The 214,944-nt window shown below is 38.2% G+C and carries 217 protein-coding genes, 1 tRNA gene and 1 pseudogene (1 of these 219 cut by a window edge); 92 read left to right on the top strand and 127 right to left on the bottom strand.

Annotated features, from left to right (window positions below):
* Positions 1 to 219: the 3' portion of a DUF349 domain-containing protein gene (locus AC58DT_RS01945; protein WP_497215094.1), read on the top strand. The gene continues 1,890 nt to the left of window position 1, outside the view; the window shows 219 of its 2,109 coding nt (coding positions 1,891–2,109); its start codon lies off the left edge, out of view; its stop codon occupies positions 217 to 219.
* A gap of 64 nt (positions 220 to 283) precedes the next feature.
* Here AC58DT_RS01945 and mazG read toward each other — a convergent pair whose 3' ends face one another.
* The 4 genes from mazG to ruvX form a co-directional block, all read right to left on the bottom strand.
* A complete protein-coding gene (mazG, locus tag AC58DT_RS01950; protein ID WP_497215095.1) occupies positions 284 to 1,057 on the bottom strand; it encodes a nucleoside triphosphate pyrophosphohydrolase in 774 nt (257 codons plus the stop codon).
* A 166-nt stretch (positions 1,058 to 1,223) separates the two neighbouring features.
* Positions 1,224 to 1,775, bottom strand: coding sequence for a DUF5606 family protein (locus AC58DT_RS01955; protein ID WP_497215096.1), 552 nt, complete (start codon positions 1,773 to 1,775; stop codon positions 1,224 to 1,226).
* A gap of 65 nt (positions 1,776 to 1,840) precedes the next feature.
* Complete coding sequence (def, locus tag AC58DT_RS01960) at positions 1,841 to 2,431, bottom strand: peptide deformylase (RefSeq protein ID WP_497215097.1); 591 nt, start codon at positions 2,429 to 2,431, stop codon at positions 1,841 to 1,843.
* A gap of 4 nt (positions 2,432 to 2,435) precedes the next feature.
* Positions 2,436 to 2,846, bottom strand: a complete 411-nt coding sequence (gene ruvX / locus AC58DT_RS01965; protein ID WP_497215098.1) for a Holliday junction resolvase RuvX — start codon at positions 2,844 to 2,846, stop codon at positions 2,436 to 2,438.
* A 156-nt stretch (positions 2,847 to 3,002) separates the two neighbouring features.
* Between ruvX and AC58DT_RS01970 the strand changes: the two genes are divergently transcribed.
* Both AC58DT_RS01970 and AC58DT_RS01975 read left to right on the top strand, forming a co-directional pair.
* Positions 3,003 to 3,818, top strand: a complete 816-nt coding sequence (locus tag AC58DT_RS01970) for a 2,3,4,5-tetrahydropyridine-2,6-dicarboxylate N-succinyltransferase (protein ID WP_497215099.1) — start codon at positions 3,003 to 3,005, stop codon at positions 3,816 to 3,818.
* Between the two features lie 65 nt (positions 3,819 to 3,883).
* Entirely contained in the window at positions 3,884 to 4,546 is a 663-nt protein-coding gene (locus AC58DT_RS01975; protein WP_497215100.1) for a hypothetical protein, read from the top strand.
* A 30-nt stretch (positions 4,547 to 4,576) separates the two neighbouring features.
* On the opposite strand, the gene AC58DT_RS01980 is transcribed toward AC58DT_RS01975, so the two are convergent.
* Both AC58DT_RS01980 and AC58DT_RS01985 read right to left on the bottom strand, forming a co-directional pair.
* Positions 4,577 to 6,313 carry a DUF2207 domain-containing protein gene (locus AC58DT_RS01980; protein WP_497215101.1) on the bottom strand — a complete coding sequence of 579 codons (1,737 nt, stop codon included), beginning with the start codon at positions 6,311 to 6,313 and terminating at the stop codon, positions 4,577 to 4,579.
* Between the two features lie 44 nt (positions 6,314 to 6,357).
* The gene (locus AC58DT_RS01985; protein WP_497215102.1) at positions 6,358 to 6,918 is read right to left on the bottom strand and encodes a LemA family protein; all 561 of its coding nucleotides are present in this window, start codon (positions 6,916 to 6,918) and stop codon (positions 6,358 to 6,360) included.
* A 128-nt stretch (positions 6,919 to 7,046) separates the two neighbouring features.
* Between AC58DT_RS01985 and AC58DT_RS01990 the strand changes: the two genes are divergently transcribed.
* Positions 7,047 to 7,658, top strand: a complete 612-nt coding sequence (locus AC58DT_RS01990) for an alpha-ketoglutarate-dependent dioxygenase AlkB family protein (RefSeq protein WP_497215103.1) — start codon at positions 7,047 to 7,049, stop codon at positions 7,656 to 7,658.
* 192 nt (positions 7,659 to 7,850) lie between these two features.
* Here AC58DT_RS01990 and AC58DT_RS01995 read toward each other — a convergent pair whose 3' ends face one another.
* The 26 genes from AC58DT_RS01995 to AC58DT_RS02120 form a co-directional block, all read right to left on the bottom strand.
* Entirely contained in the window at positions 7,851 to 9,242 is a 1,392-nt protein-coding gene (locus AC58DT_RS01995; protein WP_497215104.1) for a sugar transferase, read from the bottom strand.
* A complete protein-coding gene (locus tag AC58DT_RS02000) occupies positions 9,217 to 9,381 on the bottom strand; it encodes a hypothetical protein (protein WP_497215105.1) in 165 nt (54 codons plus the stop codon). Before AC58DT_RS02000 ends, AC58DT_RS01995 begins: the two co-directional genes overlap by 26 nt.
* Positions 9,369 to 9,731 carry a four helix bundle protein gene (locus AC58DT_RS02005; RefSeq protein WP_497215106.1) on the bottom strand — a complete coding sequence of 121 codons (363 nt, stop codon included), beginning with the start codon at positions 9,729 to 9,731 and terminating at the stop codon, positions 9,369 to 9,371. The genes AC58DT_RS02000 and AC58DT_RS02005 overlap by 13 nt, the downstream gene beginning before the upstream one ends.
* A gap of 209 nt (positions 9,732 to 9,940) precedes the next feature.
* Entirely contained in the window at positions 9,941 to 10,963 is a 1,023-nt protein-coding gene (locus AC58DT_RS02010; RefSeq protein WP_497215107.1) for a glycosyltransferase family 4 protein, read from the bottom strand.
* Complete coding sequence (locus tag AC58DT_RS02015) at positions 10,926 to 12,068, bottom strand: O-antigen ligase family protein (protein WP_497215108.1); 1,143 nt, start codon at positions 12,066 to 12,068, stop codon at positions 10,926 to 10,928. The genes AC58DT_RS02010 and AC58DT_RS02015 overlap by 38 nt, the downstream gene beginning before the upstream one ends.
* Positions 12,069 to 12,297: 229 nt before the next feature.
* On the bottom strand, positions 12,298 to 13,416 hold the full coding sequence (locus AC58DT_RS02020; RefSeq protein ID WP_497215109.1) for a glycosyltransferase: 1,119 nt from the start codon (positions 13,414 to 13,416) through the stop codon (positions 12,298 to 12,300).
* Positions 13,417 to 13,599: 183 nt separating this feature from the next.
* The gene (locus tag AC58DT_RS02025) at positions 13,600 to 13,977 is read right to left on the bottom strand and encodes a GxxExxY protein (protein WP_497215110.1); all 378 of its coding nucleotides are present in this window, start codon (positions 13,975 to 13,977) and stop codon (positions 13,600 to 13,602) included.
* A gap of 150 nt (positions 13,978 to 14,127) precedes the next feature.
* On the bottom strand, positions 14,128 to 14,253 hold the full coding sequence (locus AC58DT_RS02030) for a GxxExxY protein (protein WP_497215322.1): 126 nt from the start codon (positions 14,251 to 14,253) through the stop codon (positions 14,128 to 14,130).
* A 235-nt stretch (positions 14,254 to 14,488) separates the two neighbouring features.
* On the bottom strand, positions 14,489 to 15,577 hold the full coding sequence (locus AC58DT_RS02035) for a glycosyltransferase family 4 protein (protein WP_497215112.1): 1,089 nt from the start codon (positions 15,575 to 15,577) through the stop codon (positions 14,489 to 14,491).
* Between the two features lie 118 nt (positions 15,578 to 15,695).
* Entirely contained in the window at positions 15,696 to 17,036 is a 1,341-nt protein-coding gene (locus AC58DT_RS02040) for a glycosyltransferase family 2 protein (protein WP_497215113.1), read from the bottom strand.
* On the bottom strand, positions 17,036 to 17,872 hold the full coding sequence (locus AC58DT_RS02045; protein ID WP_497215114.1) for an FkbM family methyltransferase: 837 nt from the start codon (positions 17,870 to 17,872) through the stop codon (positions 17,036 to 17,038). Before AC58DT_RS02045 ends, AC58DT_RS02040 begins: the two co-directional genes overlap by 1 nt.
* Positions 17,862 to 18,935: an exostosin domain-containing protein gene (locus AC58DT_RS02050; RefSeq protein WP_497215115.1), complete on the bottom strand. Its 1,074-nt coding sequence runs from the start codon at positions 18,933 to 18,935 to the stop codon at positions 17,862 to 17,864. The genes AC58DT_RS02045 and AC58DT_RS02050 overlap by 11 nt, the downstream gene beginning before the upstream one ends.
* Positions 18,936 to 19,446: 511 nt before the next feature.
* Positions 19,447 to 19,740, bottom strand: a complete 294-nt coding sequence (locus tag AC58DT_RS02055; protein WP_497215116.1) for a GIY-YIG nuclease family protein — start codon at positions 19,738 to 19,740, stop codon at positions 19,447 to 19,449.
* 854 nt (positions 19,741 to 20,594) lie between these two features.
* Positions 20,595 to 21,761: a glycosyltransferase family 4 protein gene (locus AC58DT_RS02060; protein ID WP_497215117.1), complete on the bottom strand. Its 1,167-nt coding sequence runs from the start codon at positions 21,759 to 21,761 to the stop codon at positions 20,595 to 20,597.
* Positions 21,762 to 21,764: 3 nt separating this feature from the next.
* Complete coding sequence (locus AC58DT_RS02065; RefSeq protein ID WP_497215118.1) at positions 21,765 to 22,862, bottom strand: glycosyltransferase; 1,098 nt, start codon at positions 22,860 to 22,862, stop codon at positions 21,765 to 21,767.
* Entirely contained in the window at positions 22,841 to 23,602 is a 762-nt protein-coding gene (locus AC58DT_RS02070) for a class I SAM-dependent methyltransferase (protein ID WP_497215119.1), read from the bottom strand. The genes AC58DT_RS02065 and AC58DT_RS02070 overlap by 22 nt, the downstream gene beginning before the upstream one ends.
* Positions 23,603 to 23,607: 5 nt before the next feature.
* The gene (locus tag AC58DT_RS02075) at positions 23,608 to 24,513 is read right to left on the bottom strand and encodes a glycosyltransferase family 2 protein (protein WP_497215120.1); all 906 of its coding nucleotides are present in this window, start codon (positions 24,511 to 24,513) and stop codon (positions 23,608 to 23,610) included.
* A gap of 3 nt (positions 24,514 to 24,516) precedes the next feature.
* Positions 24,517 to 25,899 (bottom strand): asparagine synthase-related protein, encoded by a 1,383-nt coding sequence (locus AC58DT_RS02080; RefSeq protein WP_497215122.1) that lies wholly within the window; start codon positions 25,897 to 25,899, stop codon positions 24,517 to 24,519.
* Positions 25,900 to 26,041: 142 nt separating this feature from the next.
* The gene (locus AC58DT_RS02085; protein WP_497215123.1) at positions 26,042 to 27,229 is read right to left on the bottom strand and encodes a glycosyltransferase family 4 protein; all 1,188 of its coding nucleotides are present in this window, start codon (positions 27,227 to 27,229) and stop codon (positions 26,042 to 26,044) included.
* A gap of 8 nt (positions 27,230 to 27,237) precedes the next feature.
* Entirely contained in the window at positions 27,238 to 28,260 is a 1,023-nt protein-coding gene (locus AC58DT_RS02090) for a glycosyltransferase family 4 protein (RefSeq protein WP_497215124.1), read from the bottom strand.
* Complete coding sequence (locus AC58DT_RS02095; protein WP_497215125.1) at positions 28,253 to 29,386, bottom strand: glycosyltransferase; 1,134 nt, start codon at positions 29,384 to 29,386, stop codon at positions 28,253 to 28,255. Before AC58DT_RS02095 ends, AC58DT_RS02090 begins: the two co-directional genes overlap by 8 nt.
* Before the next feature lie 10 nt (positions 29,387 to 29,396).
* A complete protein-coding gene (locus tag AC58DT_RS02100) occupies positions 29,397 to 30,530 on the bottom strand; it encodes a glycosyltransferase family 4 protein (protein ID WP_497215126.1) in 1,134 nt (377 codons plus the stop codon).
* Position 30,531: 1 nt separating this feature from the next.
* A complete protein-coding gene (locus AC58DT_RS02105) occupies positions 30,532 to 31,131 on the bottom strand; it encodes a sulfotransferase family 2 domain-containing protein (RefSeq protein WP_497215323.1) in 600 nt (199 codons plus the stop codon).
* A 150-nt stretch (positions 31,132 to 31,281) separates the two neighbouring features.
* A complete protein-coding gene (locus AC58DT_RS02110; protein WP_497215128.1) occupies positions 31,282 to 32,229 on the bottom strand; it encodes a DUF6625 family protein in 948 nt (315 codons plus the stop codon).
* Positions 32,226 to 33,203, bottom strand: a complete 978-nt coding sequence (locus tag AC58DT_RS02115) for a glycosyltransferase family 2 protein (RefSeq protein WP_497215129.1) — start codon at positions 33,201 to 33,203, stop codon at positions 32,226 to 32,228. The genes AC58DT_RS02110 and AC58DT_RS02115 overlap by 4 nt, the downstream gene beginning before the upstream one ends.
* Positions 33,191 to 34,009 carry a glycosyltransferase gene (locus AC58DT_RS02120; RefSeq protein WP_497215130.1) on the bottom strand — a complete coding sequence of 273 codons (819 nt, stop codon included), beginning with the start codon at positions 34,007 to 34,009 and terminating at the stop codon, positions 33,191 to 33,193. Before AC58DT_RS02120 ends, AC58DT_RS02115 begins: the two co-directional genes overlap by 13 nt.
* 682 nt (positions 34,010 to 34,691) lie before the next feature.
* On the opposite strand from AC58DT_RS02120, the gene AC58DT_RS02125 reads away from it, so the two are divergent.
* Positions 34,692 to 35,075 carry an HU family DNA-binding protein gene (locus AC58DT_RS02125; RefSeq protein WP_497215132.1) on the top strand — a complete coding sequence of 128 codons (384 nt, stop codon included), beginning with the start codon at positions 34,692 to 34,694 and terminating at the stop codon, positions 35,073 to 35,075.
* A 550-nt stretch (positions 35,076 to 35,625) separates the two neighbouring features.
* Here AC58DT_RS02125 and AC58DT_RS02130 read toward each other — a convergent pair.
* From AC58DT_RS02130 to AC58DT_RS02230, 21 genes are all read right to left on the bottom strand, one after another.
* Entirely contained in the window at positions 35,626 to 36,567 is a 942-nt protein-coding gene (locus AC58DT_RS02130; protein ID WP_497215133.1) for a glycosyltransferase, read from the bottom strand.
* On the bottom strand, positions 36,564 to 37,388 hold the full coding sequence (locus AC58DT_RS02135) for a glycosyltransferase family 2 protein (protein ID WP_497215134.1): 825 nt from the start codon (positions 37,386 to 37,388) through the stop codon (positions 36,564 to 36,566). Before AC58DT_RS02135 ends, AC58DT_RS02130 begins: the two co-directional genes overlap by 4 nt.
* Before the next feature lie 6 nt (positions 37,389 to 37,394).
* Positions 37,395 to 38,171, bottom strand: coding sequence for a glycosyltransferase family 2 protein (locus AC58DT_RS02140; protein ID WP_497215136.1), 777 nt, complete (start codon positions 38,169 to 38,171; stop codon positions 37,395 to 37,397).
* Between the two features lie 6 nt (positions 38,172 to 38,177).
* Positions 38,178 to 39,101 (bottom strand): GDP-L-fucose synthase family protein, encoded by a 924-nt coding sequence (locus AC58DT_RS02145; protein ID WP_497215137.1) that lies wholly within the window; start codon positions 39,099 to 39,101, stop codon positions 38,178 to 38,180.
* Positions 39,102 to 39,116: 15 nt separating this feature from the next.
* Positions 39,117 to 40,229 (bottom strand): GDP-mannose 4,6-dehydratase, encoded by a 1,113-nt coding sequence (gmd, locus tag AC58DT_RS02150; RefSeq protein WP_497215138.1) that lies wholly within the window; start codon positions 40,227 to 40,229, stop codon positions 39,117 to 39,119.
* Positions 40,230 to 40,253: 24 nt separating this feature from the next.
* Positions 40,254 to 41,219, bottom strand: coding sequence for a glycosyltransferase (locus AC58DT_RS02155; RefSeq protein WP_497215139.1), 966 nt, complete (start codon positions 41,217 to 41,219; stop codon positions 40,254 to 40,256).
* The gene (locus AC58DT_RS02160) at positions 41,216 to 41,893 is read right to left on the bottom strand and encodes a sulfotransferase family 2 domain-containing protein (RefSeq protein ID WP_497215140.1); all 678 of its coding nucleotides are present in this window, start codon (positions 41,891 to 41,893) and stop codon (positions 41,216 to 41,218) included. Before AC58DT_RS02160 ends, AC58DT_RS02155 begins: the two co-directional genes overlap by 4 nt.
* Entirely contained in the window at positions 41,890 to 43,581 is a 1,692-nt protein-coding gene (locus AC58DT_RS02165; RefSeq protein WP_497215141.1) for a sulfotransferase family 2 domain-containing protein, read from the bottom strand. The genes AC58DT_RS02160 and AC58DT_RS02165 overlap by 4 nt, the downstream gene beginning before the upstream one ends.
* Positions 43,578 to 44,525, bottom strand: a complete 948-nt coding sequence (locus AC58DT_RS02170) for a glycosyltransferase family 2 protein (protein WP_497215142.1) — start codon at positions 44,523 to 44,525, stop codon at positions 43,578 to 43,580. Before AC58DT_RS02170 ends, AC58DT_RS02165 begins: the two co-directional genes overlap by 4 nt.
* 4 nt (positions 44,526 to 44,529) lie before the next feature.
* Positions 44,530 to 45,339: a sulfotransferase domain-containing protein gene (locus AC58DT_RS02175; RefSeq protein WP_497215143.1), complete on the bottom strand. Its 810-nt coding sequence runs from the start codon at positions 45,337 to 45,339 to the stop codon at positions 44,530 to 44,532.
* Positions 45,326 to 46,051: a class I SAM-dependent methyltransferase gene (locus AC58DT_RS02180; RefSeq protein ID WP_497215144.1), complete on the bottom strand. Its 726-nt coding sequence runs from the start codon at positions 46,049 to 46,051 to the stop codon at positions 45,326 to 45,328. Before AC58DT_RS02180 ends, AC58DT_RS02175 begins: the two co-directional genes overlap by 14 nt.
* Positions 46,038 to 46,964, bottom strand: a complete 927-nt coding sequence (locus AC58DT_RS02185) for a DegT/DnrJ/EryC1/StrS family aminotransferase (protein WP_497215145.1) — start codon at positions 46,962 to 46,964, stop codon at positions 46,038 to 46,040. Before AC58DT_RS02185 ends, AC58DT_RS02180 begins: the two co-directional genes overlap by 14 nt.
* On the bottom strand, positions 46,957 to 47,670 hold the full coding sequence (locus AC58DT_RS02190; RefSeq protein WP_497215146.1) for a WbqC family protein: 714 nt from the start codon (positions 47,668 to 47,670) through the stop codon (positions 46,957 to 46,959). The genes AC58DT_RS02185 and AC58DT_RS02190 overlap by 8 nt, the downstream gene beginning before the upstream one ends.
* On the bottom strand, positions 47,667 to 48,740 hold the full coding sequence (locus AC58DT_RS02195) for a DegT/DnrJ/EryC1/StrS family aminotransferase (protein ID WP_497215147.1): 1,074 nt from the start codon (positions 48,738 to 48,740) through the stop codon (positions 47,667 to 47,669). Before AC58DT_RS02195 ends, AC58DT_RS02190 begins: the two co-directional genes overlap by 4 nt.
* 7 nt (positions 48,741 to 48,747) lie before the next feature.
* The gene (locus AC58DT_RS02200; RefSeq protein ID WP_497215148.1) at positions 48,748 to 49,947 is read right to left on the bottom strand and encodes an ABC transporter ATP-binding protein; all 1,200 of its coding nucleotides are present in this window, start codon (positions 49,945 to 49,947) and stop codon (positions 48,748 to 48,750) included.
* 175 nt (positions 49,948 to 50,122) lie between these two features.
* Positions 50,123 to 50,968: an ABC transporter permease gene (locus AC58DT_RS02205; RefSeq protein ID WP_497215149.1), complete on the bottom strand. Its 846-nt coding sequence runs from the start codon at positions 50,966 to 50,968 to the stop codon at positions 50,123 to 50,125.
* A 585-nt stretch (positions 50,969 to 51,553) separates the two neighbouring features.
* The gene (locus AC58DT_RS02210; RefSeq protein ID WP_497215150.1) at positions 51,554 to 53,974 is read right to left on the bottom strand and encodes a beta strand repeat-containing protein; all 2,421 of its coding nucleotides are present in this window, start codon (positions 53,972 to 53,974) and stop codon (positions 51,554 to 51,556) included.
* 440 nt (positions 53,975 to 54,414) lie between these two features.
* Positions 54,415 to 55,389 (bottom strand): SDR family oxidoreductase, encoded by a 975-nt coding sequence (locus AC58DT_RS02215; RefSeq protein WP_497215151.1) that lies wholly within the window; start codon positions 55,387 to 55,389, stop codon positions 54,415 to 54,417.
* 215 nt (positions 55,390 to 55,604) lie between these two features.
* A complete protein-coding gene (locus tag AC58DT_RS02220; protein ID WP_497215152.1) occupies positions 55,605 to 56,891 on the bottom strand; it encodes a nucleotide sugar dehydrogenase in 1,287 nt (428 codons plus the stop codon).
* 750 nt (positions 56,892 to 57,641) lie between these two features.
* A complete protein-coding gene (locus AC58DT_RS02225; RefSeq protein ID WP_497215153.1) occupies positions 57,642 to 60,116 on the bottom strand; it encodes a GumC family protein in 2,475 nt (824 codons plus the stop codon).
* A gap of 6 nt (positions 60,117 to 60,122) precedes the next feature.
* The gene (locus AC58DT_RS02230; RefSeq protein WP_497215154.1) at positions 60,123 to 60,917 is read right to left on the bottom strand and encodes a polysaccharide biosynthesis/export family protein; all 795 of its coding nucleotides are present in this window, start codon (positions 60,915 to 60,917) and stop codon (positions 60,123 to 60,125) included.
* Between the two features lie 208 nt (positions 60,918 to 61,125).
* Here AC58DT_RS02230 and AC58DT_RS02235 point away from each other — a divergent pair, with 208 nt between their 5' ends.
* The 6 genes from AC58DT_RS02235 (at position 61,126) to AC58DT_RS02260 (ending at position 66,125) form a co-directional block, all read left to right on the top strand.
* Complete coding sequence (locus tag AC58DT_RS02235) at positions 61,126 to 61,560, top strand: SRPBCC family protein (RefSeq protein WP_497215155.1); 435 nt, start codon at positions 61,126 to 61,128, stop codon at positions 61,558 to 61,560.
* Positions 61,561 to 61,569: 9 nt separating this feature from the next.
* Positions 61,570 to 62,085, top strand: coding sequence for a hypothetical protein (locus AC58DT_RS02240; RefSeq protein WP_497215156.1), 516 nt, complete (start codon positions 61,570 to 61,572; stop codon positions 62,083 to 62,085).
* Between the two features lie 79 nt (positions 62,086 to 62,164).
* Positions 62,165 to 64,036, top strand: a complete 1,872-nt coding sequence (locus tag AC58DT_RS02245; RefSeq protein ID WP_497215157.1) for an ABC-F family ATP-binding cassette domain-containing protein — start codon at positions 62,165 to 62,167, stop codon at positions 64,034 to 64,036.
* A gap of 254 nt (positions 64,037 to 64,290) precedes the next feature.
* Entirely contained in the window at positions 64,291 to 65,013 is a 723-nt protein-coding gene (locus AC58DT_RS02250) for an O-methyltransferase (RefSeq protein ID WP_497215158.1), read from the top strand.
* A gap of 99 nt (positions 65,014 to 65,112) precedes the next feature.
* Positions 65,113 to 65,811: an ABC transporter ATP-binding protein gene (locus AC58DT_RS02255; RefSeq protein WP_497215159.1), complete on the top strand. Its 699-nt coding sequence runs from the start codon at positions 65,113 to 65,115 to the stop codon at positions 65,809 to 65,811.
* Positions 65,812 to 65,948: 137 nt separating this feature from the next.
* Complete coding sequence (locus tag AC58DT_RS02260; protein WP_497215160.1) at positions 65,949 to 66,125, top strand: hypothetical protein; 177 nt, start codon at positions 65,949 to 65,951, stop codon at positions 66,123 to 66,125.
* Positions 66,126 to 66,186: 61 nt separating this feature from the next.
* Here AC58DT_RS02260 and AC58DT_RS02265 read toward each other — a convergent pair whose 3' ends face one another.
* The gene (locus AC58DT_RS02265) at positions 66,187 to 67,566 is read right to left on the bottom strand and encodes a T9SS type A sorting domain-containing protein (protein ID WP_497215161.1); all 1,380 of its coding nucleotides are present in this window, start codon (positions 67,564 to 67,566) and stop codon (positions 66,187 to 66,189) included.
* 53 nt (positions 67,567 to 67,619) lie between these two features.
* Positions 67,620 to 69,110, bottom strand: a complete 1,491-nt coding sequence (locus AC58DT_RS02270; protein WP_497215162.1) for a zinc metalloprotease — start codon at positions 69,108 to 69,110, stop codon at positions 67,620 to 67,622.
* Positions 69,111 to 69,290: 180 nt separating this feature from the next.
* Between AC58DT_RS02270 and AC58DT_RS02275 the strand changes: the two genes are divergently transcribed.
* The 9 genes from AC58DT_RS02275 (at position 69,291) to AC58DT_RS02315 (ending at position 81,213) form a co-directional block, all read left to right on the top strand.
* Positions 69,291 to 69,539: a helix-turn-helix domain-containing protein gene (locus AC58DT_RS02275; RefSeq protein WP_497215164.1), complete on the top strand. Its 249-nt coding sequence runs from the start codon at positions 69,291 to 69,293 to the stop codon at positions 69,537 to 69,539.
* Positions 69,540 to 69,646: 107 nt separating this feature from the next.
* Positions 69,647 to 70,219, top strand: coding sequence for a cob(I)yrinic acid a,c-diamide adenosyltransferase (locus AC58DT_RS02280; RefSeq protein WP_497215165.1), 573 nt, complete (start codon positions 69,647 to 69,649; stop codon positions 70,217 to 70,219).
* 219 nt (positions 70,220 to 70,438) lie between these two features.
* A complete protein-coding gene (locus AC58DT_RS02285) occupies positions 70,439 to 70,660 on the top strand; it encodes a DUF2795 domain-containing protein (protein WP_014782927.1) in 222 nt (73 codons plus the stop codon).
* 193 nt (positions 70,661 to 70,853) lie between these two features.
* A complete protein-coding gene (gene secA, locus AC58DT_RS02290; protein WP_497215166.1) occupies positions 70,854 to 74,213 on the top strand; it encodes a preprotein translocase subunit SecA in 3,360 nt (1,119 codons plus the stop codon).
* A 207-nt stretch (positions 74,214 to 74,420) separates the two neighbouring features.
* Positions 74,421 to 75,071: a DUF1579 domain-containing protein gene (locus AC58DT_RS02295; protein ID WP_497215167.1), complete on the top strand. Its 651-nt coding sequence runs from the start codon at positions 74,421 to 74,423 to the stop codon at positions 75,069 to 75,071.
* Between the two features lie 98 nt (positions 75,072 to 75,169).
* Positions 75,170 to 75,646, top strand: a complete 477-nt coding sequence (locus AC58DT_RS02300) for a DUF4199 domain-containing protein (RefSeq protein WP_497215168.1) — start codon at positions 75,170 to 75,172, stop codon at positions 75,644 to 75,646.
* Positions 75,647 to 75,680: 34 nt separating this feature from the next.
* On the top strand, positions 75,681 to 77,249 hold the full coding sequence (locus AC58DT_RS02305) for a helix-turn-helix domain-containing protein (RefSeq protein ID WP_497215169.1): 1,569 nt from the start codon (positions 75,681 to 75,683) through the stop codon (positions 77,247 to 77,249).
* Positions 77,233 to 78,357 carry a tetratricopeptide repeat protein gene (locus AC58DT_RS02310; RefSeq protein WP_497215170.1) on the top strand — a complete coding sequence of 375 codons (1,125 nt, stop codon included), beginning with the start codon at positions 77,233 to 77,235 and terminating at the stop codon, positions 78,355 to 78,357. Before AC58DT_RS02305 ends, AC58DT_RS02310 begins: the two co-directional genes overlap by 17 nt.
* Before the next feature lie 198 nt (positions 78,358 to 78,555).
* Complete coding sequence (locus AC58DT_RS02315) at positions 78,556 to 81,213, top strand: YCF48-related protein (protein WP_497215171.1); 2,658 nt, start codon at positions 78,556 to 78,558, stop codon at positions 81,211 to 81,213.
* A gap of 223 nt (positions 81,214 to 81,436) precedes the next feature.
* Here AC58DT_RS02315 and AC58DT_RS02320 read toward each other — a convergent pair whose 3' ends face one another.
* The 3 genes from AC58DT_RS02320 to AC58DT_RS02330 are packed head-to-tail and all read right to left on the bottom strand — an operon-like array spanning position 81,437 to position 83,970.
* Entirely contained in the window at positions 81,437 to 82,855 is a 1,419-nt protein-coding gene (locus AC58DT_RS02320) for a DUF4097 family beta strand repeat-containing protein (protein WP_497215172.1), read from the bottom strand.
* Positions 82,827 to 83,441 (bottom strand): hypothetical protein, encoded by a 615-nt coding sequence (locus tag AC58DT_RS02325; protein WP_497215173.1) that lies wholly within the window; start codon positions 83,439 to 83,441, stop codon positions 82,827 to 82,829. Before AC58DT_RS02325 ends, AC58DT_RS02320 begins: the two co-directional genes overlap by 29 nt.
* Positions 83,425 to 83,970 (bottom strand): RNA polymerase sigma factor, encoded by a 546-nt coding sequence (locus tag AC58DT_RS02330; RefSeq protein WP_497215174.1) that lies wholly within the window; start codon positions 83,968 to 83,970, stop codon positions 83,425 to 83,427. Before AC58DT_RS02330 ends, AC58DT_RS02325 begins: the two co-directional genes overlap by 17 nt.
* A gap of 373 nt (positions 83,971 to 84,343) precedes the next feature.
* Here AC58DT_RS02330 and AC58DT_RS02335 point away from each other — a divergent pair, with 373 nt between their 5' ends.
* Positions 84,344 to 84,877 (top strand): DUF2383 domain-containing protein, encoded by a 534-nt coding sequence (locus AC58DT_RS02335; protein WP_497215175.1) that lies wholly within the window; start codon positions 84,344 to 84,346, stop codon positions 84,875 to 84,877.
* A gap of 49 nt (positions 84,878 to 84,926) precedes the next feature.
* On the opposite strand, the gene AC58DT_RS02340 is transcribed toward AC58DT_RS02335, so the two are convergent.
* Entirely contained in the window at positions 84,927 to 85,352 is a 426-nt protein-coding gene (locus AC58DT_RS02340; RefSeq protein ID WP_497215176.1) for an Ohr family peroxiredoxin, read from the bottom strand.
* Between the two features lie 91 nt (positions 85,353 to 85,443).
* Here AC58DT_RS02340 and meaB point away from each other — a divergent pair, with 91 nt between their 5' ends.
* Complete coding sequence (gene meaB / locus AC58DT_RS02345; RefSeq protein WP_497215177.1) at positions 85,444 to 86,523, top strand: methylmalonyl Co-A mutase-associated GTPase MeaB; 1,080 nt, start codon at positions 85,444 to 85,446, stop codon at positions 86,521 to 86,523.
* A gap of 1 nt (position 86,524) precedes the next feature.
* Here meaB and AC58DT_RS02350 read toward each other — a convergent pair whose 3' ends face one another.
* A complete protein-coding gene (locus tag AC58DT_RS02350; protein ID WP_497215178.1) occupies positions 86,525 to 87,466 on the bottom strand; it encodes an NAD-dependent epimerase/dehydratase family protein in 942 nt (313 codons plus the stop codon).
* 148 nt (positions 87,467 to 87,614) lie between these two features.
* On the opposite strand from AC58DT_RS02350, the gene AC58DT_RS02355 reads away from it, so the two are divergent.
* From AC58DT_RS02355 to AC58DT_RS02365, 3 genes are read left to right on the top strand one after another with little or no spacing between them, the layout of a single operon-like run.
* Positions 87,615 to 88,325: a glycosyltransferase family 2 protein gene (locus AC58DT_RS02355; RefSeq protein WP_497215179.1), complete on the top strand. Its 711-nt coding sequence runs from the start codon at positions 87,615 to 87,617 to the stop codon at positions 88,323 to 88,325.
* Positions 88,322 to 88,987, top strand: a complete 666-nt coding sequence (locus tag AC58DT_RS02360) for a lipid-A-disaccharide synthase N-terminal domain-containing protein (RefSeq protein ID WP_497215180.1) — start codon at positions 88,322 to 88,324, stop codon at positions 88,985 to 88,987. Before AC58DT_RS02355 ends, AC58DT_RS02360 begins: the two co-directional genes overlap by 4 nt.
* A gap of 41 nt (positions 88,988 to 89,028) precedes the next feature.
* Positions 89,029 to 90,654: an ArnT family glycosyltransferase gene (locus AC58DT_RS02365; RefSeq protein WP_497215181.1), complete on the top strand. Its 1,626-nt coding sequence runs from the start codon at positions 89,029 to 89,031 to the stop codon at positions 90,652 to 90,654.
* 52 nt (positions 90,655 to 90,706) lie between these two features.
* Here the strand turns inward: AC58DT_RS02365 and AC58DT_RS02370 are convergent, their stop codons facing one another.
* The 3 genes from AC58DT_RS02370 to AC58DT_RS02380 form a co-directional block, all read right to left on the bottom strand.
* Positions 90,707 to 91,282: a phosphatase PAP2 family protein gene (locus tag AC58DT_RS02370; RefSeq protein WP_497215182.1), complete on the bottom strand. Its 576-nt coding sequence runs from the start codon at positions 91,280 to 91,282 to the stop codon at positions 90,707 to 90,709.
* 92 nt (positions 91,283 to 91,374) lie between these two features.
* Positions 91,375 to 91,605 (bottom strand): DUF8828 family protein, encoded by a 231-nt coding sequence (locus AC58DT_RS02375; protein ID WP_045080620.1) that lies wholly within the window; start codon positions 91,603 to 91,605, stop codon positions 91,375 to 91,377.
* A gap of 12 nt (positions 91,606 to 91,617) precedes the next feature.
* Positions 91,618 to 93,006 (bottom strand): MATE family efflux transporter, encoded by a 1,389-nt coding sequence (locus AC58DT_RS02380; protein WP_497215183.1) that lies wholly within the window; start codon positions 93,004 to 93,006, stop codon positions 91,618 to 91,620.
* A gap of 146 nt (positions 93,007 to 93,152) precedes the next feature.
* Here AC58DT_RS02380 and AC58DT_RS02385 point away from each other — a divergent pair, with 146 nt between their 5' ends.
* Both AC58DT_RS02385 and AC58DT_RS02390 read left to right on the top strand, forming a co-directional pair.
* Positions 93,153 to 94,988: an ABC transporter ATP-binding protein gene (locus tag AC58DT_RS02385; protein WP_497215184.1), complete on the top strand. Its 1,836-nt coding sequence runs from the start codon at positions 93,153 to 93,155 to the stop codon at positions 94,986 to 94,988.
* Between the two features lie 113 nt (positions 94,989 to 95,101).
* Positions 95,102 to 95,386, top strand: a complete 285-nt coding sequence (locus AC58DT_RS02390; protein WP_497215185.1) for a type II toxin-antitoxin system RelE/ParE family toxin — start codon at positions 95,102 to 95,104, stop codon at positions 95,384 to 95,386.
* Positions 95,387 to 96,014: 628 nt separating this feature from the next.
* Here the strand turns inward: AC58DT_RS02390 and AC58DT_RS02395 are convergent.
* Positions 96,015 to 96,485: a hypothetical protein gene (locus AC58DT_RS02395; RefSeq protein WP_497215186.1), complete on the bottom strand. Its 471-nt coding sequence runs from the start codon at positions 96,483 to 96,485 to the stop codon at positions 96,015 to 96,017.
* Here AC58DT_RS02395 and AC58DT_RS02400 point away from each other — a divergent pair.
* The 3 genes from AC58DT_RS02400 (at position 96,476) to AC58DT_RS02410 (ending at position 99,268) form a co-directional block, all read left to right on the top strand.
* Positions 96,476 to 96,856, top strand: a complete 381-nt coding sequence (locus tag AC58DT_RS02400; RefSeq protein ID WP_497215188.1) for a hypothetical protein — start codon at positions 96,476 to 96,478, stop codon at positions 96,854 to 96,856. The genes AC58DT_RS02395 and AC58DT_RS02400 overlap by 10 nt on opposite strands.
* 163 nt (positions 96,857 to 97,019) lie before the next feature.
* Positions 97,020 to 98,864: a PLP-dependent aminotransferase family protein gene (locus AC58DT_RS02405; protein WP_497215189.1), complete on the top strand. Its 1,845-nt coding sequence runs from the start codon at positions 97,020 to 97,022 to the stop codon at positions 98,862 to 98,864.
* A 53-nt stretch (positions 98,865 to 98,917) separates the two neighbouring features.
* Positions 98,918 to 99,268 (top strand): DUF2200 domain-containing protein, encoded by a 351-nt coding sequence (locus AC58DT_RS02410; RefSeq protein ID WP_497215190.1) that lies wholly within the window; start codon positions 98,918 to 98,920, stop codon positions 99,266 to 99,268.
* A gap of 25 nt (positions 99,269 to 99,293) precedes the next feature.
* Here the strand turns inward: AC58DT_RS02410 and AC58DT_RS02415 are convergent, their stop codons facing one another.
* Positions 99,294 to 99,626 (bottom strand): hypothetical protein, encoded by a 333-nt coding sequence (locus tag AC58DT_RS02415; RefSeq protein WP_497215191.1) that lies wholly within the window; start codon positions 99,624 to 99,626, stop codon positions 99,294 to 99,296.
* 228 nt (positions 99,627 to 99,854) lie between these two features.
* Here AC58DT_RS02415 and AC58DT_RS02420 point away from each other — a divergent pair, with 228 nt between their 5' ends.
* On the top strand, positions 99,855 to 100,310 hold the full coding sequence (locus AC58DT_RS02420; RefSeq protein ID WP_497215193.1) for a DUF1801 domain-containing protein: 456 nt from the start codon (positions 99,855 to 99,857) through the stop codon (positions 100,308 to 100,310).
* Between the two features lie 104 nt (positions 100,311 to 100,414).
* Entirely contained in the window at positions 100,415 to 101,113 is a 699-nt protein-coding gene (locus AC58DT_RS02425) for a DUF1853 family protein (protein WP_497215194.1), read from the top strand.
* A gap of 48 nt (positions 101,114 to 101,161) precedes the next feature.
* On the opposite strand, the gene AC58DT_RS02430 is transcribed toward AC58DT_RS02425, so the two are convergent.
* The 8 genes from AC58DT_RS02430 to AC58DT_RS02465 all read right to left on the bottom strand — a co-directional run bounded on the left by AC58DT_RS02430 (position 101,162) and on the right by AC58DT_RS02465 (position 109,861).
* Positions 101,162 to 102,553 carry a M20/M25/M40 family metallo-hydrolase gene (locus tag AC58DT_RS02430; RefSeq protein ID WP_497215195.1) on the bottom strand — a complete coding sequence of 464 codons (1,392 nt, stop codon included), beginning with the start codon at positions 102,551 to 102,553 and terminating at the stop codon, positions 101,162 to 101,164.
* Positions 102,554 to 102,604: 51 nt separating this feature from the next.
* The gene (locus tag AC58DT_RS02435; protein ID WP_497215196.1) at positions 102,605 to 103,483 is read right to left on the bottom strand and encodes a PPK2 family polyphosphate kinase; all 879 of its coding nucleotides are present in this window, start codon (positions 103,481 to 103,483) and stop codon (positions 102,605 to 102,607) included.
* A 107-nt stretch (positions 103,484 to 103,590) separates the two neighbouring features.
* Positions 103,591 to 104,754 carry a sigma-54-dependent transcriptional regulator gene (locus AC58DT_RS02440; protein ID WP_497215197.1) on the bottom strand — a complete coding sequence of 388 codons (1,164 nt, stop codon included), beginning with the start codon at positions 104,752 to 104,754 and terminating at the stop codon, positions 103,591 to 103,593.
* Positions 104,754 to 105,671 carry a hypothetical protein gene (locus AC58DT_RS02445; protein ID WP_497215198.1) on the bottom strand — a complete coding sequence of 306 codons (918 nt, stop codon included), beginning with the start codon at positions 105,669 to 105,671 and terminating at the stop codon, positions 104,754 to 104,756. The genes AC58DT_RS02440 and AC58DT_RS02445 overlap by 1 nt, the downstream gene beginning before the upstream one ends.
* Positions 105,672 to 105,725: 54 nt before the next feature.
* A complete protein-coding gene (locus AC58DT_RS02450) occupies positions 105,726 to 107,033 on the bottom strand; it encodes an ABC transporter permease (protein ID WP_497215199.1) in 1,308 nt (435 codons plus the stop codon).
* A gap of 6 nt (positions 107,034 to 107,039) precedes the next feature.
* Positions 107,040 to 107,966, bottom strand: coding sequence for an ABC transporter ATP-binding protein (locus AC58DT_RS02455; protein ID WP_497215200.1), 927 nt, complete (start codon positions 107,964 to 107,966; stop codon positions 107,040 to 107,042).
* Positions 107,967 to 108,213: 247 nt separating this feature from the next.
* Entirely contained in the window at positions 108,214 to 109,326 is a 1,113-nt protein-coding gene (gene dnaJ / locus AC58DT_RS02460; RefSeq protein WP_497215201.1) for a molecular chaperone DnaJ, read from the bottom strand.
* Between the two features lies 1 nt (position 109,327).
* The gene (locus tag AC58DT_RS02465) at positions 109,328 to 109,861 is read right to left on the bottom strand and encodes a nucleotide exchange factor GrpE (protein WP_497215202.1); all 534 of its coding nucleotides are present in this window, start codon (positions 109,859 to 109,861) and stop codon (positions 109,328 to 109,330) included.
* A 173-nt stretch (positions 109,862 to 110,034) separates the two neighbouring features.
* Here AC58DT_RS02465 and AC58DT_RS02470 point away from each other — a divergent pair, with 173 nt between their 5' ends.
* Complete coding sequence (locus tag AC58DT_RS02470) at positions 110,035 to 110,688, top strand: YceI family protein (protein WP_497215203.1); 654 nt, start codon at positions 110,035 to 110,037, stop codon at positions 110,686 to 110,688.
* Between the two features lie 55 nt (positions 110,689 to 110,743).
* Here AC58DT_RS02470 and AC58DT_RS02475 read toward each other — a convergent pair whose 3' ends face one another.
* The 3 genes from AC58DT_RS02475 to AC58DT_RS02485 all read right to left on the bottom strand — a co-directional run bounded on the left by AC58DT_RS02475 (position 110,744) and on the right by AC58DT_RS02485 (position 112,957).
* Positions 110,744 to 111,652: a TIGR01777 family oxidoreductase gene (locus tag AC58DT_RS02475; RefSeq protein ID WP_497215204.1), complete on the bottom strand. Its 909-nt coding sequence runs from the start codon at positions 111,650 to 111,652 to the stop codon at positions 110,744 to 110,746.
* Positions 111,653 to 111,768: 116 nt separating this feature from the next.
* Entirely contained in the window at positions 111,769 to 112,437 is a 669-nt protein-coding gene (mnmC2, locus tag AC58DT_RS02480) for a tRNA (5-methylaminomethyl-2-thiouridine)(34)-methyltransferase MnmC2 (RefSeq protein ID WP_497215205.1), read from the bottom strand.
* A gap of 4 nt (positions 112,438 to 112,441) precedes the next feature.
* Positions 112,442 to 112,957 carry a DUF4920 domain-containing protein gene (locus tag AC58DT_RS02485; RefSeq protein WP_497215206.1) on the bottom strand — a complete coding sequence of 172 codons (516 nt, stop codon included), beginning with the start codon at positions 112,955 to 112,957 and terminating at the stop codon, positions 112,442 to 112,444.
* 112 nt (positions 112,958 to 113,069) lie between these two features.
* Here AC58DT_RS02485 and AC58DT_RS02490 point away from each other — a divergent pair, with 112 nt between their 5' ends.
* Positions 113,070 to 114,140 (top strand): branched-chain amino acid aminotransferase, encoded by a 1,071-nt coding sequence (locus tag AC58DT_RS02490; RefSeq protein WP_497215208.1) that lies wholly within the window; start codon positions 113,070 to 113,072, stop codon positions 114,138 to 114,140.
* Positions 114,141 to 114,195: 55 nt separating this feature from the next.
* Here the strand turns inward: AC58DT_RS02490 and AC58DT_RS02495 are convergent, their stop codons facing one another.
* Positions 114,196 to 114,582, bottom strand: coding sequence for a pyrophosphohydrolase domain-containing protein (locus AC58DT_RS02495; RefSeq protein WP_497215209.1), 387 nt, complete (start codon positions 114,580 to 114,582; stop codon positions 114,196 to 114,198).
* Positions 114,583 to 114,628: 46 nt separating this feature from the next.
* Here AC58DT_RS02495 and AC58DT_RS02500 point away from each other — a divergent pair, with 46 nt between their 5' ends.
* Together AC58DT_RS02500 and AC58DT_RS02505 are read left to right on the top strand one after the other, a co-directional pair.
* Positions 114,629 to 114,817: a hypothetical protein gene (locus AC58DT_RS02500; protein WP_062622254.1), complete on the top strand. Its 189-nt coding sequence runs from the start codon at positions 114,629 to 114,631 to the stop codon at positions 114,815 to 114,817.
* A gap of 388 nt (positions 114,818 to 115,205) precedes the next feature.
* Positions 115,206 to 116,015 (top strand): hypothetical protein, encoded by an 810-nt coding sequence (locus tag AC58DT_RS02505; protein WP_497215210.1) that lies wholly within the window; start codon positions 115,206 to 115,208, stop codon positions 116,013 to 116,015.
* A 78-nt stretch (positions 116,016 to 116,093) separates the two neighbouring features.
* Here the strand turns inward: AC58DT_RS02505 and AC58DT_RS02510 are convergent, their stop codons facing one another.
* Complete coding sequence (locus tag AC58DT_RS02510; RefSeq protein ID WP_497215211.1) at positions 116,094 to 118,133, bottom strand: dipeptidyl-peptidase 3 family protein; 2,040 nt, start codon at positions 118,131 to 118,133, stop codon at positions 116,094 to 116,096.
* 150 nt (positions 118,134 to 118,283) lie between these two features.
* On the opposite strand from AC58DT_RS02510, the gene AC58DT_RS02515 reads away from it, so the two are divergent.
* Both AC58DT_RS02515 and crcB read left to right on the top strand, forming a co-directional pair.
* Positions 118,284 to 119,339 carry an SRPBCC family protein gene (locus tag AC58DT_RS02515; RefSeq protein ID WP_497215212.1) on the top strand — a complete coding sequence of 352 codons (1,056 nt, stop codon included), beginning with the start codon at positions 118,284 to 118,286 and terminating at the stop codon, positions 119,337 to 119,339.
* A complete protein-coding gene (gene crcB / locus AC58DT_RS02520; RefSeq protein ID WP_497215213.1) occupies positions 119,340 to 119,711 on the top strand; it encodes a fluoride efflux transporter CrcB in 372 nt (123 codons plus the stop codon).
* Here crcB and AC58DT_RS02525 read toward each other — a convergent pair.
* Positions 119,708 to 120,313: a DUF1684 domain-containing protein gene (locus AC58DT_RS02525; RefSeq protein WP_497215214.1), complete on the bottom strand. Its 606-nt coding sequence runs from the start codon at positions 120,311 to 120,313 to the stop codon at positions 119,708 to 119,710. The two genes, crcB and AC58DT_RS02525, sit on opposite strands and share 4 nt — an antisense overlap.
* Positions 120,314 to 120,387: 74 nt before the next feature.
* Between AC58DT_RS02525 and AC58DT_RS02530 the strand changes: the two genes are divergently transcribed.
* Both AC58DT_RS02530 and AC58DT_RS02535 read left to right on the top strand, forming a co-directional pair.
* Positions 120,388 to 121,095, top strand: coding sequence for a hypothetical protein (locus tag AC58DT_RS02530; protein ID WP_497215215.1), 708 nt, complete (start codon positions 120,388 to 120,390; stop codon positions 121,093 to 121,095).
* Between the two features lie 218 nt (positions 121,096 to 121,313).
* The gene (locus AC58DT_RS02535; RefSeq protein ID WP_497215216.1) at positions 121,314 to 122,534 is read left to right on the top strand and encodes an MDR family MFS transporter; all 1,221 of its coding nucleotides are present in this window, start codon (positions 121,314 to 121,316) and stop codon (positions 122,532 to 122,534) included.
* Between the two features lie 5 nt (positions 122,535 to 122,539).
* Here AC58DT_RS02535 and AC58DT_RS02540 read toward each other — a convergent pair whose 3' ends face one another.
* Both AC58DT_RS02540 and AC58DT_RS02545 read right to left on the bottom strand, forming a co-directional pair.
* Positions 122,540 to 122,737: a hypothetical protein gene (locus tag AC58DT_RS02540; protein WP_497215217.1), complete on the bottom strand. Its 198-nt coding sequence runs from the start codon at positions 122,735 to 122,737 to the stop codon at positions 122,540 to 122,542.
* A gap of 100 nt (positions 122,738 to 122,837) precedes the next feature.
* Complete coding sequence (locus tag AC58DT_RS02545) at positions 122,838 to 123,281, bottom strand: Lrp/AsnC family transcriptional regulator (protein ID WP_497215218.1); 444 nt, start codon at positions 123,279 to 123,281, stop codon at positions 122,838 to 122,840.
* A 78-nt stretch (positions 123,282 to 123,359) separates the two neighbouring features.
* On the opposite strand from AC58DT_RS02545, the gene AC58DT_RS02550 reads away from it, so the two are divergent.
* Both AC58DT_RS02550 and AC58DT_RS02555 read left to right on the top strand, forming a co-directional pair.
* Positions 123,360 to 123,800: a hypothetical protein gene (locus tag AC58DT_RS02550; protein WP_497215220.1), complete on the top strand. Its 441-nt coding sequence runs from the start codon at positions 123,360 to 123,362 to the stop codon at positions 123,798 to 123,800.
* A gap of 59 nt (positions 123,801 to 123,859) precedes the next feature.
* A complete protein-coding gene (locus AC58DT_RS02555; protein WP_497215221.1) occupies positions 123,860 to 124,456 on the top strand; it encodes a hypothetical protein in 597 nt (198 codons plus the stop codon).
* Between the two features lie 10 nt (positions 124,457 to 124,466).
* On the opposite strand, the gene AC58DT_RS02560 is transcribed toward AC58DT_RS02555, so the two are convergent.
* Genes AC58DT_RS02560 through AC58DT_RS02570 form a run of 3 tightly spaced genes read right to left on the bottom strand, consistent with a single transcriptional unit; the run spans position 124,467 to position 128,910 of the window.
* Positions 124,467 to 124,925, bottom strand: coding sequence for an RES family NAD+ phosphorylase (locus tag AC58DT_RS02560; protein ID WP_497215222.1), 459 nt, complete (start codon positions 124,923 to 124,925; stop codon positions 124,467 to 124,469).
* A 2-nt stretch (positions 124,926 to 124,927) separates the two neighbouring features.
* Complete coding sequence (locus AC58DT_RS02565; protein WP_497215223.1) at positions 124,928 to 125,428, bottom strand: Xre family toxin-antitoxin system antitoxin; 501 nt, start codon at positions 125,426 to 125,428, stop codon at positions 124,928 to 124,930.
* Between the two features lie 56 nt (positions 125,429 to 125,484).
* On the bottom strand, positions 125,485 to 128,910 hold the full coding sequence (locus AC58DT_RS02570; protein WP_497215224.1) for a methylmalonyl-CoA mutase family protein: 3,426 nt from the start codon (positions 128,908 to 128,910) through the stop codon (positions 125,485 to 125,487).
* 164 nt (positions 128,911 to 129,074) lie between these two features.
* Here AC58DT_RS02570 and AC58DT_RS02575 point away from each other — a divergent pair, with 164 nt between their 5' ends.
* From AC58DT_RS02575 to AC58DT_RS02585, 3 genes are all read left to right on the top strand, one after another.
* Positions 129,075 to 129,974 (top strand): T9SS type A sorting domain-containing protein, encoded by a 900-nt coding sequence (locus AC58DT_RS02575; protein WP_497215225.1) that lies wholly within the window; start codon positions 129,075 to 129,077, stop codon positions 129,972 to 129,974.
* Positions 129,975 to 130,060: 86 nt separating this feature from the next.
* On the top strand, positions 130,061 to 130,774 hold the full coding sequence (locus AC58DT_RS02580) for a DUF4197 domain-containing protein (protein ID WP_497215226.1): 714 nt from the start codon (positions 130,061 to 130,063) through the stop codon (positions 130,772 to 130,774).
* A 104-nt stretch (positions 130,775 to 130,878) separates the two neighbouring features.
* A complete protein-coding gene (locus tag AC58DT_RS02585) occupies positions 130,879 to 131,061 on the top strand; it encodes a Lacal_2735 family protein (protein WP_497215227.1) in 183 nt (60 codons plus the stop codon).
* Positions 131,062 to 131,068: 7 nt separating this feature from the next.
* Here the strand turns inward: AC58DT_RS02585 and AC58DT_RS02590 are convergent, their stop codons facing one another.
* The 13 genes from AC58DT_RS02590 to AC58DT_RS02650 all read right to left on the bottom strand — a co-directional run bounded on the left by AC58DT_RS02590 (position 131,069) and on the right by AC58DT_RS02650 (position 146,378).
* Complete coding sequence (locus AC58DT_RS02590) at positions 131,069 to 131,851, bottom strand: ABC transporter substrate-binding protein (protein WP_497215228.1); 783 nt, start codon at positions 131,849 to 131,851, stop codon at positions 131,069 to 131,071.
* Complete coding sequence (gene pyrF / locus AC58DT_RS02595; RefSeq protein WP_497215229.1) at positions 131,838 to 132,659, bottom strand: orotidine-5'-phosphate decarboxylase; 822 nt, start codon at positions 132,657 to 132,659, stop codon at positions 131,838 to 131,840. The genes AC58DT_RS02590 and pyrF overlap by 14 nt, the downstream gene beginning before the upstream one ends.
* 25 nt (positions 132,660 to 132,684) lie before the next feature.
* Positions 132,685 to 133,761 carry a peptide chain release factor 1 gene (prfA, locus tag AC58DT_RS02600; RefSeq protein WP_497215230.1) on the bottom strand — a complete coding sequence of 359 codons (1,077 nt, stop codon included), beginning with the start codon at positions 133,759 to 133,761 and terminating at the stop codon, positions 132,685 to 132,687.
* A gap of 96 nt (positions 133,762 to 133,857) precedes the next feature.
* Complete coding sequence (locus AC58DT_RS02605) at positions 133,858 to 134,466, bottom strand: hypothetical protein (RefSeq protein WP_497215231.1); 609 nt, start codon at positions 134,464 to 134,466, stop codon at positions 133,858 to 133,860.
* A gap of 172 nt (positions 134,467 to 134,638) precedes the next feature.
* Positions 134,639 to 135,817 carry an AIR synthase related protein gene (locus tag AC58DT_RS02610; protein WP_497215232.1) on the bottom strand — a complete coding sequence of 393 codons (1,179 nt, stop codon included), beginning with the start codon at positions 135,815 to 135,817 and terminating at the stop codon, positions 134,639 to 134,641.
* An 82-nt stretch (positions 135,818 to 135,899) separates the two neighbouring features.
* Complete coding sequence (locus AC58DT_RS02615; RefSeq protein ID WP_497215233.1) at positions 135,900 to 137,408, bottom strand: carboxypeptidase regulatory-like domain-containing protein; 1,509 nt, start codon at positions 137,406 to 137,408, stop codon at positions 135,900 to 135,902.
* Entirely contained in the window at positions 137,401 to 138,810 is a 1,410-nt protein-coding gene (locus AC58DT_RS02620) for a CsgG/HfaB family protein (RefSeq protein ID WP_497215234.1), read from the bottom strand. The genes AC58DT_RS02615 and AC58DT_RS02620 overlap by 8 nt, the downstream gene beginning before the upstream one ends.
* A gap of 7 nt (positions 138,811 to 138,817) precedes the next feature.
* Positions 138,818 to 139,192, bottom strand: a complete 375-nt coding sequence (locus tag AC58DT_RS02625; RefSeq protein ID WP_497215235.1) for a curli assembly protein CsgF — start codon at positions 139,190 to 139,192, stop codon at positions 138,818 to 138,820.
* 110 nt (positions 139,193 to 139,302) lie between these two features.
* Complete coding sequence (locus AC58DT_RS02630; RefSeq protein ID WP_497215237.1) at positions 139,303 to 139,989, bottom strand: CsgE family curli-type amyloid fiber assembly protein; 687 nt, start codon at positions 139,987 to 139,989, stop codon at positions 139,303 to 139,305.
* A 112-nt stretch (positions 139,990 to 140,101) separates the two neighbouring features.
* Positions 140,102 to 140,614, bottom strand: coding sequence for a hypothetical protein (locus AC58DT_RS02635; protein WP_497215238.1), 513 nt, complete (start codon positions 140,612 to 140,614; stop codon positions 140,102 to 140,104).
* 204 nt (positions 140,615 to 140,818) lie between these two features.
* Complete coding sequence (locus AC58DT_RS02640) at positions 140,819 to 142,036, bottom strand: hypothetical protein (RefSeq protein WP_497215239.1); 1,218 nt, start codon at positions 142,034 to 142,036, stop codon at positions 140,819 to 140,821.
* 637 nt (positions 142,037 to 142,673) lie between these two features.
* Complete coding sequence (locus AC58DT_RS02645) at positions 142,674 to 144,860, bottom strand: glutamine synthetase III family protein (protein ID WP_497215240.1); 2,187 nt, start codon at positions 144,858 to 144,860, stop codon at positions 142,674 to 142,676.
* Positions 144,861 to 145,424: 564 nt separating this feature from the next.
* Positions 145,425 to 146,378 (bottom strand): calcium/sodium antiporter, encoded by a 954-nt coding sequence (locus tag AC58DT_RS02650; protein WP_497215241.1) that lies wholly within the window; start codon positions 146,376 to 146,378, stop codon positions 145,425 to 145,427.
* Positions 146,379 to 146,526: 148 nt separating this feature from the next.
* Between AC58DT_RS02650 and AC58DT_RS02655 the strand changes: the two genes are divergently transcribed.
* Both AC58DT_RS02655 and AC58DT_RS02660 read left to right on the top strand, forming a co-directional pair.
* Entirely contained in the window at positions 146,527 to 147,399 is an 873-nt protein-coding gene (locus AC58DT_RS02655) for a hypothetical protein (protein WP_497215242.1), read from the top strand.
* 66 nt (positions 147,400 to 147,465) lie between these two features.
* Complete coding sequence (locus AC58DT_RS02660; protein WP_062622292.1) at positions 147,466 to 147,618, top strand: hypothetical protein; 153 nt, start codon at positions 147,466 to 147,468, stop codon at positions 147,616 to 147,618.
* Here AC58DT_RS02660 and AC58DT_RS02665 read toward each other — a convergent pair.
* A complete protein-coding gene (locus tag AC58DT_RS02665; RefSeq protein ID WP_497215243.1) occupies positions 147,615 to 148,127 on the bottom strand; it encodes an adenine phosphoribosyltransferase in 513 nt (170 codons plus the stop codon). The genes AC58DT_RS02660 and AC58DT_RS02665 overlap by 4 nt on opposite strands.
* Before the next feature lie 73 nt (positions 148,128 to 148,200).
* Here AC58DT_RS02665 and AC58DT_RS02670 point away from each other — a divergent pair.
* Positions 148,201 to 148,274, top strand: a tRNA-Arg gene (locus AC58DT_RS02670).
* Positions 148,275 to 148,378: 104 nt separating this feature from the next.
* Positions 148,379 to 148,537: a hypothetical protein gene (locus tag AC58DT_RS02675; RefSeq protein WP_497215244.1), complete on the top strand. Its 159-nt coding sequence runs from the start codon at positions 148,379 to 148,381 to the stop codon at positions 148,535 to 148,537.
* Here AC58DT_RS02675 and AC58DT_RS02680 read toward each other — a convergent pair.
* The 8 genes from AC58DT_RS02680 to AC58DT_RS02715 all read right to left on the bottom strand — a co-directional run bounded on the left by AC58DT_RS02680 (position 148,534) and on the right by AC58DT_RS02715 (position 154,728).
* The gene (locus AC58DT_RS02680) at positions 148,534 to 148,809 is read right to left on the bottom strand and encodes an ATP-dependent Clp protease adaptor ClpS (protein ID WP_497215245.1); all 276 of its coding nucleotides are present in this window, start codon (positions 148,807 to 148,809) and stop codon (positions 148,534 to 148,536) included. The two genes, AC58DT_RS02675 and AC58DT_RS02680, sit on opposite strands and share 4 nt — an antisense overlap.
* Before the next feature lie 35 nt (positions 148,810 to 148,844).
* Positions 148,845 to 149,678 carry a 50S ribosomal protein L11 methyltransferase gene (prmA, locus tag AC58DT_RS02685; RefSeq protein ID WP_497215246.1) on the bottom strand — a complete coding sequence of 278 codons (834 nt, stop codon included), beginning with the start codon at positions 149,676 to 149,678 and terminating at the stop codon, positions 148,845 to 148,847.
* The gene (gene tpiA, locus AC58DT_RS02690) at positions 149,678 to 150,427 is read right to left on the bottom strand and encodes a triose-phosphate isomerase (protein ID WP_497215247.1); all 750 of its coding nucleotides are present in this window, start codon (positions 150,425 to 150,427) and stop codon (positions 149,678 to 149,680) included. Before tpiA ends, prmA begins: the two co-directional genes overlap by 1 nt.
* On the bottom strand, positions 150,424 to 150,900 hold the full coding sequence (locus tag AC58DT_RS02695) for a TlpA family protein disulfide reductase (protein ID WP_497215248.1): 477 nt from the start codon (positions 150,898 to 150,900) through the stop codon (positions 150,424 to 150,426). Before AC58DT_RS02695 ends, tpiA begins: the two co-directional genes overlap by 4 nt.
* A 37-nt stretch (positions 150,901 to 150,937) precedes the next feature.
* Positions 150,938 to 152,014: an ABC transporter permease gene (locus tag AC58DT_RS02700; protein ID WP_497215249.1), complete on the bottom strand. Its 1,077-nt coding sequence runs from the start codon at positions 152,012 to 152,014 to the stop codon at positions 150,938 to 150,940.
* A 6-nt stretch (positions 152,015 to 152,020) separates the two neighbouring features.
* Positions 152,021 to 153,730 carry a BT_3928 family protein gene (locus AC58DT_RS02705; protein WP_497215250.1) on the bottom strand — a complete coding sequence of 570 codons (1,710 nt, stop codon included), beginning with the start codon at positions 153,728 to 153,730 and terminating at the stop codon, positions 152,021 to 152,023.
* Between the two features lie 148 nt (positions 153,731 to 153,878).
* On the bottom strand, positions 153,879 to 154,136 hold the full coding sequence (locus tag AC58DT_RS02710; RefSeq protein ID WP_497215251.1) for a four helix bundle protein: 258 nt from the start codon (positions 154,134 to 154,136) through the stop codon (positions 153,879 to 153,881).
* 37 nt (positions 154,137 to 154,173) lie between these two features.
* The gene (locus AC58DT_RS02715) at positions 154,174 to 154,728 is read right to left on the bottom strand and encodes a DUF1599 domain-containing protein (protein WP_497215324.1); all 555 of its coding nucleotides are present in this window, start codon (positions 154,726 to 154,728) and stop codon (positions 154,174 to 154,176) included.
* 132 nt (positions 154,729 to 154,860) lie between these two features.
* On the opposite strand from AC58DT_RS02715, the gene folP reads away from it, so the two are divergent.
* Complete coding sequence (folP, locus tag AC58DT_RS02720) at positions 154,861 to 155,691, top strand: dihydropteroate synthase (RefSeq protein ID WP_497215253.1); 831 nt, start codon at positions 154,861 to 154,863, stop codon at positions 155,689 to 155,691.
* A 31-nt stretch (positions 155,692 to 155,722) separates the two neighbouring features.
* Here folP and AC58DT_RS02725 read toward each other — a convergent pair whose 3' ends face one another.
* Positions 155,723 to 156,310, bottom strand: coding sequence for a phosphatase PAP2 family protein (locus AC58DT_RS02725; protein WP_497215254.1), 588 nt, complete (start codon positions 156,308 to 156,310; stop codon positions 155,723 to 155,725).
* 196 nt (positions 156,311 to 156,506) lie between these two features.
* Between AC58DT_RS02725 and cdaA the strand changes: the two genes are divergently transcribed.
* Positions 156,507 to 157,280, top strand: a complete 774-nt coding sequence (gene cdaA / locus AC58DT_RS02730) for a diadenylate cyclase CdaA (RefSeq protein ID WP_497215255.1) — start codon at positions 156,507 to 156,509, stop codon at positions 157,278 to 157,280.
* Between the two features lie 2 nt (positions 157,281 to 157,282).
* Here the strand turns inward: cdaA and AC58DT_RS02735 are convergent, their stop codons facing one another.
* Genes AC58DT_RS02735 through truA form a run of 3 tightly spaced genes read right to left on the bottom strand, consistent with a single transcriptional unit; the run spans position 157,283 to position 160,507 of the window.
* On the bottom strand, positions 157,283 to 159,049 hold the full coding sequence (locus AC58DT_RS02735; protein ID WP_497215256.1) for an ABC transporter ATP-binding protein: 1,767 nt from the start codon (positions 159,047 to 159,049) through the stop codon (positions 157,283 to 157,285).
* Between the two features lie 28 nt (positions 159,050 to 159,077).
* Entirely contained in the window at positions 159,078 to 159,773 is a 696-nt protein-coding gene (locus AC58DT_RS02740) for a hypothetical protein (RefSeq protein ID WP_497215258.1), read from the bottom strand.
* The gene (truA, locus tag AC58DT_RS02745) at positions 159,770 to 160,507 is read right to left on the bottom strand and encodes a tRNA pseudouridine(38-40) synthase TruA (RefSeq protein ID WP_497215259.1); all 738 of its coding nucleotides are present in this window, start codon (positions 160,505 to 160,507) and stop codon (positions 159,770 to 159,772) included. The genes AC58DT_RS02740 and truA overlap by 4 nt, the downstream gene beginning before the upstream one ends.
* Before the next feature lie 147 nt (positions 160,508 to 160,654).
* Here truA and AC58DT_RS02750 point away from each other — a divergent pair, with 147 nt between their 5' ends.
* Positions 160,655 to 161,146 carry a metallophosphoesterase family protein gene (locus AC58DT_RS02750; RefSeq protein ID WP_497215260.1) on the top strand — a complete coding sequence of 164 codons (492 nt, stop codon included), beginning with the start codon at positions 160,655 to 160,657 and terminating at the stop codon, positions 161,144 to 161,146.
* A 149-nt stretch (positions 161,147 to 161,295) separates the two neighbouring features.
* Here the strand turns inward: AC58DT_RS02750 and AC58DT_RS02755 are convergent, their stop codons facing one another.
* The gene (locus AC58DT_RS02755; RefSeq protein WP_497215261.1) at positions 161,296 to 161,706 is read right to left on the bottom strand and encodes a DUF4293 domain-containing protein; all 411 of its coding nucleotides are present in this window, start codon (positions 161,704 to 161,706) and stop codon (positions 161,296 to 161,298) included.
* A gap of 202 nt (positions 161,707 to 161,908) precedes the next feature.
* Between AC58DT_RS02755 and rho the strand changes: the two genes are divergently transcribed.
* Positions 161,909 to 163,639 (top strand): transcription termination factor Rho, encoded by a 1,731-nt coding sequence (gene rho / locus AC58DT_RS02760; RefSeq protein WP_497215262.1) that lies wholly within the window; start codon positions 161,909 to 161,911, stop codon positions 163,637 to 163,639.
* 121 nt (positions 163,640 to 163,760) lie between these two features.
* Complete coding sequence (locus AC58DT_RS02765) at positions 163,761 to 165,515, top strand: M14 family metallopeptidase (protein ID WP_497215263.1); 1,755 nt, start codon at positions 163,761 to 163,763, stop codon at positions 165,513 to 165,515.
* Here the strand turns inward: AC58DT_RS02765 and AC58DT_RS02770 are convergent.
* Positions 165,477 to 166,106 (bottom strand): NUDIX hydrolase, encoded by a 630-nt coding sequence (locus AC58DT_RS02770; protein ID WP_497215264.1) that lies wholly within the window; start codon positions 166,104 to 166,106, stop codon positions 165,477 to 165,479. The genes AC58DT_RS02765 and AC58DT_RS02770 overlap by 39 nt on opposite strands.
* Positions 166,107 to 166,113: 7 nt before the next feature.
* Between AC58DT_RS02770 and pyrE the strand changes: the two genes are divergently transcribed.
* The 3 genes from pyrE to AC58DT_RS02785 are packed head-to-tail and all read left to right on the top strand — an operon-like array spanning position 166,114 to position 168,027.
* On the top strand, positions 166,114 to 166,755 hold the full coding sequence (gene pyrE / locus AC58DT_RS02775; RefSeq protein WP_497215265.1) for an orotate phosphoribosyltransferase: 642 nt from the start codon (positions 166,114 to 166,116) through the stop codon (positions 166,753 to 166,755).
* Positions 166,756 to 166,806: 51 nt separating this feature from the next.
* Entirely contained in the window at positions 166,807 to 167,580 is a 774-nt protein-coding gene (locus AC58DT_RS02780; RefSeq protein WP_497215266.1) for a hypothetical protein, read from the top strand.
* A gap of 54 nt (positions 167,581 to 167,634) precedes the next feature.
* Positions 167,635 to 168,027: an SRPBCC family protein gene (locus AC58DT_RS02785; protein ID WP_497215267.1), complete on the top strand. Its 393-nt coding sequence runs from the start codon at positions 167,635 to 167,637 to the stop codon at positions 168,025 to 168,027.
* Here AC58DT_RS02785 and AC58DT_RS02790 read toward each other — a convergent pair.
* The gene (locus tag AC58DT_RS02790; protein ID WP_497215268.1) at positions 168,024 to 168,755 is read right to left on the bottom strand and encodes a biotin--[acetyl-CoA-carboxylase] ligase; all 732 of its coding nucleotides are present in this window, start codon (positions 168,753 to 168,755) and stop codon (positions 168,024 to 168,026) included. The two genes, AC58DT_RS02785 and AC58DT_RS02790, sit on opposite strands and share 4 nt — an antisense overlap.
* 89 nt (positions 168,756 to 168,844) lie before the next feature.
* On the opposite strand from AC58DT_RS02790, the gene rsfS reads away from it, so the two are divergent.
* The 6 genes from rsfS to AC58DT_RS02820 all read left to right on the top strand — a co-directional run bounded on the left by rsfS (position 168,845) and on the right by AC58DT_RS02820 (position 173,656).
* Complete coding sequence (gene rsfS / locus AC58DT_RS02795) at positions 168,845 to 169,216, top strand: ribosome silencing factor (protein ID WP_068761045.1); 372 nt, start codon at positions 168,845 to 168,847, stop codon at positions 169,214 to 169,216.
* A gap of 15 nt (positions 169,217 to 169,231) precedes the next feature.
* The gene (gene ftsH, locus AC58DT_RS02800; protein ID WP_497215269.1) at positions 169,232 to 171,187 is read left to right on the top strand and encodes an ATP-dependent zinc metalloprotease FtsH; all 1,956 of its coding nucleotides are present in this window, start codon (positions 169,232 to 169,234) and stop codon (positions 171,185 to 171,187) included.
* Between the two features lie 113 nt (positions 171,188 to 171,300).
* A complete protein-coding gene (locus tag AC58DT_RS02805) occupies positions 171,301 to 171,915 on the top strand; it encodes an LUD domain-containing protein (RefSeq protein ID WP_497215270.1) in 615 nt (204 codons plus the stop codon).
* A 1-nt stretch (position 171,916) separates the two neighbouring features.
* Entirely contained in the window at positions 171,917 to 172,750 is an 834-nt protein-coding gene (locus tag AC58DT_RS02810; protein ID WP_497215271.1) for a phosphatidate cytidylyltransferase, read from the top strand.
* Positions 172,740 to 173,390 carry a phosphatidylserine decarboxylase family protein gene (locus AC58DT_RS02815; RefSeq protein ID WP_497215272.1) on the top strand — a complete coding sequence of 217 codons (651 nt, stop codon included), beginning with the start codon at positions 172,740 to 172,742 and terminating at the stop codon, positions 173,388 to 173,390. The genes AC58DT_RS02810 and AC58DT_RS02815 overlap by 11 nt, the downstream gene beginning before the upstream one ends.
* Positions 173,390 to 173,656 (top strand): acyl-CoA-binding protein, encoded by a 267-nt coding sequence (locus AC58DT_RS02820; RefSeq protein WP_497215273.1) that lies wholly within the window; start codon positions 173,390 to 173,392, stop codon positions 173,654 to 173,656. The genes AC58DT_RS02815 and AC58DT_RS02820 overlap by 1 nt, the downstream gene beginning before the upstream one ends.
* On the opposite strand, the gene AC58DT_RS02825 is transcribed toward AC58DT_RS02820, so the two are convergent.
* A complete protein-coding gene (locus AC58DT_RS02825; protein ID WP_497215274.1) occupies positions 173,657 to 173,899 on the bottom strand; it encodes a hypothetical protein in 243 nt (80 codons plus the stop codon).
* A gap of 100 nt (positions 173,900 to 173,999) precedes the next feature.
* On the bottom strand, positions 174,000 to 176,630 hold the full coding sequence (locus tag AC58DT_RS02830) for a valine--tRNA ligase (RefSeq protein ID WP_497215275.1): 2,631 nt from the start codon (positions 176,628 to 176,630) through the stop codon (positions 174,000 to 174,002).
* Between the two features lie 128 nt (positions 176,631 to 176,758).
* Here AC58DT_RS02830 and AC58DT_RS02835 point away from each other — a divergent pair, with 128 nt between their 5' ends.
* Positions 176,759 to 177,154 carry a DUF1573 domain-containing protein gene (locus tag AC58DT_RS02835; protein ID WP_497215276.1) on the top strand — a complete coding sequence of 132 codons (396 nt, stop codon included), beginning with the start codon at positions 176,759 to 176,761 and terminating at the stop codon, positions 177,152 to 177,154.
* A gap of 58 nt (positions 177,155 to 177,212) precedes the next feature.
* On the opposite strand, the gene AC58DT_RS02840 is transcribed toward AC58DT_RS02835, so the two are convergent.
* Complete coding sequence (locus tag AC58DT_RS02840; protein WP_497215277.1) at positions 177,213 to 178,541, bottom strand: aspartyl protease family protein; 1,329 nt, start codon at positions 178,539 to 178,541, stop codon at positions 177,213 to 177,215.
* A gap of 114 nt (positions 178,542 to 178,655) precedes the next feature.
* Between AC58DT_RS02840 and AC58DT_RS02845 the strand changes: the two genes are divergently transcribed.
* Positions 178,656 to 179,846, top strand: a complete 1,191-nt coding sequence (locus AC58DT_RS02845) for a pyridoxal phosphate-dependent aminotransferase (protein ID WP_497215278.1) — start codon at positions 178,656 to 178,658, stop codon at positions 179,844 to 179,846.
* Complete coding sequence (murB, locus tag AC58DT_RS02850; protein ID WP_497215279.1) at positions 179,846 to 180,859, top strand: UDP-N-acetylmuramate dehydrogenase; 1,014 nt, start codon at positions 179,846 to 179,848, stop codon at positions 180,857 to 180,859. The genes AC58DT_RS02845 and murB overlap by 1 nt, the downstream gene beginning before the upstream one ends.
* Here murB and AC58DT_RS02855 read toward each other — a convergent pair.
* The gene (locus tag AC58DT_RS02855; protein WP_497215280.1) at positions 180,856 to 181,482 is read right to left on the bottom strand and encodes a fasciclin domain-containing protein; all 627 of its coding nucleotides are present in this window, start codon (positions 181,480 to 181,482) and stop codon (positions 180,856 to 180,858) included. The two genes, murB and AC58DT_RS02855, sit on opposite strands and share 4 nt — an antisense overlap.
* 90 nt (positions 181,483 to 181,572) lie before the next feature.
* Here AC58DT_RS02855 and AC58DT_RS02860 point away from each other — a divergent pair, with 90 nt between their 5' ends.
* The 6 genes from AC58DT_RS02860 to AC58DT_RS02885 all read left to right on the top strand — a co-directional run bounded on the left by AC58DT_RS02860 (position 181,573) and on the right by AC58DT_RS02885 (position 187,757).
* Positions 181,573 to 181,794, top strand: a complete 222-nt coding sequence (locus AC58DT_RS02860) for a membrane or secreted protein (protein WP_497215281.1) — start codon at positions 181,573 to 181,575, stop codon at positions 181,792 to 181,794.
* 51 nt (positions 181,795 to 181,845) lie between these two features.
* The gene (locus tag AC58DT_RS02865; RefSeq protein WP_497215282.1) at positions 181,846 to 182,940 is read left to right on the top strand and encodes a glycosyltransferase; all 1,095 of its coding nucleotides are present in this window, start codon (positions 181,846 to 181,848) and stop codon (positions 182,938 to 182,940) included.
* On the top strand, positions 182,931 to 183,497 hold the full coding sequence (locus tag AC58DT_RS02870) for an RNA polymerase sigma factor (RefSeq protein WP_497215283.1): 567 nt from the start codon (positions 182,931 to 182,933) through the stop codon (positions 183,495 to 183,497). Before AC58DT_RS02865 ends, AC58DT_RS02870 begins: the two co-directional genes overlap by 10 nt.
* Before the next feature lie 99 nt (positions 183,498 to 183,596).
* The gene (gene lipA, locus AC58DT_RS02875; protein WP_497215284.1) at positions 183,597 to 184,469 is read left to right on the top strand and encodes a lipoyl synthase; all 873 of its coding nucleotides are present in this window, start codon (positions 183,597 to 183,599) and stop codon (positions 184,467 to 184,469) included.
* 13 nt (positions 184,470 to 184,482) lie between these two features.
* Positions 184,483 to 185,481: a type I glyceraldehyde-3-phosphate dehydrogenase gene (gene gap / locus AC58DT_RS02880; protein ID WP_497215285.1), complete on the top strand. Its 999-nt coding sequence runs from the start codon at positions 184,483 to 184,485 to the stop codon at positions 185,479 to 185,481.
* A gap of 29 nt (positions 185,482 to 185,510) precedes the next feature.
* Positions 185,511 to 187,757, top strand: coding sequence for a response regulator (locus AC58DT_RS02885; protein ID WP_497215286.1), 2,247 nt, complete (start codon positions 185,511 to 185,513; stop codon positions 187,755 to 187,757).
* Here the strand turns inward: AC58DT_RS02885 and lpxK are convergent, their stop codons facing one another.
* A complete protein-coding gene (gene lpxK, locus AC58DT_RS02890) occupies positions 187,758 to 188,765 on the bottom strand; it encodes a tetraacyldisaccharide 4'-kinase (protein WP_497215287.1) in 1,008 nt (335 codons plus the stop codon).
* A gap of 104 nt (positions 188,766 to 188,869) precedes the next feature.
* On the opposite strand from lpxK, the gene AC58DT_RS02895 reads away from it, so the two are divergent.
* The 3 genes from AC58DT_RS02895 to msrA all read left to right on the top strand — a co-directional run bounded on the left by AC58DT_RS02895 (position 188,870) and on the right by msrA (position 191,531).
* Complete coding sequence (locus AC58DT_RS02895) at positions 188,870 to 189,964, top strand: Nif3-like dinuclear metal center hexameric protein (protein ID WP_497215288.1); 1,095 nt, start codon at positions 188,870 to 188,872, stop codon at positions 189,962 to 189,964.
* 3 nt (positions 189,965 to 189,967) lie between these two features.
* Positions 189,968 to 190,750 carry a zinc ribbon domain-containing protein gene (locus AC58DT_RS02900; protein ID WP_497215290.1) on the top strand — a complete coding sequence of 261 codons (783 nt, stop codon included), beginning with the start codon at positions 189,968 to 189,970 and terminating at the stop codon, positions 190,748 to 190,750.
* Between the two features lie 109 nt (positions 190,751 to 190,859).
* Positions 190,860 to 191,531: a peptide-methionine (S)-S-oxide reductase MsrA gene (gene msrA, locus AC58DT_RS02905; protein ID WP_497215291.1), complete on the top strand. Its 672-nt coding sequence runs from the start codon at positions 190,860 to 190,862 to the stop codon at positions 191,529 to 191,531.
* A gap of 22 nt (positions 191,532 to 191,553) precedes the next feature.
* Here the strand turns inward: msrA and AC58DT_RS02910 are convergent, their stop codons facing one another.
* Positions 191,554 to 192,375: a class I SAM-dependent methyltransferase gene (locus AC58DT_RS02910; protein ID WP_497215292.1), complete on the bottom strand. Its 822-nt coding sequence runs from the start codon at positions 192,373 to 192,375 to the stop codon at positions 191,554 to 191,556.
* Positions 192,376 to 192,535: 160 nt separating this feature from the next.
* Here AC58DT_RS02910 and AC58DT_RS02915 point away from each other — a divergent pair, with 160 nt between their 5' ends.
* Both AC58DT_RS02915 and AC58DT_RS02920 read left to right on the top strand, forming a co-directional pair.
* Positions 192,536 to 192,694: a lmo0937 family membrane protein gene (locus AC58DT_RS02915; RefSeq protein ID WP_014781235.1), complete on the top strand. Its 159-nt coding sequence runs from the start codon at positions 192,536 to 192,538 to the stop codon at positions 192,692 to 192,694.
* A 41-nt stretch (positions 192,695 to 192,735) separates the two neighbouring features.
* Positions 192,736 to 192,867: a hypothetical protein gene (locus AC58DT_RS02920; protein WP_262898442.1), complete on the top strand. Its 132-nt coding sequence runs from the start codon at positions 192,736 to 192,738 to the stop codon at positions 192,865 to 192,867.
* 157 nt (positions 192,868 to 193,024) lie between these two features.
* Here AC58DT_RS02920 and AC58DT_RS02925 read toward each other — a convergent pair whose 3' ends face one another.
* A complete protein-coding gene (locus AC58DT_RS02925) occupies positions 193,025 to 193,297 on the bottom strand; it encodes a GNAT family N-acetyltransferase (protein ID WP_497215293.1) in 273 nt (90 codons plus the stop codon).
* Positions 193,298 to 193,390: 93 nt separating this feature from the next.
* On the opposite strand from AC58DT_RS02925, the gene AC58DT_RS02930 reads away from it, so the two are divergent.
* The 11 genes from AC58DT_RS02930 (at position 193,391) to AC58DT_RS02980 (ending at position 204,861) form a co-directional block, all read left to right on the top strand.
* A complete protein-coding gene (locus AC58DT_RS02930) occupies positions 193,391 to 194,092 on the top strand; it encodes a hypothetical protein (protein WP_497215294.1) in 702 nt (233 codons plus the stop codon).
* Between the two features lie 53 nt (positions 194,093 to 194,145).
* Entirely contained in the window at positions 194,146 to 195,408 is a 1,263-nt protein-coding gene (gene kynU / locus AC58DT_RS02935) for a kynureninase (RefSeq protein WP_497215295.1), read from the top strand.
* A 104-nt stretch (positions 195,409 to 195,512) separates the two neighbouring features.
* A complete protein-coding gene (locus AC58DT_RS02940) occupies positions 195,513 to 196,925 on the top strand; it encodes an FAD-dependent oxidoreductase (RefSeq protein WP_497215296.1) in 1,413 nt (470 codons plus the stop codon).
* A 10-nt stretch (positions 196,926 to 196,935) separates the two neighbouring features.
* Positions 196,936 to 197,364 carry a RidA family protein gene (locus AC58DT_RS02945; RefSeq protein WP_497215297.1) on the top strand — a complete coding sequence of 143 codons (429 nt, stop codon included), beginning with the start codon at positions 196,936 to 196,938 and terminating at the stop codon, positions 197,362 to 197,364.
* 21 nt (positions 197,365 to 197,385) lie between these two features.
* Positions 197,386 to 198,837: an aldehyde dehydrogenase gene (locus AC58DT_RS02950; protein ID WP_497215298.1), complete on the top strand. Its 1,452-nt coding sequence runs from the start codon at positions 197,386 to 197,388 to the stop codon at positions 198,835 to 198,837.
* Positions 198,838 to 198,924: 87 nt separating this feature from the next.
* Positions 198,925 to 199,710, top strand: coding sequence for an SDR family oxidoreductase (locus tag AC58DT_RS02955; protein ID WP_497215299.1), 786 nt, complete (start codon positions 198,925 to 198,927; stop codon positions 199,708 to 199,710).
* 12 nt (positions 199,711 to 199,722) lie between these two features.
* Positions 199,723 to 200,316: a hypothetical protein gene (locus AC58DT_RS02960; RefSeq protein WP_497215300.1), complete on the top strand. Its 594-nt coding sequence runs from the start codon at positions 199,723 to 199,725 to the stop codon at positions 200,314 to 200,316.
* The gene (locus AC58DT_RS02965; protein ID WP_497215301.1) at positions 200,313 to 201,395 is read left to right on the top strand and encodes an amidohydrolase family protein; all 1,083 of its coding nucleotides are present in this window, start codon (positions 200,313 to 200,315) and stop codon (positions 201,393 to 201,395) included. Before AC58DT_RS02960 ends, AC58DT_RS02965 begins: the two co-directional genes overlap by 4 nt.
* Before the next feature lie 2 nt (positions 201,396 to 201,397).
* Positions 201,398 to 202,543 carry a hypothetical protein gene (locus AC58DT_RS02970; protein WP_497215302.1) on the top strand — a complete coding sequence of 382 codons (1,146 nt, stop codon included), beginning with the start codon at positions 201,398 to 201,400 and terminating at the stop codon, positions 202,541 to 202,543.
* 106 nt (positions 202,544 to 202,649) lie between these two features.
* Positions 202,650 to 204,206, top strand: a complete 1,557-nt coding sequence (locus AC58DT_RS02975; RefSeq protein ID WP_497215303.1) for a peptide MFS transporter — start codon at positions 202,650 to 202,652, stop codon at positions 204,204 to 204,206.
* A gap of 10 nt (positions 204,207 to 204,216) precedes the next feature.
* The gene (locus tag AC58DT_RS02980) at positions 204,217 to 204,861 is read left to right on the top strand and encodes an O-methyltransferase (RefSeq protein ID WP_497215304.1); all 645 of its coding nucleotides are present in this window, start codon (positions 204,217 to 204,219) and stop codon (positions 204,859 to 204,861) included.
* Here AC58DT_RS02980 and AC58DT_RS02985 read toward each other — a convergent pair.
* The 6 genes from AC58DT_RS02985 to AC58DT_RS03010 form a co-directional block, all read right to left on the bottom strand.
* Positions 204,844 to 205,416 carry a phosphatase PAP2 family protein gene (locus AC58DT_RS02985; protein WP_497215305.1) on the bottom strand — a complete coding sequence of 191 codons (573 nt, stop codon included), beginning with the start codon at positions 205,414 to 205,416 and terminating at the stop codon, positions 204,844 to 204,846. The two genes, AC58DT_RS02980 and AC58DT_RS02985, sit on opposite strands and share 18 nt — an antisense overlap.
* Positions 205,417 to 205,704, bottom strand: a complete 288-nt coding sequence (locus tag AC58DT_RS02990; protein ID WP_062622335.1) for a Sec-independent protein translocase subunit TatA/TatB — start codon at positions 205,702 to 205,704, stop codon at positions 205,417 to 205,419.
* 126 nt (positions 205,705 to 205,830) lie between these two features.
* Positions 205,831 to 208,095: a M1 family metallopeptidase gene (locus tag AC58DT_RS02995; RefSeq protein WP_497215306.1), complete on the bottom strand. Its 2,265-nt coding sequence runs from the start codon at positions 208,093 to 208,095 to the stop codon at positions 205,831 to 205,833.
* A 74-nt stretch (positions 208,096 to 208,169) separates the two neighbouring features.
* Positions 208,170 to 208,673, bottom strand: a complete 504-nt coding sequence (locus AC58DT_RS03000) for a DUF6702 family protein (RefSeq protein ID WP_497215307.1) — start codon at positions 208,671 to 208,673, stop codon at positions 208,170 to 208,172.
* A 59-nt stretch (positions 208,674 to 208,732) separates the two neighbouring features.
* On the bottom strand, positions 208,733 to 209,470 hold the full coding sequence (locus tag AC58DT_RS03005) for a carboxypeptidase-like regulatory domain-containing protein (RefSeq protein ID WP_497215309.1): 738 nt from the start codon (positions 209,468 to 209,470) through the stop codon (positions 208,733 to 208,735).
* Between the two features lie 28 nt (positions 209,471 to 209,498).
* Positions 209,499 to 210,317 carry a BamP family beta-assembly machinery protein gene (locus tag AC58DT_RS03010; protein ID WP_497215310.1) on the bottom strand — a complete coding sequence of 273 codons (819 nt, stop codon included), beginning with the start codon at positions 210,315 to 210,317 and terminating at the stop codon, positions 209,499 to 209,501.
* 88 nt (positions 210,318 to 210,405) lie between these two features.
* Here AC58DT_RS03010 and pepE point away from each other — a divergent pair, with 88 nt between their 5' ends.
* Positions 210,406 to 211,110 carry a dipeptidase PepE gene (pepE, locus tag AC58DT_RS03015; RefSeq protein WP_497215311.1) on the top strand — a complete coding sequence of 235 codons (705 nt, stop codon included), beginning with the start codon at positions 210,406 to 210,408 and terminating at the stop codon, positions 211,108 to 211,110.
* Between the two features lie 611 nt (positions 211,111 to 211,721).
* Here the strand turns inward: pepE and AC58DT_RS03020 are convergent.
* A complete protein-coding gene (locus tag AC58DT_RS03020) occupies positions 211,722 to 212,156 on the bottom strand; it encodes a GNAT family N-acetyltransferase (protein ID WP_497215313.1) in 435 nt (144 codons plus the stop codon).
* A 36-nt stretch (positions 212,157 to 212,192) separates the two neighbouring features.
* Between AC58DT_RS03020 and AC58DT_RS03025 the strand changes: the two genes are divergently transcribed.
* From AC58DT_RS03025 to AC58DT_RS03035, 3 genes and pseudogenes are all read left to right on the top strand, one after another.
* Positions 212,193 to 212,945, top strand: a complete 753-nt coding sequence (locus AC58DT_RS03025) for a M15 family metallopeptidase (RefSeq protein ID WP_497215314.1) — start codon at positions 212,193 to 212,195, stop codon at positions 212,943 to 212,945.
* Positions 212,946 to 212,999: 54 nt separating this feature from the next.
* A complete protein-coding gene (gene gpmI / locus AC58DT_RS03030) occupies positions 213,000 to 214,520 on the top strand; it encodes a 2,3-bisphosphoglycerate-independent phosphoglycerate mutase (protein ID WP_497215325.1) in 1,521 nt (506 codons plus the stop codon).
* Between the two features lie 176 nt (positions 214,521 to 214,696).
* Positions 214,697 to 214,944, top strand: a pseudogene (locus AC58DT_RS03035) (hypothetical protein); the annotation flags it as partial.

The following is a 214,944-nucleotide window of genomic DNA, read 5'->3' on the forward strand; positions in this document are numbered from 1 at the left end:
GAGCGAAAACTACAGAACGAGCATTTCTTTATTTCAAAAAAGATAGATGAAACTAAAGATGAAATCCGTCAATTGGAAAATAATTTAGGCTTTTTCCATCACGTTGATGAAAACAATCCATTAGTGAAAGAAGTGCATAAAAACATAGCACGCCACAAAGAACAACTTGAGGTTTGGAAGGCGAAACTTTCAAAAATCAAGGAAGTTCGGGAGGATTAATGGATGGACGATTGTAGATTGACGATTTTGGATTTATGAACTGCGTACTGCCACTGAACACTGCCTAGTGGTTTTTAGCTTCGTTCCAAAAAACATCCATCTCTGCCAGCGTCATATCTTTTAAGGATTTGTTCATTTCCTTTGCCTTGCTTTCCAAATACTGAAAACGTTTTATGAATTTTTTATTGGTGCGTTCGAGTGCGTTCTCTGGATTTACCTTTAAAAATCTTGCGTAATTTATCATAGAGAACAAAACATCGCCAAATTCAGCCTCAATCTTTTTCTGATTATTTTCGTTTACTTCGTGTTGCAGTTCTCCCAATTCTTCCTGTAATTTTTCAAAAACCTGTTGCGGTTCTTCCCAGTCAAAACCTACTCCAGCAACCTTATCCTGTATTCTGCTAGCTTTAACCAAAGCGGGCAATGATTTTGGAACGCCTTCCAAAACGCTTTTTTTGCCTTCTTTCAGTTTTAGATTTTCCCAATTTCGCTTTACTTCTTCTTCATCGGAAACATTCACATCGCCGTAGATATGGGGGTGTCGGGAAATGAGTTTTTCACATATATCATTGCAAACATCGGCAATGTCAAAATCGTTGGTCTCGCTACCTATTTTGGCATAAAATACAATATGCAACAGCACATCGCCCAATTCCTTTTTCACTTCCTGTAAATCGTTATCCAAAATTGCATCGCCCAATTCATAGGTTTCTTCAATGGTTAAATGCCGAAGTGTCTCCATGGTTTGCTTTTTATCCCACGGGCACTGCTCGCGCAGTTCGTCCATAATAGTCAATAGTCTATCGAAAGCTTTTAGTTGATCTTTACGGGAGTTCATTTTTTTGATATCGGTTTCAGGTTTCAGATTTCAGGTTAAAAGTAGAAAAATCATGAATTCACAATTACCCCCACTGTTTATTTTTAGAAAAATAAAAAATCCCAAAACCCATAATGGATTGAGGGATTTTCTTTCAAATATATAACTGACAATTTAAAATTCCTCGCTAGGTTTTACGCGAAGCCGCACTTTTTGTGGCTCCGCCCTTTTTGGCTGAAGAAGCTTTTGGCGTTGCTGATTTTGGCGCAGCAGCTTTTTTAGCAGCTGGATTCTTTGCTTCTTTGGGTTTATCGCTTAATTCTTTTTCAGTCTTTTCGGTTTCTTCCTTTGCTTCTGAAAAATCGTTTATTCCGTTTTTGATGAGCATATTGTACCATTGTACTATTTTTTTGATATCACTTGCATACACACGATCTTCATCATAATCTGGCATTACGCCGAAGAAAAATTCTTCCAGTTCTTCTTTTGAAGCTTTATGGCTTATGGTTTCTTTTCCTCCTTCTTTTTCAGAAATCTTTTTGAAAACTTCGCGAAGTGGCACCTCTTCCGTCAATGTATAGACGGCAATTTCAGAAAGCAGGCTCACGTTGTGGCGACCACTAACGTTTATGGTTTTTCCGTCCAGCAGCGACTCTGCAAGAAAGCCGGTACGGGTTTGGGTTTTTAATTTATAAAGTCCAGGTTTACCTGAAATGGAAAGCACTTTTTCTAAGCTCATAAAATACTTTTAATTTGTTTTAACAGATGCAAATATCTTTGGTTTGGTTTATATAAACAAGCGTGTTAACGTTTCTTTTTTGCATTGGGGAATTTCATTTTGTAATCAACGCCCACTTTACCTTTAGAAATGTTTGTCAATTTACTTTTTATCAATCGTTTCTTTAACGGTGAAAGCTTGTCGGTAAATAGAATTCCTTCAATATGATCATATTCATGCTGAATGATTCGGGCTACAATCCCGTTAAAGGTCTCTGTATGTTTTTTGAAGTTTTCGTCCTCATATTCCATCACGATGTTTGGCTGGCGGAACACATCTTCCCGTACATCGGGGATGCTCAAGCAACCTTCATTAAAAGCCCATTCATCACCAGACTCTTCAATTATACGAGCATTAATGAACACTTTTTTAAAAGTAGAAACAAATTTCTGTTCTTCTTCACTTAGGTCTTCATCGTCTTCAAATGGTGTTGCATCCACAATAAAAAGGCGAATGGGCAAATTTACCTGTGGGGCTGCAAGACCAATACCCCGGGCTTCGTACATGGTTTCAAACATGTTTTCGAGAATCTTATCCAGGTTTGGATAGTCCTTGGATATTTTTTCTGTTTCTTTTCGCAATACGGGATCGCCGTAGGCTACAATCGGTAGTATCATTAATTTATTTATTATATAAAAACTCTTGTAAAATTATGGTTGCGCTAATTTCATCAACAAGCGCTTTGTTTTGTCGCTGCTTCTTCTTTAGACCGCTATCTATCATAGTCTGAAACGCCATTTTGCTTGTGTAACGCTCATCTACGCGTTTCACTTCTAAGTCGGGGAAGACTTCTGAAAATTTCTTTAAAAACTGTTGAATTTGTTCTTCAATGGTGGAATGGGTTCCATCTTTTTGTTTTGGTTCGCCAACCAAAACCAAGTCTACTTTTTCTGAGGCAATATATTTTTTCAAAAAATCCATTAAATCAGCAGTGGCCACCGTGGTCAATCCTGAAGCAATAAGCTGCAATTCGTCCGTAATGGCGATGCCAGTTCGCTTGCTACCGTAATCCAATGCTAAAATTCTTCCCATAACGACTGCAAAAATAAGGGTTTCGGAAATAGTATGCTATAAATGGTCATTTAATTGAGTAGGAGGTTTTATATTTGTTGAGTAATGGATGACGGAAAAGAAAGAAAAAAACAAAAGCATATATAGTATCAATAGAAAACATAGAATCAACAAGATATGACCGAGTTACAACAAACCATAGAAAAAGCTTGGGAAGACCGTTCCCTACTAACCGAAACCGAAACCATAGTAGCCATTCGTGAAGTTGTTAACCTTTGTGATGAAGGCAAGCTGCGCTGTGCTGAACCAACCGCAGATGGCTGGCAAGTAAACGAATGGGTAAAAAAAGCCATCGTTTTATATTTTCCCATTCAGAAAATGCGCACCATGGAAGCAGGCATTTTTGAATATCACGATAAAATCCCTTTAAAATCTGGCTATGAAGCCAAGGGCATTCGTGTAGTACCGCACGCTGTTGCACGACACGGAGCATATATTTCCAAAGGAGTAATCCTTATGCCAAGTTATGTGAACATTGGTGCTTATGTTGATGAAGGCACTATGGTTGATACATGGGCAACTGTGGGCAGCTGCGCTCAGATTGGCAAAAACGTTCACCTTAGTGGCGGTGTGGGTATCGGCGGTGTATTGGAACCGTTGCAGGCAGCTCCGGTTATAATTGAAGACGGTGCTTTTGTAGGCTCGCGCTGTATAGTGGTAGAGGGCGTACGCGTAGGTAAGGAGGCAGTGTTGGGCGCCAATGTGGTGCTTACCGCTTCCACAAAAATTATAGATGTTACAGGAGATATGCCCGTGGAAACGAAAGGTGCAGTTCCGGCACGTTCAGTGGTCATTCCCGGAAGTTATACCAAGAAATTTCCCGCTGGGGACTACCACGTACCCTGTGCTTTGATTATCGGGAAACGCAAGGAGAGTACCAATCTAAAAACTTCATTGAATGATGCATTGCGGGAGTACGGGGTAGCTGTATAACATAAAAACTATACATTTCTTTGTATAGAACACCAAATTATAACAATCCTTACATTTTTATAAAAATGAAAAACTTACTCCTGCCCTTTTTTATCATTTGCACAACAATCCTATATTCGCAAACGGTTGAAGAAATAGATGCTGCTGCAGCTGAAATATGCGCTTATTTAGAAACTCTGGATTATATAGAAAGTGATGAAATAAAACTTGATATTCTGTACCGAAATAATTTCAGCGCTTTCTTGGAAACCCTGCCTGAGGAAAAAATTGAAGAAGCAGAACGAAAGCTTTATTACCGATTACAGCGAAATTGTGTAGCATTTCAGCAACTTTTGCAAAAACTTGAACCACACGTTGACGATGCTAAAATTGTTGCCGAAAAACCAAAAACCACCATTTCCAAGAAAGAATTAAAAACTTTTAAGAAGACGGAAGATTTCAGTTATTTTGAAGCAAGTGGTGAACGTACAATGGTTAAAATAAAAGACGGCTACTGGCAGGATAACTTTACTGACAATACCTATTCCAAACTTTTCTTTAAATGGATTGGCACTTATGATTTTGAACTAGAATTTATAGAAAGTGATAATGAAACCCGGTCAAACATGAGTATTCCGGGCGATACATACCAATATTCCATAATTGAAAAAAAGGAAGGGTTTTATATTATAAGCGTGACTATGGAGGGGCAGGATATGTACCAAATATTCAAAATGTATTATGAATAAAAGCTTAGTTTTAGCTTAGCCATAGCTTTGCTACCAGCTTCCGCCACCACCACCGCCAAAACCACCTCCCGAAGAACCACCACCTCCAGAACTACTGCTGGATGGAGAACTGACCATAGTAGATTTGGCCGTTGCTATGGAATCTGAAAACGAACGCGAAAAATTGTGCATGGTAAACGCTCCCGTAGACGATGTATACCAACTGGGGGGCTGAAGATTTAAGGCTTCAAACTTTTTTGCCCATTGATCGAAAAGTCCAAAAGCAATGGCATACCCCATAGTAGTTTCAAAATACGAAGGACTATCGTGCAATAACATTTTTAGCTTGTTTTCTTCTGCAATCTTAATAAAATTTCTAAATCCTTTTAATTCTGAAAATGCTGCATTACCCTTGGCGTTTTTCTTCACCATATGCACGGTCATAAATAAAAGAAATATAGCTACTGGAATAACGGCCAATGCGGCAAAAAGCCCCCAAGTAATTAAGAAGGTAAAAAATAAAAATAATCCAATAAGCAGTGTGCCTATGATAGTTCGGGTCTGCATTTTTTTTGCCTGCGGGTCATAATAAACTTGGGCCTTGACTTTTAAAAGTGCTTTGGCACTCGTCATTTTTGTATAAAATGTATCCTTCAAGCTACTGATTAAAACTTCTTTCTTTGAAGATCCTGAAGCACTGCCAAAAAGGCCTGTGAAAATTTTCTGTTCATAGTCAGGAGCGCCGTCGGGTAAGGGTCTTAGCCTTGTGAGTTTTGTATCCTCTTTACCAAACCAACCTTTTTTCGGAATTTGCTCCATTGCAATTAAGCCTCGAGACCCCCAATAGGGTATCAATGAAATTAGGTCTTGGGTATCTTCGGTGTCGTCAATTAAAAATCCAGCCATAGCAGGATCCATACCGCTGGGTGGAAAATAACTGGTGGTGGGCACTACCCTATCATCCTTGCCGTATTTATTCCAAACTAAATAAAAAAGTACCAAAAGGGCACCAAGAATCAGCGTCCAACCATAATCAGTCCAGAAAGGCCACCACGGTTTTATTTCCTTCACCGAACCCAAAGGAAGGTTTATCAGCACGGTTACGTTCTGCCCCGTATATGACTTAAAGCGCGGCAGGCTTCTCGCTTTAAAAACACCATCTTCATAATTAATGTCATACTCTTTGCTTTCATTAGTTTCGCCACTAAAGCCCGTATAAACAAATATATTATCCAAGCCCACATCAGCATTTTCCGGTAAATGAATGTTGAAGTCTATTCTTTCAAAAACAGTGTACCAAACGTCCGATTTTATATTCCAATAAAAACGAATCTGGGACTCTTCAAACAAAAAGGCATTGTAAACCCTGTATTTAATTTCGTAATGTTGGGGCCCAATGATGGTTTTGTTCTTATCGCCAATCTTTATCTGAAGGTTGTCACTAATCTTCTGTATAAAATCGAAGTCAGCTTCAAAATTATGATTGGGTACGTTAATCTTTCTAATCTTAATTTTACGTTTTTCCTGGGTACCATCCTCGGTAAGTAGATCGTAATTGGTTTTTATAACCCTGTAAATACCATGTTTGTGAGCAGTGAAAGTAATGTCGTAATTTTCAACAACATCAAAATAGCCATTTTCGCTTATATAAATATCAACTATGCATTTGTTGACTATAAAATCCTGTGCTGAAGCTTTCAGAAAAAAAAGCATTCCAAAAATTAGCAGGCACAGTTTTTTATTGAAAAGATTATAATTCTTTTTATTTAAAACCACAGTGCTATTCATATTTAATAATCTAACAGTCCAACCATCTAAAAAAAATTATCAATCTATTCAAAACTGACTTTCACATTTTCACGGCTTACCTGATCGGTTTCAAAATAATCAAAGTGCTGATAGTTCAACATGCCTGCAAAAAGTACCCCAGGGAAACTTTCGCCATAGGTGTTGTTCTCGCGTACGGTTCCATTATAATATCTCCGGCTGCGCTCTAGATTCTCTTCTATTTCGTTAAGTTTTTGCTGTAGGTCCAAAAAGTTAGGATTTGCCTTTAAATCTGGATAGGCTTCCCCCAATGCAAAAATACTGCGCAGGGTTTGTTGCAGTTGGTTTTCGGCTTTTATCTGTGCATTTATATCGTCTGAGGGCACTGCCATCGCTGTATTACGAGCCTGTATTACACTTTCCAAGGTTGTCTTTTCGTGAGCGGCATATCCTTTAACGGTTTCCACAAGATTTGGGATTAGGTCATAACGGCGTTTAAGGGCAACATCTATATTACTCCACGCGTCCTTCACCACATTTCTGTTTTTCACAAAACGGTTATAGACAATAACGAGCAGGATAGTCACAACGGCAAGAATGCCAATAACAAGTAAAATAATATTCATAACAGGGGTTGTTTAAATTGCTTAATGCTTAAAGATGAAGTATCTAAGATACTATAAAGTTTTTGTTATTGGTTAATTGTTATTCGTTATTTGGAATTTGTCATTTGTTGTTTGTTATTTGCCTTATTATGGAATTGTTCAAATTTGAAATGAATAGCGAGCGCAATCTTCTGCCGCGGGATGGTATTGTAAATTACTTCGGAAGGGTATTTTCTGAAGAAGAAGCCAACTATTATTACAACATACTTCTGGATACCATTGCTTGGAAAAATGACGAAGCCATCATCTTTGGAAAAAAGATTGTTACCAAACGCAAAGTAGCCTGGTACGGCGAAAGTGAGTTTGAGTACACCTATTCAAAAGTCACAAAAAAAGCACATGTATGGACACCGGAACTGTTACAGTTAAAACAAAAAATTGAGGCCAAAAGTGGTGAAACTTTTAACAGTTGCCTACTCAATCTCTACCACTCAGGCGATGAAGGCATGGGGTGGCACAGCGATGCAGAAAAAGACCTAAAAAGGAACGGCGCCATAGTCTCGGTAAGTTTTGGCGCGGAACGCAAGTTTGCATTTAAGCACAAGGAAACCAAAGAAACCGTTTCCCTAAATCTGGAGCATGGCAGCCTATTGATTATGAAAGGTGCCACACAAACCCACTGGCTACACCGCTTGCCGCCAACAAAGAAAATTCATACCCCACGGATAAATCTTACGTTTAGGACAATAAATAAGAGTTAAAATAAGCATCTACTTTATTTGTAGGAAAAAAGGGCTGTTTTCTTACATTTTAATGACTTTGCTATGGCTTTGCTATGGCTTTGCTATGGAGTATCTGTGGATGCACAATTTTATGACAAGACAAAGAGGATTTTTGGAGAGACAATGACAAGACAAACTTTAGAGTAGAGAGTAGAGACACACTTAGAATAATTACTGCCCTCTAAAGAAAATAATTGTACTCAGTGTTTTGATTATGATGGTTATGTCCAGAAAAAGACTTCGGTGTTTTATATAATATAGATCGTATTGCAGTTTTTCAAGTGAATCCTCTTGCGTGGAGCCGTATTTGGCATTTACCTGTGCCCAGCCTGTTACTCCCGGTTTAACCAGATGCCTTACTTCATAAAAGGGTATTTTTTCTATTAGGCCTTCCACAAACTCCGGACGTTCGGGACGGGGGCCAATGACACTCATTTCGCCCTTAATAACGTTAATGAATTGGGGGATTTCATCAAAACGGGATTTCCTTAAAAACCTACCAAACTTTGTAACCCGCGTATCTTTTGCCAACGCGAACTGGGCGCCATTCTTTTCGGCGTTTTTAACCATACTCCGCAATTTATAAATCTTGAAGTGATTGCCGTTCTTCCCTACCCTAGTCTGGCTGTAGAACAACGGCCCCCTATTTGCTAGCAAATTTCCTATCAATAAAAAAGGAAGCAAGATGATTCCAAAGGCAAGACCCAAAACCGAAAAAAACAAATCCAAGATTCTATTGAAAAAAAGGTAAAGTTTGTTTTGGTTGCTACGGCTAAAAGGGAAATAGCGATAGAAATCCTTCTCTACGTGCTGTACCGGAATACGGTGGGTCAATTCCTCGTAAACCTGCGTATATTCCCGAATTGGGATTCCGTTTTCCAATAATTTTATCAATTGGTTGTTCAATTCCACCGTCATACCTTCTGAAAGCGGGGTACCCACAACTATTTCAGAAATGGTCATTTCTTGTGTCAGCAAAGAAATATCAGCAATCGTGATGGAGTCAATTTCAAGTGTATTTATTATAGTTCCATCATTGGGCCCGGTATTAAAATAACCGATAACGCGGTAATTAGGATCGGATTTTTGGAGGGAGGCCACTATAGCTTCCACATCGCTGGCGTGTGCAATTAGGAGTACGCGCTTGTAAAAACGGGGAGCAGAAATTAGGATGATGTACGCATAACGCCACGCCAACATTGCAACATTTATAGCCAAAAAGAAATAGACTATCTGCAAACGGTTGGAAGGCAACATCGGGGTGTAAAAAGGGGTGAGCAGATAAAAAAGCACTGTTACCGAAGATGTGATGATTACGTTTTTCACCACCACATCAAACTTACTGGCTTTCTGAAGATTATAAAGCTCAAAAATTGTTGCAAAAATAGTTAGGTAGATAGCCAGAACGATAGACCACACCCAATGTTCGGAGTTTATTTTGAAATAATCAAAATTGAAGACAATTCCAACTAAATATAGCAATGACAGCACACTAACTATATCCAGGATACGCAGCAGTATCTTGCGTTCGGATATGTCAAAATGGATGCTGTTTTTGGACATTATTCGGTTGTCTGTTGTCTGTTGTCGGTTGTCTTTTGTCGGTTGTCTGTTGTCTGTTGTCTGTTGTCGGTTGTCTTTTGTCGGTTGTCTGTTGTCTGTTGTCTGTTGTCTGTTGTCTGTTGTCTTTTAAGCTTGCCAATTTTTTTCTACATATTGAATAAAAGTAAAAATTTTTGCGCCTAAACCATCATATTTTGTAATTAACTCAGGCACTTCTGGGATATCATATAATTCTTGAATTGTTTCCAACTGTCCCTTGCATGCCAATAAGGAAGCGTGGGAATAGGTCAAAAATTTAATAAAATCCAGTTTGTATTTTCTCCTTCCGTATCCTTCAATAATCGTGTCCTTAACACTTTTTGATGACCTTCTTACTTGACTACCCTGCTCGTATAACTCAAATTTTGGCATTTTCAGCGAAGCATGATGCACTTCGATGGAGTATTGAAAAGCCAAATTATAAATATCTAGATCCTTATAACTTTTCATGATGTTTCGGTTGTTGGTTGGCGGTTGTCTGTTGTCTGTTGTCTGTTGTCTGTTGTCTGTTGTCTCTTGTCTGTTGTCTGTTGTCTGTTGTCTGTTGTCTGTTGTCGGTTGTCGGTTGTCTGTTTAAATATTTTATTTTTTTATACTACTCAAAACTGATAACTGACAACTCAGAACGGACAACTGTATTCCCCAAATTTACTGAAATTTCATTCCCTCAAAAGTTTTATCCATTTATGTTTTATCTTTTCCCAGTCTAGGCTTTCCATTTTTGTACGGGCATTTTTTGTGATATTTTGAACTTTTAAAGGGTTGGCGTATAATTCTTCAATGGCTTGAACAAAAGATTCCGGGGAGTTTGCTGGTACCAAAATGCCGTCAATGCCATTTTCAATTAAAAAGGGCATTCCCCCTACGTTGGTTGAGATTACCGGCAGACCCAGAGCCATGGCTTCCATGACACTTACTGGCATATTGTCGAAATTGGTTGTACTGATAAAGATGTCAAAATCTTTTGAAAGCGCAATCCATTCCTCTTTTTGCATCATTCCAGGGAAACTTATGGGCAGTTTTAGTTCTGTAACTATATTTTTACAACGCTGCATGGAACCGTCTTTATCAGGGCCCACCATACATAGGGAAACATCAATTCCTTTCTTTTTAAGAATTTCTACTATTTCCAAAGCCAATAAGGGATTGTATATTTCCGAAAAGGAACGCACCCACAGAAGCTTTGGGTTTATGGATGCCCTAAGTTGAAATGGATAGTTTTCAATTTTGAGCGAATTGGGTATGTAGGTTATATTTTGAAAGCCGGCAGTTTGAAATTGTCGCATCATAAACTTTGATGGGGCTACATTGGTGAAGGCTTTTCCAAAAAGGTTTATGCTAAGGCGTTTGCTATTTTTTAAACGACTTGGAAGGTTGCCGCCATGCAATATTGGGATGTAGGGGAGTTTGAAAAAGCGACATAAAACAGCCACAATAACCGCATAATAAAAATTCTGTGTACTGTAGGTGTCAATCAAAACAAGTTCAACGCGATTTCTATTTTGAACAGTGGTAAACACCATATCCAGCAATCGAAAGATTTTATTTTGTTTTGAAGATGCTGTTATAATTGCATATCCCTCCGCTTCCAGTTTAATTGGAAGTTCGTCGATAGCCGTAGGATTCTTGCCATGTACCGCTAGCCTATTTCCTATGTAAAGCAGGTTTTTTCTTGGGTGCATAATCTAGGTTCAACAAACATAAGGCATATATAAAGGCTGGAGCGGCGATGCGCATGGATGTATGTACTATGGTAAGACCCCAAAATAAAATTAAGGGATAAAAATAAATATTTTTCCGACCATTCAATTTAGTAACCATAGGGGCAAAAATTAAAACTAATATTGCCAAAATGCCGAATACTCCATGTTCCGAGAGCATTCGGGCAATCTCGTTATGGGATGCGGAGGTGATTCCCATTTCTTCTCTAAATTGGAATTTGCCCTGTCCTACACCTATACCGAATATTGGATTTTCTTTAAAAGCATCAATTTCTACTGCCAATAAATCGACTCTACCCGTAGTAACATCCTCTTTTTCCCTCCCTAAAGCATCTTCATTGGCATAACGGTTTTCAATTAAACCTCCGGTTTGAATAATTGTATAGCCCCAGACTAAAAGAGCAACTCCAATAATAGCAAGTACTTTCATGGAAATTTTAGCTTTGGTTTTTAAACCGGTACTGAAATACATTATAAAAATAAAAGACAAACACATTATTACAGAGACCAGTACCCCGCCACGAGAAAAGGTAAGAAGGGCGCGATAGGCCATTACAATCATCAGAAACATCATAATCCAATGTACAAGAATATTTTTGTAGGGAATCAATAAACGTGTAAACAGTATAAATACACCGAGACCTAATATGGTCGCTACCTGATTGGGTCCATACCCTCCCGACAGTGCTGAATTTGATGCAGTACCGGTGATTACATCCTGTATGTTTGGAGTATATAAGGTTATGTAAACAATCATAGCTATTAGAGGATAAATAATGTGGTCAAGAACTGTTAGAAAATCTTTTAAGTTTAAAGTTCGACCAAAACAAAAAATTGCTGCAAAAGTTAAACATAAGGGGCCACTTAAATTAAAGAGAATCGTATTCCTAAAATTTGCATCAAAAGAAATTACGTCTATCGAAATAAGAATTGCTGGCAAAAGTAATACTATATACACGACATATGGAAAGGCATTTTTTTTAAATCCCAAGAAAAATATACCCAAAATGGAAAAAAACATTATTGCATATTTTCCAGTTTCATAAAAAATAAATGTTTTGGTCATTCGTAAAAAAACCTCTGCGCCAGTAATGTAAGCTGTAGCAAAAAGGACATACTTTCCTTTATTTTTTGAAGAAACAATTTTATAAATAAAATATCCAAAAATGCCCAACATATACCAAAACATTAAGGATGTGTTGGTATAGGCCAATAGACCAATCACAATATGAAAGATTATGGCCCTAAGAGGTTTAATATTTTGAAATGCTCTGTGTATAATTGAAGTTCGTATTTTAAGGTTTAATTATTTCCTCTTGTATTTTTTTTCTGTACATATTAAATGTAAATCTTGAAGCTACAAGATAGCAATCAGATGCCATTTTTGTTAGTTCATCCGTATTTTTTGAAAAAGCCCTACTTAGAATTTTGCGCAATTGTTGTCCATTAATTGGGTTTAACAGAAATCCATTTTTATCATTAACATACTGCCCAATACTGGACACATCAGATACAATTGGGATACAGCCATAATTCATCGCTTCCGCAATTACTTTGGGAAACCCTTCAGAATCACTGGGCAATAAAATGAAATGCGATTTTTTATAAATCCCAAAAACCTGCTGTCTTTCTAAAAAACCGTGAAATACTGCAGGGAGTCCCAAAGCTGTGCATTGTTCTCTATAATGACCCATCTTTTCACCATTCCCAATAAAATGAATTGTTTCTATGTTTTCTAAATTATCCAATAAGCCAAAGGCGTCAATAATACGCTGTACACCTTTGGCATCTTCCAGCCTGCCTACAAAGCAAAAAGTGAAGGGCGGAGAAAAGGATTTAGTATTTGTTATTTGCAAGCCTTCCTCCCGCTCTTTTTCAGTAAGGCAGGGATTCTCAAAAGTCAAACAGTGTTTGGGTTGCTTAGGCCAGCGACCGTTAATAGTTACTTTTCGATTTTGGTTTTTTAACATCCAACGTTGTAGTGCATAGCCCAACGGCGGATTATCTTGGTTCCAGTTGCCAGCGTATTTATACCAACCGTTTTTACTACTGAAAAGGGTAAGGTATGGAATTAAAAATACTCCCATGCCCGTAGGGGTACGCAATTGAAAGGTATCCACTTTATTCAGAGTTTTTCGGACTGTATTTATTATTGTGGGAATATTACGTATAATCTTAAGCTTGGCAAGAAGTCCCTTTCCTCCCACAGGCTGTAATGCTACAAATTTTATATTTGATGCAGTATAAGGCAAGGAACTTGGTGGAGGTGTACCGGGATGTAAGAAGGCGATATGGTATATTTCCTCAAAATCCTGGGCCAAATGATTGATTTCACTAACTGTAGGCCCCCAACCTACGATGGTGCCATCGGATTGCTTGTAGTGTTCGGTGTGGGAGATTATTGTTAGTTTCATGATTGGGAGGTATTTGGTTTACCGCAAAGTCGCAAAGGACGCAAAGGTTTTTTTCTGCGCTCTCTGCGGCTCAGCGGTGAGAATTATACCGCAAAGACGCAGAGGACGCAAAGGTTTTTTTCTCTGCGCTCTCTGTGCCTCTGCGGTGCGAAATAATACCGCAAAGACGCAGAGGACGCTGAGTTATAAATTATTTACTATTCTTTTAAGTCCATCAACCAATTTTACTGAATTGAAGTTGATTAAAAGTCCAAGCTTAATATCTCTCAGTTTTAGATAAGTTAATAATTGAGCGGTATGAATAGGAGCCAAATTATCAACGGATTTAATTTCAATAATCACTTTATTCTCTACAATCATATCTATTCTATAACCTGCATTTAGTTTTATTTCCTTGTAAACCACGGGTAATGGCACTTGTTGTTTTACTGCTAGACCCATCGCTTTTAATTCGTGGGCCAAACAAACTTCATAGGTACTTTCCAAAAGTCCGGGTCCCAATTGTTTATGAACCTCTATACTTGCACCTATAATTTTTGAAGATAGTTCATTTTCTGTCATAGTTTAAAATTTTCTCTACGTCCTCTGTACCTCTGCGGTGAAAAAACTACCGCAAAGACGCAAAGAACGCAAAGGATATTTACTCATTTCTCTGCGCCCTCTGCGGCTCGGCGGTTAAAATAGTACGGCAAAGGCGCAGGGAACGCTGAGTTATAAATCATTTACTATTCTTTTAAGTTCATCAACCAATTTTACTGAATTGAAGTTGATTAAAAGTCCAAATTTAATATCTCTCAGTTTTAGATAAGTTAATAATTGAGCGGTCCGGGTCCCAATTGTTTATGAACCTCTATACTTGCACCTATAATTTTTGAAGATAGTTCATTTTCTGTCATAGTTTAAAATTTTCTCTACGTCCTCTGTACCTCTGCGGTGAAAAAACTACCGCAAAGACGCAAAGAACGCAAAGGATATTTACTCATTTCTCTGCGTCCTCTGCGGCTCAGCGGTTAAAATAGTACCGCAAAGGCGCAGAGAACGCAAAGATTTTGAATTATAAATAATGTTAGTTTTAATTTTCTAAAATTTTTAAATAGGACTTTATCACTTTCTCCCAAGTAAAATCTTGTGACCATTTTTTTGCTTTTTGGGAATAGGGTTCATAATTGTTTAATATTTCTTCCAATGCATCAGCCAATTGATTTGGGTCTTTGGGGTTAATCAACTTGCCGGAAACTCCATCGTCTATTGCATCTTCAATGCCACAGCCTAAAGATCCGATTGCGGGTATTCCCAAGGCGTTGGCTTCCAAAATGGCAATTCCAAAACCTTCGGCATCGCCTGATTTTGTGGTTTCGCTCAACATAACAAAAACATCGGTTTGCTGCAGCAATTCTATTTTTTCTTCTTCCGAAACTTTTCCAAAGAAAACCACCGCCTCCTCTACTCCCAAATTTAGAGCTAATTTCTCCAATCTATCCCTGTCAGTTGGAATGCCGACTATATGATACTTGAGGTCGGGATACTTTTTTAAAAGAAATGGCAAGGCATTAATAATATTTTGCTGCCCCTTACGCTGGGTTACATTGCCAACGGTTATCAACACAGGAACGGGGTCATTTTTAGTTTCAACAGTAACAGGAAGTTTAATTTGGAATCCATTCGGAACAACTTTAATTTTCTTAAGAGAAAGATGCGAAACCAAGGATTTGGTATAATTGCTTACAGCGATTATTCTATCAAAACGTTTTAATGATAAATCCGTAAGGTTTCGAAGTATTATATTGGGTAAACGCACTTCACTGCCGTGAATGATGGCTATAAATTTTTTTTTAGAGAAAAAAGTGAGGAAGGCGCCTAGCCAGAGTGAAAACTTACCGGAACAAATAATGAGTTCGTTGTGACGAAGCAGTGAAAAGGCAGTGGCAATACGGTTAAGGTAGCTGCGGAAAATTATTTTTTTTCGTGCAATCCGAATTACTTCAAAAGAGAGTTTTTTATCAAAAACTTTTTCAGCTTCGCCATTGGCTGATCGGGCGTCGCATACCAATTGAATTTCAAAACCATTATCCTGCAAACCCTTCGCCAAATTATAGGCGTGGTTGCCAATGCCACCCGGTTGGGGAGGAAATTCGGAGGTGAGTATAAGGATTTTAGGCATTAAATTTAGGGTTTGAAAATCATTATTAATACGTACATTTTTTTACCGCAGAGACGCAGAGAACGCAGAGTAACAAATTAAGGGCATCTATACCTTTGCGCCCTCTGCGCCTCTGCGGTTAAGAATCGGCACCTAGTTGTCCAATTAAAGCCCCTTCTATTAACTTTTTCGATGCCAATCGCCAAGAAATAAACACCTGCAAAACTACGAATGGAAACAAAAATAGGGAGATTAGCATCCCCAAGGCCAACATTTTTTTGTTTTTCTTGTAGCGGTAAGGGATTATGGATTGGGGCACACTTCTGATAATGGCCAATAGCGCTCTTTTTCTTCCGAAATATTTTCGATAGAGATAGAGCACGCTGGGGATGGGCCGTGGGGCAAAGAGTTTTTTTGGACGGAAGGCATCCCAGCTTCCCATTTCCCGCAAGCCGCCAGAACCAACCTTTAAGTGTATTCTTCCGGCATAGGGATTTGAAATATTTTTGTAACCATTTAAATAAGCCCTTAAACCAAATTCACCATCTCCCATACGTTGTTTCTCAAATTGACGGTCGAAAAGACCAATCTCTTTAAAAACCTGCTTTCGTATGAGCACGTTACCTGTATCTATTTGATCTGAAATTCTAAAGTAGGAATAATTCTTCGGGACTTCAGCACCCACGGCAGAAATGGAAATGCCAGAGGAAATTTCAGATTTGAAATAATCGAGACATTTAAGGTGATTGGTAATCCAAATGGATTCTACCCTACTGTCATCATCAAAAAGGAGAATGTATTCCCCTTTTGAAATTTCAATGGCGTGGTTTCTGGCAAGCCAAAGCGCACGTTCGGTTTGTTGTACAAGTTGAATTTCTAAATTAAACTTTTTGTAGAAATCTGCCTGAAACGGAGTGGATTGATCTACCACAATTACTTCAAAATTGGTGTACTCCTGTTTTTCCAAATCCTCCAGAACATCCTTTAAATATTCATAACGATTCAGCGTGGGAATAACGATACTCACCAAAGGATTTTGGGACACCAAAGATGACTGAAAAGAATACCATTCTGAATATATAATAGGATGCAGTTGATAATTACTTCTTTTTACATCGCTACTCTTTTTCCAAGCAAAAATTTCACTGTGCGGATTTTTAAAAGAAAAGAGTCGCAACATCAAAACATAGAAAACCCAAACTTGATGAAAGTATTTCCGCAGAAAACGGTATTCGTCCACGAGGGGAACCTTTTCAAAGGAAGTATAAACCTCTGCGTTTCCTATATATCCTTTATTAACCGCCTGCCATGAGAGATCGTATTCCCTTGCTTTTTCACTTTTGAAATTTGGTTCTGGCTGTAGTTGTGCTACAATCTCTTCAGGAAGTTCATTATACTTTGGAAAAATGGAGGTTCCATCTTTTCTATTTAATTGAAAATAATGGGTAGGCTGAAGGTATTTTAAGAAGTGGAACAACATCAAGAAATTGTTTTCGGTAAAGGGGCATTTTGTTCAATTCCTTTTAAGTATGAAAAGTACGGTTTCTCATTGGGCAAAAGTAATAGATGACATTTTCCCCTTGTTTTTAAGGGTTCACCAGAGATCAATTCTTCGGCCGTTTTCAAGTACCAAACTCTATAATCCATTTTTCTGCTCCACGCTATCATCATTTCCGTGGCCTTTTTCATGCCAAGGTTCTTTACATTGTGCATTTCCACAAAAAAAGTGCATTTGGTTTCTTTGGCCAAGGTTTTTGCTCCTTCCATAACCAATGTCTCTGCTCCTTCCACATCAATTTTAACAAGGTCGGGCCTTAAACCGTAATAGGAATACAGATAATCCAAGGTAACGGTTGTTACATTTTTAAAGGAGTTAACAGCAGCTGCCGACTCAGCATGGCTTGAGTGCATACTGCCTGCAGCACCAGCACCAAGTGTATAAAACTTAACCATTTCATTAAGCTTATCACTCACAAAAGCTGAATAATAGCGAGCCTTAAACCCCAAATTATTATTTAAGAGATTGCCTTGCGCCTTTTGTAAAGCCAAAGGATTGGGGTCTACCAAAACATAGTCCCTATCAGGGTCTTGTATCATTGCCAGAAGCGCTGTATAACCAATATTGGCACCAATATCAAAAATAACTTTGTGATGTTTCGCCAAATAGAAAAACCAAGCGTCGTCCTGATCGGGAGTAGCGCGAATAGTTTCCGAATAGGTAATTAGTGGAATGCCGCAAAGGGACGAAGATTTGAGTTTAGTATCATTCTTTTTTATGGAATAGTATATGCCTGAAAGCCATTTTTTAAATTTCATCTGTCTTTGATATTTGATTCAAAAAATTCTTAAAAAACCCTCCCATAGTCAACTTCTCCTGCCATAAGGTCCTGTTTGCATGCTGTAAATCTATAAAATCATTCTTAGAAAGTGCCTCGTGAAACTCCTTTACTTTTTGGGCTACTTGAGTACGCTCCTTATAATCCACCCACACCACCTGCTTTTTCCAATCGATTTCGTTGTCAAAGGGCAAGGCACAATCAGTATTTATAAAAACGGGGATTCTGCCCATGGCCAAGGTTTCGTAAAACCGAACGGAGAAATTGCCAGCCCCTCGCACGCAAACTACGTAGTCTGAATCTTTCAAGTTGTTGTAAAATTCCAAGGTAGTCCTGTGTGTGTCTTTATGCTCCGTAATTCCGGCCCTATATTTTTTTCTAAGTATAAAATTGGTTTCCGCAAACGAAGCTTGCTTTAACCTTTTTAAAACTGAAGCTCTTAAAAAAGATGTGGATAACAGTTGCTGGGCTTCGTCTTTTGACTTTCCAATAAAGCTTTTTAGATTTCGCAAGGATGTTTTGAAAACCTCTTTTGCGGCATTGAAAGCAGAAGGATTGGCTTGTCCGCAAAAACCAACTACAGCTTTTGTTTGATAGGGTCTTTCAAAAATTTTATCTGTCTTAAAATACTTTTTTAAGGGATCGGCAATAAACGCTGGAAGTGCGTATTCGTTGTTGGTAAATTTAGATTTATAACCGCTGGGACGAAGTACAATCAGATTTCCGTAATAAGGAATCCGCACTCCAAAATCGCCTGCGTTAAAGGCAATCACCTTTTTGTTGGCGGCAGCACATTCTTTTACGAAATTGATGGCGAGCTTTTGCTGTTTTGTTTTCAGGTAATAATTCCAGGCCATGGGCAACAGCACTGCATCGGCCGCTTCCAGCTCCTCTACAAATTCAAAAGCGCGTTCTGAAAGTCCGTACAAGGCTATCCGCTCCGCGTCGGTAAAACCTTCATTTTTAATAAAAGGCTTGAGCAAAGGAAAAACCAATCCGCGGTGGGCTTTGTTGTAGTGGGATTTTGGGTAGTAGAGTTTCACGTAGGTAAATATAGTGTTTAGGATATTATAATTTAAGTCGGAAGGGGTTCTCGATACATTTTTTATTTTCCGCTACCGCTCCAAATAAAAACCACTCGAACTGACAGAGGGAAGCCAATTGTCAGGTCGAGTGAATTTTAAGAAGGCGAGAGCCGAGTTAAAAGTTGTATCGAGACCATTTTTGATGGGGAGACAGCTTTTGCAGAACAAGGGTTCTCGATACATTTTTCATTTTCCGCTACCGCTCCAAATAAAAAACACTTGAACTGACAGAGTTAGGACGATTGTCAGGTCGAGTGAATTTGAGGGAGGCGATAGCCGAACTCAAATTTGTATCGAGACCAGTTTGCAGAGAAAAACAGCCTTTGCAGATAAAGGGTTCTCGATACATTTTTTATTTTCCGCTATCGCTCCAAACAAAAAACACTCGAACTGACAGAGTTAAGACGATTGTAAGGTCGAGTGAATTTGAGGGAGGCGGGAGCCGAACTCAAATTTGTATCGAGACCCTTTATTTATTAAACTTCTTTTTAGCAAGGTTCGGCAATTTATTATATTCTTCATTGATCAGAGCCTCTTTTTTAGCCTTTGACCATTTTTTGATTTGTTTTTCCGTCGATATAGCCATGGTTATCTCCGTAAAAGTGCAATAGTATACCAGTTCAACGGGTAGTCTGGAAGAAGTATAACTGTTTAAATGTTTTCGGTGTTGATGGTCTTCCAATCGCTGGGTCAGATTGGAAGTTACCCCAGTGTAATAAGTACCGTCTGAACAGGAAAGGATATATACGTAATAGGTTTTCATAAAATTAAAGTAAGAAAAATTTGGAGATTTTTTCGCGAAAGGGTTCTCGATACATTTTTTATTTTCGCTATCGCTCCAAATAAAAAACACTCGAACTGACAAAAGTAGGCCGAATGTCAGGTCGAGTGAATTTGAGGGAGGCGGCAGCCGAACTCAAATTTGTATCGAGACCATTTTTTGCTGGGGAGACAGCTTTTGCAGAACAAGGGTTCTCGATACATTTTTTATTTTCTGCCACCGCTCCAAATAAAAAACACTCGAACTGACAGAGGAAGGCAGAGCAACGGTTCTCGATACATTTTTTTAACACCGCTAACGCTATGTTGAAAAACACTCGAACTGACAGAGTTAAGACGATTGTCAGGTCGAGTGAATTTGAGGGAGGCGGCAGCCGAACTCAAATTTGTATCGAGACCTTTTTTTGCGGGGAAACAGTTTTTGCGGATCAAGGTTCTCGATACATTTCGACAAGCTCAATACAAGCATTTTTTATTTTCCGCTACCGCTCCAAATAAAAAACACTCGAACTGACAGAGGAAGGCAGAGCAACGGTTCTCGATACATTTTTTTAACAACGCTAACGCTATGTTGAAAAACACTCGAACTGACAAAAGTAGGCCGAATGTCAGGTCGAGTGAATTTGAGGGAGGCGGCAGCCGAACTCAAATTTGTATCGAGACCTTTTTTTGCGGGGAAACAGTTTTTGCGGATCAAGGTTCTCGATACATTTTTTATTTTCCGCTATCGCTCCAAATAAAAAACACTCGAACTGACATAAGGAGGCCGTGAAAGGTTCTCGATGCAAATCCGAAAATGCTATCTTATTTTCAGATTCACTCGAACTGACAGAGGGATTAAGAGTAAAAATTCAAAAACTCCTTCTGTTGCTTTTCAATATTAAATTCTTCCTTCACGCGTTTTTGAGCGTTTTGTGATATTGTTGATTTCTCTTCGGGACTTAGGGCCACTACTTTACTGATTGTTTGCGCCAAAGCGTTTGGAGCGTATTTCTGTACTACCCAGCCCGTTAGTTCGTGAAGCACATTTTCGGATAGTCCCTCGGCATTACTTACTATACAGAGCTTGCCCATGGCCTGTGCCTCCAATACGGCATTGCAAAAGCCTTCCTGTAAACTGTATTGGATATATATACTTGCACTCTCCAATTCATGCTTTACCTGATGATGCGGTAATTTTCCCAAAAATAGAACCTCATTTCTTAAACCCAACTCATAGGCCGCAAAGGCGATGCGCTCATATTCGGGTCCCTCTCCTATAATCTTATAGGTAAAATTCAAGCCTTGCGCTTTCAAAATCGCCAAAGCTTCAATAGTGTGTACAAAGCCTTTTTTCCAATGCAGGCGACCGGTGGTCAAAAAAACTATATTTTTGGGTTCCTGAAAATCGGTTGGTTTTGATTGAAATAAATTAATATCAATTGCAGGGGTAATTTTTTCAATAGGAATACTGTCTGGTAGCCCATGCTTTTTTGCCAATACAAGTAGATCATTAGATATGGTATGCCCTTTATTCAAATATTTCCACAGCATTCTATAACAATCTGGTTGTTTCACTGGATAAACAGCAATATCAAACCCCCGAAAGCTCACCGCCATTTTTGCATTTATTGCTTTGGCCACCGTCTCACTGCCCAATGCTAAGGTCGCAAACCCAAAGTGCAGCCAGTCCAAGTTGGCTTTTAGCAAATGTGCGTTTAGATATATCTTTTTAAAAATTTGAAGAAAACCATTGCCATCTTTCCGTTCCAGTTCTATATAACGCATTATCACGGGAAAGTGGGGCAATAGCAAAAAGAATTCCTTTATAAAATACAAAAGCTGCAAAAATGGGTAACGACTAATGTTTGGGGCTTTTATAACGGGACATAAAGTAAAACCATTTTTATTAGTTTGACAATATAGGCTAACTGTAATACCATTCTCTTTTAATCCCTTAATCTTGGAATAAAAAAAGGTTTCGGAATAACCAGGGGTTTGGGAAAGGACAATGCCGATTCGCATATTTTATTTTGTTATTTCTGCATATAATAATTCATGTGCGGTTATAAATTTTCTATAATTGAAATTTTTCTTCACATAGGTCCGCAATGAATATCCCAATTTCTTTCTCTCCTGGACTGGGAATAATTTAAGCCCTTTGATTTTCTTAGATAATACCTCTTCGTTTCCAGCTTCAAACAAAAGAGTTTTAAAATCTTTCAAAACAAAATTTATACCCGATATATCAGAACCTAAAACAGGTACTCCCATGCTCATAGCTTCCACCAAGGCCATAGGCATACCTTCTTTCCGGCCTTCGTTTAATGTAGGAATTACATATAAATCCGAAGCTGCAATATAGGGGCGAACATCTGGCTTTTTTCCCAAAAAATTTACTTGTTCATCAATATTCAACTGTTTACATACTGATGTTAAATATAGACCATAATCATTTGTATTATCACCTAGCACTGTCAATTTCATTGTTGGGTCATTGCACTTTTTCAAAGCTTTTAACAAAATCTCAATACCCTTAACAGGCACTAAATTCGCTACTGTTATTATATTGAATGTGTTATTGGCATTAAGTTTTTCAGGAAAGAGTTTCGGATTATAATAGGTTGTATCAATACCTAAAGGAATAAGTTTTTGATTTTTTTTCTTCGGAAAATAATCGCGCATTTCATCATTGATGGTTATAATAAAATTTGCGAGAAAACTTCGTATTTTCCAATGTCTATTACCCCAACTCATTGCCTTTTTGGTATAGATCCATTTGGTACCTGCCAATCTTGTTGCCAAAGCTTCTGTCCAATCACTGCTCCAATGCCAAGAATGGACAATATCGTATTTATTTTCTCTTATAAATTTTCGTATTCGCCTTATTCGGGACAATAAGGTAAGGTAAGGTCGGTAGGTTGTAGTGGTTTCAACAATATGGATTGGCACCCCCAAACTTTCAATTTCCTTAAAAAATGCTCCATTATTACTAGAACAGGCTATTTCTACTTCATATAGTCCTTTATCCAATCCTTTTACTAGATCATATAACACTTTACCGCTGCCTGCGGTATCAAAGTTTGGAATGGTATAAAGTATTTTTATTTTATCTCTTTTATCCACTCATCAAATTTGTATAGGTTCATAAAACTTTTTCTTTTCATAGAATGAAAACTATATTCGTAATATGGATTTTCAATGGGTAAATTTAAATTATTAAACTTCTCATATTTTTTTTTAGAGATAACTCCTACACCCCAATCTGTATCGAAACATATAGAATATAAAAACTGGTGATGACGGAATTTATAAAACGCTTTCCATGTAGTTCCATTCCAAAAATTGCGCGCAGGGGAGTTTAAAAAATCATACGATTCTCTCGCATGAAACTGTGTAGGTGGATTACAATCGTGAAGAACGATAAATCCAGTATCTGATATATAATCTAATGAATTTAAAATATCATTTTCTACTTGTCTCGCTAAATGAAGCCCATCAATAAAAATAACATCGAATTTTATATTAACATCTATTCCTGTAGTTCCATTTCTCATTTTTTGAAAAAATTCATCTGAAGTCAATTTATAATCAACTGGGTTCTCTTTAAATTCAATTCCTGGGTCAACTGAAAATTTATTTTCACAATTTATTCTATTAAAGTTTTTTTCTGGATTCCTAACTCCTATTTCCAAATAATTTTTTGCGGGTGTTAATGATAGAAGATAGTTTATAACCGCAGTACGCCTTGGCATCTTTTTTATCTCAGATTGTGTCTCAACATTTGTACTTTTAAAATAAGAATCATTAATTATTCTCTTACCAACTGTATAGGAATTTATCAGGTTTATTACAAATTGTTTCAAAGCTTTTACTTTTTAAACTTGTTATATAATCTTTTTTTTACTTTTTGAAAAAATCTTTTATCTCCAAAAAATCGTAAGCTAAGTAATATTCCTTTGGCAAAAAAAATAGCACTAGAATTATGTCCTAACTCCAACAATAACTGAGTTCTATATGCGTATTGATAATCTTTCCTAAAAACAATTTCAGGATATTCATTTGCGAAGCTACGCAACAACTCCCTAGTAGCAGCAAACTGTTTTTTTTTGTTAGATGTTACGGATGTTCTCTCGATCCTTCTATCCAAACGAACCAAGACCTCACGTAACCCATAAATTTTTGACACCAATGAAAACCGCAATATATAGGTCCAATCAACACTAATGCTTGGATAATGTTTAGTAAAATACAAACCATTGTCAATATGCACGGATTTTCTAAACATAATACAACTGTTCACTACTTTTATTTGATTTCGATAATTCAATAAAAACATTTCCTTTCCCTCTGGGTACTGTTTTCCAGCCACTAACATTCCAGGAAATTTCGAGCTTACCTTCTCTCCATCCCAAAACTCGGCAATACCCGATACCAAACCAACATCACTTTTGGAATCAAGTAAGTCAACCTGCAATTGCAACCGGTTAGGATAATAGTAATCATCCTGCTCTGCCACTGCAATGTATTCTCCTTGGGTATTGGCAACCAATCGGTTCATAGTAGGACCTAATCCGAGATTTTTTTCATTTTTTAAAATAAGCATATTTTGGAAAGAAGCTTGATAGGTCTTTAAAATTTCCTCTGAATTATCGCTCGTTCCATCAATGCAGGCCACCAATTCTATATCTTTAAAAGTTTGGGCTGCAAGACTTTCCAAAGTTGCCTTTAATGTTTTCTCCCCATTATAAATTGGTAATATTACAGATACCTTCATAGACTACTCATTCCTTTGTTTCCACACCGATAAGGTAAGCAATATACTCAACGGATGCGAATAAGTAACCGAATCCAAAGTTCTAAAGCTGTTGTAAAAACGCGCCAACAACGGCTTTGAAATAAAGGGATGCAAATTCTCGCCAAAAAGCCACTGCTGTAATTTTTCATCATTTTCCATCCCTAAAAATTGCAGTTCCCAATTGCGCTGTATATATGGTTTGCCCATTTTGCTTCTTAGCTCCCGTTTTAACTTATTCGCTATTCTGTATGGCAAATTGTTTGGAAAGGTGTTTTTTTCAAATGTAAAAAGGTTATAGGGTCTGTGATCTTGCCACGTAATTTTTGCCAAGGCCGGATTTTGTTGTTTAATATAAGCTATTTGTAGCTTCCTATCTGCCAGATATTCCTCTGGGACGGTACAGATAAATTTACACATCCTATCGTCATAATAGGGTAAGTTTATAGGGTGTGCGGCCTCAAAGACGGAAAGATTGACTGAGGTCCAGCGCGGCGCCCAATACAGACTTTTAAATGCCCGTAGTTTAGCACTTGGGTTTTCTATATCTATTTTATTTAGCAAGGTGGCAATTCTATCGCGCATATAACTTTCAAAATCTCCTTCAAGTTTCCACTCCTGCCATAGTGCATTTGCGAGTTCCATCCCTCCTTTTTTTACAATTTTCTTTATAATAATTTCCAACAGATCTTCTTCCCTTGTCCCTTCGGGAGCTCCCCGGTCGAACAAGACATCGCCCCAATGCCCCAGGGAAAACACTCCTTCCATTTTTTTGAATTCTTCCAAAACTGCCATTTGACGGGGATGCGTAAAGTCTGAATAACATTGGTTAATTGAAGCCAATTCTTCCAGTTTTGGCCACAAATATCCTGATTCTATTGTAAATTCCTTAAAGTCAAAGCCACATACCTTCGCAATTTTCCTCCCAATTGCACTTTCTGAATAACCACCTTTAAATGAATAGCTATACGCTGTAACGGGCTTCTTAAGCTTTGACAGAGCAACGGCCTGTGTCCGGCTATCCAAGCCCCCTGAAAGCGGCAGGATTACATTTGACTCTTTATGTTGTTCCGAAATGATTTGCTCAAAAAGCGAAGAAAATTCCTCCAAAGCTTTTTCAAAACTGATATCCCTTGGACTGTAATGCCATTGGAACCAAGGTTTGCTTTCAATTAAGAAACCGTTTTCATCAAGTGTATTTTCGGAAGCGGCAGGCAATACTTTTTTGTTTTTCCAATAGGTATCCGCATCGAGAAAGAAGCCCGTTGCGGCGAAGATGCAGATGGCTTGATGGTCCAACTCTTGGGGAGCAGCTACCTTGGCGAATTGTTGGTGGGGTGGAATTATGGGCGTTTTGATTTTAGTCACGGCTTGGGGAAGGTATTTTGGTGTGGTAAATATAGAAAATTAAGAGCTTGAACGTTGAACGCTTATCCTTTAAAAGTTTAACCACAGAGGCACAGAGTTCACAAAGGGCTCTGTGCCCTCTGTGCCTTTGTGGTAAAAAATCCTATCTCCCATTTAAGGAAACAACCTCATAATACAAATCCTCCATTCCTTTAACCATCTGTTCCTCATTATGTTGCTGTTCCACTTTTTTCCGAGCCGCCAAACGTACTTCTTCAACCTTATTTAGGGATAACCCTAAAAAATCCTCAATTGCTCCCGCCAATGTCTGAGGATTACGTGTAGGCACCAACCAACCGTCCTTATCATTTGTAATCAATTCGGGTACTCCCCCACAGTCTGTACTGATTATCGGTAACCCAATAGCCATAGCCTCCACCACCACATTCGGGATGCCCTCTTCCAAACTGGGCATCAATAGCAGGGAAGCTTCCTGCATTAGGTTGAATACTTCCGGTTGCGGCTTTCGTCTTTGCAAAATCACATAGTTATTCAACCCAAGATTGTCCACTAAAAACTGTAGCTCCTCATCGCCTGCACCCCCGATTACGGTGTAGTGAAATGGAATATTTTTTTCTTTTAAAAGTTTACAGCTTCGCAAAGCGTAATCATATCCTTTTTTCCAGTGTGCCCTCCCAATTGACAATAATTTTAAAGGGTTTGAACGTGTATATTCTTTTGAAAATAGAAGTTTTTCTAAGGGCAATCCTGTATAAATTACTTGATCAATCTTTTTTGGAGAACTCCAAATTTTATTGCCGTTGGCGGAGATGGCGTGTGATACCGAATGAAATCCAGCTATTTTGGGATACCATTTTTGTAAATATTGAAAATTTGAATCATCCACAAAGGGACGAACATTGTTATGAAAACCCCGTTGGCTCAATATTACAGGAATTTCTTGTTTGGAAAGTACTTCTTCAAACCAAGAAATTACAGAAGGCCATTGTAAATGTATTACATCGGGGGAAATTGTTTGAAGAGCCAAGTCTAAGTTTTGTTTTTGAATGGCGTTGCGATTACTTTCCAACAGTTTTTTGAGTGCAGAAAATAATCGCTGAGGTTTACCTGCTCGAAACACCCAACTTAAAGATGTAAGCGCAAGCCGAAATTTGTTCTGGTTGCTCCCCAGAGAAACATAACTTACACCATTTAAGGGGCGTGCTAACTTTTCATTAAACCCAAGAATATAAACCTCATGGTTTAAAGCCAGCCCCTTGACCAAACGGTTTATAAAAGGGGTGGTTTTAAAACTGCCGTCGAAGATTATTATTTTTAAAGATTTAGACATCCCGTTCCTCAATTCAATTTTTCATAATACCCTTGAACATCTGCTGCTATATTTGACCATTCGAGCTCTAAAGCTTTTTTCCGTGAAGTCTTACCAATTGCTTCTAAACGTGATTTATCTTGCAATAATGCTACAGTTTCATCAATAAATTTCACATCATTTCCGCTTTCAATTAAAACATTTGAAGTGTCCTTCAAATAGTTTCCATTCCCCCCAACTTTGCTGGTAACAATCGGAAGGCCGCTGGCCATGGCTTCCAAAAGGGAATTACAGGCAGTACTATCCAACATAGGTAAATATAGTAATGATGCCTCTTGGTAAAGCAGACACAACTGTTCATCTTTTACCCCAGTCAAAATATTTACACAGCTATGGGGAACTATTTTATCTTTATAAGCCGGATGAATAACTATATTTATTTTTAAATCCTTTATTTTCTCAGCAAGCGTTGGAACCGTTTTATTAAAAGTCTCAAAATCGCGCAAGTGCTGCCCCACGAATAATAACGTATTCCTTTTCTTATTATAAATATCCGGGGAAAAAAATTGTGTATCTACTCCGTGTGGTATATACGCTACATCATCAATCTGCAACCAATCCTTTAAAAAATCCACTTGATTTATACCTACGGCAATGGCAGCATCCAATTTTTGTAAAGCTGCTGGATTGGGGATGGATTGCTTTAAGATTTCTGGAGGTTTATGAAAGGTGGCACAAAACTTTGTGTTGGGAAAGTTGCGTTTAAAAAACGCCAAATGCCGAATATCCCGTTCTCCATTTAAAAAATGGACTATGTTTTTTTGACTTTTATTTTTTTTTAGCAATTGATAAAGTTCAATCGCTTTTAAAACACTGCCAACATTATAATTCCCTTTTTTTTGAAAGTGTAGCCTTGCTAAAAGCTTAGCAATCCTAAATGGAAACTTGGTAGTGCCGTAAACCACTTTGGCATCCAGATAATCCATCAACCTACCATAGCCAGAATTAGTAGCGTGGTGTTTGGAACGATGATGGATTATAAATTTATTCAAAATCAGTAATTAAAAGGTTGTGGAGAAAAATTGAAGGAGTTATATATCTTTCGTAATACTTACGTGCATTATTTCCTAAAAATTCTCTTTTCTTTCTGTCAACAATTAATTTTTTACAAATTTCAATAAGTTCATTCTCATCTGAAAAATAAACTAAATGCTCTTCATTAATCAATGGATATGGTATTTCATTTGCTAATTTTTCAGCAACTATACATTTTCCTTGAGATAAATATTCTGGTAAGGTCCACCCCGGGGAATCCATCAATCCTTTAGTATAAATGCAAATACCGCTTTTTTTCATTGCCTTCAAAAATGAATGCTGGTCTCCTGCTACATTTGATATTAAATCTGGATATTCAAGTATTGACAACTCATTTCTTTGAAGACCTCCATAAAAATGATCTGGAAAGTTATCTTTTAGTACTTTAATAACACGGACTCTTTGTTGGTTTACTTCTTTGGTATCTTGAGTAAAATTATCAACAAATAAACGTTTTTGATAAAAAATATTTTCAGAGACAATAGATTCAAAACTTTTAAAATCCGATATTTTTCGGGTATTTATAAATCCTTTGAAATTAAGAAGTCCTTTTGTTTTAAAAAGATTGATTCTTTTAAATATTAGACTATCAAATTTAAAAATTTCAATAATCTTGAATTTATAAAATAAGAGCCTCAGTTTATATTTATGTTTTAGCACCTCAGGTCTTACCATAAAAGGTAAACCCATTGGTTTTATTTTAGCGCTAACGTCATTGGAAAGTATTTGTATTATTCTTTCTTGAAAACATCGCTTATAGTAAATATCTGCATTTTTAAGAGCATACTCATCAAAATGATACGGGTTGTCATTTAAATCAAAAGCAACGGTTTTTTTTTCTCCATTATAAAATTTAATCTGTACCCAATTGGTTTTCGTATTTATATGTTTTGAAGATTTTTCAACACCATTCTCAATGGAGATCCTTCCTTTATAATTTAAATTTTTAGAAGCTATTTTAAATTTTATTTTTTCTAATCTACAATATTCTATAATAGAAGTATAAATATAACTTGAGTGGCTAAGTTCTAGAGGAACAAACCATTTTACTTCTTTAACAGAATTGTTTTTATTAGTTTTCACTCATTTAGATTTAAGCTGTAAATATCATATTTATAGAGTTACGCAAAGCATTTTCCGTTTGGGAAAGACTCCACTTTTGCTCCACTGACCGTCTTGCATTTTTACTTAAGCTAAACGGGAGTTCTTTGGACTGCACATAATTCAACACCTTTTCTGCATACATATCTTTAGTGGTCAATATGCCATTAATACCATGCTCAACAATCTCATCTGGGCCTCCCGAGCCTTTAATTGCTGCCACGGGAGTGCCACAGGCCATAGCCTCAACCATCACCATCCCGAAGGATTCATGCGCACTTGGCAACAAAAGCAGGTCAGCTTTTTGATAATAGGGAACCAAAAGGCTTTGCTCTACAGAACCCACAAAATTTATTTGTTTCTCAATATTTAGTTGGGCTGCCAAAGTTTTGAGTTCAGAAAAATAAAGCGCATCGCTTATAGGGCCAACAATAGTTAAAGCAACCTCTTTACTCTGGTTTTCAATAAGAAAAGTCATTGTTTCAAGACAAAGCTCTATTTGTTTTAAGCGTGAAATGCGACCTACAAAAAGCAAATCAATTGTACTGGATGACTTTTCTTTGGGAATAAAGATAGAGGTGTCAATCCCCAAGGGCATTATACGAATATTTAAGTCTTTAAAAACATTGTTCTGCAATAATTCTTTTTTTTGGACTTCCGTGTGAACTATTATGTGATGGGCATTTTTATAGTATTCCTTAGTCTGTAGATCATCAGAAATATGGATACCCCCTATCATTGCAATATAGGGTTTCCCTTTTTTACCAAGCATTTTTGCAAGCTTAAAACAGTAGGCACTGCCGTGGCCAGACATATTGATGATAGTAAGATCTGGGGTATTAAATAAGGAATTCCAATAATGAAAAAGTGAATGTTGCTTTCGCCAGCCATGTCGGTTTTTAATAAGAGGTTTGGTTATGGGCCAAAAGCGTTTTTTAATGCCGTTGATTTTTTTTACAAAAGGAAAAATACTCCCCGTAAAATAGGCTATGGAAACCTCGTAGCCTTCTCCCTGCAACTTTAGCAATGCTCTTTCATGGGGTTTGCTATGTGAATAAAAAAGGTCTTTTTCACTCAAGCCAATGGCCTTGGCGGAGAAGGGATGTAGGAGGGAGATTTTTTTCAAATTAGGTTAATCTTATGGGGTTTATAATTTTCTCCTTTTTAAATTTATTTAGTTTTTTAATTGTCTTCAATCTTAGTTTTGAAGGAGTTTTTAAAGCAATAAAATCATCATATCCATGCATTACAGAACTTCTTAACACAAATTTATTGTATAATTTAATATCAAGTTGGTTGTTTTCTTCCACCTTTATTTTTTGCGATGGAGATAAATCCATTATCTTGAGATAGTCACTATTTTCATTTCTTTTATTTTTTTGATCCAATTTGCCTATAAGTTTGATATTCAAGACATCCTGAAGGTAATTTAGGGATTTATTGTACTCATCTACATTTCCAATAAAATCAAAACGCGAAAGTAAATTTTCTGCATATTTATAATCATTTACACCTGCTATCTTCTTGGTCATAAAATCATAATAAAACTCATTCTTTAAAAATTCATCTATCGAATTCACCCAACCTGCGTCTTTTAAATGATTGTATTGAGAAATATAACGCGATATAGGATTTCTTAAAAATGTAATTCTCTTGGAAGCTGGTAAAAATTCAAGGTAAGGGCGAATACTGTGACCGCCAATACCAGAAGGAAAATAGCGAACTATTTTTTATACTGCAGCGCAGTTAAGTCATTTCGCGTTTCATTGCCCCCATAATTATTTTTTGTAATATGGATATAGCGTGGATAGGTTAAGGACAAAAGCTCATTAAAGGATGTCCCTGCACATTTTTCTATATGGGTAAATAGAAACAATTTAAAATTTCTTAATTTTTACTTTAATCCTTTTCAAAAGGCTTTTTAACTTCTTTTTTTTGATTCTTCTATATTCCTGAGTATAATATCCATCAAATAAATTCTTGAATCCATTTAATGCAATGGTCATGCTTGAGTGCGGTTTATAATGCATCCCTGTATAGCTTATATAAAACTTAACAGGGTTATCATCATACTCAACCTCACAATATTTCATCGTCCGCTTCCAATTGATAAAATGTAGGTACATCACTTCATTAACAGGTTTTCCGTTTTTAAGCTCCAACATTTTGCCATCCTTCCAAAGCCATTTGTCAAGATAGTATTCCTGGTGGGAGTCGCGGCCGTTTTGTTGGTTGCATAAAATGGTTGGCCAATATACATTTATTCCTAAAGACTTTCCATTCCCGTTTTCCTTTAAATACTGCGTGAGTACCACCTCATCGGTCCAACGAAATTCCGGTACTTCAAACAGGGCCTTATAATTGGGCAATTGTTTGTATAGAGAATTTATTTTAGGATTGTTTTTAAAAAGGGTGAAGTGGCCGGAAATATTATAATTTCTACTTGAAATTATATCATAATTATCCAATAAATCTTTGGTCATAAATTTACGGATATCACCCCAAATAATGTCCATATCACAAATACCCCAAAAATCATATTCCTCTATGTTTTTAGCAAATATTTCGGCATAAGCAGGTTTGAGATCACAAAACTTACGGGGGTTTAAGGGTACCTTTGCTTGCACTATTTTATTAACACGTTGATTTAACAAGGGAAGCGTAGTTGGTAAAAAAGTTATATTTGCTGAATTTTTCTTTGGAATTTCACAATCCGTTGGGCAAAGCCAATGTATAGTGGGATTTGCAGCAACCGAAAGCAGATAGGCATCGAACCATAAAGGCCATTTTCCGAAGTACGGGTTTATTAATAGGATCGATTTCATTCCAGTTCCACTTTTTTAAGACTTTTCTCAATACGATAAATTGGGCGGCCAAAAAGTAAAAATAAAGAAACCCAAAATTGAAGTCGAATAGTGAGTATATAATATGGCTCTTTTAAAATAGCTATGAGTTTTTGTAAAAAAAAACGAACCAACTTCCCATCATTTTCATAAAAGGCATTAAACAAGTAATGGATGGAACGTTTATAATGATAATTTGCAATTTCCAGATCGCCCATTTCAATGCCTCTAGAAAGATTGTACATAGAAACCAATCCCATAGATTTTCGATAAGAACTATTATATGATGTTTTATCCCGCACAGATTTAGTAACCTGATGCTGTCGGTACAAATAAAGACCGCCCACTAACTGGACAAAATCGTGGGGATGCAATGTAAAAAAAATCCTTGAAAAAAATTCGTTTTCCTGTCCCCTTTGCAAGGTTTCATCAAATAGCCTTTTTCCCTCTAAAAACGTACGTCTGAACATTATTGAAGGAGACATAATCCCACTTTGCCAAAGCACATATTGTTTAAATAAATTGGTAATAGCTGGCATTGTCTTTAATTTTCTATTTTGCAGATTGGCGTCGGCAGAATATCCATTACAAATGGTCAAAACCGCAGTAGGTGTAAAAATAGCTACTTTTTTCTCCAGAAAGTCAGGTAGCATAATATCATCACTATCAAACCACTGGATATACACTCCCCTACTCATTTCAAACCCATAATTGCGCGCGGCATTTCCTCCGGGCAAACGATCTTTCGGTCGATGGTAATACCTAAATCGGGCATCCTTCCCCATATACTGTGCAAGGGCGTCATCGGTATTGTCCGTACTCCCATCATCCACTACGATGCATTCCCAATTTTGATAGGTCTGGGCCAAAACGGAATCCAGGGTTTCACCAATGAGGTGGGCCCGATTGTATGTGGGGATGATGATGGAAACCAAACCACTCATTAATTTCCCCATTTTCTTTGAGCACTACCCTTTAGCTTACGAAGGTCCATTTTAAAGTTATTAATAATTACTGCAATGGGGTTATCATGAAAATATTTGTCTCTTCTTATCCCAAATGCTGCATTATTTAATTGAACAGTTCTTTTAAATTTAGTGCGGATAGTATTTAATTTGTTTGAACTATGGATTAGCTCTATCCATATCTCCTTTTTATTATAAACTCGTATTTCAGGGTGCCTCTTCCATTCCTGATGCTGTTTACTTAATACCGTTTTAAGTGGAAGCTTGGAAGTCTCTACGAATGAAATAAATTGATTAAAGGGGAAATCGATACTGCGTACATCACATGAACCCATTTCAATATTTACCTGATATCCCTTTGTTAAATCTATAACCATATTGTCTTGTAATATAAATTCATTTTGTATGGTATCAATAAAATCCATATGTACTAAATCATCATTGTCCAATCGGGTAGTTATCACATATGGCAAATGCTTATCCATAGTAGCTTCAATAAAGCTTAGAAAGGTATTTTGCAAATGCTCCATATTATCAATATATATTGGGTGAAAATTCTTTAATTGAATCTTAAATCCATCAATTCGATCCTTAAATTTATCTGGAGTTTCGATATCAAAAAATACACACCAAGTAAAATTATTATTCGTTTGATGCGCTACAGATGGTAAACAGTAATTTTCAAATAGCCTAAAGCGTTCCTCCAACCAGTTGTCTGTCAATACATCCGCTCCTTGCCGGGTGTGCTGCCATTCTTCCGTTCTCAGATTAAATCGGGTAATTAGATAGTGATTCATAATTTATAGAATAATATAACTCTAATTATTTGAAAAATGTCTTTTTCGATCCGCCACAATGAATGCCTCATGTAGGAAGTCTGCGCCAACACAGTATCTAAGGTCTCGCCGATAATGTAGGCGTGTTTGTAGGTGGGGATAGCTATGGAGTCTACTGGTTGGTCTTTCACGGGGTACGTTTCGGAGACAAATTTAAGGAAAAGATATGGGTTTTGGGTGTGGTAGATGCCGAGTGGTAAGTTGTAGAGTCTAAGTGGGAGGTGTGAGGTATGAGGTTTTGTACGTCTCTGATATAATTTATCCTTTGTCCTTTTTTTCTTGGTTGTCAGTATGCGGTTACGGTTGGGGATTTGAGCTTGCCTGATTAAGGTTGTTCTTCTTCTAGTTAATTTGTTTGTTTTAGACAGTATTTTTTCATAGTCAGGGGCTAAAAATATAAAGATGTCGATAATTTATGTGATATACACTAAAAATTAATCGGTTGACATTTACTATTTCTCAACTTTTTATTGTTGATAACTTTACAGATATACTGATATTCAATACATTAACAATTTATTGTTAACAACTGAAAAATATGTGTTGGATAAAACAGTAAATAATCTTCTTAAATTAGCAATGTCCGAAGGAATAGTCCCAAGGACCGCCTGAATAAAAGGGCGCCATTAATTCTATAAAAGCCATGATAAACATCAAGGTCATCCCGAGAGGGAACCCGCAGGACGTGAATGCGCCTGCCAAGTTTTATGCCCATGCCATTGCAACGGGTGAAGTCAGCCTGGAACGGTTGGCGTATTTAGTGTCCAACCAATGTACCGTGCGTGAGAGCGACTGCTATGCAGTGTTGCTTGCCATGATGCACAACGTAGCCGATGAGCTTAGCCAAGGCCGCATTGTGGATATGGGCGTACTGGGTCGGTTTCAAGTGGGCGTACGTTCGGAAGGACTGGATGCGGCGGCAGATGTAAGTACTGCTGCCGTAAGAAGTGCCCACCTTAATTTTAGGCCGGGCAAAAGGCTACGCAAAACGCTAGCCACCCTTGAATACAAACTGATAGACGGATAGCACCCGAAGTTTGTTTAACTCAAATTCCCGGATAGTTCTAGCTGTCCGGGTTTTTTTTTTGCTTGTATTTCAATAAAAATAAACCGCACTATGTTACAAAATCGCTTAGCAAATTGGGAGAACTGATAGGCTATTCATAAAAATCCCTTGGCAATTTTAAATTTTGATCGCTTGGTTTAGACCCCTCCCTATCAATCTCATATTTTATACTAAATATCTTATTTTGTTAGATCAATAAACTTTTTTGCAGGTGCTGGTGGAATCTAGTTTGCGTACAATTTATCAACATAAGGTTTATAACCGGGCGAGACAAATAGCCATAAAAAAAGCTCAAAAATTCGCGACGGATAGCACCACTTGCTTCATTTTGAGCTGTTTGTGTAATTCAAATTCCCGAAAAGTTCTAGCAAATCGAAAACGTGTTATAAAATTACAAGGATTCCCTTAAGGAGAAAAATTTTGATGTTAAATTTTTGTTTTGTCTGAGTAATATTTGATTATATAAGCATTCTATAGGTACTTGCAGGTGAGGCATTATGTGTAGGACACATTAAAAATTAACTTTTCTTTCATTATCCCTTAAGTACAAAAAACCTCCTTTTTTTATACCAAGTTGTCTACTTTTTTCAATTTGGGGAATAATCTGCTTAAGTAAGTCTATTTCCTTCTTTAGATAGTTTGCATTTGAGAAATTCAATTTAAACAGAGCTCTCTGTCTATTCTTTTGTCTCCGTTTTAGAAGCTTATGTAGCTTGTCTAAGTTTTCCTCATTAATATTGGCATACCTCATTTTAAGATTTCTTTCCATTAATTCAAAGTGTTCTTCAGAACCATGGGTTATCTCCATTTGGTATCTTTCTTCCCTATCATGATGTAAAAAAGCTGTAGGCACCACTCCTACTTTATACCCATGGTACCTTACCCGTTGGCAGAAGTTATCATCTTCTCCATAGTGAAAAAACAATGGGTCAAAGCCGCCCACAGTTTCCAATACTTCTTTGGACAACAACCAACCCGCCGCATTTACGAAGGGGACTTGGTAAACTTGCTGCAAGGGGTTCTTAAGAATAAAATCGGAATAGAAATGAGGGTTGTTTTTATAAACCATATAGTTAGAAAAGTTTTCATCCAACTTACCCCCCTTTCCGTTTAAATGGATTGGGCTTAAAACCCCATAGTCAGGGTTTTTTCTTTGAACACTCAAAAGTTTATCCAAACAACCTTCCTGTAAATAAGCATCCTGATTCAGCAGAAAAACATATTCTGCTCTTTGCACAAGCGCATAGTTTATCCCTATATTATTGGCTTGACCAAAACCGAGGTTGTGCTCTTGGGGCATTAAGTGTACTTCTGGATAATTTTCTTTTATAAAGGATACGGTGTTATCAGATGAATGATTATCAACCACAACTACATGGTGTCCATTGCAACTTTCCAAACACCTTTTAATCCAAGGCATGGCATTGTAGGTTACAATAACTATATATATCATTTTATTCGACGTATAAGTAATTTCAAAATTCTTTTCATAGTGAGGGTATTATTGTTAGCTTTTATTTGCTTTTCTAGTCTTGTATTTTGGCGTTCCAGTTTTTTGAGTTTCTCATATAAAAATTTAAAACTTCCCAAATGTTCAACAAAAAATGCTGTATGCTTTAAACTTAAATATTCATAAATTTCTTTATATTGCTGTAAAGTAATTGAGACATTTCTGGAATTCCCCACTTGCCTATAATAGAAACAAACTTTTGGAATTTTATATACTTCTCCGCCATCTTTTAACAGGTGTATCCAAAACTCCCAGTCCTCTAATCCTTTAGTACAGTTTGCATCATACCCACCTATGCGTTCCCAATCTATTTTTTTAAACATAGCACAGTTAAAAATAATATTTCTGGTGGCAAGTTCTTGTAGGGTAAACTCAGGTAAGTCCCATTTTTTTTCCAGCTCGCCAAAATATTCACCTTCACAGTACACCAACTTCAGCTTTTCATTATTCTTAAATCGCCCTAACGCCTTAGCTAAATACTCCTTGCCAATTTTATCGTCAGCATCTAGTGGTAAGACGTAGTCTCCAACCGCTTGTTTTATTCCATTATTTCGTGCTGCTACCACACCGCTATTCTCTTGCTCCAAATATTTAAAACGCTTATCTTTCTTTATCCATTTTTTGGAAATAGTAGCCGTAGCATCAGTAGAACCATCATTAACAATAATACACTCCCATTCCTGATACTCTTGTCTTAGGACGGAGGCAAGTGCTTCTTCAAGATAGCTAGCCTGATTATAACAAGGTACAATTACAGATACCATATCTTCTTACTTTATTATTTTTCTGTAAATTTTTTGCAAGATTTGTTCAAGCTTTGTTTTTTGCTTTGATAATTTCAGTTGGTGTTTTATCTTTTTGCAATTATCATGATCTTTCATAAATAATGGAAATTCTTTCAACAAGACTTCTTTTCTTTCCTTATTTACTAAATCACTATTGTAACTACTTATACCGTCCAAACCAAAGGTAGCTATCACCTCATCATAGTACTGATATGAAAAATTAAGTTTACATATTCCGATAATGAAAAACTTCCAATCCGAAACAATTTTAAGCAATTCATCATACTTAAAATCTTTGAAACAGCTTCTCTTAATAAGTGTCGCAGGATGCGGTATAGTGTCTTTTACAAAATAAGAGAATGATAATGTATTTGGGTATTCTTTTATCCATTGCTTTTCGCCAACAACTTTAATTTTTCCATAATAAATATCATTATCAGGTGAAGAAACTAAAAAATCTTGAAAATAGGATAAAACATTTTTAGAATACAAATAATCACCACTATTCAAAAATAACAAATAGTCGCCAGTAGCCGCGTCAATCCCTTTATTCATTGCATTATAGATGCCTGTATCGGGTTCACTAACCCAATAAGCAAGGGATTCTTGGTGGGCTTCTATATACTCCTTACTACCATCCGTAGAGCCACCGTCAATAACAATGTATTCTATATTGGTATAAGTTTGTTCAAGAACACTAAGTATTGTTCTTTGCAAACCCACAACATCATTAAAATTGATTGTTATAATAGAGATCAGCACACTCGTTTATTTTAAAAATTTGTCTTTATAAACTTCAGTAATTCCTGCTTTCAGTTCAATTTCATGTTCCCACCCTAAACTGTGTATTAAGGATACGTCCAATAATTTTCGGGGAGTGCCATCGGGTTTGGAGGTATTCCAACGAATTTCCCCCTGAAATCCCACAATTTCCTTTATCATTAAAGCTAAGTCTTTTATGGATAAATCTTCGCCTGTACCTATGTTTACCGATACATTGCCTTGATAGGTTTCCATTAAGTGTAAACAAGCCTTTGCCAGATCGTCCACATGTAAAAATTCCCGTTTGGGGGTGCCGGAGCCCCACACCTCAACAGTAGCAGCAGCGTTCAATTTTGCCTCATGAAATTTTCGCAACAATGCCGGTAAAACGTGGGAATTTTTTAAATCGTAATTGTCATTGGGACCATATAAGTTAGTAGGCATTACGGAAATAAAATTACAACCGTATTGCCTATTATAATTTTCACACATTTTTACGCCAGCTATCTTGGCAATGGCATAAGGCTCATTGGTTGGCTCAAGCAGGCCTGTAAGTAAATATTCCTCTTTTATGGGCTGGGGTGCAAATTTTGGATAGATACAGGAAGAAGCCAGAAACAATAGTTTTTTAACGCTGTGAACATAACTTTGATGGATTACATTATTTTGAATCATCAAATTTTCATATAAAAAATCAGCTCTATAGGTATTGTTGGCTTCTATACCACCTACTTTGGCCGCTGCGAGGAAAACATATTCTGGCTTTTCCTTTTCAAAAAAGGATTTTACCTCACTTTGAACCCGCAAGTCCAGTTCTTTGGATGTTTTAAGAAGCAAATTTGTGTAGCCCAAAGCCTCTAAAAGTCTAACAATTGCTGAACCAACCATTCCATTATGACCCGCAACATATATCTTGGCTTTTTTATCCATGCTCTTAATTCTTAACTATTCGTGGTAATCTAAGGTGTCGTGCCCAGCGTCGCGCAAATATTTTTCTTTTTTAAAAAGTTTTAAATCTGCTTCCATCATTTCGGCAACCAACTGGGGCAAGGTATGCTTGGGCGACCAATTTAATTTTTGCTGACATTTGGCAGCATCGCCAATCAATAAGTCAACTTCTGTGGGGCGATGGTAATTAGGATCTACCCTAACCACCACTTTCCCTTTGGGCAACTGATATTCCGGATTGTCGCAAGATACCACTGTGCCCACTTCATTTTCGTTTTCCCCACTAAAATTTAGGGATATTCCCACTTCAGCAAAAGCCATTGCTACAAATTCCCTAACGGAAGTTGTTTTTCCCGTTGCAATTACATAATCATCAGGTTTATCCTGTTGCAGCATCAGCCACATTGCCTCTACGTAGTCCTTGGCGTGGCCCCAGTCGCGTCTTGCATTTAGATTGCCCAAGTAGAGTGTATCCTGCATTCCCAATACTATTTTTGCAGTGGCGCGGGTAATCTTACGGGTAACAAAGGTTTCGCCTCTTAGGGGAGATTCGTGGTTAAATAAGATACCGTTACAAGCAAAGATATTGTATGCCTCTCTGTAATTTACCGTAATCCAATAGCCGTATAGTTTTGCAACCCCATATGGGCTTCGTGGGTAAAAGGGGGTTTTTTCGGTCTGTGGCACTTGTTGTACCAGACCGTAAAGTTCTGATGTTGAGGCTTGATATATTTTTGTTTTCTGGGTTAGCCCCAGCAAACGAACGGCTTCCAATATTCGCAATGTCCCCAAACCATCCACATTGGCAGTATATTCAGGAGTATCAAAACTTACTTTAACGTGCGACATTGCGCCAAGGTTGTAAATTTCATCGGGCTGTACTTCCTGAATGATGCGGGTAAGATTCATGGAATCGCTCAAATCGCCATAATGCAATTTAAAGCGAATGCTTTTTTCGTGGGGGTCTTGGTATAGATGGTCTATACGGGAAGTATTAAAAGACGAGGCCCTTCTTTTAATTCCATGTACCTGATAGCCTTTTTCTAACAATAACTCTGCTAAATAAGCACCGTCCTGTCCAGTAATTCCTGTAATTAATGCTATTTTCATGGGTTTAAAATTAAGCTAAATTTATTAACTTATTTTTTTCAATGTTTTATTTATATAATAGACTGGCGGAAAGAATTTGAATTTGGCTCCTATAACTATTTGTAAATAATACTTCCATTGTTTGTTGCCCTTTAAAAAATATCTAAGAGATTTTCTTAAATAGAAAAAGCGCATCCTTAGGTTTAAATTATCTAACAATTGCTTTATGTTTCTAGAAATATACCAATTATAAACACTTAAAATATCTTGTGAGCGATAATGCCCTTCATAAAGTTTTTTTACGTACTCATTAGTTAAACGTTTTTCAGAAATAAAATGGGAAAAAACTAATTGATTTGAGTACCATATTTTATAATCCATAAGCAATACCCATTTGCATATTTCGCTGTCATCCCCAGATGATAAAATCTTACCGGTTCTACCCAAAAGCAGGCTCTTAAATCCTGCATCATATAATGAGGTTAATATATTACGCGGAATTACTAGACCCGCTCCCCAAACATACCCCCGTTCACTTATGTCTCCATCATTTTCGGCTTGCTTCCCTACTGCATACCCCAAACGTTTGCTTTCCCACCAATCGGGTGCTTCAATTTCCAAAACACCTTTTGACTGTCCTCCCAAAGCACCAATTACCGGGTTTGCTTTCATAATTTCAAAGGCAGTGTTCAAATAGTCTGATTGAAGCCAATTGTCATCATCACAAAAAACAATAATTTCTCCTCGGCTAGCCAAAACACCTGTTTTTCGCGCATGAGACAATCCGGGAATTTTTTCAGATACGATCTTGAGCGGTATCTCTGGTTTAATTCTATTCCACAAATCTTTTGCAATAACAACAGTATTGTCTGTGGAGTTATTATCTACTAAAACAACTTCAAAAGCTAAAGAAGATTTTAGCTGTTGCTTTGATAAGTACCGCAACGTATCCTTAATTAATTTTTCGCTATTGTAGCAACAAATAATAACAGAAATATCAACTTTGCTCAAAATGAATAATTAAAAAGTTCCAGATCTTCTTTATAATATTCCTCCAAAATCTTTCTCGTATTGTGATTGAGTAATTTTGAATAAAGTGTATCGCTTTTCGTTGCTACATTTATGCGTTGAAGATTTGGTATAAAAGGAATATCAATAATATTACAGATATTTCTAAGATGGAAATCTAAATCTTCAAACCTACCCAAATATTTAATATCCAAGTTGCCGTTCTTGTTCTTTAACCAAAAACTTTGAGGAAACCATTGTATATGAGGTGGATTATGAACCAGCCTACCTTCTTTTAAATAATTTGCAGCTTCTTCTATAGTTGCGCCTTTTAATAAATCATAATCCATATGTTTTCCATAAATAGCTTTTTCTGGATTTATTGAAGAATGATAATACGATTCATCCAATCTTGCATAGTTATACAAGGATATGAACCGGCTAAAGGGGTTTCTTACAAAGGCAAACGAAAACATGTTTTTATAATGTTCCGCACCCAAAAGATCAATATATTCCTTAACTGTATTATGGTGTGACACTTCAATATTTAAAACATTGCTTAAAGAAGTACCAGCGTTTTTAGGAATATGCACAAAAATAAAATCATGGGCATAAGATATATTATCAGCTTTGAATTTCTTTTTTACTTCAGGTTTTTTGAAAAATTTGCGAATCATGTATTCAGGCTTTTTATAGCTTTCTGAAATTGTTTATAAACATAGCGATATACCATTACATCGGCATGGATATATTTGCAATAATCATCATTATTTTCAAAAAAGGATTGAACTTGCTTTACTTCCATTAATTTAACGCTTGTTTTATTATCCGCATTGACTTGTGGTAAAACTTTCCAACCCAATTTATATTTGAACAAAGAAAGTGAATCTTCAAATCGTTCGGTAATCCCTATGACGGCAAAATGTTGTTCTAGATTTTGGATAGCTTCAAGGGCATGGCTTTCCTTAATCATTCCATTTGGCACTTTATCAAAATCATTAGCTGTTAACAATCTTGTAATTCCATTGTCGGCAGCCATAGCCAGGCCACTGTCCAAAAACTGCTTCAAATCCATATTCTGTTTGTTTATAGTTGAATACAAATCAATTTCTCTCAAATAATTGTATAGGGAGCACAAACGGGCTAAGGGTTCCCGGACCATCGTAAAATAAACCGCATCTTTTCTCAGAAATTGGTGAGAGCCGAAAAAGTGATGCCCTCTCAACAAATCAATTTTCTTTCTATAACTCAATGGTTGTTTTTTAAAATAGTTATAGGAGTTTCGGTAATCTGCTCCATCAATGACATAAATTTTCTCCTTGACATAGTTGGCATCAATACTGTTCATAAGAGAAGTACCACCGCTTTTGTGGATATGGAGAAAGATGTGTGGGCTTTTTTTGTTAAACTTGAGATTTAAATTATTTCTTGATTTTTTATTATCATTTGTTGCAGATTTTAGTTTTTGATGATCAAGCTCTAATAATTCATCGAATTGTCGATCACTATAAAGTCTAAGTTTTTCTCTGTGCACAGGCTTTTCTAAAAACTTTAAATTCTTCAGGAAATACTTTGTATGATCTAATACTGAATTTAAAACATCCAATTTCACGTAATCAACTTCCTTAGAAATAAGTTCTTCTAGAACAATTCTCAATTGGTTGTAGTTATAAAACAACATAGATTTTTCAGACACCTTCTCATTCAACCAATTCTTATCATCACCGATATGGAAAGTAAGGTTTGAATTTTGAAGCCAAATGGATTTTTTAGCAAAGTGTATTAAATTACATATTAAAATTAACCCAACCGGCCCAGTTCCAATTACAGCATTGTGCAACTGGAGGACTGGTATAATGGTTTTTTTTATCACAAAACAGTCAATGCCTTCATGGTTTGTTCCTTTTATACCATAAAGGCTTGATAAGTTATAATTATCATTTTCTGGGTTAATAGTATTCCGATTTATACAAATAGCATCATACCCACTTTTAATATATTCAGCAATCGATACGTAAAAATTAGGATACAGGGCTATATCTACGTTACTATAAATAATATAATCAGACTCTGTGTCTTCTTTTATTGTTCTATCAAAAATATCTGCAAGCAAAGGCAACCTTTTAATCGAATCAAAAGTTCCAAAATCTAATATAGACCTCTCTAAATCTTTCGTTTTAGTAAAGAATCTTGGAATTATATTATGGTCTTCTGGATATTGAGTGGTTAACAAATTAACTTTAATTTCACTCTCTACGAATTGCTTTGCTCTCCACATCGTTTCAAAAGTAACTGGTTGGGCAACAAACAGGTCTGAAGCTTCAGAAACTTTTACAGGATTTATAATATGGGTTAGTGAAATCATTGCTTACGTTTTGGTTGTAAAAGTAATTTAAAATACACTTCCCAAAATAATTGGTTTCCGACATCCATTTTTCTCCAGTGGTTCAATATGCTTCTTAAAGATTTTTTCCTTCCAATTCTATGCATACCGGAAGTATATAACTTAAGAATCCCTTTTTTAAACGACAACTTATTGCAATTAAGAAACTCAAAAGCTTGGCACCACATTTCAACCAATTTTAATCGAGTTTTTAGATAGTCTTCATTTTTTCTCAATGACTTCGAAGCCAATCCGTGTTCGTGCACTCTGTATACCGCCATGTTTTCGCTCAAATATCCAAATTGACCATATTTAGCCAATAAAAAACATAGTGCAAAATCTCCAAATATAGCCTGTTTTAAAAAATCATTTTTAAGATCATCAGCCGTTAGGCAATTCCTAAAAACCATAGTTCGGGTTTGGGGTTGTATTTTAAAAGAAAACAAATCACTTGCATCATTTATAGCTACATCATTTAGCTCTTTAAACCGTTGATCCTCGGTTAAGTTTTTTCCAGACAGTTTAAGTTGGGAATGATGGCACAAGCTACAGTTTATATTATTTTCCAAAAAATCTACTTGTTTTTGCAGTTTTAAAGGGTCTGCCCAATAGTCATCACCTTCACAGAGGGCTATGTACTTGCCTTTACAAGCCTTTAAGTTTTCAATCATATTGAAGCGGCCTGTAGCATTTCCGTTTATATAAATTACGTCCTTACGGCTACGTAGAAACAATTTTATTTTTTCAGGATGGGTATCTGCATAGGCTTTACAAATTTCACGAGTACCATCCGTACTTTCATCTTCCCCTAAAATTAATTCAAATGTGAAAGTGGTTTGTTGCATCAAGATACTGTCCAAGCATTTTTTGATGTAGTTTTTATGGTTATAGGTTACAACACTTATTGATACTAATGGCTTCTTCAAATCTCTATAAAAATATTTCTAGTTTAGTTCCTATTAAATCTTTATCAATTTCTTGTAAAATTTCTTTAGGTAAAAATTTTTTCCATTTATCATCTGACTGATTTATTCTAAACACTGAGTATGCTTCATTGGCTAGATCTACTTTTTGACCATTTTTTAGGAAATCTAATGTCTGAATTCCGAAATCTAATTTCAAGAAATCAAAGATACGCTTAACTTCTACCTCAGTATTAAGCAATAGTTGAGAATAATCAACTAAATAAAATCGTTCTGGATATTTATCCTTCAATTTGAGAAACATTTGAGCAACTTCTTTCCATTTTTGATAACCATAAAACTCTTCTTTGGAATTGTTATTCTTAGAAGGTGCGTTCTTCCATTCTTCAAAAATGTTCCATTCCTCTTTATTAAATTCCTTTGGGGCTTCTATCCAAGATGCTATTACACTTTTAGGGTTTCTAACAATACCTAACACCATAACTGAGTCATCCTTTTTCATCATATTTTCAATAATATGATGATATCGAGCTTCTTTATAAACTATATGGGTAGGAGTTTTTTTAGCAAAACTAGGTATCAACTGTTTTTGTTTACCTTCTTTCTGAATTAAAAAATCATCTTGACTTTTGGATATTTCGTTAAAAAAAGCATCAATCTTTTCATTTGTTGCGTTTTCATCCAAAAAAGATTTGAAGGCATATGAAAAAAGAGGTTGATTTCTATAAATCACTTCTTTAGAAGAATCAATTATAGCTCCTAACCAAGAAGTGCCTGACCTTGGAACGCCATGAAGTGCCACTTTATTTAGTTTCATGCTTTTTTATTAATATATCAAAACAATGATCTGAATTTATTTGATAATTTGGTTGGGTAATAATTTGAAATGTGGTTTGTGGAAAACAACTGTTCATCGCCCTAAAAAAATCTTTTTGAAACCAATATCCAATCTTTGGTGTTCTATTTACTACCCTTTTGAAATAATCCTGATGATATTCTTTTTTGTCAATGTAATTCCATTTTCTTTCTAAATCTGGAATATCACCAATATATATTTGTCCATTTTTTTTCAAATTTTTAATACACTTTTCTATTAGCAAAAAAGCATCTCTTTCGTCAAAATGTTGAATTGAAAAATAAATAATTATCGTATTAAAAAAACTTGCTTCTATTTCAAATTTTCTTACATCCGCAAGGATTGTTTTTAAATTACTATCTAAATAGCGTTCCCGAAATTGGCTTAATAATTTAGTCGAATAATCAACCCCAACGGCATGCTTGCAAAAAGGAGCCAATTCTCCTAGTAAAACTCCATTACCACAACACAACTCTAATACATTAGATTCTGGATTAATATTTAATATGTTAATTAAACTATGAACGGTTTTAGTCCACTCTTCAGGGGCTACACTCTTTCCTTTCTTAGTTCTTGCTATATTGGCCTGCAGATCTTTACCAACATTCACAATCTTATCATCATTGAAATTGTCTTTCCAATAATTATCTATTTCGTTTTCAGGATTGTCCATAAAATTGTTTTATAACCTCTGCCAAATTTTTTATATCATTTTTGTTAATATCTTGATGTATTGGAAGGTTTAATATGCTATTTGAAATTTTTTGCATTTCATCATATTTATCTTCATTAAGTGGGACTATTAAACGATAATATAAGGCTATAACTGTCATATTTTTTTCAACTAACCAAAAATACAATCTCTCTCTTAAATCATTTTCCACAATTATTGGATAAGTATGGGGAATATCTTTCTGTGTCAATGATCTTAAGGGATAAACCCCCTCAATACCTTTAATCTCAGCATCTAATATTTTATAGTTTTCTTGTCTTTTAGAGGCAATCTTTTCAGCATCATACTGAAGCAGTTGATATGAAAGTTTATCTTCAAATTGTATTTCATTAGTAGAAAGTGTTACTAAATTCATATTGTTTTGTACAACTAGTCCACCGTTTTTAAACGGGAAATTTTTATGTAACGAATAGAAAACATAATCACCAAAACTACCCGCATCTGTAAAAACTGATAAATTGTAACTGTATAAATGAGCACAATCTTCTACAACAATTAGATTGTGTTTTTTGCAAAGTGAAACTATTTCTTCAATATTATTAATTTTAAACCCAAAGTAATGGACTAACAAAATCAAGTCGTATTTATTTTTTGATATACACCTTTCTATTTCATCTTTTGATATACTTAAATCATTATTTAATAAATAAAAATCATGCGGTAAATTAAGCTTACTAATTGGATCATAAATACCAGATCCTTCTCTATCTGTGATACCAATGTATGCAGGTAATAAAACTTTGGATTCTGGTCTAAGGGTTTTTAAGATTAATTCCCACCCTTCTCTTGCAGAATTCGTGAAAAAAACTTTCTTCCTATATGCCTCGGGATCCGTTGCAGTTTTACTAATCATTGGTAATCTTATATTGGTCCAACATTTGATTTACTGATTCTATATCATTAAACATCAAAACATCTATTATAGATAAATAAGGAACAAAATCATGTTCAAATTGGTTATATGATACTTGGTTCAATTCCAAAAACTTTAAGTCAATACCAGCCTTATTATATTTATTAGAATCAAAAAAATCTTTGCCCCCAGGAGGATTATAGTACCCATTTGCTCCCATAGCTTTACAGATATTCAATGCCCATTCATCTGGTTCATTTACACCTTCTATCTTAACATCCATTTTGGACCATATTTTTATTGGTGTAATTATGTCAAGATAATTACAAATCTTCTGCAAGGCTATAAAGTTGAGTATTACAATGGAATTTGTTTTATTCTCAAAAATTTCTTCCAACAAACCTATAACTTCCTTGTAATATGGTGCCCTTTTTTTATATGGAACTAATTGTGCCAATATTTTATTTTTCCAATTCTCATCATTATTAATAACAACTTTATTTATTGGAGTGTCTCTGGCATGCTTTTTTAATGGAACCTTAATGTATAATGTTTCACCATTTAGCTTTAACACCTTATTCCTTTCAATCCAACCATGCCGAATAAATTGCGGCGTATCAAACAAAATAAATTGGTCAACCCGCTTAATAAGCGCAAAATAGCCAAGATAAGGCATAAAATAGGGTTGCATGATTCCTAACGTCATAAATTTTTATTTACAGTATTTACGATCTCCATTAAGGAATTAACGGATAAATCATGAAAAAGCGGTAAACACAAAACACGTTTAGCGATGCTATCAGCTATATTACAGCTATTAGATTGAATATATGGAAGCCTTTCAAGACTAGGGTAGAAATATCTTCTTGGGAAAATATTATCTTTATTAAGCTCTAAAACTACTTTGGTTAAAATCGCTTCGCTCTCAAAAATAACAGGATAATAACTATAGTTCCAATCAACTTCAGGCCGAATTTTAATATTAGATAATTTGGTAAAATCTAAGTTAGAATCATAAAATTCACAAACCGCTTGTCTAGCTTTACTGATTTGTTTTAAATATGGAAAAACGGCCAATCCCATGGCGGCTTGCAATTCGCTCATTTTAGCGTTGATACCTAGACTAACTAAAGAGTAAGGCCCAGTATGTCCGAAATTATGATAATGGTATAGTTTATTAAACAGATTATTATCATTTGCAAAAATAGCTCCTCCCTCTCCCGTATGAAACACTTTAGTGGCGTGGAAACTGCAGGTACTAACATCGCCATATTCAAAAATACTTTTGCCTTTATACGTTACCCCAAAAGAATGGGCAGCGTCGTAAATAACTTTTAGGTTGTGTTTTTTTGCGATGGCTTCTATTTCATCAACTGCACAGGGATTTCCAAATACGTGAGTTGCTAAAATACCCGTCGTTTTTGAAGTAATGGCTGCTTCAATTTTGGCTTCATCGATGGTAAGATATTCTGGATGAATATCTACAAAAACAGGTGTACAGCCTTCCCATACAATACTACTGGTGGTTGCCACATAGCTAAAGGGTGTCGTAATTATTTCTCCCTTTAAGCCTAGTGCCTTAATCGCTATCTGCAATGGCAAGGTGCCATTGGTTGTGGCAATTATATTTGAGACTTGAAGATAGGCCTTTAGTTTTTCTTCAAGCTCTTTAACCAAAGCACCCCGGTTGGTAATCCAGCCTGCATCCCACGCTCTTTTTAAAATAGCATTGTATTCTCTTTGGGGCGGTAAAAAGGTTTTGGTTACGTTAATCACGTCTTAATTAAATAGAATTAGTGAATTCAGTTTTTAAAAGAAAAGGTTGCCAATTTTCAAAACTATGTATTATCTGAAATGACAATATTCCATTAATACGCAACATAGGTGATTTGTTAATTGAATTATTTACCGAAATACTGATTGAGTAAATTCCTTTAGACAATTGATTATTTTGATGTGTAATATAAAAATTTATATGGTTATTATTAATTTCAATCTTCGAATTAGAATCATTACAATTCATTAATGCAATTGGCCTTTGTTCTTTATCATATAAAGTAATATAAAATATAGGAACTTCAAAAGCCCTTTTTAATTCGAAAGAAAAATAAAAATTAAGATTTTCACCCCAAGAGATTTCACTAAGAACTTCTTTGGAATTGTTGTCAATTAATTTAACCTCTTTTAGTAAAATACTCCCATCATCAAAAACCACATTACTTTCATTATCTGCAAACCGAGTGTAATACTTATCAATTGCCTTGCCGACTTCATCTCCTTGAAAAATGGCCTCACCCTTATCCATTAATATTATCTGGTTACAGATTCGCGACACCATCGGCATACTATGCGAGACAAAAACAATGGCAGTCTTAGGCAAAATGGTATCTATTTGTTTAAAACATTTTAATACAAAGCCCAAATCCCCCACGGCAAGCACCTCGTCAATAATCAACACATCCGGTTCCATCTGTGCCGCCACGGCAAAGCCAAGGCGTACCTTCATCCCGCTGCTGTAGTTTTGTACGGGCATATCGATAAACTCGCGTATTTCAGCAAAGTCTATAATCTCTTCTACTTTTTGGTCTATCTCCTTTCGGGTAAAACCAAGGATGGCACCGTTGTTATAGATGTTTTCCCTGCCGCTAAGTATTGGGTTAAAACCCGCGCCCAATTCTATTAACGCACCTACACGCCCTTTAATGGTTACCTTGCCGGCATCTGGGTTAATAAGTCCGTTTAGTATTTTTAATAGTGTGGACTTTCCGGCTCCATTATGGCCTATCAGGCCCAAGCACTCGCCGCGGCGCAGCTCAAAACTAATATCCTTAACTGCCCAAAACTCCTTGGGGCGTAGCTCCCGCTCATTGCGGTTCCCGCTTAACCCACTGGCCAAATCCTTTACCCCATACCATAGGCTGGTCTTAAGGTCTTTACAGAACTTTTTGGAGAGGTTTTCAACGGATACTAGGACTTCGTTCATTGGTGATTCAGGATTCGGGATTTGTTGATTTGTTATTGGGTTATTGGGTTATTGGGTTATTCGTTAATCGTTAATCGTTATTCGTTATTCGTTATTCGAAAGACATTATCAAAATCCTATTCACTATTCACTATTAACTATTCACTACTCACTATTCACTACTCACTATTCACTATCAAGCACTCATCCTCTCAACCAAAATAGGAATAGAAATTCTATAGAACAACAAAGCAATAAAAAACAGGGGGATACAGCAAGCTATTACTATTAAAAAATAGGTGAGATGTGCTGGGGGCATGCCTACGGCTAGGTCTCGGGCTGTTAAAATTATTGGGGTAAAAGGGTTTAATTCCATTACCGTTTTCATTATACCGTCTTTGGGAATAGCATAGACCACAGGTGTAACGTACATCAAAAAGCCCAGCCCAAAGCCTATCAAGCGGCCAATATCTTTATAAAGCATCCCTAAGGGGGTGATAAACAACCCAAGGGTAGTACCAAACAATACCCCGCCCAAAATAGCCAGTGGAAAAAGCAAAAGACTCCAATGAAAGCCTACTCCAAAAAAGAATATAAACACCAATAACAGCAATACTTTTATGGAGCTATTAAACAAGAGCTTATATACGCCCGAAACTACTAATGCTTCCTTTGGGAAATTGATTTTTGACAGGATGGACTTGGCGCTGTTGGTACTGGTCATAGGCGAATTGATGGATTCGGTAATAATAGACCACAACAAAGTACCCGAAAAGGCATAAACTGGGTACGGTATTCCGGTATCGGTAACGCGTACCGTTCCTGAATTGTTCAGAAATATCCAAACAAAGGCCGTAGCAAGAGGGGTTACAAACGCCCAAATAATACCCAGATAGCTCTGGCGGTACTGTGCTTGTATGTCACGCTTTGCCAATTGGAAGGACAAAAACCTCGACCGCGCTATATCGGCCAGGCTCTCTTTCAGCAACTTGCCTATACGAAGGTTATTTTCTTTTTGATAGACTTTGGTTTCCAGTTCCATTGGGTTTGGGGAGCGGGTTTTATTCTTTGGGGCTAAGATAGGGATTTTGGTTAAACTGTTGTCGGTTATCTGTTGTCGGTTGTCGGTTAATCGGTTATCTGTTATCGGTTGTCGGTTCTCGGTTGTCCGTTGTGGATTGGGGATTTTGGAATTCGGGATTTGGGATTTGGGATTTTTGGTTTCTTGTTTCTTGTTTCTTGTTTCAGGTTTTAACTGTCAGGTTGAGTGGATTTGGGGGAGCGGTAACTAGCTCAAGTTTGTATTGAGACCTTATTTGGGTTGTTTGTTCTCGGTTGTCTGTTCTCGGTTGTCTGTTGTGGATTTGGGATTTGGGATTCGTTAATTCGAGATTTGGCACTTCGACAAGCTATTAGAACAGGCTTTTTTTTCCGCTCCGCTTTGCAAAAAACACTCGGGACCATGTTTGGGGTTGTGGCGCCGATCCCGTTCTCGATACATTCGCCTCGTGCCTCGGCGAACACTCGAACTGACAAAACTGACAAAGGAGCAAATTGGAGGTAATAAAAAACCCTGCAAAGCTTTTTTGGCTTGCAGGGTTTCAACAAACTATTTAGATAAAGTTTTTCATTTTTCCTTCGTATTTAAAATATCAGAAGTGGCAGGTGTATTAACCTTTTCTACTTGAACTTCTGAGGGAATGGAAATAGGCTGCGTTTGTTGTTCATTGTTTTTCACATCAGCACTTGCTTCACTAGCACCATTAGACTTTATAGGTATTTTTGCAACATCTTGTAATTGACTTCTTACTGGTGTTTTAATTTCATTTTTTCTAGTATCTGTAATTGATTCATTATTTTTCGCAGTAAGGTTAAGTGGTCCTGGCCCTTCTGGCAATCTAAGACCTACATGTTTTGAAACCACTCTACCATTTGCGTCTTTAGTATCTGCTCGGTTTGCAACAATTTGCCACGAAAAAGGCACATTGCTAGTTCCATTTTGTAATTCCTTTACCGTAAAACCATCGGCTGATTTGTTTGTAACATACACACCATTACAATCCCCTTCTAAAGTAACAAAAACCTTTAAAGGATGTTCGCTATCTATATGTAATGATTGTTTTAATACAGGATCTAATGCAATATACGCCTGACCATTTACCAACTGCCCTACGCCATAATCCTGAAACACGATTTCTGGTGCTTCTGGCGCAAACATAATTCGCGGTACGTTATTGCTATCATTTATAAGAGTAGATACAGTTCCTGGCCCCACTATTTTAAAATCAGTTCCGGATAGGCCATCACCGACGGTTTCATATCGTAAACCAACATAGGCATAAGAAGGGATAGTTGCGGCTCCACCTGTTCTTACGGTACCTCCGCTAAAATATCCTCCGAAATAACTATCCCGTGCTGGAAAAGAGGTTCCTGAATTATCATTAAAAGCAATATTATCAAACCCTGCAATTACAGCACTTGCTCTAATTCCATTGTTATTATTTGCGCCATTGTTACTGACGTTATTATCTGTATCTAACATAAAAATGCCTCCTGCATTTCCTCTATTACCATTAGCTACAGCTCCCAAACCAGCATAACCAAACACTCCATTTCGGGTCCCACTACCTGCAACGCCGCCGCCATTTGTATTTGTAATGATTGATGTACTATTATTTCCAGTTCCAATAACACCTGTACCAGTTGCAACTCTACCATGACTAAATATACCATTTTCACCATTTGAAGCAATTCCGGTTCCAGAGGCTAAGTATGAAGATAAAGGAATATTATTTCCAGTGGCTAAAAGACCTGTTCCTGTAGCACTTATATGAAAACCACTAATTCCAAATCCACCTGCATTATTGGATATTCCATAAACACCACTACCAGTTCCAGTATTTTGACCATACACACCATTATTAGCATTGCCCGCATCCCCCCTAACACCATTCCCGGTTCCTTGATTCCAACCGTATACTGCTGTTCCACTAGAAGTGTTATAACCTGCTACACCAATCCCTACTCCATCGTTAAAACCTCTTACGCCAAGACCCGCAGCAGGATTATAACCATCCACGCCAATACCACCACCAGTACTTTGCCCATACACTCCATATCCTACAGCTACATTCCCAAATACACCTACTGAATTTGTTGTAGCGTTTTCTCCATATATACCTACACCACCTGCCCCAGATGCATAACCATTTATAGCATATTCATTATTTGCACCCTGTACAGTTAAACGATCCCCTGCAATTGGTGCTCCTGTATCATTAATTACTACTTGACCATTAGCAAGAAAACGCATTCGTTCTGTGGCAGTAGTTGAAATTGCTAATGTATTTGCAGCGCTTCTGTAAATTCCAATATCTGGATCTGAAACCCAGGAATAAAAAGGCAATGCCGCAGTTCCATTTGAATTGGCATGTACCTGATTTGAATTTGGTATCCTAAATCGTTCAGTACCATTTGTAGAAAAACCTATCACATTGGCTGCCTGTTGAAACATCCCTGTTCCCACGTTAGCGTTCCAAGAATAGATAGGTGATGAAGCATCTCCATTTGTATATGCTCTTAGTCTTCCTCCATTTGCTTGGGTTGTTCCATTGGTTATTTCAAAACGATCGAAAGATGTTGTTTTAATTCTTAGGGCAATGTCATCTGTAGTGCCCAAAAAATTGGTTCCCGGAACGGTACCCGCATTTCCCCAACGGCCCCAATCGTTATTTGGTGCATCGGTGGCAAGGCGCACCCACTGCGAACCATCATTATAATAATAGCCCGGAGTAACATCGCCAGCTGTGTTTTTGTTATACACGACCATGCCTTGTACGTGGGCCGTCATGGGGGCAAAATTTGATGTATTTACAAGATTTACTCTTGGCAGTAACAAACCCTTTGTAGTCGTGGTGGCATCACCAATTTCGAGAAGCGAATCGTCATTTGGATTTGTATTCCCAATACCAACTTGGGCAAAAGTGCTAAATGAAAGAATTAAAAAGAGACCGCAAATACTAAAAGCAAGCCCCTGGGGAGTGTACATTTTTTTCATAAAAATAGTTTTAAAATTAAAACGAAATTATTATGATAAGGGGCATAACAATGATATGGAAGTAGTGAAAAAAACGCAAATTTTTTAAGCTATACTTAGCTCTACGGGCTTTTTGATACAAAATGCTCAAAATATTCGTTAAGACGTTTTTGATTTTCGACAAAGGGTTAAAATATGTAGGAAAAATACATATTGAGTAAGTGCTTAAATTGTAGGAATTTAAAACTTTAACATTTTGAAATTGTTAAAATCGAGGGGAATTCTTCTAGAAGTAGGTTTTTTGGGCTGTGAATTGTGAACTGTGAGACGTGAATAGTGAATAGTTAGTAGTTAGTTGTTAATAGTTAGTAGTTAATAGTTGTAGTCAGTAGTCAGTAGTCAGTAGTGAATTAAATAAAACTGAAAACTGAAAACTGAAAACCGACAACTAATCAGAACTGCTCCCAAGTAAGTTTCAATCCATCTTTCACTGAAAATAATGGGTCATAATCCAATAGCTTTCGGGCTTTGTCAATATTTGCCAGGGAATCGCGTACATCGCCTTTGCGCGGTGGGCCATAGTTTGCTTTTACTTCTTTGCCAGAAATAGATTTTAATTCTTTCCATAGTGTGTTCAGACTTATTCTATCACCATAAGCCACGTTGAAAACCTCATTTACAGCTTCTTCTTTAGCAAAAAAGGCACGGACGTTTGCCTGTACGGCGTTCTGGACAAATGTAAAATCACGGGTCTGCTCGCCATCGCCATTGATAGTAGGTGCCTTTTCATCTTTTAACGCTTGCATAAAAAGTGGAATTACGGCAGCATAAGCACCCGTGGGGCTTTGGTTGGGCCCAAACACGTTGAAGTAACGCAAACCAATGGTTTGTGTGCCGTACGTTTTGAAGAACACATCTGCATAGAGCTCATTCACTAATTTTGTTACCGCATAGGGTGAAAGCGGTTTACCGATAATGTCTTCTTCTTTGGGAAGGTTTTGGCTATCGCCATAAGTAGAGCTGGAGGCTGCGTACACCAAACGTTTTACGGTTTCACTTTCCTTTTGAGCGACGAGCATATTCAAAAAACCCGTAACGTTTACTTCGTTTGAAGTAATAGGATCGTTAATGGAGCGGGGAACCGAACCTAAGGCGGCTTGATGCGATACATAGTCAATACCGTCCATCGCTTTTTTGCAGGTTTCTAAATCGCGAATATCTCCTTCCAGAAATTCAAAGCTCGGATTATTTTGAAATGGTTCAAGATTTTTTATAAAACCCGTTGCCAGATTATCCAGCACGCGAACTTTTTTGGCATTATTTCGCAATAAATAAGCCACAAGATTTGAGCCTATAAAGCCTGCACCGCCAGTTATTAGGAAAGCATGTTTTGAGAGGTCCGTAGTATGGTATTTTGGAGTTTGCAAAGCGTTAATTGTTAATTATGGATTTATCTTTTAACCACAGAGGACACTGCGTTTTTCACAAAGGTCACAAATATTTTTGTAATGTCCCTTAGTGCCTTCTTTGTGTTCTTTGTGGTTTACTTTTTATGGAATTTGTAAAATTTTATTTATTAATATAAAAGTCGTCAACAAGCGCATAATTAGACAGCAGAAAACTGACAACCGAGAACCGAAAACTACAAACATCCATCAACAATATTTTTTGGAAAAAACGATTTCACATCAAACACTACCGACGGCGATGCCCTGTGTTTTTCTACATTAAAATCTGAAAACTCCCTATGGCCTACTGCCAATATAATGGCTTCATAATTTTTCTTTAGTTGTCCTTCTTCGCTTAATAAACGCAGTCCAAACTCATTGGATACTTCGGTAGCTTTTGCCCACGGATCATAAACATCTATGTTGAGGTTGTATTTACGCAACTCTTCTATAACATCTATCACTTTACTGTTACGTATATCGGGACAGTTTTCCTTAAAGGTAATACCCATAACGAGTACGTGTCCGCCTTTTACCTTGCATTCCCTTTGGATCATTAATTTAACCACCTCTTGGGCCACATAGTTACCCATACCGTCATTCATACGTCTTCCGGCTAAAATAATCTCTGGATTATAACCTTCTTCCTGTGCTTTCTGTGCCAAATAATATGGGTCTACCCCTATACAATGTCCACCGACAAGGCCAGGTGTAAATTTTAAAAAGTTCCATTTGGTGCCCGCAGCTTCCAAAACATCTTGGGTATCTATATCCAACAATCGGAATATTTTTGAAAGTTCATTTACAAAGGCAATATTGATATCGCGCTGTGAATTTTCAATAACCTTAGCGGCCTCAGCCACTTTTATGGAAGGTGCCAAATGGGTCCCGGCCGTTATTATTGAAGCATATAATTGATCTATATATTCAGCTGCTTCGGGTGTGGAGCCAGAGGTTACTTTTAATATCTTGGTAACGGTATGTTGCTTATCGCCCGGATTGATTCTTTCTGGAGAATATCCTGCGTAGAAATCTTCATTGAACTTAAGATGTGAGTAAACTTCGAGGATAGGAACACAGATATCCTCGGTAACTCCGGGATAAACTGTGGATTCATAAATAACCACATCGCCTTTTTTCAAAAGTTTCCCCACAGTTTCACTAGCTTTTTGAAGCGGTGTCAATACAGGTTGATTGTACTTATTGGTTGGTGTAGGCACTGTAACTATAAAAACCGTAGCCTCAGCCATTTTAGAAGCATCGTCCGTAACAATAAGTCCGGTAGCTTCGGATTGTGTCAAGGCTTTTTTCAATTCTTCGGAAGAAAGCTCCAAAGTACTGTCAAGCCCCTGCTGTAATTGCTTGATGCGTTCTGAATTGATATCGAAACCGATTACTTTATATTTTTCAGCGAAAGCGGCGGCAAGCGGCAAGCCAACATAGCCTAAGCCGATTATTGCGATTGAGGGGTTTTGTTTCATTTTGTGGATGCTAGGGATACTATTGTTGCTTTTGATACCATTGTTTTTAAAGTTTTTTCGTCAATCGGCATCTTTGGTCGGCAAAATTACGGGTTTTAATAGAAATAGAGGATGTTAAAAGTAAAAACATCCCTCCCCCGCCCTCCCTTCGAAGGGAGGGGGTAGTTTCGGAAATGACTCATGTTTTGTTATAAGCGTCAAAAGCCACCCTTTGAAGGGGGATTTAGGAGGATGTCAATCAGAATTTTAATTACAAAGAAGGTTCTACTCGAAAAAACATCCCTCCCCCGCCTCCCTTCGAAGGGAGGGGCTAGATTTGGAAATAACTCATGTTTTGTTATAAGCATCAAAAGTCCCCCTTTGAAGGGGGATTTAGGGGGATGTCAATCAGAATTTCAATTAAAAAGAAAATTCTACTCTAAAGAACATCCCTCCCCCGCCTCCCTTCGAAGGGAGGGGCTAGGTTTGGAAATAACTTATGTTTTGTTATAAGTATCAATAGTCCCCCTTTGAAGGGGGATTTAGGGGGATGTCAATCAGAATTTTAATTAAAAAGAAGGTTCTACTCGAAAAAACATCCCTCCCCCGCCTCCCTTCAAAGGGAGGGGCCAGTTTCGGAAATAAATCATGTTTTGTTATAAGCATCAAAAGCTACCCTTTGAAGGGGGATTTAGGGGGATGTCAATCAGAATTTTATTTGTCGGAAGAATTAAAAAGCCCCCTCTTTGAAGAGGGGGTTTGGGGGAGATGTTACTTTCTTCTAAAAATCCTTTTTGCCCTATCCCAAAGTGTAGGGGGTTTTATGTGTTCGTGATATCCGTTGCCGTAATTGCCATAGGTACCGTAGCCGTAACCATAGCCGTACCCATAGCCGTAACCATAACCGTAGCCTTTTCCTGCTTTTTCAACATAGCCATTCAAGACAATGCTAATATGTTTAACTTCGCCGGTCTTGTATTTTTCGTTAACAAAAGTGAACATATTTTTATGGGTATAATTGAAACGGGCCATATAAAGCGTGGCGTCAACGTGTTTCATAAGTTCCAACGAATCGGAAACAAGGCCCAATGGCGGGGAATCCAGAATAATATAATCATAGCGCTCCTTGAGAGCATCAATCAAATTATCCAATTTTTCACTGATCAATAATTCGGAGGGGTTTGGGGGTATTGGTCCAGAAGGGATTACATCCAAATGCGCTATTTCGGTTTTTTGAATTACGGTGTCAATATCTGCTTCATCTATGAGAAAATTGACTACTCCCACGTCATTGTTGATATTGAAATCTCCAAAAATCTTAGGCTTTCTAAGGTCAAGCCCCACCAAAACCGTATTTTTTTCACTTAGTGCAAATACCGAAGCAAGGTTTATCGAGCAGAACGTTTTTCCTTCCCCACTGACGGAACTGGTTACCAATACTGTTTTGGCTCCTTTTATGCCCTGCTTTTTATATATGAACTGCAAGCTTGACCGCAGTGCCCTAAACGCTTCGGCCATAGCCGATTTTGGCTTGGTAAGAACTACCAAGTTGCTGTCAATTGGGCTTTTCCCTATAATGCCCAAAAGCGGAATGGAAGTAATCCGTTCCAGATCCTTTACGTTGCTTATTTTGGTATCAAAGAATACGCGTAAGAATACAAAGACCAAGGGAAAGAATAATCCAAGTAGGCCGGCCATCATATAGTTTAACTGGGTATTAGGGCCAATTTGTCCGCCACCTGTATCCTTTGCGGAATCTATCACCATCACATCGCTTACATTGGCAGCCTTTACTAGTCCCGCTTCACTGCGCTTTGCCAAAAACAGGTTGTATGTTCCCTGACTCAGGTTATAGCGGCGCTCAATGTTCAATAGATCCTGTTGCTCCTTTGGAAGTTTTCGTATCTCTCCTTCATATCTCCCAATATCGCGGTTGATGGAAGTAAGTTCCTGGTTTTTTAAGCTTTTTGAGGAACGAATATTTTCCAGCAATACAGTTTTGACTGCATCAATCTGACGGTCAATATCATTAAAAATTGGGGCGCCTTCCTTAAAGGAATACTGAAGCTTGTTGCGTTCTTCCGCAAGGGCAACGATCTTTCCTACCCCTGATACTACACTAGCTTCTGAAATACCTGCTACTGAGGGAGCGGGTACATCTCTATAATCGGAACGGTTTATAAGATAATCCTGAAGTGTGTTATAATAATTAAGTTCACGGTTTACGGATTCTTTTCGCAAATCCAATTCATTCAATTTAGCATTTATCTCAGAACCTTCGCTTTCCAGATTAAAGATGGCATTTTTGTTTTTGAATTGGTTAAGCTCGTCTTCCACAGTAGAAAGTTCGGCTGATTTAATGGCAAGGCTGCTATCAATAAATTTAATGGTTTTTGTGGCGAACAAGTTTTTGCGCTCCAGCATATCTTCGCTTAACACTTCAACGGAAGTATTTAAGTAATCCACCAACTGTGCTTTGTTATTGCCCGTAAGCCTCATTCTAAGCACGGAGGAACCTTTACTTTCTGGATCAACGCGTACCCCAAGATATCTTTTTACAATACCATCATAGTTTCGAAATACAATATAATAGGGCGTTCCCGGTTTTGAGATCATTTCGGGATTGGGCATGAGAACCCCATTAAAAAAGGGAAGCCGTATGGGTTCGCCGATTTTGAAATCCTGTGAAAATTCGCCAGCATCCACAAACCTCGAGCTTCTTTCCTTTGTGCTGTAATTTTGAAGGTTGATGTTTCCTGCTTCCTCAAAGGCTACACTTAGATTAAAATTCACCGAATCCTTAAAAACAATCTTGATTTGTTTGTTAAGCATTTGTGCTTTGGCAGTATCTACTTCCACAAAAAAGGGAGTCTGCTTATAAGCGTTCACCTGCTGGTATTTTCCATCGCGCAGGTAATCCATATAATATTGCAAGCGCTCCACCACTTTTTCATTATGCGAACGGGATTGCAAGGTGATAACGGCTGTATTCACCTTATCAGTAGTACCTCCCCAATTAAAGGTTAGGCTGGTATTAGAGGTGAAAAAGGGGTTTTGGTCGTCCTTTATGGAAACCATATTTTCCATTTGGTAAATAGGTAGTTTACGGACGTTGATATAATACGCTATGGAAAAAGCAATAATCAGAGAAACCAAAAACAGCGGCCAATGGTGTACAAGCCTAAATAGAAAACCTTTAAAATCAAAGGTGGTATGGGTTTCGTTTATTTCGAATTCCTCGCTCATATATTTTTATAATCGGGTAAACAACAAAATGGTAGTAACCAAAGCCGTTGTGATGGAAATAATAGTTGTGAATGATTGCAGTCCAGTGGTACCCGTACCCAATGATTTTTGCGGCAGTGGGTTAATCAAAATTAGGTCGTTCGGTTTCACATAATAATACGGCGAATTCATAGCATCAAGTTTTGTAAGGTCTATGTGGTGTACCTTCTGCCCTGCCGGATATTGGCGGATAATTACCACATCGCTGCGGTCTCCCGTTAACTCAATATCGCCACTATTGGCAATGGCTTCCATAATACTAACCTGATCGCGATAGATGATTTTTGAACCGGGACTGCCTATTTCACCGTTAATGGTATAACGGATTCCGGCCAATTTTACGGTTACAAATACATTTGCCTCGGCCTTAAAATAATCCCGAAGCAGTATTTCTTCCAAGCGTTCGCGAACCTCGTCAACTGTATAACCCAAAACATTCATCTCGCCCAAACTCGGAATGCGGATATTACCGTGGTCATCCACCACAAAACCGTCGTAATACAGTCTTTCCTCACCTGTAGCGTTTGGATTGGCATCGCTTATCGGGTTAAAAATACCCACGGTTTCCTGGTCTAAAGCCTTTACCCGGATACTCAACAGGTCGTTTATTTGAAGTCGGTAGGGTTCCTGCCTTTTTCGCAAAAGTGCCAAAGTATCGGTACTACTGGTGTTTTCCTGCAAATAGGTAAGCTGTTTTGTTGTTACACAGGAAGTAGCGCACAGAGCGAAAATTAAAAATAGCAATACATACGTAAGCTTCATAAAAGATAGGGTTGTTAATGGACAAATATAAAGTAACGCATTTAATAATGAAACATTTTTTCGGCTTGGAACATTTTCAGAAAATTGTTGCGAAAATAAAGGGCAATTGAAAAGAAATGTAGCAACGCAAGTGGGCTCTTTAAAATTCTTGGTCCAATCCTTAAAGATAAAAATCTTACTTTTGAATGTTCTCCATAAAATTACACCTATGAAATATTCCGTATCAATCACCATAGATAAACCCGTGGATGAGGTTGTCGCGCTTTTTGACAATGTTGATAATATGAAAAAGTGGATGGAAGGTCTTGAAAGTTTTGAACACATTAGCGGAACGCCCGGCGAAGTGGGCGCAAAATCCCGATTGGAATTCAAGATGGGAAAGCGGGAAATTGAAATGATAGAAACCATAACAGCCAAAAATCTGCCCGAAGAATTTACAGCAACCTATGAGGCCAAAGGGGTTTTCAATATTGTGAAAAACAGTTTTGAGCCCTTGTCCGGCAATAAAACCAAGTACAGCACCGAACAGGAATTTCAGTTTAAGGGCTTTATGAAACTGATGGGCCTTTTGATGCCCGGGGCCTTTAAAAAGCAATCCATGAAATATTTGCAGGATTTTAAGGCCTTTGCGGAAAGTCAATAAATAGTAAGAATGAGCAAAGAAAAGTTGATTAAAAGATTGCGCTGGTACTATCCTTTGGAGAAATTCCACGCTTTTTTCACATTTCCCCTTTTGGCGATCTATTTTCTTACACAATATCCTTTTATAAAAAGTATTTGGTTTCTCTATGGCATGCTGGTGTGTATTTTAATTCTTTACCAAGGACAAAAATATTGGCAACTTAAGCTATGGCGGATGGAAGGAAAGCCGTTTTCACAGGTGAAAAATTTAAAGTTCTTCAAAAAGGCAAAACGTATTAATTTCCTTTTGATAATGGGCATGCCTGTTATTTTAGTTGTTCAATTATTAATTGTGAACTGGAGTGAGTCTGATCTGGATATTGTATTGTGGTCTTTTGCGGCAAATCTTTTCGCCATTCTGGAGCACATCAATTATTACCATACACAATTGATGGTGGACAACACGTCGGATGTGGCATATATTCTTAGGAATAAAAAGTTGAAAACCGCTAGTTTGGCGAAGGATTTAAAGGAGAATCGTTTTTAAAAATTTGAATTATTCAAGTAATTCTTCATTCCATATTATTCATTAAACATTTGCAGTACTTTTGCCGAAAATATAAACCGTGAACTACCTTTCAGTAGAAAATATCTCCAAGTCCTTCGGGATGCGGGTTTTGTTTGAAAATATCTCCTTCGGAATAAACGAGGGACAAAAAATAGGCTTCGTAGCCAAAAACGGAACCGGAAAAACTTCCCTTCTAAATATAATTGCCGGAAACGATAAGGCCGATACGGGCAATGTTGTTTTCAGAAAAGGTTTGAAAATTGCATACTTGCCACAGGAACCCGATTTGGATCCTAAACTAACAGTAGAACAAACCATTTTTGATTCAGATAATCCTATTCTCAAAATTATTGAGAATTACGAGCACGCGATTGAAAATCCCGACGATTCCGAAGCATACCAAAAAGCATTCGATGCCATGGATGCCCACCATGCCTGGGATTTTGAAACGCGCTACAAACAGATTCTTTTCAAATTGAAACTGGAAGACCTACACGCCAAAGTTGGGAGTTTGAGCGGGGGACAAAAAAAGCGTCTCGCTCTGGCAAACGCATTGCTTACTACTCCCGATTTGTTGATAATGGATGAGCCAACAAACCATTTGGATCTTGAAATGATTGAATGGCTGGAAAATCTTTTTGCAAAGGAAAATTTCACACTGTTTATGGTTACGCACGACCGTTATTTTTTGGAACGCGTATGTAACGAAATTGTGGAATTGGACGAAGCAACGCTTTACAGTTACAAAGGAAATTACAGTTATTACTTAGAAAAACGCGACGCGCGGATAGAAAACGAAGCCACCGAAACAGGAAAGGCGAAGCAGCTTTTTAAAAAGGAACTGGAGTGGATGCGCCGCCAACCCAAGGCGCGAACCACCAAAAGTAAAAGCCGGATTGACGATTTCCACGAAATAAAGGATCGCGCCAGCAAGCGCCGAAATGACCACCAAGTGCAATTGGAACTGAATATGGAGCGGATGGGAACCAAAGTTGTGGAGCTTCATAAGATATCAAAATCGTTTGGGGATAAAGTTTTGTTGGACAAGTTTGAATACAACTTCAATCGTGGCGAACGCGTTGGAATTATTGGGAAAAACGGAACGGGAAAATCTACTTTTTTGAATATTCTTACGGGAGCTTTAAAACCCGATTCGGGAAAAGTAGTTGTGGGCGAAACCGTGCAATTCGGCTACTACACCCAAGCCGGAATAAATATTAAGGAAGGTCAAAAAGTGATTGACGTAATCCGCGAGTACGGCGATTATATTCCGTTGAAAAAAGGTCGGCAGATCTCGGCATCGCAACTTTTGGAACGTTTTCTATTCGACCCAAAAAAGCAATATGATTTTGTGGAAAAATTGAGCGGTGGTGAACGCAAACGTCTTTATTTGTGTACGGTTTTAATCAAAAACCCAAACTTTTTGATTCTCGATGAACCTACCAATGATCTTGATATTGTTACGCTGAATGTTTTGGAAAGCTTTCTGTTGGATTTTCCTGGCTGTCTTTTGGTAGTGAGCCACGACAGGTATTTTATGGATAAAATTGTAGACCATCTTTTTGTTTTCAGAGGAAATGCCGAAGTGGAAGATTTCCCCGGAAATTATACAGACTTTAGAGTTTACGAGGATAGTAATATACAGGAAAAACGAGAAGCCAGCGAAGCAGCGCCAAAGATAAAAAGAGACTGGAAGCAGGATACAGGTCCCGCGAAACTGAGTTATAACGAGCAGAAGGAATACAATAAACTGGAAAATGAAATTGCCAATCTGGAAAAGGAACGGGAAACACTTCAAAATAAATTCGCCACCGAAAACTGGGACGGCGAAGAGATTGACAAACAATCCATAAAACTACAGGAAATAATCGATTCCATTGAAGCGAAGGAAGAACGTTGGTTTGAGCTTTCTGCGAAAATGGAGGGATAATTTTATTGTTTATTGCTATTATTTATTGGAAACGCTGCGTTCTCTGCGTCTCTGTAGTGCTATTTTACTGCAAAAGCGCAAAGGAAGAAAAGAATTATATTTGAATTATGCTTCTACACTTAACCCTTAACCCTTAACCCTTAACTCTTAACACTTAACTCTTAACACTTAACACTTAACACTTTACTTCCCCCGTGATCCACCAATCAAAAAGTTACATAAAATTTGTTCGGCTCTCCAAAAACAAGCACGGTGTGCACTCCCCTTTTGTTTATGGTTTAGTAACAAATTGTTTTAACGATAAAACGAAATATCCCGAATATGAAATTCTGAAATCGCACCGAAAGGCTTTGCGAAGTGACACTTCAATGGTTGAAATGAAGGATTTTGGTCAAGGGTCGCGTGTTTTTAAAGGCAGCGCAAGAAAAGTTTCCGCGGTTTTGAAAAATGCGGGAATGCGCAAAAAGCGACAACGGCTACTATTCCGCTTGGCGAAATATTTCAACAGTGAAAATGTTTTGGAACTTGGGACTTCACTGGGTTTGGGAACGGTTGCGCTTTCACTTTCAAATGAATTTGCAGCAATTAATACCGTGGAAGGTTGCCCGAATACATTAGGGAAAGCACAGGATTATTTTGAGAAATTCAATCTGCACAATATTCAAATCCATCAAGAAGTATTTAGTGAATTCCTTTCAGAATCCCGAAGCCTCGGGACAGAAAAATATGACCTAATCTTTATAGACGGCGACCACAATGGGGAAAGGACTTTCGGTTATTTCAATTCCCTTTTAAAAAATATCCATAATGATTCAATCATTATTTTTGACGATATATACTGGAGCAAGGATATGACTGAGGCTTGGCAGAAAATAATCGCAAATGAAAAAGTAACGGTAAGCATCGATACTTTTCAATGGGGATTGGTATTTTTCAGAAAAGAGCAGCCGAAACAGCATTTTGTGATAAGGGTTTGATGAATTGATACTATGATTACTGTAGATTCTATTGTTTATTGAATATTTTGTAACACTACGCTTACCTTTGCGTCCTATTAAGCATATTGAAAAACGTCTATGAGTTTAGTTATTAAAATCCGAAATATCACTCGCGATTTTCCACTTGGGAACGAAGTGGTTAAAGTATTAAAGGGAATAGATTTGGACATTGAGCGCGGTGAGTATGTAGCGCTGATGGGGCCTTCCGGCTCGGGAAAATCTACTTTGATGAACCTTTTGGGATGTTTGGACACCCCCACTTCCGGCAGCTATGAGCTAAACGGAAAGGATGTGAGCAATATGACCGATGATGAATTGGCTGAAATAAGAAACAAGGAAATAGGGTTTGTGTTTCAAACCTTTAACCTGCTGCCCCGCACCACGGCGCTCGAAAACGTAGCGCTACCAATGGTTTATGCGGGCGCCTCAAAAAGCGAACGCACCGAACGCGCAAAACAAGTATTGACTGATGTTGGTTTGGCCGACCGAATGGACCATAAACCCAACCAACTTTCCGGTGGTCAAAGGCAACGTGTAGCCGTTGGCAGGGCTCTAGTAAACCATCCTTCCATTATTTTGGCTGATGAGCCGACGGGAAATCTAGACTCAAAGACTTCGGAAGAAATAATGAATCTTTTTAACGAAATCCACAAAGCTGGCAATACAGTGATTCTCGTTACCCACGAAGAGGATATTGCTGAAAATGCCCATAGAATTATCAGACTTCGGGACGGGATTGTTGAGAGCGACACCAAGAAAGAAATGGTTAATTCGTGATTCGTTAATTGGTGATTTGGAATTTGGAATTTGGAATTTGGAATTTTGTAGATTCAAAAAAACTTTCCTAATGGCTCATGCCTAAAAATAAATATTTCAAATTTCGCACTTCCCCTTTCATATTTTATCTTTGAAGTATGAATCTTGATTTTTCAAATCCCCTCGTTTTAATAATTGGCGGAATCCTGCTGCTTGCCATTCTCTATTTTTGGAACAAACGCAATGCTTCAAACCAGAAAGCACGTCGCAATAGAAATTTCCGCAGTAGCTATTACGAGCGGAAAAAGGAACGGGAAAAAGAAAGTGGGCGGTAGTCAGTTGTAGTGGCGGTAATGGACATTATTATACAAGAAGGTGGAACCAAGTTTACCAAATTTAATTTTTCAGAATCTTTTTTATTAAGCTTCCATTGTGAGTAGTGATCTGTAAAAAATATAAGCCATTTTGAAGATGGGATATATCAAGTTCTTTTACATCCCTTTCTTCTGAAAAAAGTCGTTTCCCGAAAATGTCATAGACAACGATCTCTTCAATAGATTCATTTTTTGAATCAATGAATATTTTATCACTGCTTGGATTAGGGGAAACCCTTAAATTTCTGAGTGAATTATCCATTACCCCCAAAATCATATAGTTTTCATACCATACAAGTTTATTGTTATTTTGGGAAGCGGCAAACACGTCCATATCGGTATCGCCATCGATATCGGCGGCACACACGGCCCGGGTTAATTTCAGTTCGTTGCCGATTACCTGTTTTGGCCCAAAGTTTCCGAGACCGTCAAGGTTCTCGCTCCAGGCGATCTCAGAGTTCTCCACAATGGCCGATTCCGTTGAACCGTATAGAACATCCACATCGCCATCATTGTCCAGGTCGGCACAAAAAACACTGGTACACTGCAAGGCTTCATTGGTCACGACCCGTTGCGGCCCAAAAGTGCCCTGCCCGTCGAGATTTTCGTGCCAGGCCACACGGTCGTCGCCATTGGTACAGCCCATAATATCCATATCGCCATCGCCGTCTATATCTGCACAAAAAACATCGGCTACGTATGCAGCCTGTCCTGCCACAATGTTTTGCGACCCAAAATTTCCCTGCCCGTCCAGGTTCTCGAACCACGAAATGGTAACCGTATTGGCCGAGTTGGCCACCACATCAAGATCGCCGTCATTGTCAATATCGGCAGCAAAAACCGATCTGCAGCCAAGCAAGTTAGAAGAAATGAGGTTTCGGGCAGAAAAACTGCCCAGACCATCCAGATTTTCGTACCAAGCAGCTGTATTTTGTTGATCTATAGCCGCAAGAATGTCTAAATCACCGTCTCTATCAAGGTCAACCCCTATGGCATCGTTAACATTATCCGCATTGTTATCAATTATTTTTGGAGGTCCAAAAGTTCCCGCCCCATCCAAGTTTTCTATCCATAAAACCTTATCTTGGTATGTATCCGACACTAATATATCAGTATCACCATCGCCATCCAAGTCAGCTGTACTAACACCATAAATTTCTGATAGATCGACAATCAATTGCAACGACCCAAAGCTACCCTGGCCATCAAGGTTTTTATACCATGATACGCCATTTGTAGAGCGTGCCCCGGAAATAACATCGGGGTAGCCATCGCCATCAATATCGGCTACCGTTACCACTACGGGGAGTGCCGCATCTGTACCAATGAGCTGTTCTGTACCAAATTGAGCCAGGCTTTTGGGTGCCACAAAAACAAATATGACAAAAAGTAAGAGTTTCATAACAATAGGGAACGTCCGGAGACGTATATTTTGAGTTTCCGGACGTGGTTAAATCAGTTCGCTTCTTTAAAAATAACAGTCTGCTGCGTGCTACCGTCTTGATAGTTTTCCTCTATTTTATAGAGTCCTGGATCCAAGGTATTTATCAATGTAGGATTGTTTATACCCAATGAATCTTTGGGCGTTACGGTTATGTTGGTGTTAAACACATTGTCGTTAAACCTCGTAATTCTGCCATCCGTTGGTTTTCGGTTGTAGTTGTCGTAACACCTCCTTGCCTGGGGGTAAAAGACGGAACCTATTTCGTGCTTTATCAATATGGCAGAATGGTTAGGATGGACAATGGTGCTGTAATCCTGTTCGTTTTTATCTATCTGCAAAAGGATGGTGTTGTTGTTGGAATAGAACGAAATGTCATTATAATCGGCCGGTTCCGGACATTCGCAACGGCATTCCACAAAACGGTACTCAAAACCGGGCTGGAAATGGGGCGGAATGTAATGCGGCGGCAAGGGTCCGACCACATAATATTCCCCTTTATAGGGTTCATATAAAGATGCCACCGTTGTGGTAGCGTTTATCAATGGTTGGTAGGCCCCGATTTTTTCCCGCATTCTGCGAACCTGACCGGGAGTCAAGTAATCTTCTATGCAATCAAAACAATAGGCATCGCTCATAGCGTTTTTGACATCTTCAGGGAAAATTTGATATTGCACCTCATCCTCATCTTTTTCAGTACCGAAGTATTCACAATTTTCATTCACGTATGGGCAAAAGCCCACTCCGTTGTCAAAATGATAATAACACGTATTGGCAGCAGTATCCACAACATTGTCATCGGCACAAGGGGCATTATAATCATCGTTTTGATTACAAGGAGGAGGCGTTGCTATTCTTGTAGTATGTTCCTTATTGGAGCATCCATTTGTTTTAGAACGAGTATGGTACAGCCCTAGGGCATGGCCCATTTCATGAGTAGTAGTAACGCTATTTAGCTTGTCTGCCTTTAATATTATCATATCGCTGCCTACGCCTCTGGCAGCACCTCCAAATTCTGAACCATAGGGCACGTAGATGTTTATGGCATTTGGCGTTTTATGGTTGTTTGCTGCATAATTAAAAAATTGACCGATTTGACATCTGCCTACATTACCATAACCATCAGGGTCGTATTGGCCGGGATAGTTTACGCATTGATACGTGTCCGGTATTCCGTCACCATTGGTGTCCACTAACTCATATTTCACCAGTGGAAGGTTTGCGGGGGTTGTAAAGGAATCATAGCCCCTATACTTAAAAAAGATATTATATTGATTGAAAAAAATGTTCAGCTTGGCAATACATTCCAATACCTTGTCCTCACTGAACTCACCCCAGCCGTAGGATCCATCGGGTTTTTGTACTTGCCAGAAAAATACGTTCAAAACAATAGGATCATCGGTACTGGGATCCAATGGAGCCGTGGAATAACTGAACGCTCCTGAAGCGTCAGAACTTTCTGTGCTTTCGGTAGCGCAAGTGTCTAAATAACTTTGGGCAAACATCTTTTTTGTATTTCCCATAAAAATACAAAAAATAAAACAGAGAAATAACGTGGTTGGTCTCATAAAACAGTATTTAGTTAAACAATAATTTTAAAAAATCACTTTCTAAATAAGGTTTATTTTTTAAATGTAGTATTATAAGGTTACAAGTTTTTTAAAATATGTTAAGAATTTGCTTGCATGCCAAATGTAAGTGAAGAAGATATTTCAAAACTTAAAAAGAGCCTTCCCATAAACTTGGGCTTGGCCATTAAAATGGCAAGAAAGAAAAACAAACTCTCCCAAACGGAATTGGCAACGCTTACCCTTAAAGACAGGCAATATATTTACAAAATAGAACAAGGTAAAGTCACTCCGAACATTGTAACTATAGGCATAATAGCTAAAGCCTTAAACCTTTCCATACCCGAGCTACTTGAAAATTTGTAACAACCCAAGAAACTATTTTCATCAATTTAACCGAATTTATTAAATGATTTTTTAGCCTATCCATTAATTGGGTTATTCGTAAATTTGTCCAAAACCACATCCCTATAATGAAAATATATACCAAAACCGGCGATGCAGGCACTACTGCCCTTTTCGGCGGCACACGGGTTCCTAAGCACAACATCCGTATTGAAAGTTATGGCACTGTAGATGAACTTAACTCATACCTTGGATTGATTCGCACGCAGGAAATTGACCCACGCAGCAAAGAAATATTAACACAAATACAAGATAGACTTTTTACTTTGGGTGCCATTTTAGCAACAGACCCTGCGAAAGCCACACTGAAAAGCGGCAAGGAACGTCTCAACATTCCCAAAATTGACGAGGAAGACATAACGCTTTTGGAAAATGAAATGGACCAGATGAACGATGCCCTGCCAGCCATGACACATTTTATATTGCCGGGCGGAAATACTACCGTGTCATATTGTCACATAGCCCGCACTGTCTGTCGTCGCGCAGAGCGCCGTACCACGCTATTAAATGAAAATGAGCCCATTGATGAACGGGTACTTATGTATTTAAACCGACTATCTGACTATCTATTTGTGCTGGCACGGAAGTTGTCTAAAGACACAAACGCGGAAGAGACGCAGTGGATTCCGGAGAAGTTGTGAGTTGTCGGTTGTCGGTTGTCGGTTGTCGGTTGTGAAAAATGACAAAATGTATTGATTTTCAATATTTTCGTTAAAAAGCCGAGCTATAAGCAAATATGTAATTTACTTACAATCAAACATTTAAAAACGTTCTTTAAAATATAGCAGAAATAATTTGGATTTTTCTTGACTTTTTAATCTAAAAAATTACTTTTGCAGAAAATTAAAACCTAAAGTGCTATGTACTGGACATTAGAATTAGCATCCTATTTAAGCGATGCACCCTGGCCCGCAACCAAAGACGAATTGATTGATTACGCGATCAGGACCGGTGCTCCACTGGAAGTAGTGGAAAACCTTCAGGCAATTGAAGACGAGGGAGACTCTTATGACTCTATTGAAGAGATCTGGGCAGATTACCCAACCGACGATGATTATCTTTGGAACGAGGATGAATATTAATCCCAAAGATTTGGGAAACAATTAAAATAATATAAAAAGTCTCTTTTACGGGGCTTTTTTTTATTTAAAAGCTTTTAAAATATCGCCACGAATTCACGAATGATTGTATAAAAAAACATTCGTGAATTCGTGGCTAAAAAACAAAATTGACAAAAAGGTGCTGCGCTGCAACACTTCAAAATAAACACACATCATGGGAATATTAGATAACGTACTAAAAGTTTTTGTAGGCGATAAATCAAAAAAAGATATTGGCGAAATACAGCCGCTTGTAAACGAAGTTAAGAAACACGAAGCAGCAATAGAAAAACTCTCCCACGATGAACTTAGGGCGAAGTCAGATTTCTTCAGAAAAGAAATAAAAGACGCCCAAAAGGAGGTGCAACAACAAATTGACAGTCTTGAAAAACAATCTGAGGAAGAGCAGGACATCAACAAAAAAGAAGAATACTACAATCAAATAGACAAACTTAAGGACGACCGCTACGAAATTGAAAAAGCGACCCTTACCAAAATACTTCCCGAAGCTTTTGCCGTAATGAAAGAAACCGCAAAGCGCTTTAAAAACAACGAAACCATTACTGTTACCGCAAGCCCTTTTGACCGCGAGATTTCCGCAGATAAAGACTACGTAACCCTTGAAGACGACAAAGCCATTTGGAAAAACTCTTGGGATGCCGCCGGAAAACCCATTACTTGGGATATGGTACACTACGATGTTCAGCTAATCGGTGGGGTTGCACTTCACGAAGGAAAAGTAGCCGAAATGCAAACTGGGGAAGGTAAAACTTTGGTCGCCACGCTGCCAATGTACCTCAACGCCCTTGCCGGAAACGGCGTTCACCTTGTAACCGTAAACGATTATCTTGCAAAACGTGACAGCGCGTGGATGGCTCCCTTGTTTGAGTTTCACGGAATGACAGTGGACTGTATAGACAACCACCGTCCCAATTCCGCAGCGCGAAGAAAAGCCTATCTCTCTGATATAACTTATGGAACCAATAACGAATTTGGTTTTGATTATCTGCGTGATAATATGGCGCATTCGCCAGACGATCTTGTACAGCGTCCGCACCACTATGCCATTGTAGATGAGGTGGATTCGGTATTGATTGACGATGCCCGTACACCGCTTATTATTTCTGGGCCCGTGCCCGAAGGCGACCGTCACGAATTCAACGAGCTAAAGCCAAAAATCAACAATATTGTTGAAGTCCAGAAAAAATATTTGACAGGCGTACTGGCCGAGGCCAAAAGGCTTATAAAGGAAGGTGATGAAAAAGAAGGAGGCTTTCAATTGCTACGCGTTTATCGCGGGTTGCCAAAGAATAAGGCACTTATAAAATTTCTTTCGGAAGAAGGGGTAAAGCAAATTCTGCAAAAAACCGAAAACCACTATATGAGCGACAACAACCGCGAAATGCCAAAGGTTGATGCCGAGCTCTACTTTGTTATAGATGAAAAGAACAACCAGATAGAACTTACCGATAAAGGTGTGGATTATCTTTCGGGCGAAGGCGATCCCGATTTCTTCGTAATGCCAGAAATTGGAACCGAAATAGCCAAGATTGAAAACAAAGGACTTTCAAAAGAAGAAGAAGTTGCCGAAAAAGAAGAACTTTTCCGTGATTTTTCGGTAAAGAGTGAGCGTATTCACACCATGAACCAACTTTTGAAAGCATATACGCTTTTTGAGAAGGACGATCAATATGTGGTGATGGAAAACAAGGTTTTGATCGTGGACGAGCAAACTGGTCGTATTATGGACGGTCGTCGTTACAGCGACGGACTTCACCAAGCTATTGAAGCGAAGGAAGATGTGAAGATTGAAGCCATGACCCAGACTTTTGCTACCATTACTCTTCAGAATTACTTCAGAATGTACCGCAAGCTTTCAGGGATGACCGGTACGGCGGTAACAGAGGCTGGCGAACTTTGGGAAATCTATAAACTGGACGTTGTTGAAATTCCAACCAACCGCCCAATTGCGCGATTTGACCGAGAAGATAAAATTTACAAAACCAAAAGAGAAAAATACAACGCCGTAGCGGAGGAAGTTACAGCGCTCTCAAAAGCCGGAAGACCTGTTTTGATCGGTACCACTTCCGTAGAAATTTCAGAATTATTGAGCCGAATGTTGAGCATCCGTAACATTCCCCACAACGTTTTAAACGCAAAACTCCACAAACGCGAGGCAGACATTGTAGCCGAAGCGGGAAAAAGCGGAATTGTTACCATTGCCACCAACATGGCGGGTCGTGGTACGGATATTAAACTGAGCAAGGAAGTAAAAGAAGCTGGCGGACTTGCGATTGTAGGTACCGAAAGGCACGATAGCCGTCGCGTGGACAGACAGTTACGTGGCCGTAGCGGTCGTCAGGGAGATCCGGGAAGCTCGCAGTTTTATGTTTCCTTGGAAGACAACTTGATGCGCCTCTTCGGAAGTGAGCGAATTGCTAAGATGATGGACCGTATGGGCTTGAAGGAAGGCGAGGTTATTCAGCACAGTATGATTTCAAAATCCATTGAACGCGCGCAGAAAAAGGTGGAAGAAAACAACTTTGGAATCCGTAAACGTTTGCTGGAATATGATGATGTAATGAACGCCCAACGGGAGGTGGTTTACAAACGTAGATACCACGCATTGTTTGGCGACAGACTTCGTGTGGATATTGCAAATATGATTTACGACACTGCCGAAGTAATTGCCGAGAGCAACAAAATGGCGCAGGATTATAAGAATTTTGAATTTGAATTAATTCGTTTCTTCTCCATGAGCTCCCCTATTTCCGAAAAGGAATTTGAGAAAATGGATGCCCGCGAAATTGCCGGAAAAATATACAAAGCGGCCTATGTTCACTATCAGGATAAAATGGCCCGTAACGCTGAAATGGCTTTCCCGGTTATCAAAAATGTTTATGAAACCCAAAAGGATAAATACAAACGAATCTTGGTTCCATTTACAGATGGTGTAAAAACGCTGAACGTGGCTACCGATCTTGAAAGAGCATACGAAACCGAAGGAAAGCAATTGGTGAATGATTTTGAGAAAAATATCACCCTTGCCATCATTGACGATTCCTGGAAGACCCATCTCCGTAAAATGGACGAGTTGAAACAATCCGTACAGCTGGCGGTCCATGAGCAGAAAGATCCTTTGCTTATCTATAAATTTGAAGCTTTTGAACTTTTTAAGGCGATGATTGAGAAAGTGAACAAGGATGTTATTTCCTTCCTTTTCAAAGGAGAATTGCCCCAGGAAAACCAACAGCAAATTCAGGAAGCACGCGAGGTAAAAAGAAAAGAAAACCTTAGTGAGCAAAAAGACGAAATTCCAAATATGGACGAGCGAGCTGCACAGTCACGCGCCGCTGGAAACACACAACCCCAGCGCCAACAGGTAACGGAAACCATTACCCGGGAACGCCCAAAAATAAACCGCAACGATAAAGTTACTATTAAGCACGTGATGAGCGGTGAAAACAAAACCATGAAATTCAAACAAGCTATTCCATTGCTCGATAAGGGCGATTGGGTGCTTGTGGATGAATGAAGATTTAGATTTTAAATATTTTTAGAATATTGATATTAATCCCGATGTATCTGCGTCGGGATTTTTTATGTTGAATACTGAAACTTAGTGCTTGCCATTCGCCTTGCTTTTATTTGGCTATCAATTATTTATAGATCTTAAAGTCGTAAATGAGGAAGTTTTTCATAATTTTAGATTTCAAAATCAACCTATTAAAAAATCAACATTATGAAAAAAGCACTATTTACATTAGTATGTTTATCGCTAGTATTTATTTCCTGTAACGATAACACAAAAGAAAAAATGGTAACGGAAGACACTACCGTAGTGGCAGACACAACTGCTACTGAAGAACCCGAAATGATAGAAGAACCTATGGATTCTATCGCGATGCAAAAAGCTTGGGAGGCCTATATGACCCCTGGCGAGCCACATAAAATGATGGCCGAAGAAGTAGGCAAATGGAACAACGAAATGACTTTCTGGATGGGGCCAGAGGAAGAAAAAGCCACATCAACTGCCGATATAAAAATGATCATGGGTGGTCGCTACCAAGTGGGTAACTATTCAGGTAAAATGATGGGAATGGACTTTGAGGGCCAATCTACACTTGCCTATGACAATGCCACCGACGAATATATTTCTACCTGGATAGACAATATGGGTACCGGATTGGGCGTACTACGCGGAACGTACGACGAAGCAACAAAAGCCACTACACTAAACGGCACTATGGTTGATCCCATGACCGGCAAAGACAAGCAGGTACGCGAGGTATATACTATAGTGGATGAGAACACCCGCCGAATGGAAATGTACGAAATCGGGGCTGATGGCAAGGAAGTAAAAACCATGGAAATCTTGATGAAAAGAGCGTAATTTTAATTCCAAACAATTATTTTCAAATCCCGAGCTAAGTTTCTCGGGATTTTTTATTGGGAAAATGGAGTATCTTTAAACTCAAAAATAAGACTACTATGAAAAAGATTTTCATCGAGTTTAAATGGGCAGTCATTTTCACCATCACCATGCTTTCGTGGATGTTACTTGAAAAAACGCTTGGCTGGCACGAAGAGCAGATTGCGGACCATCAGTGGCTCACCCTTCTGTTTGCTCCTTTCGCAATACTGATGTATCTATTGGAAATGCGCGAAAAAAGAAGACGGGTTTACGGCGGAAGAATCACTTGGCTTCAGGGCTTTATTTCAGGAGTTATTCTGAGTGTTTTTGTGGCATTGCTTTCGCCCTTGGGTCAATACATTACCCATAATTATATCACTCCCCAATACTTTAATAATGTGATAGAATATTCCGTAACCAACGATCTGATGACCCGTGAAAAAGCAAACGACTATTTCAACATAAACAGTTATATGTGGCAATCTGCCATTGGAGCTTTCGGTTTTGGGGTTATTACTGCGGCAGTGGTTGCAATCTTTGTGAGGAAAAAGTAATTTTTCCGTACCTTGAACACTTGTTGATTTGATTATGCGGTTTACTTTAACTACCATATTTTTTTTCTTCTTTCTATTAGATATTTTCGGCCAAAGCAATAACGACTATACCGATATGTTGCTGGAAGCCCAGAATAATTTGTATGTCCAGCCTGCGGAATCCGTTAAGATAGCGGAACATATAATTCAAAAAACCACAAATTCCACACAGCGCATTCAGGCCCATTTATTGGATGCCGAAGCGTTTACCGTCATGGGGAATTATGACAATGCAGTAAAAGCAAACATAGAAGCAAAAAAACTGGCAGAAAGTGCCCAGGATTTGGAAATGGTGGTTAAAACAAGTGTCTCATCCATTGTCCTGCTTAACCAATTGGGAATGGATGTAGTGGCAAAAGAATATTTTTTGAGGACGAAGACATTTGTGGGAGAAACAAACAAACAAAAAATTGCTACGTATTTGAAAGGCGGAACAGAATTACTTGAAGGTTATACATTTTTAGAAACAGAAAATTATTCACAAGCATTACAAAAGTTTATAAATGCTAATTCATTTTTTAACGAAATTCCCGATGAAATACTCCGCAACCAAACTACTGCGGTACTAATTGAAACCTATCTGCCCGCTACAAATCTTGATTCAGCAAAGCAGTTTTTTCAATCGACCCTCCAGAATACTTCAGGAGCTCCACCCAATAATTTTCTACAGATGGTTACCCTTAATCAGCTTGGCAAAGTGTACTTTCTGCAGAAAGACTATTACCAATCGCTCACCTCCTATCAAGCGGCATTGGAGATTTCAGAAAACCTGAACAACAAACCCTATATCTCAAAAATAATGGAAGGGCTTTCCGCTACTTATTTGGCATTGGACAAAGCCTCACTTTTTTATTCCAACAGAACTGAAAGTAGCCAAATTACAAATACTGTGGAAGTTGAAGAAGACAAGGCCGTTAACTCCCTCTACAATTATATAAACGATAACCACACGGAGCAAAAAGAGAAGGTGAAAAAAGCATACCAAAATAATCTTATGCTTATGGGCGGCATCTTATTTCTTTTACTGCTCACTTGGGCAATTTTGAGGTACCGGTATAGAAATAGGGCCAGACAGTATGAACGTTTTATAAACTATTTTGAAAAGAAACAAAACCCAATAGAAACGTTGCCAGAAAAAGAGGTTTCCAAAAGAATGAACATTCCCAAGGAAACGGAAGAGGCCTTGATAAAAAAATTGAACCAGTTTGAAAATTCAAAGCAATTCACCAAACAGGATATGTCGTTAGCCCTGCTAGCCTCCCAGTTTGAAACAAACACCAAGTACCTTTCTGAAATAATAAATACCTATAAAAACAAAAACTTCAACAGTTATATAAATGAACTGCGTATAAATTACATTACCGATAGACTTAAAAACAACAAAACCTATCTACAGTATAAAATAAGTTATTTAGCCGAGGAAAGCGGTTTTTCCTCACACAGCAGTTTTGCCACTGTTTTTAAAGCCGTTACGGGCATACCGCCTACGGTGTTCATAGAACTTCTAAGAGACCAAAAAAAGCAATCAAAAATTTATGCGGAAGAATATGAGGAAGCAGAATAATGTAAGAATTTTAGTACTCTTAAGCATTTTGTTGCTTTTACAAACTGCCTATGCCCAAAAAGAGGTGGACAGCATATTGGAAAAAGCCAATGTCCTTATATATGAAAACCCAGATAGGGCAATACTTCTAGCCCAACAAGCATACAATTATCCTGATGCATCCGTAAAGAACAAAGTAAACGCATTACTTGCTATTTCAACCGCATATTCCTCAAAAAGAGATTATAACAAAGCTGCGGAATATGTGGAGCGTATTAAAGGTTTAATTCCAGATATAAAAAACAAACGGCAACAGATGAACATCCTTAACAGAATTGCCGGCCATTATCAAGAGTTACAGATTTATGACAAGGCAATTGATTATTTGGATGAATCATTATTATTGATTGAAAAGTATCCAGCGCAAGATTCCGTTCAATCATTTTTAGGTTATAATGCAACATTAAGGGGTTTTATCTATCGGGAACAGATGAACTGTGAAATTGCATTAAAATATTTCGACAAAGCAATTAAAGCTTATGAAAAAGCCAAGGAGCCACATTTAAGAAACGCCAACCTCAGCATCTGCTATTATAATAAAGGGAACTGTCTTTTAACTCTCAATAAAGTTGATGAAGCAAAAACCACTTTTTTAAATTCTATTGACTATGCACAAAATGCAGAAGCAAAAAGCTTAATTGCATTTGGACAAAAAGGGCTGGCCGAAGCAAAAACACTGGAAGGAAAATATAATGAAGCAATAACTCTTTTAAACAATGCCCGCCAGACATCAGAAAATGTTGGCGATTTAATTTTAAACAAGGGACTTTATGATGGGCTGGCAAATAATTATTTGGCCCTGCACGATTGGGAAAATTACACCATTTTTCACAGCAAATTTCTGTCATTGCAAAAACAGACAAAAAAAGCGGAGAGAAAATCAGTAAACAAATCATTGATAAACCTAACGGAAAGCAAGGCGGAAGAAATTGGCACCTTACATAAATTTTATAGCCCTATTCAAATCGGCCTGATAATACTCATCATTTTTGCTTTGGGCATGATAATCCGACTGCTCATTTCTGGAGAGAAAAAACTTAAAATTCTTCAAGAAAAACTAAAAAATTAGGCGAGATAACCTTTTTTACACTTCATTTTAAAAATTTAATAAAATTTTCTGAAAAGACTTGATATACAGCTTTTTATAGATATTTTATACTTTCGAAATTCGTGAATTTCAAAAGATAGTTCCTTTTATTATAGTATAACACCACATACTTTAGCCCTCAGTTAAAAGAATACTATTAAATCAATAAAAACTTTTAAAATGAAAAAAACACTATTACTATTTTTATTCTTGTGTGTAGTTAGCACAAGTACGCTATTTGCCCAATTTGTGGTAAAGCCTACCTTTTTTGAAACCCAAGGAGTTTCAAATGAAGGAGTGGTATCTGGGTATGAAGCTCAGGCAGGGCCCTACTCGCTTTGGAATGCCGATACAAATACATTTGAAGAAATCGGCGGCGCTGCTCCGGGATTAGGAGTTGGAGGAGGCGTAAGGTTTTCAGGAGATGGAAATTTACTCTCTGGTACTTCTTATATGGACGTTACAACCCCAACAGAATGGGAAAAAATGAATACGGGATATAACTATATATTCACAGGTATTGAGTTTCCGGACAATCAGAGCTCTCTTGGTTTTGCAGCTGGACAATCCTCAACCTATAATGGAAATGGAATAATTTTAAGAACCTATGATGCCGGAGATACTTGGGAACAACTTTGGACGGGTACCAACCAAGGTATCGAGGGGATTAGTTTTCCCGATTCCTATACAGGCTATGTAGCTGGATGGAGTGGATACGCTGGAAGAACTACAGATGCAGGAAATACCTGGACCTCCATGAACCCTGGCACAGACATTTGGTACTATACCGATGTTGTTTTTAAAGATTGGCAAAATGGAATTATAGGAGCTTTCCCAAACAGTGCACCCGGTATAATATATTACACCTCTGATGGAGGGAATACTTGGAATCCAGCTACGGGAGTGACTGCAATTCCTGACCAACTTACTTATGCAGGTGGAGACACATATTTTATGGCCTCTAACGGTGGAACAATTCAAAAATCTACAGATAACGGAGCAACTTGGACTACGGTTCATACTGGTTCAAGCATTTTAGCAGGTATCGATTTTTATGATATGAATACTGGTTTTGCTGTTGGTGACGACATTGTACTTAAAACTACTGATGGAGGCGCCACCTGGCAAACTATTACTGTAGCAAACAGTCCCGGACCAATCTGGCGCGATGTAGCATGGTTAGACGCAGACCACGTTACCCTAGTAGGAACTCCCGAAATGATTTTTACTTCAGAAGATGGGGGCGAAACCTTCCCAATAAACAATATGGGCACTTCTACTTTTAACGAAGCGCTATATGAAGTAGTATATACTCCAAACGGTCGTGGTTTTATTTTTGGTTCACAAGGAGTAATGTTCAGAAAAGAGTCTGAAACAAACACCTATTCCATACAATCCATGTACAATGTTACCAATAATGAATGGACAGTGTTAGGTAGTTTTGATATGTCTGTTGACGGCAGTTTAAGTTCTGGTTATAATATCTCTGCAGATGGCAGTACCGTCGTGGGAAGCGCATATGTAGAACCAACTCCAGGCGAACCTGGTATTGCAGTTCACGCAACGGCTTGGACGGCAGCTGATGGCCTAGTTGATTTGGGCAGTCTTTATACAGACATAAACCGAAGTACAAGAGCCAACGCCGTAAGCGGTGATGGAAACGTAATTGTGGGATGGCAGGATTTCAACGGTCCGTGGAAATCTGCCGTATGGCGCAAAGATGCCAACGGCGATTGGTTACCAAACGAATATCTTTTGATTGACCCAAATGGCGACCCCACAGATGAATTCAACCAATTGGGTGAATGTAGCGCTATCTCTGAAGATGGTAACTGGATTGGAGGTCGCGGAGATTATGCAAATAATGGTGAACCATGGATATGGAGTGAAGCAACTGGATATATTTCATTGGGAACTTTGGCTCCTGGAAGTAGTGGCAACGTTACTGGCATAAACCACGATGGAAGCATGGTTATTGGATATTTCCAAATTGGCCCATGGGATCCAAACGTTCCTTTTATATGGACAGCAAGCAGTGGTTTACAGGAATTCAATTCATTCGTGTCAGATACTTTAGGTTATACTATGGATGCAGGACCTATATGGGTTCCAAATGCGATTTCATTTAATGGAGAGTACATTACGGGTTGGGGATATGATCCAACTATTGGCCCTTGGGGCGATTTGTTTACTTATCGGGTACAACTACCAGCTGTTCCCACCAATGATGCCTGTGTAGAGGCAACGGTATTAGCCTGCGGTGATTTGGTTACAAACTCTACCATCTTTGCAACCGATTCTGGTGGAAACGCTTCCCCAGATGTGTTTTACTCATATACAGGCACAGGCAATCCAGAAATAATTACACTTAATGCCTGCGGTCCAGAAACCAATTTTGCAACTACGGTTAGGGTTTATTCCGATTGTACACTTACCAACCAAATAGCATTCAATGATAGTTCTTGTGTAAACCAACCTGAACTTGAGTTTGAATCGGATGGTACCACCACTTATATTATAATGGTAGAAGGTTATGACAATACACAGGCTGGAAACTTTCAGTTAGGAATAACCTGTGAAACTATTTTAGGGATAGGTGAAAATCAGTTAAATAGCATCGCACTATATCCAAACCCTGTAACAGATGTTTTACAGATTTCATCAAAAACTGAAATTACTTCAGTGGCCATTTATAATGTGAATGGACAACAATTGATGAACAAGGAGTTAAGAGCCTTAACTGGTGAAATAAACTTGAGCTCTTTAAGCACAGGCATTTATTTTGCCAAAGTAACTGCCAATAACAGTACTGAAACTTTTAAAATCATTAAGAATTAATAGTTAGAATGTAATTTTTTCATAGTAATTGATTTTAATTTTGAGAAAACCGCCTCTTATAATTTTGGGGCGGTTTTAAAAAAATAATAAATACTCCATCACTATACTCCCCTTTTTATGCACTTTAAGTGTGAGCCCCTTTTTCATAAAAATGAAAAGGGGTTTTTATTTTGAAATATTTAATTATTTAATAATAAGTAGTTTTCATTTCATATAATAGCGGTTATTGAAGCGAAACATTGCTGTAAGTAGAATTTATGGTAATGGTTTTGTTTGAACGGTTATTTTGGTTGAATCCTTTTACCAAAACTCTACCTGCACTTTTGGATTCGTTCAATTGAAGGGTTTTGGGGTATTTCAAAGTAGATTTGCTTCCGGTGAAATAAAAGGAAAACGCACCATTGGGAATTTTCACTTTGGCATCGGTATTCTCTAAACGTATATCAAGCGTTTCAAATCCATCAGAAACCTTATCGATTCTTAAATTCCCAAAAGAACCCGATAGGAACGCCTGGTTGGATACGTTGCCAATACGGACGTCGCTGGAATTGGCTTGAAGGTTTATATTCTGAACATTATCAATTTTACAGTTATCTACATATTTTACATTCAAACCTCCTTGTTTCCAAACATTAACTATAACCGGCGCATAAGATGCATTGATGAGGGTTTGTCCCCCATCAATGCTATTTGCCGTAAATGGCGTGTAATTTAAATTGGCCTTAACATTATTGGCATCTGCCATTTTCAGATCGCCGTGGCGCACATTAACCTCAGTTTTCGTATTTTTTGGCAGACGGATTATAATGGTTTTCTTCACATTAGTATTATTCCCGGTGCTGCCACGATTTCCCTGAATAATGATAGCGGTCCCGTGTGGGCTTTTGGTTACTGTCTTAGTGTAATTGCCTCCCTCACTGTCATACTTCTTTTCAATTTCGTTTGCCCAAGCTTCCATTTTTTTGCCGTATTCTTCGCCCCAGGCCTCCATTCGTTTTCCAAAATCCTCACCCCAAGCTTCCATTCTTTTTCCATAAGCTTCACCAATACTGTCTGCTCGTTTTTCATCCCAGGAATCCTCAAAACTTTTGCCCCATTCCTCCATTCGTTTTTCAAAATCCTTTCCAAACTTTTTGTCCATTTGAGCTTCAAACTTTTTCATATAACCCTCTTCGTCCCTCTGAAATTCTTCATAATCAAACTGAATGTCACCTATGTTTTCCAATAAATCTTCAGGAAGTGGCGGCACTTTTATGTTTTGGATCATGGGCATCACCATATCTTCCATTAGCGGACCAATAAAGTCAAGGTTAGGCATTTCGTTCATTGCAAAGGGCTGGTTACCGGCATTGGAGGTAACAGTTATTTTCTTACTGTTTCCTGTCACGTCCAGGTCCCAATTTTTCATCAGTTGTTCCTTTTGGCTTTCAGAAAGGTTATCCCCTTCAATAAAGGCCTCCACCTCTACCTTATTTTTGTTCCAGGTTTCAAAAACTACATTTGTAAAAGATGTATTTACAGAAATTTCTACATTATCGGACACATTGAAGCTCTCCACATATTTTTTTTGTGAATAGCCAAAAGTAGTGGCCAATGCTAGTACTACAAGGGTACTAAGTTTGAATAGCTTTAAATTCTTCATTGTTTTGATTTTTAAGTTCTTTTAATTTGTTTTTAAGTTTGAACAGCAGATCCAAACGAAGTTTCAAATTGTCAATCAATGCGGTTACTGTTGCTTCAGTGGGGCCCACTTTGCTCAGTTCTGCATTTAGCGAATTGTATTCCTTATCCAATTCGGCAAGCCGCTGCATATAACCGTCCACCAAGTCTTTATTGTCATCGGTTATCTTAAGCGAAGCCAATTGTACATTTATTCCTGCCATATAATATTCCTCCACCTTCTTTAGGTCTGGCGAAATATCTGCCAAAGTTAGTTTTGGTGTATCAGCGTTTTCTCCAGTGACGGTAGTGTTTTCCACAACGGCGTTATTTGAATCGGTGAGGGCATTGTTTTTGGACAATTGCTGATATCCAAAAAAGCTCACTGCCAAAAGCACTACTACCATTGCGGCTATTTTAAGCCAAGGGATCGATGTGTTTTCCTCTTCAGATATATTTTCCGAAAAAGACTTGTCCAGTTTGGCTTCAAAACGTGCCTGGTGACCCTCCCTAAGTTTGGGAGTTTTAGGGTCATAATTTTCGAACATTTTTTTAATATCCTGTGCCATAGCGCAAGTGTTTTAGTGTTTCTTTTAATTTTGTTTTTCCGCGGTGTAGATAGGTTCTCGATGCATTTTCAGAAATCTGCAGTATTTCTGAAATTTCCTGATGGTCATATCCTTCAATCAAAAATAATTTTACCGTTGCCTTATAATTCTCCGGTAATTCCTCAATTGCTGAAATCACTTCGGAAATGGAGGTTTCATCAGAAATAGACCAATCAGCTTCATCTTCCACAATTGTATAGACCTCTTCATTCAATGATTGTAGTTCCAACTTTTTTGATTTAAGAGTATCAAGACAAGTATTTATTACAATCCGTTTTAGCCAAGCTCCAAAAGTGACGTCTCCCTTAAACTGGCTAAGCTTTTTAAAAGCTTTAATAAATGCTTCCTGCATCGCGTCTTCCGCGGCCGCGGTGTCCTTTAAATACCTATGGGCAATAACATACATCCCGTCACAATATTTACTATATAGCGCCATTTGTGCCTTTCGGTTGCTTTGTTTACACTGCTCGATAAGTAATAAATCGGACAAACTTGATGGTTTTTTGGTTGCTGTTCACTTAAAAGACGACAAAACTATTTAGTTGTTGCAGCTTTTAATTTTTTTATTGAAAATTTTTACCACAATTAAATTCAGATTAGGTTGTTGAGCCTATTAAACTGCGCTTAATCTTATTGTGTGGACTAATTAAATCTTGAAAATAAAAATTTTGTATATTAACCCAATATTCATCGTTACCGTAAATAATTATTTCCAGAATTTTCTCCCCTGATAATTTTTGGCACACATTATGCCTAAGTAATTAAAAATTAGTATATAAATTACTGTTAACTTATCTTAAAAAAATGTTCATTTTTTATAAAACAGTGATTATTTGTGCTAAATTTGATAAAACCATCTACCTATGAAAAAGAAATACGCAGATTTTGATAAACTAAACCGCTTGCTCGTAGCCTGTTTTGAAGCTGAAAAACTGTATTACAATGCAGCACAGGACGCGCAGACTACCGACTTAAAAAGGTTTTTGAACTATATGGCTGTGGAGCGCAACCGGATGAGCCATGATATTTCAAACGAACTTCATTCCCGAGATATCGAGCCTTTAAAACAGGACTCCGAGAAAGGAAATATTGACCGTTCTTGGCAAGAAATTAAAGAAGCTTTAGAATATTTTGATGCCCAAGCCATTGTGAATTCCTGTATAAGTCGTGACCGTAACAATATTAAAAGATATGACGAGCTTTTAGAACGTCGGGAATTACCAGACAGCATTCTGGAACTTCTGGAAAAACAAAAATATCAATTGGAGTGGTATATAAAGCAAGCTGCCCAACAGCCTAAGAAAAGTCCATTTGTTGAAGAGAAGATGGAAGAAAAGAAAGAAGAGCCAGCGAAAGAGGAAGAAGGCGGAAAAGTGATAAATCTAAAAGCTATGTAAAATAAAAAGCCCCGGGAATTCCGGGGCTTTTTTTATATTCCTTCCTTTTTTACTCATCGAGCAATAAATTTAGGTTTACGGTAATATTATCACGTGTTGCTTTGGAAAAAGGACATATTTTGTGCGCATTCTTTATAATACTTTCCCCAGTTTTTACATCCACACCGGGAAGATAACAATCCAACGTTGCTTCTAAAAAAGCACCATCTTCATCTTCACAAAAACCGATTGTTGCTGTAATGCTAAAATCTTCTGAGAGTTCAATTTTTTTCTTTTTGGCTATAACTTGTACCGCCCCGCCAAAGCATGCCGCATAAGCGCCTCCAAAAAGCTGTTCAGGGTTGGTGCCATCTCCACCGTCGCCACCCATCCCTTTCGGAACAGACAGCGCTAAGTCAAGCTTGCCATCATCAGTATTTAAATGTCCCTTTCTTCCTCCTACTACAGTAGTTGTTGCTTCATATAATGTTTTCATCTTTTTATTTTTTGATTAAATTCCAGTCAATATACTACCGAAAACTGGCTTTTTAAAAAACATATTCATAAAATTGTCCTAAATTCACGCTGTGGCAGAAAAGAAAAAAAACATAAGCGCACTTAATGAAAAGGAAGGGGTTTCGCATCCAGAAACCTTGAATCTGAAAGTTGCGCAACAACTTAAAGCAAAATTAAAATCAACTCCTTCCGCCAGTGAGTTAATTAATGGAATCCTTCAAAATGACCAGTCCGCACTTAGCAGAGCCATTACAATTATTGAAAGTAGCGCACAAAAGCACCAACAACAAGCAAAAAAAATTATTGAAAACTGTTTACCACACGCAAACAAATCCATTCGTATAGGAATTACAGGTGTTCCCGGCGTGGGTAAAAGTACTTTTATTGAAAGCTTTGGAAAGCTATTAATTTCCAAAGGAAAAAAGGTTGCAGTGCTCACCGTTGATCCTAGTAGCAGCATTAGCAAGGGAAGTATACTTGGCGATAAAACCCGCATGGAAGATTTGGTAAAAGAAAAAAACGCTTTTATCCGTCCGTCAGCCAGTGGCGATACCTTGGGCGGCGTAGCCCGAAAAACCCGCGAAACCATTATTCTTTGTGAAGCCGCCGGCTTTGATGTTATCTTGATTGAAACCGTTGGCGTGGGCCAAAGTGAAACCGCCGTGCATTCCATGACCGATTTCTTTTTATTGCTGAAGCTTGCAGGTGCTGGCGATGAACTGCAAGGCATAAAGCGCGGTATTATGGAAATGGCAGATTCCATAATTATCAATAAGGCCGATGGCGAAAACCTAAAGGCTGCAAAATTGGCAAAGACAGAATTCAACCGTGCGCTTCACCTCTACCCTGCAAAGGAAAGTGGTTGGGCACCAAAAACCCTCTTATGCAGTGCCATTAAAGACGAAGGTATTTCCGAAATCTGGGAAGTGGTTTCCAACTATTTCGAAACCGTAAAAAACAACGGCTATTTTCAGCATAAAAGGAAAGAGCAAAACAAATTCTGGTTATTGCAGACTATTGAAAGCAGATTGAAAAGTGAATTTTACACAAACCCTTTAGTCAAGATAGAACTGGAAAAACAGCTAAAAGCCTTGGATGAAAACAGGACTACCCCTTTTGAGGCTGCGGAGAAATTATTAAATCTTGAATAATTTACTGAAAATTACTTTTAAACCATTCGGTCTGTGCCTCCAAACCCTCTTTTAGCGCCGTCTGTGGGTTGTAGTTCAATAATTTTCTAGCTTTGTCAATATTCGCTTTGGTTCGCGATTGATCACCAGCGCGGGGTGGTTTTATTTCGGTGGCAATTTTCTTCTGAAGAATTTCCTCAACCGTTGCAGTGCCCTGTGCCGTGGTACTTTCAGTCTCAGTACCAAGATTGAAAATTTCACCATTACAGATTTCCTCATTGCCAATGGTGCTTACAATCCCGTCCACAATGTCCTGAACGTAGGTAAAACTGCGCAAGTGCTTTTCACTGCCGTCAAAAAGCGGGAAAGGTTTGTTGTTCAAACCGCAATCAATCAATCGGGTATAAAGTTTGTCGGGTCTTTCGCGCGGGCCGTAAACCGAAAACAAGCGGAAGGAAGTGCCCTGCAATTTCTTTTCCCGGGTTTTTGCCAAAACCAATTGCTCTGCGGCAAGTTTCGTGACGCCGTACCACGAGGCAGGCTTGGGTGCTACAGTTTCTGGAAACGTCGCTTCAAGACCATAGATGGAAGAAGTTGCTATATTTACGAAATAGGGTTTCTTCGGTAGGTTTTCAGCAAACTCAAGCAAACGCTGCGTCGCCAAAATATTATTGCTGAAATAATCCTCAAAAGTAGATTTATCTGAGATTCCGGGATGGGCGGCAAAGTGGAAAATATAATCCAAATCACTCGGAAGCCTTTCAGCCAAATTATCCGTTCTCAAATCTAAATTTCGAACTTCAATGTTTTTTTCGGACAGCGCCTTTGTGTTAAGCTTTTTTAATTCAACATCATAATAGGGCGAAAAATTATCAACACCAATCACCTCATGGCCCATTTCCTTTAATCTTTCCGCAGTATGCGAGCCTATAAACCCAGCTGCTCCCGTAACAAGTACTTTCATAGAATCTGTTTCAGCTGCAAAAATAGCATCTTTTTTAAGCAATCACTTTTATTATTATGAATTATCCGAAATACACACATAAACTTTTAAACCTATAAACTTCTAAACTAAAAAAATTACTTTTGCAGAAACCTTTTCAAAAATTTAGATGTACGAATTCACCATAATTGTACCTGTTTACAACGAAGAAGAAAACCTGCAACGGGTAGAAAAGGAACTACTAGCCTACACACAAATTGCTACCAAAAAAACTTCCATCCTTTTTGTAAACGATGGCTCCAAGGACAACAGTCAAGCGCTGATTGAAGAAATCTGCAACCGAAACGAAGCTTTTCATTTTATTTCTTTTAAAGAAAACCGCGGTCTCAGTGCTGCCATAAAAGCTGGTTTTGATTATGCTGAAAGTCCGTTGGTTGGTTATATTGACAGCGACTTGCAAACGGCTCCGGAAGATTTCAATCTACTATTGGAACACATTGGCGAATACGATTTGGTAACGGGCGTTCGCGCCGACAGAAAGGATAAGTTTGTAAAGAATATGTCGTCCAAAATTGCAAATGGCATTCGTCGCGCCTTTACCCACGACGGAATGGACGATACGGGCTGCCCGCTAAAAGTGATAAAGACCGATTACGCAAAACGCATCCCAATGTTCAAAGGGCTTCACCGGTTTTTACCAGCTATGATTCTTTTGCAAAACGGAAAAATAATACAGGTTCCCGTAAAACATTTTCCGCGTATTGCTGGCACGGCCAAATTTGGACTTTGGAACCGTTTGATTGGCCCTTTGATGGACTGTTTCGCCTATCTTTGGATGAAGAAAAAGTACATCAACTATGAAATTAAAAGCAAGGGATGAGTAACTGGATTGTGTACAGCATCGGTTTTTTGGCACAAATCCTCTTTAGCGGAAGGCTAATTATACAATGGATTCTTTCCGAAAAAAGCAAGCGCATCATTACTCCTTCAGCGTTTTGGAAACTGAGTTTATTCGCTTCTTTTCTGCTTTTTGTTTACGGTCATTTACGTGATGACTTTGCAATTATGCTCGGGCAAGCGCTCACGTATTATATTTACATCAGAAATCTCCAGTTACAGGGCGAATGGCAAAAATCACCAAAATGGTTGCGCCTTTTTCTCTTTGTCTTCCCAATATTGATTGTTATCTATGCCTACAACAATGGCGAATACGATATAGACAAACTTTTCAGAAATGACGCTATCCCGCTGTGGCTTTTGCTTTTGGGCATTATTTCACAAATACTTTTTACGTTGCGGTTTGTCTATCAATGGGTTGTTTCAGAAAAAACAAAAACCTCGCAACTGCCAGTTGGTTTTTGGAGGATGAGCGTTTTGGGGGCATCCTTAATCTTGATGTATGCCATCTTCAGAAAAGATCCGGTACTTTTTGTAGGCCATATTGCTGGTTTGATTATTTACGTTCGCAATATTTTCATTTGGAAAAAACAACTGCGCTATGAAATGCCCATTAAAGATTATAAAACAACCGAAAATGAATAACTTGGGCATTACACTTCCTCTATATCAAATATTTAATAAAGATGAAAGTTGAAAAAAATTACCTACTGCTTCTCTTATTGACCTGTGCAGCCATTTTCTTTGTGAATTTGGGCTCACTGCCGGTTAACATCATGGAGGCGAGAAACTTCATCACCGCACGCGAAATGTTGACCGATGGCAATTGGTTGCTCACCACAATCAATGGTGAACCACGCTACCAAAAACCTCCACTGCCTACGTGGCTCACCGCATTTTCGGCGGCAATCTTTGGACTAAAAAGTGTTTGGGCATTACGGCTACCGGCAGCAATTATGACGCTGTTCCTAGTTTTGTTTTCCTATAAACTCGCCAAAAAACTTACTTCGGAAAAGTTATATGCTTTTATAAGTTCGCTGGTGATGGCGACCTCCTTTTATATCGTTGCCTCCGCCCGCGATGGGCAATGGGATATTTACACCCACGGGTTTATGGTGGTTTGCATCTACCTGCTTTATTTGTTTTTTACGGAAGAAACCCACAAATACCGAAACGCAATTCTCGCGGGACTTTTCTTTGGATGTTCGTTTTTGAGCAAAGGACCCGTTTCGCTTTATGCCCTGCTCCTCCCCTTTTTGATTGCCTTTGGAATTGTTTACAAGTACAGAAATTTTAATACTCGGTGGTTGCCACTCCTTGCGTTTTTGGCCATGGCTTTGGTGGTTTCGTCTTGGTGGCATTGGTACACCCTAACCTTTGATCCCGCCGCCGCGGAAATCACCAAAAAGGAAACCACCAACTGGATAAGCTACGAAATAAAACCCTTTTACTATTACTGGAGTTTCTTTACCCAGAGCGGCGTTTGGACCATTCCCGCGTTTATAGCCCTGCTCTACCCCTATTTAAAAAATCGTGTTTTCAATAAAAAGGCATATCTGTTCACCTTTCTTTGGACGATGCTTTCGGTGGTTTTACTTTCCCTGATTCCCGAGAAAAAGTCGCGCTATCTCTTGCCTGTCTTGATTCCGATGGCGCTGAATACGGGTTTTTATATCGAATATCTCTTCCGAAGATTTAAAGAGTTAAAAGATAAACGCGAAACGATTCCGGTCTTTTTCAACTTCGGTTTAATAGGTTTTATAGGAATTTCCTTTCCCATAGGCGGCTATATTTTTTTGAAAGATGGACTTGCAGGAAACTGGCTTTGGTTCGTGCTGCTTTCTCTCGCTTTGTTTACCTTCGGAATTTTTATGTTCCGAAATCTCTTCCGAAGAAAAATTGCAACCGTTTTTTATTTAACCATTGCTTTTATTGTTGCAGTGATTTGGTTCGGCCTACCGCTGAGCAAGGCCATAACCATAAACCCAGATTACAAACCGTTTTCGGAATTGCATAATTTTGAAGAAAAAGAGAACATACAAATCTACGAATTTTCAGGAATGACGCCCGAACTTATTTGGGACTATGGCGAAAAGATGGAAATGCTGAACAACGATGGCGAATTCAAAATTCCAGAAGAAAACCGTTTTGGGGTTTTGGTTTCAGAGGAAAGCTTGGAACATTTCGCAGAAATTTACACAGATTTCAACCGAGAGCATATTACCCGTTACGACATGAACCCGAAGGGACCGGACAGCCGCACGCATAAAACGAGACTATATCGGGAATTGTTTATTGTTTCGAAGAAGTGATGCTATCAAACCTAGGAGGTCTCAAAGACCTGTTAGGTTTTGAAGAAAAGTGTTAGCTTTTTTGTGTATTGAACCGCTTCTGCCCCCATCTTTGAAGCAGGTAAAACAACCAACCCGTCAACCCACCAAAGGCCATTCCCGAAATTACATCCAATGGATAGTGAACGCCAAGATAAATTCGGCTATAGCCCGTAATTACTGCCCACAGCAATAAAAGAAAAGGTAAGTATTTATACCATTTTTGAAGGCTTAACCCAAGAAAAACGGCCGCGGCCATGGAGCTTGCAGCGTGGGCGGAAAAATAACCAAACCTGCCACAACCATCCGCAACGTAACGCATTAAGGGTTGCAGTTCTTCCACTTTGCACGGTCTTGGTCGCTTTATTCCGTATTTAAAAAGGCTGGCAATTTGGTCGGTAGCGGTAATCATTAAAGCAACGCAAACTATGATTACCAAAGTGCCTTTCCATCCGTAATGCTTAAAAACTAAATACAGAAGAAATGCGTACAACGGAATAGAGGACCATTTTTCGGTGACAAACCGCCAAAACCCATCCCAAGAAGTGTTTCCCAGATTGTTTAGAAAAAGGAAGAGTTCGGTGTCGTATTTTAGGAGTTCGTCGAGCATTCAAAAATCTTTTTTAATGTTTAATTTGAAATGTTTTACCACGAATACACGAATAATTATATAAAAGCATTCGTGTATTCGTGGCAAAAAGATCAATCCTCATCATACCTCGCAATCTCACGATCGTAAAAATCGTTTGCACCCTGTATTAAATTTTCAGCCTCCGTTTCCAGTTCCTTTTGGTCCTGCGCATCAAAATCCTCAAGCCATTCCACTTCATCGTTTTCAAGGTTGATGATGAACCGCGGAAACTCGGTATGTATCACGAAAATCGCCGTGGGATAATCGCTGTTGTCGCCTAATAAATATTTTGGGAAATCCATAATTGGAAATTGTTAATTGTTAATTGCTAATTGTTGTCGAATCAATTTCTTCGAAAGATAATTAAATCTGATGAATAACATAATGCCACTAGCCGAAAGCCCTGCCAGTAAACCGTACCAAATCCCCATACTTTCCAGCGAGGTGTGCATACTTAGATAATATGAAATTGGGAAGCCAATGATCCAGTAAGCTATAAAGCAAATTACCGTAGGTATCTTTACATCCTGCATGCCACGAAGGGCGCCAAGTGCCACCACCTGCAGCGCATCGGTAAACTGAAAAATTGCCGCAATAATCAACAATTGTGCGGCAATGGTAACCACTTCCACATTATCGGCAAAGTCTGCCACGCTATTATAGTCTAGGAATATTTTGGGCAATTCGCTATTAAAGAGAATAAAGAAAACCGCAAAAACCAACGCCAAAATAGACGTCAATAAAACAATGGAAATCGCCACCCGGCGCAATTCCCTAAAATTTTTAAGTCCTTTTTGATTGCCCACACGTATCATCGCGGCCACGCTAAAACCCATCGCAACCATAAAGGTCATACTCGCCAGGTTAAGCGCAATCTGGTTTGCCGCCTGCGGGTTCTTTCCCAAGATACCCGAAAGCCACACTGCCGAAGTAAAAATAGCCACCTCAAAAAACATCTGCATGGCCGACGGAAATCCGAGATTCAACAGTTTCTTCAGCATCGCTTTGCTAAGAGTAAATATTTTAATATTAGTCACAAAATACCGTGACTTTTCCTTTCGGCTCAATAAATACCACAAATAGCCCACCATCACCACGCGAGAGACCAAGGTACCAATGGCAGCCCCCACAACGCCCAATTCCGGTGCTCCAAACTTTCCAAAGATGAATATATAATTAAGCACCACATTCGCAATATTTGCCGCAATGGTAGCATACATGGGGAATCGGGTCATGGACATACCATCGCTAAACTGCTTAAATCCCTGAAAGATAATCAGCGGAACTAGCGAAGCAGCAACTAAAGTAAGATAAGGCATCGCCAGATCTACTACCTCTGGGGGTTGTTTCATCACATACATCAGGGGTTTGGCAAACATTACCATTGCAAAGAGCGCAAGCCCCAATACAATACACAAAAACAGCCCGTGCTTAAACGATGATTTTCCCTTCTCACGATTGCCCTCACCATCGGCCTCTGCTACCAAAGGCGTGATAGCGGTTGAAAAACCAACACCCAAAGACATCGCGATAAACATAAAACTGTTCCCAAGCGATACAGCGGCAAGCTCGGCACTCCCCAACTGCCCCACCATAATGTTATCAACCAGCGCCACCACCTGGTGCCCCAACATCCCTAAGATTACGGGCGTTGCCAATTTTGTGTTGTACTTAAATTCTTTGGTGTAATCGGAAAGAGCCAATTCTTAAATTTTTTTTGCGCAAAGATAGTAGTTGTGTTTTTTAGAATAGCTTTGTATTTCATTAAAAAAGTTAAGAGTTAAAAGTTAGGCGTTATTGGTTTAAACGCATAACTCTTAACCCATAACTCTTAACATAAAACTTGAGAATGCCCAGACCCATCCCAAAATCCATAACCGACAAAGATAAAACCAGCGTCCGCGATTCCTTCGAGGCCCTGAAAACCATTCCGCGTTTTTTTAGGGAAATATATCGCGCCAGCCCGAAACTCTTTTTTGTAAATACCTTCAGCCGTCTGTTAAACGCTTTCACGCCTGTTGTTATCCTCTGGGTGGGAAAAATGATTATTGACGAAATCATCCTCCAAGTATCCCTCGAAAACCAAGACTTCACACAACTCTGGAACCTCGTAATTATAGAGTTTTGCGTGGCGGTGCTGTCCGACCTTTTGGGAAGGTTGATAAACCTAACAGATGGCCTCTTGGGCGACCTCTACTCCAATATGTCTTCCGAAAAAATAATCCGCAAGACCGCCGAACTTACCATCGCCCAACTGGAAGACCCGGAATTTTACGACAAATTGGAACGCGCCCGCACCCAAACCAACAGTCGGGTAGATTTAATGACCAATGCGCTAGGCCAAGCAGAAAGCCTCATTTCTATGGTTTCGCTAATTGCGGGCTTGATATATTTTGAACCTATTTTAATACTCATCCTCATCCTCAGTATCATTCCCTCGTTTATCAACGAGGCCAAGTTCAGCAGTACGCGCTATTCGTTGGCGCGCAGTTGGACGGCCGAACGCCGCGAACTTGATTACCTTCGCTTCATCGGCGCCAACAACCAAACCGCCAAGGAAATAAAACTCTTCGGCCTGACTGATTTTATTGCGGAACGCTTTAAAAAACTTTCAAACGACTATTACCTCATCAACAAAAAACTGTCGCTCAAGCAGAGTCTTTACGGCTCCCTGTTCAACATTCTCGGCGTGCTCAGCTATTACGGCGCCTATGTGTATATTATTCTGCGGGTGCTTACGGGCGTGATTACCATTGGGGAACTCACCTTCCTTTCCGGTTCCTTCAACCGTTTGCGCAACAACCTGCAGGGCTTCTTTTCGCGCTTTACCCGTATTTCCGAAAGCGCGCTCTATCTGCAGGATTATTTTGACTTTATCGATTTGACCGTAGAGCAAACTGCCGAAACAAAAAACCCTATGCCCAAAACCATTAAAGAAGGGTTTCAGGTGAACAATCTACACTTCGCCTACCCCGGCAGCGAGGGCGAAGTGTTGAAAGGCGTTACCTTTACCCTAAAAGCAGGCGAAAAAATGGCTTTCGTGGGGCAGAACGGCGCAGGCAAGACCACGCTTATTAAACTCTTCCTCCGTTTTTATGATCCCACCCAAGGCGAAATCCTTTTGGACGGCATCAATATAAACAAGTTTGATGTGGACGAATACCGAAAACGTTTTGGCGTCATCTTTCAGGACTTTTTTAAATATGAATTCACCCTGCGCGAAAACATAGCCGTGGGCAATATAGACCAAGTGCAGAACGACGAAATAATAAACTACGCCGCCAGCAAAAGCCTCGCGGAACAAGTTGTGGCCGAAATGACAGACGGCCTGGAACAACGCCTGGGCAGAAGGTTTTACAAAGGCACCGAACTAAGCGGCGGGCAGTGGCAAAAGGTGGCCCTGGCCCGCGCCTATATGAAGGATGCCGATGTTATGGTACTGGACGAACCCACCAGCGCGCTGGATGCCCAAGCAGAGTTTGATGTTTTTGAACGCTTTATAGCCCTTACCAAAGGCAAGACCAGCATTATTATTAGCCACCGCTTTAGCACCGTACGGATGGCAGACCGTATTTTGGTATTGCAGCACGGCCAAGTGCTGGAGCTTGGCACGCACCAGGAGCTTATGGCAAACCCAAAATTGTACTCGGAGTTGTTTAAATTGCAGGCGGCGGGGTATCAGTAGAATGAAATCGAAACTGAAACTGAAACTAAAATCGAAACTGAAGTCTAAAATTAAAAGTTTACAATAAACGAAACTTTATTATCTTTGTATTAGTTGAAATTAACTGATCTGCAATGATTAAACGCTTTGAAACAATATTATTAGAGGAGGCATTTGAATTCATTCAAAAACAGAATTTAAAATCGAGAAGCAAAATCCTTCAAAATATAAGACGTGCGGAGCAACACGCTGACCCTAAATTTTTCAAGAAACTGAACGACAATATTTGGGAATTCAGAACCTTATATTCTGGCATTCAGTATAGATTATTGGCTTTTTGGGATAAGGATAATAACCAATACGTTCGTGTTTGCAACCCCCCGCTAGCGCACGTTTGCAACCTGTGCCCGCAAAATTAGCATGATGAAAAAAGCATTAAAAATTATAATAACCCTAATTTTAATCTTTTCATACATAGTCCTTATTTATCGTGTTTTCAAGCTTAAAATACCTGTTATAGAAGAGAAAATAGTACCATTGCTCAATTCCATAATTGGAGATATCGGAAACATACTTTTTATTATATTGGTTATTAATATTCTTATTAGTTTACATATTATTATATTTAAAAAACTAAAGGCGGAAAAAAAAATCAGTCACATCAGCTCAATCATTGCCATACCAATTTATAACATTGTTTATTTGTGGAAGTATGACAATGATTAAAGTCCCCACGCTAGCGCACGTTTGCCACGTGTGCCCGACAACTTCACAACCCCAATACACCCCCGCTAGCGCACGTTTGCAACGTGTGCCCGCAACAGTGAGAACACAACCAAAAATACATTTCAAAGGAAAAGCTATAAATTAAGCGAAGCCGAAGACCTTTTAATAGGAAAGAAAGGCACAAAAGAACGGGATGAATATGAATTCGAGCTAAAGCTTGAACTCCCCCCTGGTGCGCTGGCGCCTGTAATAGCGAAGCCGAAGTGCAAAGCCTGCTCATCTAAACAGCGCATTTGCAATGCGAACTTTCCCAATTACAGATCATAGATTACTAAAAGTACAATATACATTGCCAATTGCAACACATACAAAGGCAATCACAACTCCCGCAAAGCCATTTAGAACTCCCGCAGAGCCAATTGCAACTCCCGCAAAGCCAATTACAACTCCCTCAAAGCCATTTGCAACTCCCTCAAAGCCATTTGCAACTCCCTCAAAGCCATTTGCAACTCCCTCAAAGCCATTTGCAACTCCCACAAAGCCATTTGCAACTCCCTCAAAGCCATTTGCAACTCCCTCAAAGCCATTTGCAATTCCCGCAAAGCCATTTGCAACTCCCGCATAGCCAATTGCAAACCCGTTAAAACCAATTGCCCCCACTATCGCGAGCGTTCTGCTTATAGTAATGAAGAATAAACCTACTAAACACCAAACATATTTATCAACTTTATTACATACTTTTAACCCATCTAAAGCAACAACAAACACATTTCTTTCGCTAAATGAAACCATATAAATCGCTTAAAGCCACCATTCTCTTTCTCGCTATCACAACACTCCTCTCGTGCAACAATGATGAAAAAAACAGCAATACAGACCAAGCCAAGAATCTAATTGGCGTATGGCAACGCAGCGACTTCAGCTCGGAATACGACTATAAACTGTATTTTAATACGGAAGGCAACGGCTACAGCACCGAATACATAGCCCAGCCAGACGGCACCGCAATTTCAAACCTGCGGCCCTTTAAATGGAGCAGCAACACAACCACCTTGACCCTAGATTATGATGATGGCGCTACCAATGCCACCCCCTTTACCATAAACGCAGCCGGACAATTGCTGGCCTCGGGTTTAGGCAATGTACCTTTTAACAAGTTATAGTTTTAAAAACTTTACAAGTAGAAGCGCCATAGCGCGAATTACTTCATCAAGCTCTCCCTCAATGATTTGCTAAAACGCTCTAAAAACACGTTACAAAACTCTTAAATCAGCTTCAAAAAAATCTATTTAATGTACCTTGCCGACCTATAAAAAAGTGAAGATTATGCAACACATCCAAATGCGCAATTATATAAAAGAAGTATTAAAAAGCATGCCTGCGGATTGGCTGAATCTTACCACCCACAGGCTTGATATTTATGATGAAAGCTTGGCAAAGACGCAGTTTTTACAGCAGTTTGAAATGCTATATAATGCCCATAAGGCTGAAACAGCTGCACTAAAAAGATTGCCTACAGCCTATGATTATATCCGCTTGGGGCACCCGCTTTCCAGTATTTTGGAATGGGCAATTGCCAAGGCAAACAATCTTAAGGCAGAGAACGTCATCAGTTTTGCATCAAATAAGACCCCTATCCTGGCAATCCTTCGGAAGAATTTATTGGCGAATAAAAACACCCAAATTCTTTATACCGATGCCCTGCCCTCCTTTTTCGATGCTGAAATAATTCGAAATGTATACGGGTATAATTTTGAATTGAAACAGCTTGATTCCCCTTCAGCCATTCCAAAGTTTGAAGGCAAAACCGTTTTCATTTCACAGAAAGATGAAATTGGAAGGCTGGACCTCAACCCCAACGTAGATATTCTCATAAATCTTTACGGCACGCTCGGAAGCATTATAACGGTTAATGGCGAAAGAAACGAAGATTATATTTCCGAAATCCAGCACGTCCGCAGAAGGGAAACCATCGCCATGACGCCCGCCAATTGCCTTGTGGCCCTTAAGGCGCTGATGGACCAAACGTCCATTACAGAACCAAAAAGCAATATTGCGGAAGATAAAAAGAGCGTTCTAAACTCCATAAAGGAAATCACGGGCTCGCCCACCACCCCGCTCGTTGCTTCCAGCGGGCTTTCCATTCAGTACGCCATTATGATGGGGCTTATCCACGATGCGCAGGAAAACCACCCCGGAAAACCCATCAAATTCCTTGTTCCACCCAATTGCTACGGCGGCACCAACGACCAAGCAAGACGCGTGGCGGCCTGCCTTGACAATGTGCAAATTGTAGATTTATTGGTGGACGGCGATAACGATATGGTGCAAAGCATAGACACCGTTTTAACTAAAGTAGCTGCTGAAGATGCCGTGCCTTACATCATTGCCGAAATACCCACAAACCCTCGTGTAGAAGTACCAGATTTGCAACAATTGAAAGCGGCTTTAAGCAAGGAGCGCAAAACAGCATCGGGCAAAACTGCCGTTGACCCAGTATTTATTTTGGACCAAACTTTTTGTCCTAACTATCAGTTCTTGGGCGAAGGCGAAATACTTTCAACCGTTCGGGCCATTTCGTATGCCAGTGGGTCAAAATTCCCAAGTGGTGGAAAATGTACGGCCGGTTATGTAGTGGGAAACACAAAAACGGCAGCCTTGATGGAAAAAATAGAATTGCATCTCACCCTGTGTGATAACGAGGCCACAGCGCTTCAATATAAAATATTGGCCGAGCAATTGCCCTCTATGAACCAACGCATTATTGATGCGTATGAAAATACACGTGAGTTTGTAAACTTCATCAAAGAAACCCTGCCCGAAGCAAAGATCAATTTTGTTTCAGATGAATTGGCAGCGCAAGGCTTCACCCCTTCGGTCTTTTCATTGGATCTTCCAACAAAAGGAAACACAGATGAAGAACGAGAAGCGTATAAGCGCGCTCTTAACCTGAAGCTCATTAACTTGATGATTACCGAGATTCCGAAGGAAAGCAAGTTCTGTGTAAGCTATGGGCAGTTAAAGGGATGTTATTGGACCATCCCCGCCACCTCCACGCAGGGCACGACCAAGGAAGGCGATAAAGATTACATTGTGCGTGCATCCCTGTCGGGGAATATGGATCTGGATCGTCACAAAAAAGTGTTTTTAAAGTTTGTTGATAATATTTGAGTAAATTGGGGTTTGAAAAGGGCATACGTAGGTTTGCTTGAAAATAACGATTAATGAAAAACGAACGAATCTATAAAATGGCCTTTGCCAGTGTGTACCCACACTACATTACGAAAGCTGAAAAAAAGGGACGCACCAAAGAAGAGGTGGACACCATCATCTGCTGGTTAACGGGCTATACCCAAGACCAACTGCAGCAAACCATAGAAAACAAAACCACTTTTGAAGATTTTTTCGCCCAAGTCCCACAATTAAACCCCAACGTTTCCAAAATTACGGGCGTTATCTGCGGCTACCGTGTAGAGGATATTGAAGAGCCCCTTATGCAAAAAATCCGCTATATGGATAAACTGGTGGACGAGCTGGCAAAAGGCAAGACAATGGAAAAGATTTTAAGGAAATAGTTTTATTAATAAAAAATCTAACAAGCTACTTCCGTTTCCTAAAAATATAACTCATCCACACCGGGTCGTTATCTTCAGAAACCACAGATTGGCGGTCCAAAAACTCCCAGTCGTGGGCGTTCATATAATTTAGCAAGGTTGAAGTTTCCTCAATATCCTCTATTTCCTCAATAGAAATATTTTGACCTAAGAGCGAAGTCTGCTCCTCCACTTTTATACGTTTCACCTTTCCGCGGTTGTTCGCTTTTTGGACAACTATTACTTCAAGAAAATCATACTTCGTTATCTCCTGCGAATACCCTTCCACAGTAAATAAGGCGAAAAGGATAATTATGGACAGTGTTTTAAATATTCTCATTGCTATCAAATTTTATGGGAAAGTACAATTATATTTTCAGCAACAAAAACTTGCCATAAACAATCCCAACTTTTCATTTATCTATAATAATAAGTACCCATAATCACTAAAATTATACTTCGGGTTTACTTGCGGTCTTCTTGCGGTCTTCTTGCGGTGGAATTAAGATCGACAAAAAATCTCTAAAATTCCTTTAACTTTGAATTTTAATCATTCAACATTCAATTAATGCAATCCAAAGCCACAACTCCAGACCAATACATAGCCGAACTGCCCGAAGACCGAAAGGAAGTAATGCAGAAGCTACGCGAAACAGTAAAGAAAAACCTTCCGAAAGGTTTCGAGGAAACCATGCAGTACGGGATGTTGGGCTATGTAGTTCCGCACAGCATTTACCCTGATGGCTATCATTGCAATCCGAAAGATGCGCTTCCGTTTATGGCGTTGGCATCCCAAAAAAACCACATTGGTTTTTACCATATGGGCATTTACAGCGACCCAGATTTGATGAAATGGTTTACTCAACAATACCCCAAGCACGCCACTGGCAAACTGGATATGGGCAAGAGCTGCATCCGTTTCAAAAACCCTAAAAACATTCCCTTTGAATTACTGGGAGAGCTAACCACAAAAATATCGGTTAATGAGTGGATTGCGAAATATGAAAGCGTACTAAAGCGATAGCCATTAAAACGACTCACCTTTTACAGCACTTTATAAATTCACCCGAGCTCAAAATACATTCGGAGCAATATCCTTTTAAGTATTTTGAATTTTTAAAGGAAGAAGTGACCGTAAACAATTACACCTTCCCCAAAAATGCTGTACTAGGCATGCAAGCCGAAGCTTGTTTTGAAGCCTATCTCAAACAATCAAAATACTTTGAACTGCTTGCCGCAAACCTACAAATCCATGGTGAAAAGGAAACCTTGGGAGAGTTGGATTATATAGCTCTAAATCTTCAAACTGATGAAGTGCTTCATATTGAATTGGCGTGTAAGTTTTATTTGTACGATGAAAACGCAGGTGAGATAGAAGAGCAAAAATGGATTGGCCCAAACCGAAAGGACAGTCTGAATGAAAAACTGGAAAAGGTAAAACACAAACAATTTCCGTTGCTCCACACTTCCGAAACCACAAAAAAGCTAGCATCCCTGGGCATTCCCGAACCTACATCACAGCAATTATGCTTAAAAGCCTCTCTATTCTTTCCGAAGGAATTAAATGCCGAAACATTTCCAAAGCATTTTAAAGATTGTATGGTGGGCTATTACATAAAACCTACAGATTTCATAAAAGATGAAGCTGCCGAGTATGCCATTCCCTCAAAAAAAGAATGGCTTCTGCCCATAAACTCGATTACAAACTGGTACCGCTTTTCAGAAATAATACTATTGATTGAAGATCAATTAAATTTGAACAAATCGCCTTTGATCTATAAAAAAACGTCCCATACAGTGGAGCGCTTCTTTATAGTTTGGTGGTAGCTAAGTTTTAAAACTGCATACTACAGCTGAATACCGAATACTGAATACTTAATTAGTTCCGTACTTATCAAATAGGTAAACCAAGCTGGCCATAGTGGCAGCTCCCAGTTCCAGTTCGCGTTTGTTGACCGCGTCAAAGGTATCATTTGCAGCATGATGATAGACAAAATACCGTTGGCTATCTGGGCGCAAGCCAGCAAGCACATCAATATTCCCTTTTAACGGCCCAATATCTGCGCCGCCGTGACCCTTCTCAAAATAGTGGATTAAATAGGGTTTAAAAAGCGGTTCCCAAGTTTTTACCTTGTTGAAATTAGCCGTATTGCTATCAAATGAAAATCCACGAGGTGTAAAGCCGCCCGCATCACTTTCCAAAGCAAAACGGTGGGTTTCACCCTTGCGCTTTGCTTCTTCGGCATACTTATTTCCGCCACGCAAACCATTTTCCTCATTCATAAAAAGCACAACCCGAATGGTGTGATTTGGTTTATAACCCACTTTTTTAAAAAGTCGCAGCACCTCCATACTCTGTACGCAGCCGGCACCATCATCGTGGGCGCCATCCGCAAGATCCCAACTGTCCAAATGGCCACCCACAACCATATATTCATTGGGTTTTGTACTGCCTGTAATTTCCCCAATCACGTTGTAGGATTGTACATCGTCAAAGGTTTTACAATTTTGTTTGAAATAAAACAGAAGGTTGGGTTGCAGCTTCAGCAAACTGCTTAAATATTCTGCCCCATTAGTACTTATGGCTGCAGCGGGAATACGCTGGCTCACCGGCGTATCGCCGTAACTCATTGCGCCCGTATGAGGATAATCGTCCATTCGCAAGTTCATGGACCTAACTATCACCCCAAGCGCACCATATTTTCCAGCTTCGGCAGCCCCGGCATAACGTTGATCCACACAGCCGCCATAGGCTTCAAACGTTTGTATTAAATCGGGTTGCATCGGTCTGTTGTAAAAAACAATTTTACCTTCAATTTTTTCTTTTCCCAAAGCAGCTAGTTCATCTAAGCCTTTTACTTCCACAACTTCGGCTTTAATTCCGAGGCTTGGCGTAGCAACCGAGCCGCCCAAGGCACAGATATCGGTTATGGTTTTATCACCGGTAGGCGATTCTATATATGCATATTCCTTAAAACCGCGCGTCCATTTTGGAACCATTACAGGCTGAAGCCACACTTTGTCCAAGCCAAGTTCATTCAATTCTGCCTCTGTGTATTTTACAGCGCTTTCCGCCTCAAAAGATCCAGAGAGTCTGCCTCCTATTTCATTGGAAAGATAATCCAACCAATCATAGGCCTTTCCGTCGGTCAATGCGGTGGTGTAAAGCTTTTTCAGCATAACCGAATCCTGTACGGCGTTTTGCGAAATGCTTACGGAAGAAATTAGCAATGTAAAAATTAGTGTGGGGAGGAGCGAAATTTTCATTTATGAATTTTATAAGAAATAAGTGGTAATTGAACTATTTAGGAGGCTAAATTAATCATTTTTAAGTCGTTCGCGGTATTCGGAAATCTTTGCTTTTATATCGTCGTCAAGTTCCGGTTCTTTTATGTCTTTATATTTTTTTAACTCTTGCAGCATAATTTCTGCTACAATAACCCTTGCAGTATCTTTATCATCCGATGGAATAATATACCAAGGAGCGTGTGGTTTTGAGGTTCGATTAATGGCCTCCTCATAATATTTTCTATAGTCTTCCCAAAGTGCCCTCTCGTCCAAATCGCCTGGAGAGAATTTCCAGTTTTTTTCTGGTTTGTCCAATCTACGCAGCTGTCGGTGCTTTTGTTCGTCTTTGGAAAGGTTCAAAAAGAATTTAAAAATAATAGTTCCGTTCTGCTGAATGGTTTTTTCAAAGTCGTTTATCTGCTGAAAACGCTTGTCCCAAAACGCTTCATCTATGTCTTCCAAACTATTTACATCTGGCAAGTTTTCGCCAAGAATGTATTCTGGGTGCACTCTTGTTACCAAAACGTTTTCGTAATGGGTTCTGTTGAAAACACCAAACTTACCACGTTCGGGAAGTGCAATGTAATGACGCCAAAGATAATCGTGTCTTTTTTCAAGGGCGGTGGGCGTCTTAAAACTGTGGACAACTACCCCACGGGCATTAAAATCCTTAAAGACTTCACGAATCAAACTGTCCTTGCCTGCAGTATCCATACCTTGAAGACAGACCAACACAGCATATTTTCCGTGTGCATAAAGTGTATCCTGAAGCTTGCCCAGTTTTTTGCGGGTGTCTTCCAAATGGTCTTCCAGTTTCTCTTCGGAAGCGTCTAAATCCCAATCGTTTTTAGTACCATCCAGTTTAATAGGGTGGATTACTTTAAAGTCTTCAATTTTTACGTCTTTCATACTTTTGATTCTATGGATACTATTGTTTCTGTTGTTTCTTTGGCTGCAGTTATTTTTTAAAAAAGTCTGAAAATTCTTTTAACTTTTAAACATATAAACTCATAAACTTATTTACTTGCAAAGAGTTTTACATCTTCCTCGCTAATTTCCTTTCCGCCCAGAATAATCAAACGTTCCACCACGTTTCGCAGTTCGCGAATGTTTCCGGTCCAGTCATATTCCTGCAATAAATTAATGGCCTTTGTAGAAAATTTCTTTTTAGCGGTACCGTGCTCCGTTGAAATTTTTTCGGAAAAATATTCTACCAACAATGGAATGTCGGCCCTTCTGTCTTTTAAAGCTGGAACTTTTATAAGAATAACCGCCAATCTGTGATATAAATCCTCACGAAAACGACCCTCTTCTATTTCTTTTTTTAAATCTTTATTGGTGGCCGTGATAACGCGTACGTCAACTTTTATATCCTTATCACTACCCACACGCTGCACTTTGTTTTCCTGCAGGGCGCGCAATACTTTGGCCTGGGCTGAAAGGCTCATATCGCCCACTTCGTCAAGGAAAATGGTTCCTCCGTTTGCAGCTTCAAATTTTCCAGCACGGTCCTTATTTGCTGAAGTAAACGCCCCTTTTACGTGCCCGAAGAGTTCGCTCTCAATCAACTCACTGGGTATGGCAGCACAATTTACCTCTATCATAGGGCCGCTGCTGCGTTCACTTTTTTGATGAAGCCAGTGTGCAACCAGTTCTTTACCAGTTCCATTTGGGCCCGTGATTAAAACGCGAGCTTCGGTGGGCGCCACTTTTTCAATCATTTCCTTAATCTGAACAATGGCAGGCGATTCACCAACCATTTCATAATTTTTGGAAACCTTCTTTTTAAGACGGGTGTTTTCAACCACCAATTCCTTTCGGTCCAAAGCTATTCGTACGGTATTGAGCAAACGATTTAAGTCGGGCGGTTTTGAAATATAGTCGAAAGCCCCAAGTTTCATTGTATTTACGGCTGTTTCAAGATCTCCGTGGCCAGAAATCATGACCATGGGTATTTCGGGTTTAATTTTTTTTACGGCTTCCAAAACCTCAACCCCGTCCATTTTAGGCATTTTTATATCGCAAAGCACCAAATCAAAATCTTCCTTTTTTATGGTTTCCATTCCGGTAAGGCCATCTTCGGCCTCAAAAACCTCGTATCCTTGGTTTTCTTCGGAAAGTATTTTTACCAAAACCCTTCTGATTGCTGCTTCGTCTTCTATTATAAGTATTCTAGCCATTAATATTTAAATTTTAATCCTGCCCTAAAATAAGGCGAATTTTCGGTATTTATTTTATAGATTTTATTTCCATCACCATCTTCCAGCCTGAAATCGTTGTAAACAGAGTGTGCGGCATAACCATAAAAAAGAAGATGCTCGGTAAAGAAATGCTCATAGCCCAAACCAAGAAGCCCAATGGTCATCTGTACACTCTCGGCAAGTTTTCCTTCCGAATTTTGATCGGAAATAGGTAAGAAATTCTGTTGGATATTGGCATAAACATTATCTAAAGTTGCAAAAGCCTGTAACGCATCTTTATGATTATCATTTAAATAGTGTCGCACATTGGTTTTAGGCACACCCAAAGTGTATGTCCAGTTGGGATGGAATTCTTTGTAATAATTCAGAATTGGTAGTGGATACCATCTGCCGGGTGTGGTTGAATAGGTAAGACCTGCAATGAAACGATATGGCTTTTTGCCTTCTTCAGGATTTTTCTTTTTATCCTTTATAGCGTAGGCTCCCACTTCATAAATAAAGTCATCGCTGACCAAACTGCCTTCAAAGTCACTCTGAATTTTAACGCCTCCTTTGACTCCAAAGCGCCAATCATCGTTTTGTTTCCATACATAGCCTATATAGGCGTCCATTTGCTGGGTGGACGTCACTAAGTTGTTATTAAAAGCGAATACATCTTCGTTGTCTTCAATATTAACATCTACATATCTATATTCCAGACCCACAACAAATATCTTTTTTCTTTCTTTATCCAAAGGAATTGGTACTTGTACCAAGGCGCGATAGCGATTGATGGAGTTGTCTGATTTTGAAAAAGGCAATGCTAGATACTCTACTCGGGCCAAATCTGTAGTTTGGGCCGATATACCGAAAGCAAATAGCAAAATGCAGACGGTTATAAATGATTTTCTTTTCATAATTTTTCTTTTTTAATATTTCCGAATACATAGCAACATTCGTAATACTTTCTGTTAATATTTAAGCCACTTAAAAATTTCCTTATAAGTAGGCTTCTTTCCATACATTAAGATACCTACCCGATAAATTTTGGCCGCAAACCAAACCATAGCAATAAAGCTTGCAAAGAGGATAAGTACTGAAATTATCTGTTGCCAAAGTGGTACCCCAAAAGGGATACGCATGAGCATTACTACGGGCGAAGTAAAGGGGATGTATGAAAAAACTTGTGAAACAGTTCCGTGCGGATTATCAATAACTGTGAAAAAACCTACGTAAACCGCCAAAATTAAAGGCATTAATATAGGCATCATAAATTGTTGGGTATCGGTCTCACTATCAACTGCGGCACCCACCGAAGCGTATAGGGAGGCATAAAGCAAGTAACCGCCAACAAAAAAGAGGATGAACATTATTATTAAATTGGTAATGGGCAGATTGTTAATTTCAATCATAACATCCTGCAAAACCTGCTGCGTGCCACCACTGACACTATTCTCCAAAACTTGTTGGGAAGGAGTTGCTGACGACGGATCAATTCCAAAAATAGAAGTCACAACGGTCATTAAAACCAGAATAAGCACCACCCAAACTACAAACTGCGTAATTCCGGCAAGCGTGGTTCCGAAGATTTTTCCAAGTAGCAGTAACCTCGGTTTTACTGATGAAATAATAACTTCAATCACACGGCTCGTCTTTTCCTCGATTACGCTGCGCATAATCATATTGCCATAAATGATGATAAACATGAACAATAGATATCCCGCAACACCCCCAAAGATTAATTTTAGACCAGAGCCTAGCTTCGATGTTTCTTTACCTTTAAAGGTTTCTTGATTGGCACTTATATTTATGTGAAGATTTTTAATGGTTTCTGAATCAATTCCCGCTTCCTTAAGTTTTAGCGTGTTTACTTTATTTTCGAGTAAATCATTTATATCGCCCATCAATGAAAGTGAGGGAGAATCTTCGGAATAAAAAGTAATTTCTTTTGAAAGATCCTCAAGTTTGTCAATTTTCGGAATGTAAAGCAACCCGTATATTTCTTGCGATTCGGCTTCTTTTTTTGCCTCAGAAAGATTATTGTTGCTCAACAGTTTATATTGCAAATGGGGTGAACTTTTAAATTCATTGGTAAACAACCCACTTTCGTCCAAAACCGAAATTTTACGCACCGTATCACTGTTTAGACTGGACAAATAAGCGACCAATGCAAAAATACCCACAAAAATAAGGGGGCTTAAAAAAGTCATAATAATGAACGATTTGTTGCGTACCTTGGTAAGGTATTCCCTTTTTATAATAAGCGGAAGATGGTTCATTTTTGGTTAGTTTTTTTGGATGGTTTCAATAAAAATTTCACTGGCAGAAGGCACTACTTCTACAAAATGCGTAAGTTGTCCAAGTGAAGTTAAATAGCTTACAAAATCATTTGGCGATACCGAATCTGGTATTTTTACCTTGTACTGTAACTCATCATTTATACTTTTAAAAGTTGCGGGAAAAATTTCAAATTTATCTTTTAACATCGCGGAAATTGAAGCGTGATCCAGCGTTATTAAGCCAATTTCAAAGGTATTGCTTTTGTATTGGCGTTTAATGTCAATCAATTTACCATCGAGTATTTTATTCGATTTGTGGATCAAGGCAATGTGGTCGCACATTTCCTCAACAGATTCCATTCGGTGGGTGGAGAAAATGACGGTGGCACCCTCGTCCCGCAGCTTTAGAATTTCATCTTTTATGAGATTGGCATTTATGGGATCAAAGCCGCTGAAAGGTTCGTCAAAAATCAATAGTTTTGGTTTGTGTAGAACCGTTACCACAAATTGGATTTTCTGTGCCATTCCCTTTGATAGTTCCTGTATTTTTTTATCCCACCAATCACCAATTTGCAAACGATCAAACCAATATTTTAACCGTTCCTTCGCCTCTTGTTTTGAAAGTCCTTTGAGCTGAGCTAAATAAAGTGCTTGCTCCCCAACTTTCATAGATTTGTAAAGGCCGCGTTCTTCGGGTAAGTATCCAATATCTTTTATGTGATGCGCTTGAAGCGGTTGGCCATCCAAAAATACCGAACCGGTATCGGGCATGGTAATCTGGTTTATTATTCTGATCAATGTTGTTTTTCCGGCACCATTGGGGCCCAATAGTCCAAATATGCTTCCTTTTTCTACCTCTATGGATGCGTTGTTGAGCGCTTTATAATCTCCATAGGTTTTGGAAACATTGTTGACCACTAAAAGTTTTTCCATGAATTTTGTTTGAAGTATGTAAATATATTGATTTGACCGTGAAGCGTTATAACTATTAAGAGTATTTTAAGTGAATGGCCAAACCATTAAAATCATAAATACCTGAAAAATATACTTTATAAAAACAAAACCCACCCAAAAATGAAATTCTTGGGTGGGAAAAAAATTGCTATGAAAAAGAAAAATTATCACTTCTAAGACGAAGCGACTTTTCAAATATATACAAAAATATTTATTTAACGTTTATTTAAGAGAACATATCTTTCACTTTTTCAAAAAATGATTTGTCCTCCTTTTCAGGTTTTGGCTGAAAATGTTCGTCGTTATTCATTTTTTCGAAAAACTCCCGTTGCTCTTTTGATAAAGATTTTGGAGTCCAAACATTTACATGTACAAGCAAATCTCCTGTTCCGTAACCATTTATACTTGGAATGCCTTTATTTCGAAGTCTCAAAATTTTTCCGCTCTGCGCTCCACTGTCAATTTTGATGCGTACTTTTCCTGTAACGGTCTCAATTTCTTTGGATGTTCCCAAGGCGGCTTCAGAAAAGCTTATGTATAGATCATAATGTAGATTGTCTCCTTCACGTTGCAATGTTTCGTGGGGTTTTTCTTCAATCGCGACCAATAGATCGCCTGCAATTCCATTGCCCGGCGCATCATTTCCTTTTCCGGATACTTTCAGCTGCATACCATCTACCACACCTGCTGGAATTTTGATAGAAACTGTTTCTTCAGTAATCAGCATGCCTTCGGCATCTGCATTTGCGGGTTTTGAATCTACAATCTGGCCCAGGCCTCCGCAAGAACTACAGGTAGCCGAAGTTTGCATACGGCCCAAAATAGTATTTTGAATACGTGTTACCTGTCCTTGCCCATTACAGGTTGAACAGGTTTTATAAGTGGTTCCCTGGGCAAGCTTTTTACGCTTTACCTTTATTTTCTTCTCAACACCATTGGCAATTTCTTCCAAAGTAAGCTGTACGCGAATACGCAGGTTACTTCCTTTAACGGTTCTACGGCCACCGCCACCAAAACCGCCACCGAAACCGCCGCCAAAGGCACCACCAAAAATATCTCCAAACTGGCTGAAAATATCTTCCATGTTCATGCCCCCGCCGCCAAAGCCACCGCCGCCTTCAAAGGCACGGTGCCCAAACTGATCATAACGTGACCTTTTGTTGGGGTCGCTTAGCACTTCATAAGCTTCGGCAGATTTTTTAAACATTGCTTCTGCTTCGTGGTCGCCTGGGTTTTTATCGGGATGGTATTGTAATGCCTTTTTTCGGTACGCCTTTTTAATTTCGGCAGCCGTGGCACTTTTTGATATTCCTAAAATTTCGTAATAATCTTCCTTCATATTATTGTCCTATAACCACTTTTGGGTAGCGGATTATCTTGTCGCCCAAGGTATATCCTTTTTCCACTACATCTATAATTTTGCCTTTCAGTTTATCTTCGGGTGCTGGAATTTGGGTAATTGCTTCGTGCGAATCTGCATCAAATGCATCACCCGGTTTTACATCCATTAAATGAAGTCCCTTAGATTTAAGGGTTTCACGCAGTTTGTTGTGAATAAGCTCCACACCCTTGTGAAGACTGTCGTCCTCACTTTTTTCTATTTCTTTCAAGGCGCGTTCAAAGTCGTCCAAAACTGGCAGTAAAGAACCAATTACATCGGCACCTGCAGTTTTAAACATATCTACCCGTTCACGGGCAGTACGTTTTTTGAAATTTTCAAACTCCGCAAAAAGACGTAGATAACGATCCTTTTCGCGCTGAAATTCTTCTTCCAATTCAGAAAGCGCATCGGTTACTTTTTCTTCTGCAGCTTCCTGTTCATTAATATCAGTTTCGTCAAAACCTACTTCTTCTTCATTTTCGGTTTCTTTCATTTTATCGTGTTTGCCCATAATAGCTTTTCTTTCAATTTTTTTCTGAAGGGAGCAAAAGTACTGCCAATTGTATTAAAATGTCAAAATGTCACAGCACTTTAATTTAATATTACTTTAAGAAAATTCATTTTGTTTAAACATATTTTTGCAATTCAAAACAAAAACCAATAACTATGAAATTTACATTTTTGAAAATTACTTTGATGGCTTTTATTACAGTAGGAGCTTTTTCTTGCAAAAACACCGAAAAAGAAGTAGAAACACCAGTAGAGGAAGCTTCCGAAGCTACCGAAATGGCTACAGAATATACAGTAGACACTGATGCTTCTACTATCATGTGGGAGGGTGCTAAACCCACTGGAAAGCATCACGGAACAATAAAACTTTCTTCAGGAACGGTTCATTTAAACAATGGAAATATTGAGGCCGGAGAGTTTGTAATTGATATGAACAGCATTACTGATGAAGATCTGGAAGGTGATGACAAAGCTAATCTAGAGGCTCACTTAAAAGGAACTGTTGAAGGCAAGGAAGGAGATTTTTTCAACACAAAAGAATATCCAACCGCAAAATTCGAAATGACAGGCATTGAAAACAATGTGGTTAAAGGCAACTTGACCATTAAAGACAAAACAAATGCTATTGAATTTCCTGCAATTGTAACTATGGAAGGAGACAAAATGATGTTGAAGAGCGAAACCTTTGAAATAGACAGAACTAAGTGGGATGTTAACTTTGGTTCAAAATCTATATTCCCAAATTTGGGTGATAAGTTTATAAACGACGCGATGAAAATTACAGTTTCATTGGTTGCCAATAAAGCTTAATCTAGAAGAATTTTTTTATAAACTGAAGAGAGGCAAAATTGCCTCTCTTTTTTATTTACAGTAAATCCTGTAAGGCGTTTTCCAAATTATAATACTTAAAAGGATAACCGAGTTTCTCAACTTTTTGGGAACTCACCAGCTGCCCTTCCAAAACCAAAACGGACATTTCGCCCAATAACAATTTGATAGCAAAATCTGGAATGTTTGGCATCCAGAGCGGACTGTCCAACTTTGAAGCAATCATCTTGGTCATCTTTTTATTTTGAACAGGGTTAGGTGCCACTGCATTATATTTTCCTTCTAGCTGGTTCGTTAGAAGAAAAAGATATATTCCGGCAATATCTTCAAGATGGATCCAGGATATCCATTGTTCGCCGTTTCCCAAGGGCGCACCTACTCCAAGTTTAACAGGCTTAACCAATTTTGGAAAAGCTCCGTCATTTTTTGCCAAAACTACTCCCGTGCGCACTTTACTCACCTCCATCCCCATATTCTTAAACTGGGCGGCGGCAGCTTCCCAAGCAACTACGACTTCACTCAAAAAGGTATTGTCAACCTCCTCATTTTCCTCTGTATAGAGCTTGGTCTCTGAGTTTGGATAGATACTGATGCCGCTAGCAGAAATAAAATGGACAATATTGTGATCTATTTGTAGAAGCGTATCGCGTAGCAGATTGATAGATTCTATTCTACTTTCAAGAATAATCTTTTTATATTTTTTCGTCCATCGTTCAGAAATAGTGGCTCCAACCAAATTAATTATTGCCGTTGCACCATCAAAAGCCTGAAGATCAATCTCACCTTCTTGAGGATTCCAATAGAACCCTTTATAATTCTCGGTACATTCAATTTTTTCCTTGCTGGTTGTGAGATAATTAACAGCAATTCCGGCAGCGTGACATTGACGAACAATTTCACTACCTATAAGGCCTGTAGCACCTGTTATCAACACTTTTCTAATCATAATTTTAAATTTAGAAATTCAATTGTGAATAGCAAAGGGTGTTAACGGAAGATTGTGAATTGATTGTTTTGAATTGGTTAAACTTGCCCTTTTGGAACGATCGAAATACAATGAATTTAAATTTTTGTACCTCTCAACATTTCTTTTTTTCCCGGTGGACCAGAAAGACGCTCCACTTTAAAGCCCACGGCCTGCATAGCACGCCTTGCATTCCCATTTGCAGCATAGGTAACCAAAATTCCGTGCGGTTTTAATGCAGCGTACATTTTTTTAAAAATTTCCTCGGTCCATAGTTCTGGTTGCACGCGGATTCCGAAAGCATCAAAATAGATAAGGTTGAAGGAATTTTCAGAATTTATTTCAGAAAATAATTTCTGCTGTTTTGTAAGTTGAAAATTTACAGAAATGCTGCTTATTTGCTCCCAAGGGGAATGGTGCATATTTAAAAATACTTCTTCTGATGCATTTAAAAGCGAAGTATAATTAAGCTTAACTATTTCGCCTACCTCCAAGGGGTAAGCCTCAACACCGGTATAATGGACCTTAAATGGATTTTTTTCAGTTTCCAAAAAAGTTAAGAGTGCGTTCAGACCAGTGCCAAAACCGATTTCGAGAATTGAAACTTCTGTTTTTTTATTTTCAGAAAACCAATGATAAAGCCCTTCCTTTATAAAAACGTGAAGGGCTTCGGCTATTGCGCCATGCTTAGAGTGGTATTGTTCGTCCCACTCTGGAATATGCAGGGTGTAAGAGCCGTCGCCCGTTTTAAACAAAGTTCTTTTCAAAAAATTATTGCTTTTCCTCTTCTGGAATTAATACGCCGTGTGCCTCAAAAGCAAGTGTGCGCTTTGGCTCGGTGATGGCTGCAATTTCCTCTGGAGTGGCACCACCGTCTTCAGCGTAGTGTTGTTGGTCTTCAACGCTCATTTCTTCTACATAAGCTTTTCCTTCAGCGATAATATCTTTTCCGGAAATATCTTTTGGCATAAAGAAACCATAATCCTTAAAACGCACCATAGCTTCATCCTTGCCCATATCTACTTTCATCCAACAACCTTTCTTTTGGCAAACTTCTTTCACTTGCGTAGTAAATTTTACGTTTATGGTATCGCCAATTTTCAAATTGTTGTACTTTTCGATTATTTCGGCTTTCGTCAAAACATCATCATCGGTAATTTTTTCACCAAAAGCTTGATAGTTAACTGCTATTTCTTCCGTTTCAAGCACGGGCTTATCTTCAGTTTTTTCGTTTTTACAGCTAAACAAAACTGCCATTATTGAAAATAAAAATAGAATTTTTTTCATTTTATAGTATTTAATAAATTATTGACTGGTAATGCGTTGCAATTTTAATGATTTTTTGAATTTTTTATGGCCTAAATTTTACCTATTTTTACAAAATAAATAATTCTTTTTCATGAATTCTTCCACCACCCAAAAAATTGACATACAAAAAGTTTCAACTTCCAGAATAGGAGATGTAGATTTTGACAACCTCACTTTCGGAAGCACCTTTAGCGACCATATGTTTGAATGTGATTATAAGGATGGAGAATGGCAGAACCCTACTATTAAACCTTATGGACCTTTAACCATTTCACCTGCGGCAAAGGTTTTTCATTACGGCCAGGCAGTTTTTGAGGGAATGAAAGCCTTTAAGGATGAAGATGGTAAAGTGTGGCTTTTTAGACCTGAAGAAAATTTTAATAGAATAAACAGGTCATCTAAAAGAATGGCTATACCAGAGTTTCCGAAAGATATTTTCTTTGAGGCCTTGACAACTTTGGTAAAAATGGACAAGGAATGGGTTAAGCCCGGCCTAGGGAATTCATTGTACATACGCCCTTTTGTAATGGCAACCCAAGTGGGGGTTTCGGCTTCCCCATCTACAGAATATAAGTTTATGATTTTGATGTCGCCCGCTCAAGCATATTATACGGGAGATGTTAAGGTTGTAATCGCTGAGCATTACAGCCGTTCGGCAAATGGTGGTGTGGGTGCTGCAAAAGCAGCCGGAAATTATGGCGCACAATTTTTTCCAACAAATTTGGCACGAGAGAAAGGTTTTCAGCAAGTAATCTGGACAGATGCAAGCGACCATAAATATTTAGAGGAAGCAGGAACGATGAATGTATTTTTTCGTGTGAATGATACGCTCCTTACCGCCCCAATAAGCGACCGAATTTTAGACGGTGTTACACGCAAAAGCGTAATAGCTATTGCAAAAAGAGACAATATTACCGTTGAAGAAAGACCCGTTTTGGTTTCAGAAATTGTGGAAGCCGCAAAGAACGGAAGTCTAAAGGAAATTTTTGGCGCGGGGACAGCAGCAGTTATAAGTCCTGTAAGTGCTTTTAGTTATAAGGAAACTGTTTATGAACTTGAAAAACAGGAGCATGGATTTGCAACCCGCTTCAAAAATGAGTTAATGAATATACAGTATAACAGAAGCGAAGATCCCTTTGGCTGGAGATTTGAAGTTGTATAACACTTTCTGACGGTACATTTTAAAAAATCCAAAACTTTCTCGTTTTGGATTTTTTTTATTTATCAAGTATAGCTTGAATGTTAGGTTTAAAGTAATTGGGGCCTTTTAAGACTTTACCATCTTCTCGGTATATAGGCTTACCATCATCTCCCAGTTTGCTCATATTGCTTCGTTGTATTTCGTTAAATACCTCTTCAATTTTGTGTTGCATTCCGTGCTCAATAATGGTTCCGCACAAAATATAGAGCATATCACCTAGCGCATCTGCGACCTCAACCAAATCATCATTATTTGCCGCTTCTAAATATTCTTCGTTTTCTTCACGCATAAGTTCATAACGCAAAAGATTTTTCTTTATTCCCAGATCGGCAGTGGGAGATTCCTTCATACCCAATCCAAATGCATTGTGAAATTCGGAAACTGCGGCTATTTTATTCTTCATATTATAATTTATAAGGTGTAAATTTGCCCTGTAAAACTACACATTTATGTTTACTACCGGCCAATTTGTTTTTGCTGTTTTATTTTTTATTGTCTTCGTCATTATTATGGTTTACAGCTATCGCGGCGACAAAAAACTTCATAAAAAACAGTATAAGGGCAGTCTCTGGATTTTAGTGGGTTTTATTGCTTTTATAGTATTTCTTCTACTCGTAAAGACGTATTTAAAAAATTAATTCTTCTCTCTGGCTGAAAAGTAATTTACTGTTTATCCCTTTCCTGTATAGTTTTTCTTAATCATTTTTAAGAACCTTTTCAATAAAAATACCCTAAAGTAGGTATTTTTTAAAAACTCTTCCCGTCTTAATTTTGTCTCAGACAATCAAAACCTTGACTAACCCAAAACCTTTCAATTGAACTAATTGAATTAGCGAAATAAATTTCTATGAAAAAAACCTACAGGTGCATTGTGAGTGAGGAGATATAATAATTTTTCTCTTTGAGGAGGGAGGAAAATTGAAATTAACAGATCGATGCACTATGGGTTTTTTCTAAATACAACACTAATTGCAAATATTCAAAATACATTCAACTAGAAAAGTAACCTAAAAACCAAATTAAAATATGATCAAATTAAAACTAGTTTTTCCGTTATTATTAGCTTTTTCAATATTTTTTATAAGCTGTGAAGAAGAAGAATCTGAACCGGAGCCAGAACCAATAGAAGTAAACGAAACTTCCATAATACCTTCTTCCACTTTTGGAAGAACCAACAATTATTTGGGGTGCATAGAAATTTCTAGCAGAATCACTAATATTAAAGTTTGGGATCACGGAACGGTTGATGATGATATTGTCTCTATAATAGCAAATGGCAATACTATTATTGATGAACAGACACTCAGAGGCCCATCAGACCCAATTAGCGTAGATTACGATTTTGGATACAATGGGTTTAATTATGTAACACTCTATGCACATAATCTAGGGAATATTCCACCAAATACCTGTACCATATCTATAAATGGCGTGGAATTTATTCTAGAAGCAAATCTGGACGCAAATGGTTCTATTGATGTAATTGTGGGTGGTTACGGAGTAGATTGTAGCAATGCAGGTAGTGGCGGTGGCTCCGGTGGAGGTGGCGGCGGAACCGGCGGTGGAGGAAGCGGCAAAGGAGATGTTAAATTCTGGACCAACCAAGATTATGGTTGTGGCCCAATAACCGTAAATCTCAGCGGTGTTGGAACCAGCACTATAACCGGTTATTACTACGCCGGGACACCAGATTGCATTAATGATGGTTATGGAGGAAACTTTAATGACCTATCCGAAGGTACTTATAATTATACGGCAAACTGCCAAGGTTATAATTGGGATGGTTCCATTACTATTACCGAAGACTCCTGTTTACGTTTTCAGCTGACGTTATAAGTGTTTATTTGAATTGTTTAAAACTAAAAAGCTCTTCGCATAGACGAAGAGCTTTTTTTATCTGCTTTAAAAATTTATTTAGTTTACAGCAGGCAAATTGCTGTAATTCTTAGAATAGAAGAACATTTGGTCTGCAAAAGTATTTGGTTGCTCAATAGTGAAACTTTCTATTTCACCATTATCGTCCATTTTAGGTACAAGTACAGGATTCACAAAACCGCTGTAAGGTGCTGAAGTAAATTGTTTGTTGCGCTCCAAAATTTCTTTGTGAAGGGTTTGATCCACTTTCACACCGTAGGTTTCAACTAAATTTTCTACTGCAGCGTAATCACCCTCACTTTTAATTCGTTGTGTTTCACGAAGCAGTTCTCCGAATAAATCGTGAAGTTTATCATAGTCATTAATGTTGTAATAGGTTTTTCCGTCGCGGGTAATTTTTTCAATCACGTTGTCGGCCTTTCCTTTTTCAAAAACCCAAGCGGATACCCACTGGCGGTTTCGCATGTGCGCTTCTTCCACATCATCGCCTAAATTTAAACGAATCAATTGCGTCATCAAACCATTGCGGATGTAACCGTCATAGGCAGCCATACCCACCTTTTTCCAGTCGTCAACCAAACCAAGCTCTTGTAATTTTGGGTTGTATAAATAGTAAAGACCTACCAAATCTGCACGGCCTTCTTCTAAAGTAGAGGCATAATTTTTTAAGGTTTCTTTGGTTTCGCCAACACCAGGATTTAATTGTCCTGAAGCGTGACCTATTACTTCGTGAAGTGCTGTGTGAAGTTTGTCGGCTTTCTGTCCGTATTTTTCTTCGAGCTCCAATTCTTCCTCATCGTTTACAAATTCTTTCAATCTGCCTGTGCTTCCTGCATTATTGTATGCTTCAATAATATTTCCAAGGGAAACAGATTTACTTCCCACTTCTGCGCGAATCCAGTTTGCATTGGGAAGGTTTACCCCAATTGGGGTACTTGGAGAAGCATCACCAGCTTCACCCGCAACGTTTACTACTTTATAGGTTACACCTACCACGTTTTTCTTTTTGTGTTCCTCCATCAAAGGCGAATTATCCTCAAACCACTGTGCGTTTTCAGAAAGTACAGCCATTTTTTCAGACATATCAAAATCTTTTATCTGAACGATGGTTTCATAAGAACCTCTATACCCTAGCGGGTCGTTATAAACTTCAATAAAACTGTTTATGTAGTCTATATTTCCTTCGGTCGCGGCGGTCCAAGCTACATTGTAGTCGTCCCACGTTTGAAGGTCTCCTGTTTTATAATATTCAATTAAAAGACCGATAGCATCGCCCTGTGCTTGGTTTTCTGCAACACCCTCTGCTTTTTCAAGCCAGCCAATAATTTTATCTATCGCGGGGCCGTAAAGTCCACCAGATTTGTAAACCAATTCCTTAAGCTCGCCATTTTCCTTTATCAATTTTGAATTCAAACCGTAGGAAAGTGGTTTTTTTGGATTTGGAGATTTCTTCTTTGCATAAAAACTCTCCACATCTTTATTGGTCACGTTTGGCCCATAAAAGTTAACCGCGCTTTGGGCAACGTTATCTACACCTTTTGCCTGGTTTACTTTTTTGGAATCTTTGTCGTTAAAAATAACTTCAAAAGCTTCTCCTTCCAGCTTAGTATTGGTATCGGTTAAAAGTTGCTTTAAATATTCCGAAGAAAATTCTGGCTTTAGCTTATCGTTGGAATAATGGTGGTGAATACCATTACTGAACCATACTCTTTTCAAGTAAGTTTCAAAATTTTTCCAATCTTCAGTGGTTTTATCGCCTTTGTAATTTGCATACACATTTTCCAGCGCCTTTCTAATGGTAAGGTTGTGGCGGTAGTTTTGGTCCCACATAATGTCCCGTCCTTCCAAACCGGCTTGGGTAAGGTAATACACGAGCTTTTGTTCTTTTAGGGTTAGTTTGTCCCATCCCGGAATTTGGTAACGCAGTACTTTTACATCACCAAAAGATTCTACATTGTAATCAAATTCTGTGGATGTTGTATTTTCAACTTGGGCTACATCTTTTTCCGGTTGATTGTCCTTACACGAAAAAAAGAGCAAACCGCTCATTGCCATTGCAATAAAAAAGGTCTTCTTCATTTTAAAAAATTTTAGATTTCCGCAAATGTACTAAAATAATGTTCGTGATAGATGGAGGTCTAAATTTGAAAAAATACGAAGGATTTCAATTTCAAAAGCATCGATGAATTTTCACTATCTTAGCAACACCAATCAACACCCCCCGACCAAATGAAAATTTTAAAGTATTTATTTTTTCTTCTTCTCATCATTATTATTGGCAGTGCCATTTATTTTGGAACCAAAGATGGCACCTACGATATTCAGGATACTATGGTAATCAATGCACCGCCAGAAGTAGTCTTCAATAAAGTGAACGATTATAAAAGTTGGGAAGAATGGGGCCCTTGGAAAAAAGAGGATTCCACCATAACATTTACGTATGCTGAAAAGACTGTTGGTGAAGGTGCATCCTATTCTTGGGATGGCGAAATGAGCGGCTCTATGACAACTACGAAAGTTATTCCAAATAAAGAAATAGAGCAGGATTTAACGCTAAATACCCCCGGTGGTGAAAGAAACCCGGAGGTATATTGGACTTTTGAGGAAGTGGAAGGCGGAACAAAAGTTACTTGGGGAATGAAGGGCGAGCATACGCTAATTGACAAAGCCTATTATTCATTGAGCGGAATGGACTTTGATGCAGAAATGCACAAAATGAACAAAGCGGGACTTGAAGGAATTGCTGAGGAAGTAGCCGAAGATATGAAGCAATATTCTATAAATGTTGACGGCGTTACACAATACGGCGGTGGCTACTATATGTACACAACATCAGTTTCTAAAATGAGCGAGCTGGGTGAAAAAATGGCACCTATGATGGGCGAAGTGATGGGTTTCATCACCCAGAACAACTTGAATATGGCTGGAATGCCCTTTACAATTTACAACGAAGTTGATAATGCAAATGGCACCGTTATTTTTTCAACCGCCATACCCGTAAAAGAGCAGGTTATTACTCCAGAGGGCAGCCCTGTTGTTTGTGGGTTTATGGAGCCAGTTAAAGCCGTAAAGGTTTCATTGAAAGGAAATTACGAGCATCTATCAGAAGCGTACACTAAGGGAAGACAGTATATTGATAAAAATGGCCACCAGATAGACCCAGACAGAAAAATGTTTGAAGTGTATGTTACCGATCCGGGTGAAGTTCCAAATCCTGCAAATTGGCTGACCGAAGTTTACATTCCCATTATAACTGCACCTGAACCCGTTGAAGAAGGTATTTAAATGAAACAATTGGCGTTGGTTTTTATAGGTGGCGGTTTGGGGAGCACGCTTCGGTATGCGTTTTCAAAATGGCTAAATAATTATGAAACAGGAATACCCTATGGAACGTTTGCTGCAAATATTTTAGGAAGCTTATTAATTGGTATTATTCTCGGCATTGCATTAAAAAACGAAACACTTTCGCAAAACACAGTTTTATTTTTGGCCACAGGCTTCTGTGGCGGGTTCACTACATTTTCAACCTTCGCTTATGAGAATCATCTTTTTTTGAAAAGCGGTGATTTTATGTCTTTCGCCCTATATACTATTGCAAGTTTCGTGATAGGTTTTGCAATGGTTTTCTTGGGAATGTGGTTAGTGAAGTATTTTTAGTGTTTCCCAAAATCCTTTACACCAGCTTCAATCCTGATTAAAAGATCGTTCTCCTTTGGCGGAATTGGGCACGAAAAACGAGGACTGTATGCACAATAGGGATTGTATGCCTTATTGAAGTCTATAATAATTGTATCACCTTGTGGAATTCGCTGGTCCAAAAATCTTCCTCCGCCATAACTACCGTCACCGCTAGTTAAATCGGTAAAGGGGAGAAAAAGATAGTCTTCGTAGCCCGGTTCACTATAAGGCTGGGTACTTTTGAAAAGATTCAATACAAAATCCTTTCCTTCAATTGAAAAATGTGCTTCTCCGTACTTTACATATTCTGGCGTTCGGTCAGTAGTTGTGGGCATCAAGAACGGTTTTTCATCTGGGGTACGTACAAATTTTGCTTTTACAATGAATTTTTTATCAACGGGATAAAATTCCAGTCCTTTGAAGTTTTTGAAATCCTTCGGTTCCAAAATTGTGGTTTCGGGATTGCTGAATTCTTCATTCAGTTCAATCTGCGCAGCCTTGCTTTCAGAAATAATGGCTTTGTCCTGAGCAGAAATGACTGTGCAGAGCACTAAAAAGATTATTGAAAATAGATTCTTCATAATTTGTTTTCAGTAAAAGTAGAAAAGAATTTCAAACTTCATATTAATTTTTATTTTTGGAAAAAAATCCTTCTATGTTCAAGCTTCTCCTCACTTCAGTATTTTTCTTTATCAGTTCAAATTTTATATATGCCCAACACATTAAATTAGATAAAAAAGAAATGGCCTTTTTGGCATCGCAGGAAAAAGTAAATGTGGTTTTTACTTATAACGATCTTCACTTTAATTCAGATAATTTTACAGAAGCTGAATTCCTACAATATATTAAAGAAAAAATAGCAAAAAAACTAAATTGGGATGAAGCCTCGGATTGGGAACAAAACCACTTTGCTGCAAAAGATTCTATTTACCCCCAAATTTTTGTTGCGGCATTAAATAACCGCATCAAGGATTATGACCATCCCATAGAATTTGTTTGGAACGATCCCTCCATAAAATATACAATGAAGGTTCAAACGGATTGGATGTATTTTGGTTATGATGCCGGAATAGCACAACAACCTGCTAAAGCAAATTTAAAAATAACTTTTTTTGAAACTTCTTCCCCAGAAACTATCATATCACAAATTGATGTTGAAAGAGCAGAAGGGTTCGATGTAGTTGGAAGCTTTTCTTTTTATAAAAATGGTCCATCCACATCCTTTGGTCCATCAAGCGATTGGCTGGGAAAATTTTTAAAAGCCAATGAAGATTATCCCAAACCCAGCTTAATTAGAATGGGGAATATGTACGACAAAGCTGCTGTACGTTTTGGCATGACTTTAAAAAGAGTATTGGATTAAAACAAAAAAATAATTTGCCGAGAAATAATTTTCACTACATTTGGAAATCAATTTAAATTAAAAATGAAAAATAACACATACACCTGCCGAAGAAACCAGGTCATTTCAAACACGAAATGCCGGCGATGTATGTATTGACTATGTAACAATAAGTTTATACTATATAAAAACGTCCCGGCTAAAACCGGGACGTTTTAATTTTATACCACCAACCAAAGATGAAAAAAATTTATTCTAACTACCTAGCAAACTTTCGGGGACTTTCCCGAGAGATTTGGTTATTGTCTTTGGTTACTTTCATTAACCGCGCTGGGGCGATGGTGATTCCGTTTTTGTCTCTATACCTCATAAACGTGGAAGGGTTTGATCTGCCACAAGTGGGATGGATAATGTCGTGCTTTGGCCTAGGTTCTTTAGTGGGAACCTATATTGGCGGTAGATTAACCGATTCCATTGGTTATTATAAGGTAATTCTGTCCAGCCTTTTTTTGGGAGGAGTAGGTTTTATTCTGCTCCAATATATAAATACATTTTATGGGTTCTGTATAGGTATATTTTTATTGACCTTAATGACAGATGCTGGCAGACCCGCTATTTTTGTTGCTGCAGACGCATATAGCAAACCCGGAAATATAACCCGAGGCATTGCATTGATACGCTTGGCTATAAATCTTGGATTTTCAATAGGACCACTAGTGGGCGGATTGATAATTGCCCACATCAACTACACATCGCTATTTTGGATCGATGGGTTAACCTGTATGCTTGCCTCCCTTGGCGTATTTCTTCTTTTGAAACCTAAAAAACTGAAAAGTACAGATGAAAAAATTATCGTTGTTAAAGAAGGTTTACCGCCTTATTTCAACAAATACTTCTTAATCTTCTTCTTCATAATGATTGCATATAGCCTGGCATTTGTTCAATATTTTTCAGTTATGCCAGTGTATTATGAAAAAGTGCATTTTCTTTCTGAAGACATTATCGGGTGGCTTTTGTTTATAAATGGAGCCACAATTGTAATTTTTGAAATGCCACTGATTGCTTGGCTTGACCGAAAGAAAATTTCAAAAACGATGGCTACTTTTTGGGGAGTTTTCTTTTTGGGCTTAAGTTTCTTGGTGTTAAACCTGAGCGACTGGAGCGGTGTTTTAGTAATAGCTATGCTTTTAATGACTCTTGGAGAAATGATTGGGTTCCCATTTTCAAATGCCCTCGCTTTGGAGATGTCTCCCAAAGGAAGAAAAGGAAGTTATATGGCGCTATATAGTATGAGTTTTAGCTTTGCGCACCTGATTGGACACAATGGAGGAATGAATCTTGTAAACAGTTTTGGATATTTCACTACTTGGACAATTTTCTCAATCTTTCTTCTTTTTGTAGGTGGGTTAACAATTTGGTTATATTTCCTACTGAAAAGATCAAAGGCCAAGGATATATAACGTACTTACAATTGAGTATTTTTTTTAGCACGACGTTCCTTACGTGAAACTATAATTGCGTCCAAGCAAGAAATCATTAAACCAATTCCCGCAAAAAGACATAACAATCTCACAAAAAATGCTCCAGTATATTCCAAACCAGTAAAACCTAATAATGCCGAAATCAAAGTCGCTAATAAAAATTGAAAAGTATAATTTTTCATGGCTATGTTTTTTGGGATAGTTACACAGCTAATTTAGCAGAAAGCGTGATCTGTAATTCTTAAAATGAATCCAATTATCACATTTTTAACATAAGGTTTTTCATCTCAAAGGCTTAATGTCACGGTTTTTAACCACGTGTGACAGTACAATCTGTGTTTTTGTTTCACCATACACAATTAATTGGTCGATAAAATTTTCCAAATGTTTTTGATTTTTTAAAACAACCTCCATTACAATATTTTCATTTCCTGTTATGCGATAACAATTTAAAACCTCATCATAGGTTTTAACAATTTCAAGAAATGGCTTTAGTTTTCCCATAAACGCCCTAAGTGTTATTATAGCTTTAAACTGATAACCCGCTTCAAAAGGCGAAACAATTGTATAATAACCGTTGATTATACCTGAATCTTCCATTTTTTTTATTCTTTCAGAAACTGCCGGTGAACTAATACCTACTTGTCTACCAATTTCAGTATTGGGTTGTCGTGCATTTTTTTGGAGACAATTGAGGATTTTCCAATTTAAAGAATCAATACTCATTTTAAAGTTTATTTTGAAAATACGATAATATCTAAACCAAAAATACGAATTTACTTTAACATCGATAGCTAAATCAAAATGTTAGTAGTTAAATTTGATACGCTTAAAAAAAGAAGAGGAAAAATGTCGCCCCATCACGTTGGAAAGAATTCACATTCTGCAATCTATAACAAAGCACTTGAAATATTCTCTCTTGCCAGAAATATTTCAAGCTATATAGCTCATGATTTGGCACATCTTCAAAAGAATGGTGCCGAAGATCCGAATATCTATTTTACAGGTGATATTGTGCAACAGTCAGTATCATTGGGGCCCCAAATATTGAAGGCCGAGAGTCAACCATTTTCTGAAGAAAAGCATAAATATGCAGCTTCTGTAATGCGCCTTTCCAATCTTCTCTATAAAAATTGTGAACGCTTGGAAAGAGTGAGCAGTAACGGAAAGGATTTTCTGCCATTACTTCGTAAAGAGCTCAAAAGATTTCGAAAACTTCAGCATACTTGGAGGTTAACGCTTTAGCCTAAAATTTACATCAATTTCATTTATTACATTTGCAAGTGAGCATTGTGATAAAAATTATGTTTGAAAACGAAGAAAATCTCGATCCACGCGAAAGGTTTAAACAGACCAAAAATCTGCCCATCTATAAAAAAGCCGAAGAGATTTCGACATTGGTCAGGCATTTGGTAAAATCTGTCGAAAATACTGATTTAAAATTCAAACGAAAGGGTGAAAAGGAGTTGCTGGCCCACAGCCTATCCTATTTAATGGAAAGTTCCACGATAATCCCCGCCAAAATTATGGGTGCGGAAAGCGTAGAACTATACGACATTAAAATGGAAAATGCCGCCATAATAAGAAAGGCGGCACGTGAGCTTGCGACCTACACTCATGGAATAGAAATGACGGGCTTTAAGGATACTGAGTATCTGGACCTACTGCGTAAGGAAGTGGAAGAATTTCGTATTCTTTTTGCAGAATGGGTAAAAACTTTTAACCCCTGGGATTACATTATAGACCGTTGGGGACTTTTCAATCCGCCGGGTATAAATTATGACGACCACGATCCCGATGACGATATTCCGTTTGATCCAAATAATTTCCCCAAAGAGTTTTTCGACGATGACTACGAGGAAGACAGTTTTGACGAAGATATGGATGCCGACGAGGATTAGCCCGAAAACGTTATCGAATTAACCGCGGGTCAAAATCCAAAGTTCCTTTCTTAATAATCTTTATGTTCCCGATATCTTTGTGATGTGGGTTTATCAAAATATTATGCTCCAGTTCCAAAATGGCCGATGGCACGCGGAGCGCCAAGCTTTCGTGCCGCTTGAGCCAAGAAGACCCCAACATCTGCACTTGTTTTTCGGCTTCTTCAGAGCTCCATTTCGGCTTAATGAAATCCAAGGATTGAATTGGTTTTATAAATTTATCTGAAATTTCCACTTCAAGAAAGGAATAGCCCACGGGCAATTTGGCAAATTCAACGTGGACAATAATTTCCAACAGACTCAAAGATAAACTTTGTGAAAAATAAAGCATCGGGTCACCAACCAAATTCCATCTACCCCCATAAAGTCTGGCACCTTCACCGGTAAAATCGTCAATATATTCGCTTTTGGCAATTCTAAAGATTCGCACAATCAAGAAGGAATTCCATGAGCAATGCGCCCAAGGACATTTTTTACATATTGAATTCCAAACCTCGTGTCTAGAAAGTCTAAGGGTTGCTGCCCTTTAAAAATATATGGTCTGGAATGGAGCCAGTTTCTAAAATCTTCAAGTGTTTCAAAAACGTCTATGCCTTCTGAGACCATTTCGGCTATCTCAAAAAGCTGTTCGGAAGCCGAAACCCCCAAGAGGTCATCATCTGCCTTGCGCTGTAATGTGCGGTGCGAAATGTGCAGCAAATCACTGAGCCGATCCATGGAAATACCCAATACCTCGCATATAGAATAAACCACGCTCTTTGGCAGACCCTTGCGGGTAACGGTAATAAGATCAATATCGCTATTTACGGCCTGGCCCACCTGCCCCACGCCTCCTAAAACACCTACTATTCTGTCAAAAGGATTGTCGAGCAAATAGAAAACCTCTGGTTCTTTCACCAAATTTACATCGGAAGGGTTTTGGTACTTTTTCATAATCACGACATTTGACACAAAGATATGTATTTTTGTCGTGTTTAAAAAATTTTCCGCTACATATTTCGTCTATATTGACCTCCTACTTCAAATAAGGACTCCGTAATCTGGCCCAAAGAGCAGACTTTGGTAGCTTCCATTAATTGTTCAAACATATTTTCGTTATGAATGGCGGCCGATTTCACTTTTTCAATTTTCTCATTTGCAATGTCGGCATACATTTTATGAAGATTTTTCAATGTTTCAATCTGAACCTGCTTCTCTTCCTCGGTTGCACGAATCACTTCCGCAGGAAGCACGGTTGGCGAACCTTTGCTGCTTAAGAACGTATTCACCCCAATTATTGGGAAGTCGCCATTGTGCTTCAAGGTTTCATAATACAGACTTTCCTCCTGAATCTTACTGCGCTGGTACATAGTTTCCATAGCGCCCAAAACGCCCCCGCGTTCCGTAATACTATCAAATTCCTTTAGAACAGCTTCTTCAACCAAATCTGTAAGTTCTTCAATAATGAAAGATCCTTGGATAGGATTCTCGTTTTTAGCCAAGCCAAGTTCCTTATTTATAATTAGCTGAATTGCCATCGCACGGCGCACGCTTTCTTCCGTTGGGGTTGTAATTGCTTCGTCATATGCATTTGTATGAAGGGAATTACAGTTATCATAAATTGCATATAAAGCTTGCAAGGTAGTACGAATATCGTTAAAATCGATTTCCTGCGCATGCAATGAGCGCCCGGAAGTTTGAATGTGATATTTCAACATTTGTGCACGCGGGTTTGCGCCATATTTTTCCTTTAAGGCCTTTGCCCAAATTTTTCGTGCCACCCGACCAATTACGGCATATTCCGCATCAATTCCATTACTGAAGAAAAACGATAGGTTAGGGCCAAATTCGTTGATGTCCATTCCCCTGCTCAAATAATATTCCACGTAAGTGAAACCATTTGCAAGCGTAAAAGCCAATTGGGTTATGGGGTTTGCGCCCGCTTCGGCAATGTGGTAACCGCTAATTGAAACTGAATAGAAATTCCGAACTTTTTTCTCTATAAAATATTCCTGCACATCGCCCATTAAACGCAATGCGAATTCAGTTGAAAAAATACAAGTGTTTTGCGCTTGGTCTTCCTTTAAAATATCTGCTTGGACCGTACCGCGAACCTGCTGTAAAGTTTCGTATTTAATTTTGTTATAAACTTCTGTATCCAAAACTTGATCGCCGGTAACCCCGAGTAGCATAAGGCCCAAGCCATTATTGCCTTCGGGCAAATGGCCGTGGTATTTGGGGCGGGCAATATTTTTTTCCTTATAAATAGTTGAGATTTTCTTTTCAACTTCTTTTTCCATGCCATTTTCCGAAATATATTTTTCACAATTTTGATCAATGGCAGCATTCATAAAAAAACCTAGCAGCATTGGTGCGGGTCCATTAATAGTCATACTAACCGAGGTCATTGGATGACTTAAATCAAAACCTGAGTATAATTTTTTCGCATCGTCCAAACAACAAATGGAAACGCCCGCATTACCTATTTTGCCATAAATATCGGGTCGAAGGTCAGGGTCATTTCCATATAAAGTTACACTGTCAAATGCCGTGGAAAGCCTTTTGGCAGGCAAGCCCATACTAACATAGTGAAAACGTCTGTTGGTACGTTCTGGTCCTCCTTCGCCAGCAAACATTCTGGCAGGATCCTCCCCGGTTCTTTTGAAAGGATAAAGCCCCGAAGTGTACGGAAATTCTCCAGGTACATTTTCTTGGAGCGTCCATTTCAAAATATCGCCCCAAGCCTGGTATTTCGGCAAAGCCACTTTTGGAATTTGTGTATGCGAAAGCGATTCGGTATGTGTTTTTATATTTATTTCCTTATCGCGGACCTTAAAGCTATAGATTGGATTTTTATATTTGTTTACTTTTTCGTCCCAACCTGTTATAATTTCCCAATTGTACGGATCTAGATTTAATTTTTCACGATCAAATTTGGCAAGCAGCAATTTTAATAAATCTTTATTTTTTTCTGAATTTATAATTAATTCCGAAACAATTCCTGCCTTGTCCAATTCAGGTTTTTTCCCGGAGATGGTTTCTATTGTTTTAAAAATTCCATAAAGTCTTTGGGCAACTTCGGCCTGTTCCGAAGCCTTTTTATCGTACGCCCTATTGTTCTCTGAAATTTCCGAAAGATACCGTGTGCGTGAGGGAGGAATCACAAACACTTTTTCGTCCATTTCCTCAGTAATCTTAAAATCACTTTTTAAATCTGTATCGGTTTTTTCGGCAAGTTGCTGCATTACGGCCTTGTAGAGCTTGTTCATTCCCGGATCGTTAAATTGGGACGCAATGGTCCCATAAACGGGGAGATCATCTTGTGAGGCATCCCACAATTGGTGGTTGCGTACGTACTGTTTTTTTACATCGCGCAGCGCATCTAGAGAACCGCGTTTGTCAAATTTGTTGATTGCAACCAAGTCGGCAAAATCGAGCATGTCTATTTTTTCAAGCTGCGTGGCAGCACCAAACTCTGGAGTCATTACATATAATGAAACATCGCTGTGTTCAAGAATTTCAGTGTCACTTTGCCCAATTCCTGAAGTTTCAAGAATAATAAGGTCATACTCGGCGGCTTTAAGAACCTCAATTGCTTCAGTCACATATTTCGATAGCGCAAGGTTGCTTTGGCGTGTTGCCAAACTGCGCATATAAACCCTTGGAGAATTGATGGCATTCATTCGAATTCGATCTCCCAATAGGGCTCCACCGGTTTTTCTTTTTGAAGGGTCTACAGAAATAATTCCAATTGTTTTCTTTGGAAAGTCAATCAAAAATCTTCGTACCAGTTCATCTACAAGCGAAGACTTGCCTGCGCCACCTGTTCCGGTAATACCTAAAACTGGCGTAGCAATCTTTTTGTTTTTAATATGAATTTTATCAAGTGTTTCTTTTGCAACATTCGGAAAGTTTTCTGCCGAGGAAATTATTCTGGCAATTGCACCAATTTCCTTATTGGGCAATTTATTGAGTTCGCCATTCAATTTATCACCTATGGGAAAATCAGATTGTTCTACCAAATCGTTTATCATTCCTTGCAATCCCATCTTACGGCCGTCATCCGGCGCATAAATTCGGGTAATACCATAATCCATCAATTCTTTTATCTCTGACGGCAGGATAACTCCGCCGCCACCCCCGAATATTTTGATATGTCCCGCGCCTTTCTCCTGCAAAAGATCATACATATATTTAAAGTACTCGTTATGCCCTCCTTGATAGGAAGTCAAGGCTATTGCATTGGCATCTTCCTGAATGGCAGTATTTACAACCTCATCCACACTTCTATCATGGCCCAAGTGAATCACCTCTACGCCCGTAGATTGTATGATACGTCGCATAATGTTTATAGCCGCGTCGTGGCCATCAAATAATGATGCCGCTGTAACTATTCGAACTTTATATTTTGGTTTATAGGGAGTTACTTGTTCCATGTTTGTTTTTCATTAATTATGAATTGCAAATTTAGTTAAAACGCAACGAACATAACGCATTGGAAGACTATACATATCATAAAAAAAAACTAAAATGGGTTGCAATATTTCAATATTTTTGTATATTGCAGCATCAATATTAAACAATTAAAAACTTAAACATTATGAAAAAAATTTACTTATTGGCTTTTGCTATAGGAGCTTTTACATTTAGTGCTAATGCACAAATAATTGATGACGACATGGAAGGGTACACGCCAGGTCCAGTACATGAAGACCATTGGTCTAGCTGGAGTGGTGCTGCAGGCCCTGAAGATTTGGTTATAAGTACTGACCAAGCATTTTCTCCTTCTCAGTCTGGTTATATCGGCGATGACGGTGTACAAGATGCCATGCTTTTGCTAGGAAACCAAACTTCAGGACAGTACATACTTTCATGGTATATGTATGTTCCTGGTGGAAAAACTGGATACTATAATATCCAAGAAGATGAAGACACAGGTGCTTCAGGTGGAATTTGGGGTATTAACGTTCATTTTAACCTAGACAACTTAGCTCCTGGAACTGGATATGTTGTAGATGATGCGAACCCAGCAAATATTGTTTCAACTTTTAGCTACCCTGAAAACTTTTGGTTCCAAATTACTCACGAAATTGACTTAGATACTGACACCGTAGTAATGTATATCGATGGTAGTGAAATCTACAATGGAGATTTTTATACTTCTGGTGGTAACCTAGGAGGTGTTGATTTCTTCTCTATTGATGCAAACAACCAGTATTACATTGACGATGTTTTCTTTGACACTGACAGTGCTGGACTAGAAGATTTTGCTGCTGATTCTTTCAGAGTATATCCAAACCCAGTTAAAGACGTATTGACTATTAGCACTAAAACTGCTGTGGATAACGTAACTATTTACGATGTATTAGGTAAAGCGGTTCTTACCGTAAATCCTGATGCTATTTCTCCAAAAGTAGATATGAGTGGTTTAGCTTCTGGTGCTTACTTGGTTCAAGTAACTATTGGAAACGCTACAAAAACAGTAAAAGTTCTTAAATAAGAATTTTTAAAAACTCTTTTTAAAGAAAAAAGCCCTTCAATATTGAAGGGCTTTTTTATATTTGAAACCTATATAATTCTAAAGCTATGTTACTTAAAAAAATCTTTCTTTTCTGTTCAATTTTTCTTTTACTTTCTTGTGCTGAACTGCAACAAGTTGTCAACACGATTCCTACTGAAACAGGTATAGGAATGGACTCAACAACAATAGCTAATGGATTAAGACAGGCATTGGACAAGGGTATTGACAAACAAGTAACAAAACTTACACAAAAAGATGGTTTTTATAAAAATCAACTGGTAAAAATAATGTTGCCATCTGAATTACAGAAGGTGGATCAGGGCTTAAGAGATATAGGCCTAGGGAGTTTAGCAGATGAAGGTATTAAAGCCTTGAACAGAGCCGCTGAAGACGCCGTAAAAGAAGCTACTCCCATATTTGTATCAGCTGTAAAAGGAATAACTTTTGCAGATGCAAAAAACATTTTGTTAGGTTCCGATAATGCAGCTACCAATTATTTGGAACAAAGAACAACCTCAGCGCTCTATTCAAAATTTAATCCTGTGATTAAGCAGTCTTTTTCAAAAGTAGGTGCAGACCAAATTTGGACAAACATAATTACAAAATATAATTCCATTCCTTTCGTAACCAAAGTAAACCCAGACCTAACAGATTATGTTACCACTGAAGCGCTACAAGGCGTTTATAAAATGATAAGCGTAGAAGAGAAAGATATCCGTAATAATATTTCAGCAAGGACAACTACTTTGCTCCGACAGGTTTTTGCTCTACAGGATTAAAAAAAGATATTTTATATCTAATATAATTTATGAAACCATTAACCTCTTGTTAATAACACGTTACAAATACTAAGGCTATCTTTGATGTGTGCAAAGATTTAGTTATGTATAATTGGTTTAGAAAAAAATCCAGAATTGAACAATTAAAAGAAAGATACAGACTTTTAATGAAGCGCTCATTTGAACTTTCTTCAAAAGATCCCGAAAAAAGTGAAAAAGCACATCAACAAGCAGATAGAATTTTTCAAGAAATACAATATTTATCTTTTAGGCAAGCAGATAAATAATTATTGGCTAATGTAACTCTTTAAAATAATCGAAAGCTTTTATAAGTCGTGATCCATACCAGCTAAAAAACTCCCCATCTACTAATTTAACTTCTTTAACTTCAGAATTAAATTCCTCTGCTAAAACATCAGCATCTACTTTTTTAAAGGGATAAGGTTCTGTGGAAAGAAGTACCAATTCCGCAGTCTTTAACAATTCAATACTTACTTCCGGATAGCGGGAATTATTTTTAATAATGATATTTTCAAAATTATTAATTTGTAATAATTCATCGATAAAAGTGTTCTTCCCTACAGCCATATAGGGGTTTTTCCAAATTAAGTAAAGCACTTTTTTTGACGGAAAATCTCTTACATACTCCTTAAATCCTTCCAATTTTAATTTAATATTTGCTGTAATTTCTAAAGCCCTACCATCAACCTCAAAAATTTTCCCCAACTGAAGTATCATCTCGATACTTTCTGAAATCGTAGCAATATCACTCACCCAAACCGGAGCAACACTTTCTAGCTGAAGTACCATTTCCTCGGTGTTTTCTTCTTTGTTGCAAACGATAATATCTGGTTTAAGTGATTTTATCTTTTCAAAATCAACCTGCTTGGTTCCACCAACAATCGTTTTCTCCTTTCGCAAATCTTTGGGATGGACACAGAATTTGGTAATACCAACTATGTTTTTGCGCAAGCCAAGAGCTACCAACAATTCGGTTTGGGAAGGCACCAACGAAATAATTCGCGAAGGGGGCTGGGTAAGAGTTACAGTTCTATTTAATTGATCAACGAACTCCATCTAGAATGGCTTTCATTTCAAGCTGCATATTCTTCGCTTCCTGAGACGCAGCTTTGGCAAAATCAGTATCCTTCGAAGCATAAATAATTCCACGTGAAGAATTCACAAGCAAACCAACATTCTCAGTCAATCCATATTTGCAGACTTCTTTCAAGCTTCCGCCCTGCGCCCCTACGCCGGGAACTAATAAAAAACTGTGCGGAATAATTTTACGAATGTCAGCAAAAAACTCAGCCTTCGTTGCGCCTACCACATACATCAAGTTTTCACTATTGTGCCACACCTTTGAAGTTTTTAAAACCTGTTTGTACAACTCTTCTTCACCAACGAGTTTGGTTTGAAAGTCGAAAGCGCCTTCATTGGAAGTCAATGCAAGCATAATAGTGTGCTTATTCTCAAAAGCGAGAAAAGGCTCTACGGAATCCTTTCCCATATAAGGAGCGACGGTAACCGAATCAAAACCAAGATCCTCAAAAAAAGCTTTTGCGTAACGGCTGGAAGTATTGCCAATATCACCGCGCTTTGCATCGGCAATGGTAAAAATCTCAGGATATTTTTCGTTTAAATAATGTATCGTCCTTTTCAAAGATTTCCAGCCTTTCAAACCATAGGCTTCATAAAAAGCGGTATTTGGTTTATAGGCAACCGCATATTGTTGGGTAGCGTCAATAATGGCTTTATTAAAAGAAAATATCGGGTCTTCCTCTTTTAAAAGAAATTCAGGAATTTTTTCAAGGTCAACATCAAGCCCAACGCAAAGAAACGATTGCTTTCTTTTTATTTCTGAAATCAAATTCGCTGTAGTCATAGTCTATTATTTCAGAAGAAAATATTTAAAAAGTTTCGCCTGTTTCCTTTAATTTTTCGGTATTGCTAACCAATTGAAGCTCATCAATTATTTCCTGAACGTCACCGTTCATAATATTTCCGAGGTTATATAATGTAAGGTTAATTCTATGATCGGTCACACGTCCTTGTGGATAGTTATAGGTTCTAATCTTGGCACTGCGGTCACCACTGGTTACCATTGAACCTCGTTTCAGAGCATCTTCAGCCTGCTTTTTGGCCAGTTCAAGATCATACAATCTGGAACGTAAAACCCTAAAGGCTTTCTCTTTATTTTTATGCTGCGATTTCTGGTCTTGGCATTGTGCTACAATTCCCGTGGGCACGTGCGTTAATCGCACCGCAGAATAGGTAGTGTTCACAGATTGCCCTCCAGGTCCTGAAGAACAAAAGAAATCAATACGCACATCTTTGGGATTTACTTCAATATCAAATTCTTCCGCTTCCGGAAAAACCATCACCGTTGCTGCACTGGTATGTACCCGACCCTGCGTTTCCGTCTGCGGCACACGCTGCACACGATGAACGCCCGCTTCAAACTTAAGCGTTCCGTAAACATCTTCTCCTTCTATTTCAAACTGTACTTCCTTAAAACCGCCGCTGGTTCCTTCGTTAAAATCAATTACGTTTGTCTTCCAGCCTTTTCCTTCACAATATTTGGTGTACATTCTGAAAAGATCGCCCGCAAAAATACTCGCCTCATCACCACCTGTTCCAGCTCTTATCTCCATCACGGCATTTTTGGCATCTTCGGGGTCTTTCGGCACCAAAAGAAATTTGATCTCTTCCTCTAGCTTAGGTAAGCGTGTTTTTGCTTCTTCCAGTTGTAGCTTCGCCATTTCCATCATTTCGGCATCGCTACCATCGGCAATTATTTCTTCTGCTTCGTTTATGTTGTCGGTAAGTTCCAAAAATTCGGCACGCTTGTCCATCAAAATTCGCAGATCCTTATATTCCTTATTCAACTGAATGTACCGCTTTTGGTCGCTGATTACATCGGGCTGTATTATGAGGTCGCTCACCTCGTCAAAACGTTGTTTTATTATTTGAAGCCTATCTAACATATAAATTTTATAATGGGTGCAAATTTACAATTTTTTAAGGGAATGAAAGCGATTGTAAATGGGTTCAATATTTAAAAAAAATAGAAGCGACAGTTTTTAAATCCTTTTGGTTTTTAAATCGAAAAAAGAAAAATGCACCAACGTATAGAGGCTACCCACAAATAAAATTCTCGCCACATACACAAAAGCGATGCTATACCCTAGGTCGTAGTAGGCAATACCCCTGAATATTTCGGCAAAAATGATCAAAAACACCAAAAGCGTAAAGCTCATGGACAGCTTAGAATTAAAATAATGATTGTAGAAAAGCGCCAAAAAAGCCAATAAAATTCCGCAAAAAGCACTCAATATCATAAAGAGGTATTGCGTATAGTTTAAAGTCATATCCTTCATCAATTCAATCAACTTAATGAACAAATAACCATTCACCAGCATCATCAATACAAAAAGAAGGGTAAACTTTTTAGTTAGATTTTTCAATTTAATTTTAGGAATAAGATACCAAAGCAGCATCAAAAACGCCAAAAAGTTCAATATCATAGAAATACTGGCCATGATGCCGTTTTCATACCAAATGGTTGTAATGCTGGAAGCTCCGTAAAAGAAAAGAAACCCCACCAACCACTTTTGAATATGCTTTCCGTGGGCAATAAATAGATAAACCAGGGCGGTATAACAAATGATACCACGCAGTAAACGAAACAAAAAATAATTGTGGAATAAGTGAACAATAACGCTTAAAAGGACAAAAAAAACAGCCAGAAAACCTAGCCCTATTTTGTAGTTTTTGAAAAAAAGTTTCTCAGACATTCGCTATTAATGATATGAGAATAAAACGTAACCAACTCAAAATCATTTGCGAATATAATTGAAAATATCAATATACAAATTCTCCCATAGTAGATTTAATAGTAAGCTGTTTGGAAGAAGCGGCTTCTACCCTGCCCACAATCTGTGCATCTACATTAAAGGATTTTGAAATTTCAATAATGCTTTCAGCAATGGTTTCGGGAACGTAAAGCTCCATCCGGTGTCCCATGTTGAATACTTGGTACATTTCTTTCCAATCTGTCCCACTTTCAGCTTGAATAAGTTTAAACAGTGGCGGAATTTCAAACAAATTATCCTTTATAATATGAAGGTTTTCCACAAAGTGAAGAATCTTCGTCTGCGCGCCCCCACTGCAGTGCACCATTCCGTGAATTTCCCCCTTACTGAATTGTGAAAGAATTTTTTTAATGATAGGCGCATATGTACGCGTGGGTGAAAGCACCAACTTACCAGCATTTAAAGGACTGTCCGCAACTGAATCATCCAATCTTTTTGATCCCGAATAAACAAGTTCCTCAGGAACCGATGAATCAAATGTCTCTGGATATTTTTTTGCCAAATAGTTTTCAAAAACATCGTGCCTAGCGGAAGTCAAACCGTTGCTGCCCATACCACCGTTGTATTCCTTTTCATAAGTAGCTTGTCCAAAAGAAGCAAGCCCCACGATCACATCGCCCGGTTTAATATTCGCATTGTCAACAACCTCACTGCGTTTCATTCGTGCCGTAACTGTGGAATCTACAATTATGGTACGTACCAAGTCACCCACATCTGCGGTCTCCCCACCTGTTGAATGAATGGTAACGCCGTATTGTCTCATTTCAGAAATCAATTCTTCGGTACCGTTAATAATTGCTGAAATAACCTCACCGGGAATTAAATTTTTATTTCTACCAATGGTTGAGGAAAGCATAATATTATCAACGGCGCCTACGCAAAGAAGATCGTCTATATTCATAATAAGTGCATCTTGCGCAATTCCTTTCCATACCAAAAGATCGCCAGTTTCTTTCCAATACGCATAAGCAAGTGATGATTTAGTACCTGCGCCATCTGCATGCATGACCAAACAATAATCTGCATCACCTGTTAAATAATCTGGAACAATCTTACAGAAGGCCTTCGGGAAAAGACCTTTATCCACGTTTTTTATGGCGTTGTGTACATCTTCCTTTCCTGCCGAAACACCTCGTTGTGCGTAACGTTTTGAAATCTCTTTACTCATTGGTTCTATTTAAGTTGCAAAAATACGGATTAAAAAAAAGCCCACAAAGGTGGGCTTTTAAGGTTTTCAGTATTTTATAGATTTATTCCCAATCGGGCATAAAAGCATCAGTATAAAGTAGTGTTCGCGTTTCATCCACGCCTATTTCAAGTGTATATATATCCTTTCTAGAAATCCCATCATTAGAAGTATTGGTATAAATCACAAACGCTTCATTAGGGGCAAATATTGGATCCAAGTCATTTGTGCCATTGGGTTTTTCATTTGAAATGTCAACCACGTCAGCCGTTGATATATTATAAGTAAAGATTCGAGAGTTTAACCTTCTATAATCATTACTTTGAAATTCAGAAATATCATAAGAATAAACAATAGTGTTATTATCAACAGACAGATCTAGTCCACTGGCACCCCCAGGAAGACCTGAAATTAAGGTTTCAATAAAATTCCCGTTTTTGCTAATTGTAATAAAAGAAACATTATAACCATTCAAATCATTTGTCTTTAGTACTATTAAATTAGTATTTTCGCTAGCTGCCATTTCAGAAATTAAAGAACCATCTGGTGTTTGGTAAACAAGATTAAGGTTTTGACCATTTGATCTAATTTGATATAACTTGTCCATATTTGGAAAGTAAATACGATCGCTATTTTCGGGCCAGTCAATGTTTATTTCATTTAAGTCAAAACCATTAGGTTTCACATTTGATGTTACTTTAACTTTATCTGTACCATCGCGCTTCATAGTGTAAATATCTGCCTGTGCCCCGGTCGTTTGAAGATAGGCAATTCTATTTGCGGCAACATTCCTTCTTGGTCTATAGCTATTTGTGTTTTCAGAAGTTAACTGAAACTCGTTACCCTCTTCATCAGCAGAAAAAATCACATTGTTTCCGTTGATATTTCGAACAAACAAAAACCTGTTTTCTACGGGTGCATTCATCACTTTGAATGTACCCACCGGACTTAATACTGGAGGATTTATATCATCCGTAGCCGAAATCTGCCAAAAATATTGAGCTCCAAGCATCAAATCTGAATAAACGTAGGTAGAGTCAGAAATGTCTTCAAATAATAGAACCTCTTCGTCTTGATCATTTCTTAGCTCAAGTGAGAAAGTAATTGGATCGCCTTCAGGATCGGTAGAGCTCCATTCAAATATGGCTTCGGTACTCTCCAATACTTCATTTTCGGCAGGTTTAATTAAAACAGGAGTACTTGGCGGCCTATTGTTGGCTGTAGATATCTCCATTTCAAAAATAACATTTACCGAAGTATTATTAATTACAGTGGCCGGCTCATACCTTGCAAGAAATCCATCGAGCCTAGCACCTACTGAATATTCTCCCGCAGGTACATTTTCAATTTTGAATTTTCCCGCTACGTCCGTAAAAACAGTGCTTGTAACGGGGCTAGTAGAAATTCTAACATTTTCAAGGGGTTCATTACTACCTTCTACCACAACGATTCCTGTTATAGTTCCAAAATCATTTTCATTTATTCTATCCTCGTTGCAGGAAAAGAGGAGGGTCAAGAAAAAAGCGAAGGTTATATATTTAGAAAAGCTTTTCATCATCATGGATTTATTCATTAGTCCTTATGTTCGATTTTGTTGAATTGAAATGATAATTAAGACCAAGCCCAAAGGTGTAGTAATAATCATCTCTTCTACCCCTTGGCGTATTGTCAATTTTATCTGTGAAAGTAACATTCCACTCCCCGCTGAGTTCAAATGAAATTCTTTTTGAAACACGGTACTGAAGGCCTGCACCAAACTTCATATTAAAAAATGTGTCCCATTTCTGTAGGTATAAAAAACCACTATCATCTACAAAATGCAGGACACCGGGGCCTACGAAAAACAAAGGAGATACTTTATCGTAAGGGAGCATGTTATATTCCACAATCAAACTTTCGCTGGCCCACCAATGATTGATTTCGGGTGTACTATTTAATTTAAATATCTGAAAATCAGCATTAACGCTCAATTCAGGAATGATATTATATTTATATCCCAGCCCGGCCTTATAATCAAGTACTCCCGTTTCATAATCTCCATCAACAAGGGCAGTTCCAAAATTTGCATAAAGTGTATTTCTGAAATCATAATTCAAAAATCTTCTTTCATAAAGACCTGTAGATTCCTCCGCTTCTTTTTCATTTAGGTAGGCATCCACAATTTCCTTATTCTTTTCTTCACCATCCTTTGTGGACCAAAGCCTGTCTTTTATTCCTTCTACAATCAGCATTTCAACAGATTTTTCGATTGCTTCCTTAACTGCCATTTGTGCTGGTTCGTTCTTTGTAAATCCGGTTTCTACTTCAAGCAAACGTTGAAAATTAACATATTTAAACAAGCTAACGTCAACGGCCTGAGAAAGTATCGTTTTTGAAACATAAACGGTTTTTAATACTTCACCGGTATTTGTGGACACAGCTCTTAAATAAACCGTTATACGGTCTTGTCTGTATTGCGTAGAAGCTCCTGTTCCAAAATATCTTGCTCCTGCACCTCCAGTAAGTATATTAGAGTCATAGGAAACAATTCCCCCTTCAAGTAGTACTCCAGCAAATAACAATGGGGTCAAACGTGTAGGGGTTTGATCATCAGCCTTTCTATACTCTTCACGAGTGCTTCTGATGATATTTCGTTCATTCAGAAGATTGCTAATGTTTTCACGCTCAATCGGCCTGAACCACTTTGAATCTTCAAGAGCTTTAATTAAAATTGTAGTAGCGCCTTGTGTAACGGCTGTGCTAAAGGTACTTCCTGTTTCAATATTTTTGTATTGACCAGTCTGATCTTTAAAGTTATAAACACCCGCAATGATAGGCTCTGCAGGTTCTGGAAGGGAATAGAGGGTTTTAGTTTGTTGGGTAATTTCACCTATCCGGGCATCTTGCGGTCCTACAGGTTGATTAAAATATGCTCCACAACCCCACAAAAAAAAAGAGATAGTTGCAATACATAACTTTGTAAGCGTATTCTTCATATTGATTTTAATTTGGGATGATTATCTGTGTAGCTTCACCAGTTACAATATTTAAAACATTTATTACCAATCCGTTAGACGACTCAAAAACCTCATATTGAAAATCCCCGCTAATTGAGGTTCCTTTAGGGGGTAAGTTATCATTGCCAAAACCATTATTGCCGAATTTATTATCAAGACCGTTGTTAAAACCGTCAAGTTTATCAAATGCATCAAACTTTGAATCTTCAAACGAGTTTTGAGAGTTAGCCGAATTTAGCAACCAAGAATAATTAAAGGGTTCTCCGCCTACAAATGCTGGATTTATTGGCTTGTAAACTAATTGTTGCCCAACACAGTATGAAGAAACCATTATAAATAAAAATAAAAAAAAAGTTTTCATGTTATTTGTTTTTAAACTAAACCATCAATAAAGAGAGAAAAAAGTTATTTTAGAAGCATACACTAAAATTCAAAGCTAATAAAAAATATATTTTTTTAATTTGATTTAATTCAATAATGCTTTTGAATGTTTTTATTCTCTTTATACTTTTGTAAATACCAATATACTCTTTTAATAGCGACCTCAGACATTGTCTTTAAATATTCTTCTTGGGGCCGTACAAAAAATTCCAATACTGTTTCATTAGCAACAGAGATTTCAATTTTAGTATTGTTATTCAAGGACAGCGTTTCTTTAATGTTTACTATTTCCTCGCCATTTATATTATTTGTGGTGTATAATGAGTAGAACATTCTATAAAAATCCCTGCCAGGCTTTGTTTTGGTCTCTTCTGTTACAATCCCTCTTAAAATTACGCCGTCTTCTGCCTTGTTTATTGCATCTGGAGAAACATTTACCGTTTGTTCCCTTTCCACGTTTTCAAGTCTTTCCTTTTCAATATCTTCTTCTGTCCCATTAATCACAACTCGATCCATACCAAGGGGCTTGTCTACTTCATCATAAATTAATAGAAGAATAATAACCCTGTCCTTATCGTCTGCGTTAATTGTGGTGGTGGAAAGATTCTTTTTTTGTCCAATTTCTAAAATAAATCTACCACTTTGATCATTTTTGGAAGTGTTAGAATTATTTGGACCATTTTTTATTACAGACAAAACATATCGCAAACTTTGATTCGATGCCGTTTTATTCACTGCAGAACCAGTAATTTGGTACATATCGCCATTATTTTCCATGTTAATATTAGCCTCAACCTCAGTGTTGTATATTTGGGAAAAGACCATATTGGAAATTAACACGAAGCATATTAATAATGCTATGCTATGTTGAGAAATTTTAAACAAAATCTTAATTATTTAAGTTGCGAATAATAATTGTCTGATTTTTACCCTGCATGGATACTATCATGTTATTGGAAATTGAATTCTGACCTCCAAGCAAAATCAAATTCTGATTTGTTCCAAATTGCAGAACATTTGCAGCATGATTTTGTCTGCCGGTATTGTCCATATCTATAAAGTTATGATTATTTCCAACCTGGATTACATCCTCTGATATCCTATTTGCAGAAACATTAAGATATATATCGTTGCTATTTCCGAGTTGAGATAAGGAAATATTACTATAATTTGATGTTGTACTAGAAAAAGAAGTATTGTTATTTCCAATTTGCTGAACACGGATACTATTATTTACATCAGCTGGAGGTATATTTTGTGAAGCGACAATACTGAATAGTGAAGTTGTCTTTTGAAGACTTTCCAATGAAGTTGTATTATCTCCTACATATGTTTGTGCATGAGAAACATTCACTAACGCTATAAAAGCGAGTACGATCATTATGGCTTTTAAGGTTTTCATCTCTTTCTTTTTAAGGTTAGTTAAGTTATTGCTTTTTTTGAGAAAATAATAATAAAAACGAAATTAATTTTCTAATTGTCTTACTATTTGGAGGCAAAGACCTTCCTTTATAAAGAAGTATAAGAGCACGGATTAGATGCTCTTATACTACTTAATTTGCTATTTTCTAAAAATTGAATATCTAAAAATATTCTTGAATAATTTTTAGTTTTGCAAAGTCACATCTACGTTACCATTACCAAATTGGTGAACATCACTCCAGTTACCAACACCCAATTGGCCTACTAAGCTAAAGTTACCGTTACCAACTTGTAAGTTATGACTATAATGGCCTATACCAGCTTGACCAACAAGACTGATGTTGCTATTTCCATATTGCTCAACAAGAGAATAATTGCCTAAACCTATTTGGCCTACAGCATTAAAGTTGCTGTTACCTACTTGGTATACATCGGAACCATTAAAGAAGCCTACTTGACCAGTATAACTAACGTTATCATTACCGTCTTGGATTGTCAAAGCATAGTTGTCATCTCCCAATTGGAAGGTAGTACTCTCATTACGGTTACCGTATTGGCCTGTTCCAGCCCAGTTGCGGTTGCCATATTGATCAACATCACTTTCGTTACGGTTACCTATTTGCTCAACTATAGAAATATTGTCATTTCCTACTTGATTAGTTCTAGCATCATTTCGGTTACCTACTTGTAAAATTGAAGAACTGTTTCTGTTACCCATTTGGTCTGTATCAGCATCATTGCGGTTTCCATCTTGGATAACCAAAGATCCGTTTCTGTTACCTGTTTGGTCAACATCACTATCATTACGGTTACCATATTGGCCAACACCTGAGTAGTTACGGTTACCTATTTGATCTGTTGTTGCATTGTTACGGTTTCCATCTTGATATACTTCAGAATAGTTACGGTTTCCACCTTGGAATAAATCAGCATTGTTGCGATTTCCGTCTTGGTCTACTATAGAAGTGTTTCTGTTACCCCACTGCTCTACTTCAGAAGCATTACGATTTCCGTCTTGATCAACATCACTGCTGTTGCGGTTACCCCACTGGTCAACATATGAATCGTTACGGTTTCCTGTTTGATCTACGTCAGACTCATTACGGTTTCCATCTTGCCAAACAAAAGATCCATTTCTGTTTCCTATTTGTGTGGTAGTACTTAGGTTACGATTACCCCACTGCCATGTAGTGGCGTCGTTGCGGTTACCCACCTGTAGTGTACCTGAAGCATTAAGATTCCCGAATTGGTCTGTGGTTGCCTCGTTGCGGTTACCCAATTGAGCAGTACCAGCAAGGTTAAGGTTCCCCATTTGGTCTGTGTCAGAATCATTATGGTCACCTAATTGCATGGTACCATTAAGGTTTAAATTACCTGTTTGGTCTACATCGGAATTATTCATAAGTCCCACCTGTAGTGTTCCATTAACGTTCAAAAGTCCAGTTTGTGTAACTGTACTTGTATTGAACTGAGCGAACATCGCTGTCCCCCCCATTAGCGCCAATGCGCATAAAACTACTTTTTTCATAATTAAAAGATTTAAAGATTAATATTTGGTTAAAAAAATATTCTACGTTTAATAAGGAACTGACTCCTTAGTCTTCTTGACAGATCATTATATCATGATTTGCCTACTTTTTATTATGGGGATAGTTTCAGAATGTCTTTAAAATGTCTTGAGGTTAAAACATTTATTCAAAAGACGTGGATTTAAATTTTAAATAACTCTTTAAATTATTAATTGATTAAAACAACTAACAACTTCAAAAGAAACTAAGGGGATTAGGTTTGTTATTTAACAATTTTTGAGGAGAAATAATTTTTTGATATTACTATCAATCAATTACAATTCAAAGATGCAACAAAAAAAGCAATTACACAAGCTTACGCATACCTGTTAAGAAAAAAAGGGGGAAACCCCCCTCTCAAAAAAGGGTTTTTCCTATATAAAAAACCCTTTTTTATAGATGAAAAATAAAAAAAACCGATTAAATGTACTTAATCGGTTCTTAACATAAATTGTTAATTTTTTGTTAAAGTTACTTTGTAAACAAAAGTTCTCTATACTTGGTTAATGGCCAAATTTCATCATCTACCAATAATTCTAGCTTGTCACAATGATAACGAATAACTTGGAAAAATGATTTCACATCATCGCAATAGGTAACAGCTCTTTTTTCCGCATCTTCAATTTTATTTGCTTTTTTACGAGCCTCAATCATTTCGGTTATACCTTTGTTTATTTTTGCTATATGTTCACTTATTTGTTCAATGAGTTGTAGTTGCTCTCCAGCTAATTTTTTGAAATCGGTTCCGTAGATATTTTTTAGTCCCTGAACATTCTCAATCAAAATATTTTGATAGCGGATTGCAGTAGGTATCACGTGGTTTCTAGCTATATCGCCCAAAATACGCCCTTCTATCTGGATGCGCATGGTATAGTCTTCCATTTCAATCTCGTAACGCGCCTCGAGCTCTACCTTGCTCATAATACCCAACTCTTCAAAAAGTGAAATAGCCTTTTTGGAAATCTTAGCTTTTAAGGCCTGGGGGGTAGTTTTATGATTGCTCAAACCTCGTCTTTCAGCTTCTTTCTCCCAAGCTTCACCATAACCATCTCCTTCAAAACGAATGCGCTTGGAGTCCTTAATATACTCTTTTAAAACATTGAAGATGGCATCGTCCTTCTTCATCTTCTTGTTTTTAATCAAAGCATCAACCTCTGTTTTAAAATCAATTAGCTGTTTTGCCACAATCGCATTAAGAACAGTCATTGGGTTCGCACAGTTGGCCGTAGAACCCACAGCACGGAACTCAAACTTGTTACCTGTGAAAGCGAAAGGAGAAGTCCGGTTACGGTCTGTGTTATCCAATAAAATTTCAGGAATTTTACCAACCACGTTCAATTTTAAGTCCGTTTTCTCTTGTGGTGAAAGTTTGCCGCTAGTTACTTTTTCAAGTTCATCCAAAACTTCGGTTAATTGCGAACCGATAAATGCCGAAATGATTGCCGGTGGAGCTTCATTGGCCCCCAATCGGTGGTCATTACTTGCACTGGCTATAGAGGCACGAAGTAATTCTTCATATTCATTTACCGCTTTTAAGGTATTAATGAAGAAAGTTAGAAACTGAAGGTTCTTCATCGGAGTGCTGCCAGGGCCTAGAAGGTTAACGCCCGTATCTGTTGCCAAAGACCAATTGTTATGCTTTCCGCTTCCGTTTACATTTGCAAAAGGCTTCTCGTGAAACAACACCTTAAAATTATGTTTATCAGCAATTTTATGCATCAAGTCCATTAGTAATGAGTTGTGGTCCACAGCCAAATTGGTTTCCTCAAAAATTGGGGCCAACTCAAATTGATTGGGGGCAACTTCATTGTGACGGGTTTTTACAGGAATGCCCAAAAGCATACACTCCGTTTCCAAATGGCGCATAAAGTTGAGAACACGCGCAGGAATGGAACCAAAATAATGATCGTCCAATTGTTGTCCCTTTGCAGACGAATGGCCCAACAAAGTTCTTCCAGCCAAAGAAATATCTGGACGGGATGCCGCCAAAGCACTATCTATAAGAAAATATTCTTGTTCCCAGCCCAAGGTTGCATTTACCTTAGTAACGTTTTTATCAAAATATTTTGCCACAGCAGTCGCTGCATTGTCAATAGTTTGTAATGCCCTTAGCAATGGTGTTTTGTAATCTAATGCTTCGCCAGTGTAAGCAACAAAAACTGTTGGAATACATAAAGTGGTGCCATAAATGAAAGCCGGTGATGTTGGATCCCAAGCCGTATAACCACGAGCTTCAAAAGTATTTCTAATTCCGCCATTTGGGAAACTGGACGCATCGGGCTCCTGTTGTACTAATTGTCCACCACCAAATTTTTCAATTGCCTGGCCATTCTCCATTGTTTCAAAAAAAGCATCATGCTTTTCGGCAGTCGCACCGGTTAAAGGCTGAAACCAGTGTGTGTAATGTGTCGCGCCTTTTGCAATCGCCCATTCTTTCATACCAGTAGAAATGTGGTCGGCGATGTGTCGCTCAATTTTAGAGCCATTTTGCACGGCATCCATTACACTCTTAAAAGAATCTTTTGTAAGATACTGCCTCATGGCAGCCTCATTGAAAACGTTTTTTCCGAAAATTTCGGAGCGCCTAGCTGGTTCTTCAACTGATACAGGAGTCCTTTTAAAGGTTTCCTTAATTGCTTCAAATCTTAATGTGGACATTGTGTTGTTTTTAGGGTTTGAAAGCGCAAATGTATAAAAAACAGAAATACACCCCCCTAAACTTTATAATTTATTTATAATATTATACTATACAATTTATAAACCCCCTATATTTTAAGGGGGTGTATTCAATAAAGTATATATAATGACTGGAATGCTTATAAAATTGATATGAAAAACACCACATCAGCTCCCCCTAGGCCGCCAAATTGCTTAAGTTTTAAAAATGAAATAGCATTACCGGCAGCAGACAACTTACATTTGTATAACTATATCAGAATTTATTCTTTAACCTGTATAGTTATTTTAGGACGGGTCACCGAAAACAACCAACCGAAACCCCATTCACCGATACTCCATAGCAAAGCCATACCAAAGCCATAGCAAAGTCATTAAAATGTAAGAAAACAGCCCTTTTTTCCTACAAAACAAAAGCGATTTGAAATATAAGAGAAATGATGGGAAAATAACGCCTTCCTACAACGTTCCAACTATTAATATTACATTCAATGAATTATTCAAACGGCACAACTATTCTTCTATTTTCAAAAAAATTTTTCCGGACTAAGAAATAATGGTCATCGAAATAAAAATTCCATAAGCCAAAAACAAAACAACCCCTCGCTTACGGCCAAGTTGGAACGATTTTGGAAGAAATGCCAAGGGAAGCAATACAGCAGCAAAACCTATCATCCAGAAAATATCGCTTGTAAGCACCTCCTGGCTTTTTACAGCTATCGGTTGAATTATGGCCGTAATTCCCAAGACTGATGAAATATTAAATATATTTGAACCAATCAGGTTTCCCAATGAAATAGCCTTCTCCTTTTTTAATGCAGCAATTACCGAAGCCGCAAGCTCTGGAATACTTGTACCCACTGCAATCATTGTAACAGCGATAACTCTTTCACTTACGCCAAAACCTTCGGCCAGTGATACAGCGCCGCTTACAAGCAGCTCGCTCCCGCCGTAAAGCGCTACACCCCCAATCAATAACCATATTCCAATCTTAAAATTTGAAGCTTTTGACAAGCCTTCGTCTATACTATCGTCTACAGGTTGAGTTCCACGTTGTTTTTTGGCCCTTATTATTAATATATATAGGTAGATAAAAAGAATGAGTAATAATGCCACTCCTTCAGAACGGGAAATTTGCAAGCCACTCTTCAGAATAAAGTACAGTGCGATGGAAAGAACCATCATAACCGGCCAATTCAGTTTATAAAAATCCTTATCGATGACCAAAGGCGAAATGATTGCCGTTATCCCCAACACCAACCCAATATTTGCGATGTTTGAGCCTATTACGTTTCCCAAAGATATATCAGAAAAACCATTGAGCGCAGCCTGTAAGCTTACCAAAAGCTCCGGCGCAGAGGTAGCAAAAGACACCACGGTAAGCCCAATTACCATTTTTGAAAGGTGAAGCTTAAAAGAGAGCGCCACGGAAGAACGCACCAAAAACTCTCCCCCCACTACTAACAATACTAACCCTAAAAATACGAATAGATAATCCATAGAAAATACAAATGCCGCGAAGATACTAAATGCAACAAAGAATTAATTGTATATTTGTTACTATCCCCTCTTAATTACGCCTTACTTAAAAACCCCCAATTCTAATCCCCAATTCTAAATTTTAAATTAATTTTTAATAATTATGATTATGGAAACCAATATTAAGAGAACTATTCAAAAAATTTCACTTTTCTCTGTTTTGATACTTTTTGCTTTTGTATTTTCTTCATTCAACGGAAACAATACAATTTCACAGATTTCTAAGGAATATTTAGTTAGTGGCGTACAAAGAACCATTAAAATCACCAAAGACACAACTCTTGAAGAGCTCGAAAAAATAAAAAAGCAAATGGCAAATGAAGGCTTGGGTTTTGAATATTCGGACGTAGTGTACAATGATAATTCTGAGATTATTTCTATCACGATTGTCTATAAAGACAAAAACAATAACTCCGGAAAGTACAGCGTAAGCAGCAAGAATCCCATAAGTGATATAACTATCGTTTCAGACGACAGTCGAATTTCCGTTAAAAGTGCAGGGGGTTCAAATCAAGCATTTATAAGACAAGGAAGTAGTAGGCAAATTTCAGGCAATAACGAAAATTCCTATGATGCCCGCAGCGAAGCTATGAAACAAAGGAGGGCGCAAATGGAAAAGGAAATGGCAGAGAGAAGAGCTGAAATGAAACGTAGAATGCAGCAACGAAGAGACAGCCTTCAAGTATTAAATAATCATTCACAAGTAAAAAGTTCTTATAATGGACCTTCAAACTTAATAACGAAAAACACTACCGATTTGGAACTTTTAGAACTTCAAAGAAGCTATGATGTAGAAGATATTTCATTTAGTTATAAAAATTTGGAACGAAATGAAAAGAACGAAATAACCCAGATTTCCATCACCATAGACAATCGAAACGGATCGGTTTCTACTTCATCATTCGGCAATGGCGAAGATGCCATAAAGAATATTACCGTGGCTGTTGACAAACAACATACGGTTATGAAAAGTGTTGAATAGGTTTTAACATCACTTTAAAAACATTTAATTATTAAATACCTAAATTCATATTATACTTATATAAATATGAAGAAGAAGTTTTTCAAATTCCTTTCAAAAGTAAATAGCAAGCTGCTTCCAAGCTTCACAAAAAAGGGCGTGGAACTGGAAAAGGCCTCAAAACTTCAAATGGCAATATTCGCCTATAAATTGTGGGTCACAAAAAACGCTTTGGACTAATATTTTAAAAGTGACTGCACGGAACGATTGCGCAACTTATTAATTCCTTTCAAAAATTCAAGTTCGAGCAAAAAATTGCACTGCACAATTTCTCCCCCCAATCGTTCAATTAAATTACAAGCAGCCCGTGCCGTCCCCCCGGTTGCCAAAACATCGTCGTGCAAAAGCACACGCTCCCCTTTTTTAATTGCGTCTTCATGAATTTCGAGGGCATCAAGGCCATATTCTAATTGATATGGTTCTTTTAAGGTTTTATAGGGAAGCTTTCCTGGTTTTCTGATAGGCACAAATCCCGCATTGAGTTTTTGGGCTAAAAGGGTTCCGAAGAAAAATCCACGGGATTCAATAGCCGCAACTTTGTCAATTTTTTGATTATCTATCAATACCAATAATTGTTGAACACAATGTTCAACCGCATCACTGTTTGAAAGCAATGGCGTTATGTCTTTGAAATTAACTCCAGACTTTGGAAAATTTTCAATATTTCGAATATATTCAGATAAATTCATTTTTTACAGCATTAATTTGTCTTGCAATTTAAAAAGAAATATATTTGCACCCGCTTAAAGCAAAATATATTACGGCCTCGTGGCGCAACTGAATAGCGCATCTGATTACGGCTCAGAAGGTTCCAGGTTTGAATCCTGGCGAGGTCACAAGTAAAAAAACCACGTTTTTGAAATCGTGGTTTTTTTATGGCTTAATTTTTACAAAAACTTCAGATTTTTTAAGTATTTTGGACTCATTAAAACCATCAAAAATGACTAAAATCGTAAAAGACTCCGATAACGAGAAAGAAAAAGATTATATACTTCAGGACAATAAAAAAACCCGCTTTGGCGCAGGTTTCATAATTACAGTACTCATTATTTTAATAATAGGTGTAATTGTTTCTGGATTGTACTTTGAGTGGTTTTAAATAATCTCTGCGCTCAATCCAGCCTCCAAAAGCATTGAACAGCGCGGCTTTAATTCGCTGAACTCACCTGTTTTTACAGTACACTTTCCTTTATAATGAACTATAATAGAACACTGTTCAGCCTGTTCCGGCGTGTGCTCGCAAGCAAAGATCAAACTGTTTATTACGTGGTCAAAGGTGTTTACATCGTCATTGTAAAGCACAATTTCATTAAGGTTGTTCTCCTTTTCCGCAACCTCTACATCTTCTTGGATTTTTTCTCTGGTACTCATAATATTTGTAAAATGACTAAAACAAATGAAATTTACTAAATTTTAAACTTAGCTGCAACCCATTTGTTTTTCTCCTTGTTTTCAACGAAAGTAAAACCCAGATTATTGCAAGCTTCTGTAATAATTGGCAAATCTTCTTTATAAAAGCCGCTTAGGTAAAGTTCTCCGTCTTTAGCCAAACATTTTCTGTAAGCTTCCATATCGTTCAATAGAATGTTTCTGTTGATGTTGGCGATAACAACATCATATTTTTTTCCATCCAACAGCGAAGCATCGCCTAAATAAACTGAGATATTTTTACAGTCATTTCTTTGAATGTTTTCCAATGAATTCTCAAAACACCACTCGTCAATATCAATGGCATCCAAATTTGAAGCGCCGCGCATTTCGGCTAAAATTGCCAAAACTGCAGTGCCGCAGCCCATATCCAGCACAGATTTTTCTTCAAAATTATTTTCCAAAATAAACTGCAGCATCATAAAAGTAGTCTCGTGATGGCCAGTTCCGAAGGACATTTTGGGCTCGATTACTATTTCGTATTCAAAGTTTTTATTTGGGTGAAATGGCGCGCGAACGGTACATTTTCCATCAACTTCAATGGGGTCGAAGTTTTTTTCCCATTCCGAATTCCAGTTAATTTGTTCTATTTCTGAAAAAGTAAACTCGATTTTAAATTCGTCCGAATCGAGAATATTTATTTCCTCCAAAATATTTGGGCTCCATTCTTCCTTTTGAATATAAGCAGTGACGCCCTCCTCGGTTTCCACAAAACTTTCAAAACCCGCGTACCCTAATTCTGCAATTAGGATTTCGGTAGCAGGCTGGAGCGGACTTACTTTAAAATCATAGCTGATATAAACTTGCGACATTAAAATGAATTTACAATTTTCATAAAACTTTCAACCTTTAGCGAAGCCCCGCCAATCAAGCCACCATCAACATCTTCCTGACCGAAGATTTCGGAAGCATTGTCGGGTTTTACACTTCCGCCGTAAAGGATTGAAACTTTATCGGCTATTGTTTTTGAATAATTTTCAGCAATGGTTTTTCTGATGAATTTATGCATTTCCTGCGCTTGCTCAGGGCTGGCAGTCTCGCCAGTGCCAATGGCCCAAACGGGTTCGTAAGCAATAACTAAGTTTTCCCAAGCCTCGTCTGAAATATGGAAAAGCCCTTCGGAAAGTTGGGTTTTTATCAATTGGAAATGATTTTCTTTTTTTCTGTCTTCCAATTCCTCGCCTATACAGAAAATGACGTCCATTTCATTTTCGAGTGCGGTATTCACTTTTTCGGCAAGTATGGCGCTGTCTTCCTTAAAATAAGCACGTCTTTCGCTGTGGCCTAAAATAACAGTATTTGCGCCCACACTTTTCAGCATTCTTGCAGAAATCTCCCCCGTAAAAGCTCCATCGTCGCTCTGATGCATATTCTGGGCAGCAATCATTACAGGATGTTCGCGCAAAGACCTGAACGTATGGTTTAAATTGGTAAAGGGCGGAGCAATTATAACTACCACATTTTCTGGAAACACCTGCTTTTTCAATTCTACCAAAAACATTTCAGTTTCGGCCAAATCGTTGTTCATTTTCCAGTTTCCAGCTACTATTTTTTTTCTCATTTCAATGCTTTTAAAAGATTTTCATCGTTTGTTTCAATGGCTTTGTAAAGGCTAATTTCTCCTTCGGGATTCACAACCATATATCTGGGAACCCAGTCTAAATCTATGGAAGAACAAAAATCGCCCTTCCAACCTTCGGGTATAAAATAATTTTCGCCCACAACACCATATTTTTCAATTCCGTTTTTCCAGCTTTCCGTTTCTTTATCCAAAGAAAGAAAAAGAAAAACCACATCAGGATTTTCCTCGCGAAGCTTTTGCACCTTCGGCATTCCCACGATACAGTCCTTGCACCAACTGGCCCAAATGTCTATAAATACGGTTTTCCCTTTGTACTGTTGAAGTATTTCTGAAAAGCTTATTTCCACATTATTTTCAGAAAAAAACTTTTCGTTCAATGCAGCTTCGGAAAAGGATTTTTGCTGGGCTTGCGCAAAAGTCACAAATAAAATTAAGACAATTAGTGTTTTCATGATTTTTGAATACTTGAAACTGATACAAAATTACTGATTACTGCCGACTAATCTTCGGATCCAGCCATCCGTAAATTATATCCACAAAAATATTGATTATAATAAACAAAGTTGCGATCACCAATACAGCTCCCATAATTATTGGCAGATCCAAGGTATTTAAAGCATTTACAATTTCTTTCCCTAAACCGTTCCATCCGAAAATGTACTCCACAAAAACAGCGCCCGCGAGCATTGAGGCAAACCAGCCTGAAATTGCTGTAACTACAGGATTTAAAGAATTTTTTAATGCATGTCTTTTTATAATTTGATAAAAGGAAAGTCCTTTTGCTTTTGCCGTGCGAATGTAATCCTGGTTTAAAACTTCAAGCAATGAATTGCGCATCAATTGACTCACAACTGCCAATGGACGGATTCCCAAAACAATGGCCGGGAGTATTAAATTTTTCCATTGAATGTATTTTCCGTTGCCGAAATCGTCAACCTCGTAAAGACTTCCGGTCATATTCAAATTTGTGTATTCGTGAAGCAAAAAACCGAAAATCCACGCAAAGATAATCGCACTGAAAAAAGACGGAATACTCATTCCAAAAGTGCTGACCAATTGAATCATTTTATCTACAAACCCATCTTTGAAAAGCACGGAGATAATTCCCAAAAAAACTCCTATAATCATTGCAATGATAATGGCAGAAACAGCCAAAATAAAGGTATTTGGAAGTGTTTCGGCAATCACTTCGCTCACTTCCTTTCCGTTCTTTTGAAAGGATTCGCGTAAATAGGGCGTTTTTAAAACCACGGTTGTATTTCCGACAGAGAATAATTTTGCCGCATTGTATTTTCCTTCGGAAAGAAAAGTGTAATCGTTCTGATTTTTACTGTGAAAGGATATTGGCGATAAATCATTTAAATATCTTACATATTGCACAGAAACGGGCTGGTCAAAACCGTATTTCTTTTTTACAACGGCAAGTTGTTCCGCGGTTTCATTTTGGCCGAGCATCATGCGAGCGGGATCGCCGGGAAGTATTGTAAACAATAAAAAAATTACAGTTACAACCCCAAACAACGTTAGTAACGCATAACCCAATTTTTGAAGTATGTAGCTCGCCACGATTTTTTAGTTTATTTGTTCCATAGTGCGTGGCTGATATACGTAATCATCGCCAAAAAGAACTTTTGCATAGTCTTCAATGGTTTCTTCAAAACCTGCCTCTTTTCTTCTCTGGTTTACAGTTTCGGGATTTTCAATCGGCCAGATAAAAGAGCCTCGGGCATCCTCGTAAGTCATTCCCTGTGTACCGTAAACTTGTGGTTTTCCTTCCATCATCAAATAGCGATCTTCCATTATAGCGGCAGAAGTTTTAGGAATTTCCCCAGCTTCAGCAGCTTTCTTCACCAACGGCAAATAAAGTGGGATTTTATCGGGGTTGTGTTGTAGCACATTCCACGCAACAAGACTTGATTCTTCACCAACTACAGATTTGCCCGGATAGCCTTTTTGAATAAAATATTTTTCAATAAAAACCATGTTTACACTATCCAAAACACTTTGCATTTGCGAAAGATCCCCGCTGTATTCAGCTTCGGAAAGACCCATACTTTCACCCAATTTCTTTCTTTCTTCCAAAGATTTTGTCTGCATCAGCGTGCGGTATTTTTGGTCCAGAACTGCAATGCTGTCCAAACGCTGTTTCAAGGAGAGATCCAACTTTGGCTTTGCGTTTTCAACTTCTGGGAGCTCCAGTTTTTCAGCATCATTCCAATGCAGTTTTTGTTTTATGGTTCCGTTGTCCAATTCCAAAATTCCCGGATTGCTGCGGACGATGGTTTTCAGCGTGGTTTCATCACAGAAGTAAAATTTGAAATTCAACTTATATTTTTCCGTCAAAGCTTCGGTCATTTCCTGTGAAGAAGCCGAAAGACCAATCACATTGTAACCATTTTTTAAGGCTTTATCGGTCACCTCTTTTATAGGAATGTAACCGTCCTTTTCGGTATTGCCCAAACTGTATGCAATCACAACCACTAAATTTTCTTCATTTAAAAATTGTTCGGTGTAATCCTCGCCATCTCTTTCCATCGTAAAATCGTGGATTGGCGGGGTGTAGCCCTCCTGTATCATTTCGGTTTCGGTACTTATCAATTCGCCGTCAACCTGTGGATATTCGCCGTTTGTAGTGATAACTTTTTCTTCGCCATTAATGTTGAATTTCCACTTATATTCATAAATAGGGCCTGGCGCATCTTCGGGAACGGTCATTCCTTCCTTAATATTCGCACCAATTTTATACGGACGGAAATCGATTATCGGTAGATGCAACAAAACATAATAGGTGATTCCGAGACAGAAAACGAAAGATGCAAATATGAGAATACTGCGTATCCCTTTTGTGAAAAACGGCTGAATATATTTTCTTCCCACAAAAAGAATCAAAATCAAAATTAGGAGCACGATATCTTTTGTGAAAGATTCCCAAGGCGTGAGTTTTATGGCATCGCCAAAGCAGCCGCAATCGGTTACCTTATTGAAATAGGCCGAATAAAATGTGAGAAACGTGAAAAACACGATCATCAGCAACAAGGCCCAAAGCGTGAATTTTTTAAGGTAACCCAATAGCAATGCCACGCCCAGCAGCACTTCAAAAATGACGACAAATATTGCTATCAGCAAAGCATAAGGCACCAAAAACCCAAGATCCAAAACTTCGGGCGCGAAGTAATCCTTGAGCTTAAATGAAAAGCCAACGGGGTCGTTCAGTTTTATCAATCCGCTGATTATAAAAAGTACACCGACAATTATTCGTGATATTCCTACTAAGTATTTCATATATTTAAAATTCTAATCATTTTTAAAAATTCCAAATTTCAAGTACCAAATTCCAAGGGGCTACTCAAACTTTTTAATTATTGCGGAAAGTATTTTTCTAAGTTCTTCCGATTCATTTACTAATCTTTCTATCTCCCCTATTTCAGGATTACCATTTTTTTAATAACCGCAACCAATAACGTGATTCCTTTGCTTCTTTTCTTGCAATTTTCAGACGGAAAACAAAATCTTTCTCACCTAATTTTTCATTTGCTTCAAAATAATTGGCTCCAATTGAACCCGAGGATTTTATTAATTGCTTTCCATCTTCAACGTTAGCTGGGGAAAACTTTAAAGAACTCATCATCTTACGACAATCATTGGCAAACTGAAAAGTTCTTTCCTCTAAATCAAATTTTGAATCCATATTTTTTCTTGGAATTTGGTGCTTAAAATTTGGAATTTTAATTATGCGGTAACGAATTGTCATTCAAATGAATCAGCGCAAAAACCGCATAATTGATCATATCCTGATAATTTGCATCAATTCCTTCAGAAACCAAGGTTTTCCCGCTATTGTTTTCAATTTGTTTTACGCGCAGTAATTTCTGAAGAATCAAATCCGTCAGCGAACTTACGCGCATATCACGCCACGCCTCGCCGTAATCGTGGTTTTTGTCCATCATCAACTGCTTGGTTTTCGCAACCTGCTCATCGTAAAGTTGGGTGGCCTCTTCCAAAGACAGGTCGGGCTGCTCCACTACGCCTTTATCCAGTTGAATGAGCGCCATTATGGAATAATTTACAATCCCGATAAACTCGCTGGTTTCGTCCTCTTCAATTTTTCGCTCCGCATTTTGTTGCAAACCACGGATGCGCTGTGCCTTTATAAAAATTTGGTCGGTAAGGGACGGAAGCCTGAGAATGCGCCACGCACTTCCGTAATCGTGCATTTTCTTGATAAACAGCTCCCTGCATTTTTCAATCTGGTCGTTGTATTGATTTGAAGTATCGGCCATTAGTGATGTGTAAGATTTTGCGTAAATTTCGCTTAAATAGTTCAAAGTTCAAAGTTGAACGCTCAAAGTTATTTGCCAATCGGCACATTGACTAAAAATTTTTGAATTTTGAATGATTAAAAATTTAAAAAATTGCAGACCCTTAATTGCCGCGGCACCCTTATAGACCTTTCCATTCCAAAAGTAATGGGTATTATTAACGTAACGCCCGATTCGTTTTATGACGGCGGAAAAACGTTTTCCGAAAAGGAAATTTTAAAGCAAGCCGAAAGAATGCTTTCCGAAGGTGCTACGTTCTTGGATGTTGGCGGTTACAGCACTCGGCCGGGCGCTGAGGATATTTCAGAAACGGAAGAAATTCGAAGAGTTGTTGAGAGTGTTGAAAGTATGCTGAAAAGATTTCCCGAAGCATTGATTTCCGTGGATACCTTCCGAAGTGAAGTTGCAAAAAAAGCCGTGGAAACCGGAGCAGCAATCGTGAATGATGTTTCGGGAGGAACTTTGGATGGCGAAATGTACAAAACAGTCGCAAAACTGAATGTTCCCTACATTTTGATGCACATGCGCGGCACGCCCAAAACGATGGCAAAACTCACCGATTATAAAAATGTAACCGTTGAAGTTTTAAAGAATTTGTCAGAAAAAATTGCGATGGCCCGTGCTGAAGGAATAAACGATATTATTGCCGATCCGGGATTTGGTTTTGCGAAAACCCGTGAACAAAGTTTTCAGCTTTTAAATAATCTGGAACTTTTTCAAAATTTGAAAGTTCCAATTTTAGCGGGTATTTCACGAAAATCTATGATTTATAAAACCTTGGAAACTTCCTCAGACAACGCATTAAACGGAACCACTTCGCTCAACACCATCGCACTTTTAAAAGGAGCGTCAATCTTAAGGGTACACGATGTAAAGGAAGCGGTTGAATGTGTCAAGCTATTTTCTGAAGTTGTTAGGAAATAAGACATTGTAGTAAAAAAAAGGCTAGTGTCTTCTAAAATTGAAATTTAAAACCAATTATATAAGTACCATTATTGGCGCTAAATCCAACTTGAGGTTGTTTAGCTCCATAGGGTTTTGTAAAGATGTAAGTACTGCCAATACCAACTGTAGCTCCCGCCAAAACATCCCAAATGTCATGCCATCCATCCGGACCTTCCATTCTGCTTACACCAACTATTGCAGCAAATACGTATGCCCATTTGCCATATTTCCAACCATAACGCCGTTGAATAAATGAAGCGCCCGAAAAAGCGGAAGTGGTGTGTCCAGAAGGAAAAGCATCATAAAGATTTCTACCTTCTGGCCGTTGTTTACGCACTATTCTTTTTAGCGAATGCGTAACTATAATACTGGTTCCATAAGATAGGGCAAACTGTTTTGTGCCTTGCCAATCCTTTTTAATAACAGTGGTTATCCCCGCGGCTAAGGGCAGCGCAAGTTGTAAAACGTCTCCAGTATCTTCTAAAACATATTCCCATTTTTCGTGCGAACCCATATCGTCCGTCTCAACAGTTTGCGATAAAATGATTTGAAAAACAAAAAAAACAGGGAATAAAGTAAAGCGTAATGGCACGTTCATAAACAGAAAATTAGCTACAGTTAACAACAACAAAATCAGCTATTTAGTATTGAAATTCTCTTTGATTTTTTAGTTTTAGTTTCAATTTTCAACCAATTGGCAACCACTGCCAACCGACAATTTTGCACCTTCAATTTTGAATTTTGAATTTTGAAGCTTGAATTTTTAAACTACTTTTACAAAAAAACGCACACCCTTGGATTTTCTCGACATTCGGATTATAGATATTGTGGACATTGTGCTGGTGGCATTCCTACTGTATTACCTCTATAATTTGGTGAAAGGTACCGTTGCCATCAATATTTTGGTAGGAATTATCATTGTTTACGCCATTTACGTAGTTACCCAACTTTTGGAAATGGAGCTTTTGAGCAAGATTCTCGGTGGCTTTTTGGGCGTTGGTATGTTTGCATTGGTAGTTGTTTTTCAGCCTGAAATCCGCAAATTTTTGTTGATGCTGGGCTCTACAAACTTTAATGCGCGAAGAAGATTTCTCAAACAATTCAAATTTTCCAGTAATGATGGAGGACTTAAAACCAATTTGAATGGAATCATTGCAGCCTGCAAAAAAATGTCTGCTTCCCACACAGGCGCGCTAATTGTACTGCAGCGCAACAATAGTCTCGATTTTGTAAAGAATACTGGTGACGAAATGAATTTGGAAGTAAACCAACCAATTATTGAGAGTATTTTTTTCAAAAACAGTCCACTGCACGATGGGGCGATGATTATTGAAGAAAATAGAATTACGGCAACCCGAGTTATTTTGCCAGTTTCAAATGACAAAAAAATACCGTTACGATTTGGACTTCGGCATCGTGCGGCTGTTGGTATAACTGAAAAGACGGATGCGGTTTGCTTAGTAGTTTCCGAAGAAAACGGTCAGATATCCTATTTAAAAGATGGCGATTTTGTGCTTTTTGAAAATACGGATGAGTTATTTAAGATTTTGAAAAAAGATTTAAGCTAACATTAAATAGCTTCTTCAGCCATAAACTGTACTTCGTAAAGATTTCTGTAAAAACCATTTTCAAGTTTCAGCAATTCTTTGTGAGTGCCTTCTTCCACTATTTTTCCAGCATCCATCACGATAATTTTATCTGCCTTTTTGATGGTTGCCAATCGGTGTGCAATTACAATTGAAGTTCGGTCTTTGGTAATTTTATCGGTTGCAGTTTGAATCAATTCTTCAGAATAGGTATCTACGGAAGAGGTGGCCTCGTCCAATACCAAAATACTTGGCTTGCTTACGTAGGCACGTAGAAAAGCAATTAATTGACGTTGACCAGAAGACAACATACTACCGCGCTCTTTTACATTATAATGATACCCACCAGGAAGCGACTGGATGAATTTATGAACGCCTATTTCCTTTGCCGCTGTTATTACCTCCTCTTCGGAAATGTTTGGATTGTTGAGCGTGATATTGTTCAAAATTGAATCAGCAAAGAGGAATACATCCTGCAAAACCACAGCTATTTGCCCTCGAAGCGACACCAATTTATAATCTTTTAAAGAAATTCCGTCTATTAAAATATCGCCGCTGTTTATTTCGTAAAAACGGTTTAAAAGATTTATAATGGTACTTTTCCCAGCTCCTGTAGCACCAACTATGGCAACAGTTTCGCCAGGGTTTGCCTTAAAGGAAATTCCCTTAATCACTTCTTCATCTTCATTATACCCAAAGTGTACGTTTTTGAATTCAATTTCGCCCTTAGTACTCGTATAATCAACGGTTCCCGTATCAGCGATATGTGACTTGGTATCGAGAATACCGAAAACTCGGTTTGCCGCAACCATCCCCATTTGAAGGGTATTGAACTTATCAGCAATTTGCCTAAGTGGCCTAAAAAGCATTTCGGCATATTGTATAAAAGCTGTAATAATACCAAGTGTTACAAAACCGCCACCAATAACGTTAAGACCACCGTACCAAACTACCAAACCAGTTGCCACAGCACCCGCCGTTTCTGCAATGGGAAAGAAAATAGAGTTGTACCAAACAGTCTTTATCCAAGCTTTTCTGTGGTCTTTATTTATTTCTCGAAAACGTTCGTACTCGGTTTTTTCGCGGGTGAAAATCTGAACTATTTTCATTCCAGTGATGCGTTCCTGAACGAAGGTATTTAAATTCGCAACTTGGTTCCGAACGTCTTCAAAAGCAACTTTCATCGCTTTTTGGAAAACCCGTGTAGCATACAAAATAAATGGCAAAACAATAAAAACTATCAGCGACAGTCGCCAGCTTTGGTAAAGCATAAACCCAGCAATAACAATCATTTTTAAAAGGTCGCTAATAATCATAAAAAGACCTTCGCTGAAGATACTTGAGATGGTTTCCACATCGTTCACAGCGCGGGTCGTCAATCTTCCCACGGCACTTTTATCAAAATATTTCATTTTGAAACTCATCATCAAGCGGAAGAGTTTTTGCCGCATATCACGGATTACGCTTTGACCGAGATAGTTTGTGTAAAAAATAAAGGCAAACTGAAAAATAACTTCCAGCATGAGTACCACCACCATTAAAATGATGTACTTCATAAACCCGTTACCATCTTTTGGAACCATAGAATTGTCTATGGCCAACTCCAAAAGATAAGGGCGCAGCACGGCAAGACCGGACATTATGATTGCGGCAAAAGCTACAAAATAGAAAATGCCGCGATAGGGCTTTGTAAAAGCCAACAACCGTTTGAACAGTTTAAAATCGAATGCGTTTCCTGTGGTTTCTGACACGAACTTTTGGCTTTTTATTTAAATATGTCTAATTATAATATTCAATTTTTCGTATCATGATTTGCCTAAAATCTTCATCTTCATAATACAAATTTATTTTTATCCAATTTCCCATACTATCTAATTCTTGAACATCATAAATCATAATAGAAGACTTGTCAATAGGTTCATATGTAATTTTAGAACGCAATAGATTTCCATATTCATCTAAAATATTTTCATATTTGTAAGTCAACAAATATTCTCCGCTTTTACTATCAAAATAAGCTGTAGTTCCGCTTTTATCTCTTAAATTCTTTGTTAAGGTAAATTCAGATTCTGTCCTTATTCCAAAACTATCTATAGAGTTAATTTGATATTTTCTTTCATCAATCCACTTATATGTTCCAGTTTCAAAAACTTCATATTCATTATATTTTTTATAGGATATTTTTCTTTCATTTTTATCACGCTGGAATTCTATTGTTTCAATTTTTAATTCTGATTCTGAAAAACTGAGGTTGACTATTTTTGTAATATTCCCATTTTCATCAAAATCCACTTTTGATTTTGACTTTAAGGTATCAATAATCCACATTTCTTGAATTTCTTTAGTCGAATAATACGTTGATTCAAAAGATTTAACTCTACCTCTTAACCCATACTCTTTTAAATCATTAAAACCTTCCTGTGAATGAAGAGAAAAACAAAATAAAAAAACAAAAATTAAATTTACAATGCTCATAAAGTGTAAGGATAAACAACTTTAGTTAAATATAACCCGTGCGCAGGCGCAGAAGCACCCGCTTCTTCCCTACTTTTACTGTTTAATATTGCTTGAAAATCTTCCAAAGTAGTCTTTCCATAACCCACGTCCAAAAGCGTCCCAACGATGGCGCGAACCATATTCCGAAGAAAGCGGTCTGCGGCGATTGTAAAAATAAGCCTATTATTTTTAGCTTCCCAATGGGCTTTCACTATGGTGCAATTGTACGTTTTTACATCGGTCTTTGAGCGCGAGAAGCATTGAAAATCCTTATGGCACAATAGCATTTCAGCGGCTTGGTTCATTAAATCCACATCTGGTTTATTATTTATTTGAAAGGCAAAATCCTGTGAAAACGGGTCTTTTTCAAGTGAAATTAAATATTCATATTCCCTTTCAACAGCGTCAAAACGGGCGTGGGCGTCTTGCTTTACTTTAAAAATATTCTTTAGTGAAATATCCTTCGGAAGAAAGGAATTCATTCTAAAAATAAAGTCATCAAAATTTTCAATCTCATCACTATCGAAATGTGCGAAAAGCTGTTTGGCATGCACGCCAGTATCGGTTCTTCCTGCTCCGGTGAGTTTTATTTCTTCGCGAAGCAAAGTGGAAAGCCTCTCTTCCAAAACTTCTTGCACGCTCATCTGTTCGGGCTGGCGCTGCCATCCAAAATAATTTTTCCCGTTATAGGCTATTTCTATAAAATATCGCAATTGTTTTATTTCAGAATCGACAAAATTACAATTTAGTTTAGGAGTTTATAAGCTTAAGAGTTTAAAAGTTGCTGAGTTTAATAACTTAGCAATCCATTAACCAAATAACTCATTAACTTAGTAACCAAATAACGTAATAACCAAACTTTGAAAAAAATTCTGCTTCTTAGCGACACACACAGTTATATAGACGAAAAAATCCTGAAATATGTAAATCAGGCCGATGAAGTGTGGCATGCGGGAGATATTGGTGATCTTTCGGTTACGGACGCTATAAAAAAACTAAAACCTTTAAGAGCAGTTTACGGAAACATTGACAGCACCGAAGCACGGATGGAATTTCCGCTGCACAACCGTTTTATGTGCGAAGAGGTTGATGTTTGGATTACGCACATTGGCGGGTATCCCGGTAGGTACAATCCATCTATCAGGAATGAAATTTATTCCAATCCGCCGAAGATTTTTATCTGTGGGCACTCACATATTCTGAAAGTGATGCCCGATAAAACCACAAAATTACTTCATATGAATCCCGGAGCCGTGGGAAAAGATGGTTTTCAAAAAGTGCGCACTATGCTACGTTTTGAAATTGACGGCGAAAAAATCCAGAATCTGGAGGTTATTGAATTTGAGAAATGATTTTTAGCGAAAAGTGATTAGGGGTTTGGGAAAATAAGTTTTGAACTTTTAATGTCCCCCTGAGCGCAGTAGAAGGGTTTAACTATAAAACAAAAAACCCCTAAAGTTGGCATACTTTAGGGGTCTTGCACTAATATACCAAGATCGGTTTATCGCAAACGATCAACAGATTTTACGAGGTCCTCATCCCTTTTTATGGCCTTGTTGGCCAGCACTAAAAATACGATAGAAATGATGGGAAAAAGCACCCCAATACCCTTCTCTGAAACAATAGTCTCTCCGGATAAAGTTAGCAACCTGTAAACGAAAACTCCCAGTAATACAAAGTCTGATATGATGTTCAAACGGTTGAGCACAAACTGTAGCTGCCGTTTTTTAAAACTCAAAATTGAAATAATCGCCAAAGCGATAGAAACAAATATTAATCCAAAAACCAAAGGCTCATTGCGCTCCATAATTATGGAACCATCTTCGCCCAGAACCACAGGAAACCACATAAATAAGGCTCCCATAATAATGGCAGAAACGACTAAATAAATGGTTTGAATGCGTTGGATCATTTTATAAAAACTCAATTACGCAGCAAAAATACTGTTTCTTTTTAAAAAAAACAACGGTGGTTTTTAATTTATTGTTGTATTATTGCAATAACAATTCGTAACCAACTCAATAAAGGTTACTTAGTCTTCGAAAAAATTTTCAACGTACTTACCTTCTCAAAAGGAACACATTTGTATCAACATTAACAACAGTATATTCTACATGTTTGAAATTTCAGAATTAAAAGAAAAAAAGCTACCTGAACTTCAGGAAATAGCCAAAGAGCTTAATGTGCCGAAATATCGCACTCAAAAAAAATTGGACTTGGTTTATCAAATTCTCGATTACCAAGCCGCTAATCCAAAAGCGGTAAAAGCGGTCATTAAAGCCGAAGAAGCTTCGGCAGAAACAAAAAAGGAAGAAAAAACTTCTTCTTCTAATGACAATCGTAGCAAAAACCAAAAGCCTCACCCGCAGAAGAACGACAATCGAAACCAAAAGCCTCAGCAGCAAAAACCTCATCACAATAAAAAGGATGATGACGACAAAAAAGCTACTGACGATAAACGTTCGAAAAATGACAGGAACGACAAAAAAGCTACTGACGATAAGCGATCGAGCAACGATAGAAACGACAAAAAGGAAAGCGATAAAAAACCGCAACACCAAAAGTCAAACAGCAACGACAATCGTCAGAAAAACCAACGCAACGACAATAACAATTCTGACAATCGCCAAAAACACCAAGGCCACAAACAGAAAGATGGCAACGTGCACGACAACAAAAGCAACGGAAACAAAGATTCCCGCAACCGTTATCGCGAGCCTGATTATGAATTTGACGGCATAATTGAAAGCGAAGGCGTGTTGGATATAATGCAGGATGGCTACGGATTTTTGCGTTCTAGTGACTACAATTATCTTTCATCTCCTGATGATATTTATGTATCACAATCACAAATTCGTCTTTTCGGTCTAAAAACCGGAGATACGGTTTTGGGTGAAGTACGTCCGCCGAAAGAAGGTGAAAAATATTTCCCATTAATTAAAGTGAATAAAATAAACGGTCTAAACCCAAATGTGGTTCGTGATCGTGTATCTTTTGAACACTTAACGCCACTTTTCCCACAGGAAAAATTCAACCTTGCAGATAAACAGAGTACTATTTCAACACGAATTATTGACCTATTTGCACCTATCGGAAAAGGTCAACGTGGTATGATAGTTTCACAACCAAAAACGGGTAAAACGATGCTTTTGAAAGATATTGCAAATGCAATAGCCGCAAACCATCCGGAGGTTTACCAAATTATCCTTTTGATCGACGAACGCCCTGAAGAGGTTACCGATATGCAAAGAAACGTACGCGGCGAAGTGGTTGCTTCTACCTTTGACAAAGAAGCCAGCGAGCACGTGCGTGTTGCAAACATCGTAATCGATAAGGCAAAAAGACTGGTAGAATGTGGCCACGACGTGGTGATCCTTTTGGATTCCATTACGCGTTTGGCGAGAGCTTATAACACGGTTCAGCCTGCCAGTGGTAAAATATTGAGTGGTGGTGTAGATGCCAATGCGCTACACAAACCGAAGCGTTTCTTCGGTGCCGCGCGTAATATTGAAAACGGCGGTTCTTTAAGCATCATAGCGACAGCATTGACAGAAACAGGTTCAAAAATGGACGAGGTTATTTTTGAGGAATTCAAAGGAACCGGTAACATGGAGCTTCAGTTGGATAGAAAAATATCGAACCGAAGAATTTTCCCTGCCATAGACCTTACTTCTTCCAGCACACGTCGCGACGATTTATTATTGGATGAAAACGTAATACAGCGTATGTGGGTGCTTCGTAAATACCTTGCGGACATGAACCCTGTGGAAGCCATGGAATTCATCAATGACAGAATCAAACAAACTCGCAATAACGAAGAGTTTTTGATTTCCATGAATGGATAGAAATTTTTTCAAAAGACAAATTAAGCCCTGCAAATTTTTGCGGGGTTTTTTTATGAACTTTAAATTGCCGTAGCCACAAAATGTTTATATCGCTTTGTTATATTTGTGAGTATAATTTTAGATGAAAAAAATACTATTACATTCCAGCCTGCTCTGTTTTTTGTTTTGGTTCGTTTCACAAAACATTTCGGCCCAAACATTAAGTACAACTTTTGAAACTTCTAACGGTTTAAAAACCGCAACCTATGAAGAGGCGATCGCGTATTATTTTGCACTGGAAAAGAAATTTTCTTCCATTACCGTATATGAAATGGGCCAGACCGATAGTGGTTTTCCACTTCATGTGGTGATTTTTGACCCAGAAAATGAAGGTCAAAAGAAATCTTCTGAGAAATTTTACAAAAACGGTAAAAACCTATTGCTCATAAACAACGGAATCCACCCCGGCGAACCCGATGGCATTGATGCTACCATGTTACTATTTCGTGATTTTGCTGAAGGTAAAGTTGCCGCGCCAAAAAATACAATTATAGCTGCCATTCCTGTTTACAACATTGGTGGAGCCATGAACCGAAACAGTACAAGCCGCACCAATCAAAATGGCCCCGAGGAATACGGTTTTCGTGGCAACGCCCGAAATTATGATTTAAACCGTGATTTTATAAAAAACGATACCAAAAACGCAAGAGCATTTGCAGAAATATTCCATTGGTTAAACCCAGATTTGTTTATAGACAACCACGTAAGCAATGGCGCTGATTATCAATATATTTTAACGCATCTTTTTACCCAACATAACAAATTAGGCGGCGAATTAGGGAATTATTTACACACTTCGTTTATGCCACAATTGGAAGATTCGCTTCAACAAAAAAAATGGGACATCACGCCCTATGTAAATGTTTTTAACCAAGTGCCGGAAAAGGGTTTTATGCAGTTTATGGATTCGCCGCGTTACGCTTCAGGCTATACCACGCTGTTCAACACCATTGGTCTCACGCTGGAAACTCATATGCTAAAACCCTACAGACAAAGGGTTGAGGGAACGTACGAGTTGATGAAAAGTTTTATAAATATCGCCGATACCGATGCAGAGAGAATTAAAACCCTTCGAAAAAATTCATTTGAAAAATATAAAGCAGGAAGCTATTACCCTATTTCCTGGACAGTGGATTCGTCAAAAACTTCAACACTGAAGTTTAAAGGCTATGAAGGACAAATGGTACCGAGCAAAATTACGGGCGTTGAGCGTTTGAAATATTTCCGCGACAAACCTTTTACCAAAGATGTAACCTATTATAATTATTTTAAGGCGACGGACTCCGTTATAATTCCTTCAGCATATATTGTTCCGAAAGGCTATTGGAACGTTATTGAACTACTGAAACTGAATAATATAGAATTCACGGAAATCAAAAACGACTCTACCCTTTTAGCAGAAGTTTATCACATAAAAAGTTTTGAAACGGTTAAAAATCCTTTTGAAGGACACTATATTCACTATAAAACTGAAGTAACAAAAAGCACTGAAAATGTTTCAATAAACGCAGGTGATGTTTTGGTAAAAACCCAACAGTCGGGCGTTCGCTATCTTTTGGAAATTTTGGAACCAAATGCTCCCGACTCGTTTTTCAATTGGAATTTCTTCGATGCAATCCTTCAGCAAAAAGAAGGTTTTTCGCCTTACGTTTGGGAAGATATGGCTGAAAAATTTCTGAACGAAAACCCAGCAATTAAAAAAGAATTCGAAACCAAAAAGAAAAACGATCCTACCTTTGGGAATAACTGGTACGCACAGTTGGACTGGATTCACAAGCAATCGCGCTATTATGAAAAATCACATCTTCGTTATCCTATCGTTCGGGTGGGTGGTTAAATATTCTTTCGGAAAGAGCAATTTTATATTTTCGTAGGAATCCTGCAGGGCCTTTTGCGATTTTTCAAAATCCTTCCACTTCACTTTTTTGATGCCCTCTTCGGGCTCAGGAATGAGCGGCCCATCATAATCGCTGAACATTTCGTACCAATACGTGATTTTAAGTCGAAATTTATCATTGCGCGTAAAAACGTGATAGGTTGTCATTAAAAATTCGCGAATCTCAAGATCCTTCACTCCAGTTTCCTCAATCACTTCACGAATGGCCGCTTCGCGATGGGTTTCACTTTTTTCAATTTTGCCTTTGGGAAGGTCCCATTTTTTGTTTCTTCGTATAAAAAGAATCTCCTTTTTACTGTTATAGACCAGTCCACCAGCGGCTTCCACAACCTTTATTTTTTTCCGAAGAAAGCGCTCTAGCTTTTCCGCATTTTTGTGGTACAGGTTAACATAAAGCAGTTCGCCGTTGTTTATTTTTTTTACCAACTTTTTAAAACGAGCCTGTTTTAAAGGAATGGTAGTGTAATGCTCCCCAATATTTTCTTCAGTTGAAAGAATAATGGGAATATCTTTTACAAAAACTTTATACATTTGCACAATGATATTAAACAAAGAAACGGCGCAAAAAACCGCTGCCTTACTATTGCAAATTAATGCAATAAAATTGCAACCACAAAACCCTTTTACGTGGGCGTCGGGATGGAAATCTCCAATTTACTGCGACAATCGCATTACACTCTCCTATCCGATGATTCGGAATTACATCCGCGAGAACCTTGCAAAACAAATTGAGGAACTGTACGGAAAGCCCGAAATGATTGCCGGTGTAGCCACTGGCGCAATAGGAATTGGCGCTTTGGTTGCCGATTATTTAAACGTTCCTTTTTGCTATGTGCGTCCCGAAGCAAAAGGCCACGGCCGCCAAAATAAAATTGAAGGGCATTTGGAGAAAAACACAAATGTTGTTGTTGTAGAAGACCTTATAAGCACCGGAAAAAGCAGTTTATTGGCCGTTGAAGCTTTAAAGGAGGCCAATGCGAACGTGAAAGGAATGCTTGCCATTTTCAGTTACGGTTTTGATACTGCCGAAGAAAACTTTAAAAAGGCAAATGTTACCCTGAACACTCTGAGTAATTATGAAATGTTGCTGGAAGAGGCCGAAAAATCCAAATATATCAATTCTGAAGAAGCTGCGCTGCTTTCTGAATGGCGGGAGAATCCTTCTGTTTGGGGGCAATAGTATTCAGTGTTCAGTAGCAGTGGGCAGTAGTTGTGCACATTTATGAAACAAATGATAAAAAATATTATTTTAGTCTCAGCTTTTTTTATTTTTTCTAATTGCTTTTCACAAGATTACGAATTAAGGGCAACACCTTACGTAAAATGTGAGATTGCTTACAAAGACGGAACTTTAGAAAAAGGGTTCTTACGATTGGCCAGCTCGGCTTTTTCACCGCAATTTAAAAAAGAAGAAAATGAAAAGTCTAGAAAAATAGACTTTGAGTTAATTGATAAAATTGTAAGCAATCCAGAAACTGAAAACGAAAGAATTTTCCAGTATTTAAATCATAATCAAAATAAATTTAAAATTTTCGTTGAATTGATTTATAACGATGTTTTGAGTATTTATATAAATTCTACTGATTCTGACGACCTTTTCTATTCCGATTTTGACAGACAAAATATTCGGGAAATGATGGCACAAGCAAAATTTGAAGGGAGGTCAGAATTTACAAAACGGCTAAAACTTTCTGATACGTTGAATTTACCAAATGGAAAAAAAATACCCCTTCCAATGCGATATTCATATTATTACGGTTTAGATTATGGAGTAGCCCATGGCATAACACCAAAACTTAATTATTACCTTTTAAAAGAAGGAAGTACTAAACTTTACAAAGTTGAAAAAAACAAACGTTTTATAAAAAATGCTAAAGAAATAATTAATAACTGCCCGATTATTTTAAAAGATTTGGAAAATAACCAAGTTAATATATTTGATTTACCAAATTTTATTGAGCATTATAAGGATGTATGTCAAACAGAAAATAGTTTCGAGAATTGATTTCTCGAAACTATTTTAAATAAATATAGCAATAAAGAATAAAAAATATTCCCAATGAAACTAAACAGCAAAAAAGTAACCACCCAAAAATCCGCAGCCGAACTTTGTGATTTTTTGGCCGATGTAAAGAATTTTGAAACATTGATGCCCGAAAATATCAGCAAATTTGAGGTTTTAAGCGAAAAATCTTTTGTGTTTGCACTAAAGGGAATGCCCGAAATAGCGCTGGAAGTAAAGGAAGTTGAAAAGCCAAACAAAGTAGTTTTGGGCGCAATCAGCGATAAAATTCCGTTTACGTTAACAGGAAATATTGAAGAGGTTTCCGAAAATTCGTCAACAGTGGAACTTCTTTTTGAAGGTGAATTCAACGCGATGATGGCGATGATGGTAAAAGGGCCAATTTCAAAGTTTATTGATACACTGGCTTCAAATTTGGAGCAGGTTTAATAAATCAACTTTACTTCTTTCATCTGAAATTTTTGCAAGGGATAATTTTCCGTTTCCACCAAAAGTTTGCCAATATCTGAAACGCCCGTTATTATTCCGTTGAACCGCAATCCTTCGGGAGTTTCAAAAACCGAAACCTTTTCTTTTCGAAATAAATTGTTTTCGTAAGTCCGTTTCATTTCTGAAAAATCGGCTGCTGGAAGATTTTTTAAATTTTTGAAAATATTTTTCAGAATTGTAGCAAGCACTTCCTCCAATTGGAAGTTTTCACCCGTTTGAAGCTTTAATGAACTTGCCTGCGGTAGCTTTGTTAAATCGGTATCATTTACATTCAGCCCAATTCCTATTATTGTATGTTTTACGTTACTGCCTTCCAACACGTTTTCAATTAAAATTCCACCAATTTTTTTATTGGCTGACAATATGTCGTTTGGCCATTTTATTGAAATTTTAGGAACATTCAAACTTTTGAGTGCTTTCAAAATTCCCAAAGATACTGCCATAGAAATGATGAATTGACGTTCTACAGGAAGTTGACTTAGCTCTTTAAAGACACTGAAAGTAAGGCTTTGCCCTTCCCGTGAAAGCCAAACATTGCCCATTTGCCCACGACCGGAAATTTGACGGTTTGTAATCACAACCGTTTCGTCCTCCAAGCATGTTTCTTTTGCCAATTGCTTTAAGTAGGAATTGGTGGAATCGATGGCATTAAGTTTGATTATCTTCAAAACGATAATTATGTTTAGTATTACGCTTTTAAGGCGCTTCAAGAAACAAAAAAGTAATAACTTTGCGAAAAAGAAAAGAAAAATAATTAATGCAGAAAAAACAAGCAGGAACAGATCAACTTATTACCCAAATTATACGAGGGATTGAAGAAGTAAAAGGAAACGATATAGAAATCCTTGACCTTAGAGAAATAGAAAATACCGTTTGTGACTATTTTATAATTTGCAATGGTACGTCCAATACCCAGGTGAACGCCATTGTGAACTCCGTTCAGAAATCAGTAAGCAAAGCACTTAAGGAAAAACCGTGGCACGTTGAAGGAAGCGACAACGCGGAATGGATACTTATGGATTATGTGCACGTGGTTGTTCACGTTTTTCAAAAGCACATTCGCGAGTTTTATGATATTGAAGGACTATGGGGCGATGCAAAATCGGTTAAAATAGAAACAACACACTAAAAAGAAAATTGCCATATGGCCGAAGAAAATAAAAATAAGAAGAGTGAATCAAAACGACCGAAACCCAATTATTATTGGGTTTATGCAGCAATAATACTGTTGTTTTTTGGCATCCAGATTTTTGGTGGCGGAAGTTGGTCACAACCTGAAAAAACAAATCAAGCAAAGTTTGAGGAATTTTTGAAAAATGGCGACGTCGAAAAAGTAGACGTAATCAATAAAAAAATTGCCAAAGTTTATCTTACTGATGCTGCCAAGGAGAAAGAAGTTCATTCCAAAAAAGGAAATACGCCATCATTTTTGGCACCTGGTCCAAATGACCCAGATTATCAGTTTGAATTTGGTGATCTTCAACTATTTCAAGAAGATTTCCAACAGATAAAGGCTGACAACGGTTTAACCACTCCCTTAAATTTTGAAACAGACAATAATGTTTGGGGCGATATTTTAATGGGTATTTTGCCGTTTGTCATCATTATTGCCATTTGGATTTTCATTATGCGCAGAATGTCTTCGGGCGCGGGTGGCGGAGCCGGTGGACAACTTTTCAACATCGGAAAATCAAAGGCAAAGCTTTTTGACGAAAAAACAGATGTAAAAACAACTTTTAAAGATGTTGCCGGACTGGAAGGCGCTAAAGAGGAAGTTCAGGAAATTGTAGATTTTCTGAAACAACCTGAAAAATATACTTCCCTGGGAGGTAAAATACCAAAAGGAGCTTTGTTAGTAGGCCCCCCGGGAACTGGTAAAACCCTTTTGGCAAAAGCTGTGGCAGGAGAGGCAAAAGTACCTTTCTTCTCTCTTTCGGGTTCAGATTTTGTTGAAATGTTTGTGGGTGTAGGAGCATCACGTGTACGTGATCTTTTCAAACAGGCAAAAGACAAGTCTCCCGCAATTATTTTTATTGACGAAATAGATGCCATTGGCCGTGCCCGTGGAAAGAACAACTTCTCTGGAAGTAACGATGAACGTGAAAATACATTGAACCAACTGCTTACCGAAATGGACGGTTTTGGCACAAATACAAACGTAATTGTACTTGCCGCAACAAACCGTGCAGATGTTTTGGATAAAGCCTTAATGCGTGCCGGACGCTTTGACAGACAGATATATGTAGACCTGCCGGACGTGCGTGAACGCAAAGAAATATTTGAAGTGCATTTGCGCCCTATCAAAAAAGATGATGATTTAGATACCGACTTTCTTTCCAAACAAACTCCAGGATTCTCTGGAGCTGATATTGCAAATGTTTGTAACGAAGCAGCACTTATTGCCGCTCGAAACGGAAAAAAGTCTGTGGGAAGACAAGACTTTTTGGATGCCGTAGACAGAATAGTAGGTGGATTGGAAAAGAAAAATAAAATAATGACAATGGACGAAAAGCGCGCCATTGCCTTCCATGAAGCTGGCCACGCAACTGTAAGTTGGATGCTGGAGCACGCTGCGCCACTAGTTAAAGTAACTATCGTGCCTCGCGGACAGTCTTTGGGCGCCGCTTGGTATTTACCTGAAGAAAGATTGATAATCCACCCTGAGCAAATGCTTGATGAAATGTGTGCCGCATTAGGTGGTCGTGCTGCCGAAAAGGTAATCTTTAACAGAATTTCAACCGGAGCATTGAGCGATCTTGAAAAAGTAACAAAACAGGCTCGTGCAATGGTCACCATATACGGCTTGAATGATAAAATAGGAAACCTTACCTATTACGACAGCAGCGGCCAGTCTGAATACAACTTCTCTAAACCATACAGTGAGAAAACTGCTGAATTGATCGATAAGGAAATTTCAGCACTTATTGAAAGTCAGTACCAACGTGCTGTTAAACTTTTGGAAGAAAACAAAGACAAATTAACCGAATTGGCAAACGTACTACTTGAAAAAGAAGTAATATTTAAGGACAATCTGCAAAAAATATTTGGCGATCGTCCGTTCGAAAAGCCAGAAGAAGCACCAAGAGTGGCAACAAGCTAATGTTGCCCTTTTTGGTATTGTCTATAAACTTTGTTTTGCACGTAACAATACTTCAATATAGATTTTATATATTTGAAGTTTAACGCATATATGAACTCCTCAATTCATTATTAATGAGTCTATTCAAAAGACTTTTAAACCCTAATTACAAAAAATCGGAAGAGAAGGCTAAAAAAGCCGAAAAAGCCGAGCACAGCAGTTATTACCCTGAACAGAAACTTCCGATTGACGAAAAATTCACCTATAATTTCAAAAACAACGGCGGCAAATTTATTTATTGTGAAAACTGGGAAGAGATAACAGAGGCGTTTGACAATATAATGATTGAAAACGATTGGTATGAACAGGACGTGTTTTGTGTGAACCAAATGCTTTCAGAAAAATTTGATGGTTTTAACCTCAACTTTACGAAAAATACCAATTCAAAATTTTTTCTTTCCACTTGCGAATCTTTGGTCTCGAATAACGGTTCCATTTTACTTTCATCAAATCAAATTAAAGAAAAGAAACTGAAGGAACTTCCCTCAAATTTTATCATTTTTGCCACCACAAGCCAGATTGTAGATACTATTAGTGAAGGTCTGAGAAATATAAAGAACCAAAGTTCCAGTTACATTCCTAGTAACATTACTACCATTCAAGACTTTGAAACCGAAAAAGAAAAGGATTTTATGAGTTATGGAAGTAGCACAAAAAACCTATATTTGTTGCTACTGGAAGACTTATAATATGAAGGAAATTCTCGTGCGTACCATTTCGGGCGTATTATACATTTCGATCATCATTTTTGCAATGTTTACTTCGCGTGAATGGTTTATGGGGCTTTTCTTTGTACTTGCAGTTATCACTTTAAGTGAGTATCTAAAACTGGTTCACCTTACCAGTTATCTTGCATATTTTCTACTTGCTGCGAGTTTTTACTTTTTAAGCTATAACGTTTTTGCCGATAATGCAGTGTATCTCTTTTTAATATTGAGTGGTTTTGTGAACCTTTATCTTTTGAAGGATGTACTCTGGACGAGCAAAATCCCAATGTTCCAAAAGAAAAAATACATTACAGTCATATTCTATATTATTAGTGGTTTTGTATTTCTTACCCTTATTCCCGTGATGAATATTGACGGCAAGTTTATGCCAGAATTAATCGTTGCCGTTTTTATATTGGTTTGGAGCAACGATACGTTTGCCTATCTCATTGGATCAAAATTTGGAAAAAATAAACTGTTGGAACGCATTTCACCAAAAAAGACCGTTGAAGGTTTTGTAGGTGGCATGCTGGGCGCTCTTTTGGCAGGAATTGTTATCTTTAATGTATTGGAAAATTACAGTCCACTGGACGCCGAGAAGTACCCAATGTGGGTTTGGATAGTTATGGCCATAATTGTATCTATATTTGGTACAATTGGCGATTTAATTCAATCAAAATTTAAAAGGCAGGCAGGTGTTAAGGATAGCGGGATTATTATGCCGGGCCACGGCGGGTTATATGACAGACTGGATAGTATAATTTATGCCAGTCCGTTTGTTTATGCATTTTTATTAATAGTTGACAATGTTTCATAAAGAAGGTTTCAAAATTATATTTATAGCACTGGTAATTGTTATCGGGCTTAGCCTTTTGGCAAATGTTTTTGTGGGTAATCCAACTATTCGCGGTGGAATTATCATATCGCTAATTATTCTTTTGCTCTTGGTGTTACAGTTTTTCAGAAATCCAAAGCGGAACTTTTTGGTGAACCCACAACAAGTACTTTCATCCGTAGATGGAAAAGTTGTTGTAATAGAAGAGGTTTTTGAAAAGGAATATTTCAACGATAAAAGATTGCAGGTATCTGTTTTTATGAGCCCTATAAACGTTCATGTAACTCGGTATCCCATTGGCGGAAAAGTGGTTTACAGCAAATACCATCCAGGAAAATTTTTAGTGGCGTGGCATCCTAAATCTTCCGAAGAAAACGAACGTACTACTGTTGTGGTAAATAATGATGTTTTTGGAGATGTTTTGTTCCGTCAAATTGCCGGAGCAATGGCCAAACGAATTGTAAACTATGCCGAAATAAACCAAGAAGTGGAGCAAGCTTCAGACAGTGGTTTTATAAAATTTGGCTCGCGTGTAGATATATTTCTTCCACTTGACGCAAAAATAAAGGTAACCCTTGACCAAAAAGTAAAAGGCGGAATTTCAATAATCGCAGAGAAATAATGACCTCAGAAGAGCTTGACATAGCCTTTAAGAATGCCGTGAAGAGCATAAATGAACACACGGATCCATTTCCGGCAGATGTTTTATTGCGCCTGTATGCATACTATAAGCGCGCAACGAATGATGCCGATACTCCCAGTGGTGGCAAGCCCCATATCTCGGCATTTAAGACCAATGCACTTTTCCAAACGCGAGGCCTTACTGAAGATGAGGCCAAACAACTTTACATTGAAGCCGTAAATCAATACTTTTTGTACAGAAAGTAATTAGGCTTGCTGTGCCTTATTGAATTTTATTTCGTACTCCTCTATTGCTTCGCGGATTTTATCCACGTTTTCTGAAGCACGCTCATGTGCACCCTCCATCGCCTTTTCAAGGTCTTTATCCGAGTGCTGAAAAAGATCAGTAATCACGTGGTTAATTTTGTCAATAATACTTTTTTGGCTGTTCTTGATGTCTTGCAGTTTGTGAAGCATCCCTTGCATTTGTTCAAACTTTGCTTGATCCATGATTATTTTGTTTTGAAGCAAGTTAAAGTCAAATGCTATTGAAAATGAACAAATTAACCTCGATTTAAAATAAATTAAGAGATTTTAACGTGTTTAAATTTTATTTCAGTCCCGCCAAACTGGTTTTTAAAGTTTCAATCTTTGCAAGCGCATCTGCTTCTTTTTGTCTTTCCAAAGCAACCACTTGTTCCGGAGCGCCGCTCACAAAACGTTCGTTCTTCAGTTTGCCTTGCACACTTTTTAGGAAACCTTCTGTGTATTTCAATTCTTCGGAAAGCTTTGCTATCTCTTCCTCCACGTTTATAGCACCCGAGATTGGGATGAAGTATTCGTTGCTCTTTACGCGGAAAGTGAGCGCTCCCTCCAGTTTTTCTGAAATGTAATTTAATTCTGAAATGTTCCCCAGTTTTGCAATTACAGCATCAAACTCATTTGAGGCAATGTCATTATTAAGAACCGAAAGCTTGATTGTATCTTTAAAGGAAATATTCTTCTCTTTGCGAATGGTTCTAATTCCGGAGATCACTTCAGATGCAAATTCGAAATCTTTAATTATTTTTTCGTCAAAAGCTTGCTGTTTTGGCCATTCAGCAATTATCAGTGCTTCGGAAGTGTCGCGCTGGGTAATGTGCTGCCATATTTCTTCTGAAATGAATGGTACGAAAGGGTGTAATATCTTCAAATTATCCTCCAAAACGGAAATTACTTCCAAATAGGTTTTTTCTGAAATCTTTTCGCCGAAAGGTGGTTTTACCATTTCCAAAAGCCATGAACAGAAATCGTCCCAAACCAATTTGTAGGTTGCCATCAACGCATCGCTGATTCGGTATTTGTTGTAGTAATCTTCAATTTCGGTAAGCGTTTTTTGGAATTTGCTGCAGTACCATTTTAGGGCTATGATATCGCTTTGGGATTGATCCTTTTCCAAATCAACTTCCCAGCCATCAATCAAACGATATGCATTCCAGATTTTGTTTACAAAGGCACTTCCCTGTTTGCAAAGGTCTTCGTCAAACATTAAATCGTTCCCCGCTGGTGAGCTCAAAAGCATCCCCACGCGTACGCCGTCGGCTCCGTAGGTATCCATCAAATCTATAGGATCTGGGGAATTGCCTAAGGATTTACTCATCTTTCTTCGCTGCTTGTCACGAACAATTCCTGTTAGGTACACATTTGTGAATGGCTTTTCGTTTCTGTATTCATAACCTGCAATGATCATTCTGGCTACCCAAAAGAAAAGAATTTCGGGCGCGGTTACGAGGTCGTTGGTTGGATAATAGTAGTTTATTTCTTTGTTATCCGGCTCTAAGATTCCGTTAAAAACACTGATAGGCCAAAGCCAAGAAGAAAACCAAGTGTCCAGTGCATCAGGATCCTGTTTTAGGTTTTCAGTTGTCAGTTTTGGGTTGTCAGTTTTCTCCTTTGCGAGTATTAGGGCTTCTTCAATATTTTCAGCAACTACAAAATCCTCTTTCCCGTCGCCATAGAAATAGGCAGGAATCTGCTGTCCCCACCACAATTGGCGCGATATGTTCCAATCGCGAACGTTTTCCATCCAGTGACGATAAGTGTTAACGAACTTTTCGGGAACTAAGTTTACGTCTTTTTCAAGCACGGCATCCAAGGCAGGTTGCGCAAGTTCCTTCATCTTAAGAAACCACTGATCGCTCAGTTTTGGTTCTATCACAGCGCCGGTTCTTTCACTGGTTCCAACCTTGTGCATATGTGTTTCAATTTTTGAAACCACGCCCATTGCTTCAAGTTCCTTTACAATTTCCTTTCGAACCACAAAACGGTCTTTCCCCTCGTAATGAAGGCCAAAACTGTTTAACGTTCCATCGTCATTCAGGATATCTACAATTTCAAGGTTGTGCTTATCGCCAAGCATTTTGTCATTCTCATCGTGGGCAGGTGTAACTTTTAGACACCCTGTTCCGAATTCCACATCAACATATTCGTCTTCAATGATTGGAATTACACGGTCGCAAACTGGAACGATGGCTTTTTTGCCACGAAGGTGCGCAAAACGCTCGTCATTTGGATTTATGCAGATGGCGGTGTCACCCAAAATGGTTTCCGGTCGCGTGGTGGCAATGGTTAAAGTTTCATCGCTACCTTCAATTTTATAGTTTAAGTAATAGAGATTGCCTTGTTTTTCTTCGTAAATAACTTCTTCGTCAGAAAGGGTGGTCTTTGCCTGTGGGTCCCAATTTACCATTCGGTAGCCGCGGTAAATGTTTCCTTTTCGGTACAGATCAACGAATACCTTTATCACCGAAGCTGACATATCTTCATCCATGGTAAACTTGGTTCGTTCCCAATCGCAGGAGGCGCCGAGTTTCTTCAACTGCTCTAAAATAATCCCACCGTGCTTGTGGGTCCATTCCCAAGCGTGTTCCAAAAATTCCTCGCGGGAAAGGTTTGCTTTGTCAATGCCTTCGGTTTTTAATTTGGCTACAACTTTTGCCTCGGTAGCAATAGAAGCGTGGTCCGTGCCCGGTACCCAGCAAGCATTAAAGCCCTGCAAACGGGCACGGCGAATCAAAACATCCTGCAGGGTATTATTGAGCATGTGGCCCATATGAAGTACACCTGTAACATTTGGTGGCGGGATGACGATGGTGTATGGCGTTCTTTCGTCCACCTCAGAATGGAAATATTTATTCTCCATCCAGTAGCTATACCATTTGTTTTCAGTCTGTTTTGCATTGTATTTTGCCTCTAAAGCCATACTTTGGTCTGGTATTTGTGTAATGAGTTGCAAAAGTAATTATATCTAAAGGATAATAAAAGTGAATAAGTTATTTTGCTTGTTGTTCAAAAGTTATATACTTTAGCAATCATTAAAAACATAAAATCATGAAAAAATTAGCTCTTATGGCTCTTGTTGCCCTTATCGGTTTTACCGCCCAGGCACAGCAAGCAAAAATCAGTTTCAAGGAAGATACTGTGGATTACGGTACTATCGCCAAAGGCAGTGACGGCGTTCGCGTATTTGAGTTCACTAACACTGGCGATGCCCCGCTTATTATTAGTGATGTAAAGTCCAGCTGTGGCTGTACTGTTCCAAAAAAACCTAATGGTCCTATCGCCCCAGGGGCAAGTAGCACCATTGAGGTTAAATATGACACTAACCGTGTTGGCCCAATCAGAAAAACGGTTACAGTTTATTCCAATGCCAGCGAACCAATGGTAGCCTTAAAAATAAAAGGCGAAGTAATGAGCGACTCAACAAGCGTTCTAGAAAAAAGCTAAAAAAAATTACAATTAATAAAAAGTCCGGTTGAAGTAAAAATTCAACCGGACTTTTTTTTTAGAATACACTTTTCAGATTGAACTTGAATTTGTTTATATAATCGCCTCTTTTAATTTCTAGCGAAATTTTTTTGCCTTCATCTGAAGAAAACATCTCAATCAATTCATAAAGTTTATACTGATAGCAAGGCTTACCGTTTATAGTTAAAACCTCATCCCCTTTTATAACGCCTGCAATCGCAGCAGGCGAACCTTCGCGAACATCAGCCACAACATATTTTGGAACTAAGGAAAAATGCACCTCAGTTGTAATGGAAATGCTATTGACGGTAAGGCTTTCATTTTGGTTCATCCTATTGGTATTCACACTTGCCTGTCGCTCTTCCTTTACAAGTTCAAGACCTTCGTGTTCCAAAGTAATACCACTCATATTATAATTAAAAGGTTCTTTAAATTTTCGGTTTTTTTTAAAGCGAACTATCTTATTTGTATAATCAAATGTAACCGTAAACCTACTTAAAAACCCTCCCCCAACGCTACCGTCGCGTTCTTCATAATTGCGTGCTTTGAGAATTGCCTCCTCTTCAGGAAAAGATGTGTTAACTTCATTTAAATTAAAACTGCCCACAGATAGCCTTGGAATTCTCGTGCGTTTTCCGAAAATATTGCCACTCAGCCCTAAGCCCAAAAAATCCTTAAAATAATTTGGAGGAGACTCTTTGATGAAATCGGCCTTGTCAAAAAGCCACATTACATCGCTGGATCCAGAATCTACCAAAAGCGTTACTTCTTCCATAGCGTTTTTAGTTTCAACTTGTAGAGAGATATAAGGTTTACCTCCTACAAAGTTTAATGGCAAATCCTCACATTTTTTGCACGGCTTTAAACTGTATTTCTTGGGATTATATACAGTTATAACTTCCGCCGCATAATTGATTTTCACAATAAAATTCTGAAAAAATTCATTTCCCAAAATACCGTGAACCGGTATGCCCATTCGGGGCGAAAAGTTAAGTGTACTGTCAAAAATTATGTAAAGGTCATGGTCGTTATCTATGGCACTACCCACTTTTACTTTATTGTTCAAACTTCTTAAAGCCTCTACCGCCCCTCCCGCACCAAGGCCCTGGAGCATAACCGGAGTGGTATTTCGGAGCTGGAGACTGTCTGCTTCTTCTAAACTAAATAAAATAGTAGATTTCACCCCAGTATCCAGAATAAATGAAAGTGGGGTACCGTTGATTTCTATTTGAATAATCGGTAGATTGTTTACAAGCTTAAAAGGTATTTTATCCCTCTTTTTATCTGACTGAAGAAAAAACCCTGTTTGCGCCCCCAAAACAGCTGAAAAACAAAAAAAGAAGAGAAATACAAAGGCTTTATGCAAAATTTTAATAGTTTCTTTGAAAACACTTGAAGATATAAAAAAAAGCCGAATGTTGTTTCGGGCAGAGTGATTTTATAAAATATATTTTGCAACTTTGCCATAAACAAATTCACTATGCCGACAGTTTCACACAAAGGGAAAAACATGCCGGAATCACCTATTAGAAAGCTGGTTCCCTACGCCGAAAAAGCCTATAAAGCAAACAAAACCGTTTACCACCTTAACATAGGCCAGCCCGATATAAAATCGCCTGAGATTGCTATGGATGCTGTGGCGCACCACCATTTGGAAATTCTTGCTTATACCCGCTCTGAAGGTTCACAGGAATACCGTGAAAAAATTGCTAATTATTACAAAAAGAACAACATCCCAGTTGAGGCAAATGACATTATAGTCACGACCGGCGGTAGTGAAGCACTGTTATTTGCAATGGGCAGCATTGCCGATGCGGGAGATGAAATAATTATTCCTGAACCCTTTTACGCGAATTACAACGGTTTTGCAACAGCATCTGACGTAAAAATCGTGCCCGTTATTTCAAAGATTGAAGACAATTTTGCATTGCCTCCAATTTCAGAATTTGAAAAACTTATTACTCCAAAAACCAAGGCTATCCTTATCTGTAACCCCGGAAATCCTACAGGGTACCTCTATTCTAAAGAAGAAATACAGACCTTGGCCAAAATTGTAAAAAAACATGATTTATTCTTGGTTGCAGATGAAGTGTATCGCGAGTTTACCTATGACGGCTACAAACATTATTCAATTCTTGAAGAAGATAGCTTGGCCGAAAACGGAATCATCATCGATTCGGTTTCAAAAAGATACAGTATGTGCGGGGCACGCATTGGTTGTTTGGTTTCAAAAAACAAACAAGTTATTGCAACAGCCTTAAAATTTGCACAGGCCCGATTAAGCCCTCCAACGTTTGCACAAATTGCAAGTGAGGCTGCTTTGCAGACTCCCCAAAGTTATTTTGACGAAGTAATTTCCGAATATCAAGATAGAAGAAATACATTGGTTGCCGCACTAAAAGCCATTCCGGGCGTGCAAGTGGGCGAGCCGAAAGGAGCTTTTTATTGCATAGTTCAACTACCTGTAAAAAACAGTGATGCCTTTGCACAATGGCTTTTGGAAGAATTTGATGATAACGGCGAAACCATTATGGTAGCTCCTGCCGCAGGCTTCTATTCCAGTCCCGGAGTTGGTCTCAATCAAGTACGAATTGCGTATGTTTTGAAAAAGGAAAGCCTTATTAGAGCGGTTGAAATTCTAAAAATTGCGCTTCAAAAATATAAGGATTAATGCGGGTTGACGAAAACAAATCGCTTAAAAACCACAATACATTTGGCATAGATTGCAACGCCCGTTATTTTGTTTCGGTTGAAAGCATTGAAGAATTAAAACAGGCGCTTTCAGAGAAAACTTCCAAAAATCTTTTCATTTTAGGTGGCGGAAGCAATATGCTTCTTACAGGCGATTTGGATGCTTTTGTACTTCACATAAATTTAAAAGGAATTGAAATCCTAAAAGAAACCGATACCGAGGTTTTTGTAAAAGTAATGGCTGGGGAAAACTGGCACGAATTTGTTCAATATTGCATTGCGAACGATTTTGGCGGTTTGGAAAACCTTTCACTTATTCCCGGGAATGTAGGTACGGCTCCTATTCAAAATATTGGCGCTTACGGGGTGGAGCTCAAAGATACTTTTGTAAGCTGCAATACTGTTGAAATTGAAACTTTACAAGAGCGGGAATTCACAAAGGATGAATGCGCTTTTGAATACCGAAATTCCATCTTCAAAAATGAAGCGAAAGGAAAATACATAATTACCAGCGTTACATTTCGGTTGACAAAAAAAGACCACAAAACCAGTATTTCATACGGTGATATTCAGAAAGTCCTGAACGATAAAAAAATCGAAACCCCCACAATTAAAGACGTTTCAGAAGCGGTTATCGCTATTCGCCAATCAAAACTTCCAGACCCGAAGGTATTGGGCAACAGTGGCAGTTTTTTCAAAAATCCAGTTGTTGATGCTGAAACATTTCAGGAATTTAGAAGAAATTTTCCGGAGGCTCCTTTTTATGAGGTTTCGCCTACGGAATTTAAGATTCCCGCCGGGTGGCTCATCGAAAAAGCTGGTTTTAAAGGCCAACGTTTTGGTGATGCGGGAATACATAAAAACCAAGCCTTGGTTCTTGTGAATTATGGCAACGCGAGCGGAAAGCAAATTTGGCAACTCGCTATGGAAATCCAAAAAAAGGTAAAGGAAATGACCGGCATCTTTATTGAACCGGAAGTAAACGTTTTTTAATTTGCATTCAGCAAAGCATCCACAACGTAAACCGAACCATTTGACCCTTCTACACTGCCTTTAATCACTTTTGCTGTTGCACCTTTTCCATCTGCGACAACAAGTTCTTCACCAGATTTTGTAACCATTAAAGTAATACCGGCCAACGTTTTCAATTTGGCTTTGCCGCCTTTATCGATGGTTTGCATCAAAGTTGTTTTGTCGAAATTTCCTACCACAATATGCGATTTCAGCATTTCTATCAATTGCGCTTTGTTTTCCGGATTTGAATAAAACTTCCTCTTTTCAGCAGATAAGGACTCGATAGCGGCATCGGTAGGACCAAAAACAGTGAAGGGACCATCTTCATTGGAAAGCAGATCCGTCAATTCTGCAGTAACAAGGTAACTTGCAAATCTTTTTAGATACCCATCATTCATAACCCGGGCCATCACACTTTTAATAACCGCAATGTCCTGCGGTGTCAAATCTTTTTTGGCAGCCCTATTCTTTGGCAGTTCTGACACAGTATCAACAGCCACAGTTTCAGATTCTATCTTATCTGAATTTTGAGTGTCATTTTTACAGGAAAAATTGAGAAGGACAATTATGGAAAGTATCAAAAAACTTGTAGGTTTTAGCATCGTTAAATTATTTAAAATTGAGGCTAAAAATACTTAAAATCTGAGCAGAACAAAAAGAAAGATTGTATTTTTGCAACCTAAATATTTGAGATGAAACTTTTACTTATCACATTAGCTTTATTATTACTTGCCGTTGCCGGTATTGCCATAAAATTGTGGGCCAAAAAGGACGGGAAATTTGCCGGAACCTGTGCCAGCCAAAGCCCTTTTTTAAATAAAGAAGGTGAATCGTGCGGTTTCTGTGGAAAGACCCCAGATCAATTTGATTCTTGTAAAGAAGACACCCACAAAATAGAGGCAACTTCCAACTAATTGTTAATTAAAATTTCACTCTTATTCACAAAATTACAATCGTAAATCCCTATGGTGCTACTTTACGTTTTCGGCGCGGTCGCGTTGATTAACTGTGCTTATTACCTTCTCTTTTCGAAATTTTCATTTTTAAAAACTTCAGAAAAAATTACTTCGGAAAATTATCCGGTTTCCCTTATAATATGTGCCAAAAACGAAGCTGAAAATCTTCAGAAAAACATTCCGCTTTGGCAACAACAGCATTATTCAAACTTTGAAATCATTCTTATAAACGACGCCTCGGTTGACGAAACCTTGGAGGTAATGGAAAGCTTTGCCCAGAACGACCCCCGAATACAAATTGTAAACGTGAAAAACAACGAAGCCTTTTGGGCCAATAAAAAATATGCCCTCACTTTAGGAATAAAACGCGCAAAAAACACGCGATTGGTTTTCACGGATGCCGACTGTTACCCAGCTTCCGATGATTGGTTGGCCACAATGGCTTCAAAATTTTCTGATGAAAAGCAGTTGATTCTTGGCTACGGTGCTTATGAAAAACAGTCCGGATTTTTGAACAAAATGATCCGTTTTGAAACTTTAATGACGGCAGTTCAATATTTCTCCTACGCCAAGGCTGGAAACCCGTATATGGGCGTGGGCCGCAATTTAGCTTACACCAGCAACCTATATTATGACAACAATGGCTTTATGAGCCACATCAAAATACCTTCTGGCGATGATGACCTTTTTGTGAACGAAGCCGCCACTGCAAAAAATGTTGCTATATGTACAGATGCAAAAGCATTTACTTATTCACTTCCGAAGAAGAAAAAGAAAAAATGGCTCCTTCAAAAAAAGAGGCACTACTCCACTGCTAAACTCTATAAACCCAAACACCGCATTCTTTTAGGGGCTTATTACCTAAGTAATTTATTTTTTTGGATGTTGGCAATAGCCACAATGTTTACGGAATTCTGGTATTTTGGTTTGGCCGTAATTTTTATACGCCTTGTTTTTCAGTATATTATAATTGGAAATGCCGCAAAAAAACTAAAGGAACAGGATTTGGTACTGTTTATTCCTTTTTATGAATTGTTTTTAGTCTTCACACAATTAAGTATCTTTATTTCCAACAGCGGCGAAAAAAACTCGCGATGGAAATAACTTCGGAAGAAATAGCACTACATATTGAAAAAGCAAAAAAAGGCAAACAGGGCGCTTTCAAGTTTCTGTTAGATTATTTTTGGAACGAAGTGTTCGGTTTTCAAATGAAAAGAGTGCGTAACGAGCACGAAGCAGAGGATATTACCATCGAAACTTTTGCTAAGGCTTTTGACAAAATTGAAACTTTTGACGAAAACTATACTTTTTCAACGTGGCTTATTACCATTTCAAAAAACATCCAAATAGACAAAACGCGTAAAAAAAACGCCTCTATCTATTCAAATACTACAGATGCTTCCAACGAGCAGGTCCAGAAAATTGCGGACCACTCGCCCACTCCGGAAGATAAATTGATTAGGGAGCAAAACTTGGCTGAACTTTTACGTTACATAAAACAACTAAAACCGCATTATCAGGAAGTAATAAACCTGCGGTATTTTCAGGAAATGAGTTATAATGAAATCTCCGAAACATTGGAAGAGCCATTAAACAACGTAAAGGTTAGACTGCTTCGGGCGCGAAAACTGCTAGCTGAAATCATTACGCAGCAAGATTAGTTATTACAAATACTAAAAAAATCAAGTTCCAAATTCAAAAAAAAATGGAGTTTTCCATTTGGGGGTTAGGGGGCTTTTTTTCGTACTTTTGTTACCCTTATGAGCACAGAAACTTTGGAAATTCAAAAGCCCGCACCAAAACCAAAATGGATTCGCGTTAAGCTTCCCACGGGAAAAAAATATACTGAGCTGCGTGGCGTAGTTGAGAAATATAAACTGCACACCATATGTACTTCTGGCAGTTGCCCCAATATGGGTGAATGTTGGGGCGAGGGCACTGCAACCTTTATGATTTTAGGAAATATTTGCACCCGTTCCTGCGGTTTTTGTGGCGTAAGAACTGGTCGGCCCGAGACTATTGCCTGGGATGAACCTGAAAAAGTTGCCCGCTCCATTAAATTGATGAACATAAAACACGCGGTAATTACCTCTGTTGACCGTGACGATATAAAAGATATGGGTTCCATTATTTGGGCCGAAACCGTGAAGGCAATACGTAGAATGAACCCCGAAACCACACTGGAAACCCTGATCCCAGATTTTCAGGGAAATACCCGAAACATAGATCGCATTATTGCCGTGAGGCCCGAAATTGTAAGTCATAATATGGAAACGGTAAAACGGTTGACGCGCGAGGTAAGAATACAGGCGAAATACGAACGCAGTCTTGAAGTTTTGAACTATTTGAAACATACCGGTAAACTGCGCACAAAAAGTGGGATCATGCTCGGTTTGGGAGAAATGGAAGAAGAAGTGATCCAGACTATGAAAGATTTACGCAACGTTGGGCTGGATGTATTGACTATTGGGCAGTATTTACAGCCTTCAAAAAAACATCTTCCAGTTAAGGAGTTTATTACTCCAGAACAGTTTAAAAAATATGAAACCATAGGTTTGGAAATGGGCTTTCGCCACGTGGAAAGTGGTGCCTTGGTTCGATCCTCATATAAGGCACAAAAGCATCTTACCTAATTAATTTCAGAAAATGAATAAAAAGACAACTGTCGGCATCAATGGTTTTGGCCGAATTGGCCGGAATGTTTTTAGGCTATTGCTCAATCATCCTACGATAGAAGTGATAGCAATAAATGATCTTGCCGATACCAAAACATTAAGCCATCTTTTAAAATACGACAGTATTCACGGAGTTTTAAAGGAAGATATTGAATATACAGAAAATGAAGTTTCGGTCGCTGGAAAAAAAGTGAAATTTTCTTCGGAAAAAAATATAGAAGATATTTCCTGGGGAAATGTTGACATTGTTGTGGAATGCACGGGCAAATTCAAAACTAAAAAACAACTGGAAAACCATTTAAGAAACGGAGCAAAAAAGGTAATACTTTCAGTGCCGCCTTTGGAGGATGATATAAAAACTGTTGTATTGGGTGTAAATGATAACACCCTCTCGCCCGAAGATTTGATTATTTCAAATGCTTCCTGCACCACCAATAATGCTGCGCCGATGCTAAAAATAATCAACGAACTTTGCGGCATTGAACAAGCCTATATCACTACTGTCCACTCCTACACCACAGACCAAAGCTTGCACGACCAACCCCATAGGGACTTACGGCGTGCACGCGCTGCGGGACAATCTATCGTACCCACAACGACGGGTGCCGCAAAGGCTTTGACCAAAATATTTCCCGAACTTTCTGAGGTAATTGGCGGTTGCGGAATCCGTGTTCCCGTTCCGAACGGTTCATTAACCGATATAACCTTAAACGTTAAAAAAGAGGTTTCAATTGAAGAGATAAACAATGCTTTCAAAAATGCTTCGGAAAATTCACTTGCTGGAATTCTTCAATATACAGAAGACCCAATTGTTTCCATAGATATTGTAGGCAATACAAATTCATGCATTTTTGATGCGGGAATGACTTCAGTTGTAGGAAAGATGGTAAAAATAATAGGGTGGTATGATAATGAAATTGGGTATTCATCTAGAATTATAGATTTAATTGATAGAATTTCTGCGAAATAACTATATTTATTGCCCTTTTAAACTAACCAATGCGCCAACTGATTTTAAAATACAAGATTTTCTTGCCCCTTATTTTGTGTTTACTGGTTTCAGGCAATTCCACTTCAGCGCAAATTAAGGATACCATTGTGACCATAAAACAGTTGCAGTATTCAGCCAGCAAAGCACTGGAAACTGAAAACTTCATGGAAGCGGTGAAAAACCTGAACGATGCCAACAAACTGGCAATGCTCCCGAAATATAGAAGTTATAAGCCAGATGTAGAATTAAGTATTGCAGAGCTTTACTATAATTTGGAATATTTTGACAAGGCGGTTGCTGAAACAAAAAAAGCAATTGAAAATGGCGAAACCTATAAAAATTTCTATAAACTGGCAAAAGCTTATAATCTTTATGGAATTATTCTAGTTTCAAATGGTAAGACTGAAATAGCTGAAAAATACTTAAGTAAGGCTGACTCAATCTATACCGATCTCAATGATGAAAAAAGTAAGGCAAACGTACTTTATGGCAAAGGTCTGCTAGAGATTCGGCTAGGTAATTATGAAAAAGCCATTTCATATTTAAAACCGGCTGCACAAAGCTTTAAGGAACAAGGTTTATTGTATCAAGAAGTGGGTGCATATAGCAGTACTGCAGATGCGCTTTCACTAATGAATCCTGAAATATACCCTCGCCCATTGCAGGAAGCTAGGAACCTTTTAAAAACTGTCACCGAAATTTCATATTCACAAGGTTTCACAAAGTATATTGTAGAAAGCCATCGAATCAATTCACAGATTTTGATTGCAGAAAAGATGAATTCCAAAGCAGAGGAAGAGCTTAAATATTACTTTAACCGAAAAGATTCGCTACGCCAAATTCACTTAAAAGCAATTGAACGCGGAATTCAAGCAGAATCTGCAATTGGCGATTTGAATGAAATAATTGCAAACCAACAGGATGACCTTAGCAAACAGGAAAAGTCATTGTTTTTTGGAAAACTTACCGGGTGGCTCAGCATTGCCTTAATCCTGATACTTTCACTATTGACGCTTTCGCTTTATAAAAACAATAATTTAAGAGCAAAAGCAAATGAGCTGCTACAGGACAAAAACACAGAATTGCAGGAGGCAAAGGAAAATGCAGAAAAAGCTTCGCAGGCTAAGGCACAATTTCTTTCAACCATTACCCACGAACTGCGAACACCTATGTACACGGTTACCGGTTTAACGCATCTACTTTTGGAGGAAGACCCGAAACCTGAACAAAAAGAACATCTAAATTCATTAAAATTTTCAGGAGAATATCTGTTATCGCTAATCAACAATATTCTCGATCTCAATAAATTAGAGGCCAATAAGGTTGAAATTGAAAAAGCGCCCTTCAATCTGAAAAAGCGGATAGACGGGGTGTTGATTGCCCTTAAAAAATCTGCGGAGGCCAAAAACAACAATGTTCATTACGAATACGACCCAACTTTACCAAATGAAGTAATGGGAGATTCATTAAAGATTTCCCAAATACTCATTAACCTTATCAGCAACTCCATCAAGTTTACCGAAAATGGTGATATCTGGGTACGGGTAAAAAATGCCGAAAAATCCGCCAAAAAGGTAGTAGTCCATTTTGAAGTGGAAGATACGGGAGACGGGATTTCCAAGAAGAAACAAAACACAATTTTTGAATCTTTTTCACAAGGTTCGCTTCAAATAAACCGAAAATATGGCGGCACGGGCCTTGGTCTTTCTATTGTGAAAAATCTTCTGGAGCTCATGGGGAGCAAAATATTTTTGGAGAGTAAACTGGGAGAAGGCTCCAAGTTTTGGTTCAATATAAATTATGACATCGCCGAGTCGGAAACCAACATAACCGACCCAAAAAATATGGAGGTTGTACTGGATAACGACATATTTGAAAACAAGGCAGTTATGATTGTTGAAGACAACAAAATTAACCAAATGATTACCAAGAAAATTCTTGAAAAGAAAAAAATGGCATGTACTGTGGTTGATAACGGGATGGACGCTATAAAGCACGCCAAAGAACAAGATTTTGATGTAATTTTAATGGACATTCATATGCCAGGAATTAGCGGAATTGAAGCCACTAAAAAAATCCGTGAATTCAATAAAACAGTGCCAATTATTGCTTTGACCGCAATTACGATTGAAGAAAATCTGGAGGATTTCTACAAAGCAGGCTTTAACGAATTTATCCCCAAACCCTTCAATGCAGAAGATTTTTTCGAAAAGATAAATAGAGTGCTGCGCAGCAATGATTTTTTGGTGAAGTAATTACTTCTTATCTTTTATTACTACTTCAATGCTACTTTTAAAATTAACCTCTTCTTCATTTAAAATTACTGTCCTAATCGGCAGATAAAAGATTTCCGTTACTTTTGAAAGTGCTTGCAGTCGCATAAAATCCTTTTCGGTAGTAAGTATTACAGGATGTTTTTTTAATTCGTCAATTTCAAAAGAAGTAAAATTATGATGATCCGGAAATGATTTTTCTTTAAAGTTCAACCCTTTTTTTTTCAAGTAGTCTATCAAAGGTCTTGGATTCGCAATACCCGTAACCAAAAGAAATTTTTCGTTTTTTAAATATGATAGCGGTTTTTTTTCCTTCGGATTTTTTATTTCTGAAGCATATCCGATTTTTGAAAAATAAATTTTCTGATGCGGTTTCGGATCCAGTTTTCGTTTTATGGCTTCCATTGTGAAATCGGAAATGTCATCGGGACATTTAGTAACAACAATCACATCAGCCCGCTCTGCTCCATATTTTGGCTCGCGTAGGTTTCCCTTGGGAAGCATACAATCATTCACATACAGTTTATCAAAAGAAGTGAGTAATATATTCAGCGAAGCCTTTACTTTTCTATGCTGAAAGGCATCGTCAAGCAAAATTACATCAGCCTTACTTTGCAATTTTTCAATTCCAGTTCGGCGATCTTCACATACTGCAGCTGTTATTTCTGGAAATTTCTTTTTGAATTGAAGCGGCTCATCGCCTACTTCTTCCACAGTATTTACTATTGAAACTTCGCGATAGCCTGAAGTTTTTCGTTTATAACCGCGGCTTAAAACCGCAACTTTCTGTTTATGTTCTAAAAAGGAAACCAACAATTCTATCATTGGGGACTTTCCGGTTCCTCCCGTGGAAAGGTTTCCCACACAAATAACCGGTAAATCATACTTCTTGCTCTTTAAAATTCCCTTGTTATATAGAAAATTTCGAATAGCCGTAATGCCACCGTACAATAGTGAAAAAGGAAATAATAACTTGCGCAGAAAATTCATAGAACGAAAGTACTAATTCCGCAGAAATTGAGGATTGCTTTAAAATAAAAATAGAAGTCACTGAAAATTCCATAAACTGTTATCTTTACTGAAAATGTAAAAAAATGAAGGTAAAAGAAGTAATTGCGGTCCTTGAAGAGCTCTCACCGCTATCCTATTCAGAAGGTTTTGACAATACAGGATTATTGGTAGGTGACGCCAATGCAACTGTTTCGGGAATATTGGTAACGCTGGATACATTAGAAACCGTAGTGGATGAAGCCATCGCAAAAAACTGCAACCTCATCGTTAGCTTTCATCCGATTATTTTCTCGGGATTGAAAAAAATTACGGGCAAAACATATGTTGAACGTGTAGTTCAGAAAGCAATAAAGCACGATATCGCTATATTTTCAAACCACACCGCGCTGGACAATTCATGGAATGGCGTGAACGCAATAATTTGTAAAAAACTTGGATTGAAGAATAGAGCCGTTTTAATTCCCCAAACTGAAACCATTAAAAAGCTCATCACGTTTGTCCCTTCAAAAGATGCTGAAAAAGTTAGAAATGCCCTTTTTGCAGTAGGTGCCGGCAATATTGGCAACTATGAAAATTGCAGTTTCAATATTGAGGGAAAAGGCAGTTTTAAAGGCAATGAAGACTCCAATCCCGTAATCGGGAAAAAAGGCGAAACCCATTTTGAGGATGAAACGCAAATTGGGATTACTTTTGAGAAACACCTTCAAAACAATATTTTAAAAGCTTTGTTTGAAGAACATCCCTATGAGGAGGTAGCTTATGAAATAACCACACTTGAAAACCAAAATCAACATTTAGGGATGGGGATGATTGGCGAATTTGAAAATGGCCTGGATGAAAAAGAGTTCTTGCAATTTCTGAAAAAAACGATGAAAACAGATTGTGTGCGCCACTCAGCATTGCTTCACAAATCAATTAAAAGAGTTGCAGTTCTCGGCGGAAGCGGAAGTTTTGCCATAGATGCCGCAAAAAATGCTGGCGCCGATGCATTTATTTCGGCAGATTTTAAATATCACGACTTCTTTAAGGCAGAAAACACAATGCTTTTGGCAGATATTGGGCATTATGAAAGCGAACAGTACACAAAAGACCATTTACATTCTTTCCTTAAGAAAAAAATTACTAATTTTGCAGTCCTTTTATCACAAACAAATACCAATCCTATTAGCTATTTATAATTTATGGCAACAAAAACCGAAGTTACTGTTGAAGAGAAGTTAAGAGCCTTGTATGATCTGCAGCTTATTGATTCCAGAATTGATGAAATAAGAAGCGTTCGTGGCGAACTTCCTTTGGAAGTTGAAGATCTTGAGGACGAGGTGGCAGGAATGAACACCCGTTTGGAAAAGCTTAAGGCAGACCTTGAGGTAATTGAAGACCAAATCAAGGAAAAGAAGAACAACATTGAAGAGTCTAAAGCGCTCATCAAAAAATATACTGCTCAACAGGACAACGTTCGCAACAATCGTGAATACAACTCTTTAAGTAAGGAAGTTGAATTTCAAGAGCTTGAAATTCAGCTTGCAGAGAAAAACATCAAAGAATATCGCGCACAAATAGAGCAGAAAAATCAAGTAATCGAAGATACAAAAGCACGTTTTGACGAGCGCTCAGAGCATTTGAAGCACAAACAGAACGAGCTTGACGAAATCCTGAAAGAAACCGAGAAAGAAGAGCAGACCCTAATCAAGGAGTCTGAAAATTTTGAGACTCAAATTGAGCCACGTCTTATAAAGGCATACAAGCGCATTCGCACGAATGTTAAAAATGGCTTGGCTGTAGTTGCCGTGGAGCGTGGTGCTTCCGGCGGTTCTTTCTTCACCATTCCACCACAGGTGCAAATGGAGATTGCAGGCCGCAAAAAAATTATTACAGATGAGCACAGTGGCCGTATCTTGGTTGATCCAGATTTAGCTGCCGAAGAGCGAGAGAAAATGGAAGCTAAGTTTGCAAAGCTTAAATAAAAATAACCTTCAATTATAACAAAGCCTTCACATTATGTGGAGGCTTTTTTTGTACTTTAAATGCAAGGTTTTTCATTTACGTAAGACCAATTCCTAAAAAATGATTTCTATGAAAAAAGTCACATTCCTTATTGCCAGTATCTTTCTTTTCTCACTTCAAGGCGCTTGCAAGCCTTCAAATGAAAGTAATAAACAAGCAGAGGCCTTGGCTCAAAAAGAGCAAATCCCCGTACAGACTGAAACTGAAAATGGTTTAAAAAAAGCATATTTTGCAAGTGGTTGTTTTTGGTGTGTGGAAGCTATTTATGAAAGCGTAAATGGCGTTAAGGAAGCTATTTCTGGCTATAGCGGGGGCGATAGCAAGAATCCTACCTATCAAAATCACGCCGATCATGCTGAAGGCGTTGAGGTTATTTACGATCCAGAAATTGTAAGTTTTAGCCAATTGGTTGATGTGTATTTTGGCTCACAAAATGTAACCCAAGTAAACGGCCAAGGTCCTGACCACGGCAAATCCTATCGTTCGATAATTTTCTATCAAAACGATGAAGAAAAGAAAATTATTGATGAAAAAGTGGCTACCTTAAACAAACAACTAGGCGGAGATAAAGTTGCCGCGCAGGTTTTGCCTTTTCAAAAATTTTGGAAAGCGGAGGCATACCATCAAAACTACGAACGCAACAACCCCGATAATCCGTACATTCAAAATGTTTCTATTCCGCGATTAAATAGATTTAAGGAGAAATTTCCGGAGTTGCTAAAAAAAGAGACAACGCATTAATTCTCATTAAATTTTTAAAATATTATAATTCCACAGCTTCGGGTGTGGAATTTTTTATTGCCTTCACTTCAAAAATCAACGGGTACATTTTGCTTGAAAGCTCAAACATCCCTTTGTCATTTTCAACTAATCCTGGAAAAATATCATAAGGCGAAGCATCGTGCTCTTTTAAGTAAGCAATATGTAGTCCAGCTTCGGAAAGTGAAGAAATCACTTCCCCCAAACTATGGTTCCAGCCGTATTCCTTACTCACCATTTTTGAGTTTTTATCGGCATAGGTTCCTTCATATTCTTCATAAATAGTATCTTTTTGATGGTAGCCATATTTCATCTCTGGAGGTGAAACGGTATAATCAAACATCCAAGCAATGGGATGAAATTCAACAATATATAAGAAACCGCCGGGTTTTAACCGTTCCGAAATCATCTGCGCCCACGGTTTTAAATCGGGCAACCAACCAATCGTTCCATAGCTTGTAAAAACAATATCAAACTTTTCTGAAACATATTTTGAAGTCTCCAAAACATTGCAGCACACAAAGTCCGCATCAAGTTTTAGCTCGGTGTTCAATTGTTTTGCCAATTTGATTCCTTCATCAGAAATATCTACACCCGTACATTTAGCTCCCATTCGCGCAAAACTCAAGGTATCCTGCCCAAAATGGCACTGAAGATGCAAAAGCCGCTTTCCCGAAACATCACCCAAGGCATTAATTTCATATTCATGGAGCGAGGATTTTCCATTGATGAAATTTTCTAAGTCGTAAAATTCACTTTTGGCATGCACAGTTACCTTTGAATTCCAGGTTTTTCGGTTGGTTTCAAATTCTTCGGAATAATTCATTAGCATCTTTTTCCCCAAATATAGCCAATTAACTCAAAAAACACATTTAGTAACATTTTTGATATTTTATTGATAATTTCGTTAAACATGGGTTAAATAAATTGATAAAAGAAAGGTTTTATCGTAGTTTTAATGACACTAACTTTAAAAAACTATCATTATGGGTGACATCATCTGGTTAATTGTAGTACTCCTTATCATAGGATGGCTCGTAGGCTATTTCGGTTTCGGTGAAGCTGTTGGAAGCCTAATTCACATTTTATTGGTCTTGGCAATTATTGGTATTTTATACCGATTGGCAACTGGACGCAGACCTTAAGACAACAAACAAATTATTAACTCTTAAACAAACAATCTAATATGAAAAAAGTATTTTTAATTTTATTTGCAGCAGGATTAATGGCTACAAGCTTTACAAGTTGCCGCGAAAACAAAACAGTTGGCGACGAAATTGAAGACGTTGCGGACGATGTAGAAGACGCAGTGGATTAATTTNACAAGCTTTACAAGTTGCCGCGAAAACAAAACAGTTGGCGACGAAATTGAAGACGTTGCGGACGATGTAGAAGACGCAGTGGATTAATTTTAATGGAAATATTTTATGAAAAAAACCCTTTCAACAATAATTGAAAGGGTTTTTTAAACTTTCTTACTTTGCTATAATAGATTTCCATTCGGGATGTTTATCAATATATTTTTTTATAAAGGGACAAACGGGAATCACTTTCAAACCGCGAAGTTCTATCTGCAGCAAAACTTTTTCCGTCATCTCGCTCGCTATGCCCTGCCCCGCAAGCTCTTTGGGAACTTCCGTGTGGTTTAATGATAAAATGCCTGGCTGCACGGAATATTCAATAATAGCTTTATGGCCATCTTCTTCGGCCTCGAACCTATTTGTTTCTTTGTTATCTATCACACGCATTGCAATGGGGAGTTAACTTAGTTCAACACAATAAAAATACAAAAAATATGAAAGCCAAAAGTATTCTTTACTTTTACAGAAAACATACTGAATATGAAAATCTCTTATACCATCCTGACCGTATTTTTAGTTTTTTTGAGCTGCAATAACAGCCAAAAATCTTCGGAAGTTGAATTAATTGACGAAAAAGATTCTCTTCAAAATTTAGACATTAGGCATCAAATAGCAAACGCTAACGGTTATGAAAATTGGAAAGACGTTTCAGAATTAGCTTTCACTTTCAATGTAGATCGCGGTGAAAACCATTTTGACCGAGCTTGGATTTGGAAGCCAAAAACAGGGTCCGTTTCAATGATTTCGGCTACGGACACCATACATTATAACCGTTCAAAAATGGATAGCATTGTTATGAAAACTGACGCAGCTTTTATTAATGATAAATATTGGCTACTGGCACCTTTTCAATTGCTTTGGGATAAAGGAATTACTTTTTCGGAAAAAGAAAATGCTGTTGCGCCAATTTCTAAAGACACTTTAGCTCAATTAACAATTGTTTACGGAAACGATGGAGGCTATACCCCTGGCGATGCTTATGATTTTTTCTACGACCACGATTTCAAAATAAAGGAGTGGAACTATAGAAAAGGAAATACAGAGGCGCCCTCTATGAGTACTACCTGGGAAGATTATGAAAATTTCAGTGGAATTGAAATTGCAAAAATGCATAAGGATAGCACTGGCGGTTTTAAGTTGTATTTCAGTAATATTTCGGTTAAAAAAGAAACAGCCAATTAAACGAATTTTAATTCCTATTTTTGTGAAAAGCCGATAAAATTCAACACAACCCAATGTTCCAAAATTCTTTAGAATACGCAAAAAAACAAGATGCCGAAGATGCTTTAGCGTCTTTCAGAAACAAGTTTCATATTCCAAAAAATACGTCCGGTGAAGCACTTGTTTATCTCTGCGGAAATTCCCTTGGGCTGCAACCCAAAATTACTTCAAAATATATAAAAGAAGAACTTGCCGATTGGGCAAATTTAGGTGTTGAAGGCCACGTGGAAGGCAAACATCCTTGGCTACCCTACCACGAATTTCTGACAGAAAATATGGCGAAAATCGTTGGCGCGAAACCTTCGGAAGTAGTTGTAATGAATACGTTGACAACAAACCTTCACTTAATGATGGTTTCCTTTTTTCAACCCACAAAAACGAAATATAAAATTGTGGTTGAAAGCGATGCTTTTCCAAGTGATAAATATGCAGTTGAAAGCCAACTGAAATATCACGGAATTGACCCGAAAGACGGATTAATTCTTTGGAAACCGAGAAAGGGCGAGGAACTTTGCCGTTTTGAGGATTTGGAGGAAATAATGAAAAATCACGGAAACGAAATTGCTTTGCTAATGATTGGCAGTACCAATTATTACACAGGCCAATCCTTTCCGCTCAAAAAAATTACCGAACTCGGCCATAAATATAATTGTATGGTCGGTTTTGATTTGGCGCACGGCGCAGGAAATATTCAGCCAAACCTTCACGAAACGGGAGCAGATTTCGCCGTTTGGTGTACCTATAAGTATTTAAACAGCGGCCCGGGAAGTTTGGGCGGGTGTTTTGTTCACGAACGCCACGCAAACAATGAAAAACTAAATCGATTTGCAGGTTGGTGGGGGCACAACAAAAAAACGCGTTTCAATATGCGGCACGAATTTGATGCCTTGCCTGGCGCAGAGGGTTGGCAATTAAGCAATCCGCCAATTTTATCGATGGCGGCCATTCGTGCATCATTGGATACTTTTGCGGAAGCTGGTTTTGAAAATCTTCGGAAGAAATCTGAAAAACTTACTGGATTTTTAGAGTTTCTATTGGATGAAATGAAAAACGAATCCATCAATGTAATCACTCCAAGAAATCCCGAGGAACGCGGCTGCCAACTTTCAATTCAAGTGAAAAATGCCGATAAAAATTTACACACAAAACTAACCCAAGCTGGTGTGATAAGTGATTGGCGCGAGCCGGATGTAATCCGTGTTGCCCCTGCCCCACTTTACAATAGTTTTGAGGATGTGTTTCGATTTTCGGAAAAATTAAAGGAAATTTTAAACTGACCTGCAAGATGTTGCCGCAGGCCTCCTTGTAGGTCTTCAAGTTAAAGATTTAAATACTACAAGGTTTTGAAAATCTTGCATGATTGAATAAAAAAAAATAGACAATGAACAATATCCTAATAATCGGCGCCGGACTCTGCGGAAGCCTTCTCGCACTGCGAATGGCACAACGCGGTTTTGAAGTAACCTTAGTAGAAAAACGGCCCGATTTGCGAAAAGTAACCCAAGACGCGGGACGCTCCATAAACTTAGCGTTGAGCGATCGCGGTCTGCGTGGATTGCGACTTGCGGGAGTTGAGGAAGAAGCAAAAAAACTCTGCATCCCAATGAACGGGCGGATGATTCACGACAAAGCTGGAAACACTTTTTTAAGTCCGTACAGCGGTAGAAAAGATGAATACATCAACTCCATTTCGCGACCCGGTTTGAATATGCTTCTTTTGGACGAAGCGGAAAAAATGCCCAACGTGCAACTCATTTTCAACCACGCTTGTGAAGAAGTTGATTTGGAAAATGCTTCTGCAATTTTCAGAGATTTCAATTCAAAAAAAGAAACCAGGATAATCGCTGATGTTATTTTCGGAACCGACGGAGCGGGCTCGGTAGTTCGAAAAAATATGTTTGAAAGCCATAAGTTTCTTTTCAGTTTTTCGCAGCAATGGCTAAGTCACGGTTATAAAGAACTTGAAATTCCAGCCGCAGAAAACAACGGATATAGAACTTATAAAAACGCTTTGCATATTTGGCCACGCGACGAAGATATGTTGATCGCACTTCCAAATCTCGACGGAAGTTTTACGGTTACCTTATTTCTTCCGTATGAAAACAGCGAATATTGTTTTGCGAATTTGACTTCGCCGGAAATGGTTCACGAATATTTTAACAAAGAATTTCCCGATGTGGTGGAAATGATCCCAAACCTTGCGGATGAATTTTTTACCAATCCCATCGGTCCGTTGGGAACGGTAAAATGTTCGCCCTGGAATGCCTTCGGAAAAGTACTTTTGTTGGGCGACGCTGCGCACGCAATCGTTCCATTTTACGGACAGGGAATGAACGCTTCCTTTGAAGATGTGGTAGTTTTTGATGAAATTCTTGAGAAATATGTCCCATCCCAGCCTTCCCAAAGGGAAGGAGTTAATTGGGAAATGATTTTTAAGGAATACGAAGCGCTTCGGAAAAAAGATACAGACGCGATTGCAGATTTGGCGGTAGATAATTTCCACGAAATGAAGGAACACACCGCGATGGAAATTTTTCAAAGAAAAAGAAAATTGGAAACCGCTTTTGAAGCTGAATTTCCCGAAGAATATTACAGCAAATATTCTTTGGTTACCTTTAAGGAATCAATTACCTATTCCGAAGCATTGAAACGCGGACGCGCACAGGACAAAGCGATTTTAAATCTTTTGGACGACGGAAAAATCAGAGAAGAAATGTCGTTAAAAGAAAAACTGGAACTAGTAAAAAAAGAAACCGAAGCCATCCTTCACGATGATGAAGTGGCTTTTGGGTAAAACATAAATTATGAGTAACAAAAGCAGATTAGTAGAAGGAAAAGCAACGCCTCGTGGTGCATATCCGCACGTAAAGCGCGTGGGCGATTTTATATTTATTAGCGGCACAAGTTCGCGTTTGCCGGACAACACCTTTGCCGGCGTAAATAAAATTGACGAAATGGGAACGATGCATTTCGATATAAAAGAACAAACCCGCGCCGTACTTGAAAATATAAAAGACTATTTAGCCACCGAAGGCGCAACAATGGCCGATGTTGTGGACGTAACCAGCTTTTTGGTAAATATGAATGACTTTGCAGGCTACAATCAAGTGTACGCTGAATATTTTAACAAGGAAACGGGACCAACGCGCACCACTGTTGCCGTGCATCAATTGCCGCATCCGTATTTGGTGGTAGAGATTAAGGCGATGGCTTATTCTCCAGTTAAGAGTTAAGAGTGCAGAGTTATGAGTGAAATGCAAAAAATTCTAAACTACATAAACGGCGAATATGTTGAACCACTTTCCAAAAAATGGTTGGATAATTACAATCCTTCCAATGGCGAAGTGTATTCACAAATCGCAAATTCAAATGCGGAGGATATTGAAAGTGCATACCAAGCTGCAAAAGCAGCTTTTCCAAAATGGAGCAACACAACCATTGACGAACGTAGCAGAATTCTACTAAAAATTGCAGATTTAATTGATGAAAAATTAGTTGAATTGGCCGAAGCCGAAGCAAAAGACAATGGAAAACCTTTGAGTTTGGCGTTGGCTGTTGATATTCCACGGGCGTCCGCGAACTTTCGTTTTTTCGGAAATGCAATTACACAATTCGCCAGCGAAGCGCACGAAAGTGTTGGTTTGAATACCATTAATTTTACGTTGCGCCAACCTATTGGTGTAGTCGGTTGTATTTCGCCATGGAATCTTCCATTGTATTTATTTTCGTGGAAAATCGCCCCGGCAATAGCTGCAGGAAATACTGTGGTTGCAAAACCCAGTGAAATCACGCCACTTACGGCTTTTCTCTTAGGTGAAATTTGCACCGAAGCTGGTTTGCCAAAAGGAGTTTTGAATATTGTGCACGGTACGGGTCCTTCTGCAGGACAGGCGATTGTGGAACATAAAAACATAAAAGCCATTTCATTCACGGGTGGAACAAAAACGGGCGAACACATTGCCCGAACGGCAGCGCCAATGTTTAAAAAATTATCGTTGGAACTCGGTGGAAAAAACCCAAACCTCATCTTCGCAGACTGTGATTATGAAAAAATGTTGGAAGTTACCGTGCGTTCTTCCTTCGCAAATCAAGGCCAGATCTGCCTTTGCGGAAGTAGAATTTTTGTTGAAAAACCGATTTACGAAAAATTCAAAAAAGATTTTGTTGAAAAAGTAAAACAACTCAAAATAGGAAATCCGTTTGATGCCGAAACAAATATGGGCGCTTTGGTTTCAAAACCGCATTTGGAAAAAGTGGAATCATATATTAAACTCGCCGAAAAAGAAGGTGGAAAAATTCTTTACGGTGGAAATAAAGTTACCGTAAAAGGTTTTGAAAACGGTTATTATTTGGAACCAACAATCATTGAAGTTTTTGACGATCAATGCCGCGTAAACCAAGAAGAAATCTTCGGCCCCGTGGTTACGATTATGCCTTTTGAAACTGAGGAAGAAGCTCTGCAAATGGCAAATTCCGTGAAATACGGCTTGTCCTCTACCCTTTGGACTTCAGATTTAAACCGAACGATGCGCATTTCAAAAGAAATTGAAGCCGGAATTGTTTGGGTAAATACCTGGCTAAACCGTGATTTAAGAACGCCGTTCGGCGGAATGAAAGATAGCGGCGTTGGCAGAGAAGGCGGTTTTGAAGCGCTTCGGTTTTTTACGGAGACGAAGAATGTTTGTATAAAATATGAAGCCCCCTAACCCCCGAAGGGGGAATTTGAAATCGAATCTGAAATCAAAATCGAAAGGAATACTCAAACTTAAACTCAACACTGAATACTGAAATATATGAATTTAGACTTAACAGATAAAAACGCAATGGTCTGCGGAAGTACTGCTGGCATTGGAAAAGCAACAGCAATTCAATTGGCAAAATTGGGTGCAACCGTAACGTTGGTTGCACGCGATGAAGCAAAACTGAAAGAAACCTTAATTGATCTTCCACACGAAAGAGGTCAAAAACATAATTATTTTGTAGCAGACTTCACCAAATCCGAAGAAGTAAAAACGAAAGCTGAATTGGCCGTTTCCAACAAAACATTCCATATTTTGGTGAACAACACGGGCGGTCCCAAAGGCGGCCCAATCTTTTCGGCAGCCCCTGAAGAATTTGAAAAAGCATTTTCAATGCACCTAATTTGCAACCAAATTTTGGCGCAAGCCGTTGTTCCCGGAATGAAAGAAGCTGATTACGGAAGGATTATAAACATAATTTCAACTTCAGTAAAACAGCCTATTGATGGACTCGGCGTTAGTAACACCATTCGTGGCGCAGTTGCGAGTTGGAGTAAGACTCTTGCCAATGAACTGGGACAATTCGGAATAACGGTTAATAACGTTTTGCCAGGTTTTACAGCAACTGACAGACTAGAAGACATTGTTAGTAACGCTGCAAACCGAATGAACAAAACCGAAAAAGAAGCGAGCGAGTTTATGAAAAGTTTGGTTCCAGCAAGACGTTTTGCCCAACCTGGAGAAATTGCAAACGCCGTGGCTTTTTTAGCGAGTGAAGCGGCAAGCTACATCAACGGAATTAATCTGCCCGTTGATGGCGGGCGCACTAAAAGTTTATAACTTTAACGGTTTATGGGACGCTCATTTTTTCAAAAATTCGGTAAGATTTTAATAGAACTCCTAATTGTTTTTGTAGGGGTTTATTTGGCGTTTCAGTTAAACAACTTTAAAGAAGAAAAAGAAAAGGCAAGCATCAAAAATAATTATTACCGCGTACTTGCAAACGAGTTTGAATCAACTGCTAATAATCTAAAACAGGTATCTTCACAATTAAATGAGTTTATTTCACTTATTGAAAGCGGGAAAGAACCATCACTTTTAAATGTCCAAAAACTAGATTTGAATGATAATATGTATATTTTGAAATCTGCTTTTAATTCTGGATATTTCGAAAACATCGATTCAAAATATATCAATAATATTGCTCGTGGCTCCAATTATCTGACAAAAGTGGCCACTTTGCTGGACAATTATAATCGTAGGGTGGAAAGTGTGCTAATCATAAACGATTTTAACAATTCAGTATTTTACAATGAAGATGGTTCTTTAAAAAATAATTATGGATGGTGTAAAGAAGATTTAAAATATATAAATTACTATTTGCAAATGCTTCAAAAAGTAATTGTTGAAGAAGCTATTCCCGACACAAAATCATTGACAGAATGAAACGAAAACTCCGCATTAACGGCCACTCACACTTACTTCCCTACCCTGAGGAGATCCCCCAGTTTATGCAGGACAAGGGCATTTTTTGGGTAGATAAAGACCGAAAATTTATGCTCCAAAAAGATTGGAGCCGCCCAGTTACAGATTCCAGTTTCTTTTTAAATGAAAAGCTGGAATGGATGGAGCGGTTCAAAATAGACCATGCCGTGGTTTTGAACCTTTCCCAACTTTATGGAAACGGGCTACGTGTAGAGGAAATGAAACAGGCGCTTCGGTTTCAAAATGATTTTAATGCAAAAGTACAGCAAGACCATCCTTCAAAATTTACCTGCGGTTTTGTGGTGCACCCCGGTTTTGTGCGCGGTGCGCTTTGGGAAATGGAGCGTTGTGTGGAAGAGCTTGGAATGCAGTTGCTGTGTTTGCCAACGCACTATATGGACACCATTGGTACTTGGCGCTGTATTTTTGACGAAGAAAACGAACCCATTTTTGAACTGGCCTCAAAATATAATTTAGCCGTAGAAATACATCCCTACGACGGTGAAAAATTTATAAAACTTGAAAATACTGCTTGGCGTTTTCACCTAATTTGGATGCTTGCGCAATGTGCCGATGCCTATCACTTTTTAACCCTGAATGGTTACGCAGACAAATATCCGGGAATGCGAACTTGCTTCGCCCACGGCGGCCAATTGGCACAGATAAATTTAGGACGAAGAATTCAAGGTTTTGATGGTCGTCCCGATCTTTTCAAAGGAAAAGTACATCCGCGGAAATCTGTTGGCCACAAAAACATCTTTTTCGATACTTTGGTACACGATACTGGCTCACTGGAATTGGTCGTAAAAAACCAAGGCGCAAAACAAGTTCTGGTGGGGCTTGACGATCCCTACCCGCTTGGTGAAATGGAAAGCGCCCCACAATCCTCCTACCCTGGTAAAATTTTGGATCTGGCTTTGGAACGCAAAATCGTAACCCAAGAACAGGCAGACGCTATGTGGGAAGACAACGTGATACAATGGCTCTGCGGTGACGATGAAGCTGCCAAAAAGAAATTAGTTGAAAGAATTCTAGGTTAAACATGACCGAAGTAGCCAAATTTTATATCCTATCACATATTTGCATTGCCTTTATTGGTGGAGTTTTACTGCTCGCACTTTGGTATAACATCCGAGCACGGTTTCGTCAGCTTTTGGAGGAAGATGACTCACAAAAGCGCGTGGATAAAGGACTACTTTACTTAAGCATGGCAATGTTTGTTTGGGTAATTTCTGGGTGCTGGATTTTCGGTGGAACAATATTCAACACTACAGAAACCCAAGGCTACCAATTGGCAATAAATTTGTTTTCCATCGTAAACAATATGTTTTTATTGTTGGCACTTTTCTATTTTTATTACGCCCCAAAGTTTATATATCACAATAAAAAGAATATCAAGAAAATAATCTGGGTCATTATTTTCACCTCTGTCATCACTTTTGCGCTGCCTTTTATTTTAAAAGAAAGCAATGTTGTAAATGGAATTCGCATAAGCGCTGTTCCAGATTTATTGCTCTCTGCCTTTCTTTGCTATTTATTGGGTGTTTCTTTTTTTAGAACCTTTGTTTATAGGGGTTTGAAGATTATCGGCTATATTTCTGTATTAGTAATACTGCTTATTTTTGTATCGCAGATTTCCGAGGTATTTTTAACCTTTGGAAACGACTTTAGCAACAATTTCATAAAGATTATCGCCAAAACATCATTGATTTCCATCTTTTTGGTTTTGGCGACAACTTGGGTTATTCGGCTTGCGAGCACCCCAAAACCGAACGAAATTACTATTCACTTTCTCGATTGGAGCTTGGTGAAATTGAATATTCCAACGAAAAATATTTACGACCAAACTATCGATTTCGGTTCAAAAACAACGCAGTATAAAAATTTATTGAAATTCGCTATCCGTAGAAAATATGCCGAAGGCGATTCACAAACCATTCCCGTAAATCTTGGGGGTGAAATAAAAAACCAAACTTATTTAACGCGAATTATTGAAAACATAAACGATATACTTCAACTTGACGATTCCCAAAAACTCGATCGTCGCGATCTTTTCACTTTTATTGGCGAAAGCAAATACAGACTGCGGATTGTTCCGAATAACATTTCAATCGACAAAAGACTGCTGGAAGAATTCTCCGAAAGTGCTGAAAACAAAGATTACAAAGCGTTTTGTAATTCATTGTAACCGCATTCACAATTAATCACAATCCATTATTTTTTAGTATTATTTAAAACAGCAAACCCATCAGTTTGCAATCTGTTTTACATTGCTCCAAATTAAAAATCCAACTATGAGCAAAGTAATTTCCGAGGCAGAACAACCTCAACTTTTCGGCCACCCAAAAGGACTTCTTTATCTATTTTTTGCAGAATTGTGGGAACGATTTTCCTTTTACGGAATGCGCGCTTTGCTCGTTCTTTATATGACCAAACATCTTTTGTACGATGACGATATGGCTTTTGGCGTTTATGCTGCCTATATGTCCTTGGTTTATGTAACGCCAATGATTGGTGGGATTTTGGCAGATAAAATTTTAGGTTATAGAAAAGCAATCATTCTCGGCGGAATATTAATGGTTTTTGGTCACTTTTTTCTTTCCATTGAAATGCCCATTTTCTTTTATGGGTCGTTGGGTTTGATAATTGTTGGCAATGGTTTTTTCAAACCAAATATTTCATCATTTGTTGGAGAGTTATACGCCCAAGGTGACGCACGGCGCGATTCAGGCTTTACAATTTTCTATCTCGGAATAAATTTGGGAGCAGCAATAGCACCACTTTTATGCGCTTGGTTCGCTATAACTTACGGTTGGCATTACGGTTTTGTTTTGGCGGGAATAGGAATGGTTGTCGGGCTTTTGGTTTTCAGAAGTGGTTTAAAAAATAATGTCTTTGGAAATAAAGGATTTGTACCAAATCAGCAAGTTTACGATCAAAGATCGTTTGGTTTAAATAGAGGAAAATTAATTGTTTTGGCTTCAATCGTTTCGGTTGGAATTTTCGCGACGCTTGTCCGTTTTAATGAATTTGAAGGCTATTTAGTGTGGATTGTTTCGGCATTTTTAGTTTTTTATATCGGATATATCATCTCAAAAGTCAGTTCCAAAGAGAAGAAACGTTTATTGGTGGCGGTTTACTTTACCGTTTTATACACTTTCTTCGCCGCAATTTTTGAACAGGCAGGAAGTTCCTTGACGCTTTTTGCAGATAGAAATGTGAATTTAGTGGGAATGGATGCTGCAGGAACCAATAGTATAAACGCAGGGTTTATCATTCTTTTTGCTATTCCTTTTTCGATGCTTTGGACGTATTTAAGCAGAAGAAAAATAAACCCGAATTCTGCTGTAAAATTTGGTTTGGGATTGCTATTTCTTGGATTAGGCTTTATCGTTTTTGCCCTTTCGGCCCACAGCGTTGATGATTTTGCGAAAACGTCAATGAGTTATTTAGTTATTGGTTATTTGGTATTGACTATCGGAGAACTGTTCCTCTCTCCTATTGGACTTTCAAAAATGACGGAGCTTTCGCCTTTAAAATATGTGGCTTTCATAATGGGGGTTTGGTTCTCGGCGAATTTTTATGGACACTTTTTCGCGGGAAAAATCGCCAAACTGACAACGGTTTCAGATGGAAGCACAGATGTATTTTCCCAAGGATTCTTCGGAAATATCACGGAATACATTACTGATTTGACTCCACAAATTGCCTCACAAAACGGCGATGCTTTTCAGCAATTATTTTCGTATGTTTCAGTGTATGCAAGTTTTGGGGTAATTAGCGTGATTGTAGGTATATTTGCAATACTCATTTCGCCAATTATAAAAAAGATGATGGGCGGTATTCACTAAAAATTTCAAAATGGATTTCCTTCCCGAAAAGTTAAACGATTACGTTGAAAAACATTCGCAACCCGAACCAGAATTGCTTGCAAAACTAAACCGCGAAACCTGGCAAAAAGTGATCGCACCCCGTATGTTGAGCGGGCATTTGCAAGGGCGTGTTTTAAGTATGCTTTCAAAATTAATTCAGCCGAAAAACATACTCGAAATTGGCACTTATACTGGCTATTCAGCTTTATGCTTGGCAGAAGGGATGCAGGAAAACGGAGAACTTCACACGATAGACATAAATGAGGAATTATATGATTTCCAACGAAAATATTTTGATGAATCATCTTTCGGGAAACGGATTTTCCAGCATTTGGGGAATGCTTTGGAATTAATTCCGAAGCTTGACAAAACCTTCGATTTAGTGTTTATTGATGCTGATAAAAACAATTACCCAAACTATCTTGAAATCATTCTTCCGAAGCTTAAAAAAGGTTCTGTTATTTTAAGTGATAATGTACTGTGGAGCGGTAAGGTAGTTGAAAAAGTGAAGGTTGATGATGAAGATACTAAAGCACTTCTTCAGTATAACAAACTATTGAATGAACACCCTAAACTTGAAACCGTGCTTTTACCTATTCGTGACGGATTAACGATTTCAAGAGTTATTTATTAACCTCTTATGTGCTAAAACTTTTTTGCACAGAAAGTAAAAGAAAAGAGCAAAAACCGTTCCCACCAAAGCGCCTACAAGAATATCGCTGGGATAATGCACACCTACATAAATTCGGCTCATTACAAAAATAAGCGGCCATATGTATGCAAGGTATATCCACTTTGTGAATTTTCGCAACACCAAAACCATAAAAGTGGTTATCGCAAAACTGGATGAAGCATGGCCTGAAAAGAAACTGTAATTGGTGGGCTTCTGCAAAATACGGATTAATTCGCCCAAAGCTTCTACATTATTAGGCCGTAAGCGCGCCACATAATCTTTTACAAAACCCGTAAAGAATATGGTTACTCCAAAAGTCAACAAAACAAAAAAGACAATTGTTGCGCCTTTTTTCCATTTGTAATAATAAAATATAAGTATAAAAAAGAGGATGAATAAAGGTGTCCAACTTTCAATCTGGGTAACATAGATCCAAAAGCTATCGAAACGTTCGAAACCTAAACTATTTAAATAAATAAAAAGTTCCCGGTCCCATTGTTTTAGGATTTCGAGCATTTAGAATTTTCTTTTAATAGGGCCCGTAACCTCGTCAACATCTTCTTTCACTTGATCTATCTGCTTCTGGACGTCCTTGGTAATATCTATATCAATGCCCTGTTTTTCGGCACTTTTTGTAATTTCAGATTTAATATCATTAGTGGCATCTTTTACCTGTCGCATTGCCTTGCCCATTCCGCGAGCTATCTCTGGTATCTTGTCGGCGCCAAAGACCAAAAGTACGATGAACAGGATAAAACCTATCTCGGCCCCACTAATAAAAAGAAAAATTGCCTGTGAAATCATAGTGCAAATATACTAACGAGTTATGAGTTATAAAGGATGAGTTATGAGTTTTTATAAAAAACGCACAATACACAAAACCCTTCTACAAAAGATTTTGAAGAAGGGCCTTGTTAAAATATGTTTTGATTAATCGGGGCTTGTTTGGTTTTTAAACTTGTCAAAAGCACCCAGTTTTTTGCGTTTTGGCCAAGTGTTGTTGCTTGTGTCAATGTCAGCAGTTTCCTCATCGGGATCCACTTCAATTTTGGTGATTTCTTTTTCCGATCCAAAAAACTTACCTACAGAAGTATCATTCTTTCGCCATATCTCTGCTGGATAGGTAATTCTTTCCGAAGTTCCATCGCTATAGGTTAATTGTACAATTATTGGCATTGGAATTCCACCTGGTTTTTCAAAAGTTATCTCATAGAAATATCTTGGATTTTTTAAGTTGGCACGCTCTTCCACAGGAATATTATCTGTTATATATTCTTTCAAGGTTTTTACATCCTCAATTTTAACATCGCGCATACTTTCCTCAAAATCATCGCTATCCTCTTTTACAAAATATACCAAAGGCGGCAAATCGCTCTCTTTTATACCATTGGCGTCCATCATTTGTCTGGCTTCTTTGTTTATTTTTGAAGTAACGAAGAATTTTTTAACATCCTTCACCCCAATATCCACATAATCTGTGGTATAAAACCACTCTCTCCAGTACCAATCCAAATCTACTGCGGAAGCATCTTCCATTGTTCTGAAAAAATCCTCGGGCGTTGGGTGTTTGAACATCCAGCGGTTTGCATAGGTTTTAAAGGCGAAGTCAAAAAGTTCACGACCCATAATCGTTTCGCGAAGAATGTTAAGTGCCGTCGCAGGTTTTGCATATGCATTTGCCCCAAAGTTATAAGTATTCAATCCCTTGGTCATTATTGGCGCCAACTGGCTTTGGTCGCCAGCCATATAGTCCACAATTTTGTTTGCAGGACCACGACGTGATGGATATTTTTTGTTTGGTGCAATGGCTTCCGGATATTCCTCACCAAAATCTTGCTCTGCAACGTATTGGGTAAAAGTATTTAATCCCTCGTCCATCCAGGTCCATTGGCGCTCGTCGCTATTTACGATCATCGGGAAATAGTTATGACCCACTTCGTGGATAATCACGCTTATCATTCCATATTTTGTACGATCGCTGATGGTTCCATCCTTGTCTGGTCTTCCATAGTTCCAGCAAATCATGGGGTATTCCATTCCTTGGTTTTTAGCACTTACTGAAATGGCTTTTGAGTACGGATAGTCAAAAGTCATACGTGAATAGGTTTTTAAAGTACTTGCCACTGCACGTGTGGACCAATCTTCCCAAAGCGGGTTAGACTCTGGCGGGTACAAAGAAACTGCCATTACAGAACCACTGCCCATTTTAACGGCCATCATATCCCAAATGTATCTACGTGAAGTTGCAAATGCATAGTCGCGTACATTTTCCGCTTTAAATTTCCAGGTTCTTTTTGCCGTTGAAAACCCTTTTGAGGCAGCTTCGGCCTCGGCTTGGGTTACAATAACAACAGGCTTGTCAAAAGATTTTTGAGCAACTTCGTAACGATTCATCATTTCTTTGGTGAAAATTTCCTTTCTGTTTTGAAGCTCTCCGGTGGCATCCATAATATGGTCAGCAGGAACGGTAATATTTACTTCAAAATTTCCAAAAGGAAGCGCAAATTCATCCCTCCCCCAGAACTGACTGTTTTGCCAACCTTCCACATCGTTGTATACTGCCATGCGCGGATAAAACTGCGCAATTACATAACCACGGTTTCCGTCATCAAAGGTTTCATAACCACTACGGGCACGGTCTACAACGTGGTCATTGATATTATACCACCACTTGATGGAGAATACAAATTTTTCTCCTGGGCTTAAACTCTTCGGCATATCAATGCGCATCATTGTTTGGTTGATGGTATGCTTTAAAGGGTTTCCTTTGGCGTCCTTTACCTCCAAAATATTGAAGCCTCCTTCAAAAGGAGTTCCCATATAATTTTTCACAAAGTTTCCGGCCATATCCCCTGGCAATGCATCAGACGGTTCAATTAAAGGCGATTTGGAATCTTTTGCCCTTTTATTCTGGTCTAATTGCACCCATAGATATTCCAAAACATCGGGTGAATTGTTTGTATATGTTATAGTCTCAAAACCGGAAAGCTTTTTGTTTTTGTCATCCAGCTCTATGTCCATCACATAATCCGCTTGCTGCTGGTAATAGCTGGGTCCGGGAGCTCCACTTGCAGTCCGAAACATATTTGGTGTTGAAAATTCTTCGTAAAGCTGCTTAAAACGGTTTGTGTTGTAATGACCGGGCTCACGCTTTTGGGAATCAGTTTCATCTTGCGCAGAAACTGCTCCCGCCAAAAGGAAAAGAGCTGTAAGCAGAGGGAGTTAAATAATCGCATACTAATTGGGAAATTTTAAGTGATTTTGTTGATTTAGTTAAATTTTAAAACGCCGTTGGGTTCGTCTTTATCAAGCATCAAACTTTTACGGCTATTTGGGGTTTTTAGGTGAATTATATTTTGTTGTTCGGGAAACATTTCCATCAATATTTTATTTTCTACCTCAAGAGATTTTAAATCGGTTATATTAGCAACTTCTATATAGGCAACGAGCATATCAACATCATATTCTTTCCCTATGTAATCAAGTTTTACGGGCTTTCCGTTCACCTCTATTTTCAGTTTTGAAAGAATATATTTTTTTACATCTTCATCGGTGGCCTTTGTTTCCTTTTTGGAATCAAGTGAAATGGAAGAGTTATAACGCTGCTGAAGCGCATCTTCAATATCATCAGTAAAAATTTTAGTTATTATTTGAAGTGATTTTTTCTCCTTTACATATTCAATTTTTGTGATGCTCACATAAAATTTGTGCGCCGTAGTAGCTGAAAATAGTGGAAAAACTAGCAATAAAAGGAGAATTCTAAAATACTTCATATAAAAATAAGCAAACTAATGGAACATTAGACGGTTTCCGAAAGGCTATGTTACAAAAATCATTCTTTATTTTTTTCGGATAGACGATTGGTGTAAATCTTTGCTTTTTCATCCAAAATTAACAGTACACTCCCATAGTGCTCTTTTTTAAAATCACTTTCAATGGTGGTCGTTTCAGCACAGAAAAGTAGAAAATCATACACCCTATTTTCAGGAATTCCATAGGTTGTTTTGAAAAATGGAATGGTATAATAATTTAACATTTTTGCCACGGCATTGTTTTCATATTCCCACTTTCTGCGGATTTTTAATGTTTTGTAATATCCAAAAATATGTTTGTAAAGTACCTCAACATCAACAAAAAGAGGTGTTTTCAAAGAGTATATTGGCGCAATTTTTTCTTCTGGTTTTCCTTTAAACCCAGGAATACCAACATCATCAAAATTGATTGGTTTTTCTGTTTTTATCTTATTAAGATCTGCCGCAATGTTGCCCGAAAGGTTTGGTCTTAAAAAAACTTCATCCAACTCATTTACGAGCTCGGTAAGCAGCACCGTTATTACCCCTTTTTCAAATATAGCTTCGGTAACAGCTACTTTTTCGGGCATGTACTTTATGGACGAAAAAAGAAGGGTGTCTCGCGGTTTCACTTTTATTGTAAAATGCCCATTTTCATCGGTAATGGTGTTGAAACGCGAGGAAACGTTCAAAACATGAACACCGTCAATGTCCAGATCGTTGGTAATTTTTCCCTGCAGCGATTTTTCCTGTGCTGTAAGTTGAAATATTCCCAGCATGCAAAAGAGCAAAACAAAAATGTTTCTATTACTCGTCACGCTCTTTATATTCCTTACTTTTTTTAAATAGAAATTCCATGAGTTGCATTTCGTTTTCGGGCTTCAATAAATCTTTATCCAAGCCATTTTCTTGTGCAAAAAATAGAAAATCAACCGCTTTGTTTTCTGGAATATCAAAATTTGCCGTTATAAAATCCTTGCTAAAGCGCTGCTGTATGTTATTGCTTATGGTGCTTTGGGTTTCCTGCCGTTCCACTATTGAAATCTTTTCACCTTTGGGAAAAAGTAAATTTGCAACTCCCCCCAAAAGTGCTAAAATATTTGCACCATTTTTTAGAGCATTGCCGTGAAGCGCTTCCTCTGCAGCGTTGCCGGGAACTGCGGTTTTATCATCGGGCACAAAAGTGTAGCCATACTCCAAGTTTTCATAACTCAAGTCCCAATTTTTTGTAACATTATAAGTAGGGATTTTTTTCACATCTACATTTATGTTTCCGGAAAGATCGTACGGGCGCACTACCACTTCCTCCAATTGGTTGACGGATGGATTCAAGAAAATATTCATCACTTTTCGGGCTATAACCCCTTTATCAACAATAACCGTAAAAGATTGATACTGCAGTGCGGTTATCTGAACGCGGTCGTTTTCTGCCACATCAATTTCGAAAGTTCCGTCGGCATTTGTGATGGTTCCCTTTTGGGAAGAAATATTGTAAACGGAGATTCCTTCCGCATCCTCACCTTGCGGTACATGAATTTTTCCGGAAACTTTGGTACGGTCAATATCTTGCGCCAAAAGTGCGGGAGCAGCAAGGATAAATAATAAGAGTAGTAGTTTTTTTGCCATTCATTAAAAGTACGTATTTGTTTTGTTAGGGAAAAGGTAAAGTTTACGATCTCAATAGTTAAATTTACATTTCAGAAAAATATATAAGATGAAAAACCTAATAATAGCAAGCACCAGCACCGTTTACGGCGGAGATTATTTAGATTATATAACCGATGAAATAGCGGAGCTTTTTAAAGACACCGAAGAAGTAATCTTCATTCCCTACGCCCGTCCGGGCGGCATCAGCCACGACGAATACACAGAAACAGCCGCAAAAGCATTTCAGAAAGTTGGTAAAAAACTGATTGGAATACATACTTTTGACAATCCTGTGGAAGCAATAAAAAATGCAAAAGGAGCTTTTACGGGTGGCGGAAACACCTTTGTTTTGGTTAGCGCGCTCTACCGTTTGGAAATTATGCAACCGCTTCGCGAAGCTATTTTTAATGGGTTACCATATTTAGGCACCAGTGCGGGCAGTAATATTTGCGGGGTTTCCATGCAGACTACCAACGATATGCCGATTGTTTATCCACCTTCGTTTAAAACTTTGGGTTTGATTCCTTTCAACCTCAACCCGCATTATTTGGATCCGGATACGAACAGCAAGCACATGGGCGAAACCCGAGAGACCCGTATTGCGGAATTTCATACGCAAAATACAATTCCGGTTATAGGGCTGCGTGAAGGAAGTTGGCTTCGCGTAAAAGACGATGAAATTATTCTGAAAGGTGCATTGAAAGCCCGTGTTTTTGAACAAGAAAAGGAACCTTATGAGGTGCATAGCGGTACTACACTAGATTTTAAGTAAGTATTTTTATTTTTACGGGAATACGGAGAAGGAATGCCTATCTTCAAAAGTTGTATTAATTAGGTTGTGGATATTTGCTATGGCTTTTTCAGGCTTAAAAACATTTGGGACTCCCTTCGACTTTCCTTTGCTAACTATTTATGTGTTTACCATTATCTAAACTTAACAAAACCCTTAGCTACGGCTGGCATCTCAAAACATAGCTCCTCTAACTATAGGATTTATTGAATTTAGGTTATCAGATTATTACTTTATGCGTACAGATTCCCTCAATTGATCTCTATTTGATTGCCTTGAGATTCAATTTACAATATATAAAGTTAGTATCTATAAACAATACTATAAAGACACTACATACATACTATAAACATACTATATAGATACTATAAACATACTATAGTATTATTATAAATAAGCTACAAGTATTACTTGACCACTCTTCTATCCTATAGCAACGGCATATTTAAATTAGGGGAAGGTTTTCATTTAGAAATTGTGATTTATGAGCGCTAATAACTAATTGTTCTACATTTGGAATTAGAATTTATTCAATTAAAAAAGTTTTGCTTGATGAAGGTAATGGGAACTTTGTTAGAATGTATGTGAGAAATTTAAACCTCTTTCACAAAATGATACCCTTTCGCCACAAAACCTTGATTGTAAAAGAATTTATGTGAAGGAAAGTTGTGCACATAACTATTTAGTTCTACCCAGTTGCAGGACTTTTTCTTGGCATAATCGCTTACAAATTCTACAAGCTTTTTACCAACACCGTGACCTCTGTAGGCATCATCAATAATCACGTGGTCCATCTCCACACTTTTACCCGCATAATGACGGGTTTGGAACCAAAGTCCACAAGTGCCGATTAATTTTTCTGCGTCAAAAATGCCAAGGCATTCGTAATTCTGCTCCACCATTTCCAGCAAACGCTCTTTGATAACAGGTTCTGCAACCGTATTATTTCCCAGTTGTTGCAATAATGGAACAATGCTGAAAATATCTTTTGGGTCAATAATACGGATGGAAATGGCGTTATCTTTCAAAATATTGGTACTTTTAAAACTTCACTAATTCATAAAATGAAGCGCAACGAATTTATTAAAATTTCAAGTATTGCAGGACTCAGTTTGGCAATTTTTCCGCAGTTCTCTTTCAACCATTTTTTAGAAGAATTTACCCGGAACCAACTAATTGGAAAAGGCAACCCAGATATTGTAGGCGATAGCTACACTTCCAAGATGCACAAGACCGCAAAAGAAGCTTTCAATAAAATGAAGGCTGCTGCCGCAAAAGAAAATATAAGCATTGAAGTGGTTTCCGCTTACCGAAGCTTTCAGCGGCAAAAGGAAATTTTTGAGGGAAAATACAAACGTTTTACAAAAGAGGGGTTAACCCCAGAAAAAGCCATCGAAAAAATCATAGAATATTCCACCATTCCCGGTACCTCGCGACATCATTGGGGCACCGATATTGACATTATTGATGCCAACGCTCCACGCCCTGCAAATGTATTGATGCCCGAAAATTTCCACGGAACGGGACCTTTTTGCAAGTTGAAAATGTGGCTAAATGAAAATGCAGAAAAATTCGGCTTTTACGAAGTTTATACCGACAACGGCAACCGAAAAGGATTTAAATACGAGCCGTGGCATTTCAGTTACGCACCAGTTTCCGGCCCAATGTTGAAAGCCTATAAAGAACAAATTGATGTAAAAAAAATGCTTTCCGAAGAAAAGATTTTAGGCAACGAGCATTTTTCAGAAACGTTCATTTCAAAATATGTGAATGAGAATATTTTGGATATCAATCCGAAATTGTTGCAAATGTCATAAATGCGAAAAAAAATCAAAACTGAATTTCAGAACAACCCTTCGTACCTTTACACAATGAATAAAAAAGTACTTTTAATGATACTCGACGGTTGGGGAATTACGCAAGACCCCGCCGTTTCTGCCATTGCTCAGGCCGACACACCTTTTATCGATTCGCTTTATAAAAAATATCCGCACGCACAATTACTTACCCACGGCATGAACGTGGGTCTTCCCAATGGCCAAATGGGAAATAGCGAAGTGGGCCACATGAATTTGGGCGCTGGAAGAATCGTTTATCAGGATCTTGCCAAAATTAATATGGCAGTTGAAAACGGAACGCTAAAGAATGAACCCCAACTGGAAAAAGCATTCAATCACGCAATTTTTCACAACAAAAAAGTACATTTTTTAGGCCTTGTTTCCAACGGGGGCGTACATTCACATATTGACCATTTAAAAGGGCTACTTTCCGCGGCGCACGAATTTGGTGTAAAAAATATGTATGTTCATGCCTTTACCGATGGCCGCGATGTGGATCCACATTCCGGCAAAGGGTTTATTTCAGAACTTCAAAACCATTTGGAAAAATCGGGCGGAAAACTTGCTTCGGTTATTGGCCGCTATTACGCCATGGACCGCGACAAACGTTGGGAACGCGTAAAAAAAGCGTATGATTTGTTGGTCTTCGGAATAGGAAAACCTTCAAAAAATGCGGTAAAAAGTATTGAAGAAAGTTATGCTGAAGGAATTACCGACGAATTCATCGAACCAATTACAATGACCAATACTGAAGGAAAGCCCGTTGCAACCATTGAAAAAGATGATGTAGTAATTTTCTTCAACTTTAGGACCGATCGCGGTAGACAACTCACCGAGGTGTTGACACAAAAAGATTACGAAAGATATGGAATGAAAACGCTTCCGCTTTATTTTGTAACGCTTACAAATTATGATGATTCCTTCGGAAATATCCGCGTGGTTTACAATAAGGAAAACCTGCACGATACCTTGGGCGAAGTTTTGGAAAGCAATAAAAAGAAGCAAATTCGCATTGCGGAAACTGAAAAATATCCACACGTAACCTTTTTCTTTTCAGGCGGTAGGGAAATTCCCTTCGAGGGCGAAAAACGAATCCTTTGTCCTTCGCCCACAGTGGCCACCTACGATTTAAAGCCCGAAATGAGCGCTTACGAACTTCGGGACATGATTCTTCCCGAGATTGAAAAAGAAACTGCCGATTTCATTTGTTTAAATTTTGCAAACCCAGATATGGTAGGCCATACTGGCGTTTTTGAAGCTGCCGTAAAAGCCTGTGAAACTGTGGACAACTGCGCTCGCGCAATCGTGGAGCAAGCCCTGGAAAGCCATTATGTGACAATTATAATTGCAGACCACGGCAATAGCGAAACCATGCGAAACCCCGATGGCTCGCCCAATACGGCACATACCACCAATCCGGTGCCAATCATCATTGTGGATGATGAAATAAAAGCTGTTAAAGATGGTGTTTTGGGAGATATTGCCCCAACAATCCTAAAAATAATGGGTATTGAAAAACCTGAAATTATGACGCAAGATTCGTTGATTGAATAATTGACGAGAATTGGATTTTTTTAAATGCTTCGGAAAGGATGGCTAAATTTCAGAATAAATACAGAATCGAATCGCACAGAAAACCAAATTGGGATTATTCGGAGGCGGGGCATTATTTTATTACAATATGCTGCCAAAACCAAAAGCATTATTTAGGAAAAATAGAGAACCATAAAATGATATTATCCGATTGTGGAAAAATTGTGGAAAGGGAATGGCACGAATCTTTTGCGCTTCGAAAGGAATTATTTTTGGATGAATTTATATTAATGCCGAACCATTTGCACGCCATAATCATTATTGACCCCGTACAGACGCACGGACGTGCGTCTCAATCATATGATAATGAGCAACAATCCTCGGAGGCGCAACAATTCGAGGAAACGCAACAAACTGCGGAGGCGCACGGCCGTGCGCCTCTACG

The sequence above is a fragment of the Aequorivita sp. CRS11 genome (assembly GCF_059693805.1).

Bases quoted from the DNA above. Each gene is read 5' to 3' on its own strand.
- mazG (WP_497215095.1), bottom strand. From the start codon at position 1,057: ATGAACTCCCGTAAAGATCAACTAAAAGCTTTCGATAGACTATTGACT.
- AC58DT_RS01955 (WP_497215096.1), bottom strand. From the start codon at position 1,775: ATGAGCTTAGAAAAAGTGCTTTCCATTTCAGGTAAACCTGGACTTTAT.
- def (WP_497215097.1), bottom strand. From the start codon at position 2,431: ATGATACTACCGATTGTAGCCTACGGCGATCCCGTATTGCGAAAAGAA.
- ruvX (WP_497215098.1), bottom strand. From the start codon at position 2,846: ATGGGAAGAATTTTAGCATTGGATTACGGTAGCAAGCGAACTGGCATC.
- AC58DT_RS01970 (WP_497215099.1), top strand. From the start codon at position 3,003: ATGACCGAGTTACAACAAACCATAGAAAAAGCTTGGGAAGACCGTTCC.
- AC58DT_RS01975 (WP_497215100.1), top strand. From the start codon at position 3,884: ATGAAAAACTTACTCCTGCCCTTTTTTATCATTTGCACAACAATCCTA.
- AC58DT_RS01980 (WP_497215101.1), bottom strand. From the start codon at position 6,313: ATGAATAGCACTGTGGTTTTAAATAAAAAGAATTATAATCTTTTCAAT.
- AC58DT_RS01985 (WP_497215102.1), bottom strand. From the start codon at position 6,918: ATGAATATTATTTTACTTGTTATTGGCATTCTTGCCGTTGTGACTATC.
- AC58DT_RS01990 (WP_497215103.1), top strand. From the start codon at position 7,047: ATGGAATTGTTCAAATTTGAAATGAATAGCGAGCGCAATCTTCTGCCG.
- AC58DT_RS01995 (WP_497215104.1), bottom strand. From the start codon at position 9,242: ATGTCCAAAAACAGCATCCATTTTGACATATCCGAACGCAAGATACTG.
- AC58DT_RS02005 (WP_497215106.1), bottom strand. From the start codon at position 9,731: ATGAAAAGTTATAAGGATCTAGATATTTATAATTTGGCTTTTCAATAC.
- AC58DT_RS02010 (WP_497215107.1), bottom strand. From the start codon at position 10,963: ATGCACCCAAGAAAAAACCTGCTTTACATAGGAAATAGGCTAGCGGTA.
- AC58DT_RS02015 (WP_497215108.1), bottom strand. From the start codon at position 12,068: ATGACCAAAACATTTATTTTTTATGAAACTGGAAAATATGCAATAATG.
- AC58DT_RS02020 (WP_497215109.1), bottom strand. From the start codon at position 13,416: ATGAAACTAACAATAATCTCCCACACCGAACACTACAAGCAATCCGAT.
- AC58DT_RS02025 (WP_497215110.1), bottom strand. From the start codon at position 13,977: ATGACAGAAAATGAACTATCTTCAAAAATTATAGGTGCAAGTATAGAG.
- AC58DT_RS02035 (WP_497215112.1), bottom strand. From the start codon at position 15,577: ATGCCTAAAATCCTTATACTCACCTCCGAATTTCCTCCCCAACCGGGT.
- AC58DT_RS02040 (WP_497215113.1), bottom strand. From the start codon at position 17,036: ATGTTGTTCCACTTCTTAAAATACCTTCAGCCTACCCATTATTTTCAA.
- AC58DT_RS02045 (WP_497215114.1), bottom strand. From the start codon at position 17,872: ATGAAATTTAAAAAATGGCTTTCAGGCATATACTATTCCATAAAAAAG.
- AC58DT_RS02055 (WP_497215116.1), bottom strand. From the start codon at position 19,740: ATGAAAACCTATTACGTATATATCCTTTCCTGTTCAGACGGTACTTAT.
- AC58DT_RS02060 (WP_497215117.1), bottom strand. From the start codon at position 21,761: ATGCGAATCGGCATTGTCCTTTCCCAAACCCCTGGTTATTCCGAAACC.
- AC58DT_RS02075 (WP_497215120.1), bottom strand. From the start codon at position 24,513: ATGAAGGTATCTGTAATATTACCAATTTATAATGGGGAGAAAACATTA.
- AC58DT_RS02085 (WP_497215123.1), bottom strand. From the start codon at position 27,229: ATGTCTAAATCTTTAAAAATAATAATCTTCGACGGCAGTTTTAAAACC.
- AC58DT_RS02110 (WP_497215128.1), bottom strand. From the start codon at position 32,229: ATGAAATCGATCCTATTAATAAACCCGTACTTCGGAAAATGGCCTTTA.
- AC58DT_RS02115 (WP_497215129.1), bottom strand. From the start codon at position 33,203: ATGGGGAAATTAATGAGTGGTTTGGTTTCCATCATCATCCCCACATAC.
- AC58DT_RS02120 (WP_497215130.1), bottom strand. From the start codon at position 34,009: ATGAATCACTATCTAATTACCCGATTTAATCTGAGAACGGAAGAATGG.
- AC58DT_RS02125 (WP_497215132.1), top strand. From the start codon at position 34,692: ATGATAAACATCAAGGTCATCCCGAGAGGGAACCCGCAGGACGTGAAT.
- AC58DT_RS02130 (WP_497215133.1), bottom strand. From the start codon at position 36,567: ATGATATATATAGTTATTGTAACCTACAATGCCATGCCTTGGATTAAA.
- AC58DT_RS02135 (WP_497215134.1), bottom strand. From the start codon at position 37,388: ATGGTATCTGTAATTGTACCTTGTTATAATCAGGCTAGCTATCTTGAA.
- AC58DT_RS02145 (WP_497215137.1), bottom strand. From the start codon at position 39,101: ATGGATAAAAAAGCCAAGATATATGTTGCGGGTCATAATGGAATGGTT.
- gmd (WP_497215138.1), bottom strand. From the start codon at position 40,229: ATGAAAATAGCATTAATTACAGGAATTACTGGACAGGACGGTGCTTAT.
- AC58DT_RS02160 (WP_497215140.1), bottom strand. From the start codon at position 41,893: ATGATTCGCAAATTTTTCAAAAAACCTGAAGTAAAAAAGAAATTCAAA.
- AC58DT_RS02165 (WP_497215141.1), bottom strand. From the start codon at position 43,581: ATGATTTCACTAACCCATATTATAAATCCTGTAAAAGTTTCTGAAGCT.
- AC58DT_RS02175 (WP_497215143.1), bottom strand. From the start codon at position 45,339: ATGAAACTAAATAAAGTGGCACTTCATGGCGTTCCAAGGTCAGGCACT.
- AC58DT_RS02180 (WP_497215144.1), bottom strand. From the start codon at position 46,051: ATGGACAATCCTGAAAACGAAATAGATAATTATTGGAAAGACAATTTC.
- AC58DT_RS02185 (WP_497215145.1), bottom strand. From the start codon at position 46,964: ATGATTAGTAAAACTGCAACGGATCCCGAGGCATATAGGAAGAAAGTT.
- AC58DT_RS02190 (WP_497215146.1), bottom strand. From the start codon at position 47,670: ATGACGTTAGGAATCATGCAACCCTATTTTATGCCTTATCTTGGCTAT.
- AC58DT_RS02200 (WP_497215148.1), bottom strand. From the start codon at position 49,947: ATGAACGAAGTCCTAGTATCCGTTGAAAACCTCTCCAAAAAGTTCTGT.
- AC58DT_RS02205 (WP_497215149.1), bottom strand. From the start codon at position 50,968: ATGGAACTGGAAACCAAAGTCTATCAAAAAGAAAATAACCTTCGTATA.
- AC58DT_RS02210 (WP_497215150.1), bottom strand. From the start codon at position 53,974: ATGTACACTCCCCAGGGGCTTGCTTTTAGTATTTGCGGTCTCTTTTTA.
- AC58DT_RS02220 (WP_497215152.1), bottom strand. From the start codon at position 56,891: ATGAAACAAAACCCCTCAATCGCAATAATCGGCTTAGGCTATGTTGGC.
- AC58DT_RS02225 (WP_497215153.1), bottom strand. From the start codon at position 60,116: ATGAGCGAGGAATTCGAAATAAACGAAACCCATACCACCTTTGATTTT.
- AC58DT_RS02230 (WP_497215154.1), bottom strand. From the start codon at position 60,917: ATGAAGCTTACGTATGTATTGCTATTTTTAATTTTCGCTCTGTGCGCT.
- AC58DT_RS02235 (WP_497215155.1), top strand. From the start codon at position 61,126: ATGAAATATTCCGTATCAATCACCATAGATAAACCCGTGGATGAGGTT.
- AC58DT_RS02240 (WP_497215156.1), top strand. From the start codon at position 61,570: ATGAGCAAAGAAAAGTTGATTAAAAGATTGCGCTGGTACTATCCTTTG.
- AC58DT_RS02255 (WP_497215159.1), top strand. From the start codon at position 65,113: ATGAGTTTAGTTATTAAAATCCGAAATATCACTCGCGATTTTCCACTT.
- AC58DT_RS02260 (WP_497215160.1), top strand. From the start codon at position 65,949: ATGAATCTTGATTTTTCAAATCCCCTCGTTTTAATAATTGGCGGAATC.
- AC58DT_RS02265 (WP_497215161.1), bottom strand. From the start codon at position 67,566: ATGAAACTCTTACTTTTTGTCATATTTGTTTTTGTGGCACCCAAAAGC.
- AC58DT_RS02270 (WP_497215162.1), bottom strand. From the start codon at position 69,110: ATGTTTGCCCAAAGTTATTTAGACACTTGCGCTACCGAAAGCACAGAA.
- AC58DT_RS02275 (WP_497215164.1), top strand. From the start codon at position 69,291: ATGCCAAATGTAAGTGAAGAAGATATTTCAAAACTTAAAAAGAGCCTT.
- AC58DT_RS02280 (WP_497215165.1), top strand. From the start codon at position 69,647: ATGAAAATATATACCAAAACCGGCGATGCAGGCACTACTGCCCTTTTC.
- AC58DT_RS02285 (WP_014782927.1), top strand. From the start codon at position 70,439: ATGTACTGGACATTAGAATTAGCATCCTATTTAAGCGATGCACCCTGG.
- secA (WP_497215166.1), top strand. From the start codon at position 70,854: ATGGGAATATTAGATAACGTACTAAAAGTTTTTGTAGGCGATAAATCA.
- AC58DT_RS02295 (WP_497215167.1), top strand. From the start codon at position 74,421: ATGAAAAAAGCACTATTTACATTAGTATGTTTATCGCTAGTATTTATT.
- AC58DT_RS02300 (WP_497215168.1), top strand. From the start codon at position 75,170: ATGAAAAAGATTTTCATCGAGTTTAAATGGGCAGTCATTTTCACCATC.
- AC58DT_RS02305 (WP_497215169.1), top strand. From the start codon at position 75,681: ATGCGGTTTACTTTAACTACCATATTTTTTTTCTTCTTTCTATTAGAT.
- AC58DT_RS02310 (WP_497215170.1), top strand. From the start codon at position 77,233: ATGAGGAAGCAGAATAATGTAAGAATTTTAGTACTCTTAAGCATTTTG.
- AC58DT_RS02315 (WP_497215171.1), top strand. From the start codon at position 78,556: ATGAAAAAAACACTATTACTATTTTTATTCTTGTGTGTAGTTAGCACA.
- AC58DT_RS02320 (WP_497215172.1), bottom strand. From the start codon at position 82,855: ATGAAGAATTTAAAGCTATTCAAACTTAGTACCCTTGTAGTACTAGCA.
- AC58DT_RS02325 (WP_497215173.1), bottom strand. From the start codon at position 83,441: ATGGCACAGGATATTAAAAAAATGTTCGAAAATTATGACCCTAAAACT.
- AC58DT_RS02335 (WP_497215175.1), top strand. From the start codon at position 84,344: ATGAAAAAGAAATACGCAGATTTTGATAAACTAAACCGCTTGCTCGTA.
- AC58DT_RS02340 (WP_497215176.1), bottom strand. From the start codon at position 85,352: ATGAAAACATTATATGAAGCAACAACTACTGTAGTAGGAGGAAGAAAG.
- AC58DT_RS02350 (WP_497215178.1), bottom strand. From the start codon at position 87,466: ATGAAAGTACTTGTTACGGGAGCAGCTGGGTTTATAGGCTCGCATACT.
- AC58DT_RS02355 (WP_497215179.1), top strand. From the start codon at position 87,615: ATGTACGAATTCACCATAATTGTACCTGTTTACAACGAAGAAGAAAAC.
- AC58DT_RS02360 (WP_497215180.1), top strand. From the start codon at position 88,322: ATGAGTAACTGGATTGTGTACAGCATCGGTTTTTTGGCACAAATCCTC.
- AC58DT_RS02365 (WP_497215181.1), top strand. From the start codon at position 89,029: ATGAAAGTTGAAAAAAATTACCTACTGCTTCTCTTATTGACCTGTGCA.
- AC58DT_RS02370 (WP_497215182.1), bottom strand. From the start codon at position 91,282: ATGCTCGACGAACTCCTAAAATACGACACCGAACTCTTCCTTTTTCTA.
- AC58DT_RS02375 (WP_045080620.1), bottom strand. From the start codon at position 91,605: ATGGATTTCCCAAAATATTTATTAGGCGACAACAGCGATTATCCCACG.
- AC58DT_RS02385 (WP_497215184.1), top strand. From the start codon at position 93,153: ATGCCCAGACCCATCCCAAAATCCATAACCGACAAAGATAAAACCAGC.
- AC58DT_RS02390 (WP_497215185.1), top strand. From the start codon at position 95,102: ATGATTAAACGCTTTGAAACAATATTATTAGAGGAGGCATTTGAATTC.
- AC58DT_RS02400 (WP_497215188.1), top strand. From the start codon at position 96,476: ATGAAACCATATAAATCGCTTAAAGCCACCATTCTCTTTCTCGCTATC.
- AC58DT_RS02395 (WP_497215186.1), bottom strand. From the start codon at position 96,485: ATGGTTTCATTTAGCGAAAGAAATGTGTTTGTTGTTGCTTTAGATGGG.
- AC58DT_RS02405 (WP_497215189.1), top strand. From the start codon at position 97,020: ATGCAACACATCCAAATGCGCAATTATATAAAAGAAGTATTAAAAAGC.
- AC58DT_RS02410 (WP_497215190.1), top strand. From the start codon at position 98,918: ATGAAAAACGAACGAATCTATAAAATGGCCTTTGCCAGTGTGTACCCA.
- AC58DT_RS02415 (WP_497215191.1), bottom strand. From the start codon at position 99,626: ATGAGAATATTTAAAACACTGTCCATAATTATCCTTTTCGCCTTATTT.
- AC58DT_RS02420 (WP_497215193.1), top strand. From the start codon at position 99,855: ATGCAATCCAAAGCCACAACTCCAGACCAATACATAGCCGAACTGCCC.
- AC58DT_RS02430 (WP_497215195.1), bottom strand. From the start codon at position 102,553: ATGAAAATTTCGCTCCTCCCCACACTAATTTTTACATTGCTAATTTCT.
- AC58DT_RS02435 (WP_497215196.1), bottom strand. From the start codon at position 103,483: ATGAAAGACGTAAAAATTGAAGACTTTAAAGTAATCCACCCTATTAAA.
- AC58DT_RS02440 (WP_497215197.1), bottom strand. From the start codon at position 104,754: ATGGCTAGAATACTTATAATAGAAGACGAAGCAGCAATCAGAAGGGTT.
- AC58DT_RS02445 (WP_497215198.1), bottom strand. From the start codon at position 105,671: ATGAAAAGAAAATCATTTATAACCGTCTGCATTTTGCTATTTGCTTTC.
- AC58DT_RS02450 (WP_497215199.1), bottom strand. From the start codon at position 107,033: ATGAACCATCTTCCGCTTATTATAAAAAGGGAATACCTTACCAAGGTA.
- AC58DT_RS02455 (WP_497215200.1), bottom strand. From the start codon at position 107,966: ATGGAAAAACTTTTAGTGGTCAACAATGTTTCCAAAACCTATGGAGAT.
- dnaJ (WP_497215201.1), bottom strand. From the start codon at position 109,326: ATGAAGGAAGATTATTACGAAATTTTAGGAATATCAAAAAGTGCCACG.
- AC58DT_RS02465 (WP_497215202.1), bottom strand. From the start codon at position 109,861: ATGAAAGAAACCGAAAATGAAGAAGAAGTAGGTTTTGACGAAACTGAT.
- AC58DT_RS02470 (WP_497215203.1), top strand. From the start codon at position 110,035: ATGAAATTTACATTTTTGAAAATTACTTTGATGGCTTTTATTACAGTA.
- AC58DT_RS02475 (WP_497215204.1), bottom strand. From the start codon at position 111,652: ATGATTAGAAAAGTGTTGATAACAGGTGCTACAGGCCTTATAGGTAGT.
- AC58DT_RS02485 (WP_497215206.1), bottom strand. From the start codon at position 112,957: ATGAAAAAAATTCTATTTTTATTTTCAATAATGGCAGTTTTGTTTAGC.
- AC58DT_RS02490 (WP_497215208.1), top strand. From the start codon at position 113,070: ATGAATTCTTCCACCACCCAAAAAATTGACATACAAAAAGTTTCAACT.
- AC58DT_RS02495 (WP_497215209.1), bottom strand. From the start codon at position 114,582: ATGAAGAATAAAATAGCCGCAGTTTCCGAATTTCACAATGCATTTGGA.
- AC58DT_RS02500 (WP_062622254.1), top strand. From the start codon at position 114,629: ATGTTTACTACCGGCCAATTTGTTTTTGCTGTTTTATTTTTTATTGTC.
- AC58DT_RS02505 (WP_497215210.1), top strand. From the start codon at position 115,206: ATGATCAAATTAAAACTAGTTTTTCCGTTATTATTAGCTTTTTCAATA.
- AC58DT_RS02510 (WP_497215211.1), bottom strand. From the start codon at position 118,133: ATGAAGAAGACCTTTTTTATTGCAATGGCAATGAGCGGTTTGCTCTTT.
- AC58DT_RS02515 (WP_497215212.1), top strand. From the start codon at position 118,284: ATGAAAATTTTAAAGTATTTATTTTTTCTTCTTCTCATCATTATTATT.
- crcB (WP_497215213.1), top strand. From the start codon at position 119,340: ATGAAACAATTGGCGTTGGTTTTTATAGGTGGCGGTTTGGGGAGCACG.
- AC58DT_RS02525 (WP_497215214.1), bottom strand. From the start codon at position 120,313: ATGAAGAATCTATTTTCAATAATCTTTTTAGTGCTCTGCACAGTCATT.
- AC58DT_RS02530 (WP_497215215.1), top strand. From the start codon at position 120,388: ATGTTCAAGCTTCTCCTCACTTCAGTATTTTTCTTTATCAGTTCAAAT.
- AC58DT_RS02535 (WP_497215216.1), top strand. From the start codon at position 121,314: ATGAAAAAAATTTATTCTAACTACCTAGCAAACTTTCGGGGACTTTCC.
- AC58DT_RS02540 (WP_497215217.1), bottom strand. From the start codon at position 122,737: ATGAAAAATTATACTTTTCAATTTTTATTAGCGACTTTGATTTCGGCA.
- AC58DT_RS02545 (WP_497215218.1), bottom strand. From the start codon at position 123,281: ATGAGTATTGATTCTTTAAATTGGAAAATCCTCAATTGTCTCCAAAAA.
- AC58DT_RS02550 (WP_497215220.1), top strand. From the start codon at position 123,360: ATGTTAGTAGTTAAATTTGATACGCTTAAAAAAAGAAGAGGAAAAATG.
- AC58DT_RS02555 (WP_497215221.1), top strand. From the start codon at position 123,860: ATGTTTGAAAACGAAGAAAATCTCGATCCACGCGAAAGGTTTAAACAG.
- AC58DT_RS02565 (WP_497215223.1), bottom strand. From the start codon at position 125,428: ATGAAAAAGTACCAAAACCCTTCCGATGTAAATTTGGTGAAAGAACCA.
- AC58DT_RS02570 (WP_497215224.1), bottom strand. From the start codon at position 128,910: ATGGAACAAGTAACTCCCTATAAACCAAAATATAAAGTTCGAATAGTT.
- AC58DT_RS02575 (WP_497215225.1), top strand. From the start codon at position 129,075: ATGAAAAAAATTTACTTATTGGCTTTTGCTATAGGAGCTTTTACATTT.
- AC58DT_RS02580 (WP_497215226.1), top strand. From the start codon at position 130,061: ATGTTACTTAAAAAAATCTTTCTTTTCTGTTCAATTTTTCTTTTACTT.
- AC58DT_RS02585 (WP_497215227.1), top strand. From the start codon at position 130,879: ATGTATAATTGGTTTAGAAAAAAATCCAGAATTGAACAATTAAAAGAA.
- AC58DT_RS02590 (WP_497215228.1), bottom strand. From the start codon at position 131,851: ATGGAGTTCGTTGATCAATTAAATAGAACTGTAACTCTTACCCAGCCC.
- pyrF (WP_497215229.1), bottom strand. From the start codon at position 132,659: ATGACTACAGCGAATTTGATTTCAGAAATAAAAAGAAAGCAATCGTTT.
- prfA (WP_497215230.1), bottom strand. From the start codon at position 133,761: ATGTTAGATAGGCTTCAAATAATAAAACAACGTTTTGACGAGGTGAGC.
- AC58DT_RS02610 (WP_497215232.1), bottom strand. From the start codon at position 135,817: ATGAGTAAAGAGATTTCAAAACGTTACGCACAACGAGGTGTTTCGGCA.
- AC58DT_RS02615 (WP_497215233.1), bottom strand. From the start codon at position 137,408: ATGAATAAATCCATGATGATGAAAAGCTTTTCTAAATATATAACCTTC.
- AC58DT_RS02620 (WP_497215234.1), bottom strand. From the start codon at position 138,810: ATGAAGAATACGCTTACAAAGTTATGTATTGCAACTATCTCTTTTTTT.
- AC58DT_RS02625 (WP_497215235.1), bottom strand. From the start codon at position 139,192: ATGAAAACTTTTTTTTTATTTTTATTTATAATGGTTTCTTCATACTGT.
- AC58DT_RS02630 (WP_497215237.1), bottom strand. From the start codon at position 139,989: ATGGAAAATAATGGCGATATGTACCAAATTACTGGTTCTGCAGTGAAT.
- AC58DT_RS02635 (WP_497215238.1), bottom strand. From the start codon at position 140,614: ATGAAAACCTTAAAAGCCATAATGATCGTACTCGCTTTTATAGCGTTA.
- AC58DT_RS02640 (WP_497215239.1), bottom strand. From the start codon at position 142,036: ATGAATAATTCCGATGTAGACCAAACAGGTAATTTAAACCTTAATGGT.
- AC58DT_RS02645 (WP_497215240.1), bottom strand. From the start codon at position 144,860: ATGTCCACATTAAGATTTGAAGCAATTAAGGAAACCTTTAAAAGGACT.
- AC58DT_RS02650 (WP_497215241.1), bottom strand. From the start codon at position 146,378: ATGGATTATCTATTCGTATTTTTAGGGTTAGTATTGTTAGTAGTGGGG.
- AC58DT_RS02655 (WP_497215242.1), top strand. From the start codon at position 146,527: ATGGAAACCAATATTAAGAGAACTATTCAAAAAATTTCACTTTTCTCT.
- AC58DT_RS02660 (WP_062622292.1), top strand. From the start codon at position 147,466: ATGAAGAAGAAGTTTTTCAAATTCCTTTCAAAAGTAAATAGCAAGCTG.
- AC58DT_RS02665 (WP_497215243.1), bottom strand. From the start codon at position 148,127: ATGAATTTATCTGAATATATTCGAAATATTGAAAATTTTCCAAAGTCT.
- AC58DT_RS02675 (WP_497215244.1), top strand. From the start codon at position 148,379: ATGACTAAAATCGTAAAAGACTCCGATAACGAGAAAGAAAAAGATTAT.
- AC58DT_RS02680 (WP_497215245.1), bottom strand. From the start codon at position 148,809: ATGAGTACCAGAGAAAAAATCCAAGAAGATGTAGAGGTTGCGGAAAAG.
- prmA (WP_497215246.1), bottom strand. From the start codon at position 149,678: ATGTCGCAAGTTTATATCAGCTATGATTTTAAAGTAAGTCCGCTCCAG.
- tpiA (WP_497215247.1), bottom strand. From the start codon at position 150,427: ATGAGAAAAAAAATAGTAGCTGGAAACTGGAAAATGAACAACGATTTG.
- AC58DT_RS02695 (WP_497215248.1), bottom strand. From the start codon at position 150,900: ATGAAAACACTAATTGTCTTAATTTTATTTGTGACTTTTGCGCAAGCC.
- AC58DT_RS02705 (WP_497215250.1), bottom strand. From the start codon at position 153,730: ATGAAATACTTAGTAGGAATATCACGAATAATTGTCGGTGTACTTTTT.
- AC58DT_RS02710 (WP_497215251.1), bottom strand. From the start codon at position 154,136: ATGGATTCAAAATTTGATTTAGAGGAAAGAACTTTTCAGTTTGCCAAT.
- AC58DT_RS02715 (WP_497215324.1), bottom strand. From the start codon at position 154,728: ATGGCCGATACTTCAAATCAATACAACGACCAGATTGAAAAATGCAGG.
- AC58DT_RS02725 (WP_497215254.1), bottom strand. From the start codon at position 156,310: ATGAACGTGCCATTACGCTTTACTTTATTCCCTGTTTTTTTTGTTTTT.
- AC58DT_RS02740 (WP_497215258.1), bottom strand. From the start codon at position 159,773: ATGAGCATTGTAAATTTAATTTTTGTTTTTTTATTTTGTTTTTCTCTT.
- AC58DT_RS02755 (WP_497215261.1), bottom strand. From the start codon at position 161,706: ATGATCCAACGCATTCAAACCATTTATTTAGTCGTTTCTGCCATTATT.
- rho (WP_497215262.1), top strand. From the start codon at position 161,909: ATGTTTGAAATTTCAGAATTAAAAGAAAAAAAGCTACCTGAACTTCAG.
- AC58DT_RS02765 (WP_497215263.1), top strand. From the start codon at position 163,761: ATGAAAAAAATACTATTACATTCCAGCCTGCTCTGTTTTTTGTTTTGG.
- AC58DT_RS02770 (WP_497215264.1), bottom strand. From the start codon at position 166,106: ATGTATAAAGTTTTTGTAAAAGATATTCCCATTATTCTTTCAACTGAA.
- pyrE (WP_497215265.1), top strand. From the start codon at position 166,114: ATGATATTAAACAAAGAAACGGCGCAAAAAACCGCTGCCTTACTATTG.
- AC58DT_RS02780 (WP_497215266.1), top strand. From the start codon at position 166,807: ATGATAAAAAATATTATTTTAGTCTCAGCTTTTTTTATTTTTTCTAAT.
- AC58DT_RS02785 (WP_497215267.1), top strand. From the start codon at position 167,635: ATGAAACTAAACAGCAAAAAAGTAACCACCCAAAAATCCGCAGCCGAA.
- rsfS (WP_068761045.1), top strand. From the start codon at position 168,845: ATGCAGAAAAAACAAGCAGGAACAGATCAACTTATTACCCAAATTATA.
- ftsH (WP_497215269.1), top strand. From the start codon at position 169,232: ATGGCCGAAGAAAATAAAAATAAGAAGAGTGAATCAAAACGACCGAAA.
- AC58DT_RS02805 (WP_497215270.1), top strand. From the start codon at position 171,301: ATGAGTCTATTCAAAAGACTTTTAAACCCTAATTACAAAAAATCGGAA.
- AC58DT_RS02810 (WP_497215271.1), top strand. From the start codon at position 171,917: ATGAAGGAAATTCTCGTGCGTACCATTTCGGGCGTATTATACATTTCG.
- AC58DT_RS02815 (WP_497215272.1), top strand. From the start codon at position 172,740: ATGTTTCATAAAGAAGGTTTCAAAATTATATTTATAGCACTGGTAATT.
- AC58DT_RS02820 (WP_497215273.1), top strand. From the start codon at position 173,390: ATGACCTCAGAAGAGCTTGACATAGCCTTTAAGAATGCCGTGAAGAGC.
- AC58DT_RS02825 (WP_497215274.1), bottom strand. From the start codon at position 173,899: ATGGATCAAGCAAAGTTTGAACAAATGCAAGGGATGCTTCACAAACTG.
- AC58DT_RS02830 (WP_497215275.1), bottom strand. From the start codon at position 176,630: ATGGCTTTAGAGGCAAAATACAATGCAAAACAGACTGAAAACAAATGG.
- AC58DT_RS02835 (WP_497215276.1), top strand. From the start codon at position 176,759: ATGAAAAAATTAGCTCTTATGGCTCTTGTTGCCCTTATCGGTTTTACC.
- AC58DT_RS02845 (WP_497215278.1), top strand. From the start codon at position 178,656: ATGCCGACAGTTTCACACAAAGGGAAAAACATGCCGGAATCACCTATT.
- murB (WP_497215279.1), top strand. From the start codon at position 179,846: ATGCGGGTTGACGAAAACAAATCGCTTAAAAACCACAATACATTTGGC.
- AC58DT_RS02855 (WP_497215280.1), bottom strand. From the start codon at position 181,482: ATGCTAAAACCTACAAGTTTTTTGATACTTTCCATAATTGTCCTTCTC.
- AC58DT_RS02860 (WP_497215281.1), top strand. From the start codon at position 181,573: ATGAAACTTTTACTTATCACATTAGCTTTATTATTACTTGCCGTTGCC.
- AC58DT_RS02865 (WP_497215282.1), top strand. From the start codon at position 181,846: ATGGTGCTACTTTACGTTTTCGGCGCGGTCGCGTTGATTAACTGTGCT.
- AC58DT_RS02870 (WP_497215283.1), top strand. From the start codon at position 182,931: ATGGAAATAACTTCGGAAGAAATAGCACTACATATTGAAAAAGCAAAA.
- lipA (WP_497215284.1), top strand. From the start codon at position 183,597: ATGAGCACAGAAACTTTGGAAATTCAAAAGCCCGCACCAAAACCAAAA.
- gap (WP_497215285.1), top strand. From the start codon at position 184,483: ATGAATAAAAAGACAACTGTCGGCATCAATGGTTTTGGCCGAATTGGC.
- AC58DT_RS02885 (WP_497215286.1), top strand. From the start codon at position 185,511: ATGCGCCAACTGATTTTAAAATACAAGATTTTCTTGCCCCTTATTTTG.
- lpxK (WP_497215287.1), bottom strand. From the start codon at position 188,765: ATGAATTTTCTGCGCAAGTTATTATTTCCTTTTTCACTATTGTACGGT.
- AC58DT_RS02895 (WP_497215288.1), top strand. From the start codon at position 188,870: ATGAAGGTAAAAGAAGTAATTGCGGTCCTTGAAGAGCTCTCACCGCTA.
- AC58DT_RS02900 (WP_497215290.1), top strand. From the start codon at position 189,968: ATGGCAACAAAAACCGAAGTTACTGTTGAAGAGAAGTTAAGAGCCTTG.
- msrA (WP_497215291.1), top strand. From the start codon at position 190,860: ATGAAAAAAGTCACATTCCTTATTGCCAGTATCTTTCTTTTCTCACTT.
- AC58DT_RS02910 (WP_497215292.1), bottom strand. From the start codon at position 192,375: ATGAATTATTCCGAAGAATTTGAAACCAACCGAAAAACCTGGAATTCA.
- AC58DT_RS02915 (WP_014781235.1), top strand. From the start codon at position 192,536: ATGGGTGACATCATCTGGTTAATTGTAGTACTCCTTATCATAGGATGG.
- AC58DT_RS02920 (WP_262898442.1), top strand. From the start codon at position 192,736: ATGAAAAAAGTATTTTTAATTTTATTTGCAGCAGGATTAATGGCTACA.
- AC58DT_RS02925 (WP_497215293.1), bottom strand. From the start codon at position 193,297: ATGCGTGTGATAGATAACAAAGAAACAAATAGGTTCGAGGCCGAAGAA.
- AC58DT_RS02930 (WP_497215294.1), top strand. From the start codon at position 193,391: ATGAAAATCTCTTATACCATCCTGACCGTATTTTTAGTTTTTTTGAGC.
- kynU (WP_497215295.1), top strand. From the start codon at position 194,146: ATGTTCCAAAATTCTTTAGAATACGCAAAAAAACAAGATGCCGAAGAT.
- AC58DT_RS02940 (WP_497215296.1), top strand. From the start codon at position 195,513: ATGAACAATATCCTAATAATCGGCGCCGGACTCTGCGGAAGCCTTCTC.
- AC58DT_RS02945 (WP_497215297.1), top strand. From the start codon at position 196,936: ATGAGTAACAAAAGCAGATTAGTAGAAGGAAAAGCAACGCCTCGTGGT.
- AC58DT_RS02950 (WP_497215298.1), top strand. From the start codon at position 197,386: ATGCAAAAAATTCTAAACTACATAAACGGCGAATATGTTGAACCACTT.
- AC58DT_RS02955 (WP_497215299.1), top strand. From the start codon at position 198,925: ATGAATTTAGACTTAACAGATAAAAACGCAATGGTCTGCGGAAGTACT.
- AC58DT_RS02960 (WP_497215300.1), top strand. From the start codon at position 199,723: ATGGGACGCTCATTTTTTCAAAAATTCGGTAAGATTTTAATAGAACTC.
- AC58DT_RS02965 (WP_497215301.1), top strand. From the start codon at position 200,313: ATGAAACGAAAACTCCGCATTAACGGCCACTCACACTTACTTCCCTAC.
- AC58DT_RS02970 (WP_497215302.1), top strand. From the start codon at position 201,398: ATGACCGAAGTAGCCAAATTTTATATCCTATCACATATTTGCATTGCC.
- AC58DT_RS02975 (WP_497215303.1), top strand. From the start codon at position 202,650: ATGAGCAAAGTAATTTCCGAGGCAGAACAACCTCAACTTTTCGGCCAC.
- AC58DT_RS02980 (WP_497215304.1), top strand. From the start codon at position 204,217: ATGGATTTCCTTCCCGAAAAGTTAAACGATTACGTTGAAAAACATTCG.
- AC58DT_RS02985 (WP_497215305.1), bottom strand. From the start codon at position 205,416: ATGCTCGAAATCCTAAAACAATGGGACCGGGAACTTTTTATTTATTTA.
- AC58DT_RS02990 (WP_062622335.1), bottom strand. From the start codon at position 205,704: ATGATTTCACAGGCAATTTTTCTTTTTATTAGTGGGGCCGAGATAGGT.
- AC58DT_RS03000 (WP_497215307.1), bottom strand. From the start codon at position 208,673: ATGAAGTATTTTAGAATTCTCCTTTTATTGCTAGTTTTTCCACTATTT.
- AC58DT_RS03005 (WP_497215309.1), bottom strand. From the start codon at position 209,470: ATGCTGGGAATATTTCAACTTACAGCACAGGAAAAATCGCTGCAGGGA.
- AC58DT_RS03010 (WP_497215310.1), bottom strand. From the start codon at position 210,317: ATGGCAAAAAAACTACTACTCTTATTATTTATCCTTGCTGCTCCCGCA.
- pepE (WP_497215311.1), top strand. From the start codon at position 210,406: ATGAAAAACCTAATAATAGCAAGCACCAGCACCGTTTACGGCGGAGAT.
- AC58DT_RS03025 (WP_497215314.1), top strand. From the start codon at position 212,193: ATGAAGCGCAACGAATTTATTAAAATTTCAAGTATTGCAGGACTCAGT.
- gpmI (WP_497215325.1), top strand. From the start codon at position 213,000: ATGAATAAAAAAGTACTTTTAATGATACTCGACGGTTGGGGAATTACG.